The 228,213-nt window shown below is 70.3% G+C and carries 191 protein-coding genes, 1 tRNA gene and 4 pseudogenes (1 of these 196 only partly in view); 94 read left to right on the forward strand and 102 right to left on the reverse strand.

Translation table 11 applies throughout. The features are described from left to right. Positions 1 to 119, forward strand: a pseudogene (locus ACIPWY_RS20930) (electron transfer flavoprotein subunit alpha/FixB family protein); the annotation flags it as partial. 66 nt (positions 120 to 185) lie between these two features. Here the strand turns inward: ACIPWY_RS20930 and ACIPWY_RS20935 are convergent. The 6 genes from ACIPWY_RS20935 to ACIPWY_RS20960 form a co-directional block, all read right to left on the reverse strand. Then, positions 186 to 1,721, reverse strand: a complete 1,536-nt coding sequence (locus ACIPWY_RS20935; RefSeq protein WP_401534360.1) for a DEAD/DEAH box helicase — start codon at positions 1,719 to 1,721, stop codon at positions 186 to 188. Between the two features lie 330 nt (positions 1,722 to 2,051). Continuing rightward, on the reverse strand, positions 2,052 to 2,255 hold the full coding sequence (locus tag ACIPWY_RS20940) for a cold-shock protein (protein WP_100598391.1): 204 nt from the start codon (positions 2,253 to 2,255) through the stop codon (positions 2,052 to 2,054). Positions 2,256 to 2,611: 356 nt separating this feature from the next. Continuing rightward, complete coding sequence (locus ACIPWY_RS20945; RefSeq protein WP_362910833.1) at positions 2,612 to 3,766, reverse strand: XdhC family protein; 1,155 nt, start codon at positions 3,764 to 3,766, stop codon at positions 2,612 to 2,614. After that, entirely contained in the window at positions 3,759 to 5,900 is a 2,142-nt protein-coding gene (locus ACIPWY_RS20950) for a xanthine dehydrogenase family protein molybdopterin-binding subunit (RefSeq protein WP_393706135.1), read from the reverse strand. Before ACIPWY_RS20950 ends, ACIPWY_RS20945 begins: the two co-directional genes overlap by 8 nt. Beyond that, positions 5,897 to 6,889: a xanthine dehydrogenase family protein subunit M gene (locus ACIPWY_RS20955; protein WP_362910830.1), complete on the reverse strand. Its 993-nt coding sequence runs from the start codon at positions 6,887 to 6,889 to the stop codon at positions 5,897 to 5,899. Before ACIPWY_RS20955 ends, ACIPWY_RS20950 begins: the two co-directional genes overlap by 4 nt. Continuing rightward, entirely contained in the window at positions 6,886 to 7,425 is a 540-nt protein-coding gene (locus ACIPWY_RS20960; RefSeq protein WP_362910827.1) for a 2Fe-2S iron-sulfur cluster-binding protein, read from the reverse strand. Before ACIPWY_RS20960 ends, ACIPWY_RS20955 begins: the two co-directional genes overlap by 4 nt. A gap of 253 nt (positions 7,426 to 7,678) precedes the next feature. On the opposite strand from ACIPWY_RS20960, the gene ACIPWY_RS20965 reads away from it, so the two are divergent. Then, on the forward strand, positions 7,679 to 8,257 hold the full coding sequence (locus ACIPWY_RS20965) for a TetR/AcrR family transcriptional regulator (protein ID WP_362910825.1): 579 nt from the start codon (positions 7,679 to 7,681) through the stop codon (positions 8,255 to 8,257). Between the two features lie 65 nt (positions 8,258 to 8,322). Here the strand turns inward: ACIPWY_RS20965 and ACIPWY_RS20970 are convergent, their stop codons facing one another. From ACIPWY_RS20970 to ACIPWY_RS20985, 4 genes are all read right to left on the reverse strand, one after another. Then, complete coding sequence (locus tag ACIPWY_RS20970) at positions 8,323 to 8,775, reverse strand: STAS domain-containing protein (protein ID WP_362910823.1); 453 nt, start codon at positions 8,773 to 8,775, stop codon at positions 8,323 to 8,325. A 278-nt stretch (positions 8,776 to 9,053) separates the two neighbouring features. Next, positions 9,054 to 9,755: a DUF305 domain-containing protein gene (locus ACIPWY_RS20975; protein WP_362910837.1), complete on the reverse strand. Its 702-nt coding sequence runs from the start codon at positions 9,753 to 9,755 to the stop codon at positions 9,054 to 9,056. A 116-nt stretch (positions 9,756 to 9,871) separates the two neighbouring features. Then, on the reverse strand, positions 9,872 to 10,333 hold the full coding sequence (locus ACIPWY_RS20980) for a DUF6153 family protein (protein WP_401534365.1): 462 nt from the start codon (positions 10,331 to 10,333) through the stop codon (positions 9,872 to 9,874). A gap of 175 nt (positions 10,334 to 10,508) precedes the next feature. Then, the gene (locus ACIPWY_RS20985; RefSeq protein WP_362910819.1) at positions 10,509 to 11,069 is read right to left on the reverse strand and encodes an NAD(P)H-dependent oxidoreductase; all 561 of its coding nucleotides are present in this window, start codon (positions 11,067 to 11,069) and stop codon (positions 10,509 to 10,511) included. A 124-nt stretch (positions 11,070 to 11,193) separates the two neighbouring features. On the opposite strand from ACIPWY_RS20985, the gene ACIPWY_RS20990 reads away from it, so the two are divergent. Next, positions 11,194 to 11,847: a TetR/AcrR family transcriptional regulator gene (locus tag ACIPWY_RS20990; protein ID WP_362910816.1), complete on the forward strand. Its 654-nt coding sequence runs from the start codon at positions 11,194 to 11,196 to the stop codon at positions 11,845 to 11,847. 100 nt (positions 11,848 to 11,947) lie between these two features. Here ACIPWY_RS20990 and ACIPWY_RS20995 read toward each other — a convergent pair whose 3' ends face one another. After that, entirely contained in the window at positions 11,948 to 12,163 is a 216-nt protein-coding gene (locus tag ACIPWY_RS20995) for a hypothetical protein (protein ID WP_383891421.1), read from the reverse strand. A 220-nt stretch (positions 12,164 to 12,383) separates the two neighbouring features. On the opposite strand from ACIPWY_RS20995, the gene ACIPWY_RS21000 reads away from it, so the two are divergent. After that, a complete protein-coding gene (locus ACIPWY_RS21000; RefSeq protein WP_393706133.1) occupies positions 12,384 to 13,514 on the forward strand; it encodes an NADH:flavin oxidoreductase in 1,131 nt (376 codons plus the stop codon). A gap of 88 nt (positions 13,515 to 13,602) precedes the next feature. Continuing rightward, positions 13,603 to 13,781, forward strand: a pseudogene (locus ACIPWY_RS21005) (IS630 family transposase); the annotation flags it as partial. 124 nt (positions 13,782 to 13,905) lie between these two features. Here the strand turns inward: ACIPWY_RS21005 and ACIPWY_RS21010 are convergent. From ACIPWY_RS21010 to ACIPWY_RS21020, 3 genes are all read right to left on the reverse strand, one after another. Beyond that, on the reverse strand, positions 13,906 to 14,418 hold the full coding sequence (locus ACIPWY_RS21010) for a DinB family protein (protein WP_393706132.1): 513 nt from the start codon (positions 14,416 to 14,418) through the stop codon (positions 13,906 to 13,908). Between the two features lie 190 nt (positions 14,419 to 14,608). Beyond that, positions 14,609 to 15,601 carry a LacI family DNA-binding transcriptional regulator gene (locus ACIPWY_RS21015; RefSeq protein WP_393706131.1) on the reverse strand — a complete coding sequence of 331 codons (993 nt, stop codon included), beginning with the start codon at positions 15,599 to 15,601 and terminating at the stop codon, positions 14,609 to 14,611. Positions 15,602 to 15,783: 182 nt separating this feature from the next. Beyond that, positions 15,784 to 16,611 carry a sugar phosphate isomerase/epimerase family protein gene (locus ACIPWY_RS21020; RefSeq protein ID WP_393706130.1) on the reverse strand — a complete coding sequence of 276 codons (828 nt, stop codon included), beginning with the start codon at positions 16,609 to 16,611 and terminating at the stop codon, positions 15,784 to 15,786. A 336-nt stretch (positions 16,612 to 16,947) separates the two neighbouring features. On the opposite strand from ACIPWY_RS21020, the gene ACIPWY_RS21025 reads away from it, so the two are divergent. From ACIPWY_RS21025 to ACIPWY_RS21135, 23 genes are all read left to right on the forward strand, one after another. Then, entirely contained in the window at positions 16,948 to 18,420 is a 1,473-nt protein-coding gene (locus ACIPWY_RS21025; protein ID WP_393706129.1) for an ABC transporter substrate-binding protein, read from the forward strand. A 99-nt stretch (positions 18,421 to 18,519) separates the two neighbouring features. Then, positions 18,520 to 19,545, forward strand: a complete 1,026-nt coding sequence (locus tag ACIPWY_RS21030; RefSeq protein ID WP_393706128.1) for a carbohydrate ABC transporter permease — start codon at positions 18,520 to 18,522, stop codon at positions 19,543 to 19,545. Then, a complete protein-coding gene (locus tag ACIPWY_RS21035; protein WP_393706127.1) occupies positions 19,545 to 20,423 on the forward strand; it encodes a carbohydrate ABC transporter permease in 879 nt (292 codons plus the stop codon). The genes ACIPWY_RS21030 and ACIPWY_RS21035 overlap by 1 nt, the downstream gene beginning before the upstream one ends. 4 nt (positions 20,424 to 20,427) lie before the next feature. Then, a complete protein-coding gene (locus tag ACIPWY_RS21040) occupies positions 20,428 to 21,696 on the forward strand; it encodes a hypothetical protein (RefSeq protein WP_393706126.1) in 1,269 nt (422 codons plus the stop codon). Continuing rightward, positions 21,693 to 22,697: a hydroxyacid dehydrogenase gene (locus ACIPWY_RS21045; RefSeq protein ID WP_393706125.1), complete on the forward strand. Its 1,005-nt coding sequence runs from the start codon at positions 21,693 to 21,695 to the stop codon at positions 22,695 to 22,697. The genes ACIPWY_RS21040 and ACIPWY_RS21045 overlap by 4 nt, the downstream gene beginning before the upstream one ends. Further along, positions 22,694 to 23,662 (forward strand): D-2-hydroxyacid dehydrogenase, encoded by a 969-nt coding sequence (locus ACIPWY_RS21050; protein WP_393706124.1) that lies wholly within the window; start codon positions 22,694 to 22,696, stop codon positions 23,660 to 23,662. Before ACIPWY_RS21045 ends, ACIPWY_RS21050 begins: the two co-directional genes overlap by 4 nt. Next, the gene (locus ACIPWY_RS21055) at positions 23,653 to 24,849 is read left to right on the forward strand and encodes an enolase C-terminal domain-like protein (RefSeq protein ID WP_362910794.1); all 1,197 of its coding nucleotides are present in this window, start codon (positions 23,653 to 23,655) and stop codon (positions 24,847 to 24,849) included. The genes ACIPWY_RS21050 and ACIPWY_RS21055 overlap by 10 nt, the downstream gene beginning before the upstream one ends. Positions 24,850 to 24,971: 122 nt before the next feature. Then, positions 24,972 to 25,775, forward strand: a complete 804-nt coding sequence (locus tag ACIPWY_RS21060; RefSeq protein ID WP_393706123.1) for a polysaccharide lyase family 7 protein — start codon at positions 24,972 to 24,974, stop codon at positions 25,773 to 25,775. A gap of 297 nt (positions 25,776 to 26,072) precedes the next feature. Continuing rightward, a complete protein-coding gene (locus ACIPWY_RS21065; RefSeq protein ID WP_362910790.1) occupies positions 26,073 to 26,621 on the forward strand; it encodes a hypothetical protein in 549 nt (182 codons plus the stop codon). Continuing rightward, positions 26,618 to 27,319, forward strand: a complete 702-nt coding sequence (locus ACIPWY_RS21070) for a hypothetical protein (protein ID WP_393706122.1) — start codon at positions 26,618 to 26,620, stop codon at positions 27,317 to 27,319. Before ACIPWY_RS21065 ends, ACIPWY_RS21070 begins: the two co-directional genes overlap by 4 nt. Continuing rightward, positions 27,319 to 32,064 (forward strand): putative T7SS-secreted protein, encoded by a 4,746-nt coding sequence (locus ACIPWY_RS21075; protein WP_393706121.1) that lies wholly within the window; start codon positions 27,319 to 27,321, stop codon positions 32,062 to 32,064. Before ACIPWY_RS21070 ends, ACIPWY_RS21075 begins: the two co-directional genes overlap by 1 nt. Positions 32,065 to 32,091: 27 nt before the next feature. After that, positions 32,092 to 32,523, forward strand: coding sequence for an SMI1/KNR4 family protein (locus ACIPWY_RS21080; RefSeq protein WP_393706120.1), 432 nt, complete (start codon positions 32,092 to 32,094; stop codon positions 32,521 to 32,523). 191 nt (positions 32,524 to 32,714) lie between these two features. Continuing rightward, positions 32,715 to 33,110 carry a hypothetical protein gene (locus ACIPWY_RS21085; protein WP_389552686.1) on the forward strand — a complete coding sequence of 132 codons (396 nt, stop codon included), beginning with the start codon at positions 32,715 to 32,717 and terminating at the stop codon, positions 33,108 to 33,110. 133 nt (positions 33,111 to 33,243) lie between these two features. Beyond that, entirely contained in the window at positions 33,244 to 33,882 is a 639-nt protein-coding gene (locus ACIPWY_RS21090; protein ID WP_362910780.1) for a GntR family transcriptional regulator, read from the forward strand. Positions 33,883 to 34,184: 302 nt separating this feature from the next. After that, a complete protein-coding gene (locus ACIPWY_RS21095) occupies positions 34,185 to 35,411 on the forward strand; it encodes an amino acid ABC transporter substrate-binding protein (protein ID WP_393702537.1) in 1,227 nt (408 codons plus the stop codon). Then, entirely contained in the window at positions 35,411 to 36,295 is an 885-nt protein-coding gene (locus tag ACIPWY_RS21100; protein WP_393702539.1) for a branched-chain amino acid ABC transporter permease, read from the forward strand. Before ACIPWY_RS21095 ends, ACIPWY_RS21100 begins: the two co-directional genes overlap by 1 nt. Continuing rightward, a complete protein-coding gene (locus ACIPWY_RS21105; RefSeq protein ID WP_401534375.1) occupies positions 36,292 to 36,849 on the forward strand; it encodes a branched-chain amino acid ABC transporter permease in 558 nt (185 codons plus the stop codon). The genes ACIPWY_RS21100 and ACIPWY_RS21105 overlap by 4 nt, the downstream gene beginning before the upstream one ends. Further along, positions 36,849 to 38,135, forward strand: coding sequence for an ATP-binding cassette domain-containing protein (locus ACIPWY_RS21110; RefSeq protein WP_401534377.1), 1,287 nt, complete (start codon positions 36,849 to 36,851; stop codon positions 38,133 to 38,135). Before ACIPWY_RS21105 ends, ACIPWY_RS21110 begins: the two co-directional genes overlap by 1 nt. Next, positions 38,132 to 38,863: an ABC transporter ATP-binding protein gene (locus tag ACIPWY_RS21115; protein WP_362906452.1), complete on the forward strand. Its 732-nt coding sequence runs from the start codon at positions 38,132 to 38,134 to the stop codon at positions 38,861 to 38,863. Before ACIPWY_RS21110 ends, ACIPWY_RS21115 begins: the two co-directional genes overlap by 4 nt. Further along, positions 38,860 to 39,966: a hypothetical protein gene (locus tag ACIPWY_RS21120; RefSeq protein ID WP_393702543.1), complete on the forward strand. Its 1,107-nt coding sequence runs from the start codon at positions 38,860 to 38,862 to the stop codon at positions 39,964 to 39,966. The genes ACIPWY_RS21115 and ACIPWY_RS21120 overlap by 4 nt, the downstream gene beginning before the upstream one ends. A 67-nt stretch (positions 39,967 to 40,033) precedes the next feature. Beyond that, the gene (locus tag ACIPWY_RS21125; RefSeq protein WP_393702545.1) at positions 40,034 to 41,239 is read left to right on the forward strand and encodes a DUF5624 domain-containing protein; all 1,206 of its coding nucleotides are present in this window, start codon (positions 40,034 to 40,036) and stop codon (positions 41,237 to 41,239) included. 16 nt (positions 41,240 to 41,255) lie between these two features. Further along, positions 41,256 to 42,062, forward strand: coding sequence for an HpcH/HpaI aldolase/citrate lyase family protein (locus tag ACIPWY_RS21130; protein WP_393702548.1), 807 nt, complete (start codon positions 41,256 to 41,258; stop codon positions 42,060 to 42,062). A 41-nt stretch (positions 42,063 to 42,103) separates the two neighbouring features. Continuing rightward, positions 42,104 to 42,979 (forward strand): amidohydrolase family protein, encoded by an 876-nt coding sequence (locus ACIPWY_RS21135; RefSeq protein ID WP_393702550.1) that lies wholly within the window; start codon positions 42,104 to 42,106, stop codon positions 42,977 to 42,979. Between the two features lie 66 nt (positions 42,980 to 43,045). On the opposite strand, the gene ACIPWY_RS21140 is transcribed toward ACIPWY_RS21135, so the two are convergent. The 7 genes from ACIPWY_RS21140 to ACIPWY_RS21170 form a co-directional block, all read right to left on the reverse strand. Next, entirely contained in the window at positions 43,046 to 43,753 is a 708-nt protein-coding gene (locus tag ACIPWY_RS21140; protein WP_362906461.1) for a GntR family transcriptional regulator, read from the reverse strand. Positions 43,754 to 43,814: 61 nt separating this feature from the next. After that, positions 43,815 to 44,138 carry an L-rhamnose mutarotase gene (locus ACIPWY_RS21145; protein ID WP_362906463.1) on the reverse strand — a complete coding sequence of 108 codons (324 nt, stop codon included), beginning with the start codon at positions 44,136 to 44,138 and terminating at the stop codon, positions 43,815 to 43,817. Further along, a complete protein-coding gene (locus ACIPWY_RS21150) occupies positions 44,135 to 45,676 on the reverse strand; it encodes a sugar ABC transporter ATP-binding protein (RefSeq protein ID WP_401534381.1) in 1,542 nt (513 codons plus the stop codon). Before ACIPWY_RS21150 ends, ACIPWY_RS21145 begins: the two co-directional genes overlap by 4 nt. Further along, a complete protein-coding gene (locus tag ACIPWY_RS21155) occupies positions 45,673 to 46,686 on the reverse strand; it encodes an ABC transporter permease (protein ID WP_362906467.1) in 1,014 nt (337 codons plus the stop codon). The genes ACIPWY_RS21150 and ACIPWY_RS21155 overlap by 4 nt, the downstream gene beginning before the upstream one ends. After that, positions 46,683 to 47,759: an ABC transporter permease gene (locus tag ACIPWY_RS21160; RefSeq protein ID WP_393702555.1), complete on the reverse strand. Its 1,077-nt coding sequence runs from the start codon at positions 47,757 to 47,759 to the stop codon at positions 46,683 to 46,685. Before ACIPWY_RS21160 ends, ACIPWY_RS21155 begins: the two co-directional genes overlap by 4 nt. Beyond that, positions 47,756 to 48,847, reverse strand: a complete 1,092-nt coding sequence (locus tag ACIPWY_RS21165) for a mandelate racemase/muconate lactonizing enzyme family protein (protein ID WP_393702557.1) — start codon at positions 48,845 to 48,847, stop codon at positions 47,756 to 47,758. The genes ACIPWY_RS21160 and ACIPWY_RS21165 overlap by 4 nt, the downstream gene beginning before the upstream one ends. A 62-nt stretch (positions 48,848 to 48,909) precedes the next feature. After that, the gene (locus ACIPWY_RS21170) at positions 48,910 to 50,010 is read right to left on the reverse strand and encodes a sugar ABC transporter substrate-binding protein (protein WP_393702559.1); all 1,101 of its coding nucleotides are present in this window, start codon (positions 50,008 to 50,010) and stop codon (positions 48,910 to 48,912) included. A 228-nt stretch (positions 50,011 to 50,238) separates the two neighbouring features. Here ACIPWY_RS21170 and ACIPWY_RS21175 point away from each other — a divergent pair, with 228 nt between their 5' ends. Further along, positions 50,239 to 51,645 (forward strand): alpha-L-fucosidase, encoded by a 1,407-nt coding sequence (locus ACIPWY_RS21175; protein WP_362906475.1) that lies wholly within the window; start codon positions 50,239 to 50,241, stop codon positions 51,643 to 51,645. Between the two features lie 109 nt (positions 51,646 to 51,754). Beyond that, a complete protein-coding gene (locus ACIPWY_RS21180; RefSeq protein WP_393702561.1) occupies positions 51,755 to 52,798 on the forward strand; it encodes a substrate-binding domain-containing protein in 1,044 nt (347 codons plus the stop codon). A 65-nt stretch (positions 52,799 to 52,863) separates the two neighbouring features. Here the strand turns inward: ACIPWY_RS21180 and ACIPWY_RS21185 are convergent, their stop codons facing one another. The 5 genes from ACIPWY_RS21185 to ACIPWY_RS21205 all read right to left on the reverse strand — a co-directional run bounded on the left by ACIPWY_RS21185 (position 52,864) and on the right by ACIPWY_RS21205 (position 60,451). Continuing rightward, a complete protein-coding gene (locus ACIPWY_RS21185; RefSeq protein ID WP_362906479.1) occupies positions 52,864 to 53,574 on the reverse strand; it encodes a sulfite exporter TauE/SafE family protein in 711 nt (236 codons plus the stop codon). Next, positions 53,571 to 55,004 (reverse strand): amidohydrolase family protein, encoded by a 1,434-nt coding sequence (locus ACIPWY_RS21190; protein ID WP_362906481.1) that lies wholly within the window; start codon positions 55,002 to 55,004, stop codon positions 53,571 to 53,573. The genes ACIPWY_RS21185 and ACIPWY_RS21190 overlap by 4 nt, the downstream gene beginning before the upstream one ends. Next, positions 55,004 to 56,398: a uracil-xanthine permease family protein gene (locus tag ACIPWY_RS21195; protein WP_393702564.1), complete on the reverse strand. Its 1,395-nt coding sequence runs from the start codon at positions 56,396 to 56,398 to the stop codon at positions 55,004 to 55,006. The genes ACIPWY_RS21190 and ACIPWY_RS21195 overlap by 1 nt, the downstream gene beginning before the upstream one ends. A gap of 270 nt (positions 56,399 to 56,668) precedes the next feature. Then, positions 56,669 to 59,338 (reverse strand): SpoIIE family protein phosphatase, encoded by a 2,670-nt coding sequence (locus ACIPWY_RS21200; protein ID WP_362906485.1) that lies wholly within the window; start codon positions 59,336 to 59,338, stop codon positions 56,669 to 56,671. Positions 59,339 to 59,803: 465 nt separating this feature from the next. Then, positions 59,804 to 60,451, reverse strand: coding sequence for a hypothetical protein (locus ACIPWY_RS21205; RefSeq protein WP_393702566.1), 648 nt, complete (start codon positions 60,449 to 60,451; stop codon positions 59,804 to 59,806). Positions 60,452 to 61,189: 738 nt separating this feature from the next. Between ACIPWY_RS21205 and ACIPWY_RS21210 the strand changes: the two genes are divergently transcribed. Then, positions 61,190 to 61,963, forward strand: coding sequence for a polysaccharide deacetylase family protein (locus ACIPWY_RS21210; RefSeq protein WP_362906489.1), 774 nt, complete (start codon positions 61,190 to 61,192; stop codon positions 61,961 to 61,963). Between the two features lie 273 nt (positions 61,964 to 62,236). On the opposite strand, the gene ACIPWY_RS21215 is transcribed toward ACIPWY_RS21210, so the two are convergent. After that, complete coding sequence (locus ACIPWY_RS21215; protein ID WP_362906491.1) at positions 62,237 to 63,040, reverse strand: PepSY domain-containing protein; 804 nt, start codon at positions 63,038 to 63,040, stop codon at positions 62,237 to 62,239. 292 nt (positions 63,041 to 63,332) lie between these two features. Between ACIPWY_RS21215 and ACIPWY_RS21220 the strand changes: the two genes are divergently transcribed. Beyond that, positions 63,333 to 63,794 carry a pyridoxamine 5'-phosphate oxidase family protein gene (locus tag ACIPWY_RS21220; RefSeq protein WP_362906493.1) on the forward strand — a complete coding sequence of 154 codons (462 nt, stop codon included), beginning with the start codon at positions 63,333 to 63,335 and terminating at the stop codon, positions 63,792 to 63,794. Positions 63,795 to 63,969: 175 nt separating this feature from the next. Here the strand turns inward: ACIPWY_RS21220 and ACIPWY_RS21225 are convergent, their stop codons facing one another. From ACIPWY_RS21225 to ACIPWY_RS21245, 5 genes are all read right to left on the reverse strand, one after another. Further along, entirely contained in the window at positions 63,970 to 64,893 is a 924-nt protein-coding gene (locus tag ACIPWY_RS21225) for an endo-beta-N-acetylglucosaminidase H (protein WP_362906495.1), read from the reverse strand. 231 nt (positions 64,894 to 65,124) lie between these two features. Next, complete coding sequence (locus tag ACIPWY_RS21230) at positions 65,125 to 65,964, reverse strand: alpha/beta hydrolase (RefSeq protein ID WP_362906497.1); 840 nt, start codon at positions 65,962 to 65,964, stop codon at positions 65,125 to 65,127. Positions 65,965 to 66,059: 95 nt separating this feature from the next. Further along, positions 66,060 to 66,758 (reverse strand): alpha/beta hydrolase, encoded by a 699-nt coding sequence (locus tag ACIPWY_RS21235; RefSeq protein WP_362906499.1) that lies wholly within the window; start codon positions 66,756 to 66,758, stop codon positions 66,060 to 66,062. A gap of 124 nt (positions 66,759 to 66,882) precedes the next feature. After that, complete coding sequence (locus ACIPWY_RS21240) at positions 66,883 to 69,144, reverse strand: helix-turn-helix domain-containing protein (RefSeq protein ID WP_393702571.1); 2,262 nt, start codon at positions 69,142 to 69,144, stop codon at positions 66,883 to 66,885. 103 nt (positions 69,145 to 69,247) lie between these two features. Then, entirely contained in the window at positions 69,248 to 70,489 is a 1,242-nt protein-coding gene (locus ACIPWY_RS21245) for an MFS transporter (protein ID WP_393702944.1), read from the reverse strand. A gap of 359 nt (positions 70,490 to 70,848) precedes the next feature. Here ACIPWY_RS21245 and ACIPWY_RS21250 point away from each other — a divergent pair, with 359 nt between their 5' ends. Next, positions 70,849 to 71,433, forward strand: a complete 585-nt coding sequence (locus tag ACIPWY_RS21250) for a dihydrofolate reductase family protein (protein ID WP_362906503.1) — start codon at positions 70,849 to 70,851, stop codon at positions 71,431 to 71,433. Positions 71,434 to 71,560: 127 nt separating this feature from the next. Then, positions 71,561 to 73,009 carry an argininosuccinate synthase gene (gene argG, locus ACIPWY_RS21255; protein ID WP_362906505.1) on the forward strand — a complete coding sequence of 483 codons (1,449 nt, stop codon included), beginning with the start codon at positions 71,561 to 71,563 and terminating at the stop codon, positions 73,007 to 73,009. A 78-nt stretch (positions 73,010 to 73,087) separates the two neighbouring features. Here argG and ACIPWY_RS21260 read toward each other — a convergent pair whose 3' ends face one another. After that, the gene (locus tag ACIPWY_RS21260) at positions 73,088 to 74,971 is read right to left on the reverse strand and encodes an ABC transporter ATP-binding protein (RefSeq protein WP_393702574.1); all 1,884 of its coding nucleotides are present in this window, start codon (positions 74,969 to 74,971) and stop codon (positions 73,088 to 73,090) included. A 135-nt stretch (positions 74,972 to 75,106) separates the two neighbouring features. Here ACIPWY_RS21260 and ACIPWY_RS21265 point away from each other — a divergent pair, with 135 nt between their 5' ends. Next, positions 75,107 to 75,871, forward strand: a complete 765-nt coding sequence (locus ACIPWY_RS21265; RefSeq protein ID WP_393702576.1) for a crotonase/enoyl-CoA hydratase family protein — start codon at positions 75,107 to 75,109, stop codon at positions 75,869 to 75,871. 99 nt (positions 75,872 to 75,970) lie between these two features. Here ACIPWY_RS21265 and ACIPWY_RS21270 read toward each other — a convergent pair whose 3' ends face one another. Then, a complete protein-coding gene (locus ACIPWY_RS21270) occupies positions 75,971 to 77,017 on the reverse strand; it encodes a metallophosphoesterase family protein (protein WP_393702578.1) in 1,047 nt (348 codons plus the stop codon). A gap of 168 nt (positions 77,018 to 77,185) precedes the next feature. Beyond that, entirely contained in the window at positions 77,186 to 78,106 is a 921-nt protein-coding gene (locus ACIPWY_RS21275) for a GNAT family N-acetyltransferase (RefSeq protein ID WP_393702580.1), read from the reverse strand. A 155-nt stretch (positions 78,107 to 78,261) separates the two neighbouring features. Between ACIPWY_RS21275 and ACIPWY_RS21280 the strand changes: the two are divergent. The 3 genes and pseudogenes from ACIPWY_RS21280 to ACIPWY_RS21290 all read left to right on the forward strand — a co-directional run bounded on the left by ACIPWY_RS21280 (position 78,262) and on the right by ACIPWY_RS21290 (position 81,116). Continuing rightward, positions 78,262 to 79,068 (forward strand): annotated as a pseudogene (locus tag ACIPWY_RS21280) (SAM-dependent methyltransferase). A gap of 141 nt (positions 79,069 to 79,209) precedes the next feature. Further along, positions 79,210 to 80,220: an SPFH domain-containing protein gene (locus tag ACIPWY_RS21285; RefSeq protein ID WP_362906513.1), complete on the forward strand. Its 1,011-nt coding sequence runs from the start codon at positions 79,210 to 79,212 to the stop codon at positions 80,218 to 80,220. Then, on the forward strand, positions 80,217 to 81,116 hold the full coding sequence (locus ACIPWY_RS21290; RefSeq protein ID WP_393702583.1) for a hypothetical protein: 900 nt from the start codon (positions 80,217 to 80,219) through the stop codon (positions 81,114 to 81,116). Before ACIPWY_RS21285 ends, ACIPWY_RS21290 begins: the two co-directional genes overlap by 4 nt. Before the next feature lie 180 nt (positions 81,117 to 81,296). On the opposite strand, the gene ACIPWY_RS21295 is transcribed toward ACIPWY_RS21290, so the two are convergent. Beyond that, the gene (locus tag ACIPWY_RS21295; protein ID WP_362906516.1) at positions 81,297 to 82,268 is read right to left on the reverse strand and encodes a LysR family transcriptional regulator; all 972 of its coding nucleotides are present in this window, start codon (positions 82,266 to 82,268) and stop codon (positions 81,297 to 81,299) included. A gap of 238 nt (positions 82,269 to 82,506) precedes the next feature. Here ACIPWY_RS21295 and ACIPWY_RS21300 point away from each other — a divergent pair, with 238 nt between their 5' ends. The 3 genes from ACIPWY_RS21300 to ACIPWY_RS21310 all read left to right on the forward strand — a co-directional run bounded on the left by ACIPWY_RS21300 (position 82,507) and on the right by ACIPWY_RS21310 (position 84,497). After that, positions 82,507 to 83,163: a CatB-related O-acetyltransferase gene (locus ACIPWY_RS21300; protein ID WP_393702585.1), complete on the forward strand. Its 657-nt coding sequence runs from the start codon at positions 82,507 to 82,509 to the stop codon at positions 83,161 to 83,163. A gap of 5 nt (positions 83,164 to 83,168) precedes the next feature. After that, positions 83,169 to 84,059, forward strand: a complete 891-nt coding sequence (locus ACIPWY_RS21305) for a virginiamycin B lyase (RefSeq protein ID WP_401534646.1) — start codon at positions 83,169 to 83,171, stop codon at positions 84,057 to 84,059. 90 nt (positions 84,060 to 84,149) lie between these two features. Continuing rightward, a complete protein-coding gene (locus ACIPWY_RS21310; RefSeq protein WP_362906522.1) occupies positions 84,150 to 84,497 on the forward strand; it encodes a YciI family protein in 348 nt (115 codons plus the stop codon). 17 nt (positions 84,498 to 84,514) lie between these two features. On the opposite strand, the gene ACIPWY_RS21315 is transcribed toward ACIPWY_RS21310, so the two are convergent. Further along, positions 84,515 to 85,426, reverse strand: coding sequence for a YceI family protein (locus ACIPWY_RS21315; RefSeq protein ID WP_362906524.1), 912 nt, complete (start codon positions 85,424 to 85,426; stop codon positions 84,515 to 84,517). 358 nt (positions 85,427 to 85,784) lie between these two features. On the opposite strand from ACIPWY_RS21315, the gene ACIPWY_RS21320 reads away from it, so the two are divergent. Together ACIPWY_RS21320 and ACIPWY_RS21325 are read left to right on the forward strand one after the other, a co-directional pair. Then, complete coding sequence (locus ACIPWY_RS21320; protein ID WP_362906526.1) at positions 85,785 to 86,975, forward strand: hypothetical protein; 1,191 nt, start codon at positions 85,785 to 85,787, stop codon at positions 86,973 to 86,975. Continuing rightward, complete coding sequence (locus ACIPWY_RS21325; protein WP_393702588.1) at positions 86,972 to 88,243, forward strand: hypothetical protein; 1,272 nt, start codon at positions 86,972 to 86,974, stop codon at positions 88,241 to 88,243. Before ACIPWY_RS21320 ends, ACIPWY_RS21325 begins: the two co-directional genes overlap by 4 nt. A 15-nt stretch (positions 88,244 to 88,258) precedes the next feature. Here the strand turns inward: ACIPWY_RS21325 and ACIPWY_RS21330 are convergent, their stop codons facing one another. Next, a complete protein-coding gene (locus ACIPWY_RS21330) occupies positions 88,259 to 89,734 on the reverse strand; it encodes an NAD-dependent succinate-semialdehyde dehydrogenase (RefSeq protein WP_393702590.1) in 1,476 nt (491 codons plus the stop codon). A 20-nt stretch (positions 89,735 to 89,754) separates the two neighbouring features. Beyond that, a complete protein-coding gene (locus ACIPWY_RS21335; protein WP_362906532.1) occupies positions 89,755 to 91,014 on the reverse strand; it encodes an aminotransferase class III-fold pyridoxal phosphate-dependent enzyme in 1,260 nt (419 codons plus the stop codon). 236 nt (positions 91,015 to 91,250) lie between these two features. On the opposite strand from ACIPWY_RS21335, the gene ACIPWY_RS21340 reads away from it, so the two are divergent. From ACIPWY_RS21340 to ACIPWY_RS21375, 8 genes are all read left to right on the forward strand, one after another. Further along, positions 91,251 to 92,399, forward strand: a complete 1,149-nt coding sequence (locus tag ACIPWY_RS21340) for an ROK family transcriptional regulator (protein WP_362906535.1) — start codon at positions 91,251 to 91,253, stop codon at positions 92,397 to 92,399. A gap of 37 nt (positions 92,400 to 92,436) precedes the next feature. After that, a complete protein-coding gene (locus ACIPWY_RS21345; protein ID WP_393702593.1) occupies positions 92,437 to 93,708 on the forward strand; it encodes an ABC transporter substrate-binding protein in 1,272 nt (423 codons plus the stop codon). Continuing rightward, complete coding sequence (locus tag ACIPWY_RS21350; RefSeq protein ID WP_393702595.1) at positions 93,708 to 94,676, forward strand: carbohydrate ABC transporter permease; 969 nt, start codon at positions 93,708 to 93,710, stop codon at positions 94,674 to 94,676. Before ACIPWY_RS21345 ends, ACIPWY_RS21350 begins: the two co-directional genes overlap by 1 nt. After that, complete coding sequence (locus tag ACIPWY_RS21355; protein ID WP_362906539.1) at positions 94,669 to 95,502, forward strand: carbohydrate ABC transporter permease; 834 nt, start codon at positions 94,669 to 94,671, stop codon at positions 95,500 to 95,502. Before ACIPWY_RS21350 ends, ACIPWY_RS21355 begins: the two co-directional genes overlap by 8 nt. Positions 95,503 to 95,527: 25 nt before the next feature. Continuing rightward, positions 95,528 to 96,544 (forward strand): Gfo/Idh/MocA family protein, encoded by a 1,017-nt coding sequence (locus tag ACIPWY_RS21360; RefSeq protein WP_401534396.1) that lies wholly within the window; start codon positions 95,528 to 95,530, stop codon positions 96,542 to 96,544. Next, positions 96,541 to 97,551, forward strand: coding sequence for a Gfo/Idh/MocA family oxidoreductase (locus tag ACIPWY_RS21365; protein WP_362906543.1), 1,011 nt, complete (start codon positions 96,541 to 96,543; stop codon positions 97,549 to 97,551). Before ACIPWY_RS21360 ends, ACIPWY_RS21365 begins: the two co-directional genes overlap by 4 nt. 29 nt (positions 97,552 to 97,580) lie before the next feature. Further along, entirely contained in the window at positions 97,581 to 98,096 is a 516-nt protein-coding gene (locus tag ACIPWY_RS21370; protein ID WP_362906545.1) for an NUDIX domain-containing protein, read from the forward strand. 236 nt (positions 98,097 to 98,332) lie between these two features. After that, complete coding sequence (locus ACIPWY_RS21375; RefSeq protein ID WP_362906547.1) at positions 98,333 to 99,406, forward strand: mechanosensitive ion channel family protein; 1,074 nt, start codon at positions 98,333 to 98,335, stop codon at positions 99,404 to 99,406. Positions 99,407 to 99,485: 79 nt separating this feature from the next. Here the strand turns inward: ACIPWY_RS21375 and ACIPWY_RS21380 are convergent, their stop codons facing one another. Next, positions 99,486 to 101,609 carry a PQQ-dependent sugar dehydrogenase gene (locus tag ACIPWY_RS21380; RefSeq protein ID WP_401534399.1) on the reverse strand — a complete coding sequence of 708 codons (2,124 nt, stop codon included), beginning with the start codon at positions 101,607 to 101,609 and terminating at the stop codon, positions 99,486 to 99,488. Positions 101,610 to 101,669: 60 nt separating this feature from the next. Continuing rightward, complete coding sequence (locus ACIPWY_RS21385) at positions 101,670 to 102,662, reverse strand: LamG-like jellyroll fold domain-containing protein (RefSeq protein ID WP_401534401.1); 993 nt, start codon at positions 102,660 to 102,662, stop codon at positions 101,670 to 101,672. Positions 102,663 to 103,210: 548 nt separating this feature from the next. Between ACIPWY_RS21385 and ACIPWY_RS21390 the strand changes: the two genes are divergently transcribed. Continuing rightward, positions 103,211 to 103,948: a dienelactone hydrolase family protein gene (locus ACIPWY_RS21390; RefSeq protein WP_393702607.1), complete on the forward strand. Its 738-nt coding sequence runs from the start codon at positions 103,211 to 103,213 to the stop codon at positions 103,946 to 103,948. 219 nt (positions 103,949 to 104,167) lie between these two features. On the opposite strand, the gene ACIPWY_RS21395 is transcribed toward ACIPWY_RS21390, so the two are convergent. The 3 genes from ACIPWY_RS21395 to ACIPWY_RS21405 are packed head-to-tail and all read right to left on the reverse strand — an operon-like array spanning position 104,168 to position 108,335. Then, positions 104,168 to 105,427, reverse strand: coding sequence for an NAD(P)/FAD-dependent oxidoreductase (locus tag ACIPWY_RS21395; protein WP_393702609.1), 1,260 nt, complete (start codon positions 105,425 to 105,427; stop codon positions 104,168 to 104,170). Beyond that, positions 105,424 to 106,866: an FAD-dependent oxidoreductase gene (locus ACIPWY_RS21400; RefSeq protein WP_393702611.1), complete on the reverse strand. Its 1,443-nt coding sequence runs from the start codon at positions 106,864 to 106,866 to the stop codon at positions 105,424 to 105,426. Before ACIPWY_RS21400 ends, ACIPWY_RS21395 begins: the two co-directional genes overlap by 4 nt. Further along, positions 106,863 to 108,335, reverse strand: a complete 1,473-nt coding sequence (locus ACIPWY_RS21405) for an FGGY family carbohydrate kinase (RefSeq protein WP_393702613.1) — start codon at positions 108,333 to 108,335, stop codon at positions 106,863 to 106,865. The genes ACIPWY_RS21400 and ACIPWY_RS21405 overlap by 4 nt, the downstream gene beginning before the upstream one ends. A 134-nt stretch (positions 108,336 to 108,469) precedes the next feature. Here ACIPWY_RS21405 and ACIPWY_RS21410 point away from each other — a divergent pair, with 134 nt between their 5' ends. Then, on the forward strand, positions 108,470 to 110,017 hold the full coding sequence (locus tag ACIPWY_RS21410; RefSeq protein ID WP_393702615.1) for an amino acid permease: 1,548 nt from the start codon (positions 108,470 to 108,472) through the stop codon (positions 110,015 to 110,017). 62 nt (positions 110,018 to 110,079) lie between these two features. On the opposite strand, the gene ACIPWY_RS21415 is transcribed toward ACIPWY_RS21410, so the two are convergent. Continuing rightward, positions 110,080 to 110,153, reverse strand: a tRNA-Pro gene (locus tag ACIPWY_RS21415). 147 nt (positions 110,154 to 110,300) lie between these two features. On the opposite strand from ACIPWY_RS21415, the gene ACIPWY_RS21420 reads away from it, so the two are divergent. Beyond that, positions 110,301 to 110,810: a DUF309 domain-containing protein gene (locus tag ACIPWY_RS21420; protein WP_393702617.1), complete on the forward strand. Its 510-nt coding sequence runs from the start codon at positions 110,301 to 110,303 to the stop codon at positions 110,808 to 110,810. Between the two features lie 195 nt (positions 110,811 to 111,005). Next, positions 111,006 to 113,081 (forward strand): MDR family MFS transporter, encoded by a 2,076-nt coding sequence (locus tag ACIPWY_RS21425; protein WP_393702619.1) that lies wholly within the window; start codon positions 111,006 to 111,008, stop codon positions 113,079 to 113,081. A 7-nt stretch (positions 113,082 to 113,088) separates the two neighbouring features. Here ACIPWY_RS21425 and ACIPWY_RS21430 read toward each other — a convergent pair whose 3' ends face one another. The 4 genes from ACIPWY_RS21430 to ACIPWY_RS21445 all read right to left on the reverse strand — a co-directional run bounded on the left by ACIPWY_RS21430 (position 113,089) and on the right by ACIPWY_RS21445 (position 117,528). Beyond that, positions 113,089 to 113,844, reverse strand: a complete 756-nt coding sequence (locus ACIPWY_RS21430) for a sulfite exporter TauE/SafE family protein (RefSeq protein ID WP_362906563.1) — start codon at positions 113,842 to 113,844, stop codon at positions 113,089 to 113,091. Positions 113,845 to 113,956: 112 nt separating this feature from the next. Further along, a complete protein-coding gene (locus tag ACIPWY_RS21435) occupies positions 113,957 to 115,480 on the reverse strand; it encodes a long-chain fatty acid--CoA ligase (protein WP_393702621.1) in 1,524 nt (507 codons plus the stop codon). A gap of 67 nt (positions 115,481 to 115,547) precedes the next feature. Then, entirely contained in the window at positions 115,548 to 116,309 is a 762-nt protein-coding gene (gene fabG / locus ACIPWY_RS21440; RefSeq protein ID WP_393702623.1) for a 3-oxoacyl-ACP reductase FabG, read from the reverse strand. Positions 116,310 to 116,340: 31 nt separating this feature from the next. Next, entirely contained in the window at positions 116,341 to 117,528 is a 1,188-nt protein-coding gene (locus tag ACIPWY_RS21445; RefSeq protein WP_393702625.1) for a thiolase family protein, read from the reverse strand. Positions 117,529 to 117,628: 100 nt separating this feature from the next. Between ACIPWY_RS21445 and ACIPWY_RS21450 the strand changes: the two genes are divergently transcribed. After that, entirely contained in the window at positions 117,629 to 118,270 is a 642-nt protein-coding gene (locus tag ACIPWY_RS21450) for a precorrin-8X methylmutase (RefSeq protein ID WP_362906568.1), read from the forward strand. Positions 118,271 to 118,389: 119 nt separating this feature from the next. Here the strand turns inward: ACIPWY_RS21450 and ACIPWY_RS21455 are convergent, their stop codons facing one another. Further along, positions 118,390 to 119,133, reverse strand: a complete 744-nt coding sequence (locus ACIPWY_RS21455) for a cobalt-precorrin-6A reductase (protein WP_393702627.1) — start codon at positions 119,131 to 119,133, stop codon at positions 118,390 to 118,392. A 17-nt stretch (positions 119,134 to 119,150) separates the two neighbouring features. On the opposite strand from ACIPWY_RS21455, the gene ACIPWY_RS21460 reads away from it, so the two are divergent. Beyond that, the gene (locus ACIPWY_RS21460; RefSeq protein ID WP_389546286.1) at positions 119,151 to 120,263 is read left to right on the forward strand and encodes a cobalt-precorrin-5B (C(1))-methyltransferase; all 1,113 of its coding nucleotides are present in this window, start codon (positions 119,151 to 119,153) and stop codon (positions 120,261 to 120,263) included. Between the two features lie 215 nt (positions 120,264 to 120,478). Here ACIPWY_RS21460 and ACIPWY_RS21465 read toward each other — a convergent pair whose 3' ends face one another. Together ACIPWY_RS21465 and ACIPWY_RS21470 are read right to left on the reverse strand one after the other, a co-directional pair. Beyond that, complete coding sequence (locus ACIPWY_RS21465; RefSeq protein WP_362906574.1) at positions 120,479 to 121,123, reverse strand: response regulator transcription factor; 645 nt, start codon at positions 121,121 to 121,123, stop codon at positions 120,479 to 120,481. Beyond that, a complete protein-coding gene (locus ACIPWY_RS21470) occupies positions 121,114 to 122,868 on the reverse strand; it encodes a histidine kinase (protein WP_362906576.1) in 1,755 nt (584 codons plus the stop codon). The genes ACIPWY_RS21465 and ACIPWY_RS21470 overlap by 10 nt, the downstream gene beginning before the upstream one ends. Before the next feature lie 134 nt (positions 122,869 to 123,002). On the opposite strand from ACIPWY_RS21470, the gene ACIPWY_RS21475 reads away from it, so the two are divergent. Next, a complete protein-coding gene (locus ACIPWY_RS21475; protein WP_393702631.1) occupies positions 123,003 to 125,984 on the forward strand; it encodes a hypothetical protein in 2,982 nt (993 codons plus the stop codon). A 1-nt stretch (position 125,985) separates the two neighbouring features. Here the strand turns inward: ACIPWY_RS21475 and ACIPWY_RS21480 are convergent, their stop codons facing one another. Then, on the reverse strand, positions 125,986 to 128,370 hold the full coding sequence (locus ACIPWY_RS21480) for a beta-N-acetylglucosaminidase domain-containing protein (RefSeq protein WP_393702633.1): 2,385 nt from the start codon (positions 128,368 to 128,370) through the stop codon (positions 125,986 to 125,988). 70 nt (positions 128,371 to 128,440) lie between these two features. After that, a complete protein-coding gene (locus tag ACIPWY_RS21485) occupies positions 128,441 to 129,700 on the reverse strand; it encodes an alpha-L-fucosidase (protein ID WP_393702635.1) in 1,260 nt (419 codons plus the stop codon). Between the two features lie 253 nt (positions 129,701 to 129,953). On the opposite strand from ACIPWY_RS21485, the gene ACIPWY_RS21490 reads away from it, so the two are divergent. The 9 genes from ACIPWY_RS21490 (at position 129,954) to ACIPWY_RS21530 (ending at position 140,880) form a co-directional block, all read left to right on the forward strand. Next, positions 129,954 to 130,811 (forward strand): TetR family transcriptional regulator C-terminal domain-containing protein, encoded by an 858-nt coding sequence (locus ACIPWY_RS21490; RefSeq protein WP_393702637.1) that lies wholly within the window; start codon positions 129,954 to 129,956, stop codon positions 130,809 to 130,811. Between the two features lie 62 nt (positions 130,812 to 130,873). Next, on the forward strand, positions 130,874 to 131,824 hold the full coding sequence (locus ACIPWY_RS21495; protein ID WP_393702639.1) for a 3-keto-5-aminohexanoate cleavage protein: 951 nt from the start codon (positions 130,874 to 130,876) through the stop codon (positions 131,822 to 131,824). A gap of 2 nt (positions 131,825 to 131,826) precedes the next feature. Further along, on the forward strand, positions 131,827 to 132,795 hold the full coding sequence (locus ACIPWY_RS21500; RefSeq protein ID WP_393702641.1) for a 3-hydroxyacyl-CoA dehydrogenase NAD-binding domain-containing protein: 969 nt from the start codon (positions 131,827 to 131,829) through the stop codon (positions 132,793 to 132,795). Beyond that, positions 132,792 to 133,268 carry a thioesterase family protein gene (locus ACIPWY_RS21505; RefSeq protein ID WP_362906590.1) on the forward strand — a complete coding sequence of 159 codons (477 nt, stop codon included), beginning with the start codon at positions 132,792 to 132,794 and terminating at the stop codon, positions 133,266 to 133,268. Before ACIPWY_RS21500 ends, ACIPWY_RS21505 begins: the two co-directional genes overlap by 4 nt. A gap of 190 nt (positions 133,269 to 133,458) precedes the next feature. Next, entirely contained in the window at positions 133,459 to 135,444 is a 1,986-nt protein-coding gene (locus ACIPWY_RS21510) for a hypothetical protein (protein ID WP_393702644.1), read from the forward strand. Then, positions 135,441 to 136,940, forward strand: a complete 1,500-nt coding sequence (locus ACIPWY_RS21515; protein ID WP_393702646.1) for an ABC transporter substrate-binding protein — start codon at positions 135,441 to 135,443, stop codon at positions 136,938 to 136,940. Before ACIPWY_RS21510 ends, ACIPWY_RS21515 begins: the two co-directional genes overlap by 4 nt. A gap of 72 nt (positions 136,941 to 137,012) precedes the next feature. Then, positions 137,013 to 138,098, forward strand: coding sequence for a TIR domain-containing protein (locus ACIPWY_RS21520; RefSeq protein WP_401534411.1), 1,086 nt, complete (start codon positions 137,013 to 137,015; stop codon positions 138,096 to 138,098). Further along, complete coding sequence (locus ACIPWY_RS21525) at positions 138,095 to 140,368, forward strand: TIR domain-containing protein (RefSeq protein WP_401534413.1); 2,274 nt, start codon at positions 138,095 to 138,097, stop codon at positions 140,366 to 140,368. Before ACIPWY_RS21520 ends, ACIPWY_RS21525 begins: the two co-directional genes overlap by 4 nt. After that, positions 140,350 to 140,880 carry an HIT family protein gene (locus tag ACIPWY_RS21530; protein ID WP_362906599.1) on the forward strand — a complete coding sequence of 177 codons (531 nt, stop codon included), beginning with the start codon at positions 140,350 to 140,352 and terminating at the stop codon, positions 140,878 to 140,880. Before ACIPWY_RS21525 ends, ACIPWY_RS21530 begins: the two co-directional genes overlap by 19 nt. On the opposite strand, the gene ACIPWY_RS21535 is transcribed toward ACIPWY_RS21530, so the two are convergent. After that, positions 140,794 to 141,222: a hypothetical protein gene (locus tag ACIPWY_RS21535; protein WP_362906601.1), complete on the reverse strand. Its 429-nt coding sequence runs from the start codon at positions 141,220 to 141,222 to the stop codon at positions 140,794 to 140,796. The genes ACIPWY_RS21530 and ACIPWY_RS21535 overlap by 87 nt on opposite strands. 189 nt (positions 141,223 to 141,411) lie before the next feature. On the opposite strand from ACIPWY_RS21535, the gene ACIPWY_RS21540 reads away from it, so the two are divergent. Further along, complete coding sequence (locus tag ACIPWY_RS21540; protein WP_393702653.1) at positions 141,412 to 143,208, forward strand: acyl-CoA dehydrogenase; 1,797 nt, start codon at positions 141,412 to 141,414, stop codon at positions 143,206 to 143,208. Here ACIPWY_RS21540 and ACIPWY_RS21545 read toward each other — a convergent pair. After that, on the reverse strand, positions 143,150 to 143,833 hold the full coding sequence (locus tag ACIPWY_RS21545; RefSeq protein WP_393702655.1) for a DUF6629 family protein: 684 nt from the start codon (positions 143,831 to 143,833) through the stop codon (positions 143,150 to 143,152). The two genes, ACIPWY_RS21540 and ACIPWY_RS21545, sit on opposite strands and share 59 nt — an antisense overlap. A gap of 191 nt (positions 143,834 to 144,024) precedes the next feature. Here ACIPWY_RS21545 and ACIPWY_RS21550 point away from each other — a divergent pair, with 191 nt between their 5' ends. Then, positions 144,025 to 144,459 (forward strand): VOC family protein, encoded by a 435-nt coding sequence (locus ACIPWY_RS21550; protein ID WP_362906606.1) that lies wholly within the window; start codon positions 144,025 to 144,027, stop codon positions 144,457 to 144,459. Between the two features lie 27 nt (positions 144,460 to 144,486). Here the strand turns inward: ACIPWY_RS21550 and ACIPWY_RS21555 are convergent, their stop codons facing one another. From ACIPWY_RS21555 to ACIPWY_RS21580, 6 genes are all read right to left on the reverse strand, one after another. Beyond that, a complete protein-coding gene (locus ACIPWY_RS21555) occupies positions 144,487 to 145,170 on the reverse strand; it encodes a GntR family transcriptional regulator (protein WP_362906608.1) in 684 nt (227 codons plus the stop codon). A 73-nt stretch (positions 145,171 to 145,243) separates the two neighbouring features. After that, positions 145,244 to 146,245 (reverse strand): proline racemase family protein, encoded by a 1,002-nt coding sequence (locus ACIPWY_RS21560; protein ID WP_362906610.1) that lies wholly within the window; start codon positions 146,243 to 146,245, stop codon positions 145,244 to 145,246. Positions 146,246 to 146,296: 51 nt separating this feature from the next. Then, positions 146,297 to 147,193 carry a dihydrodipicolinate synthase family protein gene (locus ACIPWY_RS21565; protein ID WP_393702658.1) on the reverse strand — a complete coding sequence of 299 codons (897 nt, stop codon included), beginning with the start codon at positions 147,191 to 147,193 and terminating at the stop codon, positions 146,297 to 146,299. Between the two features lie 49 nt (positions 147,194 to 147,242). Beyond that, positions 147,243 to 148,679: an FAD-dependent oxidoreductase gene (locus tag ACIPWY_RS21570; protein WP_401534418.1), complete on the reverse strand. Its 1,437-nt coding sequence runs from the start codon at positions 148,677 to 148,679 to the stop codon at positions 147,243 to 147,245. Beyond that, the gene (locus ACIPWY_RS21575; protein ID WP_401534421.1) at positions 148,676 to 149,008 is read right to left on the reverse strand and encodes a (2Fe-2S)-binding protein; all 333 of its coding nucleotides are present in this window, start codon (positions 149,006 to 149,008) and stop codon (positions 148,676 to 148,678) included. The genes ACIPWY_RS21570 and ACIPWY_RS21575 overlap by 4 nt, the downstream gene beginning before the upstream one ends. Next, positions 149,005 to 150,171 (reverse strand): NAD(P)/FAD-dependent oxidoreductase, encoded by a 1,167-nt coding sequence (locus ACIPWY_RS21580; RefSeq protein WP_401534423.1) that lies wholly within the window; start codon positions 150,169 to 150,171, stop codon positions 149,005 to 149,007. The genes ACIPWY_RS21575 and ACIPWY_RS21580 overlap by 4 nt, the downstream gene beginning before the upstream one ends. 71 nt (positions 150,172 to 150,242) lie before the next feature. Between ACIPWY_RS21580 and ACIPWY_RS21585 the strand changes: the two genes are divergently transcribed. Continuing rightward, positions 150,243 to 151,742, forward strand: coding sequence for an aminopeptidase P family protein (locus ACIPWY_RS21585; protein ID WP_393702666.1), 1,500 nt, complete (start codon positions 150,243 to 150,245; stop codon positions 151,740 to 151,742). Positions 151,743 to 151,817: 75 nt separating this feature from the next. Here ACIPWY_RS21585 and ACIPWY_RS21590 read toward each other — a convergent pair whose 3' ends face one another. After that, complete coding sequence (locus ACIPWY_RS21590; protein ID WP_401534425.1) at positions 151,818 to 153,263, reverse strand: glyceraldehyde-3-phosphate dehydrogenase; 1,446 nt, start codon at positions 153,261 to 153,263, stop codon at positions 151,818 to 151,820. 256 nt (positions 153,264 to 153,519) lie between these two features. On the opposite strand from ACIPWY_RS21590, the gene ACIPWY_RS21595 reads away from it, so the two are divergent. Beyond that, positions 153,520 to 154,179: a YceI family protein gene (locus tag ACIPWY_RS21595; protein ID WP_362906621.1), complete on the forward strand. Its 660-nt coding sequence runs from the start codon at positions 153,520 to 153,522 to the stop codon at positions 154,177 to 154,179. A 225-nt stretch (positions 154,180 to 154,404) separates the two neighbouring features. On the opposite strand, the gene ACIPWY_RS21600 is transcribed toward ACIPWY_RS21595, so the two are convergent. Next, positions 154,405 to 156,561: an MMPL family transporter gene (locus tag ACIPWY_RS21600; RefSeq protein WP_401534428.1), complete on the reverse strand. Its 2,157-nt coding sequence runs from the start codon at positions 156,559 to 156,561 to the stop codon at positions 154,405 to 154,407. 244 nt (positions 156,562 to 156,805) lie between these two features. Here ACIPWY_RS21600 and ACIPWY_RS21605 point away from each other — a divergent pair, with 244 nt between their 5' ends. Beyond that, positions 156,806 to 157,576, forward strand: a complete 771-nt coding sequence (locus ACIPWY_RS21605) for a class I SAM-dependent methyltransferase (RefSeq protein WP_401534430.1) — start codon at positions 156,806 to 156,808, stop codon at positions 157,574 to 157,576. 72 nt (positions 157,577 to 157,648) lie between these two features. On the opposite strand, the gene ACIPWY_RS21610 is transcribed toward ACIPWY_RS21605, so the two are convergent. From ACIPWY_RS21610 to ACIPWY_RS21665, 12 genes and pseudogenes are all read right to left on the reverse strand, one after another. Continuing rightward, the gene (locus tag ACIPWY_RS21610) at positions 157,649 to 158,299 is read right to left on the reverse strand and encodes a DUF6226 family protein (RefSeq protein ID WP_401534432.1); all 651 of its coding nucleotides are present in this window, start codon (positions 158,297 to 158,299) and stop codon (positions 157,649 to 157,651) included. Between the two features lie 32 nt (positions 158,300 to 158,331). After that, positions 158,332 to 158,532 carry a hypothetical protein gene (locus ACIPWY_RS21615; protein ID WP_401534434.1) on the reverse strand — a complete coding sequence of 67 codons (201 nt, stop codon included), beginning with the start codon at positions 158,530 to 158,532 and terminating at the stop codon, positions 158,332 to 158,334. 103 nt (positions 158,533 to 158,635) lie between these two features. After that, positions 158,636 to 159,679 (reverse strand): LacI family DNA-binding transcriptional regulator, encoded by a 1,044-nt coding sequence (locus tag ACIPWY_RS21620; protein WP_401534436.1) that lies wholly within the window; start codon positions 159,677 to 159,679, stop codon positions 158,636 to 158,638. Positions 159,680 to 159,699: 20 nt separating this feature from the next. Next, the gene (locus tag ACIPWY_RS21625; protein WP_362906632.1) at positions 159,700 to 160,608 is read right to left on the reverse strand and encodes an ROK family protein; all 909 of its coding nucleotides are present in this window, start codon (positions 160,606 to 160,608) and stop codon (positions 159,700 to 159,702) included. Next, positions 160,605 to 162,293 (reverse strand): class I mannose-6-phosphate isomerase, encoded by a 1,689-nt coding sequence (locus ACIPWY_RS21630; protein ID WP_401534439.1) that lies wholly within the window; start codon positions 162,291 to 162,293, stop codon positions 160,605 to 160,607. Before ACIPWY_RS21630 ends, ACIPWY_RS21625 begins: the two co-directional genes overlap by 4 nt. 44 nt (positions 162,294 to 162,337) lie before the next feature. Further along, on the reverse strand, positions 162,338 to 165,517 hold the full coding sequence (locus tag ACIPWY_RS21635) for a glycoside hydrolase family 38 C-terminal domain-containing protein (protein ID WP_401534441.1): 3,180 nt from the start codon (positions 165,515 to 165,517) through the stop codon (positions 162,338 to 162,340). A 36-nt stretch (positions 165,518 to 165,553) separates the two neighbouring features. Then, positions 165,554 to 166,366, reverse strand: a complete 813-nt coding sequence (locus ACIPWY_RS21640) for a carbohydrate ABC transporter permease (RefSeq protein ID WP_362906637.1) — start codon at positions 166,364 to 166,366, stop codon at positions 165,554 to 165,556. A gap of 30 nt (positions 166,367 to 166,396) precedes the next feature. Beyond that, entirely contained in the window at positions 166,397 to 167,371 is a 975-nt protein-coding gene (locus ACIPWY_RS21645; protein WP_362906639.1) for a sugar ABC transporter permease, read from the reverse strand. Then, a complete protein-coding gene (locus tag ACIPWY_RS21650) occupies positions 167,368 to 168,708 on the reverse strand; it encodes an ABC transporter substrate-binding protein (RefSeq protein WP_401534443.1) in 1,341 nt (446 codons plus the stop codon). Before ACIPWY_RS21650 ends, ACIPWY_RS21645 begins: the two co-directional genes overlap by 4 nt. A gap of 220 nt (positions 168,709 to 168,928) precedes the next feature. Further along, positions 168,929 to 169,015: pseudogene (locus ACIPWY_RS21655) on the reverse strand (fasciclin domain-containing protein); the annotation flags it as partial. Between the two features lie 8 nt (positions 169,016 to 169,023). Then, entirely contained in the window at positions 169,024 to 169,425 is a 402-nt protein-coding gene (locus ACIPWY_RS21660; RefSeq protein ID WP_362906642.1) for a DUF3662 domain-containing protein, read from the reverse strand. A gap of 157 nt (positions 169,426 to 169,582) precedes the next feature. Then, on the reverse strand, positions 169,583 to 169,930 hold the full coding sequence (locus ACIPWY_RS21665; protein ID WP_362906644.1) for a helix-turn-helix domain-containing protein: 348 nt from the start codon (positions 169,928 to 169,930) through the stop codon (positions 169,583 to 169,585). Positions 169,931 to 170,006: 76 nt separating this feature from the next. Between ACIPWY_RS21665 and ACIPWY_RS21670 the strand changes: the two genes are divergently transcribed. The 4 genes from ACIPWY_RS21670 (at position 170,007) to ACIPWY_RS21685 (ending at position 173,085) form a co-directional block, all read left to right on the forward strand. Further along, positions 170,007 to 170,897, forward strand: coding sequence for an NAD(P)-dependent oxidoreductase (locus tag ACIPWY_RS21670; RefSeq protein ID WP_401534649.1), 891 nt, complete (start codon positions 170,007 to 170,009; stop codon positions 170,895 to 170,897). A gap of 174 nt (positions 170,898 to 171,071) precedes the next feature. After that, on the forward strand, positions 171,072 to 171,443 hold the full coding sequence (locus ACIPWY_RS21675) for a DUF4267 domain-containing protein (protein WP_401534446.1): 372 nt from the start codon (positions 171,072 to 171,074) through the stop codon (positions 171,441 to 171,443). A gap of 49 nt (positions 171,444 to 171,492) precedes the next feature. After that, entirely contained in the window at positions 171,493 to 171,987 is a 495-nt protein-coding gene (locus ACIPWY_RS21680) for a cupin domain-containing protein (protein ID WP_389544304.1), read from the forward strand. Positions 171,988 to 172,377: 390 nt separating this feature from the next. After that, on the forward strand, positions 172,378 to 173,085 hold the full coding sequence (locus ACIPWY_RS21685) for a ThuA domain-containing protein (RefSeq protein WP_401534448.1): 708 nt from the start codon (positions 172,378 to 172,380) through the stop codon (positions 173,083 to 173,085). A gap of 47 nt (positions 173,086 to 173,132) precedes the next feature. On the opposite strand, the gene ACIPWY_RS21690 is transcribed toward ACIPWY_RS21685, so the two are convergent. Next, positions 173,133 to 174,191: a VWA domain-containing protein gene (locus ACIPWY_RS21690; RefSeq protein WP_401534450.1), complete on the reverse strand. Its 1,059-nt coding sequence runs from the start codon at positions 174,189 to 174,191 to the stop codon at positions 173,133 to 173,135. Between the two features lie 74 nt (positions 174,192 to 174,265). After that, positions 174,266 to 175,561, reverse strand: coding sequence for a hypothetical protein (locus tag ACIPWY_RS21695; protein ID WP_401534452.1), 1,296 nt, complete (start codon positions 175,559 to 175,561; stop codon positions 174,266 to 174,268). Between the two features lie 960 nt (positions 175,562 to 176,521). Here ACIPWY_RS21695 and ACIPWY_RS21700 point away from each other — a divergent pair. From ACIPWY_RS21700 to ACIPWY_RS21715, 4 genes are all read left to right on the forward strand, one after another. After that, positions 176,522 to 177,829, forward strand: coding sequence for an MFS transporter (locus ACIPWY_RS21700; RefSeq protein ID WP_362906655.1), 1,308 nt, complete (start codon positions 176,522 to 176,524; stop codon positions 177,827 to 177,829). A gap of 105 nt (positions 177,830 to 177,934) precedes the next feature. Further along, complete coding sequence (gene otnI, locus ACIPWY_RS21705; RefSeq protein WP_401534454.1) at positions 177,935 to 178,738, forward strand: 2-oxo-tetronate isomerase; 804 nt, start codon at positions 177,935 to 177,937, stop codon at positions 178,736 to 178,738. Next, complete coding sequence (gene denD, locus ACIPWY_RS21710; RefSeq protein ID WP_393702689.1) at positions 178,735 to 179,781, forward strand: D-erythronate dehydrogenase; 1,047 nt, start codon at positions 178,735 to 178,737, stop codon at positions 179,779 to 179,781. Before otnI ends, denD begins: the two co-directional genes overlap by 4 nt. A 10-nt stretch (positions 179,782 to 179,791) precedes the next feature. Beyond that, positions 179,792 to 180,544 (forward strand): FadR/GntR family transcriptional regulator, encoded by a 753-nt coding sequence (locus tag ACIPWY_RS21715; RefSeq protein WP_362906661.1) that lies wholly within the window; start codon positions 179,792 to 179,794, stop codon positions 180,542 to 180,544. Between the two features lie 248 nt (positions 180,545 to 180,792). On the opposite strand, the gene rph is transcribed toward ACIPWY_RS21715, so the two are convergent. Then, positions 180,793 to 183,462 (reverse strand): rifamycin-inactivating phosphotransferase, encoded by a 2,670-nt coding sequence (rph, locus tag ACIPWY_RS21720; RefSeq protein WP_401534652.1) that lies wholly within the window; start codon positions 183,460 to 183,462, stop codon positions 180,793 to 180,795. 259 nt (positions 183,463 to 183,721) lie between these two features. Continuing rightward, positions 183,722 to 185,692 (reverse strand): hypothetical protein, encoded by a 1,971-nt coding sequence (locus tag ACIPWY_RS21725; protein ID WP_401534457.1) that lies wholly within the window; start codon positions 185,690 to 185,692, stop codon positions 183,722 to 183,724. A gap of 370 nt (positions 185,693 to 186,062) precedes the next feature. On the opposite strand from ACIPWY_RS21725, the gene ACIPWY_RS21730 reads away from it, so the two are divergent. Next, complete coding sequence (locus ACIPWY_RS21730; RefSeq protein WP_401534459.1) at positions 186,063 to 187,829, forward strand: right-handed parallel beta-helix repeat-containing protein; 1,767 nt, start codon at positions 186,063 to 186,065, stop codon at positions 187,827 to 187,829. A 92-nt stretch (positions 187,830 to 187,921) separates the two neighbouring features. Here the strand turns inward: ACIPWY_RS21730 and ACIPWY_RS21735 are convergent, their stop codons facing one another. Then, positions 187,922 to 189,985: an alpha-galactosidase gene (locus ACIPWY_RS21735; protein ID WP_401534461.1), complete on the reverse strand. Its 2,064-nt coding sequence runs from the start codon at positions 189,983 to 189,985 to the stop codon at positions 187,922 to 187,924. Positions 189,986 to 190,058: 73 nt separating this feature from the next. On the opposite strand from ACIPWY_RS21735, the gene ACIPWY_RS21740 reads away from it, so the two are divergent. The 7 genes from ACIPWY_RS21740 (at position 190,059) to ACIPWY_RS21770 (ending at position 199,583) form a co-directional block, all read left to right on the forward strand. Next, positions 190,059 to 191,213, forward strand: coding sequence for an ROK family protein (locus tag ACIPWY_RS21740; protein WP_362906669.1), 1,155 nt, complete (start codon positions 190,059 to 190,061; stop codon positions 191,211 to 191,213). Positions 191,214 to 191,268: 55 nt separating this feature from the next. After that, positions 191,269 to 192,537: an ABC transporter substrate-binding protein gene (locus ACIPWY_RS21745; protein ID WP_401534463.1), complete on the forward strand. Its 1,269-nt coding sequence runs from the start codon at positions 191,269 to 191,271 to the stop codon at positions 192,535 to 192,537. A 5-nt stretch (positions 192,538 to 192,542) separates the two neighbouring features. Beyond that, complete coding sequence (locus ACIPWY_RS21750; protein WP_401534465.1) at positions 192,543 to 193,520, forward strand: carbohydrate ABC transporter permease; 978 nt, start codon at positions 192,543 to 192,545, stop codon at positions 193,518 to 193,520. Between the two features lie 19 nt (positions 193,521 to 193,539). Continuing rightward, complete coding sequence (locus ACIPWY_RS21755) at positions 193,540 to 194,379, forward strand: carbohydrate ABC transporter permease (RefSeq protein WP_362906675.1); 840 nt, start codon at positions 193,540 to 193,542, stop codon at positions 194,377 to 194,379. 33 nt (positions 194,380 to 194,412) lie between these two features. Further along, positions 194,413 to 195,753: a glycoside hydrolase family 27 protein gene (locus ACIPWY_RS21760; protein ID WP_362906677.1), complete on the forward strand. Its 1,341-nt coding sequence runs from the start codon at positions 194,413 to 194,415 to the stop codon at positions 195,751 to 195,753. Positions 195,754 to 195,780: 27 nt separating this feature from the next. Further along, complete coding sequence (locus ACIPWY_RS21765; protein WP_401534468.1) at positions 195,781 to 198,141, forward strand: glycosyl hydrolase family 95 catalytic domain-containing protein; 2,361 nt, start codon at positions 195,781 to 195,783, stop codon at positions 198,139 to 198,141. A gap of 167 nt (positions 198,142 to 198,308) precedes the next feature. Beyond that, on the forward strand, positions 198,309 to 199,583 hold the full coding sequence (locus ACIPWY_RS21770) for an SGNH/GDSL hydrolase family protein (protein ID WP_393702702.1): 1,275 nt from the start codon (positions 198,309 to 198,311) through the stop codon (positions 199,581 to 199,583). A 286-nt stretch (positions 199,584 to 199,869) separates the two neighbouring features. On the opposite strand, the gene ACIPWY_RS21775 is transcribed toward ACIPWY_RS21770, so the two are convergent. The 5 genes from ACIPWY_RS21775 to ACIPWY_RS21795 form a co-directional block, all read right to left on the reverse strand. After that, complete coding sequence (locus ACIPWY_RS21775; RefSeq protein ID WP_393702704.1) at positions 199,870 to 200,310, reverse strand: hypothetical protein; 441 nt, start codon at positions 200,308 to 200,310, stop codon at positions 199,870 to 199,872. Between the two features lie 210 nt (positions 200,311 to 200,520). After that, on the reverse strand, positions 200,521 to 202,206 hold the full coding sequence (locus ACIPWY_RS21780; protein ID WP_401534471.1) for an allophanate hydrolase: 1,686 nt from the start codon (positions 202,204 to 202,206) through the stop codon (positions 200,521 to 200,523). A 7-nt stretch (positions 202,207 to 202,213) separates the two neighbouring features. Further along, entirely contained in the window at positions 202,214 to 205,744 is a 3,531-nt protein-coding gene (locus tag ACIPWY_RS21785) for a 5-oxoprolinase/urea amidolyase family protein (protein WP_401534473.1), read from the reverse strand. Next, complete coding sequence (locus ACIPWY_RS21790; RefSeq protein WP_401534475.1) at positions 205,741 to 206,511, reverse strand: urea amidolyase associated protein UAAP2; 771 nt, start codon at positions 206,509 to 206,511, stop codon at positions 205,741 to 205,743. Before ACIPWY_RS21790 ends, ACIPWY_RS21785 begins: the two co-directional genes overlap by 4 nt. Continuing rightward, a complete protein-coding gene (locus ACIPWY_RS21795; protein WP_393702712.1) occupies positions 206,508 to 207,326 on the reverse strand; it encodes an urea amidolyase associated protein UAAP1 in 819 nt (272 codons plus the stop codon). Before ACIPWY_RS21795 ends, ACIPWY_RS21790 begins: the two co-directional genes overlap by 4 nt. Positions 207,327 to 207,597: 271 nt before the next feature. Between ACIPWY_RS21795 and ACIPWY_RS21800 the strand changes: the two genes are divergently transcribed. After that, positions 207,598 to 208,230 carry a TetR/AcrR family transcriptional regulator gene (locus ACIPWY_RS21800; protein WP_362906691.1) on the forward strand — a complete coding sequence of 211 codons (633 nt, stop codon included), beginning with the start codon at positions 207,598 to 207,600 and terminating at the stop codon, positions 208,228 to 208,230. Between the two features lie 30 nt (positions 208,231 to 208,260). Here the strand turns inward: ACIPWY_RS21800 and ACIPWY_RS21805 are convergent, their stop codons facing one another. After that, complete coding sequence (locus tag ACIPWY_RS21805) at positions 208,261 to 209,799, reverse strand: amino acid permease (RefSeq protein WP_362906693.1); 1,539 nt, start codon at positions 209,797 to 209,799, stop codon at positions 208,261 to 208,263. 305 nt (positions 209,800 to 210,104) lie between these two features. Between ACIPWY_RS21805 and ACIPWY_RS21810 the strand changes: the two genes are divergently transcribed. Continuing rightward, positions 210,105 to 210,740: a TetR/AcrR family transcriptional regulator gene (locus tag ACIPWY_RS21810; RefSeq protein ID WP_393702716.1), complete on the forward strand. Its 636-nt coding sequence runs from the start codon at positions 210,105 to 210,107 to the stop codon at positions 210,738 to 210,740. 29 nt (positions 210,741 to 210,769) lie between these two features. On the opposite strand, the gene ACIPWY_RS21815 is transcribed toward ACIPWY_RS21810, so the two are convergent. The 8 genes from ACIPWY_RS21815 to ACIPWY_RS21850 form a co-directional block, all read right to left on the reverse strand. Further along, positions 210,770 to 211,684, reverse strand: a complete 915-nt coding sequence (locus tag ACIPWY_RS21815; RefSeq protein WP_401534478.1) for a zinc-binding dehydrogenase — start codon at positions 211,682 to 211,684, stop codon at positions 210,770 to 210,772. A 154-nt stretch (positions 211,685 to 211,838) separates the two neighbouring features. Further along, positions 211,839 to 212,456, reverse strand: a complete 618-nt coding sequence (locus ACIPWY_RS21820) for an NAD(P)-binding domain-containing protein (RefSeq protein WP_362906699.1) — start codon at positions 212,454 to 212,456, stop codon at positions 211,839 to 211,841. Between the two features lie 118 nt (positions 212,457 to 212,574). Continuing rightward, a complete protein-coding gene (locus ACIPWY_RS21825; RefSeq protein ID WP_401534480.1) occupies positions 212,575 to 213,549 on the reverse strand; it encodes a zinc-dependent alcohol dehydrogenase family protein in 975 nt (324 codons plus the stop codon). A gap of 395 nt (positions 213,550 to 213,944) precedes the next feature. Then, on the reverse strand, positions 213,945 to 214,952 hold the full coding sequence (locus ACIPWY_RS21830; protein ID WP_401534482.1) for a nucleoside hydrolase: 1,008 nt from the start codon (positions 214,950 to 214,952) through the stop codon (positions 213,945 to 213,947). Then, positions 214,949 to 215,995: an ABC transporter substrate-binding protein gene (locus tag ACIPWY_RS21835; RefSeq protein WP_362906705.1), complete on the reverse strand. Its 1,047-nt coding sequence runs from the start codon at positions 215,993 to 215,995 to the stop codon at positions 214,949 to 214,951. Before ACIPWY_RS21835 ends, ACIPWY_RS21830 begins: the two co-directional genes overlap by 4 nt. Beyond that, on the reverse strand, positions 215,992 to 217,011 hold the full coding sequence (locus ACIPWY_RS21840; protein ID WP_362906707.1) for an ABC transporter ATP-binding protein: 1,020 nt from the start codon (positions 217,009 to 217,011) through the stop codon (positions 215,992 to 215,994). The genes ACIPWY_RS21835 and ACIPWY_RS21840 overlap by 4 nt, the downstream gene beginning before the upstream one ends. Before the next feature lie 38 nt (positions 217,012 to 217,049). Continuing rightward, a complete protein-coding gene (locus ACIPWY_RS21845; RefSeq protein WP_362906710.1) occupies positions 217,050 to 217,838 on the reverse strand; it encodes an ABC transporter permease in 789 nt (262 codons plus the stop codon). Further along, entirely contained in the window at positions 217,835 to 218,659 is an 825-nt protein-coding gene (locus ACIPWY_RS21850; protein WP_393702730.1) for an ABC transporter permease, read from the reverse strand. The genes ACIPWY_RS21845 and ACIPWY_RS21850 overlap by 4 nt, the downstream gene beginning before the upstream one ends. A gap of 226 nt (positions 218,660 to 218,885) precedes the next feature. Between ACIPWY_RS21850 and ACIPWY_RS21855 the strand changes: the two genes are divergently transcribed. Further along, entirely contained in the window at positions 218,886 to 219,893 is a 1,008-nt protein-coding gene (locus tag ACIPWY_RS21855; RefSeq protein ID WP_362906714.1) for a LacI family DNA-binding transcriptional regulator, read from the forward strand. A 116-nt stretch (positions 219,894 to 220,009) separates the two neighbouring features. Here the strand turns inward: ACIPWY_RS21855 and ACIPWY_RS21860 are convergent, their stop codons facing one another. Beyond that, the gene (locus ACIPWY_RS21860) at positions 220,010 to 220,369 is read right to left on the reverse strand and encodes a nuclear transport factor 2 family protein (RefSeq protein WP_362906716.1); all 360 of its coding nucleotides are present in this window, start codon (positions 220,367 to 220,369) and stop codon (positions 220,010 to 220,012) included. 25 nt (positions 220,370 to 220,394) lie between these two features. Further along, positions 220,395 to 221,180: an SDR family oxidoreductase gene (locus tag ACIPWY_RS21865; RefSeq protein ID WP_401534487.1), complete on the reverse strand. Its 786-nt coding sequence runs from the start codon at positions 221,178 to 221,180 to the stop codon at positions 220,395 to 220,397. Between the two features lie 106 nt (positions 221,181 to 221,286). On the opposite strand from ACIPWY_RS21865, the gene ACIPWY_RS21870 reads away from it, so the two are divergent. Next, complete coding sequence (locus ACIPWY_RS21870; RefSeq protein ID WP_362906720.1) at positions 221,287 to 221,802, forward strand: helix-turn-helix domain-containing protein; 516 nt, start codon at positions 221,287 to 221,289, stop codon at positions 221,800 to 221,802. Here the strand turns inward: ACIPWY_RS21870 and ACIPWY_RS21875 are convergent. From ACIPWY_RS21875 to ACIPWY_RS21895, 5 genes are all read right to left on the reverse strand, one after another. Next, a complete protein-coding gene (locus ACIPWY_RS21875) occupies positions 221,766 to 222,233 on the reverse strand; it encodes an SDR family NAD(P)-dependent oxidoreductase (protein WP_401534489.1) in 468 nt (155 codons plus the stop codon). The genes ACIPWY_RS21870 and ACIPWY_RS21875 overlap by 37 nt on opposite strands. A gap of 54 nt (positions 222,234 to 222,287) precedes the next feature. Then, positions 222,288 to 224,546 (reverse strand): helix-turn-helix domain-containing protein, encoded by a 2,259-nt coding sequence (locus ACIPWY_RS21880; protein WP_401534491.1) that lies wholly within the window; start codon positions 224,544 to 224,546, stop codon positions 222,288 to 222,290. A 464-nt stretch (positions 224,547 to 225,010) separates the two neighbouring features. After that, positions 225,011 to 225,457: a hypothetical protein gene (locus tag ACIPWY_RS21885; protein ID WP_401534494.1), complete on the reverse strand. Its 447-nt coding sequence runs from the start codon at positions 225,455 to 225,457 to the stop codon at positions 225,011 to 225,013. 495 nt (positions 225,458 to 225,952) lie between these two features. Further along, positions 225,953 to 226,333, reverse strand: coding sequence for a hypothetical protein (locus ACIPWY_RS21890; RefSeq protein WP_383887213.1), 381 nt, complete (start codon positions 226,331 to 226,333; stop codon positions 225,953 to 225,955). A gap of 205 nt (positions 226,334 to 226,538) precedes the next feature. Beyond that, positions 226,539 to 226,997, reverse strand: coding sequence for an ATP-binding protein (locus tag ACIPWY_RS21895; RefSeq protein ID WP_362906727.1), 459 nt, complete (start codon positions 226,995 to 226,997; stop codon positions 226,539 to 226,541). 315 nt (positions 226,998 to 227,312) lie between these two features. Here ACIPWY_RS21895 and ACIPWY_RS21900 point away from each other — a divergent pair, with 315 nt between their 5' ends. Further along, positions 227,313 to 228,179 (forward strand): helix-turn-helix transcriptional regulator, encoded by an 867-nt coding sequence (locus tag ACIPWY_RS21900; RefSeq protein WP_362906729.1) that lies wholly within the window; start codon positions 227,313 to 227,315, stop codon positions 228,177 to 228,179. Further along, positions 228,176 to 228,213, forward strand: the 5' end (the start) of a protein-coding gene (locus tag ACIPWY_RS21905) for a DUF397 domain-containing protein (RefSeq protein ID WP_362906731.1). The gene runs 232 nt beyond the window's last position; the window shows 38 of its 270 coding nt (coding positions 1-38); its start codon is at positions 228,176 to 228,178; its stop codon lies off the right edge, out of view. The genes ACIPWY_RS21900 and ACIPWY_RS21905 overlap by 4 nt, the downstream gene beginning before the upstream one ends.

Below are 228,213 nucleotides of genomic sequence, written 5' to 3' on the forward strand. Positions count from 1 at the left end.
TCGCGGTCAACAAGGACGCCGAAGCCCCCATCTTCGACCTCGTCGACTACGGCGTCGTCGGCGACCTCTTCGACGTCGTCCCCCAGCTCACCGAGAACGTCACCACCCGCAAGGGCTGACAACAGCGAAAGCCGGGGGCCCGGGACCGATATCGGTCCCGGGCCCCCGGCTTTTGTACATATGGCTCAGCCGGCGCGGCGGACCCGCGCGGCCTTGCGGGCGTCGGCGAGCTGGCGGGCCTCGGACGTGCGGCGCGAGTCACCGCCGGCGCGGCCCGGGCGCGAGCCCATGCCGCGGAACGGGGCTCCGCCGCGCTTGGGCCGCTCGGCGGCCGGCGCGGGGCCGGCGATCGGGACGCCGGAGGGCGCCTGAGCGCCGGTGATACGGCTCAACTCGGCCTCGCCGGAACGGACTTGGGTGATCTGCGGCCGGATCCCGGCGTCGCGCATCAGCCGGCTCATGTCGCGGCGCTGGTTGGGCAGGACCAGGGTGACGACGCTGCCGGACTCACCGGCACGGGCCGTACGGCCGCCGCGGTGCAGGTAGTCCTTGTGGTCGCTCGGCGGGTCGACGTTGACCACGAGGTCGAGGTTGTCGACGTGGATGCCGCGCGCCGCGACGTTCGTGGCGACGAGCGCCGTGACCGTACCGGCCTTGAACTGGGCCAGGGTGCGGGTGCGCTGCGGCTGGGACTTCCCGCCGTGCAGGGCGGCGGCCCGCACGCCGCTGCCGAGCAGGTGCTTGGTGAACTGGTCGACGGCGTGCTTGGTGTCCAGGAACATGATGACCCGCCCGTCGCGGGCCGCGATCTCGGTCGCGGCGGCGAACTTGTCGGCACCGTGCACATGCAGCTCGTGGTGTTCCATCGTGGTGACGGCGCCCGCCGACGGGTCGACGGAGTGGACGACCGGGTCGTTCAGATAGCGGCGTACCAGCAGGTCGACGTTGCGGTCGAGGGTGGCCGAGAACAGCATCCGCTGGCCCTCGGGGTGCACCAGGTCGAGCAGCTCGGTGACCTGCGGCATGAAGCCCATGTCCGCCATCTGGTCGGCCTCGTCCAGGACGGTGATCTTCACCCGGTCCAGGCGGCAGTCCTTGCGCTCGATGAGGTCCTTGAGTCGTCCGGGCGTCGCCACGACGACCTCGGCACCACCGCGCAGGGCGCTGGCCTGACGGCCGATGGACATTCCGCCGACGACAGTGGCGATCCGCAGCCTCAGCGACCGCGCGTACGGGGTGAGCGCCTCGGTGACCTGCTGGGCGAGCTCTCGCGTGGGGACGAGGATCAGGCCGTAAGGCTGCTTGGCCTCGGCGCGCTGACCTGCGAGGCGCGCGAGGAGCGCGAGCCCGAAGGCGAGGGTCTTGCCGGAGCCGGTGCGGCCGCGGCCGAGGACGTCCCGGCCCGCGAGCGAGTTCGGCAGGGTCGCCGCCTGGATCGGGAACGGCACGGTCACACCGAGGCCGGTGAGCGTCTTGAGGAGCTCGGCCGGCAGGTCGAGTTCACCGAAGGTCTCGACGGCGGGGAGGGCGGGCGTGACGGTGACGGGCAGGGCGAACTCGCCCTGCGGCGCGGAGGGCCTGCGCCCGTAGCCGCCGGAGCTCTTGCCGCCGGTGCGTCCCTGGCCCTGGCCCTGGGGTCGAAAACGGGCGCCCCGGTCACCGCCGGCGGAGCCCCTGCGGGGGTTGGAGTAACGGTCGTTCGTGCGAGCTGAACGGTTCATGGAGAACCTTCCTCGATATGGCACGTATCGAGGAATTCCCGGCATACGAGTGCCGGACGAATTGCAAGAACGAGCCGAATAACAGACTGAAAATCAACCGGCGCGCCGGTGCGGAGAATCGCGGCGCCTGACTCGGAATACTGGGATTCCGCTGCGGCAGGCCGCTCTCGGACGGGCCGGATCAATGGAGGTGCGGGGGTCTACGCGCCCCGCCGGGGTGGTGTGCCACCCGGTGGACGTGCCTACCCGGGCTGGATACCCCGCAAACAGCAACAAGCTGGTGCCCGTACCACTGGGGTACGGGCACCAGCTGCGCTCAACGCTTCAGCGTCAGGCGGGAACGATGTTCTCCGCCTGCGGGCCCTTCTGGCCCTGCGTGACATCGAAGTTCACCTTCTGGCCTTCCTGAAGCTCACGGAAGCCCTGGGTGGCGATGTTCGAGTAGTGGGCGAAGACGTCGGGGCCGCCACCCTCCTGCTCGATGAAGCCGAAGCCCTTTTCCGAGTTGAACCACTTCACGGTGCCAGTAGCCATATGCAAATTCTCCTTCGGGGCAGTGCCCGAGGCCCACACTGTGCGGACCCCGGCGTCGCCGCAATGATCGCCCCGCCCGGAAAAATGCATCCGGAAATAGAAAAGCGCCCGGCAACGTGAAGTTACCTAAGGCACTTGAAGTATCTATGGGAACCACAACTGCAACTGAGATCAAGACTAGCACGAGACGGCCTTCGGAGCACGGGGAGCCAGAATATTTGGCGCGTCGCCGTGAACCTTCACCCCAGATTGCTCAAAACGCGGGGCCCCCGGCGCCCGGTATTCACTTCAGCGAAGACCGGTCGGGCCCGCAAAAGCGCCTGCCCTTGCCTCCCCCTGCCCCTGAGATCCGCCCCTCAGCTCCGCCCCGACATCGTCCGGCGCCGCTCCCCCGTGTCGCCGTTGTGGTGGATCGGTGCTCGCGAAGCCGTCAGGGGCGCGCCCGTGCCGCCCTGTCTCGACGCGATGATCTCCGCGGCGATGGACAGGGCCGTCTCCTCGGGGGTGCGGGCGCCCAGGTCCAGGCCGATCGGTGAGTGCAGGCGCGACAGCTCCTCGCCTGTCAGGCCGACTGCGCGCAGGCGGCGGTCGCGGTCCTCGTGGGTGCGGCGTGAGCCCATCGCCCCCACGAAGGCGACGGGCAGCCGCAGCGCGATCTCCAGGAGCGGGATGTCGAACTTCACGTCATGGGTGAGCACGCACAGGACCGTGCGTTCGTCGGTCGTGGTGCTCCGCAGGTAGCGGTCCGGCCAGTCGACCACGACGTCGTCCGCCTCGGGGAAGCGGGCCCGCGTGGCGAAGACGGGGCGGGCGTCGCACAGCGTCACGTGGTAGCCGAGGAACTTGCCCGCACGGACCAGCGCCGCCGCGAAGTCGACGGCGCCGAAGACGATCATCCGGGGCGGCGGCACGCTCGACTCGACAAAGAGGGTCAGGTCGGCGTCGCAGTGGGAGCCGTCGGCCGAGAGGTCGAACGTGCTGGTGCGGCCCGCCGCGAGCAGGGCCTGCGCCTCGGCCGCCACGGTCCGCTCAAGGCCGGAGCCTCCGTCGAGCCCTCCCTCGTACGAGCCGTCCGCCCTGACGAGCATCGCCCCACCCCGCAGTTCGGCCGGCCCCCGGGCCACCCGGGCGAGCGCGGCCGTCTCGCCCCGGGCGGCGGCCGCGAGCGCCGCCGCGAACACGGGCCTGTCCGGCGCGTCGGCGCGCACCGGCGTGACGAGGACGTCGATGACCCCGCCGCAGGTGAGACCGACGGCGAAGGCGTCCTCGTCGCTGTAGCCGAACCGCTCGATGACGGACCCGCCGTCCTGGAGCACCTGGACGCACAGTTCGTAGACCGCCGCCTCGACGCAGCCGCCGGAGACCGAGCCGATGACCGTGCCCTCGCTGTCGACGGCGAGGGCGGCGCCGGGCGGGCGGGGTGCGCTGCCGCCCACCGAGACGACGGTGGCGACGGCGAAGTCCCGGCCCTGCCCGGCCCACCGGTTCAGCTCGTCGGCGATGTCAAGCATCGCCGTCACCTTCGGCGGGGGCTCCGGCCGACAGGACGCGGTCGGGCCGGATCGGCAGGTGCCGGTGGCGGACGCCGGTCGCGTGCCAGACCGCGTTGGCCACGGCGGCCGCCGCGCCCACGATGCCGATCTCGCCGACGCCCTTGATCCCGACGGGGTCGTCCACGTCCGGGTCGTCGACCCAGTCCGCCTCGATCAGGGGTACGTCGGCGTTGGCGGCGAAGTGGTAGCCCGCGAGGTCGGCCCCGACATGGCCGCCCGTGGCCTGGTCCCTGACCGCCTCTTCGTGCAGTGCCATGGACAGTCCCCAGATCATCCCGCCGATGAACTGGCTGCGCGCGGTCAGCGGGTTGACGATCTTGCCGGCCGCGAAGACGCCCAGCATGCGCCGTACGCGCACCTCGCCGGTGCTGACGTCGACGGCGACCTCGGCGAACTGGGCGCCGAAGGAGTGCCGTTCCTTCTGTGTCAGCCGGGCGACGGCCTCCGTGGTGTCCGAGCGGGCCGTGATCCCTTCGGCCGGGATGTCGCCACCCAGGGCCAGTTGCTCGCGCAGGGCGCCCGCCGCCGTGGTGACGGCCCACGCCCAGGAGCGGGTGCCCATCGAGCCGCCGGCGACCCACGCTGGGCCGAAGTCGCTGTCCGCGATCCGCACCCGTACCCGCTCCGGGGGCACCTCCATGGCGTCCGCCGCGATCAGGGTGAGCGCGGTGCGGGCGCCGGTGCCGACGTCGGCAGCGGTGATCCGGACGGTGTAGGTGCCGTCGGCCTCGGCGGTCACGGCCGCCGTGGACGGGGCGACGCCCGAGGGGTACGTGGCGGCAGCAGTGCCCGTACCGAGCAGCCAGCGACCCTCGCGGCGCCGGCCGGGACGCGGGTCGCGCCCGGCCCAGCCGAACCTGCGGGCGCCCTCGTCGAAGCAGGCGATCACGTTGCGGCTGCTGAACGGGAGGCGGGACACGGGTCCCACAGCGGGTTCGTTGCGCACGCGCAGCGCGATCGGGTCGACGCCGCACTTCTCGGCGAGTTCGTCGAGCGCGGACTCCACGGCGAACGAGCCGGGAGCCTCGCCGGGCGCACGCATCCACGTCGGGGTCGGCACATCGAGCGGCACGACGCGGTGGACGGTGCGGTGCGCGTCGGCCTCGTACATGATGCGCCCGTACGCGGCGCTCAGCTCGACGAATTCCTTGACGGTCGACGTCAGGCAGTCCGCCTGGTGGTCGAAGGCGCGCAGCCTTCCGTCGGGGTCGGCGCCGAGCCGCACGCGCTGGGCGGTGGGGCTGCGGTAGCCGGTGACCGTGAACATTTGACGGCGCGTCAGTACGACACGCACCGGGCGGTCGAGAGTCGTGGCGGCCATCGCGGCGGCCACGTGGTGCGGGCGGACGCCCTTGGAGCCGAAGGCGCCGCCGACGTGCTCGGACCGCACCCGCACCGAGGCCGCGTCGAGCGAGAAGAGCTTGGCGAGCTCGTCGGCCACCCACATGCTTCCCTGGTTCGAGTCGACGACTTCGAGACGGCCGCCGTCCCAGCGCGCGGTCGCCGCGTGCGGCTCCATGGAGCTGTGGTGTTCCTCCGGGGTGGTGTACTCCTCGTCCACCACGAAGGCGGAGGCGGCGAGTCCGGCTTCGACGTCTCCCTTCTCCGCCACCATGTCGGGCGAGTTCTCAGGCGTGTACATACCGGGGCGGCCGGCCGAGAACGCGACGTCGTGCGGCTCCTCCTCGTACCGCACGACCAGCGCCTCCGCGGCCTCCCTGGCCTGTTCCGACGTCTCGGCGACGACGAGGGCCACGGGCCAGCCGACGTACGGCACACGGTCGTGCTGGAAGACCTGGAGGGCGGGATCGGGCGGGCCGAGCATGCTCATGTACTCGCCGTCGACGCGCGGGGCGTTCCCGTGGTGCAGCACGGCGAGTACGCCGGGCATGGCGAGGACGGCCTCGGACTCCACGGCGAGGACGCGCCCTCGGGCGACCGTCGACAACGCCAGCCATCCGTGGGCGAGATCGGCGAAGGGGATGTCTCCCGCGTAGCGCGCGGCTCCGGTGACCTTGTCGTACCCCTCCACGCGGACGTGGGCGGCGCCGACGGCGCCCGTCACCGCCGCGGTGCGGGTGGTCGTGGTCATCGCACGGCCTCCTCGGCGAGTTCGCTCAGCACGGCCACGACGAGATTGCGCATCAGCGTCACCTTGTATCCATTGTGGGGCAGCGTCTCGGCGGCCGCGAGCTCGGCGTCCGCGGCGGCGGCGAAGGCCTCGGCGGTCGCCGGGCCGCCGGTCAGGACGCGTTCGGCCTCGTGTGCGCGCCAGGGCCGGGACGCGACCGCCCCGAAGGCGAGGCGCACTTCCTGGACGGTTTCGTCCCTGACGTCGAGCGCGGCGGCGACGGATCCGATCGCGAACGCGTAGGACGCGCGCTCGCGGACCTTGCGGTAGCGGGAGCGGGCGGCGACCGGCGCCGGGGGCAGGGTGACGGCGGTGATCAGCGCGCCGGGCGGCAGCGCGGTCTCCAGGTGCGGGGTCTCGCCCACGGGCAGATAGAACTCCGCGAGCGGCAGCTCGCCCGGGCCGTCGACCGTTTCGTACGAGACGACGGCGTCGAGCGCGGCGAGCGCCACTGCCATGTCCGAGGGGTGGACGGCGACGCAGTGGGCGGAGGCGCCGAGGATCGCCGCGTTGTGGTGCTCCCCTTCGATCGCGGGGCAACCGCTGCCGGGGACACGCTTGTTGCAGGGTTTGGCCAGGTCGGTGAAGTAGCCGCAGCGGGTGCGCTGGAGCAGATTGCCGCCGACGGTGGCCATGTTGCGCAGCTGGCCCGAGGCGCCGGCGAGGACCGCCTGCGCCAGCATCGGGTAGCGGCGCCGCACTTCGGGATGGGCGGCGAGGTCGCTGTTGGTGGCCGTCGCTCCGATACGCAGGCCGCCGTCGGGCGTCAACTCGATGCCGTCGAGCGGCAGTTCCCGTACGTCGACGAGCCGGGCGGGCCTCTCCACGCCGGTCTTCATCAGGTCCACGAGGTTGGTGCCGCCGCCCAGATAGCGCGCGTCGGGGTCGGCGTCGAGCAGGCCGACCGCGGCGGGTACGTCGAAGACGCGCTCGTAACCGAATTCCCTCATGCGACTGCCTCCGTTCCGGCGGCGCGGGCGACGGCGTTGACGATCGACACATAGGCACCGCACCGGCACAGATTGCCGCTCATCCGCTCCCGGATCTCGTCGGCGCTCAGCGGTGGAACCCCCGCCTCCGGCCGTACGTCGGCGGTCACGGCGCTCGGCCAGCCCGCCGCGTGCTCCTCGATGACCGCGAGGGCCGAACAGATCTGGCCAGGGGTGCAGTATCCGCACTGGTACCCGTCGAGGTCGAGGAAGGCCTGCTGCACCGGATGCAGTCCGTCGGCGCCGGCCACGCCCTCGATGGTGGTGATCTCACGCCCCTCTGCGGCCACCGCGAGCTGCAGGCAGGAGACGGCGCGGCGGCCGTCGAGCAGCACCGTGCAGGCACCGCACTGGCCCTGGTCGCAGCCCTTCTTGGTGCCCGGCAGATCGAGCCGCTCGCGCAGGGCGTCGAGGAGGGTGGTGCGGTGATCGACGGGCAGCGTGTACTTCTCACCATTGATGTTCAGCGTGATGACGCTGGACGTCGATGGGGCCATGATCAGCCTTCTTTCGCTCATGGGGTGCGAGGGGCTGTACGTAGCGCAAGGTCTGTACGGAGAGGGAGGATTTTGGGCGTATCGCGCGCCCGTCGGCCGAAAAGCCACTTGCACCGGCCACCGGCCCTCCGCTCGAGCCGAGTCTGCCGCTATGGTGAACCTAAGCGGACAAGTGTCCACTACGTCCGAACCTAACGGACACCTGTCCGCTTAGCAAGGGTGGACCGGTTCGTGTTTCTCGGAAGGGGGACGGGTGCAGCCGAAGAAGGACGCACCGCTGCGCTCGGACGCGCAACGCAATCGCGACCGAATCCTGGAAGTGGCGCTGACCGAGCTGACGCGGTCGGCCGACGCGCCGCTGAGCGCGATCGCGAAGAAGGCGTGCGTCGGCCAGGGCACGTTCTACCGCAACTTCCCCAACCGTGAGTCCCTCGTGCTCGAGGTCTACCGCTACGAGATGCAGCAGGTCGCCGACACCGCGTCCCACCTGCTCACCACCCGCGCACCCGACGAGGCCCTGCGCGCGTGGATGGACCGCCTCGCCCAGTACGCCATGGCGAAGGCAGGGCTGGCCGACGCGCTGCGTCAGGCCACCACACGCGGCAGTCTGGCCGCCCTCGGCCACGGCCCGGTGACGTCGGCCATGTCGCTCCTGCTCAAGGCGAACGAGGAGGCGGGCATGATCCGCCCCGGGGTGACACCGGACGACTTCGCCCTCGCCATCGCCGGGCTCTGGCAGATAGACCCGCACGGCGACTGGCAGTCGCGCGCCGGCCGGCTGCTCGACCTCGTCATGGACGGCCTGCGCGCCGGAGCGCCGGGGACCGCGTGAGGCGGGCGAGTCACGCGCGCCCGCAGGCCCAGGCTGACCGGGACAGAACCGGGGATCGGGATCGGTCAGGGTGATGGAGGCCGTGGCCGTGGAGGTCTGGGCGGCCCGTCGTCCAGTGCGTCCGGCCTCGCTACGGGTGGCCAGACCGGCCGGTGCGAGGGAGGCAGCGACAACAGGGCCTGGCCGACGGACCGTTGGGCGGGGAGCAGATCGACGCTGCCCGTCTGGGTGAGCAGTTCGGTCAGCCGCCGCCCGGCCCCCGCCAGGAGGAGCCTGCCGCCTCGGCGGTCCAGCAGCCACCGCATGGCCAGCAGGCAGTAGAGACCGCGCGAGTCGCAGAAGGAGAGCGCGGTGACGTCGAGGACGAGGTACGGGTGGCCCGCGTCGACGCAGGCGCCGAGCGTGCTCAGGAACAGTTCCTCACCGCTCTGGTCGAGTTCGCCGCTGACCCGCAGCACCGCGCAGCCGTCGCAGCTCGCCAGCTCGGTGATCATCAAACGGTGGCTCTGCGTGGACATCGCACCTCCATCCGGCCGACGTACGAAGGCCCTTGGCGTCGAGCCTCGCACACACCGGCGCCGGTTCCCGAACCGGACGAGTGACCCGGGCCGGCAGGATCAGGCCGTAGCGGGCCCCGATTCACGGCCGGTGCGGACGCCGGGCGACCGTTGCGGTGCGGGTCTCCTACGATGCCCCCGATCGCGCGTGCCGTCACGGGTCCGGCAGGGAGCAGCGTGGGCGCGCACCCCGCCGGCGCCTGGCCGACGGGGTGCGCGACGCGCCGACGCGGGTTTCTTCAGCTCTTGCCGAGCATCTTGTTCATCTGCTCGATCTCGGCGGTCTGCGCGGTCACGACGTCGGCGGCGAGTTGCGTCGCGGGGCCGTACTTGCCGTCGGACTTCTCGGTCCTGCCCATCGTGACGGCGCCCTCGTGGTGCTTGACCATCATCGCGAGGAACTTCTTGTCGAAGTCGCCGCCGGACGCCTTCTTGAGCTCGTCCATGTCACCGGCGCTCATCATGCCGGGCATGGACGAGGACATGTCGTGGTCCATGTCGGGCATGGGCGAGGACATGTCGTGGTCCATGCCCGACGTGTCGGCGGGGACCTTCTCACCCCATGCGGTGAGCCAGCCTGACATCTTCTCGATCTCGGGGTCCTGGGCCCCCTTGATCTTGGCGGCGAGGCCCTTCACGTCCTTCGACGCGGCGCGACCCTCGGCCAGTTCGGCCATCTCCACGGCCTGCCGGTGGTGCTGGATCATCTCCTTGGCGAAGGAGATGTCGGCGCTGTTGTGAGCGTCTGTGGTGTCGTGTTCGTCTGCGCTGTTGTGGCCGTCGGCCTGGGTCGACGCGGCCGGACGTGAACCGGACTCCTTCGCACCCATGTCGTGCCCCCCGGCCGGCTTGTCGCTGCCGCATGCGGCGAGGGCCAGGGCAGCCGCCCCTGCGGTGGCGGCGACGGCGGTACGCCGGACGAACGTGCGGTATGCGGTCATTCCGTGTGTGGTCAGGCGGTGTGCGGTCATGCGGAACTCCTGGTGCTGATCTTCGGTGAAGGGCTCGCGCGAGCGCGGCGCCGCCCCTTGGGGCGTACGGCACCGCGCGGGCCGTTCTAGATCCGCAGGAGTTGGAGTTCGGAGAGTGACGGCGGGGCACGGCCGCCGTCGGGGCCGTTGCCGGCCGAGGAAGTGCGGGCCTCGGGGCCGGCGGGGCAGGCGATCACGTCGGGGAGCAGCGCGGGGTCGACTGCCGGGGGTCCGGCGACGGACGCGGAGGCGCACACCGCGTCGGCGTGTGCCATGTGCCCGCCGCAGCCATCCTCTCCGTGCTCGCACGCGTCGGCAGCGGAAGCCTTGACGCCTCGCTGTCCGGGCCCGGCATGGCTGTCCGAGTCGGCGGGGCCGGCGGCACCCATCGCGGACGCGGCGGTGGGATGCATCGCACCATGCCCGTCCGCCGGTACGGGTCCCAGGCCGTGCATGCCGACCAGGCCAAGGAGCACGGCGCCGACGAGCAGCCCGAGGAGCCGCAGCGTCAACTGCGGTCGCGCGGGCGGTCCGAGGCGGGTGGTCACCGCTGCATCGTAGACAGAGCGGATCGGCGTGCGCGCTCCAGGGCCGCTTCGGATCAGCCGTTCGTGGCCCGCCCCGGGTTCACCCGGAATCCGAAAGGGGTCACCCGGAACGGGAACGGCCGGAGGTCAGGGACAGCTTCGTCCCGGACCTCCGGCCGCATTCGCGCCGGGAGCGTCAGGCAGCGGCGGGGGTGGCCTGCTCGCTCAGGCGGCCCACGACCTCGGCAAGGGCGGTCGCGACCTCGGTGTCGTCGGCGGGGTGGGTCTCGGCGAAGCGCGTCAGGGAGCCGGGGATGGACAGCTTCACGTCGTCGAGCACCGCGGCACCGGCGATCCCCGCGGCCTTGCGCGCGTCGTCCTGCGCCCACACGCCGCCGTACTGGCCGAACGCGGTACCGACGACGGCGACCGGCTTGCCGGAGATGGCGCCGGCGCCGTACGGGCGGGACAGCCAGTCGATGGCGTTCTTCAGGACGGCCGGCATGGTGCCGTTGTACTCGGGCGAGAAGAGGAGGAAGGCGTCGGTCTGACCGGCGGCCTCACGCAGCCGCTGGGCCCCGGCGGGGACGCTTCCCTCGACGTCGATGTCCTCGTTGTAGAACGGCACGTCGGCGAGGCCGTCGAAGAGCTGGATGTCGACGCCGGCGGGCGCGTGCTTGGCCGCGGCCTCGGCGAGCTGACGGTTGTGGGAACCGGCGCGGAGGCTTCCGACGAGGGCGAGAACGCGAACAGACATGGCAGAACTCCAGATAAGTGAGTATGGATCTCGTGCGGGTCCAACCGGACCGAAGTCCGTTTAAATTTGTACCACCGATCCGGACCGCGGTCCACTTTCCTGTTCCCGGCGCTACTCTGAAGCCATGACCGGCCCGATCCCCCCTCCCGTAACGACGTCCAGCGCCTCATGCGGACCGACCGACCTCACCCTGACACCGGCGGACGACCGGCCCGCGCTGCGGGCGGACGCGGCCCGAAACCGCACGCGCCTGCTGGAAGCCGCATTGCAGCTGCTGACCGAGTGCGGGGCGGCGAACCTGACCATGGAGGCCGTGGCATCCGCGGCCGGAGTGGGCAAGGGCACGGTCTTCCGGCGGTTCGGCGACCGCACCGGGTTGCTCATCGCCCTTCTCGACCACCAGGAGCAGCAGCTTCAGGCGGCGTTCCTGTCGGGCCCGCCGCCCCTGGGCCCGGACGCGCCCGCCCTGGAGCGCCTGCACGCCTTCGGACCGGCCCTCATCCGCCACGAGCGGGACCATCACGGGCTGATCCTCGCCGCCCGCACGGACCCCGTGCGCAATTACGCGGTCCCGGCGAACCGCCTGCGCCACACGCACGTCATGCTGCTGCTGCGCCAGGCGGGCGTGCGGGGCGACACCGATCTGCTCGCGCACACGCTGCTGGCCGCCGCGGACACGGCACTCGTCCACCACCTGACCGGGGAGCGGGGCATGCCGCTCGACCGCGTGGAGGCGGGATGGCACGACCTGGTCGACCGACTCGCGCACACGCCCTGACCGGCTCGCGTAAATGGCCTGAACGGATTGCGCGCACACCCTGACCGGCTGACGCGAACGCCCTGCGGGTGACCGGCGCGAACGCCCTACGGGTGACCGGTCACTCGGCCGTCTCCGGCCCGTCCGGGCCCCAGTAGTCGGGCCCCGCGCCGTGCCAGTCGATCAGTTCCGGGTCGTCGACGGTCGTGTCCGCCTCGGGAAGGCCCGCGGCCCGCAGGAATTCCAGGACGTCGAGCAGGTTGTTGGCGGTCCCCACGTCCTTGCCGCGAATCGTCACCCGCCGGCCGCCGTCAGGCAGGGGCGGATGCACGGTCACGGGCGCACCTTCGGCCATACCTCCAGAATGGTCCAGTCACCCCGAAAACGCACCCCCACTCGCACTCACACTCGAACGCTCCGGCCCTCAGGCCCTTCAGTCGTGGCCGGGATCACAGGGGGCGCGGCTGACCTACGGAATGCCATGAGGTCCAGAACGGTTGGCACACGCGGATTCCATGCTTGTGCACATACCGACTGGTACTTAAGAGGAGCACTCCGTGACTGATGCCGCGTCGCCCGTTTCCCGCGCTGCCGAGATCCTGTCCCGCCCCGTCGCGCTGAACGGCCTGAAAGTCCCGAACCGCATCGCGATGGCGCCCATGACGCGCATGTTCTCGCCGAACGGCATCCCGGGCGAGGACGTCAGGTCGTACTACTCCCGCCGCGCCGCCGCGGGCGTAGGCCTGATCGTCACCGAGGGAACGTACGTCGGCCACGCGTCGGCCGGGGAGAGCGACCGGGTGCCGCGCTTCCACGGCGAGGAGCAGCTGGCCGGGTGGGCGAAGGTCGCCGAGGACGTGCACGCGGCGGGCGGCACGATCGTGCCGCAGCTGTGGCACATCGGCATGGTGCGCCAGCAGGGCAAGCCGCCCTTCGCCGAGGCTCCGGCCGTCGGCCCGTCCGGCCTCCGCATGGACGGCACCGAGGGCACGGGCAAGGCGATGACGCAGGCTGACCTGGACGATGTCATCGGCGCGTTCGCGCAGGCCGCCGAGGACGCCGAGCGCATCGGCTTCGACGGCGTCGAGGTGCACGGCGCCCACGGTTACCTGCTCGACCAGTTCCTCTGGGCGGGGACCAACCGCCGTACCGACGCCTACGGTGGCGACGCCGTGGCCCGTACGAAGTTCGCCGCCGAGATCGTCGCCGCGATCCGTGGATCCGTCTCCCCCGAGTTCCCGGTGATCTTCCGCTACTCGCAGTGGAAGCAGGAGGCCTACGACGCGCGGCTCGCCGAGACCCCGCAGGAGCTGGCGGCGATCCTCGCCCCGCTCGCCGAGGCCGGCGTCGACGCCTTCCACGCCTCCACCCGCCGCTACTGGAGCCCGGAGTTCGACGGCTCCGACCTGAACCTGGCGGGCTGGACCAAGAAGCTCACCGGCAAGCCCACCATCACGGTCGGCTCCGTGGGCCTCGACGGCGACTTCATCCGTGCCTTCGCGGGCGAGGGCTCCGCGGTCAAGGGAATCGACGACCTCCTCGACCGCCTGGAGCGCGACGAGTTCGACATGGTCGCCATCGGCCGGGCCCTGCTCCAGGACCCCGACTGGGCGGCGAAGGTCCTGGCGGGCCGCTTCGAGGACCTGAAGCCGTACGACGCGGCAGCGGCGCTCAAGACCCTGAGCTAGTGCCGCATCAGGCAACGTTCGCCCCGTTGTGAGGTGACGCGCCGTCCGGGTTCTGTCCTGGGCGGCGCGCGGTGTTCTGGCTGGGCGGATGGCAGAACGAGTACCCGTCCGTGAGATCGATGACGACGAAGGCCGGCGACTACCACGGATCATTCGTCGTGGCACGGGGTCGGTGGTGACCCGGTGGTGACCTGGCGGCGGGCCCCGATGGTGCTGCTGTCCGCACAGGACATGGCAGGGGCGAAGATCGCCGAGGTGTCGTTCACCAGGATCACGCCGACCACAAGGGGCAGGGCAGCATGATCCGCCGCTACCTCATCCGGCGAAACCGCCACGCCGACGACCGGCGCCTGCGCGCCGTCGTCGACAGGCCGACGCTGCCTGATCCGCGCTACACGCCAGTGGTGCCGTCGATGCGTTCCCGCACCAGATCGGCGTGGCCGTTGTGGCGGGCGTACTCCTCGATCATGTGGACGTAGATCCAGCGCAGGCTGACGTCCTGCTCCATGAAGCGACCGGTGTCGGCCAGCGCATGATCGACGCAGAGCTCGCGAGCGCGGGCGATCTCCGCGTGCCAGGTGGCGAGGGCGTCGCCCAAGGTGGTGCCCGAAGCCAGCTCGAAGCCGCCGTCCACACCGTCCGGGTCGGCCTGCGGGTCGAAGATGGGCGGAGCCTGTTCTCCGGCGAACACTCGGCGGAACCAGTTCCGCTCCACCTCCGCCATGTGCTGGACGAGGCCGGTCAACGTGAAGCGGGACGGCGGCACGGACGCGACGGCAGCCTGCTCATCGTCCAGACCCTCACACTTCATGGCCAGTGTGGTGCGGTGGAAGTCGAGCCAGCTTTCGAGCGTGGTGCGCTCGTCGGCGTTCAGGGGCGGCACAGGGCGTTCGACGGGGTTCATCGGTCGATTATCGCCAGCGGCGTGAGACGAGCCCTCTTCAGGCCCTTTCCCCCTTTGTGCTAGAAGCCGGGACCCGCGGTTCGCCGTGAATCCCGGGCTCTGGCTCCGGCTGTGGCGGGTGAGGCGACTGTGGCGGGTGGGGCCGCTCACCGGCATCGAGGGCCAGGACGCGAGGCTGCTCGAATCGGGCTCACCGGGACCGCGTCGACGGGGCCGCGCTCGTCTCGCGTACGCGTAGTTCCATCGGGATCAGGCGGGGTTCCGTGTCGCCGGAGGCCGTCATCAGGGCCTCCAGGGTCTCGGCGGCCTGGCGGCCCAGTTCGTCCCGGGCCATCGAGACCGTGGTGAGCCGGCGCGAGCCGGGCAGGTCGTCGAGGGGAGAGATGTCGTCGCAGCCGATGACCGCCATGTCGTCGGGCACGCGCACGCCCGACTCCTCCAGCGCGCTCGCCGCGCCTCGCGCCACGAGGTCGTTGTACGCGACGACCGCGGTGACGTCCAGGTCGCGGACGGCGGTCGCCGCGTCGTAGCCGTGCCGGGCCGTGTGGCCGCAGGGGATCACGGTGACCTCGACGCCGAACGCCGCGGCGGCGTCGAAGGCGCGGATGCGTTCCGCGTTCGCCCAGGATGCCTCGGGCCCGCTCAGATAGGCGACGCGGCGGTGTCCGAGCTGGCTGAGGTGTCCGCAGACCAGGGTCATTCCGCCGTAGAAGTCGGCGGAGACCGAAGGGATGTTCAGCCCGGGAACGATGCGGTTGACCAGGACGACGTGGTGGCCGCGCAAGGCCAGGTCGACCAGGGCGGTGCGCTCCATGCGCGGGGAGCACAGGAGCACTCCGTCGCAGCACCCCATGAGGTCCTCCGCGAGTTCGTGCTCGCTCGCCGCGTCCTCGTCCGACTCCATCACCATCACCCGCCGCCCGTGCGAACGGGCCACCGCGGAAACGGACTTGAGGACATCGGGGAAGTACGGGTTGGCCAGGTCGGGCACGAGGACGCCGATGGCACCGGCCTCGCCGCGGGCCAGGCCCTGCGCCGCGGCGTTGGGCCGGTAGCCGAGTTCGGCCACCGCGTCGTGCACTCGGCGGACGAGTTCGGGGTCGACGCGGGCCGTGCCGTTGAGCACCCGGGAGACGGTGGAGGTGGACACTCCGGCCGCCGTACCGACATCCGTGATCGTCACGCGCCGCGACCGGGCGCCCTTCCGCCCGGCGGCCGGGCCTGCCGAGCTCTGCGTTCCGGTTTTTTCGGACCGCTCCCGCGTCATGCGGCGCGCCCCCGCGGACGCGCCGGAGCCGTCCTTCGCGTCCGGAACCTGTGAAGTAACCAAAGCCAGCTCCCCGTTGCCCATCCTCTTTCGCCAGCCTAGTTCGTCGTGCCGTCGGCCGATGTGCCACTCCCCGCTTCGAGCAGGAGTCCTCGCAGGTGGGCGACGTCCCGGCGGACCGCGGCGAACGGATCGTCGGTCGCGTAGTGGACGTGCAGGGAGAGCGGCCCTGCGTAGCCGAGCGCCCCGAGCCCGGACAGGATCGTGCGCCAGGGCACGACGCCTCCGTCGGCGAGCGGCTGCCAGACGCAGGCCCAGTCGCCGGACCGCGCCTCCTGCTCCCACACCGCGTTCTTCACGCCCACGCAGCCGGCCCGGCCCGGACCGCCGATCACGTCCAAGGTGAGGCGCCAGTGCTCGCTGCCCTCCTTGGCCTGGTTGCCGGGGTCGGGGTGGACGTGGATGCCGTCGAGGCCTGCCAGGAGCCGTGCCGCGTGCGCCGCCGACGGGTGCAATGTCCCGTGGTGCAGGGCGAGTACGAGCCGGACGCCATGGCGTGCGGCGAGTTCGGCGAGGCCCGCGAGGCCCCGGCGGGCCCGGTCGACGGCCGCGGCGTGGTCGATCCGGGCGTCGTAGCGGTAGAAGCCGAGGCGCAGCAGGGTGGCCCCCGCCTCGGCGCAGTGCCCGATGACGCGCTCCGCCTCGCCGTCCGCCACGGTCAGGTCCGTGCTGACCATGCCGAGGTCGAGTCCGTTGCCCCGCAGGGCCCGAGCCGTCTCGGCGATGCGCTCCACCGTGCCCGGCGTGACGGTCTGCCCGTCCCTGATCAGCAGATCCGCGCCGTCGGCACCGGCCTGCGCCAGCCGGTCTGCCAGCCGGCGCGGCGGCAGATCCCCGAACGGCTTCGTGAGAACCAGAACCCTCACCACACACCCCTTCCTTCTCGTGAAAGCGTTCCCTGAACTTACCTCCTCTTCGACCTCCAGCTTCTTGATCCATGAAAAGTGCCAGGTCATTGGTCATGCACATCAACGGCTACACAGGATCGGCAATTTTGAATCTGTGAAAACGCTTGCTCACCTTGGTGATGCGCCCTAACGTCATCCGCGCTTCGGTCCCGAGGACCGTCAGGACCTCAGGACCTCAGGACCTCAGGACCTCAGGACCTCAGGACCTCAGGACCTCAGGACCTCAGGACCTCAAGGCCGTCAGGGCTGTCAGGGCCGCCAAGGCCGCCGTCTCGACAGAGCAGGAGCCGACCGATGGGCAAAGGGACAGGAATCAGAGCGCGGGTATCCAGGGCGGGCGGCAGGTCGGCCCTTGCCTGCGCGTTGGTGGTGCCGCTGCTCGCGGCGTGCGGCGGGGGCTCGGGAAGCTCGGGCACCACGCTGAAGATCTGGGACTACTCGGCGGAGCAGACGGACTTCCACAAGAAGGTCGCCGAGGAGTTCCACCGGCAGCACCCCGGCATCACCGTGCAGTGGCAGTCGATCGCGCAGGACGAGTACAAGCGGACGCTCCCCCTGGCTTTCCAGAGCCACCAGGGGCCGGACATCTTCTACTGGAGCGACAACGGCCCGCTGGCGATGTCCCAGCTGATGGGCCAGAAGTGGATCCAGCCGCTGAACGGCGGCGCCGCGCTGCCCGCCACCTTCACGAAGCGCTGGCCCAAGGGGTCGTTCACCGAGGGCGTCAACCAACTCGGCGGCAAGACCTACGGGTTCCCCTTGTCGGAGAGCACCTACTGGGGCCCCGGCTACATGTTCCTCAACAAGAAGGTCTTCAAGGACGCGGGCCTCGACACCACGAACCCGCCCAAGACCTGGTCCGACCTGAAGAGCGCCTGCGCCCGCATCAAGGAGAGGACGAAGGCGTACTGCATCGCGTCGCCCACCAAGGACGTCGACCTCCAGCGCGTCTTCTACGCCCTCGCCGCGGGTGAGTACACGACCAACGACCTGTTCTTCGACTACAGGAAGGGCACGTTCTCGCTGTCCGAACCGCAGGCGCAGAAGGTGTTCTCGTTCATCCAGGAGCTCAAGAAGGACGGCTATCTGGCTCCCGGCAACAACGACAAGAACTTCTCCCGGCAGCAGTTCGCCGCCGGCCAGGCCGGGATCATGATGGACGGCACCTGGCTGCCGTCCGTACTCAAGACCCTCGGCCTGGACTCCTCCGGATACACGGTGGCCGCGCATCCGGTCCCCGACTCGGGCAGCAAGGGTTCCCTGTGGAGCCAGCCCGACGGCAACAAATACTGGGTGAGCGCGGACAGCAAGCAGTCCAAGGCCGCCTGGACGTTCCTGAACTGGATGACGCAGCCGGACGGATACTTCGCCAGGCAGTACCTGGCGGGCGGCTTCGGAACGCTGGCGTTCGCGGACAACAAGCGCTACATCAAGGACCCGGCGATCCAGCAGATCATGCGCATCGCCGATGAGCCCGCCTTCCGCGTGAAGCTGCCGCTGCCCGTCGCCAAGTGCCCCGACCTGGTCAGGTCCACGGCGTATGTGAAGGCGATCGGCCAGCGGCCCACCTGGGAGTACGAGGCGATGTCCGGGGCGCTGAACTCCGGCAAGTCCCTGGGACCCGAGGCCGAACGGATCGTCGGCCAGCGGCAGAAGACCCTCACCTCCGAGCTGAAGAAGGAGGCGGCCAAGGGCCTGAAGGTCTCCATGGACTGCTTCACGTTCCCCGACTGGTCGTACACCTCCGACTACCGACCGGCCGAGTAGCAGCTCAGGCCCCGCTCCCGTCACACGGACTTCGTCAGACGAACTTCGTCAGACGGACTTCGGCAGACGACCTTCGGACAGGACCGCAAAGGACCTCACATGGCTCTCGCCCCCACCCCCACCAGTTCGCGTCCACCCGACACAGCCCCCACCGCCGTCCGCCTGCGCAGCCGGGCGGGCCGGCGCCGGCCCGCGCCGCCGCCGGACGGGAACCGTGAACGCGCCGAAGGACGCGACCGGCTGTGGGTGGCGGCCTTCCTCCTGCCGTTCCTCGTCCTGTATCTGGGGTTCACGCTGTGGCCGCTGATCGCGACGGTCTTCTACTCGTTCTTCGACTGGTCCGGCACCGGGCCGCTGAACAACTTCGTCGGCGGCGGCAACTACAGCCGCGTACTCGGCGACCCGCTGTTCTGGCAGGCCGTCGTCAACACCCTGCTGTTCGCCGTCGGCACGACATTGATCAAACTGCCGCTCTCGCTGTTCGCCGCCCTGGTGATGACGCGCAAGTGGCTACGGGCGAAGAAGGCGCTGCGGACCGTCTTCTTCGCGCCGCTGATCATCCCGGTGGCCATGGCGGGCCTCGTCTTCACCTATCTGCTCAACCCGTCCAACGGCGCACTCAACTCCGCGCTGCACGGCCTCGGTCTGACCGACGGTACGACCGATGTCTTCGCCAACCGCTGGACGGCGATGCTGGCGCTGATCCTCATCTCGGTCTGGCAGGTGTTCGGCCAGTACATGATCTATTGGATGGCCGCGCTGCAGAACGTGCCCGACGAGCTGTACGAGGCAGCGGCCCTCGACGGTGCCGGTGAGTGGCAGAAGCTGACCCGGATCACCCTGCCGCTGATCCGCCCGGTCGCCGTCGTCATCGTGATGCTCGCCCTGGTCAACGCGATGCACGTGTTCGGGCTCGTCGTCACGCTGACCGGCGGCGGCCCCGGCACGAGCACGTACGTCGTCTCGTACTTCATCTACAAGCAGGCGTTCGGCTCGATGCCCTTCGCCTACGGATACGCCTCGGCCGCGGCCCTGCTGTTCTCCGTCATGGCGTTCCTCCTCGTCACCGGTCAGGGCCTGTTCGTGCGGCGCGCGCAGAAGCTGCGGAAGGAGTACGGAGTCTGATGCCTCGTCCCGAACTCCGCATACCCAGAGCGGCGGCACGCGCAAAGAGGCTGTCGCGGCCCGCACGGGCCAACCTCGTCGCGCTGCCGCTGCTCATCGTGATCGGCCTCATCTGGGTCTATCCGTTCCTGTGGATCGTCACGGGTGCGTTCAAGACGCAGAACGGTCTGTTCACCGGCGGCGCCAGTCTGATGCCCGATCAGTGGAACTTCGACAACTTCCGGCGCGCGTGGGTGGACGCCGGATTCTCGAAGTTCTTCCTCAACACCGTCGTCTACGCGGTCGTGTCCACGCTCGTCGAACTCTTCAAGTCGGCGTTGTGCGGCTACATTCTGGCCCGCTACGAATTCCCCGGCCGGAAGGCCCTGCACCGGCTGATCGTCGCCACTCTTTTCGTGCCGGTGGCCTCCATCATCATTCCGCAGTTCGTCCTCGTGGACAGTCTCGGTCTGCTGAACACCCGGGCCGGCGTGATCCTGGCGATGTCCGGTGCGGCGGGCGCGCTGTACGTGCTGCTGTTCATCGGGTTCTTCGCGGGCGTGCCGAGCGATCTGTTCGACGCGGCGAAGCTGGACGGCGCCGGTTTCCTGCGCACGTTCCGGCTCGTCCTGCCGCTCGCGAAACCCGTCATCGCAGTGGTCGTCATCTTCCAGTTCATCAGCAACTGGAATGAATTCAACATCCCGTTGGTGTTCACCCTCGGCCAGCCGGATCTGCAGAATCTCGCGGTCGGCATGCTGTCTTTCAAGGGCGAGCATTCCGTGGACTGGACCGGATTCGCCGCCGGAATGACGCTGTCCGTCATTCCCATGCTCGTTGTCTTCATCTCCTTCCAGAGCTACTTCGTGCGCGGCCTGGCCGGCGCCACCAAGGAGTGACCCCGTGACCACCGAGCCGCCAGGCTCCACCCGAGCAGGCTCCACCCGACGAGACGGCGCGTTCGCCTACACCTGGGACCTGGTGGGCGACCCCGCGGCAGCCGAACGCATCGCCTCGCTCGGCGTGGGCGCCGTCGTCCTCCAGGCCGCGTACCACTCGGTGCGCGCCATGACGCCGCACCACCCCGCCCACCGCATCGTGCACGCCACGCACGCCGCCGCGTACTTCCCGCTCGATCCGCACGACTGGCGCGGCACCCGCCTGAGACCTGCCGCGCCGGGCTGGGGTGTCGACGTGCGCGACCGGTTCGGCACGGCGGCCTCGGCCCTGCGCGGGCATGGGCTGCGCGTCGAGGCGTGGCTGGTGCTCACGCACAACACGTCACTGGGCGACCGGGCCCCCGATCTGACGGTGCGCAACGCGTTCGACGAGCGGTACGGCTATGCGCTCTGTCCTGCACAGCCCGAAGTGACGGAGTACGCACGTCAGTTGGTGCGTTCCTTCTGTGCGCGCTACGACGCCGCGCAGGTTCCCGCGCTGATGCTCGAAGCGTGCGGCTGGCTCGGCTTCGAGCACGGCAGCCACCACGAGAAGACCGCGGGCGCCGACCTCAGCGCCGGCTGTCGGAACCTCCTCTCGATCTGCCTGTGCGGGAAGTGCCGCCGCGGCATCGAGGCCGCGGGCGCGGACCCGGCCGCCGTCGCCGCAGCCGTGCGCCGCACCGTGGACGCGGAGCTGCGGGACGGGCGGCGCGCGCCGGACAGCTTCGCCGAATCGCTCGGCGAGCAGTCGGCACAGGCCGTGCTGGGCCACCGGCGAGAAGTCATCGAGGACCTGACGCGCCGTATCGCGGCCGAGGCGCCGGACCGTGAACTGCTCCTGATGGCCGACGGCGACCCGCAGGCCACCGGCCCCGACAGCGGACTCGACCTGGGCCGCTACGACGGGCCCGCCTCCGCCATGGTCGTCAAGTGCTGGGACGACGAGGACCGTTCGGCGGCACGCGTCAAGGACGCCGTGGCAGCGAGCCCGCGCCCGGTCATCGCCAACGTATCCGTCCTGGACGAGCCTTCCGGGGCCCTCGCCCGCCGCGTGGCACGGCTGCGGGCCGCCGGAGCGCAGCGATTCCGCTACTACCACGCGGGCCTGGCCTCACCCGCCCGACTGCGCGCCCTGCGCGCGGCAGCGGCCACCACAGACACCTCAGACACCTCAGACACCTCAGACACAGACATCACCACACCGACACGGGAAGGAACAGGAACAGCGTGACGAACGAGCGACTCACCGGGATGTACGTGATGGACCCGGCACGCTTCGACGACGTCTACGGACCCGACGAACGCGCCCTCATAGAACGGCACTTGACCATCGAGCAGCCGCCGTGTTCCGCGGCGGACCTGTCCGGATCCGGAAACGCGCTGGCGGGCGTCGACGTCCTCGTCACCGGCTGGGGTGCTCCCCGCCTCTCCGCCGGCCTGCTCGCCCGCGCCCCGCGCCTGTCGCTCGTGCTGTACGCGGCCGGTTCCGTGCGGGCCGTCGTCACCGAGGAGTCGTGGGAAAGCGGCGTGCGCATCACGTCCGCCGGTGCCGTGATCGCCGACAAGGTCGCGGACTTCGCGCTGGCCCAGATCCTGTACGCACTCAAGCACGGCTGGCGCTACGCGCTGACCGCGCGCCGCACGCGGGCAGCCGCGGTCCGCCGCAGCGAACCCGGCACCGCGGGCGCCACCGTCGGACTCGTCTCCCTCGGCGCCACCGGTCGGGCCACCGCGAAGCTCCTCGTCCGGCACGGCGTGCGCGTCCTCGCCCACGACCCCTACGTGTCCGACGCTGCCGCGCGCACCCTCGGGGTCGAACCGGCCACTCTGGAAGGTGTGTTCGCCCACAGCGACGTCGTGAGCCTGCACGCCCCGCTGCTCGACGAGACCCACGCCATGGTCGACGCACCCCTGCTGCGCTCCATGCGTCCCGACGCCACCCTCGTCAACACCGCGCGCGGCGGACTGATCGACGAGCCCGCACTGCTGCGCGTACTCGAAGAGCGGCCGGACCTGTTCGCCGTACTCGACGTCACCGACCCGGAGCCGGCCGTCGCCGGTTCACCCCTGTTCACGCTCGACAACGTGGTGGTCACCCCGCACCTCGCCGGCAGTCTCGGCCCGGAGCGCCGTCTCCTCGGCCGGGCCATGGCCGAGGAACTGGACCGCTACGTCGCCGGGCAGCCGCTGCGCCACGAGGTGGCCGCCCAAGCGATGGAGCATGCCGCATGAGCTTCACCCTCGTACTGGTGCCGCCCGCATCGGAGGAGACGCGTGCCTGGCCCGAACGGCTCGTGCAGGCGGTCCCCGGAATCGACGTGCTCGTTCCCCAGGGCCTGGAGGACGTCGCCGCGGCGCTGGGCCGGGCTGATGCCGCGTACGGCGCGCTCACCCCCGAACTCCTCGCCGCCGCCGACCGGTTGCGCTGGTTGCAGGCTCCCCAGGCCGGACCGCCGCCCGGCTTCTACCATCCGTCACTGGTGCGCCACCCGGTCCAGGTGACCAACATGCGCGACACGTACACCGATCACGTCGCCGCCCATACGCTGGCCCTCGTCCTGGCCCTCGCCCGGCAGATCCCCCGCTACGTGCGCGACCAGTCCGCCGCCCACTGGGCACCGGACTGGTCCGACGGCGCGGTCGTCGCGCTCGGCGAGGCACGTGCCCTCGTCGTCGGGACGGGGGCGGTCGGCGCGGAGACCGGGCGGCTGCTCGCCGCGTTCGGCTCGCGGGTGGACGGGGTCGACGCCCGCGTCACGACGCCGCCGCCCGGCTTCGCCCGGATCGCCGCGCCGGACCGCCTCGACGAGGTGCTCGGCGAGGCGGACATCGTGATCGTGACCGTTCCGCACACCCCGCGGACGGAAGGGCTGTTCGACGCCGGCCGCTTTGCCGCGATGAAGCGCGGCGCCTGCCTGGTGAACGTGGGCCGCGGCCCGACCGTCCGCCTCGACGACCTGGTCGCCGCTCTGGACACGGGGCGGCTACGCGGCGCCGCCCTCGACGTCATGGAGCGCGAGCCGCTCCCTGCCGGTCATCCGCTGTGGCACCACCCGCGCGCGCTCATCACCCCGCACGTGGCGGGGGCGGGCCCGCACGCCGCGGAGCGCCGTTTCGAGGTGCTCGTGGAGAACGCGCAACGGTTCGCCGCCGGGCGCCCGTTGATCAACGTAGTGGACAAGGCGCAATGGTTCTGAACGCCGAGCAATCATCCGCCGACTCCGGTTCCGACTCCGAATCCGGTTCCGGGGTCACCGTCGAGCGCATCGAGACCTTTACGGTCGCCCTGCCCACCCTGCGAGACTTCGGGGTCGCGGGCGGCGGCGTGACCGTCAAGGGGCGGCCCGCCGTACGGGTCCTGGTCAAAGTCACCGCCTCGGACGGCAGCACCGGCTGGGGCGAGGCCACGCCGATCCCCTCATGGACGTACGAGACCACCGAGTCCATCGTGTCGACCCTCAGCCGCTACCTGGCGCCGGCCGCGACCGGGCTGCCGCTGTGGGATCTCGACGGCCTCGTGCGGGTGTGCGACCGCACCATCCGGCGCGGCTGGTCCACCGGGATGCCGCTGGCCCGCGCCGCCCTCGACGTCGCGTGGCACGACGCGCTGGCCCGGTCCCGTGACGTCGGCCTCGGCGAGCTGTGGGGCCGGCGCCGCCACGACACCGTCGACCTGTGCTGGATCGCCACCGGCTCCGATCCGGCGGCGCTCGCCGATTCGGTCGCCGAGGGACAGGCGCACGGATACCGGCACTTCAAGATCAAGACAGGGCTCACGCCGGGAGAGCCCGAGAGCCGGGAGTACGCCCGCGTCGCGGCCGTACGCGAGGCTGCTCCCGAAGCACGCCTCGTCGTCGACGCCAACCAGGCCGGCACACAGGACTCGGCCCTGCGCCTCGCCCGGCTGCTCGGCCCCCTGGACATCGCGGCGCTCGAACAGCCCCTGCCCGCCAACGACATCGAGGGCCTGCGCCGGCTGCGCGACCTGAGCCCGGTGCCGATCGCCGTGGACGAGAGCCTGCGCCACCCCACCGACCTGGCCACGTTCGTCCGGCGGAGCGCGATCGGTATCGCCGTCGCCAAGGTGCAGAGGTGCGCCGGGCTCACCCTGGCGCTGCGCCAGTGCCAGCTGGCCGAGGACTGCGGCGTGGCGCTGATGGGTTCGGGCCTGACCGAGTCCGACATCGGGCTCGCCGCGTCCCTGCACCTCTTCGCGGCCTACGACCTCGTCGCTCCGGCCGACCTCAACGGCCGGCAGTTCCTGACCAGCCCCTACGCCACTGGACCCACGATCCGGGTGCGCGGGGGAACGGCCGAGGTGCCCACGGGCCCCGGCCTCGGTATCGGCGTCGACGAAGGGACGGTACGAGAACTCGCCTGCTGAACGATCCCGGGCCGGGCCCGCCCCGGCAGCCGCATGGAAATTCCACCGAGGGCTTGAAGTCCGCAGAAGGATTCAAGACCGACGAAGGCTCGAAGACCACAGAAGGAATGAAGGAGCCGCTCATGAACAAGTTCGCCCGCTCGTCCATGACATCGCGCCGCAACCTTGCCGCCCTGCTGGGCTCACCGATACTCGCCGCCGCACTCCTCACGACCCTCCCCAGCGCTTCCGCCACCCCGGCAGGCGCCGCCGCCTGCCCCGCGCCGGCCAAGGCGATCGGCCTGAGCACGGGGTGGAAGCTCCAACTCCCCCTGCCCACCAGTTCCGGTTCCCCCCAGGAGGTCAAGCAGCCCGCCCTGGCGACCTACAGCACATCCCCGTGGTTCACCACCAAGTCGACCTGCGACGCGATTCTGCTGCGCGCCGCGGTCAACGGCGCGACCACCAGCAACACCGGCTACCCCCGGTCCGAGCTGCGCGAGATGACCGCGGACGGATCGTCGACGGCGAGCTGGTCGTCCACCTCCGGCACCCACACCATGGTCTTCGATGAGGCGATCACCCATCTCCCGCAAGACAAGCCACATGTGATGGCCGGTCAGATCCATGACGAGACGAGCGACGTCACGTCGTTCCGCCTCGAAGGCACCAGCCTGTACGTCACCTCGTACAACACCACCCACTACAAGCTCGTGACCTCCAACTACCAGTTGGGCACGCGCTTCGAGGGCAAGTTCGTCGTCCACGACGGGCAGGTCGACGTGTACTACAACGGCACGCTCCAGGCCACGGTCGACGCCGACTTCGGCAGCGGCTACTTCAAGGCGGGCGACTACACCCAGGCGAACTGCACCAACTCCTCACCGTGCGACAGCTCGAACTACGGCGAGGTCGCCCTGTACGGAGTCGATGTGACGCACAGCTGAGTCCGGGGTCCTCGCCGGTCACCGGCGGGGGAATCACGCGGCGGTGAGGACGTGGGCGGCGGACCGCGCTTGGCGGCGTCGCCCACGTACCGGGCGACCGCACGATCACCAAGGACTCCCCCCGAGGCGATTCGTTCGTGTCCTTGGGCCGATGCGGTGCTCTGTGTCAAGGGTGTGACGCAGAGACGTTGCAGCCGGCGATGTGGGGTGGTGATGATGGGCGGTATGCCTGAACACGCGGATGCGGCAGGTGAGCCGCAGCGAATTCCGAGGTCACGTCTCGCTGACTACGCGGAGATGAGCGGCCCGCCGGCCACCGAGGCAGCGGCGCCCGCGCACGAGCGGCCGGACTCCGACCAGGATCCTACGCCCCCCGCGCAGGAGACAGCCGGCCAGGACACCCGGTCGGCCGGCCTGGAGCCCCTGGCCGAGGATCATCCTGAAGTGCGCGCGCGTAGGCGGGAGTTCGCCCGGTTGCTGGGTGAGTTCCGGCGTACGGCGGTACTGGTGCCGCTCGGGGATGAGCCCGTCCCGGAGGAGGAGCGCGGGCTGCTGACCGCGGACCTCAACGGCATCCGGTTCATCCTGGCGTTCTCCGACGAGCAGGCGCTGGCCCGGTACGCGCAGGCGCGTGGCGGGTACGCCCAGGAGTGGACCTACCGCACGATTCTGGGTGCGCGGCTGCTCGATGTCGCCGTGCCGGCGGCCGGGGTGCCGTGCGGAGTGGCCCTGGACTGCGCGGACGGTGCGGACGGCATGGTGTTTCCGCCGGTGAAGGGCATTGTTCCGGACGACGCGGCGGTCGACCGCGACGAGGACGAACGCGATGAGGGGGACAGCGCATGACACTCGACGGGGGCGGCGGCGGTGGCGGTGGCGGTGGCGGTGGGGAGGATCTGAAGACCGGCGGTCTGGATCTGATCGCCAAAGGGCTGACCGAGGCCCTCGCCGAACTGAAGGAGCTCGGCATGGTCGGCGAGGCCGGGGCAGGGCGCGGTTTCAGTGACATCGCGCTGTCCGGCCTGGAACTCGGCCACGAGGGGCTGACCGGGGACTTCAAGTCGTTCTGTGAGCGCTGGGAGTGGGGGGTGCGCTCGCTGGTGAACGAGGGCAACGGGTTCGCGGTCAAGACCGGTCTGTCGGCGGGCACTTACTACGAGACCGAGCAGTACGTCGAGGGTTCGTTCAAGGTCGTCACGAATGCCGCGATCGGGAACCCGTACGCCTCCGAGGACGAGGTCACCCAGAAGGGCTGGGGCGACATCGCCACGTCGGGCGTGCTCTCGACCCCCGACTACAGCAAGGAGTCCTTCGACCAGGCGCTGGCCAACAGCGGCCAGGGCTGGAAGGACGCCGGCCGTGACGTCATGACGTCGCACACCATCGGCCCCGGGGGCCTCAACCCCGAGAACCTGCACGGCGCGGCCGGAGTGTCCGATGCCGAGTACGACAAGTGGCTGGACGACACCTTCGGCCCGTCCCCCGAGGAGCGGGCCAAGGCCGCCGAGCAGCAGCAGGGCGCTCAGGGCGGGGGTGAGGGCTGATGGGGCTCGGCGACCTCGTCGATGGCGTCAAGGGCGGTATCAACAAAGGGCTTTCGGCCGGTGAGCACCTCATCGACGAGGGCAAGAAGAAGGTCGGCGAGGGCGTCGACTACGCCACGAACAAGGTCGGTGACGGCCTCGACCACGTCGGCCTGCACAGTGCGGCCGACGCGGTCGAGGACTGGGGCGACGACGTCGCCTCCGACCTCGGCGCCACCCCCGGCGAGCAGCAGCTCGGCCAGACCGAGGAAGCCAACGAGCTCGTTCACGGCAATCCGGCCAAGATCCGTGAGTCCGCGAAGCATCTGAAGGACTTCCACACCGCGTTCGACCACGTCGGCCAGGGCATGAAGAAGGTCGACTCGTCCGGCTGGGCGGGCGAGGGCGGCGACGCGTTCCGCAAGAAGTTCGGCGTCCACCCCACCAAGTGGGCCCACGCCTCCGACGCCTGCGACAGGGCAGCCGAAGCACTCGAAACCTACGCCGACACCGTCAAGTGGGCACAGGACAAAGCCAAGGAGGCCGTCGAGCTCTACAAGAAAGGGCAGCAGGCGTCGAAGGACGCGGTCGACGCCTACAACAAGAAGGCCGACGCCTACAACGCCAAGATCAAAGCGAACGAGGACCCCGGGCCCAAGCCCGAACCCTTCCAGGACCCCGGCAAAGCCGACATCAAAAAAGCCCACGAAACCCTCACCGAGGCCCGCAAACAGCGCAACACCGCCGCGGGCGACGCCCAGGGCAAAGTGAAAGCCGCCCTCGCACACGCCCCCGCCGAACCCCCGCCCCTCGACCGCCTCGGCAACGACCTCGTCGACGGCTACCAGGCCTACAACACGGAACTCACCCACGTCGTCGGCGGCGCCCTCAAGGGCACCGCCGGACTGGTCAACTTCGCCCGCGGCCTCAACCCCACCGACCCCTACAACCTCACCCACCCCGCCGCATACATGCAGAACGTCTCCATGACGCTCTCCGGCCTCGTCTCCACCGCCGCCCACCCCGAACGCATCGTCACCACCGCCATCGACGGCTTCAAAAAAGACCCCTCCGAATTCGTCGGCCGCCTCATCCCCGAACTCATCGGCACCAAAGGCGCCGGACTCGCCCGCAGCGGCCTACGAATGGGACTCAAAACAGCAGTCAAGGACGGCGCCGAGAACGCCGTACGCCGCGAAGCACGCAACGCCCTCGAAAAAGAACCGCACGGCACATCGAGACATCCCGGCGAGCGGACCTGTGAGAAGGACCCCGTGGACGTGGCCACAGGCTGCGTGCTGCTGTCCCAGACCGATGTCAGCCTGCCCGCGGTTCTGCCGCTCGTCCTCAAGCGTGAGTTCTCCTCGGCCTACCGCTCCGGCCGGTGGTTCGGACCGTCCTGGTCCTCCACCATCGACCAGCGGCTGGAGATCGACGAGGAAGGGATCGTCTTCGTCGGTGAGGACGGCCTCCTCCTGAGCTACCCTCATCCCGCCCCCGGCGTACCGACATTGCCTCGCCACGGCAGCTCCCGCTGGCCTCTGGACCGCGAGGAAGCCGGCTACACCATCACCGACCCCGCCGGCGGGCGCACCTGGCACTTCGAGGACACCACGCACGGCACCGCGCCGCTCGAACAGGTCGACGACCGCAATGGGAACTGGATCCGCTTCGAGTACGACGAGGAGGGCAGCCCGCGCGCCCTGGAGCACAGCGCCGGCTATCGGCTCCTCGTCGCTTGCGCCGGCGGGCGCGTGACGGCGCTCTCCCTGGCCGGAGCCGGGCCCGAGGGAAGCGATCAAGAGCTCCTGAGCTACGGCTACTGCGCCGACGGGCATCTGGCCGAGATCGTGAACTCGTGTGGTCGTCCCACGCGGTTCGCCTACGACGAGCGCGGCAGGATCACCTCCTGGACCGATACCAACGGCCGTTCCTTCACCTATGCCTACGATGAACAGGATCGGTGCGGCTCTCAATCCGGGGAGGCCGGGCACCAGCAGTCGGTCTTCACCTACAGTCCCGTCGATACCGTGACGGGTCGGCGGACGACCACCATCACCGACTCGTTCGGCCACGACACACAGTTCGTGATCAATGAACGGTGCCAGGTGGTCGCGCGGATCGATCCTTCGGGCCACGCCACCCGCTTCACGCGTGATGACCGCAACCGGCTCCTCGAACATACCGATCCGCTCGGTCACACGATGAGACTCGAGTACGACGAGGCCGGCAACCTCGTCACTGTGACGCGCCCTGACGGACGTGCGGCCCGCGCCGAGTACAACGGCCTGGGGCTTCCGGTGAAGGTCACCAATCCGGACGGGACCGTCACCCGGCAGACCTATGACGACCGCGGCAACTGCACCTCCGTCGGCAGCGGGCCCGGGCAGGAGAAGCGTTACACCTACGACGAAGCCGGACGGCTCACCTCCGTCACGGACCCGATGGGGCACTCCACCACCATCATCTCCGACCGCGCCGGTCTGGCCGTAGAAGTGACCGACCCGCTGGGAGCGGTGACACGCTACGAGCGTGACGCCTTCGGCAGGCCCACCACGATCACCGACCCGGTCGGGGCCTCGGCACACCTGGCCTGGACACGCGAGGGCCACCTCGCTCGCTACACCGCACCCGACGGCGAAGTCGAATCCTGGACGTACGACGGGGAAGGGAACTGCACCAGCCACACCGACGCGCTGGGCGGCATTTCACGATCCGAGTACACCCACTTCGACTTGCTCGTCGCCCGGACGGGACCGGACGGCGCCCGCCACGAATTCCGTCACGACACGGAGCTGCGCCTCACCGCCGTCGTCAACCCACAGGGCCTGGAGTGGAGTTACTCCTACGACGCAGCGGGCAATCCGACATCCGAGACCGACTTCGACGGCCGTCGCCTCGACTACACCTACGACGCCGCAGGCCATCTGATATCCCGCACCGACGCATCCGGGCAGACCGTCCGCTACGAACGTGACTTCCTCGGACAGGTGACCCGCAAGGACGTTCAGGGGTACATCACAGAATTCGCCTATGACCTCACCGATCAGCTGGCCCGGGCCACCAGCCCGGACTGCACGCTGACACTGCTGCGTGACCGCTTCGGCCGGCTGCGCTCCGAAACCGTCAACGACCGCGTCCTTTCCTATACGTACGACGAGTGGGGCAGGCTGACCGGCCGGACGACTCCGACCGGCGCCGCCACGACCTGGGAGTACGACGCGGTGGGCCGTCCGACCCGGATGAGCGCGGCGGGCCGCACGGTCGACTTCGCCTACGATGCGGCGGGCCGCGAAGTCTCCCGCCACATCGGCGATTCCCTCTCCTGGACCAACCAGTTCGACGAGGTCGGACGGCTCACGGCCCGGACCGTCGCGGCGAGCGCGCGCCGCCGCGCGATCCAGCGGCGCTCGTACTCCTACCGGGCCGACGGCCACCTCACGGGCGTGGAGGACGACGCCACAGGACCACGCCGTATCAGCCTGGACCCGTCCGGCCGCGTCACCGCGATCCATTCCACCGACTGGAGCGAGACCTACGCCTACGACGAAGCGGGCAATCAGGTCTTCGCCTCGTGGCCGGCGAACCACCCCGGCCACGAGGCCACCGGCCGCCGCTCCTACAACGGGACCCAGCTCACCGGCGCCGGTGGCGTCCGCTACGAGCACGATGCCCAGGGGCGCGTCACTCTGCGCCAGAAGACCCGGCTGTCCCGCAAGCCCGACACCTGGCGCTACGAGTGGGATGCCGAGGACCGCCTGACCGGCGCTGTCACCCCGGACGGCACCCGCTGGCGCTACACCTACGATCCACTCGGGCGCCGCACCGGCAAGCTGCGTCTGGCCGACGACGGCGAAACCGTCATCGAACGCACCGATTTCACCTGGGACGGCACCACGCTGTGCGAACAGACCACCGTCTCCGCACAAGCCCCCCACCCCGTGACCCTCACCTGGGATCACCGCGGCCTGCACCCGATCACACAGACCGAGAGAGTCACCGACGCGGACGCCCCCCAGGCCGAGATCGACGCCCGGTTCTTCGCCGTCATCACCGACCTCGTCGGTACGCCCACCACGCTGGTGGACGAAGACGGCGACGTCGCCTGGCAGACCCGGCGCACCCTGTGGGGTACGACGGCATGGGCCGTCGGCAACTCGGCCTACACCCCGCTGCGTTTCCCGGGACAGTACTTCGATCCCGAAACAGGCCTGCACCACAATCAGTTCCGCCAGTACGACCCGGAGACCGCGCGCTATCTGACCTCCGACCCGCTCGGACTGGCGCCGGCCCCCAACCCGTCCACGTACGTCCACAACCCCCACCTGTGGGCCGACCCGCTCGGCCTGACGCCGTGTGAGGACGCGGCGAACAATGCCAAGGCCGACAAAACGACTCCGCTCGGCAAGGAGATACCGACCCGCGACGAGGCTTCCGTCGGCAGTACGACGAACCACAAGTACAAGCAGACGTTCTTCGACGAACACCCGGAACTCAAAGGCAAGGTGGTTGTCCATCACGCCATCGAGCAGCAGGTTCTGAAACGTTATCCGGGCCTGTTCTCCCCGGACGAAATACATTCACTCGAAAATCTGCGGGGAATCCCCAAAGGCGACATCAACAGCAGGATCCATCTCAGCGAGATCCGCGTTTCCTGGAACGAATTCTACAGAACCCACCCCAACCCCACGCGGCAAGAGGTCCTGGACCACGTCACGCACGTGGATGATAGCCTCGGGAACTGGTTCAACCCTCGCATCAGATGATCGACAGGAAATGGAGAACAGGCCGAGATGTGGCGTGAACTGGCCTCAGAATTCGCGGAAGTCGAGCTGCAGGATCCAGCCGCTCCCGACGCTCTGGCGGCTGTCGAGGAACAGCTCGGCCAGCCGCTGCCCGAAGCCCTGCGTCAATTGCTGCTGGAGACCGATGGGATCGAGGCGGACTACGGAACCGAGGTGGCCTGGACGGCCGAGAAGATCCTCGAAGAGAACCGCTCCTTTCGCAGCAATGAAGAATTTCGCGGCCTCTACATGCCGTTCGACGCTTTGATGTTCTTCGGGGACAACGGCGGCGGCGACCAGTTCGCGTTCGTGCGCACCCCCGACCGTGACGACGTCTTCGTCTGGGACCACGAAACCGACAGTCGCATCTGGGTCGCGCCGTCGTTGGAGCAGTACCTGCGCAGCGCACTCGGGAGCGACGGAGACGACTGGTACCGGTAGCTACGTCGCAGACGTAGGTATCGCGAAACAGACGTGAGTATCGCGAAAGCCGCGCGGTCCCCAACTCCCGGGAGTCTCGGGGTCCGTCGACGCGAACGCCTCGGCGGCATCGAGCACGAGTACAGGCAGTGGGCTAGATTCATGGTCGCCTCCGCGCATCCCCCACTGCCCAACTCCCTGAGGAACCCCCCGTGTCCAACCTTCCGCCCCTGGGCGGCCCGACCGCTTCGTACACCCCAGCGCAGATACGCCGCAACCGGCTGATCTTCCTCGGCCTGGTCCTCGCCCTCGCGGGCCTGGTGGCGCTCTGGGCCTTCGGCCCGTCCGACACCAAGGACCAGTCCTCTTCGCTCACGGCCGGCGACTGCTTCCAGAACATCGGGACGGACAAGGAAGCGAAGACGAAGAAGCTCGACTGCACCGATCCGCACGCCGACTACAAAGTCCTCAAGATGGACAAGGACAGCGTCGTCGACACCTTCTCGTGCTCCGACGTCCCGGGCACGACCGGCTCCCTCACCCAGTCAGGCGCGGGAGACTGGTTCGTCGTCTGCTTCAAGGAAAACGACGAGAAGGCCAAGAAGTAGCCGGGATGTCATCGCGGGCGAAGCGGCGAATGCCCTGCAGCAGGTGACCGCGCGCGCATTGCCGATCCGGATGAATGCAATGTATACATCAGGCATGATGTCGTTCCGCGACCGCGCTGCAGAGCGTCCAGGCATGCACAATCAGGCCGAACTCGCCTATCGGAGACTGCACGAACGGCTCCTGGACGGCCACCACTCCCCCGGTGACCGGCTCACCGAGCTCGGCCTCTGCGAAGAGCTCGGCATGAGCAGGACCCCGGTGCGTGAGGCGCTGCGGCGTCTGCAGAGCGACGGGCTCGTCACGTCGACCGGGCGCGGCGTCGTCGTCAGCTCGCTCACCGCGCAGGACATGCGGCACGCCGTCCAACTGCACGAGGCCCTGGACGCGTTGGCCGCCAAGCTGGCCGCCGTCGCCCAGCGCGAGGGAAGACTGTCACCCGTGCAGCTCTCGGCACTCAAAGAGGCCGCGGAGCGCGTGGAGGAGCAAGCCGCGACCGGCGACGCGTCCGGCGCGTGGCATGCCAACCTCGACTTCCACATGATGCTCGCGCGCCTGTCCGGCAATCCGATGCTGGAGGACGCACTCAGCCGTATCTGGACGATGTTCGCCATAGTCAGCCGCAGCAACATCAGCCGTCGCAGCGACCTGACGCCGCACGACCACCACGAGATCGTCAGCGCCATTGTCGACGGAGATCCCGTGCGGGCCGAGGCGGCGGCGTCACGGCACGTCCAGGAAGCCGCCGAGAAGTACCGGGAAGACCCTTCCTGACACACCCTGACCACCTCTGACGGGCTCGGTCGGCGTTCGTTCTGATCGCCGGTCCTCACTTGGGGCGTGTGGTCCCGGCGCGAAGACGCCGGGACCACACGCCCCTTCATGTTGCCCAGCAGGCCCGTGCGGCAGGCGAGTTGAAGATTTCCTGAGAGCGCTGTCCAACGCCTTGTCGACCCAAGGTACGCAATGTATACATTGCACATCAACGGCCGGGGTCTCGCGCCCCGGCCGGACGCCAGGTTGACGCACCGTCCGATGTGAACCACCACAGCGATCACCAACTCGAGGTGAAGGTCATGCCAGGACCCGGTCGATTCCCGCGGTGCGCTGCCGCACTCAGCGCCACGGCAGCCGTGCTGCTGCTCTCCGCCACCGCCTGCAGCACAGGGGCAGGGTCAAGCGACGGCCCCCTGAAGATCGGTGCCTCGCTGCCCTTGTCCGGCCCGGTCGCCGATGCCTCCAAGCCCGCGTACGAGGGCTACAAACTCTGGCTCGACCAGCTCAACGGCCACGGTGGACTACTGGGCCGCAAAGCCGAGTTGAAGGTTCTCGACGACGGATTCGACCAGAACACCGTCGTCACCAACTACAACCGCCTCATCAGCCAGGAGCGCGCCGATCTGCTCCTCGGCACCTTCTCCTCCAAGCTGAACCTGCCGGCGTCCGCCGTCGCCGAGCGCTCCAAGATGCTGTACGTCGAGCCCTCGGGCGGCGCCGAGGAGATCTTCGACCGGGGCTACGACTACTTGTTCTTCGCCCAGCCCAGCACCTCGCTCGACCTGCCGGACCAGTTCGTGTCGTACATCAAGTCGCTGCCGGCGGCGCAACGGCCCAAGACCGCCGCGTACCCGACGCAGGACGACCCCAACACCGACGTGACGATCGACGTGTTCCGCAAGGAGCTCACCGCGCTCGGCGTGAAGTCGGTGTACGCGCAGAAGTACGCGCCGGACACGGTCAACTTCGACTCCATAGCGAGTGCCGTGGCCCGGGCCGAGCCCGATCTGATCGTCCACGGCGCCGTCGCCGCCAATGACGGTGCGGGACTCGTCAAGGCGCTGCAGAAGCAGCAGTTCAGCCCCAAGATGATGTTCCAGACGAACGCGCCGAGCCTGACGCAGTCCTATCCCAAGGCGGTCGGCGCCAAGAACACCGAGGGCATCTTCACCTCGGCCGCGTGGAGCCCGAAGGCCGGCTATCCGGGCAACGCCGCCTTCGTGAAGGCGTACACGAAGGCGTACGGCTACGGCCCCGACGACGACGCGGCCAACGCCTATACAGCAGGCCAGGTGCTGGAGGCCGCGGTGAAGGCCGTCGGCAGCCTCGACCAGGCCAAGCTCGCCGCCTGGCTGCACTCGCACACCGTGCAGACCATTGTGGGCCCTCTCAAGTGGGACAAGCGCGGGGTCCCTGACGGCGCCATGCTGCTGGGCCAATGGCAGAACGGGAAGCTGCAGTTCGTCGCGCCGCGGACCCAGAAGACCACCGACAAGGTCGTGAATCCCATGCCGGGGTGGTCGTGATGGGAACGTTCCTCCAGGCGCTCGTCCTGGGCTCGCTGGTCGGCGGCGTCTACGCCCTGGTCGCGTCCGGCATGAACCTCATCTTCGGCGTGATGAAGGTGGTGAACCTCGCGCAGGGCGGCATGCTCATCCTCAGCGCCTACCTGACGTACACGCTCTGGGAGGCCACCGGCCTCGATCCGCTGCTCCTTGTGGTCATCACCACTCCGTGTCTGCTCGTGGTCGGCTGGGCCACCTACTACGTCTTCATCGAGCGTTCCCGTACCACGGACGCGTCGATGGCCCTGGTCACCACCTTCGGTCTGACCCTGGTCACCAAGGGAGTCATCGCCCTGGTCTGGGGCAATGAACCGCGGTCGGTGACGCCCGGCTACGCCAACCGCTCCTTCGCCGTCCTCGGCCTGAAGTTCCCGCAGGCGCAGGTGTACGCGTGTCTGGTGGCGGCCGTCGTACTGACCGGCCTGTACCTGCTGCTGCGCCGGACCTGGCTGGGCCGTTCCATCCAGGCCACCGCGGCGAGTTCGGAGGGTGCGCGGCTGGTCGGCATCGAGGTGCGTTCGGTCTGGGCCGCCGCCTACGCGATCGGGGTCGCGGCCGCGGGGGCGGGCGGGACGCTGCTGAGCATCCTGTATCCGTTCATGCCGAGTTCGGCCGACCACTGGATCGGGCTGGTGCTCTCCATCATCGTGCTCGGCGGCATGGGCAGCCTGGCCGGCAGCGTGCTCGGTGCGCTCCTCATCGCCGTCGCCGAGTCCCTCACCTCCACCTACGTGTCTCCCGACTGGGCGGCTGCGGTCCCCTACCTGGCCATCATCCTGGTGCTCGTCGCCCGCCCGCAGGGGCTGTTGGGCACCCGGCTCCGAGAGGACATGAGCCGCGCATGAACATCTCCGTGAAACAGCTGCGGGCGGCGGGAGTCGCCGTCGCCGCGGCCGTCCTGGTCGTACTGCCACTGGTCAACGACAACGCCTATCTGCAGAACATGGCCATCATGGGGTTTCTGCTGGCGGTCATGGCCTCGGGCTGGAACATCATCTCCGGGTACACCGGATACGTGTCCCTGGGGCAGAGCGCCTTCCTCGGTGTGGGCGCCTACACCACGGCCCTCGTCTCCCTGCACACCGGAATCTCGCCGCTGCTCGCCGCGCCGCTGGGCGGAGTGGTGGCCGCGGCTTCGGCGCTCGTGCTCGGCCTGGTCGGGCGGCGCACCCGGGGCATCGCTTTCGTCATCGTCAGCTTCGCCTTCCTGGAGTTCACGGCGCTCCTGGTGTCGAACTGGTCGTCGCTGACCAACGGCAACCACGGGCTTGCCCTGCCGTTGCCCACCTGGGACCGGACCTACCTCAACTGGCCTTTCTACTACTACCTGTTGGCGCTGCTCGCGCTGACCGTATGGGGTCGTGGGCGATCCGCCGTTCCCGGTTCGGGATCGGTCTGATGGCGATCCGCGACGACGAGTCGAAGGCCGACGGTGTCGGTCTGCGCACCGACCGGTACAAGATGTTCGCCTTCGCGGCGAGCGCCTTCCCCATCGGCGTGGCGGGCGGCGTCCATGCGTACTACATCGCCTTCCTCGAACCCTCCGCCATGTTCGACATCGTCATCGCGATGCAGATCGTGCTCGCCGCGCACCTCGGCGGTGTCGGCACCCTGTGGGGTCCGGTGCTCGGCGCGTTCCTGCTGGAACCCCTGAATCAGTTCACCAACCAGAGCCTCAGCGGTCCGGACGCCGGATCGTGGCGCCTGATCATCTACGGTGCCCTGCTCGCCGCGATCGTGCTGTTCTTCCCCAAGGGGCTGCTCACCGAAGGCGCGTCGTGGCTGGCACGGCGGCGCCGCTCCGCTCCCGAGGCGCTGGCCGGAGTGCGTCTCGGCCCGGTCGACGACGAGACGCCCGCACCGCTGCGGACTTCGGCCCGCCCCGCCGCCACGGGGTCGCCGGAGGAGCCTCTGTTGCGCGTTGAGGGGCTGAGCAAGGCGTTCGGTGCCGTGCGTGCCGTGGACGGCTGCTCGTTCACCGTCAGGCGCGGCTCGATCACGGGCCTGATCGGGCCCAACGGCAGTGGAAAGACCACGGTGTTCAACCTCCTCGACGGCTCACTCGCCGCCGACAGTGGCCAGGTGCATCTGGGGGCCACCGCGCTCGGGGGCATGCCGCGCTGGGGACGGGCGCACGCCGGACTCGCCCGCACCTTCCAAGCGACACGGGTCTTCCCTCAGTTGACCGTGCTGGAGAATCTGGCCGTTCCCAGCCGCACCTTCAGCGCCTCACAGTTGTCCGCCTCGGCCGTCAGCGGGGATACGGCGGCCCGGGCCCATGAGTGGCTCGCCTTCGTCGGCATGGACGCCTACGCCGGTCATCCGGCGGGCGGACTGTCGTACGGGCAGCAGAAGTTGGTGGAGCTGGCGCAGGCGCTGATGCTCGAGCCACAGCTGTTGCTGCTGGACGAGCCGGCGGCCGGTATCAACCCGGCCCTGGTGGACCGCCTGGCGGAGATCGTCCGCAAGCTCAACGCCGCCGGGACCACGGTCGTCATCGTGGAGCACAACATGCCGCTGGTGCTCTCCCTGTGCGACGACGTCCATGTCCTGGCTCAAGGACGTGTCATCGCTTCCGGCTCGCCCGGACAGATCGAACGGGAGCAGGCCGTGCTGGACGCCTATCTGGGCGATCACTCCGCGGGCTCCGGCCCCGGCCCCGCGACCTCGGGAGCCTCCGCATGATCACCTTCAAGGGTCTGGTGGCCGGCTACGGCCGGGCCGGGGACATTCTGCGTGGTGTCGACTTCGCCGCGGCGGAAGGCGCCATCACCTGCGTCGTCGGCCCCAACGGAGCGGGTAAGTCAACCGTGTTGAAAGCGTGCAGCGGGCTGCTGCGTCCCCGGGGCGGGCAGGTGATGCTCGCCGAGCGGGACATCAGCGGCTGCACACCGGCCCAGATCCTGCGGGCGGGAGTGGTCCAAGTCCCGCAGCATCACGGCCTTTTCCCCTCACTGACCGTGCGGGAGAACGTATTCCTGGGGGCCTACGTCAACCGCAGGGAGCGTGCGCAGAATCGCCGGCGTCACTCGGAGATCGCCTCGCTCTACCCGCTGATCGCCGAACGCGCCGACGACAAGGCTGCGTCCCTGTCCGGCGGCCAGCGCAGGACGGTCGAGTTCGCGCGCGCCCTGATGCTCAGTCCCCGGGTCGTTCTGCTGGACGAGCCGACGCTCGGTCTCGACCCGAAGGCCTGTGAACAACTGAGCGCTTCCATCGGCACGTTGAACGCAGCGGGCGTGACGGTCCTCATGGTCGAACAGAACGTCCGGTTCGGCCTCACCCTCGCCGACCACGCGGTCGTGATGGAAGGCGGCCGTGTGCTGCACACCGGGCCGGCCGACGCCCTGCTCGCCGACCCCGACATGGCCCAGGTGTTCTTCGGCGCCGCACCTCCGTCGGAGAAGCGATGAGTACGTCCTCGAAGTATCTGCGCCGCCTCCAGACTCTGAGCACGTCAGGAGCCCGAGCCGTGCAACCCGTCGAGGTCGACGGACTGCACCTGCTGGCCATCCCTCAGCTCGCCTACGACGTCCCCGGCACCCCGGCCCATATAAACGGCGGTGACAGCGAGACGGACGTTCTGCTCCTGCGTCGCGACGGCGACCGGTTCGAGCCGTGGGGCACGCTGCCCGCTCCCGGCGGCGAGGACGCCGAGTTCTTCACCATCGGGGAGCGCTCCTTCCTGGCGGTTGCCAGCATCCGCACCGGAGCCGGACCCTACGACTTCCACGTGCCGTCCACCCTGTTCGAATGGGACGGCGCACGCTTCGCGCCGTTCCAGCTCCTCGACACCTTCGCCGCGAAACAGTGCCGGCACTTCCGTATCGCGGACCGGCACTTCCTCGCGGTGGCGCAGGGCCTGCCGGTACCGGGTGAGGAGGCACACCACCGCCCCTCGGCGATCTACGCCTGGGACGGCCGAACGTTCGTCCGCTTCCAGGACGTCCCCTCCCGGGCGGGATACAACTGGCACGCGTTCACCGTCGGCGGCACGGCGATGCTCGCCCACGCGGACCACCTGGCACCCAGCGTCCTCTACCGGTGGGACGGACGGCAGTTCACCGCCCACCAGGAACTCGCCGAGGCGGCCGGCCGGGCCTTCACCACCTTCGAGGACCCGCTCGGCGCCGACACCTACCTCGTGGTGGCCTGCATCCAGCACGCATCGCGCGTACTGCGCTGGGATGAGACAAGCGGGTACTTCGTCGAGCACCAGCGGCTGGCGGGGGCCGGGGCCCGTGAGCTCACCGTCATCGGGACCCCGCGCGGCCTCTACATGGTGCGGGTCAACTTCATCCACGGCACCCCCGCCGACCCGACCGCGGCACTGATGTCGCAGATCTACCAGTGGCGCCGCGGCCGGCTGGAGGTCGTGGACGAGTTCCCCACCAGTGGCGGCACCGACCTCACCGTTCTGGACAGTCCTGACGGACCGCTGCTCGTGCAGAGCAACGCGTTGGCGCCCGATCTGCGCTTCGCCACCCACAGCCACGTCTACCGCTTCCTGGGCTGACCCTCCCGTCCTGCGCCGGAGACCGGCAGCGCTCCCGCATTCCGTTCCCCTGAAAGGTGAACCCCTGATGCCTGCGCACGAAAGCCCCGAACTGGTCGGCCTGTTCACCGCCTATACGGCGGGCCCCGCTTCCATCGGCGCGCACCTGCGGGAAGGCGCCGCGCGAGCCCGCGCGAGCGATCCGCTGCTCGTCGTGACGGGTGCGGACATGGCCCTGTACCCGGGTGACGGCCGGTCCCCGACCGTGCTCGGCTTCCGCCTGTCCACCCGCGGCTTCAAGGAACTCGCCGCGATCTCCCACCTGGGACCGGCGCTCGCGTCCCTGGCCGAACTGCGCCGACAGGAGCCCGACGGCATCTGGCGCGACGATGCCGAGCGTCTCCTTGAACACGTCCGCCGTTCCCGCGGCGCCAACAGCACCGCACTGTGGCGCGAGCAGATAGCCGCTCCCGCCTATCGCGGCCGCGAAGAGGCGATCGCCACGATGGTCGACTACGCCTGCGACCTCACGGCACGCTTCCTGCTGCGCGCACTCGCGGAACCGACCCACCTCACGCATCAGTCGCTGCGCGAGAACTACCTCGAGGACGGTGACAGCCCCGACCTGCCGGTGTCCTTCAACCGGATCATGGTCGCCACGTTCTTCCTCGTCGGGATGGACAACTCCCACCGCCTGATCGCCTGGTGCGACGGGCAGGGCATCGACTGGGCACGCGCCATGGTGATCATCGCCGGGCAGCAGGGACGGCCCACGGCAGGGGTGACCTGGCGTACGAGCAGTGTCGCGAGCGGTGTCCTCGCCGCCTCCCGCCACAAACTGCCGCTCAGCCGCCTCTACATGGCACCTCACGCTCCCGTCTTCGCCACCCCCGTCGACGGCGACCTCAGTGAAGTCGTCGCGCTGGAACCGGTCATGCGTCAGCTGTGGGCAGGCACCCGGGCAACCGTGGAGCTGGGCGCTTCCATGTTCGCCGGCTATCCGGCGTTCTCACCGGGCGACGAGCACCCCGACCAGCACGCCGAAGAGACCATCGACCCCACGAACGCATCCGACACCGTCATCACCGAACGGCCCTGGATCAGCTCCCCACAGGACTGGTTCGCACTGGTCACCCGGCTGCGTCTGGTCATGGAGGATCCCCGCCAGCTCCTCTCCGGGGCCGTGACCGACTACGCCGCCCAGCAACTCGTCGCCCACGACAACGACCCGCTGGCGATCACGGTGCCGGGTCTCGACGACGAGCCGTATCCCCCCTTGCCGACCCTGACGTGACCCGGAGGATTCGCGGATGAACCGCACGCCACCCAGCAGCGGATTCCTGCGCCGCCTGCATGCCGGCGAACCCACCCTGATGCTCTCCATCCGTGGCAGCCGCACCGTCGACATCATCCACATCGCCCGCTCGACCGGACATCACAGCGTCATGGTCGACCTGGAGCACTCCAGCATGTCGACCGATGTCGCAGCCGCCCTGTGCACCGCGGCCGACGCACTCGGTCTCACCGCTCTGGTACGGATTCCCGAGCGCGAGTACGGAATGATCGGGCGCCTTCTCGACAGCGGCGCACACGGCGTCATCGCGCCACGGGTCGAAACGGTCGATCAGGCGCAAGACGTCGCCCGAGCGTGCCGCTTCGCGCCACGAGGCCGACGCTCGCAGACCAATATGGTGCCCCAGCTGGGTCTACGGCCCACTCCCGCACGGGAGTTGAATCCGGTTCTTGACGACTCAGCCCTCGTACAGATCCTGCTGGAGACCCCCGCCGGTCTGGCCAACGCCGACGCCATCGCGCAGCTGGACGGAGTCGACATGCTCGCGCTGGGCACGAACGACTTCACCGCCGAGCTGGGCGTGCCCGGGCAGTACGGCGATCCCCGCGTGCGGGACGCCGTCGCCACCATCGCCGGTGCCTGCAAGCGCCACGGAAAGCTGATGGTGCTCGGCGGCGTCAACGACCCGTCACTGCTGGACACCCTCGTGCCGCTCGGCGTCAGTTCACTGCGCATCACGGGAACCGACACCGCTCTGCTCTACGAAGCAGCGTCCGCCCGCGCCCAGCAGTGCCTGGCTCAACTCCGGGGCGCCCAGGCCTGATTGGCCTCCGCCACCCTCCCCTCCGTCGAAGGACTGCCGCCATGCCCCCAGCCCTGCCCGCGCCGCTGCCCATGCGTCCCGCCGACAGCAACACCCGACCCACCTTCCGTGTCCCGCCGAACAGCTGCGACACCCACTTCCACGTGTTCGAACCCGGCTACGCACCCGTGGCCGACCCCTTGTACTCCTTCCCGGACGGGACCCTCGACCAGTACCTCCGCGTGACACGGCACCTCGGCATCGACCGCATCGTGCTGGTCCAGCCCACGTACTACGGCACGGACAACAGCCTGCTGGTCGACGTGCTGCGTAAGGCCGGTCCGCAGTGCCGCGGTGTGGTCCGCATCGAGGAGGACGCCAGCGACCAGGAGCTGGACCGCTTCGATGTCCTCGGAGTCCGCGCGATCCGCCTCGATCTCTTCGCCCGCGCCTCCTGGAGCACCCCGGACCTCATCGCGTACATCCGCAGGATGGCCGACCGCGCCCGGCCCCGAGGCTGGCATCTGCAGTTCTACACACCCGGCACGGTCGTGCGGGATCTGCTGCCGTTCTTCGCCGACCTCGAAGACACCTTCGTCATCGACCACATGGGATACATGAAGGAGTCGGACGGCCTGACCTCAACGGATTTCGAGCGCCTGGTGCGGATCCTGGGCCACGGCAGTTGCCACATCAAACTGTCGGGCCCCTACCGCATCGCGCAGGACAAGCCCCTGTCCTCCGTCAGCGCGCTCGGCCGCGCCCTGGTGTCGGCCCGGCCGGACCGCCTGGTGTGGGGCTCGGACTGGCCCCACCTCATCAACGGGCAACGCGACACCGGTGAACTCCTGAACCTCCTCGCCGACTGGGCTCCCACCGAGCGCGACCGGCAGCAGATCCTCGTCGACTCACCCCAGCGCCTCTTCTACGCACACTGACCGTTTCTACGCACACTGACCGTCCAGCAGCGGTCTTACGGAAGGGGCCCCGGTCGTGCGGCCGGCTCAGGGGGCGTCGCCGCGGTTGCGCTGCCGCTCCAGGCTGAGCCTTAGGTGCTCGGCCATCGCCTCCGCCGCACGCTCGGGACTGCGGCGCAGCACCGCACGGACGATGCGCTCGTGCTCGGCGAGGGTCGGCTCGCCCGCCCCGGGGATGGAGCGGAGCCGGAAGATGTGCAGATGGGAGTGGAGGCGCTCGATGGCGTCCGCGAGGAGCAGGCGCCCGGCGCCTGCCGCAACGGCGTCGTGGAAGCGCTGGTCCAGCGCCACGAAATCGCGATAGGCGGCGTACCGGCCGTCCACCGCGGGGCGGGTCTGCATGTCCTCCAGGAGCTGTTCGAGGGTGTCCAGCTGTGCCTCGTCGGCGTACGTCGCTGCGAGAGCCGCGGCCCGCGGTTCCAGGAGCAGACGCATCTCGAAGAGCTGCTCCAGGCCTTCCGGCGTGAGCAGTTCGGTCGCGCGGTATCCCGCCAGCGACCGTTTGACCAGAAGCCCGTCGGACTCCAGGCGGGCCAGTGCCTCGCGCACCGGGGTGGGCGAGACCTGGAGGGACCGTGAGAGGGACTCGATGCCGACGCGGGCGCCGGGGACGATCTCGTGGTCCATCACCATGGCCTTGATGGCCTCGTACACGGTGTCCGTCAGGACCTGGCGCTGCGGCTTCGCGGCCGGGTCGTCCAGGGGGTCGGAGGCAGGGGGGTCGTGGGACGGCATCCGGCCTCCAGGTGCGCAGTGAAGGATCGATCGGTGGGGACGAGTCTATCGAGGCCGCTCCCTACTCCATGAGGAACACCTGCTCAAGGCCGGTCCACCACTCCCCCGGTGCCGCCTCCTCGACCGGTTCCTGGCACGGGTCGGTGAGCGCCCACCACGTCTGCGTCGCCTCGTCGTCCGCGATGGCCCGCAGGTCCGCTTCCAGGTCGTCGCCGTGGTACTCGAAGTAGCTGAACAGCCGGTCGCCCAGCAGGTGGATCGAGTAGTTGGCGATGTGGGAGCTGCGCAGCCGTTCGAGGACCGGCTGCGGGACGTCGCGGTGCAGCTCCCGGTACACGGCGAGCTTCTCGGGCCGCACCTTGATGACCTGGGCGATGCGCTTCACGCCGTGTTCCTCTCCTGCACGGCCGCCTCGGGCCGGCCGTGGATGAGACGGATGATCCGGCCGCTCATCTCCTCGTAGTCGTGGTCGTTGTGCACTTCGCCGCGCGTGCGGTAGCCACCCACGACGACGATGCGGTCCGCCAGGGTCACCATCTCGCCGAGGTCGCTGCTGATCAGCAGGATCGCGAGGCCTTTGCCCGCGAGCTCCCAGAGCAGTTCGTGAAAGGCCCTCTTCGTGCGGATGTCGACGCCTACGGTGGGCTCGTCGACGACCAGCAGACGGGTGTCGGCGGCGAGCCACTTCGCGAGGCTCACCTTCTGCTGATTGCCCCCGGAGAGTTCCCCGGCGGGCTGGTCGAGTCCCGAGATACGGATGCCGAGTTGCTCGACCAGCTCCGCCGCCGTGGCGCGTTCGCGGTCGGCCGGTACGTGGCCGAGGGCGCGGGCCAGCTTCCGCCAGACGGTGACGGTGATGTTCCGTACGATCGGCTGTTCCAGGAAAACGCCCTCCTCCTTGCGGTTCTCCGTCACGTAGCCGATGCCGTGCTCGTGCAGCGCCTGCCGGGGCGAGTTGATGCGCACCGGGGCACCGTGCACCCGGATCTCGCCGGACTCGATGCGGTCAAGTCCCAGGATCGCCTTGGCCAGTTCACTGCGGCCCGCGCCGACGAGTCCGTACAGGCCCACGATCTCGCCCACCCGGACGTCGAGTGTGATGTCCCGGTGCCCGGCGCCGGTGGAGATCCCTGACAGGGAGAGGGCGGGTGGTGAGGTGGTGTCGACGGTCCGTGGTGTGAAGCCGGTCGTCGTGTGGGCGCGGCCCACCATCAGGTTCACCACGTCGTCGTGGGTGTGGTCGGCGAGGGGTGCGGAGTCCAGTACGGACTGCCCGTCGCGCAGCACCGTGACCGTGTCGCACACCGCGAACACCTCCTCCAGCTTGTGGCTGACGAAGACGACGCAGGTGCCCCGGTCCGCGAGCCTGCGGATCACCCCGAAGAGCCGCTCGGTCTCCTGGGGCGAGAGAGAGGCGGTCGACTCGTCGAGCAACAGGACCCGGCTCTCGGTGAACAGCGCCTTCGCGATCTCCACCAACTGCTTCTGTGCTACGGAGAGTTGGGAGACAGGTGTCTGCGGGTCCAGCTCCACGCCGATCTCGGCCAGGCACCTCAGGGCGGGGGCGGACATCGCCTCGCGGTCGATCATCCCGCGTCGGGACGGCGGGGCCTGGAGGCAGATGTTCTCCGCGACGGAGAAGGCGGGCACGAGGTTCCGCTCCTGGTGCACGACCCCGATCCCGGCGTGTGCGGCCTCCAGCGGCGACCGGAACCGTACGCCCTCGCCGTGCAGCAGCAGTTGTCCGCCGTCGGGCGGGTGGACGCCGGTGAGGACCTTGATCAGGGTGGATTTCCCCGCGCCGTTCTCGCCGAGCAGGGCGTGTACGGTGCCGGCCTCCAGGCGCAGCCCCACGCCGTCCAGTGCACGGACGCCGGGGAAGACCTTGACGATGCCGCGGGCTTCGAGAAGTAACTCGCTCATGACGCAACTCCGTTGACAGGGAGTGGAGTTGTGGCCTTCGACTGACGGATGCGGCCGCCTACCACGGTGCCCAGGACGACGATGCCGATGAGGAAGTTCACCCAGCTCGGGTCGAGCGAGAACTGCGCCCGCGCGGTGTCGATGAGCCGCATGAGGAAGGCGGCGAGGACGGTGCCGAGTACGGCCACCGAGCCGCCGGTGAGCGCCACTCCCCCGATGATGGGGGCCGCGAAGCTGGGCAGCAGCCAGTCGCCGCCGACGCTGGCGTTGACTCCGGGAAGGGATGCGGTGGCGGTGACGGCGGCGACGCCGATCAGGAGTCCGGACAGGGTGTGGGCGAGGACGATCTGCCGGTCCGTGGAGATGCCGGACAGGCGTGCGGCGAGGGGATTGCCGCCCGCCGCGAGCAGCCGGCGCCCGGCGATACCGCGGTGCATGAACAGCGCGAGCAGCGCGGCCGTGGCGACAGCCGTGAGGAATACCAGGGGGATGTTCAGCGGTGCGGCCGACCCCAGGTCCTTGAGCAAGGAGGAGTAGCCGTCCACGGTCCGGGTGCCCACCACGCGGTACTGGGCGCCGAGCAGCATGGTCATGGTGGCCAGCGTGACGATGAAGCCGTTGATCCGGGTGGCCACGATGAACACGCCGGTCAGCAGCCCGATCAGGGTGGCGATCAGTACGCCGGCCACCACCACGACCGCCATCGGCCAGTGTGCGTCGGCCATCAGGACGGCCATCACGGCGGCGGTGAAGCCGCCCAGGGCGCCGACGGCCAGATTGAGCTGGCCCACGCACAGGGCCACCATCTGGGCCAGGCCGATGAGCACCGGAGTGGCGAGGTACTGCAGAAAGGTCCGGACGGAGTTCCCGCCGAGGAAGTCGCCCGAGGAGGCGATCGCGAGGCCGGCGCAGCCCACGACGACGACGGCCAGCAGGGTCGTCTCGGTGGAGCGTGAGTGCCGCCGGATCGCGGGGGTGAGTGTGGTCAGGACGTCACGGGTCAGGCTCATGTGGACCGCACCACCTTGCGGTAGGAGACGACGTTGCGGATCCGGTCGGCCGAGAGGGCCAGCAGCAGGACGCCGCCCAGATAGATGTTCAGGCTTTCGAGACCGACCCCGAGCAGATCGAGTCCCTTTCGGATCACGTCCACCAGCGAGGTGCCGAGCAGCGCGCCGAGTACGGAGACGACTCCGCCGGTCAGCAGCGTGCCGCCGAGCACCGCCCCGAGGAACGAGGGAAGCATGAACTCCCCGCCGATGGAGGCCCGGAACGACCCGGTGCTGACGGCCGCCATGAATCCGGCGAGGGAGGCGAGCAGCCCGGACAGGGCGTGGGCCGTGACGATGCGCCGGCGGGTCGGAATGCCGGAGAGTTCCGCGGCGGCGGGGTTCGCCCCGGTGAGGAGCAGTTCGCGACCGGTGCGGGTGTAGCGGTAGAGGAAGCCGAGGCCGATCAGGGCCAGGACCGCGAACTGGGCGAGCTGCGGGACTGCGTCGGAGCCGCAGACGGGGCCCGCGCAGATGTCGGCGAGCGAGTAGCTGCGCAGCTCCGCCATGCCCGCCGGGGTCGAGGTGAAGGCCGCGTTGTCGGTCAGCGCCCCGTACAGCAGCGATACGAGTCCCAGGAGCGCGAAGTCCATGGCCAGCGTGACGACGAAGGAGCTCACTCCGGTACGGGCGATCACCCATCCGGCGAGTGCACCGATCGCGGTGCCGGCGATCAGACAGAGCAACAGGCCCAGGACGAGCGGGAGATGGAGCCGGTCGTAGCCGAGTCCGGCGAACATGGCGCCGAAGGAGGCCATGCGTCCGACGGCGAGGTTCATGTGCCCGACCGACAGGACGACCATCTGCGCCAGTGCCACCACGGTCAGTGTGGAGATGTCGCTGAGCAGGGGGAAGAGGGAGAACTGAGCGTTGAAGAACGCGGGACGCAGCGCCCCGAACAGTGCGGCCAGCGCGACGACCAGGACGAGGAGACCGAGTTGCTGGTTGACCCAGAACGGCAGCCGGCCGGCGGACCGGGGCTTGTCGGTGGCGGGTTCCGCCGCGGGCGCGGGTGGTGCGGTCGTGGTGTTCATGCCACCGTCCGGTCGTCCAGGGCGTCCCGGTCCCAGTCGATGCCGATGCCCGGCACGTCCGGAGCGAGAGCGCGTCCACCGTCCACGGCGAGCTCCGAGCGGGTGACGGCCCTCAACTGCGGTATGTACTCGACGAACCGGCCGTTGGGCACGGCGGCGACGAGGCTGATGTGCAGTTCCATCAGGAAGTGCGGGCAGACCATGACGTTGAAGGTCTCGGCGAGATGGGCGACCTTCAGCCAGGGCGTGATGCCGCCGACGCGGGCTACGTCGACCTGGACGACGGAGGCGGCACCTGACTCCAGGTACTGCCTGAACTGCAGGGGCGAGTACAGGGATTCACCCACGGCCACCGGGATCGAGGTGGCCCGCGCCAGCCGCGCGTGGCCGCTCACGTCGTCGGCCGGCAGGGGCTCCTCCAGCCAGAACGGAGCGTAGGGCTCCAGTGCCGCGGCGAGCCGCAGCGCGGAGGACGCGGTCTGGGACTGGTTGGCGTCCGTCATGATGTGCAGGGCGGGCCCGACGGCCTCCCGTACGGCGCGTAGCCGCTCGACGTCCTCGGAGACGTGCTCCTTGCCGACCTTGATCTTTACGCCGGACCACCCCTTGTCCCTGGCGTCCAGGGCGCCCTTGACGAGGTCCTCGGTGCTGAGGTGCAGCCAGCCGCCCTCGGTGTCGTACAGCGGGACGTCCTGGCGGAACCCGCCGGCCAGCCGCCACAGCGGTTCGCCGGCCCGCTTGCACCGCAGGTCCCACAGGGCGGTGTCGACCGCGGCGAGGGCGAGCGAGGTGATCGCCCCGACGGCGGTGGCGCGCGTCAGGGAGAACAGCTCCTGCCACAGTCCTTCGACGCGGCGGGCGTCCTGCCCGATCAGCCGGGGCAGCAGGTGGTCGCGCAGCATGGCGAGGACGGACGAGCCGCCGGTGCCGATGGTGTACGCGTATCCGGTGCCGGTGAGGCCTTCGGAGGTGGTGAGGTCGACGAAGATCGTCTCTTGCTTGACGAACGACTGGACGGCGTCGGTCCGTACCGTCTCGACCTCGATATCGGCGAGATGGGCCGTGGCGCCGGTGATGACGATGCTCATGGGACTCCGGTGTACGGGAGGTGCGGGGGTACGGGAGGTGGAGAGGGGTACGGGGCCGCCGGTCAGCGGCAGTTGAGCAGCTCGTCGGCGAACTTCTTCTTCAGCTCGGCGGTCTTGGCCTTGCGGGCGGTGTCGTAGTCGGCGACGTTCTTCCTGGTCACCACGAACGATCCCGAGTCGACCGTGACGCCGGGGGTCCGCATCGTGCACTGCTCGGTCTGCAGCAGGGCGAGCACCCAGGACCCGATGTCGGCCTGGCCGACCGGGTTCTGTACGACGGTCGCGCTCACGGAGCCGTTCCTGATCGAGCTGAGGATCTTGGCGTCGTCGTCGATCGCGATGACCTTGGCCTTCGACCCGGAACTGCGCACCGCGCCCGCGGCGGCGACCGCCGGGTTGTAGGCGGTGGCGACGATGCCCTGGATCGACTTGCCCTTGGCGGCCATCAGGTCGGAGACCGCCTTCTGCGCCGTCTGGAGGTCCTTGTCGATGTCGGTGACGGTCTGCAGCAGCTTCACCTTGCCGCCGCTCTCGCGGACTGCCTTCGCCACTCCCTTGATCCGCAACTGGGTGTTGGCGTCGACGTTGTTGCCCGTCAGATGGACCAGGGTGCCCTTGCCTCCCATCTGGTCGATGGCGGCCTCGGCGGCTTTGTACGCGGCGAGTTCGACGTCGGTCGACAGACAGAAGTCCGCCTTGTCGACGTTGCCCGCGGGACAGGAGCCGAGCGAGGCGACGGCGAGCCCCTGGGACTTGAGGCGGGCGAACGTGCTGTTGATGTCGGTCGGTGAGACACCGAAGACGCCGAAGGCGTTGTAGCCGCGGGCGGCGAGGGAGGACAGCAGGTCGTTCTGCTTCTGCTGGTCCCACTCGGCGGTCTCATCGAAGGTGACGCCTCCCAGCTTGTACGTGCTCCTGGCGGTCTGCCCGGCCTGCTTCCAGGGCTGGAAGTAGGGGTGCGCCCCGCCGGGGACCAGTGCGACCTTCACGCCCGAGCCGTTCGCCAGCTCGGCCGTTCCGTCACCCGTGCTCGCCGACGCTCCGGCGCCCGCGTTCACCGGATCCCCGGAGTTCTTGATGGTGCAGCCCACCGCACCGGCTGCCAGGAGCGTCCCGGCGACTGCGACCCGCGCCACGGTTCTCAGCAGGAGCTGGTTCTTCACGACCATCTACCCCAATCCAATAGGATCTTTGCAGGGTGATGGTGCGCCGACGATGCGGCCGCGTCAATACGTACGACGGGGCAGCGCGCGGAATTTACTGCCCAAACACGGTTCCAACAACGGCAATTGACCCGAAACCCGCAGGTGTCCGCGAGGGCTGCCACCCCTATTGACATCCCTCTTACGCGCCGAAATCGTATAGGAAAATTCTCCGACGAGGAGGTAGGCGTGAGACGCTCCGCGAGGACGTATCTCATCGGCGTACTGGCCGTACTGACCTTGCTGACAGCGGGAGTTCAGAGCGGTGCCGCCGCGACATCGAACGCGACGCCACCGGCCGGCAGCGAGCTGCGGGACCTGGCCATCGGCACCAGGGCGACACAGAGCAGCACCGCCTACGACGGCGCGGCAGCCCGCGCCGTCGACGGTGAGCACAACGGCAACTACTACGCCGATTCGGTCTCGCACACCGCGCTGGAGGCACAGCCGTGGTGGCAGACGGACCTCGGCCGCAGCCAGGACGTCACGAAGGTCGTCGTGTGGAACCGCACCGACTGCTGCACCGACCGGCTGTCGAACTTCTGGGTCCTGACCTCCGACAAGCCGTTCGGCTCGGCGAGCCTGGAAGAGGCGAAGGCGCAGAGCGGCGTGAGCGCCACCCGGTTCGGGACCCTCGACGGCGCTTCGGCCGAGGTCGCCCTGAAGCGCTCGGCCCGTTACGTACGCGTACAGCTCGAAGGGAGCGGCTACCTGGCCCTCGCGGAGGTCCAGATCTTCGGGACGTCCGTCCTCAAGCCCGGCCGGGACGCTCAGAAGTGGGTGGACAACAACCCGTTCGGCATGTTCATGCACTTCAACATGTCGACGTACCAGGACGAACAGTGGGCCGACCCCAACGGCAACCCCGCGGACTTCGATCCGACGAACCTCGACGCCGACCAGTGGGCGAAGTCCATGAAGGCGGCCGGGATGCAGTTCGGCGTGCTCACCGCCAAGCACCACGACGGCTTCGCCCTGTGGCCGACGAAGTACTCCGACTACTCCGTCGCCGCCAGCCCGTACAAGAACGGCAAGGGCGACATCGTCCGCGAGTACGTCGACGCCATGCACGCCAACGGCCTCAAGGTCGGTCTCTACTTCTCCATCTGGGACCGGCACAACGGCGACAGCACCGAACTCATCGAGAACCAGCTGCGTGAACTGCTCACCCAGTACGGGCAGATCGACTACCTCTGGTTCGACGGCTGGGGCTGGAACATCCCGTACTCCAAGATCCCCTACCAGCCGGTCCGCGACATGATCCGCAAGACCTCGCCGCACACGGTCGTCGCGAACAACGACCACGAAGGCTCGCTCCGCACCACCGACGTCATCGTGTACGAGGTCCCCGTCCAGGGCATGCCGCCGGCCTCCAACCCCCGCCCCACCGACGCCAGCGACACACTCGACACCAACCGCACCTGGTTCCACACCACCGGGACGGGCGCTCCACGACCGGCCGACGAGATCGTCACCAACCTCAAGAAGGCCAACGACGGCAACGCCCTGTTCCTGCTGAACGTCGCGCCTGACCTCAGCGGGCGCATCCCTGACGAGTACGTCGACCGCCTGAAGGAAATCGGCCGACTGCACTGACTCGCTGCGTAACGTGGTCATGGCCAGAACTGAGCCAGCGCGCACATGTTCAGTCGGCGAAGATAGTGGGGTTCCCACCCGTCCTCGCACGTGAGGAGCGTCCGCACGGATGCCCATGTCCGGATCCAGCTCAAGGCCACCGACGATCGCAGATGTCGCACGTGCCGCGGGGGTGTCGCGCACAACGGTCTCGCACGCTCTCAACGGGATCGGCAAGGTTGATCCTCGGACGCGCGAGCGCATCAAACGGACTGCCCTTGAGCTGGGTTACCGCCCCAATCTGCGGGCTCAACGGCTGAGGCGTGGGCAGGCCCGAGCCATCGCGCTGGCCTCTTCCATGCCGTTCGCAGTGGCTGGAGGGCCGTCGAGACTCGGTTTCTACATGGAAGTGGCCGCTGCCGCCGCCGAGAGTGCCCTTCTCCACGAGTACGCCCTCGTACTCGTTCCGCCCGTGCAGTCCGGTTCGGCGCTCTACTCCGTCGACATCGACGGGGCGATCGTCGTCGAGCCGGATGTGGACGACGCGGCGGTGGCTCAGCTGAAGGAACGCGGGTTGCCGTATGTGGCGCTCGGTCGCCCCATGCCGCCCGACGACAACGCGCCGTACGTGGACCTGCACGGCGGGCTCGTCGCCGACCTGCTGCTGGATCATCTTCACGAGCAGGGAGCCGAGCACCCGGCGTTGATCGTCGGCTCGGGCTCCCGTCACTCGTCGGTGGACGCGCTGTCGACGTACGAGCGCGTCGCCGCGTCACGCGGCTGGACCCCCATCGTGGCGACCGCGTCAGAGGCAGGAGGCGAACAAGCCGGCTACGAGTCCTGCGCCACCCTGCTCAGCGAGCACCCTGAGATCGACGCCGTGTGCGCATTGGTGGACGCGTTCGCGGTCGGCGCCGTCAAGGCGGTCGTCGACAGCGGACGCACCGTACCGGGCGACGTCATGGTCGTCACCCGGTACGACGGGCTGCGCGCCCGCACATGTGAACCACCGCTGACAGCCGTCGACCTGCATCTGGACCGTGCCGCATCCGACGCGGTGGAACTGCTGCTGGCACGGCTGCGCGGCGACGAGGCCGCCCCGGCGACGGCTTCGGCACCCGAGCCCGTCGTCATCGCACGTGCCTCGTCGCTGCGGCGCCCGGCGGGAGGCTGAGCCCTGCCCCACTCTGTGATCGGCCGGGGCTCAGCGGGCGGGGCAAGGTGGGGGCAGCCTGAGGGTCAGACCCCGAGCATGAGAACCAGCCCGGAGACCAGCGCGAAGACGAGCACGAACAACCGCATCCTGCGCGCGTCCAACCGGTGATGCACCAACCGGCTCAGCCACGCTCCGGCCGCTATCGCCGGCAGCAGCGCGGCTGCCCACTGGAGATCCTCCGGGTGCCCCTCACCCGTCGCGAACAGCAGGCCCAGCGAAGCTACTTCACCGATGAGGAAACAGGCGGCGACGGTGGAGCGCAACTCGGCCGGCGGCCGGTGCTGGTAGACCAGCGCGAGAGGCGGACCGCCGACGCCGGTGGCGGTCTCGGTCAGCCCTGTCACAGCCCCCGCGCCGACGTACGCGGCACGGCCGGGCGTGAAGGCGGGCGCGGCAAGGCTCACGACCGCCGCCAGGACGGTGGCGGCGCCGACGAACAGACCGAGACTGCGGTCCGGAATCAGCCAGAGCAGAGCCAGCCCGCCAGGGGTGGCCGCGAGCCGCGCGCCGGCGATCCAGCCCGCGCCGCGCAGATCGAGCGAGGCCCGTTCACGCCAGGCCACATACAGATTGAGTGGAATCATGGACGCGAGAACGAACACCGGGAGCAGGCGGGGATCGAGGATCCCGACCACGGGTGCGACGATCAGCGCGAAGCCGAGTCCGCTACTGCCTTGGACGAATGCGGCGACCGTCACCGCCACGGCGAGAAGCGCCAATGTCTCGATATTCACTGTCCGGTGCTCCGTTTCCGTGCCGCGACGGAGGTGGAGTGCACGCGGGTGATCGGAGCCGCGTCCACAGCCGCGCGAGCCAATTGCACCGCCTGTTCTACGAGCGCGGGACCGTCCCAGTCCGTGGGCCGGCCACGCCATAGGCGCATACGGCCCTCGACGAACACGGCGGTGATCTGATCGCGGTTGCCACGCCGTACCAGCTCCCAGGGCAGGTCCCAGGAGAGCGCGAGTTCGGGGTTGGTGACGTCGACGAGAAGGAAATCGGCTGCCATGCCCTCGGCCACGGTGCCGGTGCGGCCGCCGAGTCCGACCGCGTCGGCACCGCCGCCCGCGGCGTGCTCCAGCCAGGTCCAGCCGGCGCCGCAGGACGAGTCACCGGTCGCCAGCCCGTACACGAGCCGCTGCGCGGATTCGGCCGCATCCGCGAGCCGGAACCCGTCCCCGCGGGTGCCGTCGGTCCCGAGGCCGAAGCGTATGCCTCGCTCGGCCATGGCGGTGGCCGGGGCGACGGCGTTGCCTTTCCAGGCGCTGGCAACGGGGTTGTAGCTGACGGCGGTTCCGGTGTCGGCGAGCAGGGTCAGTTCGCGGGGGGTGAGCAACGTGGCGTGTGCGGCGAGCAGTTGAGGGCCGAGTGCTCCGACGCTGTTCAGGTACTCGAGCGGGCGCAGGCCGTGCCGGACCAGGGAGCGTTCGACGCTTGCCAGGTGCTCGTTGACATGGATCTGTACGACGGCCCTGGCCTCGGCTGCGAGCCCGGCGGTGCGTTCCAGGGTCGCGGCGGTAGCGGCCTCCGGGATGGAGATGGCGAGAGACGGATGGACAAGGTGGTCGCCTTCGTACCGGGCGAGGTGCTTCTCCGCGGTGTCGAGGACGGAAGCGCTCTTGTCGACGGCGTTGCTGCTGACGGCGTTGTAGGTGTCAGCACCGTAGGTGTCGGCGTCGTTGCAGACCAGCCCGAGCACACAGCGGATCCCGGCGTCACGGGTGGCACAGGCGACAACATCGACGTCCAGCTCGGCACGGGTGCCGGCGTCGGTGACCGTAGTGAAGCCGCCCCGCAAGGCTTCAAGTGCCGCCAACTTGGCTGCCACGTAAGCCGATTCCTCGTCGAGCGCCCTCTCCAGCGGCACCCAGACGCGTCGGAAGATCTCCGACGGTTCGCCGAACGCGAGCGCGGATCCGAAGCTCTGCGTGAGGTGGTGATGAGCGTCGACGAAGCCTGGCATCAGCAGACATCCGGGCAGAGGTACGGCGTCGAGGTGCGGGTGCGTGCGCTTGACCTCCTCCACCTGCCCCACGGCGCGGAAGCAGCCGTCGGCCACGACGACCGCGAAGCCGTGCATGGGCCCTTCGGGCAGCAGTACGACGTCCGGAACGAGTAGGAAAGGGCCCTGACCGTCGAGGAGTTCTGGGGTGAGCTGATTCATCAGTCGCTTTCCGTGCGGGAGGCGGTCAGACGTGTGGCAACGGCGGGCCTCACATGGTGGAAGAGGATGTTCAGAACTGCCGCGACGACAGCGCCGACGGCAACGCCGCTTTCGAGCAGGATGCGTATGTTCGGCGGGAAGCCCGCGTACACACCGGGTATGAGGATGGGCAGCAGACCGAGGGCGAGGGCCACCGCGCAGATGAACGTGCTGGTGTGCTTGTCGAGATCCGAGCGGCCGAGCATCTGCACCCCCAGCACCGTGATCACCGCGAAGACGACCATGGCGGTGCCTCCGACGACCGCCGACGGGACGACCGAGATGGCGCGAGTCACCGGTGCCAGGAATCCGATGACGATGAGGACGATTCCGGCCGCCGCGGTGACAAAGCGGCTGCGGACGCCGGTGACACGGACGATCCCGATGTTCTCGCCGCTCGTCACCATCAGCGGCAGGCCGAAGAACCCTCCGAAGAGGGAGGTGAGCGCGTCGCCGCGGATGGTCCTGGGGACAGCGGTGCGCGCGTCGATGTCCTTGCCGACCGCCTCGGCATTGATGACGGTCTGGCCGGTTGCCTCGGCCATGGAAGCGACGCTGTACAGCATCAAGGGCAGCGCGGCGAGGAGATTGAACTCGGGGGAACCCAGCGGCATCAGCTGCGGCACGTTGACCACGCTGTTTCCGGCGACATGGCCGAGGTCCATCGCGCCGACAGCCGCCGCGAGGACCGTACCCGCGAGCAGCCCGAGCATGACCGCGAGCTGTCTCAGGATGCCGCTGAAGAACAGATAGAAGACAACGGTGAACCCGATGGTCGCCATACCGAGTCCGAGGTTCGTGGTGTCGGCGAACCCCGGTTCGCCTGGCCGGCCGGTCACGAGTACGGCCCCGACCTTCACGAGATTGACGCCCACGATGACGATCATGGTGCCGATGACCAGGGGCGGGAAGAAGCGGAGGAGCCTGGAGAAGGCCGGCAGGACGACGAAGGTGAAGACCGCCGTCAGGATGACCGCCCCGCTGGCTGTCCGCAGGCCGTGCTGCTCGGCGATCGCGAGGAAGAGTACGAGCGGTGCGCCGCCCGGCAGCATCATGAACGGCAGCCGGGGACCGAACTTCCACGGTCCGAGCGACTGGATCAGGGACCCGACACCGGAGAGCACGAAGGCCGCGGAAAGCAGGTCGACGGTCAGCCGGTGATCGAGGCGGAGAGTGGCGCTCATCAGGAAGATCGCCGAGATCGGCGTGGCAGCCATGACGAGGACGTGCTGGATCCCGAAGAGGAATATGCGGCTCAGCGGCCGGCACTCGTCCACGGGGTGGGTGGCAGCTGGGCGCGTGGGCTCGCGCCCGGGGCGCTCCGTATCGGGAAGGGTACGGCGGGGACTGGACACGTTCGAGCTCCGTTCGACGTTCGGCATGCTCGGGGTTTCAGCCGTGATCGGGCCCTGGACGGAGAGCCAAATCGATTTGGCCAAATCGATTTGGCCGCCAGTATGTGGGGGCGTGGGACAAGCGTCAAGGCCCGCAACGGCAGGTCTGTTCATCCCTGCTGGTCGAGAGCCTCCCGCTCAGGACGGTCGCGGTGAGGCAGCCCAGGCGTGGCAGCACGACAGGTCATCCCGCCGTCCTGCCGCGTACGTCGGAGCTCTGGGGCGGAAGAGCTAGGGCAGAGCCTGTTCGGCCCAGATCACCTTGCCCTGAGGCGTGTACCGGGTGCCCCAGCGCTCGGCGACCTGCGACACCAGGAACAGACCGCGGCCGCCCTCGTCCATCGTCGCGGCGTACCGCAGGTGCGGGGAGGTGCTGCTGCCGTCGGCGACCTCGCAGATCAACGTACGGTCGTGGATCAGCCGTACATGGATCGGCTCGGAGCCGTAACGGATGGCGTTGGTGATCAGCTCGCTCAGGATCAGCTCCATGGTGAAGGCCAGCTCGGACAGGCCCCACTCGTCGAGCTTGAGGGCCACCGCGTCGCGCATCCCCGCGACGGCGGCCGGGTCGAGCGGCACGTCCCAGTCGGCGATCCTGTCGCGCGGCAGCCCCCGCGTACGGGCGATCAGCAGGGCGACGTCGTCCTTGGGACGCCCCGGCAGCAGCTCGTCGAGCACGGCCTGGCAGCTCTCCTCGGGCGACCTGCCGGGGTGGCCCGACAGCGCCTGGCGCAGCAGCTCCATGCCCACGTCCAGATCGCGTCTGCGGTCCTCGATGAGGCCATCGGTGTACAGGACGAGCTGGGCGCCGTCCGGAAGGTCCAGCTCGGCCGTCTGGAACGGCAGCCCGCCCAGACCGAGAGGCGGCCCGGTCGGCAGATCGAGGAAGGTGACGGTGCCGTCGGGGAGGACCAGCGCCGGCGCCAGGTGCCCGGCACGCGCCACGACACAGCGCCTCGTCACCGGATCGTAGATCGCATACAGGCAGGTGGCACCCACGATGTCCGTGGCGCTCACCGTGTCCGACTCGTCCTGGTCTATGCGGCCGACGAGGTCGTCCACGTGGCTGAGCAACTCGTCGGGCGGCAGATCGAGCGAGGAGAAGTTGTGCACCGCGGTCCGCAGCCGGCCCATGGTGGCGGCGGCGTGCAGCCCGTGGCCGACCACGTCGCCGACGGTCAGCGCGACCCGGCTGCCCGACAGTGGAATCACGTCGAACCAGTCGCCGCTCACGCCCGACTGGGCGGGGAGGTAGCGGAAACCGACCTCGAGGGCGCTCTGTTCGGGCAGGGCTCGCGGCAGCAGGCTGCGCTGGAGGGTCACCGCGAGGGCGTGCTCGCGGGTGTAGCGGCGGGCGTTGTCGATGCTGACCGCCGCTCGGGCCACCAGTTCCTCGGCGAGCGACAGATCCTCCTCGTCGAAGGGCCCGTGCTGCTGGGAGCGCCAGAAGTTGGCCATGCCCAGCACGACGCCGCGGGCCTTGATCGGGGCGGCGATGAGGGTGTGAATGCCGAATTCCATGATCCGCTTGGTGCGCTCCGGGTCCTGCGCGTGCCAGCCCGTGGCGGTCGACAGGTCGGGCACCAGCTCGGCGTGACCGCTCCCGTAGCCGCGGGCCTGGGGGGTGGACGGCAGGAAGTCGATCAGCCTGCCCGCCTCGTAGAGCGGGTGGTCGTCCCGGATGCCGTACACGGCCGTACGCCGCATGTCCGTCGCGGTGAGGGCCGGTTCCTCACCGTGCAGTACGGCGTCGGCCAGGTCCACGGTGACGAAGTCGGCGAAACGGGGGACGGCGACCTCCGCCAGCTCGTCGGCGGTGCGCAGGACGTCCAGGGTGGTGCCGATGCCCAGTCCGGCGTCGTACAGCAGCTTGAGCCGCTCCCTCGCGATCTCCGCCCTGCCGGTCACCGCCCGCAACTCGGTGGAGTCGCGCAGCGTCACCACCGTCCCCATGGGGCCGCCGTCGCTGTCCGTGTGCCGCTGGTTGACCGCCAGCAGCCGGTCTCCGGCGAAGTGCACCTCGTCGGTGACCTCGCGCCCTGAGGCGAGCAGCTCCGCCGTCTCGGGGTCGAGGCTCGACAGCTCCGACACGAGATGCCCCTCGACATCAGGGGGCAGCTCCAGCAGCCGTCTTGCCTCGTCGTTCGCCAGAACCAGCCGCCCGCCGCCATCGACTATCAGCACGCCTTCGCGCACGGAGTGCAGCACCGTGTCGTGGTGGTCGTACATGCGGGTCATCTCGTCCGGGGCCAGGCTGTGGGTCTGCCGTCGCAGCCGCCGGCCCACCAGTGCCGTGCCCGCGGTGGCCAGCACGAGCGCCCCGGCACCGGCGCCCAGGATGATCGGCAGTTGCCGGGCCACCTGACTGGCCACGTTCTTGACCTTCAGCCCTGCCGAGACGAGCCCCACGACCTTGCCGTCGGCGTTGTCGATGGGGACGGTGGCCTGGACCTCCCGGCCGAGTGGGCCCATCACACTCTCCGTGTACACCTTCCCCGCGAGCGACGGCTTGATGTTGCCCACGAACTGCTTTCCGATCAGGTTCGGCAGGGGGTGGGTGTAGCGGATGCCCTTGGTATCGAGGACCACGATGAAATCGACGCCCGCAGCCTTGCGCGCCGACTCCGTGAGCGGCTGGAGGATCTTGCTCGGGTCGGGGCTTTCCAGTGCGGCCACGACGCCGGGAGAGTGCGCGAACGTCTCCGCCACGGCGACGGAGCGGCGCTTGGCCTCGGCATTGGTGTCCCGGTCCGACTGGAGGACCAGGGCGAAGACGCCAGCGACCACGAGCAGCACGACCAGCGCCACCTGGAGTACGAACACCTGCCCGGCTACGCTTCGCGGGCTTCTGCTGACCAGGGACCTGAACAGGCTTCTCAAGTCGGCGAAACGATTCGCCATGTGACCTTTCTAGCACTGACGATCCGGAGCGGCCACAGGCCGCACCGCGCACCCCGTGTGGCACGAAAATACGATTCGGTGCTGTGAGCTGTGACGATGCCGTTCGGTCAGGCGGCGCGGTAATACCCGTTGCTCAATCCTCCGAAGGTGGATCGTCGTCGGATCCGGCGGACCTGCAGGCCGGCGACGGGGGCCGGGGCGCCCGGCTGCGTGGTGGTGGGCGCGCGAGACCGTGGAATCCACGCTCGACAACTACCAGGGCCAGGCCGATGGGAACGACGGGAATGACCTCCAAGCCGGCTCGATCGCCTCGGATCTGGCCTACCTGGTCTCGCGTCGCTCCTCCGGGGCCGGGACGCTCAGCCCCGTCCACGTCCGCAACGGCTACCGGTCGTGGGGGGGGCGACGCCCCCGCTCACGTCCGGAGCGCCGGGCGCTCACCACCGACCGCGCACCCGCCCCGCGTCAGCGGCACGACGCCTTGTGCCGGAGGTCTCCGCCCATCAGCTCTACGTGTTCCGTGGCTGTGGCACGACCGCGGACGACGGTGACGATGACCCGTCCGGCCGTCGGTTCCGAGAGGTCGAAGGCGTAGAGCGCACGCCGACCGTCCAGGACAGGTGGCAGTCGGCGGACCGCGAGAGGTCTGCCGTTGCACGTCACCGACCGGACGATCTCACGGTCCGCGCCGAACACATGGACCTCGGCGAACGTGTACGTACTGAGCAGGGGAACGAGCGCGGGACGGACGGAGAAGGGAATGTCGCCGCGGTCGGAGACGCACGACGTCGTGGTGAACCCGCCGGCCGAAGCGGCCGAACCCGAGCAGAAGCGCCCGTCGGCGGACTCCCAGACGAACGTGGCAGCGCTCCGGCCGACGGCGGCGGTGAACATCCCGTGCGGTCCTGGAAGGTCCTTGATGGGCAGTTGCGCCCTGAGGTTGGCTCTGGACGCGTCGACCACCTGGCCGGATGCGGCGGCCCGCGGCGACGCCGTACGCGTCGAGGAGGCCCCCGGTGACGGCTTCGCCCTGGACGGGCCACCCCCCGCGGTACAGGCCACCGCCGAGAGCAGCACCGCACCGGCCACAACACATGCGAGAAGCCTGTTCATGATTCCCCCGCCGGCCCATGTCAGTGCCGGGAGAGTAGCGCCCGGGGCCAGTGCCTGTCAGCGGTCCGCGGCCGCAAGGGCACGATGAGGCGGACGGAGGGGACTTCGGGGGGGGAGCCAGGACGGACGGGGCCATCCCCCACCAGCCACCTCACCGGACTCCACCTACGCGGCGCAGTGGTCTGGCTCCGCAGCCTCCGGCCCGTCAGATGATCCGAACCTGGAACAGCCCCCAGAGCGACGCGCCAGCCGGCTTCGGGAGCCGGTGGTGCGGTGACGCTCTCGGAGCGGGCGGGAGGCCAGTCCCGGTACTGCGCCTTCGGCGAAGACGCGGGCATCGTCGCGGCAGGCCGTGCCAGACGTAAGACACCGGGGCCCCGTCGCCGTCGTCGATCGACGTCCATGGACTTCAGGTTGCCGTCGAGCGAAGGCAGTGTGCTGCGGCATGACGGTGCCCTTCTACGCGCGGACGAGCGGGGCGCGCTCAACTGGTGCGACCTGACAGGCCTGTTGAGCCGGGCATCCCCCAAGAACACAACGCAACACAGCACAACCGCCACAACGGCGCCGCCGGTGTGTGGCTTCCTGTTTTGCTGCCGGGCCGCAGGGGTTGTCCGCGAACCTTCCCGGACTTGTCCGTGATCGGTAACGGACGCATCCGTGGGCCCGTGCCTCTCGTCCTGCCCAGTGATCGCAAGGCGATCGGGACCGGTGGGGCACTGCGTGAAGGGGACGGACATGGCGCGACGGGGCAACGGGCGAGGCTGGAACAGCAAAGTGGTGGGGGCCGCGCTCGGGGTGACGCTGCTCGCCACCAGTGCCTCGGTGTGGACCGCGCAGGCCGGTGCCGCGGACGGCTCGTCACCCGAGGCGGCAGCCCCGGCCAACCCGGGCAGTGACGTGAGACCGACCGCGGTGACCATCGCACACGCCTCGGACGCGGGGACCCGCGGCGTCAACATCACCATCGACGACGGTCCCGACCCCCGGTGGACCCCTCAAGTGCTCGACGTGCTGCGGGAGTACGAGGTGAAGGCCACGTTCTGCATGGTGGGCCCGCAGGCCCAGGCGCACCCGGACCTCGTGAAGAAGGTCGTCGCGGCCGGGCACCGGCTGTGCGACCACTCGATGTCGCACGACACCGCCATGGACAAGAAGTCCGAGGCCTACCAGGCGCAGCAGGTACTCGACACCGAACGCATGATCACCAAGGCGTCCGGGGGCGTACGGCCGATGTACTACCGGGCACCCGGTGGAGCCTTCACCCCCTACAGCCGCAAGCTCGCCGCTTCCCGGGGCATGCGCCCGCTGGGCTGGAACGTGGACAGCAAGGACTTCGAGCGCCCCGGTACGGACACCATCGTCGCCACCGTCGAGCGGGAGCTGCCCAACGGACCGACGATCCTCTTCCACGACGCGGGCGGCGACCGCGCCCAGACCGTCGAAGCCCTGCGCCGCATTCTCCCCCAACTCAAGGAACAGGGCTACTCCTTCGGCTTCCCGGTGCGCTGAGCCTCGCCCCTGGCTCGGCGCCTCGGGGCCGATACCTGTACGCGGCCGGCAGGGGCACCGTCCCCGCGGCCGGCGGATCGGCCCGCCGTGTTCCGGTGCGAGGAGGCGCGGCCGCGCCTCGCCGGAGCGATGGGCGCCGATCCGGGCCTGCGCTGCGCACCGTGCATCAGCAGGTGCCGCGTCAGAGCCCGGCGCGACTCCCTGAGGTGGCTCCGTCAGCAGGATCTGGCTCGTGGGAGGCCGGCTCGCCGGGCCTCCCACAGCGGCAGCGCGTCAGTCGCGGTCGACCTCCTCGTGGGTGATGGTGCCCTTCACCGCGTCGATCTCGAAGTCGGTCTTGTTCCAGTCCGCGGTGACGACGCCGACGGACCAGATGAGGGCGTTGTCGTCGTTGTCATCCAGGTTGACGGAGGTGACCGTGCCCTTCGTCTTGTCCGTGGCGACCTTGGCCGCCTGCTGCGGCGTCTGCGTGGCACGGGCGATCCGGTCGGCCATCTCACGCTTGTCGTCGGAGTCCTGGCCGCTCTGGGCGACCGACTGGATCACCTTGCCCGAGATGGCGTCGATGCGGACGGTGTGCGTGGTCCCGTCCTTCTCGACGACTTCAGCGACCCATTGCGGGGCGGCGGAGCTGCCGCTCGGGCTGGGGCTGAGGCTGGGGCTGGGGCTGGGGGTTCCGCTGGGACTGGGGCTTTCGCTCTCGTCGGAGTCGGTGTCGTGGTCTTCGTCGCCCGGGCTCTTCAGGTCGAGTTCGGCCAGCTTGCTGCCCGAGACCTCGCCCACTGCCGTGGCGGCCGCCTTGTCGAAGGTGACCTTGGTGACACCGAGCACGTTCTTGCGCGCTGTCTGGTCCTGAGTGAGCTGCGCGCTGCCGGAGGGGCTGTCCGACGGGGTGGCCGCCTGGCTCGGAATGACCTTCGCCGCTTCCGCCGTCGCTGCGTCTGTCGTCTTGCCACCGTTCGCTCCGCAGCCTGTCATCAGTGCCGCTGAGGCTACGGCGGCGCACACGGCGCCGACGACATGGAGGTGGCGGGCGCGCTGGATGCCGGTCTTCTTGCGTCGGGACTCAAATCTCATAACCCCATGCCTAGCCCTCACACCGATCGGCCATGTTGCCCGGCGGCCGGAGTCACCCGATCGACCATGCGGCGCCGCCGCCTCTTGGCCGTCGCCGGGATCAGCTCCGCCACGCTGAGCATCCGGGGCTCACGATCCGCCCGTGTTTTCGCGGGCGGATTTTCGCGGGCATAGGGACGATGCCTACCGAAGTTGGTCGCCCCGAGCCGAAAGCTGAGGGGTTCATCGGTCGCTGGGAGGAGGTCCTGCGCCTCAGGCGCGCTTCGCGCCCGCCTGGCTAGGGTCGGTCCTCATGGAGACCACAGGAATAGTTCGCCGCGAGACGGCGGAGCGTATGCGCGACACTCTGGAGCGGCTCGCTGCCGAGCGGGACATCTGGGTGTCGACGGCTCACCCTGATCACGGGCCGCACCAGGTGCCGCTGTGGTTCTCGTGGGATGGGCGAGCAGTGTGGATGTGCACCAGCGCCACTTCCGTGACTGCGCGCAACGTCCGCAAAGAGCCGCGCGTGCGCCTGGCACTGCCGAACACCTTCGACGTGGTGCTCCTCCAGGGTGAGGCGGAGTGTTTCCTGGACCAGGAGGTGCCCGGAGACGCAGCGGAGGCGTTCACCGACAAGTTCGGGTGGGATCCACGCGTGGAAGAGGGTTCCTTCCTGTATGTACGCGTAGTCCCGAGAACTGTGCGCGCTTGGCACGGCGAGCCGGAACTCCGCGGGAGAGTCATCATGCGCGACGGGATGTGGCTGGAATAGACGGGATGCGGCTGGGACAACGGCCGCCCCTCGCCGAGGCGCCTCTCTCGGATCACGATCTACAGCTCGGGTGACTGGCCGATCTCACGAGGAAGCCCCACCGGAGCTCACGCTCTCCGGTGGGGCTTCCTTGTCTCACCCGCGCTCCCAGCTCTCAGCTCTCAGCTCTCACGAATTACGGCGTGTAGACGGCGTCACTGCCGTACAGCTCCCTCGTGAACGCGGAGACATCGGCGCTGCGGTCGGCACCGTCGAGGTTGTACGTCAGATAGACGCCGTACCCCTCGCTGACGGTGCGGCGGGCGAGGTCGGCGGACGTGCTCTGCGAGGTCCCGCCGATCTCCACGGCCGCCGGCGACAGTTTCGACTTGGGCAGTGCGATGCCGGGGACCTGCCATGTGCCGTAGTACGGGTTCCAGGCGTAGTCGAACTTCGACGAGACGTCGACGCCGCCGTAGGAGAGGCGCGACGCGGCCGGGCCGATGTTGTAGAGACTGATGATCTTGTCCGGCATGTTCGTGCGCAGCGCCGTCACCAGGTGCACGAACGAGCTGTCGTTGGGCTGGCCGGTGCCGTTGTTGCCGTACTCGGCGTACTCGTCGTCGAAGTCGATCCCGTCCAGGCCGTACTTGGTCACGGTGTCCGACATCTGTTTCGCGAACGCCGAGGCCGCTTCCTGGGACGGGAAGTTCGCGAAGCCCGCGCCCTGGTGGTTGCCGAGCACCGAGAGGACGACCTTGATGCCCTTCTGCTGCAACGGCCTTATCTCCGTGGCGGCGTTGTCGAGGACTCGCTGCACGTTCTCGTTGAAGTGCAGATACGCCGACTTCGTACCCGTGTCGTAGTTGATGTTCGCCGCGAAGATCACGGCGACGTCGAAGACGTTGTCGCCACTGTTGGCGAGGGTGTACTTGCCGACGTTCAGCATGCTGTTGTTGTTCACCTCGACGTACGCCACCGAGGTCGGTCCCTGTTTCACGGGAGCCGGAGCGGGGGCCGCTGCCGCGCCGGTCGCAGCGGTCGTGCCGAAGGCGAGTGCCGCGACGGCCGACAGCGCGAGCGCGGCCGTCCGCACTCTGTTCCGCACCAGAGTGAACATCGTTGATCGGTCTCCCATCGCACGGTCGGCGCCCGACCTGTTCGGAAGCGCCGAGTGAGCGCTCCGAGTTTTCCGCTCCTGTGACCGAATCCCGGGAATCGTACGCGAACTCTTCACGACTCCCACGCACCTCGCGCCACAACTCGACGCCTGCGCAAGGGAGTTGGCTCCTCCCGCGGCCTTGACGTGAATGAGCCCCGGCCCGCGGGTGCGGGTGGGGCAGTTACCAGGTCACCTGGTGGCTCTGGCGGCCTCCTCGATCAGCCTTGCGGTGGTCTTCGGGTGACTGATCATCGCGACGTGGGACGAGGTCGGCACTTCGACGACCTTTCGGAATTTCGCACGGCTGTACATCCAGCGCTCGGCCGCGGGCGGGATCGCCTTGTCCCGGCCGGCGACCAGGCCCCACGACGGGATCGTCCGCCACGCGGCGGCCTTGGTCGGATAGGTGAAGGAGTCCGCGTCGAAGGGCCGCTGAGTGGCCTGCAGCAGCCGGAACGCAGCTGTGGACACGTCGGCGGCGAAGGCTGCCTGGCCGTCCTTGCTCAGGTACAGGTCGGTTCCCGTGGTGCCGTCGGGCTTCGTGTAAGGGACCGGCACGCTCACGGGCAGGACCTCGCTGCCCGGGAACTTGTCAATGAGCTCGCCCTGGGTCTCGCCCACATCGGGTGCGAACGCCGCGATGTAGACCAACGCCTTGACGTTGCTCTTCCCGGCAGCGGCATTCGTGATGACGGTTCCACCCATGGAATGTGCGACCAGGACGACCGGCCCGCTGATGGAGTCCAGCAGACTCCCGATGTACGGGGCATCGGTGGGAATGCCCCTCAGCGGGTTCGACCCTGCAATCGTGGTGTAACCCTTGCTCTGCAGCTCCGGGACGACTCCGTTCCAGCAAGACGAATCGGCGAAGCCGCCGTGGACCAGCACGATGGTCGGCTTGGCGCCCGGCGCGGGGCCGCTGCCGGTCGCGGCCGTGGCGCTGCTCGGGGTGAGGATCGCGGCCGATGCCGCGGCGGCTGCACCGGTGGCGATGACTCTGCGGCGGGTGAACGTGGGGCGGACGGTCATGCGGATACTCCAGGGGTGGTGGGTGGAGCGGGGCGGGCACGGGGCGTCTCGTCCGGGCCGAGGCGCCGCCCGGACGAGACGCGGGCGGGCGGCTGCTAGGAGCGGCTGCCCGGGCTTTCGGCGGCTTGCGCGATGACGGCGGCCACGACGGCCGGGCGGGAGACGTAGACGGCGTGGCTGCCGGGGGTCTCGCTCACGGTCGAACCGGCACGCTCGGACATGGCGCGCTGGGCCGCCGGAGGGATCATGCGGTCGTCGGTGGAGACCAGGTACCAGGACGGCTTCGTCTGCCAAGCCGGTTCGGACACGGCCCCTTCGAGGGCGTCGATGCCCCAGGGGACCTGGGAGTCGGCCATGAACGCGGCCTGCGCCTCGGGGACGTCGGCGGCGAAGGAGGCCGCGAACTTGTCCCGGTCCAGGAACAGGAACCCGTCCCTCGGCGGCAGGATCGGCGGGACCGGCGCGCCGGACGGCGGGTCGGCGATCAGGGAGCTGACCGACTCGCCTTTGTCCGGCGCGAACGCGGCGATGTAGGCGAGCGCGACGACGTTCGGGTGGTTTCCGGCTTCGGTGATGACGACGCCGCCGTAGGAGTGGCCGACGAGTACCGCCGGGCCGTCCAGGGTGTCGAGGATCTGGTGGGTGGCGGCGACGTCCCCGGCCAGTGACAGGGTCGGGTTCTGCACGACGGCCACGCGGTAACCGTCGGCGGTGAGGTGGTCGTAGACGCCCTGCCAGCCTGATCCGTCCACGAAGCCACCGTGGACGAGCACGATGTTCCTGATGGTTGCCATGGCCCATGTCCCCTCTGGACGGACAGGCCCGGTGCCTGTCCGAGGTACCCCATACAAGTCGCGCGCGGGAGGACTGAACACGCAGAGCAGCATGCAGAGTTACGGAACGCCTGCCTTCCGGGTGTCAGGCGCCGGCCGCGGCCAGGCTGCGGCAGCGGTCGTGGGCTTCGCCGTCGCCGGTCGACGCGTACACCTCGGCCGCCCGCGCGTAGGCGTGGCGGCTCTGGTCCGTGCGACCGTCCTGTGCGTGCAGGGCAGCCACCTCTTCCAGGGCCTGGGCCAGCCAGAAGTTCGAGATGCGGAGCCCGTCCAGGAGGCCGATCGCCTCGTTGAGGGCGGTGACGGCTTCGGTCCGGCGCCCGAGGACCGCCAGGCACTGGCCGATGCGGATACCCACCACCGGTCGGCTGAGGGCTGCGATGCGGGGTGTCATGCCGGACTTCTCGTCGTCTGCCAGGGCGCGGATCTCGAGGTACTGCCGCAGTGCTTCGGAGTGACGTCCTTGGTCGCGGAGGCAGTTGCCGACGCCGACGAGGCCCTGGGCGTGCGAGTCGATGTCGCCCAGCGCCTTGAATGTCTGTGCTGCCTGTGACGCTGCCGCGATGGCTTCGTCGTGCCGGCCGAGCTTGCTGAGTGCCGCGTTGCTGTACTGGTGTGACCAGGCGATCTGAGTCCTCGCACCGCCGCGTGTGGCCAGTTCCAGCGCCTGTGCCGTGTAGCTCAGGACCGTCTGCGGGTCGCTGGGCGGTACTGAGTGGACCCACGCCAGGTAGTTGAGCTGAGTCGCCTGCGCCGCGAGGTCGTCGAGAGCGGCGGCGGCTTGTGCTCCCAGGGTGAAGACCTCGCCCCAGTGCGGGCCGTGCAGCCAGCGGTCGGAGAACCAGTGCATCGACTCCGCGCAGTTCAGGACGAGTTCGTGCAGGCCTTGGCCGGCTGCGGCCCGCATCGCGGCCAGCCAGTTGTCCACATTGCCGCGCAGCCACTGTTCGGCCTCTTCTTCGGTGGCCAGGGAGGTGAGGTCGGGGTCGGGCCCGTCGGGACGGCCGTAGCCGGGTTCGAACCAGCGCCCTGCTGTTGTGGCCATCCGCAGCAGCCACGAGGTCACCGTGGCGGTGACGGCTTCCCGTCCGGGCGGGGCCTCTTCGTTCTGGAGGCGGTCGCGTGCGAACAGGCGGACCAGGTCGTGGAATCGATAACGGCCCGCGGTGCCGTCCTGCAGCAGGCCGAGGTCGACGAGGTCGTCCAGCCCCTGCCAGGCGTCCTCGATCGGCATCCCTCCGGCCACGGCCGCCAGAGCGGCGTCGAAGTCCCGGCCCGGCACCGCGGCGAGGCGCCGGAACAGCCGCTTGGCACGTTCGGCGAGCTGCTCGTACGACATGCCGAAGGCGTTGGCAATCTTGAGGTCGCCGGCCGTGAACTGATGGAGTCGGCTCTCTTCGTCGGCGAGCCGGCCGGCGAGTTCCGCGGCGTCCCATGCGGGCCGGCTGACCAGCCGGTTTCCGATGATCCGCAGGGCCAGCGGCAGTCCCCCGCACAGTTCGGCGATCCTCGTCAGCGCTGTCTCGTCGTCGGATGCGGCACGCTCCCCCAGGATCCCGGTCAGCAGTTGCGTGGACTGAGGCACGGGCAGGGGGCCGAGGACGAGTCTGCGCACCCCCTCCAGACCCGCCAGCAACCGCCGGGTGGTGATCACCACCCGGCCGGCACCTCCGCCGGGCAGGAGCGGGCGGACCTGCTCCTCCGATGCGGCGTTGTCGAGGACGACCAGGACCCGTTTGTCGCGCAGCAGCGACCGGTACAGGGCGGCCCGTTCCTGCGTGTCGCCAGGGATGTGCTGGTCCGCGACGCCGAACGCGCGCAGCAGCGTCCGCAAGGTGTCGCCCGCACCTGCCGGACGCTGGGACATGCCGAACAGGTCGATGAAGAACACCCCGCCGGGGAAACTCGGCCGCACGGAGTGCGCGGCACGCACGGCGAAGGACGTCTTGCCCAGGCCCGCCGATCCGGTGACGAGTCCCACCACGCCGACGCCCGGTGAGCTCTCGGCGTAGAGCAGTTCGCTCATCCAGATCAGTTCCGCACCGCGGCCGGTGAAGTCGTCGATCGTCCCGGGCAGTTCACACAGACCACTCGGGCGACTCCAGTGATCGCGCAGCCGCCCGGCGCGTGCCAGCTCGATCAGCCGTTGCCGTGCGCCCGCTTCGAGTCCCAGGGCGTCTGCCACCGCGGTGACGGTCCTGTGCTGCGGCCCTCTGCTGCGTCCGCGCTCCATGTCGGACAGCGTGCGGGCACTGACCGACGAAGCCTCCGCCAACTGCTCCAACGTCAGACGTGCTTTACGCCGGTGCGCGCGCAACACGTCGCCGAACCCGTGGTGTTCAGTCACGGGGGCCCACCCCCCTCCCACCCCTCCTGCGTCACATCAGGTCAAGGGCGGACTCCAGACATCCCGACGATCGTATGTCCGGGACGTACTTCCAGGTCGGTCATCAGTCCATGAGGACCCGGCGGGCCGGAAGCGTGCGTCCCAGGCGTGCCAGCGGGGACAGCGCCATCACCGACGGGGACAGCAGCATCCCTGCCGCCGTCGCCGCGAGGCTGACGCGCAGGCCCCACTGGTCCGCGAGGAAACCGCCGAGCAGCGAGCCGAGCGGGGTCAGCCCCATGCCGGCGAACGTGATCGTCGCGGCCACGCGGCCCTGCATCCCGTACGGGGTGAGGGCCTGCCGTACACCCATCACCGTGACGTTCACCAGCTGCCCGAAGGTACCGAACACGAGACTGACCGCGACGAGGGCGAGAACCGTCGCCGCGGTGGAGCCGTGCAGCGCGGGCACGACCAGGAACGCGCCGTCGCCGAGTGCGGCGGCGGCGACGAGCACCACGCCGTGACCGAAGCGGCTCGGCAGGCGGGCGGCCAGCAGCGAGCCCAGGAGTGCGCCCGGTCCTGTGGCCGCGAGCGCGAGGCCGACCTCGGGGCCGGACAGGTGCAGTTCCCGCGGCAGGAAGAGCAGATAGACGGTCATCATGGCCGCCAGCGAGAACTGGAAAGCGGCCGAGGCCAGGCACACGGTCCGCAGGGCGCGGTCGGCGGCGACGAAGCGGAGGCCCGCAAGGATCCGCCGCCGGACCCGCGGGGGACGTGGCGAGAGCTTCGGGACCGGCTCGCGGCGGCGCATCCGCCGTATCGACAGGAACGACAGCGCGAAGGGCAGCGCGCAGGACGCGGCGGCGATCGGCGCCGTCAGGAGGGAGACCAGCACCCCGCCGAGTGCGGGGCCCGCGATCTGGGCGGCGGAGCGGCTGCCCTCCAGGGCGCTGTTGCCCCGCACCAGCTGGTCGCGTTCGACCAGCCGGACTAGAGACGCCTGGTAGGCCACGTCGAAGAACACGGAGAGGGCGCCGACGGCGAAGGCGGTCACGAGCAGCGCGGGCAGGCCGAGCGCGCCGAGGAGCCCCGCCGCGGCCGCGGCGCCCAGGGCCAGCGCCCGGCCCGTGTCGGCCCACACCATCACCGTGCGGGTCCGCCACCTGTCCACCCAGGCGCCGGCGAGGAGCGAGAGCAACAGGATCGGCGCCTGCCCCACCGCGCGCAGGACACCCAGTTCACCGGCGTCGGCGTCGAGTGTCAGGACGGCGTAGAGCGGCAGCACCACCAGAGTTGTGTGTTCGCCGAGTTGGGAGACCGTCTGGCCCACCCAGAGTCGGCGGAAGTCGCGGTCGCGCCACAGGCTTGGGGAAGCGGGTCGGGCGGAAGCGGATCCGGCGGAGGACCCGGAGGACTCGGAGGACTCGGAGGACTCAGAGGACTCGGAGGACTCAGAGGACTCGGAGGACTCAGAAGAAGCGGACGAAGCGGAGGGCACAGGGATCCCTTGCGGTGCTGACGACGAGGCCCGCCACCGGTCGGGCAGAAGGCGCACCGGCGGTTCAGGCAGGAGAGGGCTCGCTGTGCCACGCGACAAGGGCAGCACGCGATGACGGGCCGGTCACGGCCTACACGTCACAGCGCGCTCGTACGACCGGGCATCTCTCACTCCTCGCAGGTCACTCGACGCCCCGACCCTAGCCCGTACCGAAGGAGACCGACATGGGAAAAATCGTCATCAGCGAGAACGTCTCGCTCGACGGCGTCGTCCAGGACCCGACCGGGGAGGAGGGGTTCTCGCACGGCGGCTGGTTCGACCGGATGGCGGACAGGGACCGGCTGGAGTGGACCAAGGTCGAGTTCGACGAGGCGCTCGGCACTCAGGCGCTGCTGCTCGGCCGGCGGAGCTACGAGTGGTTCGCCGCCCGGTGGCCGTCCCGGAGCGGCGCGTGGGCGGAGCGGCTGAACACCCTGCCCAAGTACGTCGTGTCCTCGACCCTCGTCGACCCCGAGTGGAACAACTCGACGGTCCTCGACGGCGAGGTGGTCGCCGCGGTCTCGAAGCTGAAGCAGGAGCTGACCGGGGACATCGTCGTCTACGCGAGCCGCCGGCTGGTGCGCACGCTGCTCGCGCACGGCCTGGCCGACGAGCTGCGGCTGATCGTCCACCCGGTCGTGCTCGGGGCCGGCGAGCGTCTCTTCGGTGAGAGCGGCGACGAGCTGTCCCTGAACCTCCTGGACACCCGTACCGTCGGCGACGGTCTCGCGGCGCTCACCTACGGGATCGTCCGGGACGCCCAGGGATAGGGAAGGCGGTTCGGTCCCGGGCCGCGCCGCGGTGCGGCACGCCTCCTCCGCGATCACGATGAGGGAGGCGACACAAAGGGACACCCACCCCTTTGCATAATCATTCTCTAGGATGCATACTCTTCCCATGTCTAAGGTTCTTACCTCCCTGCCCGCCGGCGAGCGCGTCGGCATCGCCTTCTCGGGCGGCCTCGACACCTCCGTCGCGGTCGCGTGGATGCGCGACAAGGGTGCCGTCCCGTGCACCTACACCGCCGACATCGGCCAGTACGACGAGCCCGACATCGCGTCGGTGCCCGGCCGCGCCAAGGCCTACGGTGCCGAGATCGCGCGCCTGGTCGACTGCCGTGCGGCGCTGGTGGAGGAGGGCCTGGCCGCGCTCGCGTGCGGCGCGTTCCACATCCGCTCGGGCGGCCGTGCCTACTTCAACACGACGCCGCTGGGCCGTGCCGTCACCGGCACGCTGCTGGTCCGGGCGATGCTCGAGGACAACGTCCAGATCTGGGGCGACGGCTCGACGTTCAAGGGCAACGACATCGAGCGGTTCTACCGCTACGGCCTGCTGGCCAACCCGCACCTGCGCATCTACAAGCCGTGGCTCGACGCCGACTTCGTGACCGAGCTGGGCGGCCGCAAGGAGATGTCGGAGTGGCTGGTCGCCCACGACCTGCCGTACCGCGACAGCACCGAGAAGGCTTACTCGACCGACGCCAACATCTGGGGCGCCACGCACGAGGCCAAGACGCTGGAGCACCTCGACACCGGCGTGGAGACCGTTCAGCCGATCATGGGCGTGCGGTTCTGGGACCCGTCGGTGGAGATCGCCGCGGAGGACGTGACGATCGGCTTCGAGCAGGGCCGCCCGGTCACGATCAACGGCAAGCCCTTCGCCTCCCCGGTCGACCTGGTCATGGAGGCGAACGCGATCGGCGGCCGCCACGGCATGGGCATGTCGGACCAGATCGAGAACCGGATCATCGAGGCGAAGAGCCGCGGCATCTACGAGGCCCCGGGCATGGCGCTGCTGCACGCCGCGTACGAGCGTCTCGTGAACGCGATCCACAACGAGGACACCCTCGCGCAGTACCACAACGAGGGCCGGCGCCTCGGGCGGCTCATGTACGAGGGCCGCTGGCTGGACCCGCAGGCGCTGATGGTCCGCGAGTCGCTGCAGCGCTGGGTCGGCTCGGCGGTCACCGGCGAGGTGACGCTGCGGCTGCGGCGCGGTGAGGACTACTCGCTGCTCAACACCACGGGCCCGGCGTTCAGTTACCACCCGGACAAGCTGTCGATGGAGCGGACCGAGGACTCGGCGTTCGGCCCGGTGGACCGGATCGGCCAGCTCACCATGCGCAACCTCGACATCGCCGACTCGCGCGCCCGCCTCGAGCAGTACGCGGGCCTCGGCATCGTCGGCACGACGCACCCCGAGCTGATCGGCGCCGCGCAGGCGGCGGCGACGGGCCTGATCGGCGCGATGCCGGAGGGCGGCGCCGAGGTCATCGCCTCCCGTGGCGAGGTCTCCGAGGACGACGAGCTCCTGGACCGCGCCGCGATGGAGTCCGGCACCGACTAGCCCCGACGGGCAGGACGACGAAGAGGAGGAGGGGGTGGCCGCAGTGGCCACCCCCTCCTCCTCGTTCTTCCCTCGCGGCTACGCGGCTTCCACCACGTCCGTCGGGTCCGCGAACTGCGTCCGGTACAGCTCCGCGTACCGGCCCTCCTCGGCGAGGAGCGTCTCGTGGGTGCCGCGTTCCACGATGTGGCCGTCCTCGACCACCAGGATCTGGTCGGCGGACCTGATCGTGGACAGGCGGTGGGCGATCACGACGGCGGTACGGCCTTCGAGTGCCTCCGCGAGCGCTTCCTGCACGGCCGCCTCGGACGTGTTGTCCAGGTGGGCGGTCGCCTCGTCGAGGATGACGACACGCTGGCGGGCGAGGAGGAGGCGGGCGATCGTCATGCGCTGGCGTTCGCCGCCGGAGAGGCGGTAGCCGCGCTCGCCGACGACGGTGTCGAGGCCGTCGGGCAGGGAGTGGACCAGGGCTTCCAGGCGGGAGCGGCGCAGCACGTCCCACAGGTCCTCCTCGCTCGCTCCGGGCCTGGCCAGGAGGAGGTTGGCGCGGACGGTGTCGTGGAAGAGGTGGCCGTCCTGAGTGACCATGCCGAGGGTCGCGCGCAGGGATACGGCGGTCAGGTCGCGGACGTCGACCCCGCCGATGCGTACGGCACCCTCGTCGACGTCGTAGAGACGCGGCATCAGCTGGGCGACGGTCGACTTGCCCGCGCCGGAGGTACCGACGAGGGCGACGGTCTGGCCGGGCTCGGCGCGGAACGAGATGCCGTGCAGGACCTCGGCGCCCCCGCGGGTGTCGAGCGAGGCGACCTCTTCGAGGGAGGCGAGGGAGACCTTGTCGGCGGACGGGTAGCCGAAGCGGACGTCGTCGAACTCAACGGCGACCGGGCCCTCGGGCACCGCACGGGCGTCCGGCTTCTCGTCGATCAGCGGCTTCAGGTCGAGGACCTCGAAGACGCGCTCGAAGCTGACCAGCGCGCTCATGACCTCGACCCGCGCCCCGGCCAGGGAGGTCAGCGGCGCGTAGAGGCGGGTGAGGAGCAGGGCGAGGGTGACGACGGTGCCCGCTTCGAGGGTGCCCTCGATGGCGAAGTAGCCGCCCAGACCGTAGACGAGCGCGAGGGCGAGGGCCGAGACGAGGGTGAGGGCGGTGATGAACGCGGACTGCGCCATGGCCGTCCGTACGCCGATGTCCCGTACGCGGCGTGCGCGGGCGGCGAACTCGGCGGACTCGTCGCCGGGCCGGCCGAACAGCTTGATCAGCGTGGCGCCGGGCGCCGAGAAACGCTCGGTCATCCGGGTTCCCATGGCCGCGTTGTGGGCGGCCGCCTCCCGCTGGAGCCGGGCCATCCGCGTACCCATACGCCGCGCGGGCACCACGAACACCGGCAGGAGGACCAGGGCGAGGAGCGTGATCTGCCAGGAGAGCGTGAGCATGACGGCGAGGGTGAGGAGCAGGGTCACGACGTTGCCGACCACGCCGGAGAGCGTGTTGCTGAACGCTCTCTGCGCGCCGATCACGTCGTTGTTGAGGCGGCTGACCAGGGCGCCGGTGCGCGTCCGGGTGAAGAAGGCGACGGGCATGCGCTGCACATGGTCGAAGACGGCCGTGCGCAGGTCGAGGATCAGGCCCTCGCCGAGATTGGCCGAGAGCCAGCGGGCGACGAGGCCGAGGCCCGCCTCCGCGAGGGCGATCACGGCGATGAGGAGGGCGAGGCGGATGACGGTGCCCTCGTGCTTGCCGGCGACGATGGCGTCGACGACGTGCCCCGCGAGCAAGGGGGTCGCCACGGCGGTCAGTGCGGTGACCACGCTCAGGACGACGAACTGGGTGATCCGGCGCCGGTGCGGACGCGCGAAGGCGGCGATGCGGCTGAGGGTGGCGCGGGCGAAGGGTCGGGTGTCCTGCTGGGCGTTCATGACGCTGTGCAGCTGCGTCCACGCCGTGGTCTCCATGCTCATGGAGTAGACGGTAAGACCTCAAGCAAGCTTGAGGTCAACCCGGATGCTTGATTCACGGTGGAGGACCCCTGGGAGGGGCGCGGTCGACGTGCCACGCTGAACATCACCCAGCGATGATCACTCAGGAGGGTCCGGATGCCGGTCCGCGTCGAACGCCGAGGTCACGTCACCACGGTCGCACTGTCCCGCCCCGAGGTCCGCAACGCGGTCGACGGGCCCACGGCCGCCGAACTGGCCACTGCCTTCAAGGAGTTCGACGCCGACGAATCCGCTCGCGTCGCCGTGCTCTGGGGCGAGGGAGGCACGTTCTGCGCGGGCGCCGACCTCAAGGCCATCGGCACGGAGCGCGGGAACCGGGTCGCCGAGGAGGGTGACGGCCCGATGGGCCCGACCCGACTGCGGCTGTCCAAGCCGGTGATCGCCGCGGTGAGCGGGCACGCGGTGGCCGGCGGCCTCGAGTTGGCGCTCTGGTGCGATCTGCGGGTGGCCGAGGAGGACGCCGTCTTCGGGGTGTTCTGCCGGCGCTGGGGCGTGCCCCTCATCGACGGCGGCACGGTGCGGCTGCCGCGGCTCATCGGCGAGAGCCGCGCCATGGACCTGATCCTGACGGGCCGCCCGGTGCCCGCCCCGGAGGCGTACGCGATGGGGCTCGCCAACCGGGTCGTGCCGCCGGGCCGGGCGCGTGCCGAGGCGGAGGAGCTCGCGGCGCGGCTCGCGGGCTTCCCGCAGGCCTGCATGCGCGGCGACCGGGCCTCCGTGCTCGACCAGGCGGGGCAGGGCGAGGAGGCGGCCATGGCGACCGAACTGCGGTACGGGACAGCCGTGCTGGAGGAGAGCCTGAAGGGGGCCGCGCGGTTCGCGTCAGGGGCGGGGCGGCACGGGTCGTTCACCGACATGTGACCCGGCGCCGCGCCCGCCCCCGCGCGAAGGGTCAGGCCTGGGGTCTTTCGTTTGGATCAGGCCGGATCAGGGAGCGGGGCATGATCCAAACGAGAGGCCCTAGGTGTGCAGCGGGACCGTCAGCTGCTTCAGCCAGGTGCCGGTCGTGAAGTCACGTGCCTTGATGACGACCGAGCGGGGCCCCACCTCGACCTGGAGGCCCTGGTTGAAGGCACCGCCGAGCGAGACCTCGCCGCCCTTGCCGTCGTCCATCCAACCGACCTGCACGGCGGCGGTGTTGACGACGGTGAACCCTTCGAGGTTGCCGGTGCCGGGCACGACACGGCGCACCACCCAGTCGGACAGGTTGAGGTCCCAGTGCGTGTGCCCGGAGAACAGGAACACGTCCCTGTAGCGGCCCAGGACCGACAGGAGCCGGTCGGGCTGGAGGTAGTCGCTCATGTACAGCTTGTTGTGCGTACCCGACACGGTGTTGGGCAGCGGGTGGTGGGTCAGGACCATGACGGGACGGCGGCGGCGCGCCCAGTACGCGAGCCGGTCCTCGAGCCAGGCGAACTGCTCGTCACTGATCCACACCTCGTCCCACAGCTTCGCGTCGTGGTAGTGGGAGTAGCGCTCGGTACCGAGGCTGAGGACGGGCACGCCGCCGAACGAGGTCTCCGAGTAGACCTTGCCCCGCTCCGCGAAGTTGTAGAAGCTGCGGAAGAGGGAGTCCTCGGTCGTGCCGTTGGGCCAGGTGGCCTGGGCGAGGGTGTTGGGGTCGCTGTACTTCGGCACGTAGAACTCGTGGTTGCCGATCGCCCACGCCACGTTCTTGGGGTGCGGGTGCTTGTCCAGGGTCTGACGGACGGCCGCGTACTCGAAGTCGTAGCCGCGCGGGGTGATGTCGCCGGCGATGCCGAGGCCCGCGCTGTGGGGATTGACCGAGTGCAGGTCGTCGAGCGCCTTGCCGAAGTCGGTCAGGTCGCCCTGGATGTCGCTGATGATGTTGAACCGCACGGTCCCGCCGCCGTGGCCCTGTGCGGCGGGAGCGGCGGCGGGCGTCTCGGCGGCCGCGGGGGCGGAGACCAGGGAGCCGGTCGCGGCGAGCGCGCCGGTCGCGAGCGTCGCGCGCCCGGTCGTGGCCATGAACGATCTGCGATCCATCGGTGTTTCCTCCAAAGCGACTGCCCCCGTGTGCGGGTGGTTGGTCGACTTCGAGCCTTACGGATCGTGATGGCGTGACGACATACCGGAGATGACCGAGGCCTTAAGTATGGTCTAGCCCAGTTACTCTTTCGTGATAATCCCGCGGCCCGGCGTGCGGGTCCCTGCTCAGCCCAGTTCGAGTGTGGTGATGCCGAAGATCCTTTCCTGGGCGAACCGCCGGACGGACCCGGTGTACATGCGGGCCGTGGCGAACCCGGGGGTCAGTCCGTACTCCTCGGCGAGTGCCACGGCGGCCGGGTTCGACTCGGGGACGTCCACCGCGACCGCCGCCCGGCCGACCGCGGCGAGCAGGGCATCGAACAGCGCGCGGGCATCCTGCGGGGTGTCCGCGAACAGCGGGCCGACGCGGAACGCGTCCCGGGCCGGGCGGATGACGCCGTAGCCGGTGACGCGGCCGTCGACGACGCGGGCGAGCGCGCGATGCCCGTCACCGGCGAGCCAGGAGGCGAGGAAACGGGGCCGTTCCGCGGGGTAGCAGGCGCTGTCGTACAAAGCGATGGCCTTCAGGCCGCCCGCCTCGGCGACGGGGATGACGGCGCCGGGTGCGGGTTCGCCGGCGGCCGGGCGCGGGGACCGCGGGACTCCCGCGTAGCGGACGGTCGCGTGCTCCAGACCGAAGCCGGACTTGCGGTAGTTGTCCTGCTGGTCGGGGACGCCGTCGAGGCCGACGGTCCTGCCGTCCGCGTGCGCGAGGCCCGCCTTCCAGGTGGCGATGCCGTAGCCGCGGCCGCGCAGGTCGGGGCGTACGAGGTAGAAGCCGAGGAAGGCGTAGTCGTCACCGTAGTTGACCACGGAGATCGCGGAGACGGGCTCGCCGTCGACCCGGCCGATGAAGAAGCCGTCGGGGTCCTGGGCGAAGAAGCTGCGGCTGTCGGCGAGGCCGGGGTTCCAGCCCTCGTCCGCCGCCCAGCCCGTGACGACGTGCCAGTCGTCGAGCGTGGCCCGGGTGATGTCGAGCCGCTCGGGCGCCTCGGGGGTGCCGGCCGTCGGGTGGTTGCCGGAGGTGTGGGGGTCCGGTCGCGTCATCGTCGCCTCTTCCGTTCCTGTGCGACGCGCCGCCGGCCGCCGCCCTTGATCTGTGCCGGACCCATCCTTCCCGATCACCTCCCTCCGCCGCGACCACTGAGGCACGATGATCGGGCAGCTGACCGAACTGCTCTTTTCCGCAAGGGAGTTGCGCCATGGGGGAGAACACGCCGCCCGTCGACCGGATCGACACCAGCACCCCACATCCCGCACGGGTCCACGACTGGCTCCTGGGCGGCAAGGACAACTACCCGGTCGACGAGGAGCTCGGCCGGCAGATCGTGGCGCTCGAACCTCAGCCCAAGTACGTGGCCCAGCACAATCGCTGGTTCATGCAGCGCGCCACACGGCATCTCGCCGGGTCGGCCGGGGCGCGCCAGTTCCTGGACTTCGGCAGCGGCATCCCCACGGAGCCCAACCTCCACCGCATCGCCCAGTCCGCCGCGCCGGACGCCCGTGTCGTGTACGTGGACAACGACCCCATCGTGCTCGCCCACGCGGGGGGGGCTCCTGCGCGGCACTCCGCAGGGCGCACCGAGTACCTGTCGGCGGACGCGCGGGAGCCGTAGAAGATCCTTGAACTCGCTGCGGACAGCCTGGAGTTACCGCCCGGTGACACTGTCGCTCGTCGGCTGCTCCATTTCATCCCGGACACGGACGGCGTCTACGACCTCGTACGCACCCTCGTGGACGCGCTGCCGTCGGGGAGCCATCCGGTCCTGTCGCAGCTCGCCGGCGACTTCGATCCGCAGCGGACCCGGGAGGCCGTGGCGATGTACGCGGCAGGCGGGGTGACGCTCGTACCGCGCTCACGCGAGGAGATGGGCCGCTTCTTCGAGGGGCTCGACCTGCTTGCCCCCGGGATCGTGTGGCTGCCGGACTGGCACCCGGAGCTCGCCGTCGACGAGGCCAGGAGCGAATCGCCGGTACCGCCGTACGCGGGGGTGGCGCGCAAGCCGTAACCCTCGGACCCACCCCCGAAACCCCTCACCCGGGCTCCCGGAAACCCTCAGGCGGACTACCTGAATCTTTATGGTCACCTTGACTATATTCAAGGTGCGCCATATCGTCGCCATGACGAAAACACCTAGGGGGTTCCTGTCATGGCCGACATCAAGCGACGCTTCGGACTGCACCACCTGCGCTCCGCGCCCACCGCCCACATCCGCCACCACAAGCGCGGCGCGCTCGCCCACGACGGGACGGGCCTGAGCTTCTGGTTCCGGGCGCTGAGCGCGGCGCTGTCCGAAGTACCCGTGGACGACCGGGAGTTGGCGGTCACGTTCCACGCGCGGACCGCCGACTTCCAGGACGTCGCCGTGCAGGCCTCGGTGACGTACCGGATCAGCGACCCCGCGCTCGCCGCCGCCCGGCTCGACTTCTCGCTCGACCCGGACACCGGCGCGTGGCGCGGCGCACCCCTGGAGCAGCTGTCCGCGCTCCTCACGGAGACGGCGCAGCAGCACGCGCTGGACGTCCTGGCGCGCACCCCGCTCGCGGTCGCCCTCGCCGACGGTGTGACGGCGGTGCGCGAACGGATGGCGGCGGGTCTAGCCGCCGAGCCCCGGCTGCCCGCGACCGGCGTGGAGGTCGTCACCGTGCGCGTCGTGGCGCTGCGCCCCGAACCCGAGGTGGAGCGGGCGCTGCGCACCCCGGCCAGGGAGCGGATCCAGCAGGAGGCCGACCGGGCGACGTACGAGCGGCGCGCGGTGGCCGTCGAGCGGGAGCGCGCCATCGCCGAGAACGAACTCGGCAGCCGCATCGAACTGGCCCGGCAGGAAGAGCAGTTGGTGGAGCAACGGGGCACGAACGCACGCCGCGAGGCCGAGGAGAACGCGGCGGCCGACGCGGTGCGCGCCGGGGCGGAGGCCGCGCGGGCGGTGCGCCTGGCCGGCGGTGAGGCCGAGGCGGCGCGCGCGGTCGGCGAGGCGCGGGCGCACGCGCAGGAGGCATGGCTGCGGGTCCACTCCGAAGTGGACGCCGCGACCCTGCACGCCCTCGCCGCCACTCAACTGGCACAGAACGTCCCGCGGATCGAGAACCTGACCCTCTCCCCCGACGTGCTCACGGGTCTGCTCGCCCGGCTCGGAAACGACCGGGGTGAACGGCCGTGACGCTCGCCCCCCGCGCCGTACTCGTCCACCGGACCACGGAGTACCAGGAGTTGCTGGCCCGGCACGGCACGCACGGCCAGGCCGCCTTCTTCCTCTCCTCGCGCGGCCGCTCCGTCGAGGAGGTCGCCGAGCGCCATCACCGTACGACGCGCGCGCTCGCGGACGTCGCGGCGGCCGTGCCGCTCACGTGGCGCAGGACCCGTCTGGAACGAGCGGACCTGGACCGGTTCCTGTTCGGCCCGGAGGACGTGGTGGTCGTCGTCGGGCAGGACGGCCTGGTCGCGAACGCCGCCAAGTACCTGTCGGGCCAGCCGGTCGTCGGCATCGACGCGGATCCGGGGCGCAACCCTGGGGTCCTGGTGCGGCACCGCGCGGCCGACGCGGCGAAACTGCTTCCCGCGGCCGTCTCGGACCGGGCGCCCGCCGACGAACTCACCATGGTGGAGGCCGTCGCCGACGACGCGCAGCGGCTGCTCGCGCTCAACGAGATCTACCTCGGCCCGCCATCGCACCAGACGGCGCGCTACCGGATCGGCCCCGACGACGACACGCTCGCACCCGAGGCCCAGGCCTCCTCGGGCGTCCTGGTCGGTACCGGGACCGGCGCCACCGGGTGGCTGCGCTCGCTCTGGCAGCAGCACGCGAGCACACTCCCGCTGCCGGGCCCGGCGGACCCCCGACTGCTCTGGTTCGTCCGCGAGGCCTGGCCCTCCCCCGCCACGGGAACGTCCCGCGTGGAGGGCTCACTCGGCCCCACCGACCGGCTGCGCGTCACGGTCGAGTCCGACCGCCTGGTCGCCTTCGGCGACGGCGTGGAGAGCGACGCGCTGCAACTGACCTGGGGTCAGACGGTACGGGTGGGCCGGGCCCGGGAACGGCTGCGCCTGGTGGCCTGACCGAACAAGAGGCCTGATGCACAAGGGGCCTTGTGCACAAGGGTGGACCTGGCCCGACCGGCCGAGGCGGCACTCGCCGCGATGCCGGACGACGCACACGAAGAGACCCTCGCAATCATCGGCGACGTTGCCGCGGCCCGGTGAGCAGGTCCAGGTCCCGCAGCCGCCATCGACGCTGTTCTACGCCGCCGCGCCTGGATCGCCCACGTGGTGCTCCTGTGCGCCCGACACGCCTGGCCGTCCTTCACCGGCTCCGCCCCTGCCGATCTCGCGCGCCCCCAGTTCGCGGGCGGTCTCCAGGAACGCCCGTACCTGCGGTGCGGGGGCGGACTCGGGCAGGACGAGCGCCCATTCGGTGAGTGGCGCATCGTCGATCGGGACCAGCACCACTCCGGGATAGGCGTAATAGCGGGAAACATGGGCGTTGAACGGGCAGACCGCGCGCCCGGCGGCGACCAGGGCCAGGACCTCGTGGAAGGTCCTCGCCTGCGGGCCGCGGTGAACCAGGCGCCCGCCAGGCGTCCGATCCGGGCACATCTCCCGGAACCACTCCTCGGGAGTACGCGGGCCGGGGTCCGGAACTGTCCGGCCGGCCAGGTCCTCGAGCGACACGCGAGCCCGTGACGCCAGATCGGAGCCCGCGGCCACAGCCAGGACCCGGCCCTCCGTCAGCACGACAGGCCCGAGCCGGAGTCCGGGTTCCGGCACCGGGAGCCACATCAGCTGCACTGCTGCCTCGCCGGCCCGTATCCGGGCGAGCGGATCACTGAAGTGGTACTCCACGAACTCCACGCCGCACTGAGGGTGGCGGGCGCGGAACTCCTCGACCAGCCAGGCCACTTCGGAGGGGAGCACGCCCATCGTCCCCAGCCGCACGGTCCCGGAGCAACCGCGGGCCGTATCCACCGCATGCGTCAGAGCCCGGCGGATCGACTCGTAACCGGGGTGGAGATCATCGCGCAGTTGTCGGCCCAGAGGTGTCAGGGTCACGGTGCGAGTGCTGCGATCGAACAAGGCCCCGCCCAGGCGGCGTTCCTGCCGGCTGACGGACTGGCTGACGCGTGCTTGGGAGAGATGCAGCCGCTCCGCGGTCCGGCCGAAGTGCAGTTCCTCGGCCAGCGTCAGGAAGATCTCGATGTCCCGCAGTTCCACGGCTCCCCCATTGATCACTCCCGCTTATGGCTGCAATGCGGAAATCGGCGTTGTCCCGGCCGAACAGCCTAAGCGAGACTCGGCCCCGGCCCACCGGCCCACCGGCGCCCGGCGGGCACCGTAGTCAGCCGTGCCCACCCATCCCTTCTCCTCTCCGTGCCGTCCGCCGCAGCCACAGCCACAGCCACAGCCGCAGCCGCAGCCGCAGCCGCGGAGCGCACCACAAAGGATCCTCACCTTGGCACCTGATCCGACCACCATTCACCCGCTCCCCGCACACGACAGGGTGGTGTTCCTCAAACCTCTGGTCACCTCACCGAAGATCGTCGTTGGCGAGTACACCTACTACGACGACCCCGACGGCGCGACGGAGTTCGAGCACCGTAACGTGCTCTACGCCTACGGGCCCGAGCGCCTGATCATCGGCAGGTACGGCGCGATCGCCGGCGGAACCCGCTTCCTGATGGCCGGCGCGGAGCATCCGACGGTGGGTGTGTCCACCTTCCCGTTCACCATGTTCGGTGGCCGCTGGGCCGAAGAGACCCTGGACATCGTCACGGCCATGCCCAGCCGCGGGGACACGGTCATCGGCAATGACGTCTGGTTCGGTCACCGGACGACGGTCATGCCGGGTGTGCACATCGGCGACGGCGCCATCATCGCGGCCGGCGCCTTGGTCACCTCGGACATCCCTCCGTACACCATCGTCGGTGGTAACCCGGCCAGGCCGATCCGGCAGCGGTTCACCGACGACGACGTGTCGCGGCTGCTCCGCGCAGCGTGGTGGGACTGGCCTGCCGAGCTGGTCACCGAACACGCCCGCGTCATCATGGCCGGAACTCCCGCGGACATCGCACGCATCGCCGCCGAGCACGATCTGGAGAAAACGCCGTGACCCAGGTGTCCATCGACGAGCACGCTGTGACGGACAGCGAAGCCGGACCGTACGCCATCACCACCGGGCCGGACGGCGCGCTGTGGTTCACCCTGGTCCACAGCGGCCGGATCGGCCGACTGGTCCCGGGCGAAGAGGCGACGAGCCACCAGCTCGACGCCGCGTGCGGGCCGACCGTCATCGTCCATGGCCCCGACGACGCCCTGTGGTTCACCCAGTACAAGGCCCACCGGATCGGGCGGATCACCACCGGCGGCTTCATTGAGAACTTCCCGCTGCCCACCCCCGACTGCGGGCCCTTCGGTATCGCAGCGGGGCCGGACGGCGCCCTGTGGTTCACCGAGACCGCCGCCGATCGCATCGGTCGCATCACCCCCGACGGCCTGGTCACCGAATTCCCGCTCCCCGTCACGGGCGCGTTCCCTTCCGCGATCACCGCCGGTGACGACGGCGCGATGTGGTTCACGCTCAACCAGGCGAACGCTGTCGGGCGGATCGACATGGACGGCGCAGTGACCCTCCACCCACTGCCGACCGAGAACGCCGCGCCGGTGGGCATCACCGCGGGGCGCGACGGCGCTCTGTGGTTCGTCGAAATCGCCGCCGGTCAGATCGGACGGATCACCCCCGACGGGAAGATCACCGAATTCCCGCTCCCCGACCGCGCAGCCCGGCCCCACGCCATCACCGTCGCCGACGACGGCACCGCGTGGTTCACCGAGTGGGGCGGCAACCGCGTCGGCTCGATCACTGCCGACGGCACCGTCACCGTGCACGACCTGCCCACCCCCGGCTCCGAGCCGCACGGCATCACCGTCGGTGCCGACGGCGCCTTGTGGGCGGCTCTGGAGATCGGTGCGCTGGCCCGCATCACCTCGGTGGACAGCGCCACCTGACCGACGACTCCTTCGCACCCGCCAGACGTCAAGCCTCAACCGTCAAGCATCAACAACGGCCGCCCGCACGGCGGTCGGAGAGGAGCACCCGTGAAATACGCACTCGTCATCTTTGAGACCGATGAGTCACGCCGCCGGATCCAGGCCGACCGGGACACCTACCGCGCGGATTACCAGAACTGGATCGGCAAGCTCGCGGCGGCCGGAAAGCTGGTGGGCGGCGACGCCCTGGAAACCGAGAACAACAGCCCGGCGACCGTGCGCAAGACGTCCGACGGGACATCATCAGTGACCGACGGGCCCGCGCACACCGGCGAGGAGACCCTCGGCGGCTGGTTCGTAGTTGAGGTGGCCGACCTTGCGGAGGCCGTGGAACTGGCCGAGGCCCTGCCCACTCCGGAGACGATCGAGATCCGCCCGCTCCTCGAATCCGCCTGAGCCCCCTCACCGTCGTACTACTCCGGCGGCGTGGGCGTGTCGTGGCTGTGGTACATCGCCTGGATGTCGAGCTCCAGCTTCACCGTGGGGCCGACCACGGCGATGCCTCGGGCCAGCATGCTCCGCCAGTCCAACGTGTAGTCCTCGCGGTGGAGTTCGGCCGTGGCGAGGGCCGCGCAGCGCAGTTCCTCCGCGTAACCGCCGTTGACCATGCCGAGATAGCCGGTGTCCAGCTCCACCGTGCGGCTGACGCCGTGCATGGTGAGGGCGCCCTGGATCGTCCACTTGGAGCCGCCCCGATACAGGAAGCGGTCGGAGGAGAAGTGGATGTACGGGTAACGCTCGACGTCCAGGAAGTCGGCCGAACGCAGGTGGTTGTCCCGGGTCTTGTTGCCGGTCGTGATGCTCGCCGCGTCGATCTGTACTTCGACGCGCGAGTCCGCCATGTCGTCCGCGACGTGGATGCCGCCGTCGAAGCGGGTGAACCGGCCATGGACGTGGGCCATGCCGACGTGCTTGGCGATGAACCGGATCGCGGTGTGCGGCGGGTCGAAGAGCCAGGTGCCGGGCTGCGGCAGCTCCGGCGGGCGCCCCATGTTCAGCTGCACCGAGGTCAGCGGGAGCGTCTCGCCGGCGACGACGTCGACGGTCTGCTGGTGAGGCTGGAGGCCGTCGGTCGTGATCATGATGCCGTACCGGCCGGGCGGCAGCGTGACGAAGACGAGGCCGTACGGGTCGCTGGTCACCTTCGCCGCGACGCGGCCGCTGCCGACCTGGGTCACGGTGACCTCCGCTCCCGCCATCGGCTGCCCCATGGGGTCGGCCACCTCACAGTGGAAGGCACCGGCGCCCTGCGGCACGGGGTGCACCAGCCCCGCCCCGCGCGAGTCGCGTCCGGCCCGGCTCCTCCTGAACAGCGCGAGGGGCATGCAGATCACCTTTCGGGTTCGGCCGCAGAACCTCCGCAGCGGGCTCGCACATACGATCCCATGTCTGCGATCTCCGCTGATCAAGGCCGCTAAGGGTTACCGGCGGCAACTGCGTGGTAATTACACGGGAATCAGACATACCGCCGCTGGAGCGCTCCAGATTCCACAGTTTCTTCACTTTTCAGCCGCCGCTCGACCAGACCCGCACCCTCCCGTTCCATGCCGGACGGGTCACGGCGGACCAGGGCAGGCCAGGGGGCGAACCACTGGGACGCGGCACCGCTTCCGCGCCATATGTCTGCCGATTACGGGTCAACCGTTGACTCGCTCGATCGCGCTCTGACAGATTCTCGACGCCATGAATGCGACAGAGCCCGACCTCTCCGCCAGGTGGAAACGGTTCGCCGAAGCACACTGGGGCAGGGAGCCTGCCGCGGTTCCGTTCCCCCCGGGCCTCGCGCCGGAGCAGGTGTACGGGGTCGTCGCCGCCTCCTGCGCACCGCCCGCCGAGGACGCGGCCGGTGTCCGCTTCGCCACCGCGACGCGGGGCCGATTACGCGCCCCGGGCGCACTGCTGCCCGGCCACCACGACCCGGGCCCGGACGCGTACCGGGACCGGCTGAACCGTCAACTCACCGACTCCGGATGGTTGTTGAGCGTGCGGCAGCCGCTGTGGCGGGACTTCGGGGTCTGGGCGCGTGTGCGCGAACTCGTCTGCGGGCTGTGGCGGGCGGTGGGCTGGCCCGCCCTGCCGGTGACGGCCGAACTCGCCCTCGGAGAGCACTGCACCGGCCCCGACGCGCCCGCCCCGCGCCCCGGCTCGGTCACGCTCACATGGGTACTCTCCGGCGCGATGACGGTCAGGCTCTGGCCCGAGCACACCGGCACCGAGTATCAACTCGCCGCCGGTACAGGGGACTTGTTGTACTGGCCGGCCGGCTGCCGCCACCTCGATCACTACCTCGACTGCTGCACCACGTTACGGATCGTCGTCCCGGCGCGTCGCGCCGCCGTCCTCACTCACGTACGGGGACTCCTCGCGGACCGGATGCAGGAAGACCCCGCATACGCGGGCGCCCCCGGCGTCCTGCCCTTCCCTCCTCCCGCCGGCCCGGACGGCGAGATCGGCGCCGCGGAGCCCGTCGCCGGCGCCGCGCGGCTGTTCGCCGGGCTCGCCGCGTGCCCGCAAACGGCAAGGGAATTGCGCGTGGCCTGGGCAGCCCGCAGGTCGGCGGCCGGTCTCGAACCGGCTCCCCCGCCACGACCGGCCGTACCCCTGGACCCCGGCCTGCGCATACGGGCCTCGGCCCAGCTCTTCCGCATACCGGACGGGCCCGGACGCGCCGTGTGGGCCGCCAACGGGCACACCCTGGCGGTCGAGGGGGCCGCACCCGACCGGGTCAGGGACCGGCTGCGGCCCGGAAGTGCGCTGGGGATAAAGGAGTTGGGCCACAGCTCGCGCATGCCCGTGAAAACTCTGATCCCGCTCCTGTCCGACCTGCATCGCATCCGCGCCATCGAACTGACGAACGGAGACGGGGCGCCATGAGGGAGGATCCCCGCTCCTCCGAGCCCGCACGCCGCGCTGCCGCTCCCGCCACCCCGGTCGGGCAAGCGGGGCCGGCCCGGCTTGACCGTCTCGACCGGCTCGACCGTCTCGACTGGCAGGTCTTCGGCGAGCGGTACTGGGACCGGCGGCCCGTGCTGTTCAAGTCGGTCACGCCCGCCCCCTTCGAGGCGCACGAGGCCTTCGAGACCGCCGTCGCCGCGGCCCATCGCGGCGGGCCGTTCGGCGTGCCGCCCTACGCGGGATTCGCGGTCGGCGGTGAGCCCCAGACCGACCCCGGCGACTTCCTGCCGCAGCCGAGGGACGGCTCGTTCGCGGGCTACCACCAGCGGCTCGTCCGGCAGCTCTCCGGCGAGCCGTACTCCCTCTCGCTTCAGGCGTTCCACGCGTTCCACCATCCGCTGTGGGCGCGCGAGCGCGACTTCTTCGCCGGTCTGTGGGCGCGCGAGGGGCAGCCCGTGCAGAGCGCGTTCACCACACTGGTGCACGGGACGTACGAGGAGCCGCTCGCCGAGGCGCGTCCCGGGCAGCGCGTCGCGACGTTCCTGTTCGTGCTGGGCGGTCGGCAGCGGATGCGGTTCGGGTCGGCGGACCGGGGCGACTCCTTCACCGTCGAGGCGGATCCGGGTGACCTGTTGTACTGGCCGTCGCATCTCTCGCCCGTCGCCGAGCCCTACGCCGGGTGGGCGTCGACGGGCATGCGCGTCAGCGTCGTACGGGAAGGGCGGCAGGCGGCGTCCGAGCTGTACGGCCTGCTGCACGACGTGACGCCCGAGACGCTCCTCACCCCGGACCCGGATCCCACGGGCGCCGGTCCGTCCGGCCAGGAGGTGCTGCTCGTGCCCGACGCGGAGGCGGGGGCGGAGCTGCCCGCGCCTCTGGAGCGCGCGCTCGCGCACTTCCGTGCGGTGGGCGCGCGCGGGCCGCTGGAGGAACGCGTCGCCCGGCAGTCCCTGCGGCACTGGACGGCCGGAGGCTTCTGGCCCGTGCCGCCGCCGGCACCGCGCGGCAGGTTCGGTGACGACGACGTCGTGCGCGCCACGGAGCGCGTGCTGTGGAGCGAGGCCGCCGGGCGGCGTCTGTTCTCCGCGTGCGGCCAGGTGGCGCCCACGGAGCTGCCGGCCGACGACCTGGCCGCCGTACTGCGGGTCCTCAACTCCGGACGGGAGCTGGCGATCCGTGAACTCGCGCCCATAGCACGGGAATTGATGGCGGATCTGACGGCGTTCCGCGCGCTGGAGCGCCTCTGAGGACCCGCCGGTCCGTCACTGCCCCGGCGCCGGGATCGCCAGGTACTTGTACTCCAGGAACTCGTCGATGCCGACCCGGCCTCCTTCCCGGCCGATGCCGGACTGCTTGACGCCGCCGAAGGGTGCGGCCGGGTTGGAGACGAGGCCGGTGTTGAGTCCGACCATGCCCGTCTCCAGGCGTTCCCCGACGCGCAGCGCCCGGTCGAGGTCGCGGGTGAAGAGGTAGCTGACGAGGCCCCATTCGGTGTCGTTGGCGGCGCGCACCACCTCGTCCTCGTCGTCGAACGTGAAGAGGGCCGCGACGGGGCCGAAGATCTCGGTCCCGGTGAGACCGGCGTCGCGCGGCACCCTCACGAGTACGGTCGGCGGGTAGAAGTAGCCTTCTCCGTCCGGGAGTTCACCCCCGGTGAGGACCTTCGCGCCGCGGTCCACCGCGTCCCGGACGAGCCGGTCGACCTTGTCACGGCCCGCGGCGTCGATGAGCGGCCCGACGTTCGTGCCCGGCTGCGTGCCGGGGCCGACGGTGAGGGCGCTCATACGCGCGGCGAGCCGGGAGGCGAACTCGTCGGCGACAGAGCTGTGCACGAAGATGCGGTTCGCGGCCGTGCACGCCTCCCCCATGTTGCGCATCTTCGCCACCATGGCGCCCTCGACGGCCGTGTCGAGGTCCGCGTCGTCGAAGACGATGAGCGGCGCGTTCCCGCCGAGCTCCATCGAGGTGCGCACGACGGTGTCGGCGCACTGGGCCAGGAGGATCCGGCCGACCTGGGTGGACCCGGTGAAGGACAGCTTGCGGATGAGTCCGCCGCGCAGCATGGGTTCGACGAGGGCGCCCGCGTCCGTGGTGGTGACGACGTTCAGGACGCCGTCGGGCAGGCCCGCCTCGGTGAGGATCCCGGCCAGGGCCAAGGTGCACAGAGGTGTCTGCGGTGCGGGTTTGAGGACCATGGTGCAGCCCGCGGCGACGGCCGGGCCGATCTTGCGGGTGCCCATGGCGAGCGGGAAGTTCCACGGGGTGACGAGCAGGCAGGGGCCGACGGGCCTGCGCATGATCAGGTGGCGGCTGCGGCCGTCGGGCGAGGGCGCGAACCCGCCCTCGATGCGTACGGCCTCCTCGGAGAACCAGCGGAAGAATTCGGCGGCGTACCCGACCTCGCCGCGTGCCTCGGCGAGGGGTTTGCCCATCTCCAGGGTCATGAGGAGGGCGAGTTCGTCGGTGCGGGCGATGATGATCTCGTAGGCGCGGCGCAGGATCTCGCTCCGCGCACGGGGCGCGGTGGCGGCCCATGACTCCTGTGCGGCCGCGGCGGCCTCGGCGGCGCGGCGGCCGTCTTCGGGACCCGCGTCGGCGACCTCGCAGAGGCTCTGCCCGGTGGCCGGGTTGTCGACGGAGAAGGTGCGGCCCCCGGCCGCGTCCTGAAGGCGGCCGCCGATGAGGAGCTGCTTGGAGACGTCCTCGACGACTTGGGGCGTGGGGTGGTTCGTGGTCATGCCTGTTCCTCCGTCGCTGGTCAGCGGGTCACCGTCGCGGTCTCCACGGCCGCGGCCCAGGCCCGCAGGCCGTCGTCGATCTGTCCCTCGTCGACGATGAGCGCGGGGATCATCCGCACCACGTTGCCCCAGGGGCCGCAGAGCAGGAGCAGCAGACCTTCGTCGGCTGCGGCCTGCTGGGCGCGTACGGCGGTGGCCGCGTCGGGTTCCCCGTCGGGGGAGGTGAACTCGCTGGCGAGCATCAGGCCGAGGCCCCGTACGTCGCCGATGGCCTCGGTCTTCGCTGCGATGTCCTCGAGGCCGGAGCGCAGGCGGGCGCCCATGGCGGCCGCGTTGGCGACGAGGCCTTCCTCCTCGACGACCTCGAGGGTGGCGACCGCGGCGGCGCAGGCGACGGCGTTGCCGCCGTAGGTGCCGCCCTGGGATCCGGGCCGTGCCTTGTGCATCAGCGCCTCGGGGGCGGCGATCCCGGAGAGTGGGAAGCCGCTGGCGAGGCCTTTGGCGGTGATGAGGATGTCGGGGCGTACGCCGAAGTGGTCGTGGCCCCAGAAGCGTCCGGTGCGGCCGACGCCGGTCTGCACCTCGTCGAGGATGAGCAGGATGCCGTGGCGGTCGGCGCGCTCCCTGAGTCCTTGCAGGAAGGCGGAGTTGGCGGGGACGTAGCCGCCTTCGCCGAGGACGGGTTCGACGAGGATCGCGGCGGTGTCGTCCGGGTCGGAGACGGTCTGGAGGAGGTGGTCGAACTCGCGCAGCGCGAACCGCGTCGCGGTGTCCTCGTCCCAGCCGTAGTGGTAGGCGTTCGGGAAGGGCGTGATGGCGACGCCCGCCATCAGCGGTCCGAAGCCGGTACGGATCTTCGTGCCGGACGTGGTGAGGGAGGCGGCGGCGACGGTGCGGCCGTGGAAGCCGCCGTGCGCGACGACGATGTTGGGGCGGCCGGTGGCCTGCCGCGCGAGCCGCATGGCCGCCTCGACGGCCTCGCTGCCGGAGTTGGCGAAGAAGAGGCTGTCGAGTCCTTCGGGCAGTACGGATCCCAGCTTCTCGACGAGGCGCTGAAGGGGCCGGTGCAGGACGGTCGTGTACTGGCCGTGGATGAGGGTGGCCACCTGATCCTGGGCAGCGGCGACCACGCGCGGATGGCAGTGGCCGGTGCTGGTGACGCCGATCCCGGCGGTGAAGTCCAGATATCGGCGGCCGTCGGTGCCGTAGAGATGGACGCCCTCCCCGCGTTCGGCGACGACGGGGGTGGCCTGGCGCAGATGCTCGGACAGTCGCGTCATGCCTCCACCCTCAATGCTGAGTCGAAAGCGCGTCAATGGGCCATCTGTGGCGATCCGCTCCCCGGGGACCACGGGTCACCCGGGTGGCCGCAACGACTCTCGGCTCCGTCACCGGCCGCGGGTCCGCGCGGACAATTCGCAGGAGTTCTTCGTAACCGGCTCAACCGGCGGGGTTCCCAAGGGAGTCGGGTTATGCAACAGTCCTGCGCAACCCGATGCGAGGGGAGCGAGTCGGCATGGCTGGGGCGCGTGGGCATGATCTCGCGGCGTTGCGCGGGCTCAATACGGGTGTGGTCCTGCGGGCGTTGCGCAGGGAGAGCCCGCAGACCGTCAGCCAGCTGGCGCGGGCGACCGGGCTGTCGCGGCCCACGGTCGAGGCGCTGGTCGACGAACTCGTCTCGCAGGGCTGGATCGCCGAGACCGGCGCTTCGCCCGCCGGCACCCCTGGGCGCCCGGCGCGTCGGCTGCGCTTCCGGGCCGAGGCCGGGCACGTCGTCGGTGTCGACATCGGACTGCGCAAGATCGTGCTGGTGCTCGCCCGGCTGGACGGCGAGGTCGTCGCGCGTGAACGGGAGGACATCGCCGAGGAGTTGAGCGGCGCGGAGCGTATCGAGCTGCTCCGCGGGCGGCTGCGGCGCTTCCTCGTCGAGCGGAATCTGCGGGCCGAGGCCGTCTGGGCCATCGGCATCGGCGTGCCGGGCATGGTCGACGACACGGGCCGGATCCGCTCGGTGATCGTCCCCGAGTGGACCGACCTGGATCTCGCGCGCCGGCTCGCCGACGAGTTCCCGTGCCCGGTCCTCGTGGAGAACGACGTGAACCTCGCGGTGCTCGCCGAGCACTGGCAGGGCGCGGCGACGCTCGCGGACGACGTGGCGTGCGTCCTGGTCGGGCGGCGCATCTCCTGCGGGCTGATGATCAACGGCAAGCTGCACCGGGGCCGCCGCGGCGGCGCGGGCGAGCTGGGCATCCTCCCTCAACTCGGCCTGGACGCCGCCCAGATGTGGCTGGCGTGGGACGGCGAGCGGATCGCGGGCGAGTCCGAGACGGACGCCCTCGCGCGGGCCGTGCGGGCCGGGGACGCCGGGGCGCGGGCCGTGCTCGACGGCTATCTCGCCGGGGTCGCCCCGGGCATCGCCGCGCTGGTTCTCGCCCTGGACCCCGAGCTGCTGGTCCTCTCGGGCGCGCTCGCCCCGGTCGGCGAGGCGCTCGGGCCCCTGCTCACGGAGCATCTGCGGCCGCTGACGCTGCACGTGCCGCGTATCGCGGTCAGCGCGCTCGGCCGCGAGGGCGTGGCCCTCGGCGCGGTACGCCGCGCGCTGGACGCTCTCGATGCCCATCTCCCTTATGGGACCGGCCCGTTGCGCCCGTCCCCCGCACTCTGACCTCACACCGTCCCCCCTCACCCCTCCGGAGGCGCGTATGCGCAGGAGAACGCTTCTCGCCGGTGCGCTCGCGGCAACGCCCCTCGTGGCCGCGTGCGACAGCGGCGGCGGGGCTTCCGGCTCCACCTCGTCGGGCGGCGGCGGCCGCACCACCATCTCGTACGGCATCTGGGACCAGGCCCAGCTCGCGGGGATGCAGCAGATCGTGAAGGCGTTCGAGGCCAAGAACCCCGACATCTCCGTGGACGTCCAGCTCACGCCCTGGTCCTCGTACTGGACGACGCTCAGGACCTCGATGCGCGGCGGGACCGCCCCCGACGTGTTCTGGATGAACGCCGTGAACATCCAGCTGTACGCGGCCAACGGCGTCCTGGAGCCGCTCGACCGGTACGCGGCCCGCGACCGTACCCCGCTCGGCCGGCACCCTGAGGCGCTGGTCAAGCTGTACGCGTACGACGGGAAGCAGTACGGGGTCCCGAAGGACTTCGACACGGTCGGGCTCTGGTACAACAGGGCGCTGTTCGACAAGGCCGGAGTCGGCTACCCGGACGCCTCCTGGACCTGGGACGACGTACGGGACGCCGCGCGGGAGCTGACGGACCCGCACTCGCGCGTGTACGGGATCGCCGCCGAGATGGACCGGCAGAAGAACTTCTACCCGTCGATCTTCGGTGCCGGCGGCTACGTCCTGCGCGACGGCCGCTCCGGATTCGGCGACGAGCGCTCCGTCGAAGGGCTGCGCCTGTGGACCGATCTCGTCGACCGCGGCTGGTCGCCGCCGCAGAGTGCGATGGCGGACGTGAAGGGCCGCAATCTGTTCCTGTCCGAGCAGGTGGCCATGAACTACGACCTGTCGGCGATGGCGTCCTTCATGCACGCGACGCCCGCGATCAAGGACCACGGCGGTGTCGCCGTGCTTCCCAAGGGCCGCGAGCGCGCCACCGTCATCCACGGTCTCGCGAACGTGGTGAGCGCCAAGTCCCGTAAGAAGCAGGCTGCTTGGAAGTTCGTGGACTTCCTGGCGCGGCGTGAGGCGGCCGAGATCCAGTCGAGGGGCGGCGTCACCATCTCCTCGTACACGGGGACGCAGGACGCCTGGCTCACGTCGATGCCCGAGTTCGACCTCAAGGTCTTCATCGACATGCTCGACTACGCGGTCCCGTACCCGAGTTCCAGGAACACGGCCGTGTGGGAGGACCTCGAATATCTGCTGCTCGGGGCACCGTTCAGCGGCAAGGGCGGGATCGAGTCGGCCGCGAGGACGCTCGGCCGGCAGATGGACCGGGCGCTCGACGAGGAGGGCAAGTGATGGCCGTTTTCCCGTCGACCGCCGCCGCCGAGGCGGAGGGCAGGACCAGGAAGCCGCACACGAAGGCGGGCCGCGACGGCACCGCGCGCGGCCCCAACTCCCGTACGCAGAAGGCCGCGTACGTGTTCATCGCGCCGATCGCCGCCGGGTTCCTCGTCTTCTACATCTGGCCGATGATCCAGACGTTCGGTTACAGCTTCACGTCCTTCGGGCCCTTCGGCGGCAACTCGTGGACGGGCGGCGACAATTACGCCCGGGTCGTCCGTGACGTCACGGTGTGGCGCGCGCTCGGCAACACGCTCCTGTACGGGGCGATCGGCCTCGTCACCCTGCCGATCTCGATCACGGTGGCGGCCCTGCTCAACCGGCGCGGACTGCGCGGCGTCGGCGTCTACCGCGCCCTGTACTTCATCCCGTTCGTCACCCTGCCCGTGGCCGTCGGCCTGGTCTGGAACTGGCTGTACAACGGCAACTTCGGCCTCCTGAACGAGGTGCTGTCGTGGTTCGGGGTCTCCCGGCACTTCTGGGCGTCCGACCCGTCGTCCGCGCTGTGGGCGATCGGGCTCGTCCTGGTGTGGCAGAGCATCGGCTACTACTTGATCATCTTCATCGCGGGGATCAAGGCCATCCCGCAGGACTACTACGAGGCCGCTGAGCTGGACGGGGCGGGCCCGGTGCGCCGCTTCTTCCGGATCACCCTGCCGCTGCTGAGTCCCAGCATCTTCTTCGCCGCGGTCATCTGCGTGATCAACTCACTGCAGCTCTTCGACCTCATCTACGTGATGATGAGCCCCACCAATCCGGCCCTCGGCTCCACGCAGTCCGTGGTGAGCCTCTTCTACCAGTGGGCGTTCCAGCAGAACAACCAGGGCGCCGCGGCGGCCCTCGCGTTCGTCCTGATGCTGCTCACGGCGGCGCTGACCTACGTCCAGTTCCGGCTCCAGAAGAAGTGGGTGCACTATGCCTGAGCGCTCCCGGGTCCGCCCCGGTTCCGTCGCCACGCACACACTGCTGTCGCTCGGCGCCCTGGTGATGGTCTTCCCGTTCCTGTGGCAGCTCCTGACGGCACTCAAGACCCTGCCGGAGGCGGTGCACGTCCCGACGACCTTCTTCCCCGAGCACCTCAACCGGGCCGCCTTCAAAGAGGTCTTCACCGCCATGCCGTACGGCGAGATGCTCGGCAACAGCGTCGTCAACACCGTGGCCCGTACGGCGGGGCAGCTCGTCTTCTGCTCGCTCGCCGCGTACGCCTTCGCCCGTATGCGGTTCCGCGGCAAGAACGTCCTGTTCGCCCTGTTCCTGTCGGTGCTGCTCGTACCGCCGTCGCTGCTGATCCTGCCGCAGTACGACGTCATCCAGCGGCTCGGCCTGCTCAACACGACGCCGGCGCTCTTCCTGCCCGGCATGTTCAGCGCCTTCGGGACCTTCCTCCTGCGGCAGTTCTTCATGGCGCTGCCCCGGGAGCTGGAGGAGGCGGCCCGCATCGACGGCGCCGGGCCCTTCCGGGTCTTCTGGTCGATCATGCTGCCGCTGATCCGCCCGGCGCTCGCCGCGCTCGCGGTCATCACGGCGATGTGGTCGTGGAACGACCTCCTGTGGCCGCTCGTGGTCAACACCGACCCCGCGAAGATGCCGATCAGCGCGGGCCTGACGTCCCTGGAGGGCCAGTTCGAGACCAACTACCCCGTGATGATGGCGGGTTCGCTCATCGCGAGCCTGCCCATGATCGTCCTCTACCTCTTCCTCCAGCGGCACTTCGTGCAGGGCATCGCCCAGAGCGGCACGAAGGGCTGAAACCCGTCCTGCGGAAAGGAACGACATGACACGCCTCGATGTGGGGCTGATCGGCGCGGGCGGCATCGCCCGCGCCCATCTGCCCGCGTGGATCGCGCTGGGCGCGCGCGTCACCATCCTGTCCACGGACGGGAACGCGGAGAAACTCGCCGCGAAACACGCCACGTCCGGAGTGACGGCCACACACAGCCTGGCCGGGCTCCTGGACCGCTCCACCGTCGTCGACATCTGCACACCCACGTTCACGCACCGGGAGCTCGCCCTCGACGCGATCGCCGCCGGCAAGCACGTCATCTGCGAGAAGCCCCTCGCGCTCACCGCGTCCGAGGCCACCGAGATGGCGGACGCGGCCGAGGCGGCGGGCGTCCTGCTGTTCCCCGCGCACGTGGTCCGCTACTTCCCCGCGTACGCGGCGATGGCGCGGTCAGTCGCCGACGGCGGCATCGGGACCCCTGCCGTACTGCGCTTCACCCGCTCCGGCGCCTATCCGGTGTGGGCGCCCTGGTTCTGCGACCCGGCGCTGTCCGGCGGCATCCTGATGGACCAGATGATCCACGACCTCGACTTCGCGCGCCTGCTCGCGGGCGACGTCGTACGCGTCCACGCCCGGCTGCGCGGGCGCCAGGAGCCGGGCGCGAAGGCCGGTGACGTCGCGGTCGGCACGGCGGTGCTGACCCACGCGTCGGGCGCGATCAGCCACGTCCTCGGCGTGTGGGGCCTGCCCGACCTCCAGTTCCGTACGACGTTCCGCGTCGCGGGACCGGACGGGATCCTGGAGCACGACTCGACGGCCCTGCCCGGGTTCCGCGTCCTCGCCCAGGGCGCGCGGCCGAACGGCGAGGGCATTCCCGGCAGCCCGATGACGGAGAGCCCGTACCTCACCGAGCTGCGCGAGTTCGCCGGGGCGGTGGAAGGCGGGCCCGCTCCCCGCGTGACGGCCCGCGACGGCGTCGAGGCGGTACGGATCGCGGCGGCGGCCGCCGCCTCGGCCCGCACCGGCGAACCCGTCGAACTCAAGATCTCCGAGGAGGCGGCCCGATGAAGGTCGGAGTGCTGTCGTTCGCGCACGTCCACGCGGGCGGGTTCGCCCGCCTGCTCGCGGAGATGGAAGGCGTCGAGGTCCTCGCGGCCGACCCGGACACGGATCTGGCGGCTCCGGGCGAGGTCCGCGGCCGGGAGTTCGCCGACCGGCTCGGGGTGTCCTACGTGAACTCGTACGAGGAGCTGTTCGCCTGGGGCCCCGACAAGGTCGTCGTCTGCTCGGAGAACGTCCGTCACCGGCCCCTCGTGGAACTGGCGGCAGCGCACGGCGTGGACGTGCTGTGCGAGAAGCCCCTCGCGACGACGGAGGAGGACGGCGCGGCGATGGTCGAGGCGTGCCGCGCCGCTGGTGTGCGGCTCGCGGTGGCGCACCCTGTGCGCTTCAGCCCGGCCTACACGGCGGTCCGCGACGCCGTGCGATCGGGCACGACGGGCGGCGTTCTCGCGGTGTCCGGCGCCAACAACGGCTACCTCCCGGCCGAGCGACGCCGCTGGTTCGCGGACCCCCGACTCGCAGGCGGCGGAGCCCTGATGGACCACACCGTGCACATCGCGGACCTCCTGGACGACCTCTTCGAGGAGTCCCCCGCGACCACGGTGTACGCACAGGTCAACAACGTGCTCCACGAGGGGCGGGTGGACGCGGACACCGCGGGGCTCGTCACGGTCGAGTACGCCAACGGGGCGGTCGCGACGATCGACTGCAGCTGGAGCCAGCCCCAACACCACCCCGCCTGGGGCGGGTTGCAGATGCAGGTGATCGGCGAGCGGGCGACCCTGGAGATGGACGCCTTCGGCCAGAAGGTCCACGGCTTCAGCGAAGCGTCCCGCGCGCCCGTCGAACTGCCCTACGGCGTCAACCTGGACGCCCTGATGCTCCACTCGTTCCTGTACGGGAGCGACGGCGGGACGAGCGTGACGGACGGCGAATCAGGGCTGCGCTCCCTGCGGATCGTCACCGCGGCGTACCGGTCTGCGCGCGAGGGGAGGGCAGTGCCGGTGCTGTGACGTCCGGCCCCGTCTGCCATCGTGGCCGTATGAGCGAACTGGTGGACCGCGTGGACGAACAGGACCGCGTACTGGGCACGGTGGACCGGAGGGCGGCCGTCCACGAGGGATGGCTGCACCGGGTGGCGACGGTCGTGTGCCGCGACCCGGCGGGGCGGATCCTCGTGCATCGTCGGGCGCCGCACGTGTCGCGGTTCCCCGGGCGGTACAACTGGCTGATCGGCGGGGGTGTCGACGCGGGCGAGTCGTACGAGGCCGCGGCGGCCCGCGAGCTCGCGGAGGAGCTCGGGGTCACCGCCCCGGTCCGCTTCGTCTTCAAGTACCTGTGCCGCGGGGAGATCGGGCCGTACTGGCTCGGGGTGCACGAGGTCACCGTCGACGGGCCGGTCGCGCCGCTCCCCTCCGAGATCGTCTGGCACGACTGGCTCACCGAGACCGGCCTGACGAACGCGATGCGCCAGTACCCGTTCGTGTCGGACTCCCTGGAGGCGCACGCACGGTACGTCGCGCTCGGCGGCGACGGCGGGGCGGGGACGACGCGCTGACGGCTGGCGGCGCGCGGCCAAGGAGTTGGCCTCGGACGTGCATGTGCCCCGTTGACGCAGGTGAGCGCCATCCCCCACGCACGTGCGCCTCGACGCGTGCGGCAGGATGTCCCGGCGCGTCGGTGCAGGCGCGGCAGCACCACTTACGGACAAGCAGGTAGCAAGGTGACGACACATCACATACGGCCGCTCCCGGTGGCGTACGACGACCTCGGTCACGGCGCGGGAGGCCACCGATGAACCGCGCGATGACGCCCCACGATCTGATCGTGGCAGGGATCGCGATCGCCGCGGGGCTCGCGGCGGGGCTGCTCCTGCGCATGATGCTGCGCTGGCTGGGCGTGCGGGCCGACCGCACGCGCTGGGGCGGCGACGACGTCATCGTGGACGCGCTCCGCTCCCTCGTGCCGTGGGCCGCGGTCGCCGCAGGCATGGCCGTGGCCGCCTCGGCGCTGCCGCTCACCAGCCGCACCCGGCACAACGTCACCGTGACGCTGACGGCGCTGCTGATCCTCGTCGCCACGTTCACCGCGGGCCGGGTGATCTCCGGGCTCGTCCGGTCGGTGGCGCAGTCACGGTCCGCGGTCGCCGGGTCGGCCACCATCTTCGTGAACATCACGCGGGTCGTCGTGCTCGCCGTGGGCTTCCTCGTGGTCCTGCAGACCCTGGGCATCTCCATCGCCCCGCTCCTGACCGCCCTCGGCGTCGGCGGTCTCGCGGTGGCGCTCGCGCTCCAGGACACGCTCGCGAACCTCTTCGCGGGCGTGCACATCCTGGCCTCCAAGACCGTGCAGCCGGGCGACTACATCCGGCTGAGCAGCGGCGAGGAGGGCTACGTCGTCGACATCAACTGGCGCAACACCGTGGTGCGTCAGCTCTCCAACAACCTGGTCATCATCCCGAACGCCAAGCTCGCCTCGACCAACATGACCAACTACAGCCGTCCGGAACAGCAGATGACGCTGCTCGTCCAGGTCGGCGTCGGCTACGACAGCGACCTGGAGCACGTCGAGCGGGTCACGGCCGAGGTCGTCGAGAGCGTCATGGTCGACATCACCGGCGCCGTCCCCGACCACGAACCGGCCATCCGCTTCCACACGTTCGGCGATTCCAGGATCAGTTTCACGGTCATCCTGGGCGTCGGCGAGTTCAGCGACCAGTACCGGATCAAGCACGAGTTCATCAAGCGCCTGCACGCCCGCTACCGGGCCGAGGGCATCCGGATACCGGCGCCCACGCGGACGGTGGCGCTCCAGCAGGGGGCGGTGGCCATCCCGCACCAGCGCGAGGCCGCACCGCCGATTCAGTAAGGACGGCGCACGGTCAGAGGGAGTCGGTCCGTCCGGACAGCGGACCGGCTCCCCCACGCGTGCTCCCGACCCCGAGAGGTCAGTCCCGCGCCGGCGTCCCCGTGACCTTCAGGTTCCGGATCCGGCCGTTGTTGTCGAACGAGCCGAATCCCACGCGGCCCGAGGAGAACACCGGGTCCGTGCCCGTGATCAGCGGAGTGCGGCTGCCGTCCATGTAGACGGCCGTCTCGCCGGTGTCCGCGCAGTGCGTGAGGCGGACCTTGTGCCAGGCGGCGTCCTTGATGGCCGGGGGCGCGCCGTAGGAGCCGTTCCACTGGTCGTCGATGCGCAGCCGGTCCGCGTTGTCGACCGTGAACAGGCCGTTGTGCGGGTAGATGCTGTTGTCGCTGGACAGGTGCGCGTACTGGAACTGGGTGTCGGAGTTGTAGTCCCAGACGACGATGACGTCCCGGTTCGTGATGTCGACCGGGGTGTCGATGCGTACCTCGGCCTCGACGGTGACGTTCGAGTAGCGGGGGCCCGCGGTGAGGACGGCGTACTCGAAGGGGCGGCGCGGGCCGGGACGGGAGACGCCCGGCTCGGTGAGGACCGTCTCGCGCCGGGTGAACTCCCATTTGGCGGGGGTGACCGGGGCCCAGTTGTCCGCGCCGGTGGTGTGCGTCGTGGGGGTGTGGCCCACCTTGCAGTCGGCGAAGGTGCGGGTGCCGGTGACCTTCCAGACCTTGCCGTTCGCCTTGGAGACGATGTACAGGTCACCGGCCAGGTCGGTACCGAAGCGCAGGTCGACGCGCTGGTCGCCGGCGAGGTCGCGCATGGTGACCTTCTTACCGGTGGCCTGGTCGAACAGCATCAGCGACTTGAGGGGCGCGAGACCGGCACCACGGCGCATGTCGTGGGTGTCGGCGGCCAGGATCCGCCCGTCGACGAGGTCCCCGAAGATGTACGTGCCGCGCAGCTCGGGCGCGTCCTTGCCGCGGTAGACGAAGCCTCCGGCGATCGCGCGGCCCACGTCCGAGCGGCAGTCCCAGTCCGCTCCGGGATCGTGGTCGTAGGCGGCGACGGGGTAGGTGTAGCCGTATTTGGCGTCGTCGGCGGGCAGGGGCGCGATGCGGGCGCACGGGTCGGTGGTCTTCTTGTCGAAGAGGAACGGGCCCTCGCGTTCGCTCCAGCCGAAGTTGTCTCCGGCCCTGACCTCGTAGACCGACTCGATGGCGTGCTCGCCGATGTGGCCGAGGTACATGCGGTGGCTGCCGCCGGTGTCCCAGCTGAAGCGGTGCGGGTCGCGCATGCCGACGGCGTAGATCTCGCCGAGGGCGCCCGGTGTGGACACGAACGGGTTGGCGGCCGGGATGCCGTACTTGCCGTTCGCGCTGTTGCGGCCCGCCGGGTCGATGCGCAGGAGCTTGCCGTGCGGGAGCGCCATGTTCTGCGGTTCGCTGTTGCCGACGCCCTGGCCGCCGTCGCCGACGGCGAGGTAGAGCAGCCCGTAGTCCTTGTCGTGGGGCTTCGCGGTCGGGTTGAAGTCGATCTGCTGGATGCCGTGCACCTGGCCGGTGAAGCCGATGCGCAGGACCTCGCGGTGGGTGCCGTGGAAGACGGCGGCCTTCGGGTCGTCGGCGGTCCACTCGGTGATGACGCCGTGATAGGTGGTGGTGCCTGCCTGCTTGAAGTCGGGGGCCTGGGTGACCTGCGAGGCGAGTTCGGTGTGGATGGTGTAGAAGCGGCCGTTCTTCGCGAACTGCGGGTGGAACGCGGCGTATCCGAAGCCCTGGCCGAGGCCGCGGCCCGAGAAGAAGTTCGGGAAGGTGCCCTTCACGTCGAGGTACGGGTGCGGGGTGCCGCCGGTGTCCGCGCCGGCGGTGCCCGGGTCGGTGAGATAGAGCGTCCCGTTGAGGTCCGGGGTCGCCATCCGGCCCGATCCGTCGGGGAGTTCGTTGATGGTGTTGATCCTGGCGTGGCGCACCAGGCGCGGGTCCGTGGGGGCCGGGACCGGCTCCGACTTGGGGAACTGGGCGTACTCCGTGAGGACCAGGCCCGTGCTCGACTGGGCGGGCTTCTCCGGGATCGGGTCGGTCAGACCCGCTGTCGCGGCGGCGGGAGCGGGCTCGTCGGCGTGCGAGGGCGCGGCGAGTCCGCCGAGGGCCAAGGTGGCGGTGACGGCGAAGGCCGCCCAGAGTCTTGGGTTCTTGCGTCGTGCTGCCATGCGGGTCCCTTCGGACGGCGGGTACGGCTGGGAAGAGGTCTGGCAGTGGGGTACGCGGTGTCAGTGGCCCCGCGTCATGCGCCGGTACTCGGCCCGCACCTGACCAGCCGTCACCTCGCGGTCCAGGAAGAGGAGATCGTCCATGCGGCAGTCGCAGGCGTTGTTCTCGCGTGTGTTCTGCGGGAAGCTGCCGCCGACCTTGATGCCGCGCGGGTCGGTCGGCGAGGCGCGGTGTGGCGCCGGCGTGGTGGTGAGCTCCCAGGGGTCGCCCGGCGTGACGTAGAAGCCGTCGAGGGGCTTGCCGTCGCGGTACAGGGCCATCGTGCCGTCGCGGAAGTCGAAGGTGGCGGCCAGATGGACCCACTCTCCGCGGGGCAGGACCTGCTGCCAGTCGGCGGAGGCGGCGAAGGTCTGGGAGGCGCCGCTGTCGAGGCGGCGGCCGAGCGCGACGAGCTTCAACTCGCCGTTGACCTGGATGAGTTCGAGCAGCGCGCGGACGGCGTGCCCGTCACTGGTGCCGGAGAGCACCCCGGCGAGCCCGATCGCTCCGTAGCGGTCGGTGGGATCGGCGGTGTTGGAGTTGAGGGTGGGGTTGTCACCCGTCATCTTGAACCAGCCCATGACGGTGGCGGACTTGGCGCTGTTGAACGCGCCGAGGGAACCGACCCCGCCCTCGTCCCAAGTACCGGCTTTCCAGTCGTCGTTGCCGGCCGTGGCCGGGTTCTGCTGGCGCACCTGGAGAGCGGGCGAGCTGCCCCGGTACGCCTCGTCATCGACGCGCATCGCGGAGCCGCCGTTGATGAGCGTGAGCGGGGTGCCTGAGCGTCCGATGTCCCGCTCCCTCGCGGGATCGGCGGGATCGGGGTGCCCGAAGTCGTAGGCGGCCACCGCGTGGAAGCGCAACGGGCCTTGTGGGCCCGGACTGTTGGCCTGCGCGGAGACCGCGGAGGCGGGGCCACTCGCCTGCGCGGGAAGCGCGGCGGCGGCGAGGGCGGCGGCCGAGGCGAGGGCCACGGCGGCGAGGGCGGTACGTCTGGTGCGGGGCGGTCTCATGCGGCCTCCGAGCGGCAACGAAGGGGCTGCCGACCAGGGGGCTCCCGGACCGGCAGAAAGCGCTTTCGTCACGTGCGGGGACCATGTAACTCCCTCGCCGCAACCCTGACAATGGGCGTGTCCGCGCCATTTTCCGTAGGCGCACCACCGGGCAGCCGAGGCGGGCCGCCCCTGGGGCCTCTCGTTTGGATCACGCCGGACGCGCATCTCAATCAGGGCGCGTAGTCGCAGTCCGGCTTCGTAGCTTTCCGGGGGCGTGTGCCTTCCATGGCCCTGCTCGCGGCAACAGGACGGGCCCCGTACGCCCCTGAGCGGCCGAGTGCTGAACCGGCTTGCGGGGTCGGCCTGTTGTCAGTGCCCCCTTTTATTCCTGTGCCTGCTGCTGGACGAGGACGGGGTGTGACCGAGGTACGCGCCAAAGGGGCAACGAGATGATCTCGAAGCCCTGAGCGCCGGCCCGTCCCGTATTTCAGAGGGACACCCGCGCTGTTCTGGCAGCGGCAGAAGAGTGGCCGGACCGGGCTCGACGATCACTACAGTCCAGTCTCATGACGAAGATTACGACGCGTACGGTCGAGTACCCGGCGGACGGTTTGACGATGATCGGGCACCTCGCGCTCCCGGCCGGTGTCGACCGCCGGCCCGCTGTGCTGCTCGGACCAGAGGGCATGGGGCTCAGCGACGTCGAGCGCCGCCGGGCCGATGCTCTCGCCGAGCTGGGATATGTAGCGCTGGCCTTCGACCTTCACGGCGGGCGCTATTTGGGTGACCCCGAGGAGATGCTGGCCCGTTGCATGCCGCTGCTCGCTGATCCCGACCGGATGCGGGGCATCGGTCACGCGGCGCTCGACGTGTTGCGCGCCGAACCGCGGACCGACCCCGACCGGATCGCCGCCGTCGGCTACGGCACCGGGGGCGCCGTCGGGCTGGAACTCGGGCGCGGCGGCGTCAACCTCCGCGCGATCGGGACAGTCAACGCAACTACCACGGGCCGTCCGGGCGAGGCGGCGCGCATTCGCTGCCCGGTGTGGGCCGGGGTCGGGTCGGAAGACCCGATCATGCCGCCCGCGCAACGGAACGCGTTCACCGCCGAGATGCAGGCCGCGGGCGTCGACTGGCGCCTCGTCATCTACGGGGGCGCCTTGCACGCCTTCCACCACCCGCCGGTCGACCACCCCGTGGTCCCCGGCGTCGGCTACCACCCACAGCACGCGCGGCGAGCCTGGCGCGACATCGTCGGCCTGCTCGCCGAGTGCCTGCCCGTGACGGAGGATCTGGAGGCATGACCCAGGCAAACAGCCTGGCGCCGGGCCTGGTCCGCGTCGTGCACTGAGAGTCCCCTCCCCTCAAGTCCACACAGCAGAACCACATTCGAGCGGATGCTCGATCACGGAGAAGCGTTCGCAACTGCCACAGTAAATACGTACTGGGCCGGGGAACGGAACGAAGGCGCATCCGCCGCCGGCACAGAGTCCGGCTGAAGGCCGCCGCCGCTCGGGCGCACATCACTCCATGGACGCTCCGACGACGCGGCCCCTGAGCCCGCCCAGCGTGATCCGGACCGGGCCGCCCGTGGGGTCGGTCCTCCCCGTCCAGTGGCCCGCCAAGTGCAGTGTCCGGTGGGGGAGAGCGCCGCGCGGTACGTACTGGCGGTGCAGGCGGCGGCCGTCCTGGGTGACGACGAGTACGGGCCGCACCAGCGCCTGCGACGTGCGCAGGACGAAGCGGTCGACCGGCACCTGCGGAGCCACCCGGTTCGGCGCCATCCAGCGCAGGGGCGCCGCGACCTCGATCGCGGGTCCGCCGGACGCCGGACCGGCGCCGTCGAGGAACTGGCCTACGGCGTCGGCCGCGAGAGCGCCCTCGCGGGCCGCCCACAGCGCCGGCTCCACCGCGTGCAGCACGTTCCCCACAGCGAAGACACCCGTGACGCCGGTGCGGAACGCGCCGTCGACGGCGGGTCCCCGCGTCCCGGGATCGAGTGCCACTCCCCCGCGCCGCGCCAGCTCGTGGTCCGGCACGAAGTCCCCGGTGAACACCACGGTGTCGCAGTCGACCGTCGTCAGCCGCCCGTCGAGATGCCGCAGCCGCACGCCTGAGAGCCGTCCACTGCCCAGGAGTTCGGCCACGGTCGCGCCGGTGAGCACGGGGACGCCGTGACCGATGCGGGCGGCCGCGGCCCGCGCCCGGCCCAGCTGGTGGCGCGGCTCCTCGGTGGTGAGCGCGGCGACGGTGACATCGGCGCGGCGCAGGGCGGACAGGGCCGCGTAAGCGACCGGTTCGGCGCCGACGACGACCGCGCGGGTGCCGACCGGCTGTCCATGGAGGTGGACGGCCTGCTGGAGCTCGCCGGTGGTGAGCACTCCCGCGGGGCGGGTGCCGGGGACGAGGCGTGCGCTGCGCGGACGTTCGCGGGCACCGGTGGCGAGGACGACGGCGCGTGCGGTGATGCGTTCGAGCCCGTGCGGGCCGGTGGTGTCCAGAGTGAGGGGGCCCGCCCATGCGGTGGCGGTGACCCCGGTCCGCACGCGTGCGCCGGAGCCGAGCGCGGCCTCGACGGTCCTGGCCGCGTACTGCGGCCCGGTCACGCCCCACCGCCCGAACCCGCGGTGGTGGCAGTGCCGCGGCACGCCGCCCGCCACCACCTCACGCTCCAGGACCTCCACGACGCCCGCGCCGCGCTCGGCGAGGCCGCGGGCGACGGCCAGCCCGGCGGGCCCCGCGCCGACGACGACCACGTCGACGCTCCGCCGCCGCCGTGTCATGCCTGCCCCCACTCGCCCCGCCCCTCATGGAGTTCACGCACCGCGGCCCCGCAGTAGAACCCCTGGCACCGGCCGCCCCGCGCCCGGGTCCTGCGGCGCAGTCCCTCCAGGGAAGCGGGCGGGACCGTGCTGATCAGTGCGTCCCTGATCTCGCCGCGGGTCACGCGCTCGCAGTGGCAGACGATGGTGCCGTACGCGGGGTCGGTCGCGATGAGGTCGGCGCGCTGGTAGGGGCGGGGGAAGGCCTCGCCGAGGTTGGGCATGTGGACGGGCGTCAGGTCGACCGGCTCCTTGAGGCCGAGGCCGGGGTCGGCATCGGCGATCAGGCCCGTGACATGCGCCGCGATCGCCATCGACGCGGTGAGCCCGGTCGAGCGGATGCCGCCCGCGGTGACATAGCGCCGGTCCTCGTGGCAGCGGATCCGGTAGTCGTCGTGTTCGGTGGCGGCCCGCAGGCCCGCGTAGACGGCGGTGACCTCCTCGTGGACCAGGGCCGGCAGGATGCGGCGCCCTTTCGCGAGCAGCCCGTCGAGTCCCTCCGCCGTCGTGCCGGTGGCCGCCTTGTCGTCGAGATCCTCGGCGGTCGGGCCGAGCAGTACGTTGCCGTAGACGGTCGGCGCCACGAGGACGCCCTTGCCGAGTGCGGTCGGCACCGGAAGGAGGATGTGCCTGACCAGGTCGCGGGCGAGTTCGTCGAAGACGATGAGCTGGCCGCGGCGCGGGGTGACGGTGAAGTCGCCGCGCCCGAGGACGAGCCGGTCGAGCACGTCGGCGTTCAGCCCCGCCGCGTTGACGAGGAACCGCGCCCGGAGGGCGCCGCGCGACGTGGACAGAACATGGCCGCCTTCGTCCGAACCGACCGAGAGCACCCGCGAGTCGAGGTGCAGGTCGACGCCGGAGCGCACCGCTTGGGTGGCGTACGCCAGTGTGGTCGTCCAGGGGCAGATGATGCTCTCGCCCGGCACGTCGAGGGCGCCGAGCGCTCCGGGGCCGAGGTGCGGTTCGCGGGCCCGGGTCTCGTCGGCGCCGATGATCCGCGCGGCGCCGCATCCGTTGCGCCTCGCCTTCTGCAACAAGCCGGACAACGCCGCGAGTTGAGTGTCGTTCCAGGCGATGAGCAGCGCGCCGACCGGCTCGACGGGGATTCCCGACTCGGCCGCGTAGACGGCGAGAAGCCGCTGCCCCTCCCTGACGAGACGGGACTCCAGCGAGCCGGGCACCGCGTCGAACCCGGTGTGCAGGATCGCCGTGTTGGCCTTGGACGTGCCGTCGCCGACGTCGCCCGACGCCTCCACGAGAGCGATCCGCAGACGTGGGTGGCGCGCCAGCTCGCGGGCAATGGCGGTACCGACGACACCGGCGCCGACGACCGCGACGTCATAGGGCCTGGACGGCAGCGGCCCTTTGGACGACACCGCCCCTTTGGTCATGACGGTCATGAGGACGCCGTCGGTGTGCGGTCGAGGAGCGTCGCCACCGCCGAGCGGAACCCGTCGAGGCGTTCGGCGGCCTGCGCGGCGTCGATGCGCGGCTCGTACACGGCGGCGGGCCGCCTTTGCGGGACCGCGTCCCGCACGGTGAGCGCGGGATCGAGCCCGAGCCGGGCGACGACACCCGCGCCGAGCGCGGTCGCGTCCGGCAACTCGGCGACCTCCACGGGTAGTTGGAGGAGGTCCGCCTGGGTCTGCATCAGCAGGGCAGACCGGGTCAGGCCGCCGTCGACGCGCAGGGTGCGCAGCGGTTCGCCCAGGTCGGCGGCGACGGCGTCCGCGAGCGAGACGACCTGCGCGGCGATCCCCTCGCACAGGGCGCGGACGACGTGACCCGAGGTCGTGTCCAGGCCGAGGCCCGTCAGGGAGCCGCGCAGGTCGCCGCGCCACCACGGGGCCGCGAGACCGGCGAGGGCGGGCACGAAGGTGACACCGCCCGTGTCGGGCACGGCCGATCCCACCGGATCGATGTCCTCGGCCCCCGCGATCACCCCGAGGTCGGTGAGCCAGCGGACGGCGGAGGCGGCGGTGTAGACCTGCCCGTCGAGGCAGTAGCTGCTCCGCCCGGCGAGGCGCCAGGCGACGCAGCCGGCGAGTCCCGAGTCGCTGCGGTGCGGGCGATCACCGGTCGGGGCGAGCAGGAACGCCCCTGTTCCATACGTGCACTTGGCGGTTCCGCGCTCGGTCACGTCCTGCGCGAGCAGGGCGGCCTGCTGGTCCACCAGGAGCCCGGTCAGGGGGAGTTCGGGGCCGAAAGCGTTCGTCGTACCGACGGGTCCCGCGGCGTCGACTATGTCCGGCAGCCGCTCGCCGGCGAGACCGAAGATGTCCAGGGCGCGGGGCGACCACGCGACGGTGTCCAGGTCGAGGAGCTGCGTGCGTCCCGCCGTGGCGGCATCGGTGACGAACGCGCCGGTCAGCTGGTGGACGAGCCAGACGTCGCTGGTGGTGACGACGCCGTCGCGGGTGAGGTGGCGGCGGACCCAGGCCATCTTGGGAGCGGCGAAGTAGGGGTCGAGCGGCAGCCCGGTCAGCTGCCTCAACTCATCGGCCTGCGGGGCGAGTTCCTCGCACAGCGTCTCGGCCCGCCGGTCCTGCCAGACGATCGCGTCCGTCAGCGGTCTGCCCGACGCGGGGTCCCAGGCGAGGACCGTCTCGCCCTGGTTGGCGAGTCCGACGGCGCAGACGGGCTCGCCCGCCGCGGTCAGCGCACGGCGCCCCGCGTCGAGCACCGAGCCCAGGAGCGCGCCCGGATCGACCTCGACGAGGCCGCCAGGGAGGTGGCGCGGACGTACGGCCGCGGTACCGGAACCGATCACGCCGCGGCGTGGGCAGACGACGAGGGCCTTCGTCCCCGAAGTGCCCTGATCGATGGCGAGGACGGTCCCTTCGCGCGGCCCGCTGTCATTCCTGATCACCGCGGGAAGCCTGCTACAGCCCCCGCGAGAGAGTCAAGGGCGCCCCTGCACCCCTTCCACCTAAACTGATTGTCCATCAATTTTCGTACACCATACGGGACTTCACGCCACCTCTCTCCCCACAAGAGGAGCTCATGTCCACACCGGAAATACGCACCACCTCGTCGACCCCCACCGCGTCCGGGCCGGCCGGGCAGCCGCCGGACGAGGAGGCCAGACTCAGGGAGCTGGGCTACCAGCCGGTCCTGGCCCGCCGCATGGGCGGCTTCGGCAACTTCGCCATCAGCTTCTCCGTGATCTCCATCCTGTCCGGCTGCATGACGCTCTACGGATTCGGCCTCGGCACCGGCGGTCCGGCCGTGATGATGTGGGGCTGGGCCGGCGTCGGCCTCTTCGTCCTCCTCGTCGCCCTGGCGCTCGCCGAGGTCACCAGCGCGTATCCGACGTCCGGCGCCCTCTACTACATGGCCGACCGGCTCGGCGGCCGCCGCTGGGGCTGGTACACGGGCTGGCTCAACCTCCTGGGCCTGCTCGGCGCGATCGCCGGAATCGACTACGGCGCGGCCCTGTTCACCGGCGCGCTCCTCAACCTCCGGTTCGGCTTCGACCCGACACCGGGATCGACCTTCCTGATCTTCCTCGCCATCCTCTTCGTGCACGCCGCCCTGAACCTCTTCGACGTCCGCCTGGTCAGCCTGCTCAACTCGATCAGCGTGTGGTGGCACCTGGCGGGCGTGGCCGTGATCGTCGGCGTCCTCGCGATCGTCCCCGACCACCACCGGTCACCGTCCTTCGTGTTCACCGAGTTCGTCAACGACACCGGCTGGCACAACCCGCTGTACGTCGCAGCGATCGGCCTGCTCCTCGCGCAGTACACGTTCTCCGGTTACGACGCGTCCGCGCATCTCTCGGAGGAGACGTCGAACGCCTCCGTCTCCGCGGCGCGCGGCATCGTACGGGCCGTGTGGGTCTCGTGGATCGCCGGGTTCGTGCTGCTCGCGGGACTGACGTTCGCGATCCAGGACTACGCGGGCGCACAGGACAGCACCACCGGGGTGCCGCCCGCGCAGATCATGATCGACGCAGTCGGCACGTCGGGGGCGACGGCGCTGCTCCTGATCGTGATCGTGGCCCAGCTGTTCTGCGGCAATGCCGAGGTGGCGGCGACCAGCCGCATGGTGTTCGCGTTCAGCCGCGACAACGCGCTGCCGGGCTCGGCCCTGTGGCGCAAGGTGAGCGCCCGCACCCGGACCCCCGTACCCGCCGTGTGGCTGTCCGTGGGCCTCGCCGCCGTGATCGCGCTGCCGTCCCTCTACTCCGCTACGGCGTACGGAGCGGTGACCGCCATCAACGTCATCGGCATCACGCCCGCGTACGCGATCCCGATCCTGCTGCGTCTGCGGGCGGGCGACCGCTTCGCCCCAGGACCCTGGAACCTGGGCCGCTGGAGCAGACCGGTCGGCTGGACCGCGGTGACATGGGTGGCGTTCGTGACGATCCTGTTCTGCCTGCCACAGGCGTCACCGGTGACGGTCGGCTCGATGAACTACGCGTCGGCGGCCCTGGCCGTTGTGCTGATCCTGGCGACGGTGTGGTGGTACGCGGCGCGCGACACGTACGGGACGCCTCCGGCGAAGCAGGAGAAGGAGACCGATCCGGGGGCTTCCGGCGCCCAGGGCTGACACACGATCAGGGGCCGTGTCAGATTGCTCTGACACGGCCCCTGATCTGCGACTTCGAAAAGTCGGGACGACAGGATTTGAACCTGCGACCCCTTGACCCCCAGTCAAGTGCGCTACCAAGCTGCGCCACGTCCCGGTCGCGCCGCCCGGCGGGTGTTCCGCTTGGCGGCGCAGAAAGAACAATACCCCAAGCTCAGGGGTGGTCCGTAGCCGGTGCGAGGGGCTTGGGGCAGCGGCTGGACCGTGCCCGGACGGCCGGCCGCAGACGCGGGACAATCGAGGCATGAGTGACATGAGCAGTGGCCTGGACCGCGACCGTGACGAGGAGGGGCGGGCTCGGAACGCGCGCCCCCGCGACGGCCTCGGCCGTCCGCTGCCGTACGGCGCGGAGGGGGTGGCGCGGCAGCCGGAGGGGGTGGTGCGGACTCCCGCGGAGACGGTCGCGCAGGCGCAGGCGCTGCTCGACGCGGGCAGGCCGTTCCACGCGCACGAGGTGTTCGAGGACGCGTGGAAGTCGGGGCCGGACGGGGAGCGGGGTCTGTGGCGGGCCCTGGCGCAGCTGGCGGTGGGCCTGACGCACGCGGCCCGCGGCAACACGTCGGGCGGCGCCCGCCTTCTGCGCCGGGGCGCGACGGGAGTCACGACATGGACCGAGACCACGGGCCGCCAGCGCCCCTACGGAATCGACGCGGTGAGGCTGACCACGTGGGCCACCGACCTGGCTGCCGAGGTGGAACAGGCGGACACTCCGGTCGACGCGGCAAGGCGTGCGCCGAGCCTGCACGGAGACTAGGGTGCGCGCCCGGTGAGGGGCGCGGGGAGCTGCGCGTGCGGCCCCCGCACAAGTCGCAGCGACCCACGAACCCCGCCCGCCCCCCGAACACCGGCCCAAGGCCCACCCATCCGTACCGGCCCACCACCCCTTCCGGCCCACCCATCCGTACCGGCCCGCCATGCGCACCCCGGTTCCCGATGTGAGGCTGGCCGGGTGACCACCACAACGGAGACCGTGCAGCCCCCGGCGACGCAGCCGCCCGTGCTGGACCGGCGGCGCCGCAACGTCGTCTTCGTGACGATCATGCTGGGCATGCTGCTGGCCGCGCTCGACCAGACGATCGTCGGCACGGCGCTCCCCACGATCGTGTCGGATCTGGGCGGCGCCGCGCACATGTCGTGGGTCGTGACGGCCTACCTCCTCGCGGAGACCGTCGCCACGGTGCTGGTCGGCAAGTTCGGTGACCTGTTCGGGCGCAAGGTGGTCTTCCAGGTCTCGGCGATCGTCTTCATCACCGGTTCGTTCCTGTGCGGACTCTCGACGAACATGACGCTGCTCATCGCGTGGCGCGCGGTGCAGGGCATCGGCGCGGGTGGCCTGATGGTGACGGCGATGGCGCTGATCGCCGATGTCATCCCGCTGCGGGAGCGGGGCAAGTACCAAGGGGCCATCGGCGCCGTCTTCGGGGTCGCGACCGTGATCGGTCCGCTGCTCGGCGGTCTGTTCACGGACCACCTGACCTGGCGCTGGGCGTTCTACGTGAACGTACCGATCGCGATCCTCGTGGTGATCGCCGCGGCTCGCACGATCCCCGTCGTGAAGTCGGCGCTCCGTCCGGTGATCGACTATCTCGGCATCGCGCTGGTCGCGGTCGGCGCGAGCGCGCTCATCCTGGCGACGAGCTGGGGCGGGAACGAGTACGCGTGGGGTTCGCCCACCATCATCGGCCTGTTCGCGCTCGGCCTCGTCGCGCTCGCCGGGTTCTGCTGGGTGGAGACCCGCGCCGCCGAACCCATGCTGCCGATGCGGCTGTTCGGCAATCCGGTGTTCACGGTGTGCTCCGTGCTGAGCTTCATCGTGGGTTTCGCGATGCTCGGCGCGCTGACGTTCCTGCCGACCTATCTCCAGTACGTGGACGGCGACTCGGCCACGGTCTCCGGCGTGCGCACCCTGCCGATGGTGATCGGTCTGCTGCTCGCGTCGGTGTTCAGCGGCAACGTCGTCAGCAAGACGGGCCAGTACCGGCTGTTCCCCATCGTGGGCTCGGTGATCATGGCGGTGGGGCTGTACCTGCTGTCCCGGATGGACAGTTCGACCAGCGCCTGGCTCGCGTCGCTGTACATGTTCGTGCTCGGCGCCGGCATCGGCCTGTGCATGCAGGTCCTGACGATCGCGGTGCAGAACACCGTCGAGTACACGGATCTGGGCACGGCCACGTCGGGCGTCACCTTCTTCCGTACGCTCGGCAGTTCCTTCGGTACGGCCGTGTTCGGCACCATCTACGCCAACACGCTCAAGACGAACCTCGCCGACGGGGTCGCCGCCGCGGCGCGGACCGGGGTCGCGCGGCCGGCCGTGATCGCCAGGGCGGCGCAGAGCCCGGACGGGCTGCACCGCCTGCCCGCCCCGGCGCGTCAGCCGATCGTGGAGGCGTACGCCGACACGCTGCACACCGTGTTCCTGTGGACGGTTCCGGTCGCGCTGCTCGGTTTCATCGTGGCGCTCTTCCTGAAGCAGGTTCAGCTGCGGGACAGCGCGCGGCTGGGGTCGTCCGACATGGGCGAGGGCTTCGCGTCGCCGCAGGGCGGGGACTCGGCGATCCTGCTCGAACGGGCCGTCGGCGACATCGTCAAGTCGACGGACCTGGACACCGCCCGGCGCATCCTGGCGGAGTCGGACACGCGGCTCGACATCGCGGGCGCGTGGGCCGTGATGCAGGTGGAGTTCTTCACGCGGATGGTGGGGCACGCGAGCCTCGGCATGATCGCGGCCCGTCGCCGCCTGCCGCCCGAGGTCCTGGTGCCGGTCTTCGACCGCATGGTCGAGGAGGGCTATCTGACGCGCGCCGGCCACTACTTCTCGACCACGGCGGCGGGGCAGCGCGAGGCGGACGAGATCAGTCACGCCTGGGGATCCTGGCTGAGCCGGCAGGTGGAGGCGGACCTCGGCAGGCCGCCGGGCAAGGACCTGCGGGCCGCCGTGGACACGATCGCGAAGCGGCTGCTGGCCGAGGACCTGGAGCACGGCCTGACGTCGCGGAGCCGGGACAAGGTCCTGTCCGCTTCGTGACGGTGGCTCAGCGCAGCAGGAGCTGCACCCCGCCGACGACGGTCGCCGCGATCACGAGGCGTTCGAACAGCCGCTGGTTGATGCGGTGCACGCAGGCCTTGCCGATGAACGCGCCGGGGACGACGAACAGGGCGAGCGCCGCGTCGAGGAGGAGCGAACGCCCGTTGATCAGGCCCAGGCCCACGCTGAACGGCACCTTGGCCGAGTTGACGATGAGGAAGAACCACGCGGAGGTGCCGAGGAAGCCGAGCTTGCGGAAGCCCGCCGAGAGCAGGTACATCGACATGACGGGCCCGCCGGCGTTGGCGACCATGGTGGTGAAGCCGCCGAGCACGCCGTAGGAGCGGGCCTTCGCGCGGCCGGCGCGGCTCGCGCTCTCCTCGACGTCCGGCGCGTCCGCCCGGCGTCTGCGCCACACCGTGACGGCGGCCATCAGGAGCAGGATCGCCCCGATCGACGTACGCACCATGGCGTCGTCGGCCCACACCATGAACAGCGTGCCGAGGACCACGCCGCCGGCCACGGCCGGGAAGAGGCGCCACAGGGTGGGCCAGTGGGCGTGTCTGCGGTAGGTCAGTACGGCGAGGATGTCGCCGGCGATGAGGACGGGCAGCAGGATGCCGGTGGACTCGCGGGCGGGCAGGACCGCCGCGAAGATGGCGAGGCTGACCGTGTTGGCGCCGCTGACGGCCGTTTTCGAGAAGCCGACGAGCACGGCCGCGGCGGCGAGCGCGGCAAATTCCCAGAGGGTTATGGAGTACATACCGGGGACAGATGCTAGACCCATCTATCGGCCCGGCGGCAGGGGGCGCCGCATGCTGGGACGGCGCCCCGTATGCGTGCTCCCGGGGTCTGTCGGTGAATCAGTCGGTGTATCAGGCGGCGTACCGGGCGCGCAGTTCCCGCTTGAGGATCTTCATGCTCGGGCCGAGCGGCAGCTCGTCGGCGAACTCGATGCGGCGGGGGTACTTGTGGCGGCCCAGGTGTTCCTTGGACCACTCGGTGATCTCGTCGGCGCCGGCGGCCGCGCTCCCCTCGTCCTGCTTGCGGATGATCACGGCGCAGACCTCCTCGCCGTGCACGGGGTCGGGCAGGCCGATGACGGCGACCTGGGCGACGCCGGGGTGGCGCATCAGGACCTCTTCGACCTCGCGCGGGTACACGTTGTAGCCGCCGCGGATGATGACGTCCTTCTTGCGGTCGACGATGCGCAGATAGCCGTCCTCGTCCTTGGTGCCGAGGTCGCCCGTGCGGAACCAGCCGTCGACGAGGGCTTCCGCGGTGGCCTCGGGGCGCCCCAGGTATCCGGTGAAGACACAGTGGCCGCGCACGACGACCTCGCCGAGTTCGCCCTCGGGGAGCAGCTCCACGCGGTCCTCGACCTCGGCGCGGGCGATCTCCACGTCGATGCCCCACATGGGGTGCCCGATCGTGCCCGGGCGCGCGCCGAAGATCGGCTGGTTGGTGGCGGCGGCCGGGGACGTCTCGGAGAGTCCGTAGCCCTCGTAGACGGTGGCGCCGAAGGCGTCCTGGAAGCGCTCCAGGACGGCCACGGGGAGCGAGGCGCCGCCCGAGACGCAGACCTTGAGGGTGGGCAGCTTCTCGGCCGCTGCCGCCGCGGCCACCAGGTTCACGTACATGGTGGGCACGCCGTGGAAGGTGTTGACGCCCTCGGCGACCATCAGGTCGATGGCCTTGGCCGCGTCGAAGCGCGGGAGCAGGACGAGGGTGGCGCCGGCGCGCCACGTCGCGTTCATGGAGACGGTCTGCCCGAAGGCGTGGAACAGCGGAAGGGCGCCGAGCGCGATGTCGTCGGAGCGCACGTCGTGGCCGTCGAAGGCGCTGACCGTCGCGTTCATCACCAGGTTGAAGTGGCTGAGGACGGCGCCCTTGGGGACGCCGGTGGTGCCGCTGGTGTAGAAGACGACGGCCGGGTCGTCCGCGTCGCGGGTGAGGTACGTGGGCAGTGGCTCGGCCTCGTGCGTGAGCCGCTCCAGGTCGCCGCCCTCGCCGAGGGTCAGCATGCGCACGCCGGTCGCCTCGGCCGCCGCCCCGCCCGTCTTCGCCTGACCCGGGTGGCACAGGAGCAGCGTGGCGCCGCTGTCGCGCAGGACGTGCTCGACCTCCCCGGCGGACAGGAGCAGGTGTACGGGGACGACGACGGCGCCCGCGGCGAGCGCGGCATAGTACGCGCGCGGGAACTCGGCCACGTTGGGCGCCATCAGCGCCACCTTGTCCCCCGGCCGCACCCCGAGTCCGACGAGCGCGGCGGCCTGCTTGCGGGCCTGGAGCCACAACTCCTTGAAGGTGATGCGCAGTTCACCTTCGACGAGCCCGGCCTTGTCCGGGTGACGGCGGGCGGACTCGGCGAGGATCGCGGCGAGGGACAGGGTTGCCATGAGGGTGGTGCTCCGTTCCGTACTGACTTCTGGTGCGGCTCTGAACCAGGTACAGCTCAGCGATGTGTCAGCGCGCGCCGCCGTTCACGTACAGCGTCTGACCGCTGACGTAGGAGGCGTCGTCGCTGGCGAGGAAGGCGACGACGGACGCGATGTCCTCGGGCTGTCCGACGCGGCCGAGCGGGGTGCGCTCGGCCGCGAGCTTCTGGTGGTCCTCGGCGGTGGTGCCGACGCGCTCGGCGGTCGCGGCGGTCATGGCGGTGGCGATGTAGCCGGGCGCCACGGCGTTCACGTTGATGTTGAAGCGGCCGAGTTCGATGGCGAGGGTGGCGGTGAAGCCCTGGATGCCGGCCTTGGCGGCGGCGTAGTTGGCCTGGCCGCGGTTGCCGAGGGCGGAGCGCGACGACAGGGAGACGATCTTCCCGTAGCCGGCCTGCGACATGTACTTCTGCGCGGCCTGCGAGCAGTTGTAGACGCTGCTGAGGTTCACGTTGATGACGGTGTCCCAGTCGGACTTCGGCATCTTGAAGAACATGCCGTCGCGGGTGACGCCCGCGTTGTTGACCAGGATGTGCAGTGCGCCGAGTTCGTCATCGATGCGCGCGAAGGTGGCCTCGACGGCGTCCTGGTCGGTGACGTCGCAGCCGTACGCGGACGCCTGACCGCCCTTGGCGCGGATCGCCTCGACGGTGGCCTCGGCGCGCTCGGCCGTGAGGTCGACGACGGCCACGGTCGCGCCCTCCTCGGCCAGCCGCAGGGCGGTGGCGGCGCCGATCCCCTGCGCGGCACCCGTGACGACGGCCACACGGCCGGTGAACCTGCTGCTCATCTTCTTCGCATTCCTTACGTTGTACGGGAGTTCAGGCGCGCTCGACGAGGACGGCGGACCCCTGGCCGACGCCGACGCACATGGTGGCGAGGCCGCGCGAGCCGCCGGTGCGGCGCATGCGGTGAAGCAGGGTGGTGAGGATGCGGGCGCCGGAGCAGCCGAGCGGGTGGCCGAGCGCGATGGCGCCGCCGGTCGGGTTGACCAGCTCGGGGTCGATGCCGAGAGCGTCGACGCAGGCGAGGGCCTGGGCGGCGAACGCCTCGTTGAACTCCGCCTCCTGGACGTCGCCGACGGACCAGCCGACGCGGGCGAGCGCCTTCTGCGTGGCGGGGACGGGGCCGATGCCCATGACGTCGGGGTGGACTCCGGCGGAGGCGCCGGCGACGTACCGGCCGAGGGATTCCAGGCCGAGGTCGTGCAGGGCGTCCTCACTGACCAGGAGGAGGCCCGCGGCGCCGTCGTTCATGGGTGAGGCGTTGCCCGCGGTGACGGTGCCGCCCTTGCGGAAGACTGGCTTGAGGCCACCCAGCTTCTCCAGGGACGTGTCGGGGCGGATGCACTCGTCCTGCTCGACGACGACGCCGTCCGGGCGCGTGACGGGGAGGATCTCGGCGTCGAAGAGGCCGTTCTTGCGGGCCTGGGCGGCGTTGTGGTGGCTGCGCAGCGCGAAGGCGTCCTGGCGCTCGCGCGAGACGTCGTAGCGGTCGGCGACCTCCTCCGCCGTCTCCCCCATGGCGAGGACGCCGTGCAGCTCCTTCATCTTCGGGTTGACCAGCCGCCAGCCCAGGCGCGTGTCGTACGTCTCCATCTTGTGCGGCAGTGCCTCGTCGGGGCGCTGGAGCACGAAGGGGGCGCGGCTCATGGACTCGGAGCCGCCGGCGAGGACGACGTCGGCCTCGCCGGAGGCGATGGTGCGGGCGGCGGTGGTGACGGCTTCGAGCCCGGAGGCGCACAGCCGGTTCACGGTCGCGCCGGGTACGGACTCGGGCAGGCCTGCGAGGAGGGCGGCCATGCGCGCGATGTTGCGGTTGTCCTCGCCGGCCTGGTTCGCGGCGCCCCAGTAGACGTCGTCGATCCGGGCCGGGTCGAGCTGCGGCACACCGGCGAGCAGGCCGCGGATGACACCGGCCGCGAGGTCGTCAGGGCGCACGGTGGACAGGGCCCCGCGCAGCTTTCCGATCGGGGTGCGGCGGGCGGCGGCGAAGTGGACGGGACGCACGTGCGGCTCCAGAGGGAAGTTAATTAGCACTGCTAGTTTTCGACTATAGACCCGGGCCCCGCACCCTGTGAAGTGGTGACCGCTGGATAGGCTCCCCGCCGTGAGCACTGCGTTCGAGTACGAGAAGTCCGGGGCGGAGATCTACCGCCGGTCCTTCGCCACGATCCGCGCCGAGGCCGATCTCGGCGGGATGCCCGCGGAGGTGGCCCAGGTCGCGGTCCGGATGATCCACGCGTGCGGGATGGTCGACCTGGCGGGCGACCTCGCGTACTCCCCGGACGTCGCGGTCCGCGCCCGCGAGGCGCTGCGCGGCGGCGCGCCCGTCCTGTGCGACGTGTCCATGGTCGCCAGCGGGATCACCCGGAAGCGGCTGCCCGCGGACAACGAGGTGGTGTGCACGCTGTCCGACCCGTCGGTTCCGGCGCTCGCCGAGCGCCTCGGCACGACGCGCTCCGCCGCGGCCCTGGAGCTGTGGCGGGAGCGGATGGGCGGGGCCGTTGTCGCTGTGGGCAATGCGCCCACCGCACTTTTCCGGCTCCTGGAACTGGTACGGGAGGGGGCGGAGCCGCCTGCCGCGGTGATCGGGGTTCCGGTCGGGTTCGTGGGGGCGGTGGAGTCGAAGGACGCGCTGGCCGAGCATGCGGGGGAATTGGGGCTGGAGTATTTGGTGGTGCGGGGGCGCAGGGGAGGCAGCGCGATGGCCGCGGCGGCCGTCAATGCCGTGGCTTGTGAGGTTGAGTAGTCCTCCCCCACCCCGCCCCTTCCCGAAGTCCTGGGGCTCCGCCCCAGACCCCGCTCCTCAAACGCCGGAGGGGCTGAACATTCAGGCGCGATCAACAAGAATCCAGCCCGAAATGGCGATCAGCGCCCGATCCCCCTCACCCACTCCACCGCCTCCCCCACCGATCCCAGCACCGTCACCCCCACCGGCGCCGTCGGCCGCTCCACCACGATCACCGGGATCCGCGCCTCCCGCGCGGCGACCAGCTTCGCCGCCGTCGCCTCTCCCCCGGCATCCTTCGTCACCAGCACGTCGATGCCGTACTCCCGCAGCACCGCCCGCTCGCCCTCCAGCGTGAACGGCCCACGGGCGAGCAGCACCTGCGACCGGGGCGGCAGAGGCGGCTCAGGGGCATCCACGGAGCGCACGACGCAGAGCACGTCACCGATGTCCGCGAAGGCCGAGAGGCCCAGGCGGCCGACCGTCAGGAACGCGCGTCGGCCCAGCGTCGGCAGACGCCTCGCCGCCTCCTCCAGCGAAGCGACGCCGTGCCAGTCGTCGCCCGGAGCGGGGACCCAGCCGGGGCGGCGCAGGGCCAGCAGGGGAACATGGGCCGTGGCGGCTGCCTGGGCCGCGTGGAAACTGATCGTCCCGGCGAAAGGATGGGTGGCGTCGATGAGCGCGTCCACCTGGAGCTCGCGCAGCGCGCGGGCCAGGCCATCGGCTCCCCCGAAACCGCCGGTCCGCACCTCGCCCGCGGGCAGCACGGGCTGCGCGACGCGGCCGGCCAGCGAGCTCGTCACGCGCCACCCGGGGTGGCGGGTGGTCAAGGCCTGCGCGAGGCGTCGGGCCTCGGTCGTGCCGCCGAGGATCAGTACGTGCACGGGTGTGGGGTCCCTTCATGAGTGAGGCGGGCGGGGCCAAGGGCGGACGCGGCGCCCAACTCAAGCACACCGGCCTGCGCCCCGGCTGGACGACCGGCGCCTGTGCGACGGGGGCGGCCACGGCCGCGTACACCGCGCTGCTGACCGGCGACTTCCCCGACCCGGTGGCGATCACGCTGCCGAAGGGGCAGACGCCCGCGTTCGCGCTGGCGGCCGAGGAGCTGACGGGCGAGCACGCGATGGCGGGCATAGTGAAGGACGCGGGCGACGACCCGGACGTCACGCACGGCGCGCTGGTGCGCGCATCGGTGCGGCTGCTGGCCGCCGGATCCGGCGTCGTGTTCCGGGCGGGCGCGGGCGTCGGCACCGTGACCCGTCCCGGGCTGCCTCTCGCCGTCGGGGAACCCGCCATCAACCCCGTGCCGCGGCAGATGATGCGGGACCACGTCGCGGCTGTGGCGCAGCGCCACGGCGGGAGCGGTGACGTCGAGATCACCGTGTCCGTCGACCACGGCGAGGAGATCGCCCGGTCGACCTGGAATCCGCGGCTCGGGATCCTCGGCGGGCTGTCCATTCTGGGGACGACGGGCATCGTGGTGCCGTACTCCTGCTCGGCGTGGATCGACTCGATCCGGCGGGGCGTGGACGTGGCGCGGGCCGCCGGGCGCACGCATGTGGCGGGCTGCACCGGGTCGACGTCCGAGAAGACCGTCGTCGCCGAGTACGGGCTGCCCGAGGACGCGCTTCTCGACATGGGTGACTTCGCGGGCGCCGTCCTCAAGTACGTGCGCCGGCACCCCGTCGACCGGCTCACGATCTGCGGCGGGTTCGCCAAGCTGTCGAAGCTCGCGGCCGGGCATCTGGATCTGCACTCGGCGCGCTCGCAGGTCGACAAGTCGTTCCTGGCCGGACTCGCTGCCGACGGCGGCGCGGGCGCGGAGGTCGCGGCGGCGGTGGCGGACGCCAACACGGGCCTCGCCGCACTCCAGTTGTGGCCGCCGCTCGGCGACCTGGTCGCCGCGACCGCCCGCGACGAGGCGTTGAGCGTGCTGCGGGGCGCGCCCGTTCAAGTCGATGTAGTCTGCATCGACCGCGCGGGTGCGGTGGTCGGTCGCTGCGCACCCCGCTGAACACCTGCTTCGGCCCCCACGGCCCGGTTCCGGTAGCAACTACTCCGGATCTCAGGGCTGGCCCTGATGTCCCCGGCGCGCGGGCTGCCTAGAGTTGAGTTCACCGGCACCGCTCCGCAGTCGACGTACGGGGGAGCCACGGGGGCAAATCGGGGGACGATGTCGCCTTCGGAGCGGTCAGCCGGGACCTCTTCACTTCGCCCGCGAGAGCGGGGTCAGCCGCGCAGGTAGGTCAACACGGCGCGCACGCGCCGGTGTTCGAGCAGATCCTGCTCCAGGCGCAGCTTGCCGAAGATGTTCCGTACGTGCGTCTCCACGGTCTTTCCGCCGATGACGAGACGCTGGGCTATCGCCTCGTTCGAGTGGCCCTCGGCCATCAGGGCCAGCACGTCCCGTTCTCTGCCGGTGAGTTCGTCGAGGGGGCTCGTGGGGCGCGGGGTGTTCATGAGCTTGGCCACCACGAGCGGGTCGAGGACCGTCTCGCCGGACGCCACGCGCTTGAGCGCTCCGCCGAGTTCGTCGATGTCGGCGACGCGCTCCTTGAGCAGATAGCCGAAACCCTCGGGCTGCTCCGCCAGGGCCCTGACGGTGTCGGTCGTCTCGACGTACTGGGACAGCAGCAGCACGCCCGTGCCCGGGTGGGCCGCGCGGATCGCCGCCGCCGCGACCAGACCCTCGTCGGTGTGCGTCGGCGGCATGCGGATGTCGAGGAGCACGGCGTCCGGACGGTGCTCGGCGACGAGCGCGAGGAGCGGCCCCGTGTCGCAACACTCCGCGGACACTTCGAAACCCTCGTCCGACAGCAGTCGTACGATCCCCTGCCGCAGCAGCGCCGAGTCCTCGGCAACGATCACCCGCACGGAAGCTCCGCCCTGATTCTGGTCCCGCCACCGGCGGGACTGTGTACATGCAACACTCCGTCGACGGCGGCGAGCCGGTCCGCGAGGCCGCGCAGGCCGCTGCCGCGCGCGCTGTCCGCTCCCCCGACTCCGTCGTCCACGGTCTCGATGACGAGCCGGCCGTCGTGGTGCGTCGCGGAGACGCTGACGGCGCGGGCACCGGCGTGCTTGGCCGCGTTCGACAGGGCCTCGCACACCGTGAAGTAGGCGGTCGACTCGACGACCGCGTCGTAGCGCCGGGGTTCGGCCGCGACGACGACCGGCAGGGTCGCCTCCCTGGCCAGCGCGGTCAGCGCGGGGCCGAGACCCTCGCGCGTGAGGACCGCCGGGTGCAGACCGTGGGCGAGGCCGCGCAGTTCCTCGATGGCGAGCCTGAGGCTGGACTCGGCCTCGGTCACGGAGGCGCGCAGGCCGGCGTCGGGGTGGTCGGCGAGGCCTCGTTCGACACGTCGCAGCGCCATCAGCGCGAAGACCAGCCTGGCCTGGGCCCCGTCGTGCAGATCCCGCTCCAGGCGCTTGCGTTCGGAGTCGGCCGCCTCCACGATCCGCGTGCTCACGTCCCTGGCGCGGGAGCGCAGCCACACGTTCTCCAGCGCGAGGCGCAGTGCGGCGGCGACGGACGCGAGGAGTTCCGGGTCGTCCATGAGGGCGGGGTCGTGGTGCAGGAGCGCGAGCGGCCGTCCGTCCGCCGCTCCGACGGGGGTGCGGCCGATGCCGTCCGACGTCACCTCGCGCCCGGAGCCGTCGACGTACGCGCCGCGCTCCTCGCGCCACAGGCCGAGACGTAGCGTCGGGTCGCCCAGGACGCGGGCCAGCGCCTCGCGCAGCCGGGCAGGGTCGGGATCGGTGCCGACCTCGATGACGAGGCCGCTGACCTCGGCGCGCTGGAGGTGCATGCGCAGCAGTCCGGCGAGGAACGCGAACGGCACGGCGACCTGTGCGAGATCGGACAGCAGATAGACGGCCTGCTCACCGGTGTCGCCGACGTCGCCGAACCACGGCACGACGTAGAAGAGCATGTCCCACATCAGGAACACGACGGCGACGCCGATACCGATCCAGGCCGGGAGCAGTGCCTGCCTGCGGGCGGCGGAGGCGTGCCGCCAGCGCTGGACCACGGCCACCGCGGCGCCGGCTGAGATGACCCAGCCGAGCGCGTGGTACACGGTGTCGACGGGGCCGAAGAGGTCGTGGGTGCCGGGAATGAACAGGGCGTTCGGACCGCAGCCCACGCAGTCGAGATACGTCGCGCCGGTGGCCTGCGCCGGGTCGAACAGGAGCGTGCGCAGCAGGCCGCCGACCGCGACCAGCCCGTACGCGAACTGGACCAGGCGCCGGGTCAGGACGGTCGTGAGGCGGCCCTCGGGGAAGCACAGGATGAGGTGCAGGAGGATCGCCATGTTCAGCGCCTCCCACCAGGCCCCGAACGCGAACAGGGCGGGTACGGAAGTGCCTTGGAGGTTCCCGAGGAACCAGGTGACGCCCTCGGCGATCATCAGGGGGCCGGTCCGGTTGGCGGGCCTGCGCCGCCAGGCCATGATCCCCGCGGCCGCGTACGCCCAGCCCACGGAGAGGTCCCGCACCACGTCGCCCGCGGAGCCACCGGCCCGCAGGTACGCCCACGAACCCGCCGCTCCCGATACGGCGGCGAGTGCCGCGGCCCCGGTCAGGCGCAGCCGAACCGCACGCTTCCCCTGACTGTCCACGGCCCACACGGTAAGCCATTCGGGGGAACGGCGCGCACTCGGTGTCGCACAGCTTACGCACCGTGCTCGATGGACCCCGACCTCGTGTCCTGGCAGAGTTGAGGCCGTCCACACATGATCCATGGGGGGTTCGGGTGGGTTCGCGCAGGCTGCTGTCGCTGTCGGACGCGTTGGTACTGCTCGGCGCTGATCCGCCGCGCCTCGCCGCGCTCGACCGGGCGCTCGGCGGGGTGCTGGCCGTGGCGACGGGCGGCGTGAGCGACGGAATCCTCCGTATCGCGGACGCGCGGGGCCGGATCCTGGGGCTCGGACGTGACGCGGTGCGCGGGGTCGGGGCGCGGCTCGGGGCGGCGGACGGGCGGGTCGAGCGGGGCGAGGTGCTGCGGGCCGCACACACGGTCGTCGTGGTCCTCGGCTGGTTCGAGGCGCTCGCGGAGCAGGACCTTCCGTTCTCCCTCGACGCGGTGCGCATGACCCGTGGCGAGCAACTGTCGCTGGTCGGGGCCGGGGAGGCGGACGCCGGTTTCGCGCGGGCCCTCGCCGCGGTGGACGCGCCGTTCCCTGCGCCGCACCTCGCGCCGGAGGACGTGGCGCGGGAGCTCCGCGACTGGTACATGGCCCTGTCCGGGCGCTTCGTGCGGTTCGTGGCGGGCCTCGCGGTGTGGGACACGCTCACACCGGCGGGGCGGGATGCGGCGGAGCGGGCCCTGACGGGTGCGCTGCCCGGTGCGGCATGCGTCCACTACGACAGCCTGTACGCCCAACTCGCCCAACAGGCACCCGAGTTCGGGTTCTGGGCGACGCAGACCGAACACCGGGCGACGCGGGCCGGTGTCCGGCGGGCCCTCGCGGGGATCGAGGCGCTGCTGGCCGGTACGGCGTCGCACGCGCGGCCGCCCGTGGATGTCGCGGCCGCCCTGGCCCGCTCCCACGAGGCAGCGCTCTCCCGTCCGGTCCTGGACGCGGCGTCGGCGCCCGACGGCATCCGCGTACCGGCCCTGGAGGAGATGTATCTGGACCCGGACTTCCGGGTGCGGCCGGTGGCCGGGCAGCACGGGCCGGCGGACGAGTCGTGGTGGGAGCGGGCCCCGGTGCGCGAGGACCTGACCCGGTATCTCGCCGGGGCGCTGACCTCGGCGGGGCAGGAGCGCACTCCCCTCCTGGTGCTCGGGCAGCCCGGCGCGGGCAAGTCCGTCCTGACGCGGGTGCTCGCGGCGCGGCTCCCCGCGGCCGGATTCCTGCCGGTGCGGGTGCCGCTGCGCGACGTACGCGCCGAGGACGATCTCCAGGAGCAGATCGAGCAGGCGGTGCGGGCCGCGACCGGCGAGCGCGTCACGTGGCCCGATCTGGTCCGCTCGGCCGGGGGCGCGGTCCCGGTGCTTCTGCTCGACGGGTTCGACGAGCTGCTGCAGACGACCGGGGTGCACCACAACGACTTCCTGGTCCGGGTGGCCCGCTTCCAGGAGCGCGAGTCGGAACAGGGCCGTCCCCTGCTGGCCCTGGTGACCAGCCGCACGTCCGTCGCCGACCGCGCGCGCTACCCGGACGGCATGGTGGCACTGCGCCTCGAGCCGTTCCGTGCCGCGCAGATCCAGCAGTGGCTCGCGGTGTGGAACGACGCCAACGCGGCCGGGTTCGCGGCGAGGGGCGTGCGTCCGCTGTCGTGGCAGGTGGTGTCGCGGCACGCGGCGCTCGCGGCGCAGCCGCTGCTCCTGACGATGCTGGCCCTGTACGACGTGGCGGGCAACGCCCTGCAGCGCGACGGCGGAGAACCGCTGGACGAGGCCGATCTGTACGAGGAGCTCCTGTTCTCCTTCGCGCGCCGTGAGGTCGGCAAGACGAGCGGGGACGCCGTGCCCGACGACCTCCTGCGGGAGCGCGCCGAGCTGGAGATGCAGCGCCTGTCCCTGGTCGCGTTCGCCCTGCTCAATCGGCGCCGTCAGTGGGTCTCGGCGGCCGAGCTCGAAGAGGATCTGGCCGCGCTCCTGGGCCGTTCGTCCCCCGGGGCCTCCGGGTTCCGCACGCCGCTCGGCGCGGCCGAGGTCGCGCTCGGCCGGTTCTACTTCGTGCAGCGCGCCCAGTCGGTGCGCGACGGCCGGGTCCTCGCGACGTACGAATTCCTGCATGCCACGTTCGGCGAGTATCTGGCGGTGCGGCTCGCGCTGCACGTACTGAGTGCGCTCGTGCAGAACCGGCCCGCCCTCGCCCTCGGCGACCAGCGCGTGGACGACGACCTGGCGTACGCCCTGCTCTCGTACGCGCCCCTGTCCGGGCGCCAGATGCTCCGGTTCGCCGGCGCGATGGCGGCACGAATGGATGCGGCCGAGCGGGACAGGCTCAGCCGTGTCCTGATCCGCGTACTCGACCAGCACGAGACCCGCACCGGTGACCAGCACCCCGCCTACCGGCCCGCGACGCTGAGGGTCGCTTCGCGGCACGGCATCTACGGCGCCAATCTCGTCCTGGTCATCCTGCTGCTGACGGGCGGCACCACCGCCGCCGAACTGTTCCCCGGCTCGGCGAACCCGGTCAGTGCCTGGCACCGGCACGCCCTGTTGTGGCGTTCGGCGTTCAACGAGGAGCAGTGGACGGACTTCGCCCTGTCGATGACCCTGCACCGGTCCTGGGACGGCGACGGCCGTCGCACGCTCGACGTCGCGCCGCGGTACGGCGCGCCCGCACCGCCGGACCCGGTCGACGCGAACTGGCTCTACCGCTACCCACGGGGTCACGGCGGGCCCGGCTGGTCCCGGCCCTACTGGGACGAGATCTGGCACAAGATGGAGGTGTCCGGCGGGACGAACGACTCTCTCGTGCGGCACGTCATGGACCCGGTGTTCGCGTGGCTGGGCCCTTCCGTGACCACGTTCGTGGCCACGGAAGGGGAGCCGGCCACCTCGCTCGCGCACGACCTGCTGCACCTCCTGCTCAGCGGCGGTGCGGAACTGACCGACGCCGAGCTGGAGTTGACGTACCGCCGGGTGCTGCGCGGCATGGGGGCCCTGCCGGGCAGCCACGTCCATCGCGTCACGGCGCTGCTCGTCACCGCCGCGGGGCGGGACGACGCGCGGCTGCCGGCGGACCTGCGGAGCGAGATCTACTCGTTCGCGCGGTAGATCAGCTCCGCGCCCTGCCGTACACCTCGACCTCCGCCATGTTCAGCTCGACGGGCTTCTCGCTCGCCAGCCACACCCGCACGTAGCGGCCGTGCGCCGCGACCGGGATCGCCGTCGGGCCGCCGGCCTGCGCGGTCTCGTGGTGGGACCACACGCCGGGCTTGGTCAGCTGCTCGGACAGGGAGCCGGTGAAGGGCTCGTCGGAGACCAGTACGTAGTAGTCCTTGGTGCGGTCGGCGCAGCAGTCGCTGCGGTTGTAGACGTCGACGCGCTCCAAGTCGGCGACGGAGCCGAGGTCGACCTGCCACCAGGGCTGCGCGTCCTTGCCGCTGGTCGTCGAGAAGTTGAAGCGGTCGCCGTCGGCCGCCTTGTCCGCGCCGTACGGGAATCCGCCGTCCGAAGCGTAGTCGGAGCTCTGCTTCACGTCCTTGTCCAGGGCGAGTTGCCGCAGCGGCTCGAGGCCCTTCGAGGCGTCGTGCAGGTCCTGGACCTGGCTGACGAAGTCGTCGAGGAACGGGTCGGCGATCTTCACGGGGCCGGGCTGGTGGTGCTCGGCCGGGTCGATGGTGATGTGTGTGGCGGCGTCGGCCGCCTTGTCCATCGCGGCGCGCTCACCGGCCGCCTTCTCCGCGTCATGGGCGTCGATCGCCTTCAGCGCGGCGAGACCGTGCCCGAGGGCCTTGCCCCACAGTGCGGTGGAGTCCAGCCAGGGCCCGGCGTCGTGCAGGAACTGCTGGTCGGGCACGCCGGCGCGGAGGGCGGCCGGAATGCGCCCGATGTTCGTCGCGGTCGGCGTGAAGGAACGGATCGCGGCCTTCGGGTCGTTCTTGTACGCCTTCCAGAACGTGTCGAGCTGTGCGCTGAGGATCGGCGACTGCGGCTGCCAGGGCTTGGCGCCGAACGTCGGGGCCATGTGGTTGAGGTCGACGAAGGTCTGTACGGCGTCGGCGACGCGCGGGTCCCCGCCGGCCAGGTGCAGCGCGGACCGGCGGGCGGAGCGCGTGCGGTCGTAGCCGCGGTCGTTCCAGGAGAAGTCGGACATGGTGAAGACGGCGAGCTTGCTGGCCGCCTCCTGGTTCATCGGGTTGGAGACCAAGCCGCTGAGGTGCTCGGACAGGCCGGGCTCGCGCTTGTCGTAGGGGGCGAGCAGGAGTCGTCCCGAGGTCCGGCCGAAGTCGTTGACCGGGTAGTTGTCCCAGACGAACACCTTGCGCCCGAACAGCTCGGACGCCTTCTGTGCCTGGTCGTTGGTGATCTCCGGCGGGACGACGTCCGTGCCGGTCCACATCACCTCGACGTTCTTGTCGAGGTTCCCGCGGATCTCCTGCTTGTACGCGGTGTCGGTGAGGTCGCCGTACTCGGTGGGCACCATCTGGAGCGGGTTGGCGCCGTCGTGGGTGGCGATGAAGTCCTGCTGGACGGTGTTGAGCAGACCGACCTGCGCCTTCGCGGCGGGGCCGCGCCCGGGGGCGCCGAACTTCTGCTGGTCGGCGTCGCAGTTCCACTTGGTGTAGCTGATGTCGTCGAGCGGCACGGAGAACGAGCGCACGCCCAGGTCGTAGAGCGCCTGGAGCTTCGCGGTGAGGGCCTTCACGTCGGCCGGGTCCGAGTAGCAGACCGAGCCGCCCGGCGAGACGGCGAAGGTGAAGCGGACGTGGTTGGCGCGGGCCCGGTCGACGAGCGTGCCGAGCTGGGCGAGCTTGTCCGCCGGGTACGGCTCGCGCCACTTGTCGCGGTGGTACGGGTCGTCCTTGGGAGCGTACACATAGGTGTTGGACTTGACCTCGCCGAGGAAGTCCATCTGGTCCAGGCGCTCCGCCTCGGTCCAGGGCGGTCCGTAGAAGCCCTCGATGGAGCCGCGCAGGCGCATGGACGGGAAGTCGGAGACGGACGCTCCGGCGATCTTTCCCTTGGTGACGAGCTGACTGAACGTCTGGGCCGCGTAGAACTGGCCGGTCGCGTCCGTGCCGCCGAGCGCCACGGTCCGTCCCGAGACGCGCACGGCGTAGCCCTCGTCCTGGGTGGGGACGTCGGTGCCGCGCAGGGCCTTGGCCACGTCGGGGCGGGTGGCCGGGCCGAGGAGCACGGTCAGGGGTGCGTGCCCTGACGCCTTGGTGCGGACGTCGAGGTGGCGGACTCCGTGGGCGCGCAGAGTGGCGGTGAGGAGGTCGCGGGCGGGCTTGTCGGTGGTGTCGCCGACGACGAGTTCGGCGCGCGACGGCAGGGCGACGTCGGCTCCGGCGCGGGTCATGTGCTGCGGGGTCGGCGAGACGACGGGCAGGGGGCGGTCCGTCGGGTGTGCCGAGACGGGCGGGACCGCCGCTGCGGAGGCGGCGACGAGCAGGGTGGCGACGGAACAGGCGTGCAGGGCTCTTCGGGCTGTCATGGGGCACTGCCTCCGAGATATCGGGTCAGGGGGTGTGTGGGGGGGTGTCAGGGGGGCGCGGGGGGTGGTGTCAGTCGCGGGTGTGTTCGCGGTACAGGTCGAGTTCGCCGTCGAGTTCGAGGACGATGACCGTGCACAGGGGGTCGAGCTGGTCGTCGGTGACGTACAGGTACTCCCAGCCGGGCACCTCGCCGAGGCCGCCGACGCGCTCGTGGCGGATGTCCGTGCCGGTCCCGAGGACCCGCGCCGAGCGGACCGCGTTGCGGACGCCGCGCAGCACGACGTACTCGTTGGGCCGGTCGAAGAGGAACAGGTACAGGGTGCGCCGGTCGGCGGAGAGGGTGGACGGGCCGTAGAAGTGGCCGTGGGGCAGGCCGCGTACGGTGTCGCGGACGGCGGTGCGGTGCCCGGCGATCCACCCGCCGAGCGCTTCGAGGCGTTCGGCCTGCTCGGGTGGGATCGTGCCGTCGGCCTTCGGGCCCACGGCGAGCAGGAGGTTGCCTCCGCCGCCGACGGTCTCGGCGAGGACGCGGACGAGCCGGCGGGGCGACTTGTGGCGGTCGTCCTGCGGCTGGTAGCCCCACGAGTCGTTGACGGTGAGGCACAGCTCCCAGGGGCCCTTCGGCGGTTCGACGGGCACGCCCTGTTCGGGTGTCGCGTAGTCGCCGTGTCCGGTGAGACGTCCGTTGACGACGGTGTGCGGGCTCAACTCCTTGATGAGCGCGGCGAGTTCGGCCATGCGCCACTGTTCAGGGCTGCGCTCCCACTCGCCGTCGAACCAGAGCAGGTCGGGCTGGAACAGCCCGAGGAGCTCGCGGATCTGGGCGCGGTGGAAGGCGAGGAAGGCGCCCCAGCGCTCGGGTGACTCGTCACCGACGGCGGGCATCGAGTACGGGTTGCCCCGGTCGTCGGGGTCCTGCCCGTCCGGCCGGATCGTGGCGTAGTCCGGGTGGGACCAGTCGAGGTGCGAGTAGTAGAGGCCGACCTTGAGACCGCGGCGGCGCAGCGCGTCCACGTAGGGGGTGACGAGGTCGCGGGCGGCCGGGGTGCGCTTGACGACGGACAGCTCGCCCGCCTGCGTGTCCCACAGGGCGACGCCGTCGTGGTGCTTGGCGGTGAGGACCGCGTACGCGGCGCCCGCCTCGACGAACAGGTCGGCCCAGGCGTCGGGGTCCCACTTCTGCGCTTCGAACCCGTCGAGCTGCGCCATGTACGTGTCGTACGGGACCTGCCCGTCGAAGAAGGACCAGGACTCGGCGACGCCGTCGACGCTGTAGATCCCCCAGTGCAGGAAGACGCCGAGCTTGCCGTCCGTGAACCAGGGCTGCATCACCGGTAGTTCTCCTCGTCATGGCTTCACTAAAGCGCTTGAGTGTGGTGGACACTAAAGCGCTAAAGCTGCCTCGGCAAGAGGGCCCGTAAAAGTCTCCTGGAACTGTGCAAGGGGAGCCCCGCCGACATCGCCGATCTCGCATCGACGTGCTGACTGATGCACCAGTCAGCATCTCAACACACCCGTTGATCTGTATCGATGCGCCCCCGAGTGTTGAGATCTGCTCAACACGTGGCTAGGGTCGTCGACCGTGGAGCACGGAGACGAGAACCGAGACGAGGTCGCCGCCCGGGTGCGGGAGGTGATCACCGCCGCCGGGGTGAGCCAGCGCGAGTTCGCCCGGCGGATCGTCATGGACCCCTCCAAGCTGTCCCGGTCCCTGAGCGGCACGCGCCGCTTCACGGCGGCGGAGCTGGCCCGGATCGCGGACGAGGGGCAGATGGACGCGGGCCGGCTGCTCGGTGCGCGGCACCGGCCCCCGGCCCGCCCGGCGGGTACCGCCGTCCCGGTCGAGGGCGGCCGCCCCTCGCAGATCGTGCGCGAGACGGTCCGCCTCATCGCCGAGCGCGGCTTCCATGCCGTACGGGTCTCCGACATCGCCGAGGCCTGCGCGACCAGCACGGCCGCCATCCACTACCACTTCCCCGGCCGCGCCGAACTCCTGGAGGCGGCCGTGCGGTGGTGCATGGACGAGGACACCGCCCACCGGGCGGCGCGCATTGCCGACGCGGCGGACCCGGCCGACGAGCTGCGCCAGCTCATCGCGCTCCAGACGCCTCGCACCGCGCAGCAGCGCAGGCAGTGGGCGGTGTGGCTGGACCTGTGGGCCGAGGCGGCCCGCTCCACGGCGGTCGGCGACCTGCACGCCGAGTATTACCGGCAGTGGCGCGAGACCGTCGCCGACGTGGTGCGGCGCGGTGTCGCGCAGGGTTCGTATCGATCCGTCGACCCTGCGGCGGCGGCGCTCGCGCTCACCGCCCTGATCGACGGTCTGGCCACCCAGGTGCTCGCGACGGCGCCCGGCGCCCCCGGCACGGACGCCGAAGCGATGCACACGGCTCTGCTGGCGTACGTCGACAGCACCCTGACCGCACCCGCCCCCCAATGAACTGACTCACCATCACATCCCCCTGCCCCCAACGGCCTTCGGGTCCAAGGAGCGATGTCCGCATGCCCATGAACCAGGATGTCATCATCACCTGCGCCCTCACCGGCGCCGGCGACACCGTCCGCAAGAGCCCCCACGTACCGGTCACCCCCGAGCAGATAGCCCGTTCCGCGGTGGAGGCGGCGGACGCGGGCGCCGCCGAGGTCCACATCCACGTACGCGACCCCGAGACCGGAGCGCCCTCGCGCGACCCGCGGCTGTACCGCGAGGTCGTCGAGCGGATCAGGGAGACCGGCACCGACGTCGTCATCAACCTCACCGCCGGGATGGGCGGTGACCTGGTCATCGACCCGGACGAGCCGCTCAAGCAGCTGCCGGGCACCGACCTCGTCGGCGGCCTCGAAAGGCTGCCGCACGTCGAGGACCTGCTCCCCGACATCTGCACCCTGGACTGCGGCTCCCTCAACTTCGGCGACGGCAGCAACCTCTACGTCTCCACCCCGGACATGCTGCGCGCGGGCGCCAGGCGCATCCAGGAGCTGGGCGTACGGCCCGAGTTGGAGATCTTCGACACGGGTCACCTGTGGTTCGCCAAGCAGCTGCTCGCCGAGGGCCTGCTCGACGACCCGACCGTCTTCCAGCTGTGCATGGGCATCCCGTGGGGCGCGCCCGCCGACCCGGGTGTACTCCAGTCGATGGTCAACATGCTGCCGGAAGGCGCGCAGTGGGCGAGCTTCGCGCTCGGCCGGATGCAGATGCCGTGGGTCGCGCAGTCCGTCGTGCTCGGCGGGCACGTCCGCGTCGGCCTGGAGGACAACCTCTATCTCGGCAAGGGTGTCAAGGCCACCAACGCGCAGCTCGTGGAACGCGCCGTGACGATCGTCGAGGCGATGGGCGCCCGCGTCGCCACCCCGGACGAGGCCCGGCACAAGCTCGGCCTCAAGCCCCGCGCCGAAGCCGCCGCCGAAGCCGCCGCCGTCCCGGTCGCGGCCGCCCAGGAAGGAACCGCCTGATCATGACGTCACCCGAACCCGAGAACGTGACCCGTGTCGCCTGTGTCGGCGCCGGGGTGATCGGCGGCGGCTGGGTCGCCCACTTCCTGGCGCGCGGCTACGACGTCACGGCCTGGGACCCGGCGCCCGACGCGGAACTGCGGCTGCGCCGCCTGGTCGACGCCGCGTGGCCCGCGCTCACGCAGCTGGGTCTCGCCGACGGGGCGTCCAGGGACCGTCTCACGGTGACCGCCACCCTCGAAGAGGCCGTGGCGGACGCCGAGTTCGTCCAGGAGAGCGCCCCGGAGAAGCTGGACCTCAAGCGCGATCTGCTGGCCCGCCTGGATGCCGCGACGCCGCCCGGAGTCGTCATCGCGTCGTCCACGTCCGGCTATCCGATGACGGACATGCAGACGGACGCCGAGGGCGCGGGCCGCCTCGTCGTGGGGCACCCGTTCAACCCGCCGTACCTCATCCCGCTGGTCGAGGTGGTCGGCGGCGAGCGGACCACGGCCCAGGCCGTGGCGTGGGCCTCCCGCTTCTACGAGGTGGCGGGCAAGTCCGTCATCACCATGGACCGCGAGGTGCCCGGCTTCATAGCCAACCGCCTTCAGGAAGCGCTGTGGCGCGAGGCCCTGCACATGGTCGCCAACGGCGAGGCCACCGTGAAGGAGATCGACGACTCCATCACCGAGGGTCCCGGCCTGCGCTGGGCGTTCATGGGCCCGATGCTGACGTTCGCGCTCGCGGGCGGCGAGGGCGGCATGGCACACATGCTGGACCACTTCGGCCCCTCGCTGAAGTCGCCCTGGACCCGCCTCGAAGCCCCCGAGCTCGACAAGGCGCTGTACGACTCCGTGGTGGCCGGCTGCGACGACGCGGCGGCCGGGCGGACCATCGCCGACCTCGTGGCCGAACGCGACCAGGGCGTCATCGACGTACTGCGGGCGACGGGCCGCCTGCCCGGCGCCCGGAAGGAGGCCGGCCAGTGACGCCGCTGCCGCTGCTGCACAGCACCGTGCGCGCCGAGTGGATCGACTACAACGGCCATATGAGCGAGGCGTTCTACGTCCTCGTCTTCGGGCACGCCACCGACGCGCTGATGATCGAGACGGGCCTGCACTCGGGGTACCGCGAGTCCACCGGCTGTTCCCTGTACACGGTCGAGTCGCACCTGCGCTATCTGCGCGACGTCCCGGAGGGGGCGGCGCTCGCCGTCCGCACCCGGGTCCTGGGCGCGGCGGCCAAGAAGGCCCGCTTCACCCACGAGTTGTACGTCGTCACGGCCCCGGGCGCGGAGCCGGCCGTGGACGCCCAGCCGGTCGCCACGACCGAGCTGCTCGCCGTGCACGTCGACCAGAAGGCGGGGCGCGCGGCGCCGTTCCCCGACGAGGTCCGCGAGCGCTTCACCGAGCTGACCGAACCCGCCCCGGAGTGGGCGGGACGGTCCATCGCGGAGGTGTAGACGCGCGCGGTGACGTGACCCGCGCCCGACCCGGGGCGCGGGTCGTCGCGGTGACGTCGGCGGCCTGTTACGTGTAAAGATCAGCCAACTCCGCGGGAAACCTGAATACTTGACGTCACGGAGTGCCTCCTGTGGCATTCTCGCTGCACTGATGCCCTGCAGATCACCGAGATACGAGGGAGCAGGGGCCGTGACGGAGCACTCGGCAGTCACCGGCGTGCGTGGGCGCGGAGGCATCGTCTCGCTCGTGGAGTCGACGCTCGCGCTCGACCGCGCCGCGGAGCGTCCGCTGACCATGCTGCTCGGGCCACGCGGCAGCGGCACCAGCGAGCTGCTGTGCGTCCTGATGGAGCAGTTCGGAACCCGATACCCCTTCGGATACGTCAAGTTCACGTCGGGCCAGGAGCTGCTGCCGCGCTACGCCCTGGGCCTGCTCGCCCGGCAGCTGGCGCGGAATCTGCCGAGCTACCGCCACACGGCGTTCCCGCGCCTCGCCCTCGGGCTGCTCGCCTCCGACCAGGACCTGCCGCACCACGCCCTCACCGGCGGGCAGCGCGGCATCAGGGGCGCCCTCACGGACCTCGAGAAGAAGGCCAAGCACCAGCACGGCGACTATCTGGGCGCCTATCTGACGGTTGCTCAGGCCTCGATCGACGCTCCTGACGGGGCGAGCCGCAGCGCCCGTGCGCTGCTCGCCGCGGCGACGGACACGTCCGCGCGGTCGTGGGCCGGGCGCTGGGACCACTCGGCTGCCGCCTGGTTCGGACAGCACCGCCTCACCCACAGCTCCGACCCGTGGGAGTCGCTGCTCGAACTCAACCGCTGGCGCCACCAGGGCGACGAGCGCGACAAGCTCCGGCTCGACCAACTCCTTTGCTCCGCCTTCCTGGAAGACCTGCGCACCAGCGTCAAGGGGGCCTTCCGGCCGCGCTCGTATCTGCTGCTGCTCGACGAGACGCACACCGACCACGGCCGCGAGTTCCTCGATCTGCTGCTCCAGGCGCGGCACGACGACACGGTGCTCGGGCGCCGCCCGTGCGACCCGCTGTCCGTCGTCGCGGGCTGCAACCGGTGGCTGCCCCGCTGGGGCCCTGCGACCGGCGAGGAGTGGCCCTGGCAGCCGCGCGAGCCCGACCGGGCCTCGCTCGCCGACTGGCACGAGCACCGTCCCTCCGGGGACGGCCAGGACACGTGGTGGTATCCGCTGCGCATGCGCGACCTGGACCGCGACGAGGTGCGCATCCATGTCGAGCAGCAGCTCAACACGCACCCCGAGCTGACGCCGTTCACCACGCTCGCGCCGTTCGTCCACCGGCTCACCGGCGGGCTGCCCAAGGCCGTCCAGCAGGTGTTCGAAGTGCTCGGCGGGCCGAACGTGCCCCAGGTGCCCGGACCGCAGCAGAACCTCTGGCTGCGCGATCTGCCGCACCGGACCGTGTCGGCCGGGGGACGCAAGCCGTTCCTCGTGGACGCCGCGCTCGACGACCTGCTCGCCGACTTCGACGCCGCGGACCGGGACCGCCTGGCCCAATGTGCCGCCGCCGACGACCTGTTCGTGGGGGCGCAGCTCCTCGGCCGCGGCGCGGAGCTGTTCACCGACATCCGCAGCCGCTGGCTGCTGAGCGCTCCGGGCACCCTGTCCCTCCATCCCTGGCTCCGGCGGATGCTGCTGTGGCACCTGGCCGGGCGGGCCGGCGCCTGGGACACCGCGCACGAGGTCCTCGCGGAGCATTACGCGAACGGGGAGCATCGCGTTCAGGAGCTCTACCACCTCCTCGCGCTGGAGAAGGTCGACGAGGTGGCCGACTACCTCGTCACCCTGCGCAACACGGCACAGACGGAGGAATGGCTCAGCGCCTTCCACACCATCACCTCGGCCCCCAACCGGCTCGTCCACCCCGGCGGCCCGCTGGAGCTGCGGGCCCGCCTCGCGCCGGCCGACCCGGGCGACCAGGTCACCGTCCCCGCCGTGATCCGTGACCTGGTGGTGGCGCGCTGGCTGTGGAGCGACCCGCTGACAGATCCCGGCAGGCAGCTCAGCCCGGTCCTCGCCGACGGCTTCGTGCACCTGTCCCGACTGTGGAGGAACTACAACGTGGCCCTGGTCAACGAGGCGGAGCGCTACCGGCTCACGACACCCACCCGTACGCCGCCGATACTCGGGAGCGGGACATGAGCCCGCTGACCCTGCCGCGGTGGCGCGAGTGGTCCTGGCGGACGGTGAAGCTGGTCGCGGCCGGTGTGGCGCTCGCCGTGGTGCTCTCCGTCGCCGGATTCGTGATCTCCGACAAGGTCTCGGACGCCCGCGCCCGCTGCGCCGACGGCGTGACGCATGTGGAGCCGGACCGGGAGTGCGTGGGTGTCACCGACGGGTCGTACACGTTCGCCGGACATCTCAAGCAGGTCGAGAAGAAGATCGAGGAGGAGAACGAGCGGGTCTACGACCACCGCGGCACGGACCCGTACGTCACCGTCGCCTATCTCACCTCCTTCACCGTCACCGACGACGACAGCAACTCCGAGGACTCCGTACGGCACGAGCTCGAAGGCGCCTATCTCGCGCAGATCCGGCACAACACGGGTGACCTCGCGGCGTCCCCGAAGATCCGGCTGCTCGTCGCGAACACCGGGAGCGGCGCGCGCCATTGGGAGCACACCGTGGACGAGCTGATCGCCCGCAGGAGCGCTCCCGACCGGCTTGTCGCCGTGGCGGGCCTCGGCCCGAGCACCGGTCCGAACGTCGCGGCGCTGCGCAAGCTGTCGAAGAGCGGCATCGCCACGGTCTCCAGCATCATGACGGCGACCGACATCAAGGGCATAGAGGGTTTCGTGCGGGTCGCTCCGACCAACGCGGACGAGGCGCGGGCGGGCGCCGCGTACCTCAAGCGGCAGAAGAACAAGTACCGCACCGCCGTCGTCATCCAGGACGCCGACAAGGACGACCTGTACGCGTCCACCCTCGGCGAGGCGTTCAGCGAGGAGTACCCGGACAAGGACCACCGTCTCGTCGCGGACCGCATCACGTACGACTCCTCGGTACCCTCCGCCTGGCCCAACGAACTCCATTACACCGCAGAGCAGTTGTGCGGCGAGCGGCCCGAAGTGGTCTATTTCGCGGGGCGCGGACGCCATCTGTCGCACTTCCTGAACGCGCTCGCCAACCGCACCTGCCAGTCGCGGAACTTCACCGTGCTCACCGGCGACGACACGACGAACCTGACGCCCAAGGAACTCGACGCCGCGGCGCGCACGGGCGTGACCATGCTCTACACGGGCCTCGCCCACGCGGACATGTGGCACAACGATCCGGGCGCGGTGTCGGGCCCGTCGGCCGGCAGCTTCCAGCCGGGCGGCACCCTCGACAAGTGGTTCCCCGGCGACGCCCGTTACGACGGCCAGGACATCATGGGCCACGACGCCGTGCTCACCGCGGCGCAGGCCATCCGGATGGCGTCCAACTGGCAGGGCGAGGTGACGGGACGCTCCGTCGGCCGGATGTTCCTCCAGCTCGACGGGGACCGCAAGGTGCCCGGTGCGAGCGGCTTCCTGTCGTTCAAGGACAACGGGGACCCGCGCGATAAGGCGGTCCCGGTCCTGCGGCTCACGCCGAAGGGCGAGTCGGAGCTGGTCGATGTGTCGGCGCCGGGCGGCAAACCGGCCACGCGCAGGTAGGCCGCCGTATCCATGGCCTTCAACCCGGCCTATTCTCAAGTGTGTTGAACGGGCCGACGTTTGCGAGGGCGTGTGGATCCATCCGCTTTCTTCTACACGAGCTGCACCCGCGGCGACGGCTGGCCGGCGCTCACCCGCTTCCACGCCGATCTGGAGTACCGGTTGCGGGCTCAGGAGGGTCACGGCATCAGCGGCGCCCTCGGCGCGGCGATGAACCCCGACACGGCGCCGAGCAGCGCCATCACCAAGGCCGGCGTGATGATCGCGCTCTACTCCCCGAGATACTTCCAGGACCGGGCCTGCGGCCTCGAATGGGCCGTCGTCCAGGCCCGGATGCGCCGTCGCGCGCACACCGCGGGCATCCAGGTCCCCGGCTGTCTCATCCCGGTCTGCTGGAAGCCCGTGGCCGACCGGCTGATCCCGCAGGCGGTGCGCCGCTCCGAGTCGTTCCCCGGCCCCGGCGCCTTCGACTGGCTCAGAGGACAGGGCCTTCACGCCCTGGTGTCGTCGTCCGAACCGGGAGCCGACGAGCGGTACTACGTGTTCGTCGAGCAGCTCGCCAAGAGCATCCTGGACGCCGGGCGTGCCGGGCTCGAACCCCTCGATCCCGACGAAGCCCGCGACACGCTCCCCGCGTTCGGCTCAACGTACGGAGCGGCCGGACCGGTCCGCCCCGGCCTCAGGGTGCCCGAGCAGCCGGATCCCCGGCACGAGAGCGCCGCCGGTGAGCCCCGCTCGGTCGCGATCAGCTACGTCGGCGCCGACCAGGCGTGGGCCGACTGGATGGACGACGTGCTCAGCGAGGAGGGCCACACCGTGCGCCAGCGCCGCTGGCGCGTCGGGCGCGAGACCCTGTCGCAGGCCGTGGAGCGCGCACGGGACGGCGCCGACCGGGTCGTGGTCGTCTTCTCCCGCAGCTACTTCGACGCCGGGAACACCGTCCCCACCGACTGGGAGAGCGCCTTCACCCCGCCCGCTTCCGACCCGTCCTGGCTCGTCGCCGTACAGATCGACGCGGCGCCACGGCCGGTTCTCGTACGCGGGGTCAAGGTCCTCGCGCTGGAGGGCTCCGGTCCCGACCAGGCCGAACGGCTCCGCGAAGGAGTCACGGACCCGGTGGGTGCGACACCCCGCGACCCCGCGGGGGGAGCGCGTTGACCGGGTCGAGACGTTCCGCGACCGATCCTCCGCCGATATCGAACCTGCCGGTCCAGGCGACCCCGTTCGTCGGCCGTGACGAAGAGATCGCCGCCATCCACGACCTGTTCGAGGACCACCGCGCGGTCCTCCTGCACGACCCGGCCGGCCGTCGGCACGGGTACGGCAAGTCGGAGGCGGCCATCACCTACTGCCACCGCTACCGCATGCGCTACCGCGTCGCCTGGTGGTTCAACTGCTCCCACGAGAGCGATCCCGACCGGCTGCGGCAGCTGATCGAGCGCGGGACGGACGAGCTGCACACCCGGTACCGCGAGGTCCTGCGCGTGGCGCAGATCCCCGAGCGCCCCGACGACAAGTGGCTGCTCCTGTACGACAACGTGGCCGATCCCGACCGTGTCCAGGACCTCCTCCCGGCCGGCGACGCCCGGATCCTGGTCACGTCCCGGCCGCGGGGCTCGGTGTGGGACGCGGACGCCCGGCTGCCCGTCGGCGATCTCGACCCGTCCGAAGTGGCCAGTCTCTTCCGTCAGTTGGCCGAGATCAGACAGCCCGTGGCCGAGGATCTCGCCCGGACGTTCGCGGGACATCCGCAGCAGATCATCGCCGTGGCCGAGCAGATCCGGCGGGGCACGCCGCCCGCAGCGTGTGTCGCGCTCGCCGACGCCGTACGGCTCGCGCCCCCGCCCGCGCGGCCCGCACCGCCGCAGCCGTCGGGCCATGTGCGGATGAGCGCCCAGGACCGGGAGACGCTCATCGACACCCTGCTGTCCTCACCGGTCTGCCGGGACCTGCCCAGCTACCGTGCCTGGATCAAGGCCATCGACCGGCGGGCGACGGTGTCGTCCAGCCTGCCGTCGGAGACGGAGACCATCCGCACGCGCGTCGTCGGCCTGGTGTCCATCGCCCTCAGCCGCGACGCGCCCGATGTCCTGCTGGCCCTCGCCAAAGCCTTCGAGGCCAGGGCCGGCCGGCACGAGGCGCAGCTCGTCCGGGCGCTGATCGGCCCGGCGGCGGCGAACTGGAACGAGAACAAGGAGCCGATACGCGCCGTGCTGCCCCCACGCCCCGCCGATGCCCCGTTCTTCTTCACCAGCTACGCGAACCGGGAGGACGACCAGGAGCACGTCGCCGAGTTCCACGAACGGCTCGAACAGGAGCTGCGCATCAAGCGCGGCCGCAACGTGACGAGCACGGGCTTCCTGGACCGCCGCAGTCTCCAACTCGGCCTGACCTGGCGGGAACCGATGGTCGAGGCGATCCGCTCGACACGACTGCTGGTCGCGCTGATCACCGCGGACTACTTCGAGAGCGAGTGGTGCCGGCGGGAGTGGGCCGTGATGATGGAGCGCGCCCGCCGTGCCGGGCGTTCGCCGGGCGACGAGCCGGTCGCCATCCTGCCGCTGTTCTGGGTCAAGCCCCGCGGCCCGCTCCCCAAGGATCTCGCGTCCATCCAGTACAGCTCGCCCGCGCTGTTCGGCGGGAGCAGAGCCCCGGACAACCTGATCGACCTGCTGCGCGAGGACAAGAAGAAGGCCGCGGCCTTCATCCGCAGGCTCGCCGACACCATGATCGAAGCGGCGGACCGCGACCTTCCGGCGCTCGAGGCGAACGCCGTACGGGACATTCCGCTCGCGTTCAGCGAGTGGGACACGGGGGACACGTCGCTGCCGGGCTCGAAAACGGGCTCGGGCCCAGGTCCGGGCGACGCCCAGCCGCATCCGGAACCCCATCCCGATCCCGAGCCACAGCCACAGCCACAGCCACAGCCACAACCACAGGCGAAGCCTGAGCCCGAACCGGCACCTGATCCGGCGCCTCGCGAACGGGCCGAGCAGCCCTCTGAGCCCTCCCGCGTGCCGGACCCTCGCGTCTCCCCCGAGCCCCAGCCTTCGGTACGTCCCACAGCACCCTCACCCACGACGGCGCCCACTCCTCCTGCGGGCTCCGACAAGACCCGGCTCATCGAGGCCCTCACGACCGGCCCGCTGCGCGAGCCCACGCGGTACACACCCTGGGTCGAGGCCGTGCTCCGGGACGTGGACGAGGTGCACCATCCGGCGGTCACGCAGTTCGTCGACCCGCTCAGGAGACGGGTGCACCTGCTGGTGAACTTCGCCTACGACCAGTCCACCCCTGACCTGTTCCGCGCCATGGCCCGCGCGCTCACGCTGGTCGACCCCGGCGGCGCGGACGCCCCCGACGAGACCGTGACCGCGGTGCACCACCTCGTGGACCGTATTGTCGCGGCATGGCCTCATCACTCGTGACCCCGGACCGAAGACCGGCGCGCGACTGCCCGTTCTGCCGGATCGCCGCGGGTACGGGACCCGCCCGCCTGGTCGGCGAAGGCCAGGAGGTCATCGCCTTCCTGCCGCTGCGCCCGGTCCATCCCGGTCACGTCCTCGTCGTGCCGCGGCGCCACCTGGAGGACATCTGGGACCTGGACGAGGCCACAGCAACAGCGGTGAGCAGTACGGTACTTCGGGTCGCGCACGCCGTACGCGCGGTGTTCCGGCCCGACGGGCTGAACGTCATCCAGTCCTCGGGGGCCGCCGCGACCCAGACGGTGCCGCACCTCCACGTCCACGTGGTCCCGCGATTCGCGAACGACCGGATGGGCGCCATCTGGCCCGCCCCCGCCGACGGGTCGCCCCTCGCGCTGGACGACGCGGCGAGCCGGTTGTCCAAGGCCCTAGAACAGGACGGCCAGGGCGATGAGCTGGGCCAGGGCGAGGCCGCCGTAGAAGAGCGCGACCGTCAGGGAACCCGCGGCCCGTAGCGCGCCGGCCCGCTCCGCACCGCCGCTCGCGTCGAGGCTGAACGGCTCTATGTCGCCGCCCGGCCGCCGCACCTTGTCGTAGAGCCGTCTGAACAGCCGCTCCTTGTACAGGAAGTACCCGTCGAGGAGCCAGAACGCCACGATGGGGACGAAGCCGGTGGCCGCCACCGTCCGGCTCTCGTTCCCGGCGGCGAAGGCGAGCAGCGCACCCATCAGGGTCAGCGCCCAGCCCTTGATCAGGAACGAGTTGTTGCCCATCCGCGCGACGACGGCCTGGATCAGTTCGAGGTGCCTGATCTGCCCGTCGTCCAGAACTGTCCGGCTCGCAGGTTCCGCTGTCACGGCATTCCCCCTTCGGGCGGAACCCTACCCAGCCACCGGGCGCGCGTGGCGCTGTCGTCCCCGTCACTTACTGGTATCCCGTCACGTACTGGCCGAAATAAGCAACTGCTTAGTACGCTGGCTGCGCGGGGCCCGTCGGCCCCCTGATTCGGTACCGCCCGTCACCACCAGTGCGCCTGGAGTAACCGCATGGCATCCCTGCTGCTGTCCCGCCGCGACCTCGAGTTCCTGCTGTACGAGTGGCTCGACGTCTGCGCGCTCACCTCACGGGAGCGGTACGCGGACCACTCCCGTGAGACCTTCGACGCGGCGCTCGGACTCAGCGAGCAGATCGCGACGCGGCACTTCGCCCCGCACAACAAGAAGAACGACGCGCAGGAGCCCACCTTCGACGGGGAGCGGGTGCACACCATCCCCGAGGTGAAGGAGGCGCTACGGGTCTTCGGCGAGTCAGGGCTCATCGCGAGCGCCATGGACTACGAGGTGGGCGGCGGGCAGCTGCCGTCGGTGGTCGCCGACGCGTGCTTCGCCTGGTTCCAGGCCGCGAACGTGGGTACGTCCGCGTACTCGTTCCTCACGATGGGCAACGCCAACCTCATCCTCGCGCACGGCTCGAAGGAGCAGATCGACACCTACGTGCGCCCCATGGTGGAGGGCCGCTTCCTGGGCACGATGTGCCTCTCGGAGCCGCAGGCGGGATCGTCGCTCGCCGATGTCCGTACGCGGGCCGAGCGGCAGGAGGACGGGACGTACCGCCTCTCCGGGAACAAGATGTGGATCTCCGGCGGCGAGCACGAGCTGTCGGAGAACATCGTGCACCTCGTACTCGCCAGGACCCCCGACGGCCCCGCAGGTGTGAAGGGCCTGTCGCTGTTCATCGTCCCCAAGGTCCTGGTCCGCGAGGACGGTTCGCCGGGCGAGCGCAACGACGTGGTCCTGGCGGGCCTCAACCACAAGATGGGCTATCGGGGCACGACGAACGCGCTCCTCAACTTCGGTGAGGGCGCCCACCGGCCGGGCGGAGCGCCGGGCGCCGTCGGGTACCTCGTCGGCGAGGAGAACCGCGGCCTCGCCTACATGTTCCACATGATGAACGAGGCCCGGATCGGCGTCGGCCTCGGCGCCACCGCCCTCGGCTACACCGGCTACCTGCACGCCCTCGACTACGCGCGCACGCGCCCGCAGGGCCGCCCCCTCGCGGGCAAGGACCCGGCCGCCCCGCAGGTCCCGATCCTCGCGCACGCCGATGTCCGCAGGATGCTGCTGGCCCAGAAGGCTTACGTGGAGGGCGCGTTGGCGCTCACCCTGTACTGCGGCCGGCTGCTCGACGAGCAGCACACCGGCGCCACGCCCGAGGCCCGCTCCGCCGCCAGGCTGCTCCTCGACGTGCTCACCCCGATCGCCAAGAGCTGGCCGTCGCAGTGGTGCCTGGAGGCCAACAGCCTGGCGATCCAGGTGCACGGGGGCTACGGCTACACCCGCGAGTACAACGTCGAGCAGTTCTACCGCGACAACCGGCTCAACCCCATCCACGAGGGCACGCACGGCATCCACGGTCTCGACCTGCTCGGACGCAAGGTCGTCATGGACGGCGGGGCCGGGCTCGGCCTGCTCGTGGAGCGGGTCACGGCGACGACCGCCCGCGCGGCCGAAGCCGGCGGAGAGGCCGCCGCGTACGGCGCCCTCCTCAACACCGCGGTACACCGAGCGGTCACCGTGACCCAGCGCCTGTGGTCGACCGGCGACCCGGAGACCGCCCTGGCCAACGCCAGCGTCTACCTCGAAGCCGTCGGGCACGTCGTCGTCGCCTGGATGTGGCTGGAGCAGCTGCTCGCGGCGGCGCCCGGTACGGAGGCCGTCCACGAGGGCAAGCGCGGCGCGTGCCGCTACTTCTTCCGATATGAACTGCCCAAGACCGAGGCGCAGTTCAGCCTTCTGGAGTCCCTGGACCGGACGGCTGTCGACCTCGCGGAGGACGCCTTCTGACCGGCTGATCGGCGCGGCGGCCCGTCCACCGCAGAAGGACGACGGAGCAGACGGCCGCGAACGCGCACCACGTCGAGACGAACTCCCACCGCCACAGCGCGACACAGACCGCCGCGCCGGCCGCGACCAGCACACCGAGCAGCACGAGGCCGCGGTCGGCGGACAGGAGCAGCGAGCCGACCGTGGCCAGGAGGTACCCGGCGACCAGGAACCCGGCGTGCGGCAGCCCGAGGGCGTACCCCACGGTGTGACCGCGGATCTCGGCCGTCACCGTGCGGGTCGCCAGCGCGTACGCGAGCCCCGCCGCCGTCACGGCTCCGGCCGCGAGCGGGATCAGCAGCAGCCCGCGGGCGCGGCGGGGCGCCGCGCAGATCACCCCGGCGGGCACCCACAGGGCCAGGACCGGTAGGGCGATCACGGCCCAGGCCAGGGTCGCGGGCCCCGACCCGCCCCCGGATCGCCACAGGACGGACTCGACGATCTGATGGGCGCCGAGGAGCAGCGGCAGTGCTGCGAGCGGCAGGTCGCGGGGCCGCCGGGCGCGGACCGCCCGTGCGACGCAGCCGACCCCCACGGCGGCGATCGCGGTGCCGGCCACGAGGTCGGCCGTCGCGCTCCAGCACATGCCACATCACCACGGTTCCGGGTCGCGCGCCGACGCCCGTCGCCGTCCGCGGTGCGGCCACGCTACGACGCCATGGGCCGCCACCGGCCGCGCCGACACGGAGTCCGGCGGGACAAGGCAGTTGAGGAACATCGGGACTTGGGGGACGGACCCACGGAGACGGCGAAAGACCCTGCCTCTACGATGGCCCGATGACGTCGATCAAGAAGTTCCAAGTCACCTTCGACTGCGCCGAACCTGAGCGCGTCGCTCGTTTCTGGTGCGAGGTCCTGGGGTACGTCGTACCGCCGCCCCCGGAGGGATTCGCCACTTGGGGCGACTTCGAACGCACGCAGCCGCCCGAGCGTCAGGGCGCGGGGTTCGTCTGCATGGATCCCACCGGTGTCGGCCCGCGTATGTACTTCCAGCGGGTTCCCGAGGGCAAGGTCGTCAAGAACCGGGTGCATCTCGACGTGCGGGTCGCCACCGGGCTCGAAGGCGAAGAGCGCCTGGCCGCGCTCGAGGCCGAATGCGCCCGGCTGGTCCCGCTCGGCGCGGTGCGCGGGCAGCTCCTGCTCGCCGATGAGTACAACGAGTCGTGCCTCGTGATGCAGGACATCGAGGGCAACGAGTTCTGTCTCGACTGAGGCCGCGAACGCCGCCCGCGGGGTGGCCTACCGGGCCCAGAGTCCGCGTACATGCCCGAGGTGGCGGGTCATGACCGCGCGCACCGCGTCCTCGTCACGGGCGACGAGGGCGTCGAGGATCTCGAGGTGCTCCTCGGCCGACGCCTCCAGGCGACCCGCCTCCACCAGCGCGTTCAGCCCGTAGAGCCGGGAGCGCTTGCGCAGGTCGCCGACCACCTCGACCAGGTGCTCGTTGCCGGAGAGGGCGAGCAGCCCCAGGTGGAACCGGATGTCGGCCTCGACGTACGCGATGAGATCGCCGGCCACCGCCGCGTCGACGATCTCCCGCGCGACGGGGCGCAGCGCCTCCAGGGCATCGAGGTCGGCGGTCGTGGCGAGTTCCGCCGTGGTCGGGATCTCGATCAGCGAGCGGATGTGCTTGTACTCGTCGAGCTGCTTGTCGGATACGGCCGTGACGCGGAAGCCCTTGTTCGGCACCGCGTCGACGAGGCCCTCCTTCGCGAGGTCGAGCATGGCCTCCCGTACCGGCGTCGCGGACACCCCGAAACGGACGGCGAGGGTGGGCGCCGAGTACACCTCACCGGCCCGCAGCTCACCCGCGATCAGTGCGGCGCGCAGCGCGTCGGCGACCCGCTCGCGGTAGCTGCTGCGCGTCCCGCCGAGGCTGGGCAGGGCGGGAGCGGCGGACGGGGCGCTGCGCCGGTCGGCCATGGGGTGGTCCTCCTAGGTGACATGTCACGTTCCACAAGTATCCCGTGGCAGGTGGAGTGCTGCGGGACAGGTGTTACAGGACGAATCCCGCCGGAAAGGGATCGTCCGGGTCGAGCAGGTACTGGGCGGTGCCGGTCACCCACGCGCGGCCGGTGAAGCTGGGCAGCACCGCCGGGGTGCCGGCCACGTCGGCGGTGCCGAGCAGCCGGCCGGTGAACTGGGTGCCGATGAACGACTCGTTCACGAACTCGGTGTGCAGCGGCAGTTCTCCGCGCGCGTGCAGCTGAGCCATGCGCGCGCTCGTTCCCGTACCGCAGGGCGAGCGGTCGAACCAGCCGGGGTGGATCGCCATCGCGTGCCGGGAGTACCGGGCGGTCGCCCCCGGCGCGTACAGATGGACGTGATGGCAGCCGCGGATGGACGGGTCCTCGGGGTGTACGGGCTCGTCCTTCGCGTTGATCGCGTCCATCAGCGCGAGGCCCGCCGCGAGGATGTCGTCCTTGCGGTCACGCTCGAAGGGCAGGCCGAACCGGTCGAGGGGCAGGATCGCGTAGAAGTTGCCGCCGTAGGCCAGGTCGTACGTGACCGTGCGTCCGTCGGCGAGCGTGATCTCACGGTCGAGGCCTACGGAGAAGGACGGCACGTTCTGCAGGGTGACGGACTTCGCCGCGCCGTTCTCCACGGCGACCTCGGCGACGACGAGCCCGGCGGGCGTGTCCAGACGGATGGTGGTGACCGGTTCGACGACCTCGACCATGCCGGTCTCCACGAGGACGGTGGCGACGCCGATCGTGCCGTGGCCGCACATCGGGAGATAGCCGGAGACCTCGATGTAGATGACGCCGTAGTCGCAGTCGGGCCTGGTCGGCGGCTGGAGGATCGCTCCGCTCATCGCGGCGTGTCCGCGCGGCTCGTTCATCAGGAGCTGTTTGATGTCGTCGCGGTGCTCACGGAAGTACAGGCGGCGCTCGTTCATCGTGGCGCCGGGTACGGTGCCGATGCCGCCGGTGATCACCCGTGTCGGCATGCCCTCGGTGTGCGAGTCGACCGCGTGCAGGACGAGTTTGCTGCGCATGTCGGAAGCTGCTCCCTGGGAGTGGACGGTGGGGTGAGTGCGGGCGGGTGGTCAGACGAGTCCGGCTGCGACCGCCTGTTCGGTGGCGGCGCGCACCGCCTTCTCCTGGTCCGGCGCGAGCGGCATGCGCGGCGGGCGGCAGGGGCCTCCGTGGCGGCCGACGATGTCCATGGACAGCTTGATGGCCTGGACGAACTCCGGCCGTGAGTCCCAGCGCAGGAGCGGGTGGAGTCGGCGGTAGAGGTCGGTCGCGGTGGCGAGGTCACCGGACACGGCGGCGCGGTACAGCTCGACGGACGTGGCGGGCAGCATGTTCGGGTAGCCGGCGATCCAGCCCTTGGCGCCGGCCAGGGCGAGTTCGAGCAGGACGTCGTCGGCGCCGATCAACAGGTCTAGTTCCGGGGCGAGTTCGGCGATGCGGTAGGCCCGCCGGACGTCTCCCGAGAACTCCTTGACCCCGCGGACGAACCCCTCGCGGTGCAGCTTGGCGAGGAGCTCGGGCACCAGGTCGACCTTGGTGTCGATGGGGTTGTTGTACGCGACGACGGGCAGGCCCACCGCGGCCACCGCCTCGTAGTGGGCGAGGACGGAACGCTCGTCGGCGCGGTAGGCGTTGGGCGGGAGCAGCATCACGGAGGCGCAGCCGGCGTCCTTGGCCTGCTCGGCCCAGCGGCAGGCCTCGCCTGATCCGTAGGCGGCCACGCCGGGCATCACGCGCTCCCCGCCGACGGCGGCGACGGCGGTCTCGACGACCTTCGCGCGCTCCTGCGGCGTGAGCACCTGGTACTCCCCGAGGGATCCGTTGGGCACGACGCCGTCGCAGCCGTTCTCGACGAGCCAGGCGCAATGCTCGGCGTATCGGGCGTAGTTGACGGTCAGGTCGTCGTTCAGCGGGAGCGGCGTGGCTACGAGAACACCGTGCCAGGGGCTGCGCTCGGACGTGGTCATGGGCTGTTTCTCCTTCGTGGCGTACGACGGTGCAGTGGGTGGGCGCGCGTCACTCGTCGGGCGGGTCCTCCCCCGCGCGGGCGAGTGCTCCGAGGGGTACTGGGCGGGCGAACGGCCTTTTGGACGGCAGCAGTTCGCATCCCGCGAGTCCGGCGACCGCCGGTCCGCACATGCGGCCCTGACACCAGCCCATTCCGGCTCGGGTCAGCAGTTTCACGGTGCGCACGTCCGTGGCCCCGAGTTCACCGACCGCCTCACGGACCGACGAGGCCGTCACTTCCTCGCAGCGGCACACGACGGTGTCGCCGGTGACCTGCTCGGCCCAGTGCGCACGCGGCACGAAGACGGCGTCGAGGCAGGCACTGAACTCCCGTTCCTGCGTACGGGACTTGGTGGCCGCCGCCCACGTACGCGGGTCGGGTTCGCGAGCCGCGAGGCGTGCCGCGGCGGAGCAGCCCGCGATGTGCCCCTCGGCGAGCGAGAGGGCGGCGCCGCCCACGCCGGTGGCCTCGCCCGCGGCCCATACCCCGTGGACGTCCGTGCGCTGCTCGTCGTCCACGGCCACGGCGGTCCCTTCGAGGCGGCAGCCGAGGGTCTCGGCGAGGTCGGTGTGCGGCAGGAGGCCGTGGCCGACGGCGAGTGTGTCGCAGGCGATGACCTGCTCGGAGCCCGGCGCGACTCGCCCGTCGCGGTCGAGCGCGGCGATGGTGACGGCTTCGAGCGCGCCGTCGCCGTGCGCTTCCACGACGGTGTGCCGGGGCTTCAACCGCACGCGGCGGCGCATCAGTTCGGCGGCGTACCCGGCACCTTCGGCGAGCTTGCCCGGGTGGGCGGAGAACGTACGGGCGCGCCGGGCGACGTCCTTCGGCCCGGCGGACTCGACCAGTGCGGCGACTTCCGCACCGGCCGCGGCCAGCCCGGCGGCGACGGGCAGCAGCAGCGGCCCCGTGCCCGCCACCACGGCCGTGCGCCCCTGGAGCACGAGCCCACCTTTGAGCATGGCCTGCGCGCCGCCCGCCGTGAGCACGCCCGGCAGGGTCCAGCCCGGGAAGGGCAGCACCTTCTCGTAGGCGCCGGTCGCCAGGATCACGGCGTCCGCGCGCACCGTGGACGACTCTTCCTGCGCGGGGCCGAGGAGGGCGTGCACGAGGAAGCCGGAGTCATCGTCGAGCCGTTCCACGCACCACACATGATGCTCCGTCAGATGAGTGATGCGGCTCGCCGTGACCTGCGCGGCCAGTCCGTCCCGCAGGCGCTCCCAGGTCCGCCACTGGTGGTGCAGCGCCTGCGGGTGTCGTGCGCCGAGTTCCTCGGCGGGCTGGCGGTAGAACTGGCCGCCCGCCCGCGCGCCCGCGTCGATCAGCGTCACACTGCTCCCGCGGACGGCCGCGGCGAGTGCGGCGGCGAGCCCGGCGGGTCCGGCCCCGATCACCGCGAGCGTGGGCGGCACTCCTTCATCGCTGCCTCTGCCGGGGCTACGACTCATCGCCCCTCCCCCTCCGACACCTTGTCGTGACCGGTCCCGTGCTGCGTGCGGATGTCGTCGCCCGCTTCCGCCGGTACGAGACAAGCCCGTTGGTTGGGACGGCCGTTGACGGTGACCAGGCAGTCGAAGCAGACGCCGATGCCGCAGAAGACCCCCCGCGCCTCGCCCGTGCCGCGTGTGGTGCGCCAGGCGGTGACGCCCGCCGACCACAGCGCCGCTGCGACGGTCTGCCCGGGCAGCACCGCGATCCGCGCGCCGTCGAAGGTGACGGTGTGCGCGGGACCCGGCTCGGCCCTGACGAGATCCAGTGGTGTGCGCTTGCTGTTCACGACGCCTCCTCGGGGAACCGGTCCGGGCGGAACGGCACGAGCGCGGGATCCGGCCCTGCGCCGCCCAGCGCCTGGGCGATCAAGTGCCCGGTCCCCGCGGCGAGTCCGATGCCGGCGCCCTCGTGCCCGCACGCGTGGAAGAGCCCGGGTACGCGCGCGTCCGGCCCGATCGCCGGCAGATGATCGGGCATGTAGGGACGGAAGCCCAGGTAGGACCGCATCACGCGGACGTTCTCCAGGAAGGGGAACAGCCGCGCCGCCCCCGCCGCGAGGGACCGCACGACGGGCAGCGAGAACGTGGCGTCGAAGCCGACGCGTTCGCGGCTCGCGCCGATCAGCACGGGGCCGGCCGCGGTGCCCTCGACGACCGGCGAGGTCTGCAGCGCCGCGGAGTCGCTCGCGACATCGGCCACGTAGTCGGCGGCGTACACCTTGTGCCGGACCAGGCGCGGCAGCGGCTCGGTGACGAGGACGAAGCCGCGCCGCGGCAGCACCGGCAGGTGGACGCCGGCGAGGGCGGCCAGCTCACCGCCCCAGGTGCCAGCCGCGTTCACGACGGCGGGGGCGTGGATCTCGCCCCGGCCGGTCCGGACACCTCGTACGGCTCCGTCCGCGCCCCGGAGCACCGCGGTGACGGGCGCACCGGTCAGCAGCCGGGCCCCCGCCGCGCGCGCAAGGCGTACGAGGTGGGCGGCGGCCAGTGTGGGCATCACCTGGGCGTCCTGCGGATAGTGGACGCCGCCCGGCATTCCGGGGGCGAGTTCCGGTTCGAGTGCGTACAGCTCGTCGGCTGTGACGGCGCGCGCGTCGACACCGGCGTCGCGCTGCCGCACGGCGAACCTCTCCAGTGCCGCCAGCCCTTCGGCGGACGACGCCACGACGACACCGCCCTTGGCCTCGAACTCGACGGCCTCGGCCACGCCGGGTTCGGCGGCGAGCTCGGACCACAGCCGGGCGGAGAGCAGGGCGAGGTCGAGCTCGGGGCCGGGTTCCTTGTCGGAGACGAGCAGGTTCCCCTCGCCCGAACCGGTGGTGCCGCCGGCCACGGGGCCGCGGTCCACCAGGACGACGGAATGCCCCGCCCGCGCCGCGTAGAGAGCGCAGGCCGCGCCCACCATTCCGGCGCCGACCACTACAACATCGCAGGTCAGCCGCGTAGTCACGGCTGTACTATGTCACATGTTCCCAGACTCGCCAAGGAGCACTAGGCTGACGGACAGGCCAGTCGAAACCAATGCAGAAAACACCAGAAGGGTGCACTTTGTCCTCCTCCGACGCCAGGTCACAGCCCACGTCTCAGCCCGAGGCCCACCCTCGGTCCGGGGGACGTAAGAACGGCCTCTACGAAGGCCTCTCGGACGAGCTCTCCGCCCTGATGCGGACGGGCTGGGCCGACACCGAGCAGCGCGACCTGTCGCAGGACGAGCAGGCACCGCACGCCGCACGCCGCCGCGCCGCCCTGTCCTCCCTGTTCCCGGGCGAGCGGCTGGTGATCCCGTCCGGCAACCTCAAGATCCGCTCGAACGACAGCTACTACCCCTTCCGCCCCTACTCGGCGTATGTGCACCTGACGGGCGATCAGGCGCGCGACAGTGCCATCGTGTTCGAGCCGCGCACCGGCGGCGGCCACGACGTCCACCTCTACCTGCTCCCCCGCGACAGCCGGGACACCGACGAGTTCTGGACCGGCATGACGTCCGAGCTGTGGATGGGCCGGCGCCGCAGCCTCGCCGAGTCGGAACTGGTCCTCGGCCTGCCCTGCCGTGACATCCGCGACGCCACCGCCGAGCTGTCGGCCGCGCCCGAGGTGCCGACCCGCGTCGTCCGCGGTCACGACCCGGCGCTGGAGGCCGCCGTGACGACGGAGGAGGAGCGCGACGCCGGTCTCGAGGAGGCGCTGTCCGACCTGCGCCTGGTCAAGGACGAGTGGGAGATCGGCGAGCTACGCAAGGCCGTCGACTCCACGGTGCGCGGATTCACCGATGTCGTACGGGAGTTGGCGACGGCGATCGCCACCTCGGAGCGCTGGATCGAGGGCACTTTCTTCCGCCGCGCCCGCCTGGAGGGCAACGCCCTCGGCTACGGCTCGATCTGCGCGGCCGGCGAGCACGCCACGATCATGCACTGGGAGCAGAACGACGGCCCCGTGCGCCCCGGCGAACTCCTGCTCCTCGACGCGGGCGTGGAGACGCACACCCTCTACACCGCGGACGTGACCCGCACACTCCCGATCAACGGCACGTTCACACCGCTCCAGCGCAAGATCTACGACGCGGTGTACGAGGCCCAGGAGGCGGGCATCGCCGCCGTGAAGCCGGGTGCGGCCTACCGCGACTTCCACGACGCGGCTCAGCGCTGCATGGCGGGCAAGCTCGTCGAGTGGGGCCTGCTGGAGGGCGACCCTGAGCGGGTCTTCCAGCTCGGTCTCCAGCGGCGCTTCACGATGGCGGGCACCGGCCACATGCTCGGCCTCGACGTCCACGACTGCGCGGCCGCGCGCACGGAGGCGTACGTGGGCGGACCGCTGGAGCCCGGCATGTGCCTGACGGTCGAGCCCGGCCTCTACTTCCAGCCGGACGACCTGTCGGTCCCGGAGGAGTACCGGGGCATCGGCGTGCGGATCGAGGACGACATCCTGGTCACGGCCGACGGCACGGAGAACCTGTCGGCGGGCCTGCCCCGGTCGGCGGACGAGGTCGAGGCGTGGATGCGCACGCTCGCGGGTGAGCGGTAGAGGCCACGACGCTGCGACAACAGCCCGAAGGGGCCCGGCCGTCGGAACGGCCGGGCCCCTTCGGGCTGTCGAGGCTTACGCCGTCGGAACCGGGTAGGTCGGGTACTCCACACCGGAGACGTGCTGGACGACGCGGATGACCTGGCACGAGTAGCCGAACTCGTTGTCGTACCACAGGTAGAGGATCGCGTTGTCGCCGTCGACCTTCGTGGCACCGGCGTCCACGATGGAGGAGTGGCGCGAGCCGACGAAGTCCATGGAGACGGCGTCGGGGGCGGTGGTGAAGTCGATCTGTCGCTTGAGCGGCGAGTTCAGCGAGACGTCGCGGAGGTAGTCGAGGACTTCCTCGCGGGTGGTCTCGCGGCCGAGGCGCAGGCTGAGGATCGCGATCGAGACGTCCGGGACGGGGACGCGGATCGAGCTGCCGGTGATCGGCGCCTTCAGATCGGGCAGCGCCTTGGCGACGGCGGAGGCGGCGCCGGTCTCGGTGATGACCATGTTGAGCGGCGCGGAGCGGCCACGGCGGTCGGCCTTGTGGTAATTGTCCAGCAGGTTCTGGTCGTTGGTGAACGAGTGGACGGTCTCCACGTGGCCGCGCAGCACGCCGTACTCGTCCTCCATCGCCTTCAGCGGCGGGACGATCGCGTTGGTGGTGCAGGACGCGCAGGACAGGATCTGCTCGTCCGGCTTGATCATGTCGTGGTTGACGCCGTGCACGATGTTCGGGACGTCGCCCTTGCCCGGAGCGGTCAGGACGACCTTCTCGATGCCGGGGCGGAGGTGCTTCGAAAGACCCTCGCGGTCGCGCCACTTGCCGGTGTTGTCGATCAGGATGGCGTCGTTGATGCCGTACGCCGTGTAGTCGACCTCGGACGGGTCGTTGGCGTAGATCACCTTGATCTCGTTGCCGTTGGCGACGATCGTGCTGTTCACCTCGTCGACCGTGATCGTGCCGTTGAACTGGCCGTGGATCGAGTCACGGCGCAGCAGCGAGGCCCGCTTGACGAGATCCTGGTCGCCGCCGCCGCGGACGACGACGGCGCGCAGGCGCAGACCGTTGCCGGAGCCGGCCTTCTCGATGAGCAGGCGGGCGACGAGGCGGCCGATGCGGCCGAAGCCGTAGAGGACGACGTCACGCGCCTGGCGGCGCTCGATCTTGTTCTCACCCGTGGCGCCGGAGACGGCCTCGGCGGTGAACTCCGCCACCGACAGACCGCGGTCGTCGGTCCGGTACGCCTCGGCGAGCAGGCCGATGTCGATCTGCGACGGGCCGAGGTCCAGCGCGGCGAGCGCCTCCAGGAACGGCATCGTCTCGGTGACCGACAGCTCCACACCGGCGATCTGGCGGGCGAACCGGTGGGTCTTGAGGATGCTCACCACCGACTTGTTCACCAAGGAGCGGCTGTGGAGCAGGACGGTGACGTCGCGCTCCCTGTGCATCTTCCCGATGACCGGGATCATCGACTCCGCGATCTCCTCGCGGTTCTTCCAGTTGGTGAACGAGTCGTCTTTGACAGTCACAGGTTTATCTTTCGAGCTAGGCGGCGCTCATATGCTAACCCGCCGCCATTTTGATCGTTCAAACGGTCCCCCCGAGCTTGATCCCCTGACTGTGGGTGACGCCGGGCCACCCGACCGTGCCTCCACATCCGTGCCGATGTTGTGCAACTTTGCAGGCAGCTGAGCAGAACCCGGACGAGCCCTCCCATCTCGCTCCGGAGCAACTACCGGCCCGTGATAACACGTAGTGATCAGATTCGAAGGAGAGGACGACATCGTGGGTATCTTCAGCCGTCGCCACACCGCGACCCTCGAGCCGACGCCGGCTGTCGGCCCCAGCACGCCCTTCCCGGGGACTCCGGCACCCAGGCCCACGCTCGACCCGGCGCTTCGCGCACTTACCGGAGAGTGGACGATCGACCGCCCGCACAGCCGCATCGGATTCTCCGTGCGGCACGCGATGGTCACGACGGTGCGCGGCGCGTTCGCCGAGTACGAGAGCAAGCTGCACTTCGACGGCGCCCGGCCCTCCGAGTCGCGGGCCGAACTCGTCATCCAGGTCGCCAGCGTCGACACGGGAGTGGAGCAGCGGGACGCGCACCTCATCGGCGCCGACTTCTTCGACGCGCGCCGCTTCCCGGAGATGGTGTTCCGCAGCACCTCCACGGTCCACGACGGCGGGGAGACCTTCCGCATGGCGGGCGACCTGACCATCCGAGGGGTCACCCGGCCCGTCGAGCTGCAACTCGACTACCTCGGTTCGGTCCTCGATCCCTTCGGCTTCGAACGGGCCGGCTTCGACGGCACCACCAGCATCGACCGCACGCAGTGGGGTCTGGTGTACAACCAGCGCCTGGAGGCGGGCGGCACCATGGTGAGCGAGAAGGTCCGGCTTCAGTTCGACATCTCCGCGATCCGGGCGACGCCTCTGGCGTAGCGCCCGGCGGGGCGACGGTGACGGGGGCGACGACCGGGTCGCCCCACGGCCCACCATGGGCAGCGGTCACTCCCGTCGAGCCCGATGAGGAGTCGTGCCCCGAATCGCCGAAGCCCGAGCCGCCGCCCAGCCCCAGTCCCCGTCAGAGCTGCACTCCTTGATTCCCGGCACACGCCGTGCCGTCGGCCGCAGCGGCGATCGCTGCGGCGGACGGCACGGAGTCGCTCAGTACGCCTCGCCCACGGCCGCCCTCGGCTCGGGCTCCTCCCGCTCCGGGTGCGGGTAGGACGGCGGGACACGGAGCGGGCGGGCCGCCCAGTTCGGCAGGTACCAGTTCCAGGGGCCGAACAGGGACACGAGGGAGGGAACGAGCAGCATCCGTACCACAGTTGCGTCCAGGAGGATGCCCAGTCCGAGGCCGGTGGCCAGGATCTTGAGGTCGGTGCCGGGGCCGGAGGCGAGCGCGGCGAAGGCGAGGAAGAGGATGAGGGCGGCGCTGGTGACGAGCCGGCCCGTGCGGCCGACGCCCTCGATCACGGCGGCATCGGTCGAGCGCCCGGCGTCGTACTCCTCGCGGATGCGGGACAGGATGAACACCTCGTAGTCCATCGACAGTCCGAACAGGAACGCGAAGATCATGATGGGGATCCAGAAGGTGATGGCCCCGGTGGCCGCGATACCGAAGACCGCGTCGGAGCCGCGACCGACCTGCCAGAAGAGCACCATCAGCCCGAGCGTCGCCGCGAGCGAGATCAGGTTGAGCAGCACCGCCTTGAGCGGCAGCAGCAGGGAGCGGAAGGCGCGGGCGAGCAGCACGTAGGTGAGCAGCGCGATGATCGTGAGCATCAGCGGGAAGCTGCCGTAGACGGCGTGCAGGAAGTCGATCTGCGCGGCACCGATGCCGGCGACACCGATGACCCCGGGAAGGTTCTCGCTGACGCTCTTGACCCGTTTGACCACGTCGACGCTCTTGGAGTTCACCGTCTCACCGTCCGGGACGACCACGACGATGCTCGTTCCGGCCCGGTTGCCGGCCGGCCCGGAGGGTACGAACGCCCCGCTCACACCGTCGACTTCGGCCAGCCGGTCGGCCACCGGTCGTGCCCGGCCGGCGCTGACCAGGACCTCCATCGGAGTCAGCGCGCCGGTCGGGACACCGCCGCGCTTCAGCGTGGTCAGCGTCGTGTACCCCGGCCCGCTCCTGGCCAGTGACGCGGAGGACGCGAGGCCGATCCTGATCCCGAGGAAGACACCGGCCAGCGCCGCAAGGGCGGCCAGCGCGGCGCCCGCCGCGATCCAGCGGCGCCGCACCACGGCGGCCGTCCACCGGCTCCAGGTGCGGCTCGCCCGGTTCTCGTGGCGGATCCTGGGCCGGTCGACCCGTGGCCCGACACTGCTCAGGATCGCCGGCGTCAGGGTGAGCGTCGTCATGACGCCGGCCAGCGGGATGAGCGCACCGCCGTACCCCATGCTGCGCATGAACGGGACCGGCAGGACGACCAGGGCGAGCAGGCCGATGGCCACCGTCACACCGCTGAACACCACCGCACGCCCGGCCCGTTGCATCGCGACCACGACCGCGTCGTGATTGTTCCGGCCGCGGTCGCGCTCCTCGCGCCAGCGGGTGACGAACAGCAGCGAGTAGTCGATCGCCACGCCGAGGCCGATGAGGGCGACCAGGAACTGCACGATGAACGACACGTGGGCCACGTACGTGAGCGGCAGCAGCATGACGAAGGTGGCGAGGATCGACACCGCGGCCACCACCAGCGGCAGCAGCGCGAGGAAGGAGGCGAACACGAAGGCGAGCACGGCGAGGGCGCCGACAGCGCCGAGGACCGTTTCCCCGAGCACCCCGGGACCACCGCCGTCATCGCCCCCCGAAGCCAGCACGTCCTGGCCCGTCACTCCGACCGACGCGCCGGCCGGCATGACCTTCTCCGCGGCCGAGTGGATCGGATCGGTCAGCATCTGCTGTCTCGATGACGGGTCGAACCGGTAGAAGACCAGCGCGTACGCGGTGCGGTCGTCCTTCGTCCGGAAGGCCTTGTCACCGGTGTTCGCCTCATCGATCACCCGCCCGCCGGGGACCGCATCCCCGACCGCCGTGAACACCCGGCCGACATCGGCCTCGCTGCCGGTGACCGTCCGTCCGGCCGGCAGCGTGACCGAGACCAGGTACGGACCGGTGTCGCCGCCGCTGCCGAAGGACTGCTCGATCCGCTGCGCCGTCACCGTGCCCGGCTGGCCCGGCAGTGAGAAGTCGGTCGTCAGCCGATGCGTGGTCCGGCCGACCAGCAGCACGCCCGTGATCAGTACCAGTCCCCAGAACGCCACGACCGCCCTGCGATGCCGCAGAACGAACTCGGCCCACCGTCGCATTCCGGCCTCCCACTAGCCATCGAGTGCGCGAGTCTAGGCCGGGCACAGCCCCGTCGAGCCTCGCCACACGCCAGCGCATCCTCCAAAACGAACAACGCACATGCCATGCCTATCGGCCAATCAGCCAAGCATCAACCAGCGGGTTATGAGATCTCCCCTGGCAGATGCAAGATATGAATTGTTGTTGTTCGGGAGGCGGACGTCACCGCCCCGGCCCAGGCCCACAAGGCGAGGTCCCATGGTCATGCGCACCCACGACGGCAGCGCCGGAGATGTCGACTACGGCACCGTCGGCACCGGATACGCCCACTACCGCCGCCCCGACGAACGCATCGCCCGCGTCATCGCCGAGGCCATCGGTGACGCGCGCACCGTCCTCAACGTCGGTGCGGGAACCGGCTCCTACGAGACCGCGGCGCGCACGATCACGGCGGTGGAGCCCTCCCTGGCCATGCGCGCCCAGCGCCCTGCCCAGCTCGCCACGGCCATCGACGCCGTCGCCGAAGACCTTCCGTTCGCCGATGAGCAGTTCGACGCGGCGATGAGTCTCTTCAGCGTCCACCAGTGGACCGACGTCGAGGCCGGGCTGCGCGAGCTTCGACGCGTCACCCGCGGCCCGGTCGCCGTACTGACCTGCGACCCGGCACGTGTACGCGACTTCTGGCTCTACGAGTACGCCCCCGACGTCCTCGACACCGAGGCCCGCCGCTACCCGCCCCTGCACCGGCTCACTGCCGCGCTCGGCGGCACCACCACGGTCCAGTACATTCCCATCCCGCTGGACTGCACCGACGGCTTCAACGAGGCGTACTACGGGCGCCCCGAACTCCTCCTGAACCCGGCCGCCCGACAAGCCTGTTCGGCCTGGAGCTTCATCGACGACCGCGCCCGCCAGGACTTCGACATCTCGCTGCGCCGCGCCCTGGGCTCGGGTGCCTGGGACGAAGCCTTCGGCCACCTCCGCAGCCGACCCACCTACGACGGATCGCTCGTCCTCCTGCGGAGCACCCCGTGACCGCAGCCATGGGGTGAGCACGAGATCCGGGCGCACCCGAGCATCACCCCGGAGCTCCCCGTGCGCCGCCCGTCACCCCCAGGCCGAACCGCGCACAACAGCATGCGGGGACCGCCCGGCCCGCGCCGCGGCGAGCGCCTCCTCGACGGACGGCCGGTCGGCATCCCAGTCCCTCGCCGACCAGCTGTCCCCCACACCTACGATCTCCCCGCCCCGCCCGGCGTCGACATGCACGAACGAGCCCGTGACCACGGCAAGCACCGTGTCGTCAACCATCTCGAGCAGGCTCGCGGAACCGTCGGCACAGGCATCGCACCCACAGTCCGGAGCCGTCTCCAGCGCCACCGCGGGATCGCCCGCGCCCAGCACGAGAACCGTCTTGGGGACCTGGTCGATGGCGGAGAACCCGAACACGAGAGGGACGGCACCGGCGCGCACCGGTCGCACGCGGACCGCGCCGCCGACGGTCACGCCGGGCTCCCGCCGCCAGATCGCCACCGGATCGGCGACCGGCTCCGCCCGGCCCAGTTCGAGCCGGGTGAGCGCCCGCATCCAGGCCTCGGCGCGGGCGGCGAGAATGCGGTACTTGCCCGGGTCCAGACACCGCGAGTATTCCGCGTCCCGCACCTCACCATCGGGATGCGGATCAGGCCAGGGCGGAGTGTCCGCCCCGGTGACGGCAAACTCCTCGTCGACCGCTCGACGGAGTATCAGCTGATCCATACCGGCACCCTACGGTGCCGCGATCATCACGATCACCCCGCGGGCGACTCCACGCGGCGCATCACGTCACGGCAGAAGGCCCCGACGCCCTTCGGGTCGTCGGTGAACTGCGAGGGCTTGATGCAGAAGGAGGTGAAGCCCGCGGCCAGCTGTTCGGGGATGCACTCCAGCGCCTGGTCCAGGTCGGCGCACGACCGGTCGTCGGGGAAGACGGCGCGGGTGCCGCCGATCATTTCCAGGTCGGCGACAGGTGGTCGACGACGCTGAAGATCGTCTGGCTTCCGATCTCGGTCGTTGCGCCAGGCGTTGCACGTCGCTCCGCCACGTCCGGCGCACTCATACCGGTCCCGGTGTGCCGTAGTGGACGAGTGACGTGGGGACGACGACGCGCCGGGCGGGCGGGCCGCTGGCGGAACCGCTGTCGGCCGGTCCCTCACCGAGCCGGCCGACGAGCAACCGGCCTGCCTCCCTGCCGAGTTCGTCGCTGTCGTACGCCGCGATGGTCAGCGGCAGCCCGAGCACGTCGGCGAGCTCGAAGTCGTCGAACCCGGCGAGTGCGGTGTCCGTGCCCGCGCCGCGGATCGCGCGGAAGGCACCGATGGTGTTGCGGTTGTTGGAGCAGAACAGCGCCGTCGGAGGCTGCCGCAGGTCCAGCAGCTCGGCGGCGGCCCGACCTGCCTCCTCTGTCTCCTGCGGGCCCAGCCGTACGTGGTCCGGTTCAGGCTTCAGGCCCGCGTCCGCGAGTGCGTCGGTGAAGCCGCGCAACCTCTCGGCGGCGGTGTAGACGGCCGGCGGGGAGCCGACGAAGCCGATCCGGCGATGCCCCGCGTCGAGCAGGTGCCGGGTCACCGTACGGGCACCGCCGTAGTCGTCCACCAGGACGCAGTCGGCGGCGAAGCCGTTCGGCGGCCGGCTGGCCACCACGACGGGCACGCCGCCCGCCGCGGCGGCTGCCAGGTGCCGCTGGTCGTCGGCGGCGGGGACGACGATGATGCCGTCGACGCGGCGGGCGACGAGGTCCGCCACGAGGCCGCGTTCGCTGTCCACGTCGTGGCCCGTGTTGCCGATGACGGTCTTCAGACCGTGCTGGGCCACGACCGCGTCGACGCCGAGGGCGAGCCGCGAGTAGAAGGGGTTGGCCAGGTTGGTGACGACGAGCCCGACGAGTCCGGTACCGCTGCCCAGGCGCAGACTGCGCGCCATCTCGTTGCGGCGGTAGCCGAGTTCGGCGGCGGCGGCGCGCACCCGCGCGGCGGTGGCGGGCAGCACTCTCGGGTCGTCGCGCAGCACGCGTGACACGGTCATGGCGCTCACCTGCGCCTGCTGCGCGACGTCGCGCAGCGTCGGATGCGGGTCCTTCGCCCCGCGGGTGTCGGACATGCTCGCCGTCTCCCCCATCGTCAGTCGCGGACGGCAACGGCGCGGGCCGCGCCGATCAGTGCGGCGTCCGAGGCGAGGCCCGCGGGTTGCACCGCACGAGTATGCCGCGCGAGACGTCGGGGGCTGTCATCCGAGGCGGCGTCCGGCGCCCAGCCGCCGTCCGTGAGTCCCGCCCGCAGCGCGGGGGCGACCAGGTCCCAGGAGCGGGCCATCGAGCCGCCGACGACCACGGTCGTCGCTCCGAAGGCGGTGAGCCGCGGTCCGAGGGCGGCGCCGAGGGTAACGAAGGCGTCGTCCAGGACGCGCCGGGCCCGCCGACCGCCCGCCCTGGCCAGCTCGGCGATGTCGCGGACGTCGGCGGACGGCTCACCGAACCGGGCGAGGATGGCCCGGCGGGACACGGACTCCTCCAAGGGTGCGCCGTCGGCCTCGGTCAGATCCATGCGCCCCTCGGGCGGCACACCCGGCCCCTTGTCGACGATCCTGCCGTCGGCGAGGAAGGCCGAGCCGACACCCGTGCCGAGGGTGATGCCGACGGCGCGGCCGTGGCCACGCGCGGCGCCCACGGACCACTCCCCCATCAAGAAGGCGTGGGCGTCGTTGAGGAAGACGACGTCATCCGGCCGCCGCCGCAGCTGTGCGAGCAGTACCGCGCGCACGTTCGTTCCGTACAGGGCCTCGAACTTGCCGACGCCCGCATAGAGCGCGATGCCCCGCGCGTAGTCGAAGGGACCCGGCACCGCCACACCCCACCGCGTGCCCTCCGCGGCGTCGAGGCGGTCGGCGCAGCGCCGGATGGCGCCGAGGATGTCCCCGGCGCCACCCTCCGGATCGAGCGGCCGGTGGATGCGGCCGGCCACGCGGCCGTCGGCCGGGTCGACGAGGGCCGCGGTGACATGCGTGCCTCCGACCTCGATGACCGGTATCACCGGACGAGGGCTTTCACGACCCGGACCGGTCCCCCGTCCGCCGCGCGCAGCCGGTAGCCGCCCACGGCGGCCGGTACGGTCAGCGTCTCCGCGTACGCCAGTTCGTGGCGGTCGCCCGCCGCGGTGTGCACGGTCACGCCGTCGCCCTCGACCACGTTCAGGATGTGGAACCGTCCCGCGGTGTCGTCGTCGGCCTCCGCCCCGGCGTCGAGGACGTACCTCCTCACCTCGTAGAACATCTCGTCGAGTGCGCCGATGACCTCTTCGCGCCAGCCCGTTCCCTCGCGCACGGTGCGCGGCTGCTGCACCAGGTCGCGGGCGACCGCGGCGCCGCGCCGCCCGGTCTCCAGGTTGGCGAAGCCGTGTTCGTAGGGCAGCGGGCGCGGGTTGCCGTCGGCGTCGGGCCGCAGCCAGTCGTAGAACCGCAGGCTGTACAGGTACGGCGTGGCACTGATCTCCAGGACGAGGTTGCCTGCCCCGCTGGCGTGCGGTGTGCCCGCGGGGATCATGAACAACTGGCCCTGCTCGGCGGGGAAGGCGCGGACGTGGTCCTCGGGATTCATGGGTGTGCCCTCGGTCGCGGCCTGCCGCACCCGCTCGCGGAAGACGTCGACGTCCGCGTCCTCGCGCAGTCCGAGGAACACCTTCGCGCCGGGGCCGCCGAGCGTCATGTAGTACGTCTCGTGCTGGGTGTACGGCCAGCCGAACCGCTCGCGCATGTACGGCTCCTTGGGGTGGCAGTGCACCGAGAGGTTGCCCCCGCCGACGGTGTCGAGGTAGTCGAAGCGCAGGGGGAACGACGTGCCGAAGCGCGCGTGCACCTCCGCACCGAGGACGCTCTGCGGCTCCAGGACGCACATGAGCTGGAACGGCACCTCGGCCTGCGCCCGGGGTCCGGTGCCGACCAGGATTCCGGCCTCGGGTGCGATCAGCTCGTAGCCGAGTGCGGTGTTGCGGGCATCGGGGCCGAAGCCGAGCGTGCGCTGGGCCCAATGCCCGCCCCAGGGAGTGGAGTTGAAGTACGGACGGGTGCGCACGGGCCGCCGGGCGAGGGCGGCGTACGTGGCCCGCAGGCCGGGGCCGTCGAGCCACACCGGGCGATCGGGGTCCTGGAGGTCGAGCCAGCCGTCGAGCCGCGGCGCGAGCGCGTCGCGGTGGCGGTCGAGCATCGGCCAGTCCGCGTAGAACAGCCGTCGCAGGTCGGGCTTCTCGCCCGGCAGGCCGAGGTTCGTCCCGGCCGTGCCCGCGACCGCGGCGGCCTCCGCATACCGCTTGGGCAGGTCGGCGTACCAGAGCAGGTCGTGGTCGACGAGCGCGGCGCCGGGGCCGTAGACGACGAGGAGCCCCTCGTCCGGTCGCGCCGCCGCGGGAAGCGTGTCGAAGAGGTCGCCGAGCGGGTTGTCGGCGAGTTTGCGGAAGTAGGGGTCCTCCTCGTCCTCGGGCCGCTCGGTCCGGGTGCGGATCTCGGCGGGCGGTGCGTAGTAGCCGCGTACGTCGAGCAGCGTCACCGGGGTGGCCGTGAGCGCGCGCCGAAGGTGCTCGGCGAGCGCGTCCCAGTCCACGGTCGGCGGGCCCTCAACTGCCAACACCGCTGGTTCCGAGGGGAGTTGAGCTGCCGCTGCCTGCCAGCCGACGGTCAGAACGGCCTGCGGGGCCGGGGCGTAACGCGGGTCGAGCCGGTACACGAAGTCTCCTTCACACATCGGGGTACGCGTGGGCGCGTACGGTCTCAGCGGCGGAAGAGCACCGCGGCGGTGCCGAGGGCGGGCAGGTCGACGGTGACCTCGCCGTCCTGGAGGGACAGTTCGTCCCCGGTGCGGCCGTGGTAGTCGGCGAGATGGGCCTCCGAGACGGGGAAGAGGGCGCGCACGGGGCAGGCGACACGCTCTTCGGCGAAGGACTGCAGGCGCAGCAGGACGGCTCCGTCCGCGTCGGGGGTGGTGGCGCCGACGAGCCGTACGCGCGGGTCGCCGACCGTCGCGAAGCCGAGCCGGTCCGGGGCCCCGGCGGACACCGGCCCGCGGGCGCGCACGGCGTGCAGGAGTCGTGAGGTGCCGGCCGCGGTGCGCGGGCCGAGGCCCGCGACGTCGGCGCCCGTGGCACAGGAGAGGGAGTACCGGAAGGTGAACTCGAAGGCCTGCTCGCTGGGGAAGTTGGTGTCCCAGAGGTTGTTGTGGATCCAGGAGTACACGGTGGCCGGTTCGTCGTGGCCCATGGACTTGGGGAACGGCGCGTACGGCAGCGCGATGTTGCCGAACTGGACCAGCGGCGCGTCCTGCGTGGCCCACGCGACGGCGAGGTCGCCCTCCTGCAGGGAGATCCAGCGGCGCACGGCGCGCATGTGCAGGGCCGAGCCGGGCACCACCGGCAGCCCGGTGCCGGTCACGCCGCCCGACGCCTCCATCCGTACGGTGGGCGTCTCGAAGGCGAAGGGGAAGGCGAAGTAGGCGCTCTCCTTGCCGAGCGTGGCGTCCTTGTCGACCTGGTTCTCGATGTCGAGTCGGCCGACGCCGTGCCGGAGCGTGAGGGTGGTGCGCACGCGGTTGGCGCCCGGCGGCCGGGTCTCGTACGTGAGTGTTTCGGCGGTGGCCGTGGAGTGGCGGGCGATGAGCGCGGCGGGCGGGGCGACAGAGCGCTTGCCGAGGTGTTCGAGCCGGTCGGACGCGGTGGTGCGGCTGGAGTTGTGGTTGAAGCCGCCCGCCGTCGTGTACTTGTCGTGGATGTAGCCGTTGAAGCCGGTGATGGCGTCGGCGCGGACCAGTTCGCGGCCGGTCGCCTTGTCGACGACAGAGGTGATGCAGGCGCGGGCGAGGTCGACGCGGACGGCGAGGTGCTCGTTCTCCAGGAGCAGCGGGTCGGACAGCGCGTGGGCTGCCGCGGCGCTGGTGGCCGGGTCCTCGCGCTCGGTGCCGCCGGTGGGGTTCCAGCCGGTGGCAGCCTTGACGGTGGCCGTCTCCTCGGAGGCGTCGCCCGCTGTGTCGATCGCGCGCACGTCGATCCGTACGGAGCCTGCGGGCGGTACGTCGTCGACGCGTACGAGCAGGAACCGGCCGGCGTCGCGGTGGTTCTCGTTGGTCTGCGGGCGCTCCTCGTGGGGCAGCCGTTCGCCGGTGCGGGCGTCGTGGACGGCCACGGCCTGCTCCAGCGGGGCGCTGGACTCCGGGAGGAAGACCTCGGTGACGTCGGTGCGCGGCCAGGAGCAGGTGTTGACCACGTGATAGGAGGCGGCGGTGCCGGCGGGGCGGGCCAGACGCTGGCCGAGGCGGGCGCTCGCCCGGTCGAGCAGCGACTGCCCGTCGTCGCGGGCGCGCAGGGCCTGCCCGTACTTCCAGTGCCACTGCTGCTCACCGGAGTGGCCGTGGTCGTGTCCGTGCGTCCACGGGTCGCCCGCGCCCCAAGTGTGTTCGTCGAAGAGCGACACAGCCTCGTAGACACCGGCCGCGTCACGTGTGTCGTCCGCCGCTCCGGTGGCGTCGAGGACGCCCGCGAAGGTGCCGAGCGTCTGCGCGTCGGCGACGACGGCCTGCGCGGTGCGGGCCATCGACAGCGGGTGGGCGCCGGAGCCGACGCCGTCGACCCACCAGTCGGTCCAGTCGCCGTCGAAGGTCTGGATCTGATCGCCGAGCCTGGCCTCGGCGTCGGTGAAGAAGTCCTCGTTGCGCGACAGGCGCAGCTGCGGGTAGGTCCAGGTCTCGTTCCAGCGGCGTACGGTCTCGGCGATGATCCGGCGCGGCGGCGCGTTGTCGCCGAACTTGCCCTGGACGCGCAGGTGCAGGACGTCCCACGGGTAGGGCTCGCGCTTGATCTCCTCCTGGTCCATCGCCCAGCCGAAGACGCCGCCCTCGTACGGGTACGGGTTGGTGGCCAGCGAGGTGAGGTAGGCGGGCAGCAGGTCGTCGACGGACGAGTAGTCGGTGTCGAAGCCGAGCAGCGGGCCCTCCATGTAGGCGAGGCCGTGCGGGGTGTCGGTGACCCAGACGAGCACGCTGTTGCCGCTGGGCGCCTGCCAGCGGAAGAGGCGGGGCAGCTTCTCGCCGCCGACCAGGTGCGGCACCGAACGTCCGGCCCAATTGTGTGCCACGGAAAGGTATTTGACGCCTGCCGCGCTGAGCGCGTCGACCAGTCCGACGACGGATCCGGGCACGTCTGTCTGCATGGCCGAGGTGATGTCGACCCCGTGCTGGTCCCTCACCTGGTGGGCCAGGCGCAGCAGTTCGTGCAGCTCGTCGGTGGAGCAGGTCTCGGTGTGCAGGTTGAACGGCATCGCGGTGAGCTCGATACGTCCCTCGCGCACCCGCCGTACGAACTCCGCCACCTGCTCCGCCGGGCGGGCGGCGGCCCACTGCTGGAACGACCACAACGACTCGACGCACCAACGGAATTGCGACTCGGGCGCCCAGTCATCGGTGGCCCGGGTCAGCTCCAGGCACGAGTCGAGGAAGGAGAGGTGTTCGGCGAGGACGCGGCCCTGCGGGTCGGTGTAGCCGATGTCGAGGTGCGAGTGGTGCACCAGGTGGATGGTCCACTGGCGTTGCGGAGTGAGCGTCACCTCGATGCCGCTGCCGCCGTCCCCTTCCGGCAGCGCGAGGGTGACCCGCTGCGCCGTGTCGACGACGGGCACCAGCAGGCGGACCGAGCCGTTCGGCCCGGCGACGCGCTCGGCTGTCAGCGGCGCACCCGACTCGGCGCGTACGGCGAGTTCGGCCGGTATCGGGGTGCCGTTCACCGCCTCCACCCGCAGCGACTGCAGCAGCCCGCCGCCTTCGGCCCGGCGCATCAGCGGCTCTGCGGTCAGGCGCAGGGCGCTGCCGCCCAGGGTGCCTTCCGCGCTGACGACGGAGCCGCGCAGACTCTCGCGGATACGGTCGTTGTCCCAGTCGGTGGTACGGACGAGGGCCCGTGTGGTCATGCGGAGATCTCCAAGTCGGGGTGAGGGTGGGGGACTTCAGCGGGTGCTGGCGGTGACGCCGCGCAGGAACAGGCCGCGGAACACGAGGAAGACGACGAGGGTGGGCAGGGAGACGATCAGCGCGCCGGCCAGGATGACGGGCGGGCCCGAGGAGGCGTACGCGTTGTTGAGCGTGGTGAGGGCGGCCATCACCGGCTGGATGTCGGGGCTGCGGCTGAGCGTGATGCCGAACAGCAGGTCGTTCCACACGGCGGTGAACTGGAAGATGAACGCGGCCGCCAGGCTGGAGCCCATCAGCGGCACGTGGATGCGCCAGAAGATCCGCCGGAACGAGGCACCGTCGATCATGGCCGCCTCGGTGACCTCCGGCGGCATCGTGGTCATCTGGTTGCGGACGAGGAAGAACGCGAACGGGACGGCCCACGCCACGTACACGAGCATCAGGCCGAGCCGGGTGTCGTAGAGGTTGCCGTCGGCGTACATGCCGAACAGCGGCGCGAGGAACATCTGCAGCGGGAAGAGGGTCCCCGAGTAGATGAGCCAGAACCAGAACGCGGGCTTCGGGACGGGCAGCACCACGACGGCGAAGGCGGCCATGGCGGCGACGAGCACGGCGACGGCGCCGCACACCACCGCGTACAGCAGCGAGTTGAGGAAGCTGTCGCCGATGCCCGCCTCGCTCCAGGCGGTGGCGAGGTTGTCCCAGAGCGCGAAGCCCTGCGGCGTCCAGTCCGGCTTGCCCGCATAGGAGGTGACCGGCGTCAGCGCGTTCACCACCAGCAGGTACACGGGGATCAGCCAGAGCACCACGGTGCCGGCGACGAAGATGTTGCGGAAGATCCTTCCCACGGGATGTCACTCCTTGTCGGGCGGCTCGGGTCAGCGCGGGGACGTCTCGGGCATCTGCCGGCGCAGGTACATCCAGGAGGAGGCGACGACGATGACGGACAGGACGAGGGCGATGGCGGAGCCGTAACCGACGTGGAAGAGGCGGAAGGCTTCGCGGTACATGGTCAGCGCCAGGGTCTCGGAGGAGCGGGCAGGTCCGCCCTGGGTGAGCACCCAGATCATGTCGAAGGCCTTGAGGCTGTTGACGATGGCCATGCCGATCACCACCACGCTCACGGACCGCAGTTGGGGCAGCGTGATGTGGCGGAACATCCGCCAGCCGGTCGCGCCGTCCAGCTCGGCAGCCTCGACGGTCTCGCGCGGGATGGCACGCAGGCCGATGGCGAACAGGACGACGTTCAGGCCGGTGGCCTGCCAGGTGCTGGCCACGATCATGGAGAGGGTGTTCTGCGGCCATTCGAGCAGCCAGGGGTGTGCGAGCGAGCCCAGACCGAGGGCGTTGAGCACCTGGTTGAGCGAGCCCTCCGAGGTGAGGATGAACTTCCACAGCACGGCGGTGGCGGCGCCCGAGATCGCGTACGGCAGCACGACGACCAGCTGCGCGACGCGCCCCAGACGCATCCGGTGCGTGGCCACGGCGATGGCGAGTCCGGCCAGGACGGGCAGCAGGAGCGTGCCCGCCACCCACATCACGGTGTTGAGCAGCGACCGGCCGAAGATCGGGTCGTCGGCAAGCCGGGTGTAGTTGTCGAGGCCCGTGTAGTGGCTGGTGAAGCCGTTGTCCTCGAAGAGGCTGCCGTAGATGCTGCGCAGGAACGGGTAGATGAGCAGCACCCCGACGAGCAGCAACGCGGGCAGCGCCCACGGGACGCCGGTCAGCGGGCCGCCCATCCGGCCACGCGCCGCGGTGGCCGCCTGGTGGGGCGTGCGGGTGGGGATGCGGCGACGTGGCCGCACCACCTCGGCCGACTCTGCTGCGGGTATCGCGCGCACGGCGTCCGTCATGAGCCTTCCGCCTCCTTCCATACCTGCCACGCCTCGTCGGCGCGGCCCTGCATGGTCCGCAGCACCTTGCGGTACGAGGACGGGTCGATCAGGAAGCCGGCCAGGTCGTCGACCGTGGACTCGACCAGTTCGGGCGGCCCCAGCTCCCAGAAGCGGTTGAGCTTGCGCGCCTTCGTCTCCCGCGCGGTCGTCGCCACGCCGTCGATGATCGCGTCGGCCGGTGGCACGGCCGGGTTGGGACAGCCGTCCTGCAGCGTGTGCGAGAACGCCTTCATCACCTTCGGATGCGTCCAGGCTCCGGCGGCGCGGTAGGCCTCCTCGCGGTCGGGTCCCTTGACCGTGCAGACGAGGGCGCTGGACTCGAAGATCACGGCGGGGCGTACGCGGGTGTTCTGCATGGGCAGCACGAATGCGTCGACGTTCTTGCCGGGCTTGCCCCCGGCGCCCGCCAGGACGGATCCGAGCCAGGTGCCGCAGGGCACCATCCCGACCTTGCCGTGGACGAGGCCCGCGGCGGCCATGGTGTGGTCCATGTCCATCGACGTGAACCAGTCCTTGTCGAAGAAGGACACGATGGTGCGCATCGCCCGCTGCGTCGGCGCGTCGGTGTACCGGGCCCGGCCGTTCATGAGGTCGTCGTAGAACTGGGGGTCCTGGCGGCTGAGGATCTCCTGGAACCAGATGAAGGCGGGCCACCGGCCGGCGGTGGTGCCGTGCAGTGGGGTGATGCCGGCGTGCTTGAGGCGGTCGGCGGCGTGCAGGAAGTCGTCCCATGTCCGCGGTTTTTTCAGGCCGTTGGACCGGAAGACCTCGGGGTTGTAGTAGAAGACCCAGTAGGCCAGGTTCATCGGGAGGCCGTAGACGCGCCCCTGGTAGGTGAACGCGGAGCGCAGCGAGGGGTCGGCCCACCCCTTGCGGACCGCGCTCGCCCAGTGGTCCGAGAGGTCGACGATGCCGCCGGTGCGGGCCAGGTCCTGGAGGCGGTAACCGGACCAGTATTTGAGCATGTCCGGCGTCTCACTGGTGCGCAGCGAGGACTTGACGACCTGTTCGAAGGATTCCAGGGACGGGATGACCTCGGGGACGAGTTCGAGTCCGGCGACCGAGCGCATCGCCGCGCCCGCCGCCTTCAGCGGGGCGGCCCAGGTCGGGTTGTCCCCGTGCACAGCCACCTTGCCGGGCGGCTGCCCGGCCGCGGTGCCGCACGCGGAGACGAGCGGCGCCGCGGCGGTGGCGAAGGTGCCGGCCGCCACCGTGCGCAGCACGGTGCGGCGGCTGGGGAGGGCGGAAAGGGCGGAGGTGCGTATGCGACCGAGCGGTGGGTGACGGCCTGTCATGGGGCGGCTCCCTCAGGCATGTTCAAGATCGTGTTATCGTTAACACTCACTGCGGGGAGCTTGGCCGCAGTGCCGGGTGGATGTCAATGGCCGCGACGCGGTGAATACGTGAAGCGTTCCAGCGGCCCAGCCTCCGTGAGCAGGGATCGGCCGGGGCACCGATGACGCGAGGGGCCGACCGCGTACGGCCGGCCCCTCGTCACCGCTGGGACTGCGGGTGTCACATCTTCGGCATGAGGACCGTGTCGATGATGTAGACGTTGGTGTTGGCCGTCCTGACGTCGCCGCAGACCACGTCCAAGGCGTCCAAGGCGATCACCCGGTACCGGACCTGGGCCGCCGTTCGACCGGCGCAATACGGCTGCTGACACGAAACCGCACCGTCGGCTCGTGCGGTGCAGGAATGAGTTCCACGCCCACCGGCCCGGCGAAGGTGTACCCCTTCTCGGCCGCGTGCCGGCGCACCTGATTCACCAGATCCGGCTCGACCGCCAGCGTGTGCGTCATCAACTTGTGGTGGATCTCCGGCGCCAGACCGATGACGAAGGCATTGGGCACCACCACCCTCTGACGACCCACGATCAGGGCGTTGTCGTCGCACTCGCGGCGGAGCAACTCGACGACCTCCCCGGGCCTCTCCTTCGGACGAAACAGCTTGCCCCACAAGGTGTTGGTCCATCGCTCCATGACAAGTTCGGCGGTTGTGAAGGGCTCCATGACGGTCGGCTGCCCGTCTGCTCGAGGCACACGCCCGCCCATCCGAGTGACAGTGCGGGTGCCTCGAGGCAACCTCCAGCCGGATCACACATGCCACAACGCCGCAGAACGCCGTCGCATGGCCCGGTGCCCCTTCTCGACCGGTCGACGCACGCGGTCAAAGCACTTCGTGGTGTGCGCTCCGCCCACCGAGAAGGTGCTCCCTGCCCCAGGCGCCCAGGGGGCCCAGAGCCTCATTCAGGGACGCACCAAGCGGGGTGAGGGAGTAGGTGACGCGGCGTACCGCCCCCTCCGATGCCTCCTCCCGGAAGACGATGCCATCGGCCTCCAACTCCCGCAGATGAGAGGCGAGGACCTTCTCGGTCACTCCGGGAATGCCACGCCTCAACTCACCGAACCGGCAAGGACATTCCCTCAGCGCCCACAGGATGAGCACCTTCCACTTACCGCCGACCACGTCGATCGCTGCGTCGATGCCGCACACGTACTCGTCCCGCCTGGTCATCCACTCACTTTAGGGTAACCACCCACTAAAGAGTGCGTACTTGATCACGGTCCGGGCGTACACGAGCCTGATCGGCATGGACACCCACAGCACTCCCAAGGCACCCGTCACGCTCCTTGGTCTCGGCGACATGGGCACCGCGCTCGCCCGCGCCTGGCTGGCCGCGGGACACCCCCTGACCATCTGGAACCGCACCCCGGAAAAGGCCGGACCACTGGCACGCGAGGGTGCCCGGACGGTGGCCACCGCGGCCGAGGCGGTAGCTTCGGCAACCGGTCCCGTCGTCCTTTGCCTGCTGGACGACGCCTCCGTGGACGAGGCTTTGGACGGCACCGACCTGAACGGCAAGGACGTGGTCAACCTGACCACGAACACCCCCGCCCATGCCCGGCAGCGCGCACACTGGGCCGAGGAGCGCGGGGCTCGTCTCCTCGACGGCGGGATCATGGCCGTCCCCCCGATGATCGGTCGGCCGGAGACGGGCGGCTACATCCTCTACAGCGGCGACCACGCTCTGTTCGCACGCCACCGCGCGGCACTGGAGGCGCCGGCCGGCGCGAAGTTCGTGGGCGAGGACCCCGGCCACGCGGCACTGCACGACATCGCCTTGCTCAGCGCGATGACCGGCATGTTCGCGGGTATCACCCACGCCTTCGCCTTGATGGGTCCCGAGAAGGACCTCGACCAGGCCCGATTCGCCACCCTGCTCGCGGAATGGCTCGGCGCGATGTCCGGAGCCGCGCACGGCATCGCCGCCCAACTGAGCAGCGACAACTTCACCGAGGGTGTCACCTCCAGCCTCGCCATGATGACGGCGGCCAACGACACGCTCCTGGCCACGGCGCAGGACCAGTCCGTCGACGCACGGCTTCTCACCCCCTATATGGAGCTGATGCACCAGAGGGTGGCCCAGGGCCACGGCGACGAGGGTCTGGCGGGCACAGTCGGCCTGCTCAGAAACGAGTGATGATTCGCACGGCGTTCGCACCGCGTTCGCAGCGGGCACGGCAGCGTCGCCCGATGACTGAGAGGTCATCAATTCCTTTTCAGTCAGGGGTTGTTCGCCCTGTGCCCGAGCTGCATCCTGAGGCAGCGTCCTCGTCCGAGGACACCATTCGGTGCAGGCCGCAGGGAGATGGACGTGCTCACACCGCTCGCGTACGGCTTGGCCGTGGTGCTCAACCTCTTCGTCGTCTTCATCGGCCTCCGGTTCCTCTTCCAGCCCCGGGCCGCCGCCGCCGGCTACGGCGTGCCGGCCAAGGAGAACGGCGACTCCGCGTATCTGAGCGTCAAAGGTCTGCGCGATCTCGTCTCGGGCCTTCTCGGGCTCGCGCTGCTGGCGTTCTCGAACGCCGACGCCGCGGCCTGGTTCATGTCGGTGATCGCGCTGACCCCGCTGGGAGACACGGTGATCGTCCTCCGTAACGGTGGCACGAAAGCCGTGGCCTTCGGCATCCACTTTGCCACGGCGGTCGTCGTCCTGGTCTCCGCCGCCCTTCTCTTCGCAGCCTGATCCTCGCCGCACAACCGCCGCCACTCCACAGCGCCCAGGAGGCGAGCACATGTCCCTCATCCACCCGGACTTCGATCGGTCCCATGTCGTGCGTGAGGCCGAAGCAGAGGTCATCGGGCGTGCGCCGACCACCATTCGCCTGCTGGCGGACAGCAGCGCCACCGGCGGCGCGCTGTCCACGCAGCGGGTCACCCTCGCCGAGGGCGCGAACGGCGCCAACCCTCACCGCCACGGCAACTCCGCCGAGCTCTTCTACCTGCTGGACGGCACGGCCCAGCTCCTCTCCGGTGACCAGATCGTCACGGCCGGCCGCGGTGACCTCGTCGTGGTCCCGCCGAACGTGCCGCATGCCTTCGCCGCCGCTCCCGGCGAGAGCGCGGACATCCTCATCGTGATCACTCCGGGGGTCGAGCGCTTCGGGTACTTCCGTCATCTCGAACAGATCGCCTACGGCAAGGTCCCGCCGGAGAGCCTGCTGGACGTTCAGGAGCTGTACGACACGTACTTCCTGCAGAGCGAGACCTGGACCGCCGCTCGCGCCTGAACCGCCAGGCACCGCCGCATCCTCGGCGGAGTCATCCGACGCCGTCGCCGCGCTTGCACGGGACTCGGCCACCTCGAGATCACATCAGCGCAGGCCACGTGGCTCCGCACTTCCTGCGTCGTTCAGGGCGAGCACTCGACCCGCGCGTACACCGACCACCAGCTCGCGCTGATCTCACCGGCCCGGAACCGGCCCGCGCCGGCTGCCGAACACGCGCGGGCGATGCTGGAGGGCAAGCGCCGACGGCGAGCTCGCGCGCATCACCCGGAGCGCGCTGGACGAGGTCGAACGCTACTGTGCCGGGCGAGAGTTCACCCCATCGCGTGACCCGCGCGGCCCTGACGACGTCCGCCTGATTTCATCCCTCCCTGTCACAACTCGGAGTGCCACATGCCAACCTCCGGCCACCTGTCGGACGTTCTCGTCTACACCCGCACCACGGGCTACCGCCACGACTCCATCCATGCCGGGAAGGCCGCTCTGCGCGAGCTCGGCGAGACGCACGGCTTCACGGTGGAGTCCTCCGAGGACCCCGCGGTCTTCACGGATGCCTCCCTCGCAGGGCGCAGTGCCGTGGTCTTCCTGTCCACCAGCGGCGAGGTGCTCACCCAGGACGGACAGGCCGCGCTGCGACGCTGGATCTCGGACGGCGGCGGCTTCATGGGCGTTCACTCCGCCGCGTGCACCGAGTACCAATGGCCGTACTACGGCGAGCTGCTCGGCGCGCGCTTCGCCGGCCACCCCGCCTTCCAGCCCGGCACCGTGCTGGTCGAGGACCCGAGCCATCCGGCGATGGCCCACCTGCCACCGCGGTGGGACTGGAACGACGAGTGGTACGACTTCCGCAGCACCCCGCGCCGGCCCGGCGTGCGCGTCCTTGCCACCGTCGACGAGTCCGGCTACGAGGGCGGCGGCATGGGCTCCGATCACCCCCTGATCTGGTGCAAGGAGTCCGGCGCCGGCCGCTCCTTCTATACCGCGCTGGGCCACGCGACCGACGCCTACACCGCCCCCGCCTTCCGCCGCCATCTCCTGGGCGGCCTGCGCTGGGCGGCGGGAGCGGAGAGCGCTGAGAGCACGGCGGGCGCAGCTGGCTGAATGGGAGCGGGCTGTTTCCGGACCAGCCAGCTATTCGCCCATTGGTGTCAGAGCATGATGAGCAGACGTGTCTTCGGCTTGAGCTTCCTGTTCACCGAACGGCTTTGCACGTACACCTCCAACTTGGGGTTGTTCCCCGCCTTCACGGAGACGGTCCCCTGAACATCCGTACCGAACAAAAGGCTGCGTGCCGCGTCGCCGGTGTAGGCGCGGTCGGTGTCCTTCTCGACCACGATGACTTCCTTGTTCTGCTGAACCTGGGCCCTTACACCCAACTGGTAGTAACAAGAGCCGCGTTCGTACTCCACGCCCGGATGCGAGTTCACGAAGGGGCGAATCTCGACTTCCTTGTCGACTTTCAGGAGGCGGTATTTGTCAGCCGCAATCGGTTCGAGGTTCGCCCGCACCTCGTCAACCGATATGTCCTGACCGACGGCGAACAGGTTCTTCGTGCCGCGCACCCCCTGCTCCCGCCCGCGGAGGAAGCTGGTCGCGGCAGCGCGCACGGTGCCGATCGCCTCTTCCACGCCCTTCTGGGAATCGGCATCCCAGATGGCGATGTTCCCGGCCGGGAAGCCGTAGTTCTGGGCGGTGCGCTTGGCCAGGGAGTTCGGGACGAGGATCGCGGAAGTCCAGTGTCCCGGAAGGCCGCCCATCTTCGCCGTGATCTTGTCGAGCCAGGGACCGAGGACGGCCATGTCACCGTCGTGCCGCCGGTCGCCGCCGGAGGCGTTCTCCTCGCCGTCCGTCACGACGATCTGGAGGAAGCTGTGCTCCCCGTATTCCTCCCAGATATGGCCGAGGTCGTCCAGGGACTTCAGAGAAGCCTCGATGAGGGCCGTAGCGCCACCGTTGACCTGGTACAGCCCCCGCATGGACGGCAAATGCTTCACGTCCATGTCCCAGACCAAATTCTCCACCCTGTGATCGAAGGAGTAGAGACTGATCCGTGTCTCATGGCCGAGGCTGTCCGACTCGGCCTTCAAACCCGCAACGAACTCGTCGACAACGCGGATGAGTTGACTCTGGTGCGGACGCATCGAACCCGAACAGTCCACTACCAGCGCGACGTGATTCACCTTGTGCTGGATCTTGTTTGCGGACACGTTTGTGCTCCCCTCCGAGGCTCCCCGAGTGATGACTTCACTCTATGAGGAGGCACTGACAACGGCCTTGACGCTCAATCACCTGCCTCGTCAGCCGGAACGCTCGATGCGTTCGAGATGTGACGCGACCCCGGGTCCGCCGACGGCTCCCTGCGCATCCGCCGCACGACCAGCACACCCCCCGCACCCAGCACAGCCGCCGCCCCGGCCGAGGCCGTCCACACCACCAACCCACCGCTGTCGGTGTCCGCCGCCGGGGCGGGGCCGGACGCCGTCAGCCGCACCGCGGCCTTGTCGTTGCCCGGCCGCTGATCCGGCAGCCTCGTGTTGCCCCTGTCTCGGACGACTTCGGCCGTGACGGCCACCGACCCCGGCCGGCTGTCCTTCTTGACGATCCGCAGCGTGAACTCGAAGAGGTTCTCCCGACCGACCTTCGTGTTCCCGTCACACACATAGGTACGGCCGCCATCGTCGGTCAGACAGTGCTGTTCCCACTCCTCCTCCTCGAGCTCAGGATCGTAAGGGGCGTGCACCACCTTCGCCCCGGGCGGCACCGTGAACACCGCCCGCACCTTGGCCACATTCGGATCGCCGGGGCCGTTGTTGACATAGCCGATGCTGACCTTGCGCTCAGCTCCGACCTTCCCGGTCAGCGAATCGCCGCGCGCCTCGAAGTCCGCGCTGTTGGTCACCGGGACATCAATGGTGGCCGGGCCGGAATCGGCGGTGAAGAGCCGACCGCCGTCGCCGGGCTCCCGTTCGAGGCGCAGCGCCGGACCGTCGCCGCGCTGCGGATCACGTCCGAGGTCGCCTGGTTTCAGGTCGGCGTCGTACGCCGATGCCGCATAGCTCAGGCGGGGGTCCACGGCATGCTCGCTCGCCTTGAACCTCGGAACAGGAGTCACACGCCACGTCTCGCCCGGCGCGATGACGGCGTCGGGGAACAGGCACCGGGTTACGCCGTCTTCGGTCAGCCGTGCACAGTTGCGGTGGCTCGTGGCCGGGTACAGGTCCCCGCCGCCATTGAGGCCCAACGCCAGGCCGCGCGCCGGGACATCACCGGTGTTGCGGATGAGGATCGGTACGTCGAACGAGTCCCGTGGGCCGAGCCCTGACACGTCCTCACCCTCGTTGACACGTAGTTCCGGCCGTCCGGCGATCACGACGATGCTGCCCCGGACGGGAGACACACCTTCAGCGGTCACGGTGTACCGCAGCACGCCGGAGTCCCCGGGCCTGGCTCCCGCGGCCGGACGCATGACCAGCTGCTTCTGCGACCAGCCCGCCTCTTTGGGAATCAGCGACATGTCGCAGCTGAAGACGCCCTTGCGCGGGCCGCAGCCGTCAGCCGCCTCGCTGAAATGCGCCACGCCCTCGATACCGCGGGCGTCGACGGTGATCCGGCCCGTGCGCCGGGGCCCGTCGTAATCGACCTCAAGGACCAGCTCATTGCTGCTGGGCGGGGCGGTATCGGGGTGCAGGCTCAGATAGAAGACCGGCCTGCTGATGTCACGTGGAGCCGTGGCGGCCGGGGCCCGCCAGGCTCCCGTCAGCGCGGTGACCGTGACCAGGACCGCGGCCAGTGCGTAGCTCCGCCAGGAAAACATCCCCGCAGTGTGCCCGACGTGCGCACGTCAGGACAGCCCTGTCCGGCAAGCTCGGACTCGTCCAGAATGAGGAGTTCGGGGCGCCGGTAGATCGCGCGGCCGGTAACAGTCAACCTGCATCCCTCCATCGGGTTGGTTCCGCACCTGGGTGGCTCTGCAGTGCACGGCATAGCGACGCGCCCCGAGAATCGAACGCCCTTGATTCCAGACGTCCGTCTGCCCAGGTTTCGCCGGGCACCGAACGCACGAGCGCAGCGGGTACGGGCCCGTGCGGCGATGCGAGTTGGCCGGAACGCTGGGCTTGATACGGGTGTGACGGGCGACAATTGGGACCCGTCCGCCGGACAACGGCACGGCGACGGCCCGGTGGATCAGGTGGCCGGTGGACCCAACACCGGTGGATCATTCGGCAGCTGGATCACGCGGCAGGTGGATAACAGCGCGATCATGTGACTGACATCACAGCGCGCCAACTCACGTCCGCAGGTCATCATATGACCCGATCACCGAAGGGGAGCGGGCGAGACCAGGAGCCGGGTCGCGCCCCGACAGCACTGCGAGACAAGGACGTTGCGCATGAATGGCCAGAACAGGTCTGCCCTTCGCGCGGGCTTCGGCATGCGCGCGGTCCAGCCCTCCCCCATCGTCGAACAGCCCTCACACGCGTAACAGAACCCGCGTCCCCGTCAGAGAATCCCCGCTGAGCCGCTCGAAGGATTCACCATGTCCCTGCCCAGAGTCACAACCGACGCCCCCGAACTCGCCCACGAGAACGCCGTGTTCCGCAAGGTCACCAAGCGCATCGTCCCCTTCCTCATCCTCTGCTACGTCGTCTCCTACCTGGACCGCGTCAACGTCGGCTTCGCGAAGCTGCAGATGTCCGACGACCTCGGCTTCAGCGAGGCGGCCTACGGTCTCGGTGCCGGCCTGTTCTTCATCGGCTACTTCCTCTTCGAGGTCCCCTCGAACCTGATGCTCCAGCGCGTCGGCGCCCGCACCTGGATCGCCCGCATCATGATCAGCTGGGGTGTGGTGTCGGCGGCGTTCGTGTTCGTCACGAACGAATCGACGTTCTATGTCCTGAGGTTCCTCCTGGGCGCCGCCGAGGCCGGGTTCTACCCCGGGGTGATCCTCTACTGCACCTACTGGTTCCCGTCACACCGCCGCGCCCGCGTCATCGCGATGTTCATGTCCGCCATCCCCGTGGCCGGCATCTTCGGCAACCCGCTCTCCGGCTGGATCCTGGACACCTTCCACGGCGTGAGCGGTTGGCAGGGCTGGCAGTGGATGTTCCTGCTGGAAGCCGTCCCCGCGCTCATGGTCGGCGTGGCCACGCTGTTCTACCTCGACAACGGTGTGCGGGACGCGAAGTGGCTCTCCGACGAGGAGAAGACCGTCATCGAGCGGGCGCTCGCCGAGGACACCAAGCACCAGACCGTGCACGGCAAGGTCTGGGACGCCTTCCGCGAGCCCAAGGTGTGGCTGATGAGCCTCATCTACTTCTGCTTCATCATGGGCCAGTACGCGCTGACGTTCTGGCTGCCCACGTTCGTCGAGTCCACCGGCATCAAGGGCAACCTCGCGATCGGCGTCCTCAGTGCCGTTCCGTTCCTCGCCGCGCTCGTCGCGATGAACCTGTTCGGCCGCTCGGCGGACAAGCGCCGCGAGCGCCGCTGGCACCTGGTCGTCCCGAGCCTCATGGGCGCCGTCGGGTTCTCGCTGGCCGCCTCCTGGTCCGGCTCGACCGTACTGTCCCTGATCGCGCTGTCGTTCGCCGCGGCCGGCGTGCTGACCTGCGCGCCGCTGTTCTGGTCGCTCCCGACCGCTTTCCTGGGCGGCGCCGCCGCCGCGGCCGGCCTCGCCGTGATCAACTCCGTGGGCAACCTCGCCGGCTTCGTCAGCCCGTACATGATCGGCGCGCTCAAGGACGCCACCGGCTCGACATCGATCCCGATGTACGTCCTGGCGCTCAGCCTCGTCGTCGGCGCGGCCGCGGTACTCGCCACCAAGAAGGACGTCGTCAACCGCTGACCGGATCAACCGAACCGGCCGGGCCGACCGCATCACCCAGATCAGCCGGATCGACCGGACAAGGTGGACACACCACCGGAAGACACCGGACACTCAGGAGTCACCATGCCGAGGTTCGCAGCGAACCTGTCCATGATGTACACGGAACACCCCTTCCTCGACCGCTTCGCCGCGGCCTCGGCGGACGGCTTCGAAGCCGTCGAATACCTCTTCCCCTACGCGTACGACGCCGCCGAGCTGCGCCGCCGGCTCGACGATCACGGTCTTCGGCAGGTGCTGTTCAACGCGCCTCCCGGCGACTGGGACTCCGGTGAGCGCGGGCTCGCCGCGCTGACCGGACGCGAGGCGGAGACGCGCTCCGGGATCGACCGGGCGCTGGAGTACGCGGCGGCCCTGGAGTGCGCGCAGGTGCACACGATGGCCGGGCTCGTGGGGCCGGACACTACGCCCGCGGAAGCGGACCGGCACCGCGACACCTACCTCGCCAACCTCACGTGGGCCGCAGGGCGGGCCGCCGCGGCGGGCGTCGACATCCTGGTCGAACCCATCAACCGCCGCGACATGCCCGGCTACTTCCTGACCCGCCAGGCCGAGGCCCACGCCGTGGTCCAGGAGGTGGGTGCCCCCAATCTCAAGGTCCAACTCGACCTCTACCACTGCCAGATCGTGGAGGGCGACCTCACCACCACCCTGCACCGCGACGTACCGACCGGCAGGGTCGGTCATCTGCAGATCGCGGGCGTACCGGACCGACACGAACCCGATGGGGGTGAGCTGAATATCCGTCATCTCTTCGATGTCATCGATGAGTTGAGCTTCGACGGGTGGATCGGCTGCGAATACCACCCCCGCGCCGGCACGAGCGAAGGTCTCGGCTGGCTGAACGACTACCGAGGAGTACAGGCATGAGGATCGTCATCACGGGTGGCTTCGGCTTCCTGGGACGGCAGGTCGCCGAAGGACTGCTGGAGACGCGGACGTTCCGTGGGGCACCGATCGACCGGCTGGTGCTCGCCGACCGGTTCGTGCCGGACGGTTCCGCGGTGGCGGACGACCCGCTCGTGGAGATCGTGCGGGGCGACCTGACGGAGCGTCTCGACGCCCTGTTCGCGGAGCCGGTGGACGTGGTGATCCACCTCGCCTCGGCCGTGTCGGCCGAGTGCGAGACCGACTTCGACCTCGGCATGAGCGCCAACCTGGACACGACCCGCGCGCTGCTCGAAGCCGCCCGCGCCCAGACGGCCGCCGGCGGCCCCCTACCGCGGGTGGTGTTCTCCAGCAGCGTCGCCGTCTACGGCTCCGACCCGGCGCTGCCGCTGCCCCCGGTGGTCAGCGAGGCGACCCTGCCCACCCCGAAGTCGAGTTACGGAACCCAGAAGTTCGTCTGCGAACAGCTGGTCGCCGACTACACGCGCCACGGGTTCCTCGACGGACGTGTGGCCCGTCTGATGACCGTGTCGGTCCGTCCGGGCAAGCCGAACGCTGCCGCGTCCGGATTCCTGTCCGGCATCATCCGCGAGCCCCTCGCGGGCCTGCCGGCCGTCTGCCCGGTCGATCCCGCCCTGCGGGTGGCCGTGGCCTCGCCGCGACGCACGGTCGAGGGGATCCTGCGTATCGCCGAGCTCGACCGCGGCGCGGGGCCGGGCATGCTCGACGGCGCGATCCCGGTCAACCTTCCCGCGCTCACGGTCTCGGTCGCCGACATGCTGGCGACCCTGCGACGGGTGGCCGGCGACACCGTCGCCGACCTGGTCACGATCGCCCCTGATCCCGGCATCGAGGCCATCGTCGGCTCCTGGCCCGCCGCCTTCGACAACACGCGCGCCACCGCACTCGGCCTCGGGCCCGACCCGAGCTTCGAGTCGGTCGTACGGGACTACGTCGCCGCCCACCCCGACGCGGTCGCGGCCGGGGTACCGGCCGCAGCCGGGCGCCCGGGCTCCGGCCAATAGACTGAGGAACATGTTCTCCAAGGTGAGCGGTCCCGTTCGGCTCACGGACCGGGTCGCCGCGATACTCGCGGCAGAGATCGAGTCCGGGCGCCTGGCCGAGGGCGACAAGCTCCCGACCGAGGTGGAGCTGGTCAAGCAGCTGGGTGTCAGCCGCACGGTCGTACGCGAGGCCGTCTCGCGGCTCCGCACCGCGGGCCTGGTCGAATCGCGCCAGGGAATCGGCGTGTTCGTCCTGCCCCGGCGCACCCGCCCCCTCGACCTCGAGGCCGAGTCGGCCGACACCAAGTCGAAGGTGCTGCAGATCGTGGAGGCCCGCTCCGCCCTCGAGGGCGAGGCGGCCTCCCTCGCGGCCGTCCGCGCCACACCCGCCGCCCTCGACCGGATGCGTCAGGCCCTGGACGCGATCGACGCGGCGGTCGCGTCCGGGGGCGACGGCGTGGACGAGGACCTCGCCTTCCACGGGTCGATCGCCGAGTCGACGGGGAACGCCGTGCTCGTATCGACGGTGCGGTACCTCGGCGAGGTGGCGCGCAGTGGCATCCGCGTCACCCGTGCCAACGAGGCACGCCGCGGCGACTTCATCGAAGCGGTCCGGCTGGAACACCACGCCATCCTGGCCGCTGTCGAGTCCGGCGACCCCGAAGCGGCCCACGCCGCGGCCCGCACCCATATGAAGCACGCCGCGGCGCGCCTCCAGGACGCGGACGACAGCTTCTGGACCGAGACGGAAGACCTGGCGGTCGAGCTCGGCACCACACCCTGACCGTCCTGACCTTGCTCGCCCAGGCGGAACGCCCGCCGCTGTTCCTCGATGCCGACGGGCCGCTTCTTCCGTTCGGCCAGGACTCGCAGCGCAAGCCGAAGTAGGTGAGATCACCATCGTCGGGGTGGCGCCCGCCATCGGCAACGCGGTGTTCAACGCGACGGGCAAACGCCTGACGGACCTGCCGACCCGTCCTGAGGCACTGCTTTGACCTCCCGCGGACCCGGGACTCCGCCGTATCCAGCATGTCAAGGCAGGATCTCGATGTACCCGTCCGTTCCGTGCACGCGGATCCGCTGTCCGTCCCGGATCAGCCGGGTCGCCTGCTCCACACCCACGACGGCCGGCAGACCGTACTCCCTGGCGATCACTGCGCCATGGGTCATCAGTCCGCCCACCTCCGTCACCAGGCCCGCGATTCCTACGAACAGCGGCGACCAGCTGGGGTCCGTGAAGGGCGTGACCAGGATGTCGCCCGCTTCGAGATCGGCATCCGCCATGTCCAGGACGACGCGGGCCCTTCCCTCGACAGTCCCGGCGGAGACCGGTACGCCGATCAGGGCGCCGGCCGGCACGTCGTCGCGCCGGTACGACCCGGTCACGGCCTCACCGTCCGATGTGAGCACCCGGGGCGGCGTGAGCGCTTGGTACGAGCGGAACGCGGCCTCGCGCTGCCGGATCAGCTCGTCATCCACCTGGTACGAGCGCACGGCATCGTGGAATTCCTGGAACGTGAGGAAGAAGATGTCCTCCTTCTCAGCGAGCACACCTGCCTGCACGAGGCGCTCCGCCTCCTCCAACAGGGCCTGCTTGTACAGGAAGTAGCGGCTGATGATGCCGTACTTCGGGTACTCCCGGTACCCGATGAAGGTTCTGACCCGGTCGATCATCCTCTTGGTCTCGTCGGCTTTCCGGTCCCCGTCCGGCAGGGCCCGCAGGCGTGACAGCACGTCCTGTTCCTTCTTCTGCGCCTTCTGCCGCCCTTGCTCGAAGCGCCGTCCGGCGGCGCCCGCCTCGAAGTTCCTGACGTTGTCGAGGATCACGGGCACCAGGGTGGTGGGGCGTTCGCTCCAACGCGGCCTCGTGATGTCGATCTCGCCGACGCAGCGCATGCCGTACCGCTCGAGGTAGGCGTCGATGGCGTCGCGCGCTTCGGTCCCGCCCGGAAGCTTCGCCAGCTCGTCCAGGAAGGCTGTGCCCTCGACGTTTCCGGTGTTCCCGGCGCTGACGGCGTTCTCGCCGGACGCGACGCCCTGCAGGTACGCCACCACCTCCGGCTGCGGGCGGATCACGTCCGCGACGTCGAGCAGCGCGAGGCCCATCTCCGACGTGATGTTGTCGGGGGCGGACAGCGTCAGCGTGTCAGCCGCGTTCTTCTCGCCCAGCCACTCCTGCAGTTTGTCGTTGAGCCACCACGTGGCCTCCATCCCCGCCATGATCGCCTGAAAGCTCAGCGGATTGCTGAGGACCCGCTTGTGCTCCTCGAAGGCCTCGATGAGGAAGTCGAACAGCGCCGGTCCGGTCTTCGTCCGGATATCGCGCTCCAGGGCGGCGATGGATGCCTCGCTGCGCTCGATCAGCTCGGTGACGATGGCCGGATCGCTCTCGATCGGGGCGGGCGCACTTCCGGCCGGAGCCGCTCCACCGGGACCCGCGTCCGGGAGCGACGGGACGAAGCCGTCGTGGGCGAGAACGGTCTCCATGGCATCCCTGACCAGCGGATCGCCCTTCCCGAAGACGTCCAGTAGGGCGGCGCGGCTCGCGGGTGAGGCCAAGCGCCGGGTGACGTCGACGAACAGCCTCCCGCCGGCCTCGTGCATCGCCACCATGGCCGTCAGCTGCCACATGGAGAATCCCAGGGGCTTCATGGGGTCGGTCATCATCTGCTGATGACCGACGGAGACGTAGACGTGATTCTCCTGGTCGTCGCTCTCTGGGATGGGGAACAGCGTCGTGATCGGCCGGCTCTGGACGATCTGGAAGCCGTCGTCGACGAGGCACCATTCGATGTCCTGCGGGCGGCCGAAGTGCGCTTCGATCCGCCGCCCGAGCTGTACGAGCCGTACGGCCTGCTCATCCGTCAGCGCCGGCTGTTCCTGCCGCTGCGAGTCGACCGCCACTTCCTGCGTACCGCCGTCCGGCAGCGCGTGAACGGCACGCTGTTTGGCGGCGATCGCCTTGTCGACGATTTCGCCGTCGCGCACCTTGAAGACGTCCGGGTTCACCAGACCGGAGACCAGGGCCTCGCCGAGGCCGAAGCCGGCGTCCACGGTGGCGACCTTCCGGTTGCCCGTGACGGGGTCGGCCGTGAACAGGATGCCGGACGCATGCGGAAAGACCATCTGCTGCACGACCACGGCCATGTGGACCGTGCGGTGGTCGATGCCGTTCCGCCGGCGGTAGGTCACGGCCCGCTCGGTGAACAGCGAGGCCCAGCACCGGCTGATGTGCTGGAGGACCGCCGCCGGCCCCACGACGTTCAGGTACGTGTCCTGCTGGCCGGCGAAGGAGGCCGTCGGCAGGTCCTCCGCCGTCGCGCTGGACCGGACGGCGTAGGCGGCCCGCTCGTCGGGCTCACCTCGCCGGCCGAGCGCGCCGGTGATCGCCGCCGCGAGATCGTCCGGGATGGCAATCTCTTCGATGGCCCGGCGAATCCTCGCGCTCAGCGTGCGGATCGCCTCCCGGTCGTCCCCCTCGCTGCCGGAGTGGTTCAGGCCCGACAGCTGATCCAGCAGATCGCCGATCGACGGCGCTTGCCCGATGACCTGCCGGAAGGCGTCCGTCGTCACGCAGAAGCCACCGGGTACGCGGATGCCTTCGATCCGCGAGAGCCCGCCCAGGTGCGCACCCTTCCCGCCGACGACCGCGACCTGCGTCTCGTCGACCTCTTGAAGATCCAACACGTACTGCTCACTCACTGCGATACCTCCGGGGCAGCCCACTGGTCCGACCTCACCACGTGCCCTGTACGTCGACGACACACGCCACGCCGTGTCCCTGTTTCCGCAGGTTGCGGCCTGGGCCGACGATTCTGCGCCACGACCCGGCCCTTGCGGCAAGCCCCCCGGTGGGCTATACGTTGAGAGTGGCAGGGAGAGGATTCTCCTTGCCTTTTGTCTTGGGCCGGTTTGTCTTGGGGCCGGTTTGTCCTGGGGTCCGAGCGCGCGGCGGTTCACCTCAGTCGGTCACCTGCACCACCGCCGTCGTGCCCGCCCGCACCGTCGGCGTCACGTACGTGTATGTCACGCCGTCGACGGACTTGCTGCGCACCCGCTGCGGGACGCCGTTGACCGTGATCCTCTTGTGGACTCCGGGGAAGCGGGCCTCCCAACGGTAGGCGCCCTTGCGGGAGTTGTTCGTCAGCGTGGTCTTCGTCGCACCGTCGTGCCGCACGGTGATCCTTCCCGTGCCGACGGGTACGTCCGCCGCCTGGAGCCACTTCATGCCGGACGGCAGCCGTGACTGGGTGGTCACCTTGTGGTTCGGGGCGTCAGGTGTGATGCCCATCAGGCCCTGAACGGTCTGGCTGACCAGGGTGAACGACACCTCGGGGTAGTCGCCGTTGGGCCCCTGGCTGGAGTTGACGTGCTGGAGCTCCCGCTCGCCGTAGATCTTCTTCATCCACGTCCACGCCGTGTCGTTGCGGTTGTTCCTGAAGAACATGTCGGGCAGGTACGTCGTCGACTCGATGTTGGGCGATCCGTCCGGGCCCAGCTCCTGCGCCTCGATGTAGTCGAGATAGGCGTCGTTGCGCGGGCCGGGATCGATGATCTGCTTCATCGGCATGAACACACTGTTCTCCTTGCCCCAGCCGGTGACCGGGGCGCCGGACAGGGTGTACGCGCGGACCATGCCGGCGCCGCTTCCACCACCGCTCCAGTCGTCGTTGAAGTACGTCTTCAGGTCGGCGGCACGCCGGTCGAAGGTCCTGGCAAGCGCGGTGTCGCCCTTGCCGCGGGCGAGCGTGGCCATCGCGAGATACGCCTGGTACTGCGAGGCGATGCCGTCCCCGGCCTCGGCGAGGCCGTCGCCGTCCTGCTCGTTGTAGCTGGCGGCGCCTTCGAAGATGCCGTTGCCCGTACCCTCGGCGACCTTGACCTTGCCGTTGGGCCTGGCGGAGTCGTGCAGGTCGATGAACTCCTCGGTGGCGTGCCGGTAGAAGTCCCACAGCGCCGGGTCGTCCACGTATCTCCGGTCGCCGGTCCAGAGGTAGGCCTGGGCCGCCTTCTCGACGAGTTCGAAGACGGCCGGTACCTCGCGCACGAAATTGTCCGGGCTCTTGTAGTCGATGCTCAGGTATGTCCTGGCGTCGAAGTTGAGGGACCACACCGGGAAGTACCTGTGCTCGGCGGTGGCCGACTGCGCGTACGAACGGAGCATCGTCTCGTTCTCGGCGTCGAGGCCGAGGATGTGGGCGCCGGCGAGCTGGTGGGTCATGTCGCGGGAGTAGTAGGCGCTGCGGTTGGCGTATCCGGCCCAGTAGGTGGGCGCGTACGACGCGGTGCCGGTGCCGCCGGTCTGGTTCTCGTCGACGTTGACCGGGCCCGTCGTGCCGGGCAGCTGCACCCAGCTGTTGGCCTTCCTCTTGGCCCAGTCGAACATCTCGGCGGCCTCGGGGTCGGACGAGGTGACTTCGGGGTCGGCGGGTGCTGCGGGCGAGATCATCAGGTCGTCGGCGTTGACCCAGGCGCTGCCGGAGCCGAAGGCGATCTGCAGCCGGTCGCCGGTTTTCAGCTCGACGCGGCTGATGGTGTACCGGGCGTACGCGCGGCGTTCGGGCAGGGTGATCGTCTGCACGGTCTCGCCGTTGCGCCGGACCGTGTACGTGCCGCCGGTGCCGGCGCTTCCGATCCACGCGGAGAAGTCGTAACTGCCGTCTCGGGGCGCGACGATGGTCTGCTCGGCGCTCTTGCCCGCTCCGGCGTCGAGGTAGAGGAAGCGGGCGCCGCCGTGGGAGTTGCCGGTGCCGGACCCGGTGCCCGGGCCGAACGTCCAGCCCGTGCCGCCGTTCTCGAACCCCGGGTCCTGGATGGCGAGTTGAGGACGGGCTGCGGCGGCAGTACCCGCGTCCGCCGCCGCCGACAGTGCGGGGGCCATCGGCGCGAGCAGAGCAACAGCGGTGAGCAGCATGAGCCTTGAGGGCTTCATCGGGTCTCCCGGGTCTTCGGTCGCGGCGAGTGGGCGGGCGGCCGAGTGGTGGCGGCAAGCTGACAGGGGCCGAAGGATCGGTTCAGTGGTCATGCGCGTGAGGCGAGGGCCTCGGCCGTCGGATGCCGACCGTCGGCCTGAGTTGCGGCCGCGCGTCCAGACCATTGACCTAGACATCGGTTCTATAGACACTCTGCTCGGAGATCCGACCGGGAAACCGGCGGCAACTCCCATAATTCATCGGGTGTTTCGAGCTCATGAATGATCCGGAGGGGCTATGCCAAAGTTTCGGTTCGTGTTTCTCGGCTTGGCGCTCGCGTTGCTCGGAGGTGCCGCCGGCCCTGTCGCCGCAGCGCCCGGAGCCAGACCCGTGGTGGTCGACGTGGACGACTACGGAGCCGACCCCACGGGACGGACGGACTCGACGCCCGCCGTCACGGCGGCGCTGCGGCACGCCAAGAGCATCGACGGTCCGGTCAGGATCGCTTTCTCGCGGGGCACCTACCAGCTGTACCCCGAGCGGGCCGAGAAGCGTGAGCTGTACGTGTCCAACACCGTCGGCGCCGACCAGCGTTACCGGGACAAGAAGATCGGGCTGCTCGTCGAGGACATGCACGACGTAACGGTCGACGGCGGTGGGGCCAAGCTCGTCTACCACGGCCTGCAGACGGCGTTCGCGTCGATCCGTTCGACCGACGTGACCTTCCAGAACTTCTCCTTCGACTACGCGGCCCCCGAGGTCATCGACGCGACCGTCACCGACACCGGTGTCACCGACGGACACGCCTACCGTGTCCTGTCGATCCCGGCCGGCAGTCCGTACCAGGTGAACGGCACGCACATCACCTGGCTCGGCGAGAAGAGTCCGGCCACCGGGCAGCCGTACTGGTCGGGCGTCGACGGACTCCAGTACACACAGATCCACGACCCCAAGGCCGAACGGACCTGGCGTGGGGACAACCCGCTGTTCAGCGACGTCTCCTCCGTCACCGACCTCGGCGGCCGCCGGATCCGGATCGACTACAGCACTTCGGCACGGCCGGTGGACTCCGGGCTCGTCTACCAGATGCGCCTCATCGAGCGGACGGAGCCGGGCGCCTTCATCTGGCAGTCGAAGAACGTCACGATGCGCTCGATGAACGCCTACTACCTCCAATCCTTCGGCGTGGTGGGGCAGTTCAGCGAGAACATCTCCATCGACAAGGTGAACTTCGCGCCCGATCCGAAGTCCGGCCGCTCGACGGCCTCCTTCGCGGACTTCGTGCAGATGTCCGGCGTCAAGGGGAAGGTCTCGATCACTCGGAGCCTCTTCGACGGCCCGCACGACGACCCGATCAACATCCACGGCACGTACCTCGAAGTCGTGGGGAAACCCGGGCCGAACACCCTCACCCTCGCCTACAAGCACCCGCAGACCGCCGGATTCCCTCAGTTCGCCCCGGGTGACGAGGTCGAGTTCGCCACCAAGCGCACGATGACGCCGCCGGCAGACCCGCACGCGAAGGTCACCGCGGTCGACGGGCCGAGCGGGATGGACCACGAGAAGCCGCTCACCACGATGACCGTCACCTTCGACCGGCCGGTTCCCGCCGGGGTCGAGGCCGGCGACACGGTCGTCGAGAACATCACCGCCACCCCGTCGGTCGTCATCTCCGGCAACGTGTTCCGCAACGTCCCGACCCGCGGCGTGCTGGTCACCACCCGCAAGCCCGTCCTGATCACCGGCAACCGCTTCGACGGGATGTCCATGGCCAGCATCTACGTCTCCGCCGACGCCTACCAGTGGTACGAGTCCGGGCCGGTCGCCGACCTCACGATCCGGGGGAACTCGTTCACGCGGCCCAGTGGTCCGGTCATCTTCGTGGAGCCGACCAACCAGGTCGTGGACCCCGCGAACCCGGTGCACCACAACATCTCGGTCGAGCACAACTCGTTCGACATCGGTGACGTCACCGTCGTCGACGCCAAGAGCGTCGGCGGCTTCTCCTTCACCGGAAACACCGTCCGGCGACTGGACGGAGCAGATCAACCGCCGTACACCACCCCGCTGTTCGTCTTCCACGGAAGTTCGGACATCCGGATCGCACACAACCGCTACGACGGGGGCCTCAACAGCCGGCCGCAGGTCGACGACTGATTCTGGTGTGTCGAGTTGGTCGACGGCCGGGAGTGGCCGCGTCGGGCCGGGCCGGGGCTGAAGGGCCGCTCCCGGCCCGGACCCGCTGCGGGTCATCGCCGGGTCAGCCGTATCAGCGTGCTCGGCCGGTCCGTCCGCGGCAACCGCAGAGGCAGGCCGTGCGAGAGCAGGGTCGCCGCGGCGTGCTCGGCGCCGGTGGACTCGTCCACGTAGACCGCGGCCGGGGACAGGCCGGTCAGCCGCAGATCGCGGTCCCGGCCCCAGGCGATGACCACGACCCGATCGCCGGCCCGGTACTGCACGGCGTCGTCGAGCCGGTACTGCTCGCCGAACTGCACCACCGGGCGGATCTCCTTGTACAGCGCCACCAGGGAGCGGGCCTCGGCGAGTTCGGCGCTGGTCCAGCGCGAGAGGTCGCCGCCGATGCCCAGGGCGCCCGCCATCGCCACGTGGAAGCGGTAGCGGAGCGGCGTGGTGCGGCCCGTGTGCGGGTTGGGGCTGTCGGTGACCCAGGCGGACATGGTGCGGGCCGGGTAGACCTGGCTGTAGCCGTGCTGGATGGCCAAGCGGTCGTCCGCGTCCGTGTTGTCGGAGATCCAGGTCTGGTCCGTGCGGGCCAGCATTCCGAGGTCCGCGCGGCCGCCGCCCCCCGCGCAGCCCTCGATCCGCAGGCCGGGATGGGCGCTGCGCAGCCGGTCGAGCACCGCGTAGACGCCCCGCGTGTGGTCGGTCCACAGCCGTTCGGCGTCGGGGTGCCCCGGCCAACCCGCCTCCGTGAGGGCCCGGTTCATGTCCCACTTCAGGAAGTCGATCGTGTACGTGGAGACCAGTCGGTCGAGCCATTTGAAGGCCCACTCGGTGACATCGGTGCGCGCGAAGTTGAGGACGAGCTGGTGGCGCAGTTCGGTGGGGCGGCGGTGCGGCATGTGCAGCACCCAGTCGGGGTGTTCGCGGTACAGATCGCTGTCCGGGTTGGTCATCTCCGGCTCCACCCACAGGCCGAAGCGCATGCCGAGCCCTCGGATCTCCTCGACCAGCGGGCCGAGCCCGTGCGGGAACCGCTCCGGATTCGGGTGCCAGTCGCCGAGCCCGGCCCGGTCGCTGGTGCGCTGCCCGAACCAGCCGTCGTCCACCACGAACAGCTCGACGCCCAGTTCGGCGGCGCGCGCCGCCAGGGCCCGCTGCCCCTCCAGGGTGACGTCCCAGCCGGTCGCCTCCCAGCTGTTGTAGACCACGGGCCGTGGCTCGTCGGGGAGCGGCAGGACGTGCGCGGTGGTGTACCGGTGCCAGCCGCGGCTCGTCGCACCGAAGCCGCCTTGGCTGAACTGCCCGGCGAACACGGGGGTCCGATGGGCCTCGCCGGACCTGAGCCGCCAGGTCAGACCGTCGTGCCCGGCGCCACCGGTCACCGTGAACGGGCCGCCCGAGTGATCGCGCTGAGCGGTGATCCGCCAGCTCCCCGACCAGGCGAGGACCATGCTCCACACCTCGCCCTGGCCCTCGTCCGCGTCACCCGCGTCGACCATCAGCCAGGGATTCCCGAAGTGCCCCGATACGCCCCGCCGGCTCGTGAACACGGTCTCGGCATACGGGGCTTCGGTGCGCCGCAGCTGTGTCTCGCCCGACCACTCGCCGACCGTGTGACTCAGCCGCACACCCGACGCCGCCGGCACGGACCAGCTCGCGGCGTCGCAGCGCAGGATCTCGACGGGTTCGTCGGTCGTCTCGTCCGTGCCCAAGTGCCGCAGCGTCAGGGAGCGTTCGACGATGTCGCTGTCGGGGTGCACCGCGTAGTGCAGTGTGCAGCCGAGTGGGTAGTGGCGGTCACGCAGCCGCACGTGGAGGTGGCCGCCGTCGATCTCGTGGGCCTCGTAGGACCACTCGATGCCGCGCGTCCCGTCCGCGTACCGCACCAGCAGTGACGGCACCCCGAACCGGGCGCCCCCCTCAACGCCCAGCTCCTCTCCGCCCGTTGAGGCGAAGCTGCTGGTCACTCCGTCGTACGTGGGCAGCGCGGCGACCTGGTCGAGCGTGAGGGGCGCTCCCCAGTGCACATGCCGTGGGCTGTCGTCCGCGGCGATGCGCAGTGCGTACGAGGAGGCGGGGGTCGTGAGCAGGAACGTGCGACTGGGCTCGTCGAAGTACACCTGAGACATGGGCTGGAGCCTAGATCCGAACTCCCTGAATTTAAATATTGACGAAGGAAATTATTGGCTCTACGTTTCCCCCATGTTGCTGAACCGAGCAAAGCTGCTCGCGTCTCCGGCGGCCAACACGGTGTTCACGACAGTGCTCACCCGTGGTCCGGTCGTCCGCCCCGAGATCGCCCGGATCGCCGGTCTCTCCTCCGCCGCCGTCACCAAGGCGGTCAAGCCGATGATCGAGGCCGGGTACCTGGAGGAGCTGCCGCAGGGACCGAGGACCGTCGAAGGTGCGGGTCGCCCCGCGCACCCCCTCGCCGTCCGCGCCGACCGGGAGTTCTTCGTGGGCGTCAAGGTCACGGCCGACGAACTCATCGGTGTGGTGACCGACCTGAGGGCGCAGGTGCGTGCCGCGCACCGGATCCCGGTGACGGACCGGTCGGTCGAGCAGGTCGTCCGTGGCATTGCAGCGCTCGTCGCGGAGCTGACTCCCGCGCACGCCGAGCGGACCCACCACATCGGGGTGTCCGTCTCGGGTGACGTGGACCGGACGGGTGGCGTCGTGCGCTACTCGCCGTTTCTCGGCTGGCACGACGTGCCGCTGGCCGAACTGGTCGATGCGGCAACGGGGTTGGCGGTCACCGTCGAGAACGACGTGAAGGCGCTCACCGTCGCGGAGCAGTGGTTCGGCGAGGGTGTGGGCGCGGACTCCTTCGCCCTCGCCACGGTCGGGGTCGGCATAGGCTGCGCGCTCGTGGTCAACGGCCGCCTGGTGGCGGGGGGTTATGGCGTGGCCGGCGAGATCGGTCACATCCCGGTGGCCGCCGGAGACGGACCCGACTGCCACTGCGGCGCCCGCGGCTGCGTCGAGGCCATCGCCTCCGAGGAGGCCATCGTCGACCGGGCACGTCGCGCGGCGGGCGAGCCGGACCTCGACATGGCCGGGGCCATCGACCGCGCCCATGGCGGGGACGCCGCCGTACGCGCCGTCTTCGACGAGGCGGGCAAGGCCATCGGCCTCGGCCTCGCCGCCATGGTCAACCTCGTCGGACCCGAGCGGGTCGTCGTCTCCGGTGAAGGGGTGGCTGCGTACGACCTCTTCGAGGAGCAGATCCGGGCCGCCTTCACCACCCAGGCCTTCGGGACCGCGGCCCGCTGCCCGCTCGTCGTACGCCCGCTGCCCTGGGAGGAATGGGCCCGCGGGGCCGCCGCCGTCAGCATCCAGTCACTGTTCGCCGCGTGAACCCACGCGAGCGCCCGCTCTCCCGCACGACTCCGTTCCCCGGAAGGACCCTGTCATGACTGCCAGTTCCGCCCTGTCCCGCCGGGGATTCCTCGGCACGTCCCTGCTGTTCGTCGCGGGTGCCGCCGTCGGCTGCTCCAGCAACCCGCAGGAGACCGCGTCCGCCAAGGGCGCCAAGGTCACCCTCACGCAGTGGTACCACCAGTACGGAGAGGAGGGCACCCAGGCCGCGGTGAAGCGGTACGCCGAGGAGTTCACCAAGGCCAACCCGGACATCGCGATCAACGTCGTATGGGGCGCCGACACCTCCCAGTACGAGACCAAGCTGAACGCCGCCCTGCTGGGTGCCGACGCTCCGGACGTCTTCGAACTCGGTGACTTCCGCGCCGAGATGGCCCGCAAGGGACAGCTCGAACCCCTCGACGACGTGTACGGCTCCGCCAAGGACGGCTTCAACAAGGCCGACCTCGACTACCTCACCGTCGACGGCAAGCTCTACGGCATGAAGACCATCGACGACATCATGATGCTCTTCTACCGCAAGTCGATGCTGAAGAAGGCCGGCGTCGCCGTGCCCACGACCTTCGCCGAACTCACCGACGCCGCGAAGAAGTTGACGTCAGGCAGCGTCAAGGGACTCTTCATAGGCAACGACGGCATCGGCGACAGCCCCTACCTCCTCGCCTGGTCCCAGGGCAAGGACCTCATCGACGGCGACAAGGTCGTATACGCCGACGCCGCCCAGTCCATCGGCGGCCTGCGCGATCTGCACTCCGACAAGTCGGTGCTGCTCGGCTTCACCACCGACTGGTACGACGCGGGGGCGTTCACCCAGGGCGCCGCCGCCATGCAGTGGTGCGGCCTGTGGGCGCTGCCCACCATCGAGAAGGCGCTCGGCGACGACTTCGGGGTCGCGCCCTGGCCCGCGTACGACTCCTCCGGGAAGCCCGTCGCCCGGCTCGGCGGCTGGACGCAGGCCGTCAACGCCAAGAGCAAGCACGTCGCGGAGGCCAAGAAGTACCTCCAGTGGCTGTGGATCAAGCAGTCCGACATCCAGATCGGCTGGGCCGTCAAGTACGGCTTCCATGTGCCGCCGCAGACCGAAGTGGCCGCCAAGACACCCGAGTTGAGCAAGGGCGCCGCGAAGGACACCGTCACCATCGGGACCAAGTACGGCATCTCCTTCCCGGCCGAGTGGACACAGGCGATGCAGGCCGAGTTCATCGCCGCGGCCGCCGACATCGCCCACGGCTCGGCGCCGGAGAAGACCCTGAAGAAGGCCCAGTCCAAGGCGCAGTCCGACCTCGACAAGCAGATGGGCTGAACGTCATGACCGCCACCGGCACCACGCCCTTGCAGGGGAGTGCCGCCCGCCCGGCGCCCGCCACGGCGCCGCGCCGCCGGCGGCTGACAGAGCGGCGCTCGAAGGCCCTTGCCTTCGTCGTCCTCACCGCCCCGATGCTGATCGGCCTCGGCGTCTTCCGCTACGTGGCCATCGGCTGGAGCTTCCTGCTCAGCTTCAGTGAGGCCCGCCGCACCATCTCGCTCGGCACCTGGGTCGGCCTCGACAACTACCAACAGCTGCTGAGCGACGAGCGGTTCCGTGACTCGCTCACGATGATCGTGCTGTTCACGGCGATGATCGTGCCGATCACGTTCGCCGCGTCCCTGGGCCTGGCCGTCCTCGTCAACCGGGTACGGCGCGGCCGGGCCTTCTTCCGTACGGCGTTCCTGCTGCCCGCGGCGGTCAGCTACGTGGCCGCCGCGATGATCTGGAAGATGGCCCTGTTCAGCGGAGTGCCGTCCGGCCTCGCGAACACGCTCGGCGCGCTGTTCGGCATCGACCCCACGCCCTGGATCCAGACGCAGAGCCCGCCCCTGTACTGGATCGTGCTCGTCACGCTGCGCCTGTGGCTCCAAGTGGGCCTCTACATGATCCTGTTCATCGCGGGGCTCCAGTCCATTCCGCAGCACCTGTACGAAGCCGCGGCCCTCGACGGCGCCGGTGCCTGGCGCACTTTCCGCAGCATCACCTTCCCCATGCTGCGCAACACGTCGGTCGCGATCCTGCTGCTGATGCTCATCGCCGCGCTCCAGGCCTTCGACGAGTTCTACGCGATCTTCTCCACCGGCGCCTCGCTCGGCAGCGAACCCGTGCGCACCCCCCTCATGCACCTGTACGGCGTCGCCCTCCAGGACCAGGACTACGGCGTCGGCTCCGCCGGGGCCTTCCTGCTCACCCTCCTGATCGTGCTGGTCACGCTCCTCCAGGGCCGGATCCTCGGGTTCTCCCGCGACAAGGACTGATCGGACAAGGACTGAACCCATGAACCGTTACCGAGGGAGCGTGCTCGGCTCCGCCGCCACGTACCTGGTGCTGTGCCTGCTGTCCGTGGTCTTCCTGATCCCGTTCTACGTGCTTGTGCGCAACGCCTTCATGACGACGCCGGAAGTCACCGCCACCGACTGGCACTGGCTGCCGTCCGCGCTGAGCTGGGACAACTTCAGCGCCCTGTTCGACAACCCGGAGCGGCCCTTCGGCCGGTCCCTGGCCAACTCGCTGCTGATCGCGGTGATCTCGGCCCCGGTGTCCACGCTGCTCGCCTCGATGGCCGGGTACGCCCTTGCCCGGATCAACGTGCCCGGTCGCGGGGTCGTCCTCTCGCTCATCGTCGGCACGCTGATGATCCCGCAGGCCGTGACCTTCCTGCCGACGTTCGTCGTGGTCGGTTCGATGGGCGGCGTGAACACGATGTGGGGCCTGATCGCCCCCGGCCTGTTCAACGCGTTCGCCGTCGTCCTCTTCCGCAGCTTCTACCTGTCGTTCCCTGCCGAGATCGAGGAGGCCGGCCGCCTCGACGGCCTCAGCTACCTCGGTGTCTACGGGCGCATCATCCTGCCCAACTCGGTCACGATGATCGCCTCCCTCGGCGCGCTGTCCTTCATCGAGGCGTGGAACTCCTTCCTGTGGCCGCTGATGATCGGCCAGGACCCCGACAGCTGGACCGTGCAGATCGCGCTCTCCAGCTTCCTCACCTCCCAGACCGTCAACCTGCCCGAGCTGTTCGCCGGGACGGCCGTGGCGATCCTCCCTCTCGTGATCATGTTCCTGGTCGCCCAGCGCCACATCGTCCAGGGCATCGCGATGTCCGGTCTCAAGTCCTGAAACTCCCTCTCCCTCATACCGGAGGTACTTCCAGTGACCCGTACGACCAGAACGACCCGGCGCGCGGCACTCACCGCCGCCTGCGCACTGCCCCTCACCCTCGCCCTGTCCGCCGGCACCGCCGAGGCCAAGACCCCGTACGTCAAGCCGTTCATGGGCTGGAGCAGCTGGAGCGTCGAGTCCTCCTCGCGTGCCGGCTACGGCACGCACTGGCTGAACGAGGGCAACATCAAGAACGCCGCCGACGCGCTCAGCAGCAAGCTGTCCTCGGCCGGATACAAGAACCTGAACATCGACGCCGGCTGGAACTTCGACTACGACTGGAACTTCCACACCGACGCCAACGGCATCCCGAACGCCGACAAGGACCGCTTCCCCAGCGGCATGCAGTCGCTCTCCGACTACGTCCACGGCAAGGACCTCAAGCTCGGTCTGTACGGCGCCGCCGGACTGGAGAAGGAGGTGTACGACAAGAACGCGCCGATCCTCGGTACTGACTGTCATGCGCAGGACATAGCCGTGAAGCCGCTGACCCCGACCAACAAGTGGGGCGGCAGCTGGAAGATCGACTACAGCAACCCCTGCGCCCAGGAGTACATCGACTCGATCGTCGCGCGGTACGCCTCCTGGGGTATCGACTTCATCAAGATCGACGGCGTGACGAAGGACAACGTCGCCGACATCAAGGCGTGGTCCACCGCCATCGACCACAGCGGTCGCAGCATGTGGCTGTCCGCCAGCGCCTGGCCCGTCGACCTGGAGGCCGGCGACGGCCTGCGGCCGTACGCCAACGGCGTCCGCGTCGACACCGACATCGAGTGCTACTGCGAGACCACCAGCACGTGGACCAGCTCCGTCGACGACCGCTTCGCCGACCTGCCCAATTGGCTGCCCAAGCTGTCCGCCCCCGGCTACCTCGGCGACCTCGACTCGATGCCCATCAACAACAACACCGGCAGCGGACTCCAGGACGGCATCAACGACACCGAGCGGCAGACCGTCATGACCTTCTGGTCGATGGCCTCGTCCCCGCTGTACGTCGGCGGCGACATCTACTTCCTCGACGACAAGGCCAAGGCCATCCTCACCAACCCCGAGGTCATCGCAGTCGACCAGGCCGCCGTCCTGCCGAAGCAGATCCGCTCCGGTGACACGCAGGTGTGGACGAAGAAGGTGGGCGGCGCCCGGTACCTCGCGGTGTACAACCTCGGCGCCGAGGCCACCGACATCACGGTCGACCTCAAGGACCTGGGCGTCAAGGGCACCCAGCACCTGCGCGACGTCGTCGCCCGCAAGGACCTCGGCACCGCCAAGGGCACCTGGACCGCCACCGCCGTCCCGGCCCACGGCTCCCGCCTGATCAAGCTCTCCTGACCGCCCGTCACGTCCAAGGAGCCGCACATGAGCAACGGACCTTCCAGACGCCTGGTCCTCGGCCTCGGCGGAGCCCTCGCGCTGAGCGCCCTGCCCGCCTTCACCGCGCACGCCGCGCCGTCCCGCCCCACCATGTCCCCGCTGGTACCGGCCGGTGAGGCGACGACCCTGTGGTACCCCGAGCCCGCCGACGAGGACCTCCTCATCGAGCAGGGCCTGCCGCTGGGCAACGGCCGCCTCGGTGCCCTCGTCGGCGCCGACCCGGCCCGGGAACTCCTGCACGTCACCGACGCCACCCTGTGGACCGGCGGCGCCAACACCACCCTCGACTCCGACGGCCAATTCCCGTACGGGCGCGACGACTTCGGCAGCTTCACCCTGCTGGCCCGCGTCATGCTGTACCTGCCGGGCCACGAGCGCTCCGCCGTCAGCGACTACCGCCGCACCCTCGACCTCAGCAACGGCCTCGTCACCACGACGTACACCAAGGACAGGGTCCGCTACGTCCGCGAGATGTTCGTCAGCGCGCCCGACGACACCATCGTCGTCCGGCTGAGCCAGAGCGGCGGCGGCTCCCTCACCGGCGCCGTCATCCTCTCCGGCACCCACGGCGAGACGACCGGCGTCGACAAGGACCGCAACCTCGCCTCCTTCTCCGCCGCCCTCGGCAACAAGCTGCACTACGCCGCCGCCGTCACCGCCGCCGGGGACGGGGCCATCGCCGCCACCGGAACCCGCGTCACGTTCACCGACTGCTCCGAGGTCACCCTCGTCATCAGCGGCGGCACGGACTACGCGCCGGACCACGCCACGGGCTACCGGAACCCGGACGCGGACCCGCTCGCCCTCGCGCAGGACAAGGCCCTCGCGGCGGCCCGGACTTCGGCCGTACGGCTGCGGGACACGCACGTCGCCGACTACCGCGCCCGCTACGACCGGCTCACGCTCGACCTCGGCCGCTCCAGTGGCGGTCAGCGCCGGATGGACACCTGGTCTCGCCTGAAGGCGCGCGCGGCCGACGGATCGGCGCCCGACCCGGAACTGGAGGCCAGCTACCTCCAGTTCGGCCGCTACCTCACCATCTGCGGCTCGCGCGACGGGCTGCCCATGGGACTCCAGGGGCTGTGGCTCGAGGGCAACACCCCGGACTGGATGGGCGATTACCACACCGACATCAACCTCCAGATGAACTACTGGCTGGCCGACCGGGCCGGCCTCGGTGACACCTTCCCCGCCTTCGCCGACTACTGCCTGGCCCAGCTCCCCGCGTGGAGCGAGGTGACACAGAAGCAGTTCAACGACTCCCGCAACCGCTACCGCAACACCTCCGGCAAGGTCGCGGGCTGGACCGTCGCCTTCTCCACGAACCCCTACGGCGGCCTGGGCTGGTGGTGGCACCCCGCGGGCAACGCCTGGCTGTGCGAGTCCCTCTACGAGCACTACGAGTACACGCAGGACGAGCACTACCTGGCGCGGATCATGCCGCTCCTCAAGGGCGCCTGCGAGTTCTGGGAAGCACGCCTGATCACCACGACCGTCGACGGCCGCGAGGTCCTCATCGACGACCACGACTGGTCACCCGAACAGGGCCCGCAGGACGCCCGCGGCATCACGTACACCCAGGAACTCCTGTGGTCCCTCTTCGGCCACTACGAGCACGCGTGCCGAACCCTCGGCCGCGACACCGAACACGGCGCCGCCGTACGGAAGTTGCGCGACCGTCTCTATCTCCCGAAGGTCAGCCCGAAGTCCGGCCGTCTTGAGGAGTGGATGAGCGAGGACGACCTCGGCGAGACCACCCATCGCCATCTGTCCCCGCTCATCAACCTGTTCCCCGGCGACCGCATCCGCCCGGACGCCGGTGACCCCGAACTCCTCAAGGGGGCAAGGGAGTTGCTGACCTCCCGAGGCATGGAGAGCTACGGGTGGGCCTGTGCGTGGCGGGCGGCGTGCTGGGCGCGGCTCAAGGACGCCGACAAGGCCTACCGGCTGCTGTTGACGAACCTGAAGCCCTGGGCGGGCGGTGACACCGGCACGGCCATGAACTTCTTCGACATGTACCGGGTCTCCGACACCCGGGCGATCTTCCAGATCGACGCCAACCTCGGCACTCCCACCGCGATGCTGGAAATGCTCGTCCACTCCCGCCCCGGCCACATCGAACTGCTGCCGGCGCTCCCCGACGCCTGGGCCGGCTCCGGCTCGGTCAAGGGGGTGGGGGCCCGCGGCGGCTTCACCGTGGACATGACGTGGGAGCGAGGCCGCGTACGCCGGGCCACGCTGCACAGCGTCGGGGGCCGCAGCACCACCGTCACCGCGGGCGGCCGCAGCACGACTGTCACCCTGCGGCCCGGCCAGTCGATGAGGCTCACGGACCTCCAGGGCTGAACCGGTCCGTTCGACCGGTGCACGCGGCAGGGCGCCCGGCCTCGCGGGCGCCCTGCCCTGCACCGCGCTTTCCCGAGGACGTCCGTACCCGAAGGACGACCTGAACGACGACTCGAACGACAGCCTGCACGTCGAGATGAACGTCCAGTCGAACGGAGAAAGTGCCGATGACCCTCGACCAGCCTTGCCGAGCGGCGCGCAGCCGCGCCGTCCGCAGACCGTCGCGGTCCCTGTTCGGAGCGCTGCTCGCGCTCGCCCTGGCAGCCGCGCCGGTGGGCACCGCGAGCGCGGCGACGCAGCCGGCGCACGGCCCGGGCACCCGGGTGAGCGCCTGGTCGCCGAGCATGACGACCGGCGGCCCGTCCTTCGAGAACCAGACCATTCGGATGGTGGTGCACAGCAGCGTCGCGGGTTCGCGCGCCCGCATCACGCTCTCGAACCGCTACAGCCCCGGGCCGCTCGACGTGGCGGCCGCGACCGTCGCCGTCCAGGCACACGGCGGCGAGGCAAAGCCGGGCACCGCCCGGCGCATCACCTTCGCGGGCTCGGACCGCGTCACGATCCCGGCCGGTGACGAGGCCGTCAGTGACACCGTCCCGATGTCGGTGGAGGCGGGGCAGAACCTGCTCGTCAGCCTCTACGTGCCCGGCGCGACCGGCATGTCGACCTGGCACTCGGACGCCTTCGACACGACCTACACGGCCCCGGGCGACCACACGGCGGACGACAGCGCGGCCGGGTTCGCCACCACCACGACCTCCTGGTACTACCTGGCGGGTCTCGACGTACTGTCTCCGACGGCCAAGGGCACGGTCGTCGCGTTCGGCGACTCGATCACCGACGGCTACCACTCCTCGACCGGTACCTACACCCGGTGGCCCGACGTGCTCGGCCGCCGGCTCGAGGCCGAGCCGGGCCCGCAGCGGCTGAGCGTCGTCGACGCCGGCATCGGCGGCAACCGCGTGCTCACCGATGTCCCCAACCTCTGGCAGGGCGTCAGCGCCCTGAAGCGGTTCCGCCACGACGCCCTCGGTCAGCCCGGCGTCAAAGACGTGATTCTCTTCGAGGGCATCAACGACATCGGCAACAACGCCGGTCCCGACGGCGGACCGCTGACCGCGCGGGACCTGATCGACGGCTGGCGCACCCTGATCGACGAGGCGCACGCCGCCGGTGTCCGTGTCGTCGGCGCGACGCTGATGCCGGTCAAGGGCAACGGCTACTACACGCCCGCCGCCGAGGCGATCCGCCTCAGCGTCAACGACTGGATCCGCACCGGCGGCGCCTTCGACGGTGTCATCGACTTCGACCGGGTCATGCGCGACCCCGCGGACCTCTCGGCCCTCAATCCCGCCTATGACTCGGGCGATCACATCCACCCGGACGACGAGGGCATGAAGGCCATGGCGGACGCGGTCGACCTACGCCTGCTGCGGCACTGACGCGGGACCGGCCGCCGGGCCACTGCAGGTGGTCGACAACGCTGTGCCGCCCGGACCGGGTCCAGGACGGCGCGCCCCTGGGCCTCCCGGTCCAGATGGGTGTGGATTCCGGGTGCGCCGTTCGTCAACTCGCTCCTGCCTGCAGGTGGTTGAGTACGAGGTCGTGGAGATCGCGGTTGCGCAGGACTCCCGCCCGTCGCCTCGGGCCGGGAGGTCGGGCCCGGAGGTCGGCCCCGGAGTTCGGGGTAGAGGCCGGGCCGCATCCGCGAGGACATCCCCCGCTTCCTCACTCCGGCGGGCTGGGTGCGGCGCACAGCGCCCAGATCACGAAGGCGTTGAGTGCGATCAGGATGATGGACCAGACCGGTGCGTAGGGGGCCCACAGGAAGTTCGCGAGCATCGCCAGGCCGGTCAGGGCGACGCCGACGACCCTGGCCCAGGTGGCGCCCGTGAACAGGGCGACTCCGACGAGGGTGACGATGATGCCCAGGATCAGATGGATCCAGCCCCATGCGGTCAGGTCGAACTCGTACACGTAGTGGCGAGTGGCGACGAACACGTCGTCCTTCGCGATGGCCGCGATGCCCTGGAAGAGCATCATCAGGCCGCCGAAGACCATGAGGACGGCGGCGAAGACCAGCCAGCCGCTTCCTAGGCCGGTGGTCGGCGAACCGCTCGGCGAGCTTCTCGCCGTGCCCGAGCCTGTTCCACTCACGTTGCTGGCCATCGCCGGCTCCTTCGTGTCGGACCGCCCCGCACAACCGCGCGCTCACGCTCGGCCGATCGGGCTACTTCCAATCTCAGCCCGCCGAGATCACTTCGCACCTCGGGATGCCTGACCGACAGCGCATCGAGAGCCGCTCGCGGACCATCTGCACAGGTCAGAGGCACGCACCGCGCTGCCGAGCAATCCTCGGCAGAGTCACCTGGCCCGGCATCATCGGCCTAGGTACGCGCGCCAGCCCCCGTGCGAGGTGATGTCGGCGGCGCCGTCGAGCGCGTACGGCTCGCAGAGGAAACCGGGGACGGCAGTTCCGTCGGTGAGTTCCACACGGCCGAGCGTCATGGGCGCCGGGAGGACGGCGATGAGCCGGCCGAGTCCCTCGGCAGGCAGCTCCCACAGCTCCGCCTCGATCGCGGACCCGCCCTCGCCGATCCGTTCCAGGCCCGGCTTGGGCGGGTCCGTGCGCAGGGCGTGCAGGCGGTAGACAGGGGCGGTGGTCGTGGTCCGGATCAGGCGGGCGCCCAGGGAGAGGAGCTGGGGGTTGAGGGGCTGGCCGGTCAGGTGGGCGCCCACCACCGCGATACGGGAGGGCGGAGTCAGCAGCGTGGCGATCCGGGCCAGGCGTTCATCGGTGTGCGCCGGGCCGATCAGCATCACCCCGAACGGCAGGCCGGCCACCTCGCCCGCGGGGGCCGCCACCGCGCACTGGTCGAACAGGTTGGTGGAGTTGGTGAACCGGCCGAGGCGGGCATTGGCGGCAATGGGGTCTCCCCTGTTCGAACGGAGTTGAGAACTTGGGGAACGGTGGGCATCGACCTCGGCGAGCGTGGGGTGGCCCGGTGCGGTGGGCAGCAGGAGCGCGTCCGCGTCGCCTAGCGCGTCCGTCGCGGCGGCGCGCAGGGCGGCCAGCTCTGCCTGGTCGGCGAAGAGGCGGTGCGCCGGGATGTCGCGGGCGGCGGTGATGATCCCCACGACCGTGGGGTCGAGGCCAGGTGCGTCGGGTGCGCCGTCGATGAAGGCTCCGACCGCGGTGTAGCGCTCGGCGACGAACGCACCCTCGTACAGCATCGCGGCGGCCTGGGTGAACGGGGTCAGGTCGATGGCCCGGAGCACCGCGCCCGCCGCCTGGAGACGGGCGGCCGCGGATTCGTACGCCTCCGCCCAGCCGGGGTCGAGCTCGCCGAGCTGTGCTGTGGACGGGACCGCGATCCGCCAGGGGCCGGGAACACGCGCGGGGACGGGCTGCGGAACGGGGTTGGCCATCAGGGCCAGCGCCTGTTCGGCCTCGGGGAGCGTCCGGGCGAAGACGGTGACGCAGTCCAGGCTCGCGCAGGCCGGGACCACACCTTGCGTCGGCACGAGGCCGCGGGTCGGTTTCAGTCCGACGATGCCGTTGAACGCGGCGGGGACCCGGCCGGAGCCCGCGGTGTCGGTGCCCAGCGCGAGGTCCGCGATGCCGAGGGCGACAGCGACCGCGGAACCCGAACTGGAGCCTCCGCTGATGCGGGACGGGTCATGGGCGCTGCGTACCGCGCCGTACGGGGAGCGGGTGCCGACCAGGCCCGTGGCGAACTGGTCCAGATTGGTCGTGCCGATCACCAGCGCTCCGGCGGCACGCAGGCGGGCCACGACCGGGGCGTCGGCGCTCGGCTCGTACGCGTACGAGGGGCAGCCCGCTGTGGTGGGGAGGCCGGCCACGTCGATGTTGCCCTTGACGGCCAGCAGGCGGCCCGCGAGAGGGAGTTGTTCGCCCGCGGCCAGACGCGCTTCGAGGCTTCGGGCCTCGGCCTCCAGGTCGGATTGCGGGCGCAGCCCGATCCAGACCTCGGGGCGGTCGACCGCTTCGATACGGGCGTACGCGGCGCGGACGCGGGTGACGAGGGGGGCAGGTACCGGCATGGGTTCCTCAGTTCTCGTGGAGCGGGGCCAGGATCAGCAGTGCCGTACCCGGTTCCACCTGGGCACCCGGCCGGGTGAGCACCTCCGTGACGATGCCGGCCGCGGGGGCGTGGACGCGGGACTCCATCTTCATCGCCTCCAGCGCCAGCAAGGGCTGACCTGTCGTCACCGTGTCGCCCGCGGCGACATTCAACTGCCAGACGGATGCCGCGAACTCCGCCTCCACCAGGTGGCCGCCCGGCGGCACCGTCACCTCGGCGGCCGGGGGCGCCGGTGCCGTCGCCGCGTCCGCGCGGGCGAACTCGCCCGCCGCTTCCCAGGCGTCCCGCTCGGCCGCGAAAGCGCTGCCCTGACGGGTGCGGAACTCCGCGATCGAATCGGCGTTCCGCGCGAGGAACTCCTCGTGGCGCGCCAGTGAGAACTCGCCCTCCTCGATACGTGGCACGAACCGGCCGGACTTGATGTCCGCACGCAGTGCGAGGAGTTCGTCCGCCTCCACCGGGTACCACTTGATGCGGTCGAAGAACCGCAGCAGCCACGGTGAGCCGGGCTCGAAGGCGCCTCGCTGCTGCCAGCCCGACCAGACCTGGGTGGTGCGGCCGACGAACTGGTAGCCGCCGGGCCCCTCCATCCCGTAGACGCACAGGTAGGCGCCGCCGATGCCGACCGAGTTCTCCGCGGTCCAGGTGCGGGCCGGGTTGTACTTGGTGGTGACCAGGCGGTGGCGCGGGTCCAGCGGTGTGGCGACCGGGGCGCCCAGATACACGTCGCCCAGGCCCATCACCAGGTACTCGGCGTCGAAGACGGTGCGGTACACGTCCTCGACCGAGTCCAGGCCGTTGACCCGGCGGATGAACTCGATGTTCCAGGGGCACCACGGGGCGTCGTCCCGTACCCCGGCCATGTAGCGGGCGATGGCCTCACGGGTCGCCGGATCGTCCCAGGACAGCGGGAGGTGCACGGTGCGGGAGGGGACGACCAGGGCATCCGTGGGCGGGAGCGCGGCCTCGGTCTCCTGGAGCAGTTCCACGATCCGGTGCTGGGGCAGGACGCTCGGGTTCAGCTGGATCTGGAGCGAGCGGATACCCGGTGTCAGACCGGTGATGCCTGGGACGGCCTGCGCCGTCAGCGCCTCCATCAGGGCGTGCACGCGCATCCGCAGGGCCAGGTCCAGCTGCATCGGCCCGTACTCGACCAGCACGTTGTCGTCGCCGCTGCGGCGGTAGGTCGTGTCGTCGCTCTGATACAGGATGCCGCCGTCGACGATGTCCGCGCGCCGTTCGCCGGTGATCGTGACGGGTGTGAAGCGGACCGTGTCGCCGGGGCGCAACTGCCCCAGCTTCCAGCGTTCGCCCGTCAGCACCGTCGCCGGGCAGACGAAGCCTCCCAGGGACGGGCCGTCGGGCCCCAGCAGGACGGGCATGTCGCCGGTGTAGTCGACCGCGCCCACGGAGTACGGCGTGTCATGGATGTTGGAGGGGTGCAGGCCGGCCTCGCCGCCGTCGGTGCGGGCCCAGCGCGGTGTGGGGCCGATCAGCCGGACGCCGGTGCGCGCCGAGTTGAAGTGGACCTTCCACTCGGCGGCGTAGAAGTCGTGGATGTCCTGCTCGGTGAAGAACTCCGGTGCGGCGTGCGGGCCTTCGGCCGCGCCGATGTGCCAGACGCCGCCGATGCGCGGACGGTCGGCGTCCGGTACGGGGGTGCCCGAAGCCTGCACTGTGCCGCCGTGCAGGACGTCGCCCGTGCGCAGGGCCCGGCCGCCGTGACCGCCGAAACCACCGAGGGTGAAGGTCGCCGTGCTGCCCAGGAAGCCGGGCACGTCCAGGCCGCCTCCGGCGAACAGGAGGTACGTACGCAGACCGTGGCCGTCCGGTGCGCCGACCGAGAGCTCGGAGCCTGCCGGGACGGTGAAGGGTTCCCACTGGGCGACCGGTTCGCCGTCGACCCTCACAGGGGCGGGTGCGCCCGTGACGCAGACCGTCGTCGGGTGCGAGAAACGCAGCGTCGGCCCCTGGAGCGTGCATTCGAGGCCGGGCGCGCCCGCGTCGTTGCCGAGGGCGGTGTTGCCGAGCCGGAACGACAGGTCGTCCATCGGGCCCGACGGCGGTACGCCGACCTGCCAGTAGCCCGTGCGGCCCGGCCAGTCCTGCACAGTGGTGAGGGTTCCGGCGGAGACCACCTCGATGCGCGGGGTCGGGTCGGGGATCGTGGCGAGGGTGGCCGTGGAGTGCGTGGCGCCGCGCACCCGGTCGTCGGCCAGGGCGGCCCGTACCAGGCCGAGGTTGGTCTCGATGCCGTCGATCCGGGTGGCGGCGAGCGCCGCGTCGAGTCGTGCGAGGGCCTCGGCGCGGTCGGTGCCGTACGCGATGACCTTGGCCAGCATCGGATCGTAGGCCGTCGTCACCTCCGTACCGGTCTCGACCCAGGTGTCCACGCGCAGGCCGTCCCCCTCGGGGAAGGCGACCCGGGTCAGCAGGCCCGCGCCTGGGCGGTGGTCCCGGGTCGGATCCTCCGCGTACACGCGCGCCTCGACGGCATGGCCGCGCGACGGGCCGGGTTCGCGTACGACATCGGTGTCGCCCTGCGCGAGCCGCAGCATCCACTCGACGAGGTCCACGCCGTGGATCTCCTCGGTGACCGGGTGCTCGACCTGGAGACGGGTGTTGACCTCCAGGAAGTACGCCTCGCAGCGCGCCGCGTCGTACACGAACTCCACGGTGCCCGCGGAGCGGTAGCCGACCGATGCGCACAACTCCCGCGCGGAGCAAGCAAGTTGTGCCCGGATGTCATCGGGGAGTGCAGGAGCGGGGGCCTCCTCCAGGACTTTCTGATTGCGGCGTTGGAGGGTGCAGTCGCGGTCGCCGAAGGTCACCACGTGGCCGTGTCCGTCGCCGAAGACCTGGACCTCGACATGGCGGGCGTTCTCGACGAGACGTTCCAGGAAGACACCGGCCGAGGAGAACGAGGCGGCGGCGACCCGCTGCACTCGTTCCCAGGCGTCGGTGAGTTCGTCGGTGGACCGGCATGCCGACATACCGATGCCGCCGCCCCCGCCGGTGGCCTTGAGCATCACGGGATAGCCGATGCGGTCGGCCGCCGCCAGCGCCGACGGCAGATCGGGCAGCAGACCGGTGCCGGGGGCGAGCGGCACGCCCGCCGCCTCGGCCGCCGCGCGAGCGGTGTGCTTGGCGCCGAACAGTTCCAGCTGATCGGCGGACGGGCCGACGAAGACGATCCCGGCGTCCTCGCAGCGCCGCGCGAACCCGGCGTCCTCGGAGAGGAATCCGTAGCCGGGGTGGATGGCGCCCGCCCCGGTGTCCTTGGCCGCCCGCAGGATCAGGTCGGCGTCGAGGTACGACTCCTTGGCGGGTGCGGGACCGAGCCGCACCGCTTCGTCGGCGAGGCGGACATGGGGTGCGGAACGGTCGGGGTCGGAGAACACCGCGACCGTACGGATACCGAGGCGGCGGGCGGTGCGGATGATGCGTACGGCTATCTCGCCCCGGTTGGCCACCAGCAGCGTGTCGAAGTCGCTCATGCGGTGGCCTCGCTGACGGCGGCCTCGGTGACGGCGCCGTCGGAGCCGGATGCCCCGATGAGGGTGGCCTGTGTGCCGGTTGCTTCTGCGGTCCTGGCCGCTGTGATCGTGGCTTCGACGGATGTCGGGTCGAAGCCGTTGCAGGGGTTGTTGATCTGGGGGCAGTTGGAGATCAGGACCAGCACGTCCGTCTCGGCCCGCAGCGTCACCCGCAGACCCGGGGCCGAGATGCCGTCGACGATGCCCAGCGTGCCGTCCTTCTCGACCGGGACGTTCATGTACCAGTTGATGTTGGAGACGAGATCCCGCTTGCCCAGCCCGTGCCGGGCGCCCTCGGCGAGGAAGTTGTCGACGCAGGCGTGCTGCGACCAGGTGTGGTGTCCGTAGCGAAGGGTGTTGGACTCCTTGGAGCAGGCGCCGCCGACCGTGTCGTGGCGGCCGCAGGTGTCCTCGGTGACCGTCATCAGCGGGGTGTGCTCGTTCGACATCAGCACACTGCCCGTGGTGAGGAAGATGCCGCCCTGTGCGTGGAGGGTGTCCGGGGCGCTGTAGCGGACAGTCGTGTCGTGGGCGTCGTACACCAGGAAGTCCACGGCCTGGTTGCCGTGCAGGTCGGTCAGTGTGAGCTGTTCGCCGGCGCGGACGACGGCGGACCAGGCGGCCCGCGCGGGGATCAGGTCGGAGCGGCGGACGGCACTCGCGTCGGCACCGGTGGCGGTGGCGGTGGCGGTGGCGGTGGCGGTGGCGGTGGCGGTGGCGACGGTCATGCGAGCCCCCTGGCGGTGAGGAAGTCGAGCGTGTTGAGGAAAGCCCGGTGGCCTTCCGGAGTGGCGTCCCAGAGCGGGTCCCCGGGCGCCGTCGCCCCGGCGCGCCAGGCCAGCACCTCGAGCGGGGTGCAGACGTACTCCGGGCGCGGGTCCAGCGGGTGCGGGACGTTCGCGATCAGTACGGTCAGGTCCTGCTCGGCGCGCAGCGTCACCGCGGCGCCCACTCCGGCCGAGCCGGCGAAGTCCAGGGCGCCGTCCTCCCGTACCTCCACTCCCTGGAAGAAGGAGACCGAGGGCGGCAGATCGCGCGGGCCGAGACCGTTCTTCGCCGCGGCCAGCTTCAGCAACTCCCGGCCGGCGGGGGACGCGGACTGCGGGGTGCCGTCCCCGTACCGCGCGGTGTTGCGCACGAGGGTCGAGGTGCCGCACAGCGCGTCGTGGCGGCCGGCGGAGTCGGCGATCACGGAGGCGAGTACCCGGCCCTGGTCGGAGAGGAGCAGCCGGCCGGCGCCGAGGTAGGCGTTCCACTGCACCTTCACCGTGTCGGCGGTGTTCAGCCGCTCCCACGGCCGCCCCTCGGCGTAGAGCAGCAGATGGGCGCAGGCGTCGCCCTCGAGGTCCGTGAGCCGCAGCTCGGTGCCGCGGGCCAGGACGCGGTGCGTGTAGGAGCCACCCGCGACGGTCTCGGCCCAGACCGGGGTGCCGGGAAGAGGCTCCGGCCAGTCCCCGGCCGGCACCACCGGCATGGATTCGGTACGGGTGCCGTGCTGGGCGCGGGCATGCGCCCGGGCTCCACGTGTCGTCGCTGTCGCCATGGCTGGACCTCCGGCTCGACGGGGGCTGACGTGCTGACTTGGGCCTGAACTTCCGCGCCCGACTTCGGCGCCTGGCTTCTGCCCGGCTGCGGCCTGCCGCGTCCCGACTGCGGCCTGAATGCGGCCTGGCTGCGGACTGGCTGCGGACTATTTCTGTCGCGCGACAGAAACTAGGAGTCCGGGAATTCGTGGTCATTGCCCGTCCGTTGCGCGGAAGTTACCGAGCGCTCACCGAGATCGCGGCCTTCGGCGGGTGTGCGACGATCGGCGCATGTCCAGCACCGGAAGAAGGGTCGGCCGCCCGCGGGCCCAGCAGCGGCCGGACAGCGGGCTGACCGCGCGCGACGAACTGCTCACCGCGGCCGCCGAGTTGTTCACCACGCTCGGATACGCCGCGACCACCACCCGGGCTGTCGCCGAGCGGGCGGGCATGCGCCAGGCGACGATGTACCACTACGTGGCCGGCAAGGAGGACCTGCTGGCCGAACTCCTGGAGTCCACGGTCACGCCGTCGCTGGAACTGGCGAGGCGACTGCTCGCGGACGAGGTGACGGCCGCGGAGGACCGGTTGTGGGAGCTGTGCCGCTCGGACGTGGCGCTGCTGTGCGGCGGTCCGTACAACCTCGGGGCGCTGTACGTACTGCCTGAGGTGCGGTCCGAGCGGTTCGCGGACTTCCGCCGCGTCCGGGCTGAACTGAAGCAGGCCTACGGGCAGTTGCTGGTGGCGACGGAGGCGGGGGCCGCCCTCGGCGAGGACGAGGCGGATCTCCGTACGGACCTGGTGTTCGGGCTGATCGAGGGCGTGATCCTGGTCCACCGGTCCGATCCGGAGCGCGCGGTCGGCGCGTTCGCGGCTGCCACGGCGGATGCGGCGCTGCGGATCGTGGGCGCGGAGAAGCGCTGAGGTGCGGCCTCGGACGATGCGTCCCGCCTGTCAGCGTACGGAGCGGGGCTTCCTCCCGTACACGCGATACACCGCACCGAGCAGCACAGCCACGCCCAGGAAGAGAACGGTGAACCACTGGAAGTACCAGTGGCCACCCGCCGGGTCGTACACCGCTGCCCGCGGCCAGGCCAGATTGACCGTCATGACTGCCCCGTACAGGAAGGCCAGGGCGTTGACGGGCAGTCCGAGCCGGCCCATCGAGAACAGGGGGCGGCCCGTCTCGTCGTGGGTGACGGCTCCGGTGTCCGGGGCGAGGGGGATGCCGCGCAGGCGGCGCAGCAGCATCGGGCCGGTGACCATCGCGTACGCAAGGTAGAGCAGGGCGATGCACGTGGTGCCGATCGCGAGGAACGCCTCCGGGGACGCCAGGTTGAGCAGTCCGAGCGCGGCGGCACCCGCGCCCACCAGCAGCGCGGGAGCGGCCGGCATTCCGGTGCGCGGGGAGACCTTTGCCAGCCGGGCGGAACAGGGCAGGACCCCGTCGCGGGCCATCGAGAACAGCATCCGGGAACCGGAGGTCTGGATGGCGAGCGTGGCCACAGCGACGGCGACCGCCACATCGGCCAGCAGCAGCCGCCCCACTCCGTCACCCAGGCTGCTGGTCAGGACGTACGAGAGGCCCTCCGTGGCCAGTCGCCCGTCGGTGAGACTCGGCGCGGCCAGCACGCCACCGAGCACCAGCAGGCCGCCGAGCGCCCCGGCCGAGGCGAGCGCCAGCAGGATCGTGCGGGGCGCGGTACGGCGCGGGCTGCGGGTCTCCTCGCTCATCTCCCCTGCGCTGTCGAACCCGATGAGGACGTACGCCGCCATGAACGAACCGACGAGGAGCGCTCCGACCGTGCCGCCCTGACCGCCGGTGTGCAGGGTGACACCTGCGCCGCGCTCGGCGTGCGTGAACAGGAGAACCACGATGAGTACGGCACCGATGATCTCCGCCGTGACACCGATCCGGTTCACGGCCGACATGACCCGGTTGTCGAGCAGATTCACCGTGGTGGTGAGCGCCAGCAGCACCACCGCGAGCAGCGCCGCGTTGCCCGCGCCCGTCGGCGTGGTCGGCGCCGGGTCGCCGCCCAGCAGCTGGAAGCCGGGCCAGACGGCGGGAAGCACCACCTGGAGAGCGAGCGCCGCCGCGGCGACCACCACGATCTGCCCGATCACCATGATCCAGCCCGCGAACCAGCCGAAGACGGGCGTGCTCAGCCGGGTCGACCATTGGTAGATCGCCCCCGACAGCGGGTAGCGGGCGGCAAGTTCGGCGAAGCACGCGGCCACCAGCAGCTGGCCGAGCAGCACCGCGGGCCAGGTCCAGAAGAAGGCGGCACCGCCGAACGAGAAGCCGAAGGCGAAGAACTGGAAGACGGTCGTGAGGACCGAGATGAAGGAGAACCCGGCCGCGAACGAGGCGAACCGCCCCATGGACCGGTGCAGTTCCTGCCGGTAGCCGAACCCGGCCAGGGCTTCCCGGTCGCCCTGACCGGTCTCGGGCGGTTCCGGCCGTACGTCGGTTGGTGCGCTGGCGGTCATGTCAGCCCCTGTCGCCGTTTCCTGTCGGGCGACAGAAATTAGGCAGGGGCTGTTTCAGCCGAATGACGCATCCGTGTCCGCGCGGGGCCGAAGTGCTCACGCGGGGGATGGACGCGCCAAGGGATTCGGAACGGGGTGCGGCGGCGTCCATGTGAATTCTTGATGCCGACGGTGTCCGGCGTGAGCCGTTCGCGTCGGTTTCCAAGGAAGGCGGCGAGTTCTTTTCGTTGCTGGTGGTGGTGACGAGTGGACCGTCGAGAGTGACAAACCCCCGCAATGCCCCACACGCGGCGTACTGTTTTCTCATGGCCCGACCTCGGCAGTTCGACGACGAGGAGGTTGTGCGGGCTGCTCGCGACCAGTTCTGGTCCCACGGTTACGACCGAACCTCCATCGACGATCTGAGCGACGTCACGGGCTTGGGACGCGGAAGCCTGTACGGGGCCTTCGGAGACAAACACGCCCTGTTTCTGCAGGCTCTGGACAGCTACAACAGTGACGCGATCGGCGCCTGGCGTTCGGCTCTGCGCGGCCCGGGACCGGCCCTCCCTCGGCTGGAACGCCTTGTGTGCGACATCTCCGAAGCGATCAGCAGGGACGTGGCGCGGCGCGGCTGCATGATGGCCAGGAGCGCCACGGAACTCGCCGCGGTCGACAAGAGCGTTGCCGACCGGACTGCCGCCACCGTCCGCGGGCTGCACGGCGAACTGTCGGACTGCGTCGCCCGGGCCCAGGAGGAGGGCTCACTGGACGCCGACGCGGACACGGACGGGCTCGCAAGCCTTCTCCTTGCTGTACTGCGAGGACTGGAGGCCCTGGGCAGGGCGGGGGCCACGGCGGAGGTTGTCATCGGGGCTGCCAAGCAGGCTCTGACCCTTCTGCCCCGCGCTTCGACGAACGGGCGGGCGCCGGATCGACAGGACAGCCGTTCAGCGCCGTGACCCGGTCCTTACCTGAACGGCCTTGGGTTTCAGTCCCAGGGGCGGATGAGGACGGTGCCGACCTTGCCGGGCCGTTGCGCGTGTTGCACGGCCTCTGCCAGGTCATCAAGACCATAGGCGCCGGCTACGTCGAACTGCTCCTTGGCCGCCATCGCGATCAGCTTCGCGGCGGCGACATCGGATGCCTGTCTGTCGAGAGAGGTGTCCGACATCCAGCGGCCGACGGTCATGCCGCGCAGCGTCAGCGATTTGTGCAGCAGAGTCGACGCCGGCAACGAGATCGGCTCTGGGGCCGTCTGCCCGTAGCAGATGAGCGTTCCGCCCGGCGTCAGCAGGTCCAGAAGGCTCTCGGCGAGTGTCCCACCGATCGGATCGAGTGCCACGCCCAGCGGGCGGCCGCCGACCACGCGGCGGACTTCATCGGACCAGCCTGCATCCTCCGTCGCCACCACCGGCACGTCAGGAAACCGATCACGCAGTTCCGCGGCACCACGTTCGCTGCGGACGACGTTGACGAGCGAGATGTCGTGGGCCAGGCTCACGGCAGTCAGCAGACGTCCGACCGACGAACCGGCGGCAGTCTGCAGCAGCACACCGTCGTACCCGATGGATGCGTGCGCCTCCGCCTCACGGCGCAGCATCACGGCGGTGATCGGGTTCACCAGCATCTGCGCGGCGACCTCGTCCGAAACCCCTGCCGGTACGGCGACCACCGCCCGGGCGGCCGCCATGATCCACTGGGACCAGGCGCCCGGATGCGGGAAGACCGTCACGCGCGCGCCGGGCTCGACCCCCGGCGCCACCGGGGTGCCCGGGCCGATGGCCTCCACCACGCCGGTCGCCTCGACACCGGCCGGGACCGATTCTTCACCGTTGCCCGGATACGCCTCGACAGCTTGGAGATCGCCGGGGTGAACGGGGAACGCAGTGGTCCGGACGAGCACTTGACCGGTCTGTGGCGCTGCCGGCTCGGGCTCCTCGATGACGGTCAGGACGTCGGCGGGCGACCCTCCGCGGGTGTAGACGACACGACGGCTCATGACGCTCCTCCTGTGTGTGCTCGGCGTACGCGGCCGGGGGTGAGCGAGGTCCGGGTCGTCAGCCGGCGTCCTGAAGCAGGAAGTGCCGTGCGCTGAGCGGGCCGTCGAGCTGCATGAGGCGCCCGCCCTCCCGCAGGCCACCAAGGTCCAGTGCGGCGAATCCGAACTGGTCCAGCAAAGCGGACACGGCCGCCTTCGCGTCGGCGTCGTCACCCGCGTAGAAGACCACCTGGCGGCCTTCCTCGTGCTGGGGGTCCGCGGCGATGAATGCGGCGAACAGGGTGTTGAACGCCTTCACGATCCGCGCTCCGGGGAGGCGGTGGGCGACCCATTCGCTGCCCGTGAGGTCCCCGACGTCGTACCTGCCTCGCCAGGGGTTGGCCTCGGCGAACTGATTCGTCGTGTCGACGACGATCTTGCCGGACCAGTCGGTGAGGCTGGTCAGGTCCGGCACGGCGAAGAACGGCACCGCGAGGAAGACGAGGTCCGGCTGCGCCGCCTCCTCGGCCGTCACGGCGCGGGCCTTCGGCCCCAGCCGCTCCGCGAGCGCCTTGAGTGTCTCCGGGCCCCGGCTGTTGCCGATGAGTACCTCATGTCCGTGACGGACGGCCTTGTCGGCGACGGCCCGGCCGATCTCTCCCGCGCCGAGAACGCCGATCGTGCTGTGTTCGGCCATGCTGACCATCCTTGATCGTGTGTCGGGGGTCGTCCCGGCACCCCGGCAGTGGTGTGTGATCGGCTCCGGCCGCCTCCTGTCGGGATGGTCCCGGCCTCGGTGGCAGGTGTGGCGGCGCCTACGCGCGATGCGGGTTGAAGTCCAGGAGGACCTTGCCCTTCTCCCGGAAGTAGGCGAGCGCCTCGGGGAAGTCCGCCGCCTTGTAGACGGGCGCGGAGGGCAGGACGAGTCTTCCCTCGGAGACCAGCCGCGCGGACTCCGCGTTGAGAGCCGGAAGCCGGGGAAGAAACTCGTCCTGGTACATCCAGAATTCCTTCGTGCTGATGTTCTTCGTCCTCAGCACGTCAGGATCGGGCGTGAACGGCCGGCCGCTCAAATACCCGTAGACCGCCAGCAGGGCTCCGTCGGTCAGTACGTCCAGCAACAGTGCGGTCGCCGCTCCGCTGACACCGTCAAGGCCGAGGAGCACCGGATCGGAGCCGATGGCTTCCCGCACGCGCGAGCCGGCGTCCGCCGAGTCGACAACCACGATGTCGGCGCCGAGATCACGGAGTTCGCTCACGAGTTCCGCGCGACGAACGATGTTGATCGTGCGCAGCCCTCGTTCCTTGGCGAACACGATGACAGACCGGCCCACCCCGCTGTTGGCCGCGTTCTGCACCACCCAGGAACCGGCCGGAAGGTCACGCAGGCCGACCAGGAGCCCCGCGCTGACGGGATTGATGGTGAGCATCGCCGCCTGTTCAAGGCTGATGGACCTGTCCACGACCGTCAGGTCTGCTGCCCTGGCCACGACCCGCTGGGACCAGGAAAAGACGCCGAAAGGAAGCAGGACCCTGTCGCCAGGGCTGACCTCCATGACGCCGGGCCCTACGGACAGGACCGTCCCGACACCCTCGTTTCCGATAGCCGCCGGCAGCTCAGGACGTACGGGGTAGACACCTTGCGCCAGGAGAAGGTCGTGGTGGTCGAGCGGGGCGTACTCGACCTGGACCAGCGCCTGTCCGGCGGCGGGAGCCGGGGGCTCGGGCACGTCCACCACCTTCAGGCTCTTCTCCGGCTCCCCGAACTGGGTGAGGAGAATGGCGAGCATGGGGAAGGCTCCTTGCTTGGTTCTGCTCGGCCCGTGAAGTGCGCGGTGGACCCCTGGGCGACGAACCGACGGGCTTCGGCCGGACCGTTCGGAGGCCTGCAGAGAGCACAGCCCACCGACACCATGCCACCTCGCGGTTTGGTCGGATTTGTACTTACTAGTAAAGAACCCGAACCGGGGCACTGCAACCGGAGAGGCACCCGCCCTGCCCGGCCCGGCCCGGCCGCCAGCTGCTGGTTGAACCCCCGCTGCTACCGCCCTGCTCACTCTCACCGTTCCGGCAACCACCGCCCACGCCGCCGAGCGCGGCGTCCGCTCCGACGGTCGGCTGTCGGGGGCGGGGCCCTGTCGGCCGGGGACGGCACTCAGGTCACCGAGTGATCAGTGATCGGTCGTCACTGATCGCTGGTCACTGATCGCTGGTCAGTAGCTGTAGCGGTCCGGGTGGCGCCTCCGTAGTGGCGCAGCAGGCGGGACGTCAGGAACGCGCGGAAGGCCGCGGTGTCGACGCCGGTCGCGATCTTCGCGTTGTGCGGCAGCCCCGTACGGCCGTGCACATCGGCGATGAGCTTGCCTCGGGAGAACTCGCCGCCGCACTCCACGGTCACCCAGGCATCCGTCCACTCGATCAGGCCGGGCCGCACGGCCGCCGCCACCGCGAGTGCGTCATGCACCGCGCAGGCTGCGACGCCGTGGCGCTGCTCGTAGCGGGTGGCGAGATGGGCGAGCATCCGGCCCGCCGCATCGGTGACGGGCGCGCCGCCGGCCAGCAGCTGGGCGATGTCGTCCCGGGTGGTCAGCGCCTTGCGGGTGACATCGAGACCCACGATCCGCAGCGGCACGCCGGCCTCGGTCACGAATCGGGCGGCCTCGGGGTCGGCGAAGAAGTTGAACTCGGCCGACGGCGTGACGTTGCCCGGTGCGAAGGCCGCCCCGCCCATCAGGACGATCTCCTTGATCGAGGCGGCGGCCTCCGGGTGGGCGTGAAGGAGGGACGCGATGTTGGTGAGCGGCGCGGTCGCGATGACCGTGGTGCCCGCGGGCCCCCGCTCACGCAGCTGTCCGGCCAGCCACTCGACGGCGTGGGTCGCGTGTGGCGTGCGCGCGGACTGCGCGAGTGCCACTCCCCCGAGCCCGCCCGCACCATGGACGGGCTCGTCCGGGACGCGCACGGCGCGGGCGAGCGGCCCGGCGTGTCCGCGCAGCACGGGTACCCGCGCGTCCACGCCGATCAGGTCGCACAGGGCCAGCGCGTTGGCGACGACCTGCCCGATCCCGACGTTACCGGCGACGGTGGTGATGCCGGTGACGTCGAGTTCGGGGGAGGCGAAGGCCAGCATCAGCGCGACGGCGTCATCGATGCCGGGGTCGCAGTCGATGACGACCGGTTCGGGGTGTGTCACCCGGAGACCTCGCGCTCGAAGCGGTCGACCCAGTCGTCGTTGTTCTTCGCGGCGAGCTTGAGGTCGGGGATGGTGAAGCCGTCCGCCGCGGGGTCGGTCGCCGCGTCACCCACGACCTTGGTGATGTCCGCGGGGATCCTGGCGTCCTTGTTGACCGGCTTGTCGTGGAAGGTGGCGGCGGCCTTCTCCTGAGCCTCCTTCGACAGCAGGTAGTTGATGAACTTCTCCGCGCCCGCTTTGTTGTGCGCGCCCTTCACCAACTGTGCGGTGTTGGAGACCACGTAGCGGCCCTTGTCGAGCGGTGCCCAGGCGATCGGCTTGCCGGCCTTGACCGGGTCGATGGCGAACAGGTCGAGTGCCGGGGCCATCTCCACCTCGCCGCGCTCGAGGAGGCTGACGACCTCGGTGCTGCGGCTGAAGTACTTCAGCACGTTGGTGGTGTTGCCGGACAGCTTCTTGAACGCGGTGTCGGTGTCCCGGGGGCCCGAGCCGAAGGTCGCCGCGGTGCTGTAGAGGAAGGGGACGCCGGCGCTGGTCGAGATGTCGGGGAGAGCGATCTTGCCCTTGTGCTCGGCCTTCCAGAGGTCCTTGATGCCCGGCGCCGATGAGACCTTGTCGCTGCGGTAGAGCATGCCGAGCAGCTGGTACGTGTACGCCGGGGCGTAGCCGTCCTTGTCCTTGGCGAAGGCGTGGATCTTCTTGAGGTTGGGGACCGCCGAAGGGTCGATCTTGTCGAACAGGCCCTGTTCCCGGCCCTGCCGCGCGAAGAGGTCGGAGATCATGACGACGTCCACGTCCGGGTCGGAGCGCTTCAGCCTGAGCTTGGTGAGCCGCTCGGCGTTGTCGCCGCTCTCGATCTGGACCTCGATGCCGGTCTCCTTCTCGAACGGCTCGACGATGTTGTTCTCGAACTGGTCGACGCCGAAGCCGAAGGTGGAGACGGTCAACCTCTTGGGGTCCTGCTGCCCGGAGGCCGACCCGGCGCAGCCGGCGAGCGGGAGGATCAGCACGGTCACGGCAGTGGTGGTGGTGAGTCGTCTCATGGGGCGGGGAGCTCCTGCTTCGTCCGGGGAAGATCGATCCGGGGAAGATCGATCGTGTGAGCGGCGGGGAGGTGGAGGCGGATCTGCTGGCCGGTGCGCAACTCGAAGTCGCTGGTGGTGGCCAGGACGGTGCGTCCCTGGGACGCGGCGGTGACGACGCAGTCGGTGCCGCGGAACCGGACGGCGGTGAGGTCGGCGTCGACCGTGGTGCCGCCGGCGGGCGCCGGGGATCCGGGGGTGAGAACGTCGACGTGTTCGGGCCGGATGGTGACGGTTCGGCCGTCCGGCAACTCGACGAAGTTCTCGTAGCCGAGGAATTCGGCGACGAAACGGTCGGCGGGGGCGCGGAACACCTCGCGCGGGGCGCCCTGTTGAGCGACAGTGCCCTGGTTGAGGATGACCATGTTGTCGGCGAGTTCCAGGGCCTCCTCCTGGTCGTGCGTGACGAGGATCGCGGTGAGCCCCGTCTCCTTCTGGATGCGGGCGAGTTCCTGGCGCATCTGGACGCGCAGGCGCGCGTCCAGGTTGGACAGGGGCTCGTCGAGGAGGAGCACCGAGGGGCGTACGGCGATGGCCCGGGCGAGCGCGATGCGCTGCTGCTGACCGCCGGACAGCTGCTTGGGCTTGCGGCCGGAGAGGTGGGAGAGACCGACGAGTTCCAGGGCCTCGCCGACGCGGGTGCGCAGCTCGCGGTCCGGAACACCCCGCATCTTCAGCCCGAAGCCGACGTTCTTCTCCACGCTCATGTGGGGGAAGAGCGCATAGGACTGGAAGACCATGCCGATGTTGCGGCGCTCCGCGGGAAGCCGGGTGGCGTCCTCACCCTCGAGCAGGATGCGGCCCGAGGTGGGTTCGAGGAACCCGGCGATCATGCGCAGGGTGGTGGTCTTGCCGCAGCCGCTGGGCCCGAGAAGCGCGGTGAACTCCCCACGGCGTACGGTCAGATCGAGGTCCCGTACGGCCGCCGTGCCCGCGAACTCCCTGGAAACGGCGACGAGTTGAACCACTGAAGTCATGGTCGGCTTCCTGTCCTTGCGTATGGCGCTCATGGTGCTCACCGGCTGAAGACCTTGTTGAACCCGACGAGGCGCTCCGTCAGCAGGGCCGCGCCGACCGTGGCGGCGAGCAGCAGTGTGCTCACCGCGGCCACCACGGGGTCGTAGGAGTACTGCACGTAATTGAGCATCTCGACGGGCAGCGTGGAGGTCCCTGGCCCCTTGAGAAGCAGGGACAGCGGGACGTTGTTGAACGAGGTCAGGAAGGACAGCACGGCCGCCGAGACGATGCCTGGCGTCATCACCGGCAGCGTGATCGCGAAGAACGTCCGGAACGGTCCGGCGCCCAGGCCCCGGCCGGCCTCTTCGAGGGCCGGGTCCGACAGGGCGAGCGAGGCGCCCGTGACGCGCACCGCGTAGGGCAGCAGCAGGACGGTGTGGCCGATCAGGAGCGCTCCGAGTGCCGTGATCCGCATGGTCACCATGAGCTGCTGGAAGAGCGCGAAGCCCAGAACCAGCTCGGGCACGATCGCGGGGGAAAGGAAGAGGGTCTCGACCGCCTTGCGCCCCCGGAACTTGTGGCGCTGCACGGCCAGGGCCACCGGAATGCCGAGCGCGAGCGCGAGCACTGTCGCGCCTGCGGCCACCATGGCGCTGGTCGCCAGGCCCTGCTGGAACGAGGTGTTGGAGAGAGCCTGGTCGAACCAGCGCAGCGAGAATCCGGGCGTGGGGAACTCGACGGTGTCGCCGGAGGAGAAGGCGATCGCGACGACGAGCAGAACGGGCCCGAGCAGAAACGCCATCGCAAGGGCGGACAGGAGAGAGAGAACGGGGCGTCGGCGTATCACGACGTGGCCACCTTCGCCGATATCTTGCCCGAGGCCCACCCGACGACGAGCACCAGTACGGTCATGATCAGTGCGACGGCGCCGGCCCCGCCCCAGTCCAGCTTCACGTTCGCGTAGTTGTAGAGAAGTGTCGCCAGGGTGCGGTTGCGGGTGCCGCCCAGCAGCATCGGCGTGGTGAAGGCGGTGACGGCTCCGGCGAACACCAGGGTCGCCCCCACCAGGACGCCGGGCAGCGCGAGCGGCAGCACGACCTGCCGGAAGGCCCGGCCCGCGCTCGCGCCCAGGCCGCGCGCGGCGTCCTCAAGTCCCTGGTCGATGTGCGAGAGCGAGCTGTACGAGGTGAGGATGACCAGCGGCATGAACAGTTGAGTGAGCCCGGCGACCAGGGCGAACTCCGTGTAGAGCAACTGCGGTGGACGGTCGGCGAGGCCGGTCGCCGTGGCGAAGTCGCTGATGAGGCCGTTGCGGCCGAGGATGACCAGCCAGGAGAACGTCCGCACCACCGTGCTGAGCAGCAGCGGAAAGACCGCGAGTGCGAGCAGCAGGCCCTGCCGGCTCTTGGGGGCCCGGGAGATGAGATAGGCCGTCGGAAAACCGAAGACCAGACAGACAACGGTGACGGTGACGGCCACGCGTACAGTGCGGGCAAGCACCTCCAGCACGTAGCCGTCGGTGAGCATGCCGCCCAAGTCGCCGAGTACGTCCGGGTTCTCGGCGGCGGGCGGTGCGAAGAGCGTCGTCACGAAGGGGAACACGAAGCCGAACGCCAGCAGGCCAAGGCCGGGCGTGAGCAGCAGCCCCAAAGTGGCCTTCCGGGACACGACCACGCCTCCTCTCTTCTACGATCTCTGTCGGATTTCTTTTCGGATCTTCTCGGGCCCGCTTCTCGGAGCCCGCTCCTCCGAATTCCTACAACCGGTTGCTGCAACCGGTTGCAACAACCGACCGAGAAGGACCATACTTTCGTACGAAGCGAGGCGTCAACGCGCTCGTATAAAGATCTGGTTACACACGCTGTAAAGGTCCGGTTACACGATGGGGGGCGAGATGGTGACGCTTGCAGACGTCGCACGGGCGGCGGGAGTGTCGAAGGCGACCGCGTCGCGGGCATTGAGCAGGCCCGACATGGTGGCCCCCGGCACGCGCGAACGGGTCACGGCAGCAGCCGTAGCCATGGGCTTCGAGTTCAACGCGAGCGCCCGGGCCCTGACAACCGGGCGCACCGGACTGATCGGCGTCCTCGTGCCCAGCCTCGCCAACCCCTACTTCGCCCCGATCGTCACGGGCGTGCAGCGCGCGCTCTCCGAGCAGGGCGACAACATCCTGCTCGCCGTGTCCGAGGGCTCCCAGAGCAGCGAGCACGAACTGGCGGGCAAACTGGCCTCCCGCGTCGACGGCCTCGTCTTCATCGCGCCGCTCAGTCCGGACGCGGCGATCCGCGCGTTCACTTCGAGGCTCCCGGTCGCCACCGTCGACCGGACCGTGCCTTCGGTGCCCGGCGTACTGGTCGACACCCCCGGCGGCGTCGCCGACATCGTGACGCACCTGGCCGGCCTCGGCCACCGGTCCGTCGCCTACGTGGGCGGGCCGGCCGGCTCATGGATGGCCGAACGCCGGTGCGCCGCCGTCGAGGAGGCCGCCCGTCGCACCGGAGTCGACATCAGGGTTCTGGGCCCCGTCCCACCCCGTATCGATGCGGGCCTGGCCGTCGCCGAGCGCATCGCCGCCGACCGCGACGTCACCGCCGTGGTGGCGTACAGCAGTTACCTGCTCCTGGGTCTCCATCTGGGCCTGCGCGACGCGGGCGTACGCGTCCCCGAGGACATCAGCCTGGCCGCTTCGGACGACCTGACCGCGATCAGCACGGACCGTCCCGACACCACGACGCTCAAGGTGCCCCTCGAAGAGGCCGGCATCGCGGCCGTCCGCCTCCTCCACGAGCCAGACCCTCCCAAGCGGGCCCGACGGGTGCGTATCGCAACGGAGTTGATGGTCGGCGGGTCGACGGCGCCCGCGGCCGATGTGCCGCCCGCCGTGGTGCGGGCGAGCGAGTGAATGGGTGAGTGAGTGAGGCGAGGCCCGCGTGTGTACGTTGCCGTCGCTGAACCGCAGCACGCCGAGTCCGGCGACGCGGCACGCGGGACGGCGGAGGCCACGGCGCGGGAGGGGACTCAGGGTTCGATGACGAGGCGTTCGATGAGGTCGTCTCGGAGCGTGAACCGGTAGCGCAGATCGACGGTGCCTCCGGGGAAGTTGCCTGCGAGATGGTGGGTGGCGATGTAGTGGGTCGCGTCGATCTGCTGCGCGTTGGTGAGGTGGCTGGTGTAGGTGAATTCGGTGGCGGACCGGTCGAGCCATCCCTCGATCGACTCGGCGCCCTCGTAGGCGTGGCCGTCGTCGATCACCGTGGCTTCACCGGTGAACGCCGTGATTGCGCCGGCCGTGTCGTGGGCGCGGTGCGCTTTCAGGTACCGGGTGATCACCTCGGGCAGGGCGTCCGGAGTGATGGTTCGGGGCTGGTTGTCGTGCATGACGCTCCTTGGGGTGGTGGCCGGTTCAGACGGTGGGGGTGGTGCCGCCGTCGATGACGTGTTCGGCGCCGACGATGGCCGAGGCGCGGTCGGAGACGAGGAAGGCTACGAGCTCGGCGACCTCCTCGGGCCGGTTGGGACGGCCCAGCGGGATGCCGCCCAAGGAGTCCATGAGCCGGCCCAGGGCCGCTTCCTGGGAGATGTCCGCCTCATGGGCGATCCGGGCAACGAGGTTGTCGGCGGCCGAGGTCTGCACGAAACCGGGCGAGACGGTGTTGACGCGGACGCCGTGCGGGGCGACCTCGTTGGCCAGGCCTTTGCTGTAGGTGGTCAGGGCGGCCTTGGCGGCGGCGTAGGCCAGGGTCCCGTTCCACAGCGGCATGCGGCGCTGGATCGAGGTGACGTGCACGAGCGCACCCTTGCCCGTGGTGATCATGTGCGGCAGGAGCGCCCGGTCCAGCCGGACGGCGGCCAGGAGGTTCGTGTTGAGTTCCCTGGCCCAGTCGTCCTCGCCGAGTGCCGCGAACCCTCCGGCCGGCGCTTCGGACCCGCCGAGGGTGTTGACCAGGATGTCGACGCCTCCCACGCGGGTCTCCACCTCGGCGACCACATGGGCTGCACCCTGGGCGGTGGACAGGTCGGCGGCGATGAACGCCTTCTCCTCGACGTCGTCGGGGCGGCTGCGGGCGGTGACCAGTACGGTCGCGCCGGCCTGGGTGAGCCGTCGGGCGATGGCGGCTCCGGTGCCCTTGGTGCCGCCGGTGACCAGAGCACGCCGGCCTTCGAGGGATTCACTGATGGATGCGCTCACGGTGTGCTCCGTTCCCGGGCGCGGGCGCAGAAGGCGCCGCTCCCGTCATTACCGATAACTGCTAAAATAGAAGCTACTAACTTCGACTTTAGCAGTAACTGAGGAGATGGTCGCCGTGGCAAGCCGGATCAGGCTGGAGGACCGGGAGTGCCCGCTGTCCACGACGGTGGAGCACGTCGGCGAGTGGTGGACGCTGCTGATCCTCCACGACGCCTTCGACGGCTACACACGCTTCGACCAGTTCCAGGAAAGCCTGGGCATCTCGTCCAGCATGCTCACCACCCGGCTGAAGTCCCTCGTCGCGGACGGGCTCCTGGAGCGCCGGCCCTACCAGACCAACCCCGTTCGCCACGAGTACGTCCTCACCGAACTCGGGCGCTCCCTGCGACCGGTGATCGTCGCCCTGGCCGCGTGGGGCAACTCCCGCCTCACGCCGGCCGAACGCAGCATGATCCTCATCGATGCCCACAACGGCGAGGAAGTCGAGCCCGTCGTCGTCGACGCCAAGACCGGCCGCCGACTCGACGACAGCGACGACTACGTCTTCACGGCTGGTCCCGCAGCCGGCGACGCCATGCGCAACCGCTACGCGACACGACCGGCCGCCCCGGCGAAGGCGTGAGCCGGCCGCCCCCACGGAGGCGTAGGACCTGGACCGGAAGAGCGCCGAACGACCTTGAACAGGGCCGGACGCCACGTCCGGACGCCCGTACAGGCTGCGCGCCCGCTGCAGCACGGCGGCGTCGATGGTGGCGCGATCGGTGACGTCGATGCGGATCGCGCCGACCTCGTGTCCTGCCCGCGCAGCTCGTCGCGCAGGGCTTCGAGCGCCCGCACGTTGCGTGCGCCGGTGACGAGCCGCGCACCTTGAGAGGCGAAGCGCCGGGCCACGGCGGCGCCGATGCCCTGGCTCGCGCCGACGATCCGGGATCGCAGCGCACACCCGGGTCCGGAATCCCCACCGGTCAAACACCAGAGTCCCCGCCGACCGAACACGCGGAGTCTCCACCGGCCAAGCCCCCAGAGTCCCCACCGAACACGCGGAGTCTCCACCGGCCGAACACGCCGAACAGCAGGCGGAGTTGCGGAATACCCGCCCTGCGCGGCTCAGGAGCCTTCCATGGACAGGGCGTGGAAGCGGTCGTGGGCTGCGGTGTCACCGATCTCCGCGTGCATCCGCGCCACCAACCCGTAGGTGTGGCGGCTCTCGTCCACCCGCCCGTCCTCGGCGAACAGGGCCGCCAGTGCCTCCAGGGCGCGGGCGTGGATGTAGTCGGCGTCGAACGACGCCATGAGACCGGCCGCCTCGGTGAGGGCGGTGATCGCTTCGACTCTGCGGCCGAGCAGCGCCAGACACTGGCCGATGAACGACAGCGTGTAGGGACGTAGATGTGCCGCGATGCTCGGTGTCATCCCGGATTCTTCGTCGCTCACCAGCACGAGAGCGTGTCGGTACTGCTCCAGCGCTTCAGCGTGGCGCCCGGTGTCGCGATAGCAGTGGCCGAGGCTGGTGGCACACGTGTAGGAGGCGTGCGCATCCTTGAGGGAAGGAGCCAACTCGGCTGCCCGGGCTGCGGACTCGGTGGCCTCGTCGAGCCGCCCGAGCTGGCGCAGCGCACTCGCGGAGTACACGTGCGACCACACGACCTGTTCCGTGGCGCCGCCACGAACAGCGAGGGCCCTCGCTTCCGCCGTGTACCGAAGAGTCGTTTCGTGGTGCGCTGGGGGCTGTCCGTGCACCCAGGCCAGGTAGTTCAACTGGGCGGCCTGCTGGGCCAGGTCACCCAGCGCGGCCGCGGCCTGCGCGCCCAGGGTGAACACCTCTTGCCAGTGCGGGCCGTGGACCCACCGGTCGGAGAACCAGTGCATCGACTCGGCACAGTCGAGGACGGCCGTGTGCTGCCCGCTGTTCGCCGCGGCTCGCAGCGTTCCCATCCAGTTGTCCACATTGTCCCGCAGCCACCGGTCGGCCTCCGGCTCGCGAGCGAGAACGGCGAGATCCGGATCGGGCCGCTCGGGCCTGCCGTAGCCGGGTTCGAACCAGCGTCCCGCCATCGTGGCCATGCGCAGCAGCCACGACGTCACCGTGTCCGCCACCGCCCGACGTTCGGCTGATGGCTCCTCTTCCTGGAGCCGGTCGCGGGCGAACAGGCGGACCAGGTCGTGGAAGCGGTAGCGGCCCGCGGAGCCGTCCTGCAGCAGGCCGAGGTCGACGAGGTCGTCCAGCGCGTCCCAGGCGCCCTCGATCGGCACCCCGCCGGCGACGGCCGCGAGGATCGCGTCGAAGTCCCGGCCGGGTATGACGGCAAGTCGCCGGAACAACCGCCTTGCGACGGGGGCGAGTTGCTCGTACGACATCCCGAAGGCATTGGCGATCTTCAGGTCACCGGCCTTGAACTGGTGCAGGCGGCTCTCCTCGTTCTCCAGCCGGCCCGCGAGTTCGGCGGGGTCCCAGTCGGGCCGGCTGGTCAGCCGGTTGCCGATGATCCGCAGCGCCAGGGGCAGCCCACCGCAGAGCTCGGCGAGCCGGATCATGGACGGCGCCTGGTCGGTTGCACGGCGCTCGCCCACGATCCCGGCCAGCAGCTTCGTGGAGTCCGGCAGGGACAGCGGACCGAGGACGAGCCTGCGAACTCCCTCAAGGCCGGCCAGTGATCGTCGCGTGGTGATCAGGACCCGGCCCGCACCGCCTCCCGGCAACAGGGGCCGTACCTGCGCTTCGGACGCGGCGTTGTCGAGGACTACCAGGGCCCGCTTGTCGCGCAACAGTGCCCGGTACAGCACGGCCCGCTCCTCGGTATCGCCGGGGATGTGCTGATCAGCGACGCCTAGCGCGTGCAGCAGCAACCGCAGCGCGTCATCGGCGGCCGGTGGCCGCTGGGACATGCCATACAGATCGACGAAGAACACCCCGCCGGGAAAGCTCGGGCGTACGGCCTGTGCGGCGCGCACGGCGAAGGAGGTCTTGCCCAGACCTGCCGACCCGGTGACGAGCCCCACCACTCCGACACCCGGTGCACTTTCGGCGTAGACCAGCTCGCTCATCCAGATCAGTTCCGCACCGCGGCCGGTGAAGTCCTCGACTGTGCGCGGCAGTTCGCCGAGACCTCCGGGGCGTGTCCAGTGATCCCGCAGCCGGCCGCTGCGGGCCAGATCGATCAGTTGTCGGCGAGCATCCTCGTCGAGCGCGAGCGCGCCCGCCAACGCCGCCACGGTGCGATGCTGTGGCCCCTTGCTGCGGCCGCGCTCCATGTCCGACAGTGTGCGGACACCGACCCCGGATGCCTCGGCCAACTGCTCCAACGTCAAGCGCGCCGCGCGCCGGTGAGCACGCAGCACCTCCCCGAAGCCCAACTCCTCGGTCACGGGTGGCCCCACCCCCCTCCCGGTTGCCAACGGACTCACCGCCCGCCAAGCCCCACGCACACGCGAACCGCCCCCGGTTGCGCACGTTTTATCACGTCTGCGCATCGGCAGAGAAGGGAGCATTGGCTCACCCAAAGCCACACCGCGCCCCCGGCCCCCTCCCCCTCAGACGGTCTCGCGAGCGATCAACTCCGCCTGGAGCAGCATGCGCAACTGGGCTCTTGTTGCCCTCCCGGACAAGGACCAGGCGAATAGGCAACCAGGCAACCAGGTCCAGGAAGGCCCGCTCGGTCTCGCCAGGGCCGACAGCGTGATGGCAGGTGCTGCACTGACCGGCTCACATGCTGGCGGCCGAGGCGACAAGTCGTCGGGCATCAACTGGCGGGTCCCGCAGGAGGAAGCGCAGGGGGTCCATGCAGTAGGCCAGTGCCCTGGCGAGGTTCGGGGATCGTCTGTTCAGCCGCTCAGGTCTGGCACTGCGCCGTGCCGGCGGTGGACCAGCCGCTCCAGGCGCCCCCGTCGGCACGGGCATGTACGCGAATCTCGACCTTCACGGGCCCACACGGCCGGGTCGAGCTTCCCACCTCTGTGGGCTCGACGGTTCCACCCGCCGGGACATAGGTGCGACCGCTGCCCAGCTTCACCCAGTAGCCACCGGAGACGACTCGGAAGTACGCCTCGTAGGAGACGTTCACCGCCCTCGACCCCGTGTTGCGCGCCTTGATGTACGCCGTGATCTCCCGGGTGTAGATCCTGCCTTCCTTTCCGCGTTGGGCGCTGATGCAGCCGTTGACGGCCACGCGGCCGGTCGACACACCACCGCCGCAGGCGACTGCTGCGGCGTGAGCGTCGGCCGGAATGGTCAGGATGGTGAGCGCGGCAGCGCTCAGGATTGTTCCGATACGCCTCATATGCACAACCCTGCTCCCTTCGATCATGATTGCCTCAAAGGAACCATTACGTATCGAGGAGTGGAGGGGCTGCGGCTCATCGAGTGCTTCACTCCAACGGAAGCGGACAGTGTCCCTGTACGCGAGGCAGAACTGCGGACGGCACGTTCTCCGCGACGAATCTCGACATCGGCGGAGTGCGACGCCCGCGCGGGCAAGGTGCACTCGACACCCTCGCCACGGCCCTACCAACTGGTCCACGTATCTGGAGCAGACCATCGTTGCGGCACAGCAGACGGAAGAGATCGCGGAGGAGTTCGCGGAGGACATCGATGTCCCCCAGCTCGCCTTTGAAGTGGTTACGCTCCTGGAGATGGCCAACGCCGAGTCCGTCCCGCACGACGAGTTCGCCGGCTACGACAAGGCAGCCACGGCCATCCTGGACCGGCTGCGCGGCGCCGGCGGCCGCCGTCACCGGCCGGGTGGATCAGAGATCTGGTACATCACCGAGAGGGATCACCGCACCTCGTCGCTCTTCGAAGACAAGGGCCCCCAGGTGTACCGGACGCGCACGCCGTGGTCGTGGAGCCAGACGGTCTCGCGGTTCCGCAGTTCGTGCGCGGACTCCGGGGCGATGGCGCTGGGCCAGCGGACGAGTACCGCGGTGACGTGGCCTGTCTGTACCAGCTGTCTCACACGCCGCCACCCTCTGCGCCGGGCCGGGTCGGGCTCACCGTACGTGTCGGTGACGACCTCGGCGATCGCCAGTCCGCGCTCCTGGGCGAACGCCTGGCCTTCGGTCTGCGCGCACTGCGTGGCTGCCCCGCGCGCGCCCTGGGCTCGGTCGGCGCATACGTACAGCACGACGGGAGGAGCGGTTTCGCTGTGGGGGGTCATGGGCGCCTTCTGTAGGGGGATCGAGGAGAAGGGGTTCCTCGCCGCGTGAAGGGGACGTAGCGGGGCCGTACGGTGCCGGCGGCGGTCTCTGCCGTCGGACGGAGGAGTTGGTCCGGTGCACAGCAGGCCGGGCCCGGCCACGCCGCATCCGGGCTGTCAGTGCCCGGGCGGGCGCCACATTCGGCGCCGGCCGGTGCCCACGGCGTCAGGGGTGAGCTGTCAACTCCGCCCAGACGACCTTGCCTTCGGCCCGCGTCGAGCGTGCGGAGCCCCAGCGGTCCGCGAGTTGCTGGACGAGGAGCAGGCCTCGTCCGCTCTCCTCGCCGGGTCCGGCGTGGTGCTCGGGCGGGCGGACCAGGGTGCCACTGTCGTCGTGGAGTTCGATGCGCAGGCGCCGCTCGTCGCCGGTCAGCGTGAGGCCGCACAGGACATGTCCGCTGGCAGTGTGGAGTACGGCGTTCGTGGTCAGCTCGGAGACCAGCAGCACCGCGTCGCAGCATGTGTCGCCGGGCACCTTCCAGGCACGGAGCCGGTCGCGCACGGTGTCGCGGGCGGATCTCGCGCTGGTGCGCAGGGCGGGCAGGCCGAACCAGAACTCCCGACGAGGCACGGTCGCGCCTAAGGCGGGGGTCAGGGCCGGGGCCGAGGGCGTGGGGAGAGTCACGGATGTCGCCTTCCAGCGCCTTCCGGGGGACGGGCGCGGTGCGGGGATGCGGGCTGCAGCTCGAGCGGTGAGAGGCGCGCGCCGAGGAGGGCGCCCCGCGGTGGGGTGCCGACGACGGCATCAGCATCACGCGTCCCGTCCGGGCCGGATGCTGCGTCAGAGCTGTGACTTGACCGCTCACGAGTCAACTATGCGCGTGATCACACTCAGGCTGCAACCGACTCCCTGATAATTTCAGCAGTTGGATATCACCCTGGCGTCGTCATCAAGTCACTGTCAGAATGGCGGTGTTGATGATCCCTCAGGAGGTTGGGCGTGAGCGAAGCCCGTTCCGGCACCAGCGCGCCGACAGTCCTGCGTATGATCCTCGGCCGCCGGCTGCAGGACATGCGGCTCGGCGCCGGCGCCTCGCTGGAGGACGCGGCAAAAGCCCTGCGCGTGAAGACCCTGACGATCCGTCGGCTGGAGAAGGCCGAGGTCGCGCTGAAGCCTCTCTATGTGGAGAAGCTCCTGGAGACCTACGGCGCGGACCGTCAGGAGATCGACGAGTTCGTCGACCTGGCCGAGCAGGCCAACGAGCCCGGCTGGTGGCACTCCTACCGCGATGTCGTCCCCAGCTGGTTCACCGCCTACGTCAGCCTGGAGACGGGCGCCAAGACCCTGCGCACCTATGAACCCCAGTACGTCACCGGCCTTCTGCAGACTCCCGACTACGCACACGCCGTGCTGCGCGGCGGGTTGCCGAACGGCAGCGAGGAGGAGATCGCGCGCCGCGTGGAGCTGCGGCTGCGCCGCCAGAGCCTGCTGGAGCGGGCTGACGCCCCCACGTTGTGGGTGGTCATGGAGGAAGCCGTCCTCCACCGGCCGGTGGGCGGCCCCGACGTGATGCGGGAGCAGATCGAGCGGCTCCTGGACATGTCCGAGCTCGCGCATGTCAGCGTCGACATCGTGCCCTTCGCCGCAGATGCGCACGTCGGAGCGTGCGCCCCGTTCACGTACTTCCGGTTCGAGGAACCCGAGCTGCCCGACATCGTCTACAGCGAACTCCTGTCCGCCTCCGTCTACTTGGACCAGCGCGAGGACGTGGTCGCCCACCTCGAGGCGCATTCCCGCCTATCGCTGCAGACGTCGTCCGAGGACAGCAGGGCGCTCTTGAACCACATGCGCAAGGAGTACTCATGACGATCACCGACGAGGGTGTCTACAACGGCATGCC

Source organism: Streptomyces sp. NPDC090032, from assembly GCF_044748025.1.
Classification (GTDB): Bacteria; Actinomycetota; Actinomycetes; order Streptomycetales; family Streptomycetaceae; genus Streptomyces.

What these genes read in the sequence shown, in the direction of transcription:
- ACIPWY_RS21700 (WP_362906655.1), top strand. Translation starts at nt 176,522, where the DNA reads ATGTCCCTGCCCAGAGTCACAACCGACGCCCCCGAACTCGCCCACGAG.
- otnI (WP_401534454.1), top strand. Translation starts at nt 177,935, where the DNA reads ATGCCGAGGTTCGCAGCGAACCTGTCCATGATGTACACGGAACACCCC.
- ACIPWY_RS21495 (WP_393702639.1), top strand. Translation starts at nt 130,874, where the DNA reads ATGCCCATGAACCAGGATGTCATCATCACCTGCGCCCTCACCGGCGCC.
- ACIPWY_RS21165 (WP_393702557.1), bottom strand. Translation starts at nt 48,847, where the DNA reads ATGAGCATCGTCATCACCGGCGCCACGGCCCATCTCGCCGATATCGAG.
- ACIPWY_RS21785 (WP_401534473.1), bottom strand. Translation starts at nt 205,744, where the DNA reads ATGAGCGACTTCGACACGCTGCTGGTGGCCAACCGGGGCGAGATAGCC.
- ACIPWY_RS21615 (WP_401534434.1), bottom strand. Translation starts at nt 158,532, where the DNA reads ATGATCGGCGGCACCCGCGCCGTCTTCCCCGACGACCGGTCGTGCGCC.
- ACIPWY_RS21665 (WP_362906644.1), bottom strand. Translation starts at nt 169,930, where the DNA reads ATGACCAGGCGGGACGAGTACGTGTGCGGCATCGACGCAGCGATCGAC.
- ACIPWY_RS21540 (WP_393702653.1), top strand. Translation starts at nt 141,412, where the DNA reads ATGGCATCCCTGCTGCTGTCCCGCCGCGACCTCGAGTTCCTGCTGTAC.
- ACIPWY_RS21805 (WP_362906693.1), bottom strand. Translation starts at nt 209,799, where the DNA reads ATGACCGCCAGCGCACCAACCGACGTACGGCCGGAACCGCCCGAGACC.
- ACIPWY_RS21210 (WP_362906489.1), top strand. Translation starts at nt 61,190, where the DNA reads ATGGCGCGACGGGGCAACGGGCGAGGCTGGAACAGCAAAGTGGTGGGG.
- ACIPWY_RS21500 (WP_393702641.1), top strand. Translation starts at nt 131,827, where the DNA reads ATGACGTCACCCGAACCCGAGAACGTGACCCGTGTCGCCTGTGTCGGC.
- ACIPWY_RS21645 (WP_362906639.1), bottom strand. Translation starts at nt 167,371, where the DNA reads ATGACGGACGCCGTGCGCGCGATACCCGCAGCAGAGTCGGCCGAGGTG.
- ACIPWY_RS21365 (WP_362906543.1), top strand. Translation starts at nt 96,541, where the DNA reads ATGAAGGTCGGAGTGCTGTCGTTCGCGCACGTCCACGCGGGCGGGTTC.
- ACIPWY_RS21620 (WP_401534436.1), bottom strand. Translation starts at nt 159,679, where the DNA reads ATGTCCGACACCCGCGGGGCGAAGGACCCGCATCCGACGCTGCGCGAC.
- ACIPWY_RS21090 (WP_362910780.1), top strand. Translation starts at nt 33,244, where the DNA reads ATGCACAATCAGGCCGAACTCGCCTATCGGAGACTGCACGAACGGCTC.
- ACIPWY_RS21125 (WP_393702545.1), top strand. Translation starts at nt 40,034, where the DNA reads ATGCCTGCGCACGAAAGCCCCGAACTGGTCGGCCTGTTCACCGCCTAT.
- ACIPWY_RS21130 (WP_393702548.1), top strand. Translation starts at nt 41,256, where the DNA reads ATGAACCGCACGCCACCCAGCAGCGGATTCCTGCGCCGCCTGCATGCC.
- ACIPWY_RS21515 (WP_393702646.1), top strand. Translation starts at nt 135,441, where the DNA reads ATGAGCCCGCTGACCCTGCCGCGGTGGCGCGAGTGGTCCTGGCGGACG.
- ACIPWY_RS20955 (WP_362910830.1), bottom strand. Translation starts at nt 6,889, where the DNA reads ATGAGGGAATTCGGTTACGAGCGCGTCTTCGACGTACCCGCCGCGGTC.
- ACIPWY_RS21070 (WP_393706122.1), top strand. Translation starts at nt 26,618, where the DNA reads ATGACACTCGACGGGGGCGGCGGCGGTGGCGGTGGCGGTGGCGGTGGG.
- ACIPWY_RS21395 (WP_393702609.1), bottom strand. Translation starts at nt 105,427, where the DNA reads ATGACACGGCGGCGGCGGAGCGTCGACGTGGTCGTCGTCGGCGCGGGG.
- ACIPWY_RS21355 (WP_362906539.1), top strand. Translation starts at nt 94,669, where the DNA reads ATGCCTGAGCGCTCCCGGGTCCGCCCCGGTTCCGTCGCCACGCACACA.
- ACIPWY_RS21790 (WP_401534475.1), bottom strand. Translation starts at nt 206,511, where the DNA reads ATGACCGTCGCCACCGCCACCGCCACCGCCACCGCCACCGCCACCGCC.
- ACIPWY_RS21855 (WP_362906714.1), top strand. Translation starts at nt 218,886, where the DNA reads ATGGTGACGCTTGCAGACGTCGCACGGGCGGCGGGAGTGTCGAAGGCG.
- ACIPWY_RS21605 (WP_401534430.1), top strand. Translation starts at nt 156,806, where the DNA reads ATGCGCACCCACGACGGCAGCGCCGGAGATGTCGACTACGGCACCGTC.
- ACIPWY_RS21340 (WP_362906535.1), top strand. Translation starts at nt 91,251, where the DNA reads ATGGCTGGGGCGCGTGGGCATGATCTCGCGGCGTTGCGCGGGCTCAAT.
- ACIPWY_RS21135 (WP_393702550.1), top strand. Translation starts at nt 42,104, where the DNA reads ATGCCCCCAGCCCTGCCCGCGCCGCTGCCCATGCGTCCCGCCGACAGC.
- ACIPWY_RS20975 (WP_362910837.1), bottom strand. Translation starts at nt 9,755, where the DNA reads ATGACCGCATACCGCACGTTCGTCCGGCGTACCGCCGTCGCCGCCACC.
- ACIPWY_RS21380 (WP_401534399.1), bottom strand. Translation starts at nt 101,609, where the DNA reads ATGGCAGCACGACGCAAGAACCCAAGACTCTGGGCGGCCTTCGCCGTC.
- ACIPWY_RS21220 (WP_362906493.1), top strand. Translation starts at nt 63,333, where the DNA reads ATGGAGACCACAGGAATAGTTCGCCGCGAGACGGCGGAGCGTATGCGC.
- ACIPWY_RS21035 (WP_393706127.1), top strand. Translation starts at nt 19,545, where the DNA reads ATGCCTCGTCCCGAACTCCGCATACCCAGAGCGGCGGCACGCGCAAAG.
- ACIPWY_RS21545 (WP_393702655.1), bottom strand. Translation starts at nt 143,833, where the DNA reads ATGTGCTGGAGCGCGACGGCCGACCTCGTGGCCGGCACCGCGATCGCC.
- ACIPWY_RS21275 (WP_393702580.1), bottom strand. Translation starts at nt 78,106, where the DNA reads ATGACGCGACCGGACCCCCACACCTCCGGCAACCACCCGACGGCCGGC.
- ACIPWY_RS21400 (WP_393702611.1), bottom strand. Translation starts at nt 106,866, where the DNA reads ATGACCGTCATGACCAAAGGGGCGGTGTCGTCCAAAGGGCCGCTGCCG.
- ACIPWY_RS21460 (WP_389546286.1), top strand. Translation starts at nt 119,151, where the DNA reads ATGAGTGAGGCGGGCGGGGCCAAGGGCGGACGCGGCGCCCAACTCAAG.
- ACIPWY_RS21055 (WP_362910794.1), top strand. Translation starts at nt 23,653, where the DNA reads ATGGTTCTGAACGCCGAGCAATCATCCGCCGACTCCGGTTCCGACTCC.
- ACIPWY_RS21570 (WP_401534418.1), bottom strand. Translation starts at nt 148,679, where the DNA reads ATGAGTCGTAGCCCCGGCAGAGGCAGCGATGAAGGAGTGCCGCCCACG.
- ACIPWY_RS21375 (WP_362906547.1), top strand. Translation starts at nt 98,333, where the DNA reads ATGAACCGCGCGATGACGCCCCACGATCTGATCGTGGCAGGGATCGCG.
- ACIPWY_RS21745 (WP_401534463.1), top strand. Translation starts at nt 191,269, where the DNA reads ATGACTGCCAGTTCCGCCCTGTCCCGCCGGGGATTCCTCGGCACGTCC.
- ACIPWY_RS21385 (WP_401534401.1), bottom strand. Translation starts at nt 102,662, where the DNA reads ATGAGACCGCCCCGCACCAGACGTACCGCCCTCGCCGCCGTGGCCCTC.
- ACIPWY_RS21410 (WP_393702615.1), top strand. Translation starts at nt 108,470, where the DNA reads ATGTCCACACCGGAAATACGCACCACCTCGTCGACCCCCACCGCGTCC.
- ACIPWY_RS21680 (WP_389544304.1), top strand. Translation starts at nt 171,493, where the DNA reads ATGTCCCTCATCCACCCGGACTTCGATCGGTCCCATGTCGTGCGTGAG.
- ACIPWY_RS21890 (WP_383887213.1), bottom strand. Translation starts at nt 226,333, where the DNA reads ATGACCCCCCACAGCGAAACCGCTCCTCCCGTCGTGCTGTACGTATGC.
- ACIPWY_RS21885 (WP_401534494.1), bottom strand. Translation starts at nt 225,457, where the DNA reads ATGAGGCGTATCGGAACAATCCTGAGCGCTGCCGCGCTCACCATCCTG.
- ACIPWY_RS20960 (WP_362910827.1), bottom strand. Translation starts at nt 7,425, where the DNA reads ATGGCCCCATCGACGTCCAGCGTCATCACGCTGAACATCAATGGTGAG.
- ACIPWY_RS21585 (WP_393702666.1), top strand. Translation starts at nt 150,243, where the DNA reads ATGCAGAAAACACCAGAAGGGTGCACTTTGTCCTCCTCCGACGCCAGG.
- ACIPWY_RS21555 (WP_362906608.1), bottom strand. Translation starts at nt 145,170, where the DNA reads ATGGCCGACCGGCGCAGCGCCCCGTCCGCCGCTCCCGCCCTGCCCAGC.
- ACIPWY_RS21060 (WP_393706123.1), top strand. Translation starts at nt 24,972, where the DNA reads ATGAACAAGTTCGCCCGCTCGTCCATGACATCGCGCCGCAACCTTGCC.
- ACIPWY_RS21180 (WP_393702561.1), top strand. Translation starts at nt 51,755, where the DNA reads ATGCCCATGTCCGGATCCAGCTCAAGGCCACCGACGATCGCAGATGTC.
- ACIPWY_RS21190 (WP_362906481.1), bottom strand. Translation starts at nt 55,004, where the DNA reads ATGAATCAGCTCACCCCAGAACTCCTCGACGGTCAGGGCCCTTTCCTA.
- ACIPWY_RS21155 (WP_362906467.1), bottom strand. Translation starts at nt 46,686, where the DNA reads ATGAGCCTGACCCGTGACGTCCTGACCACACTCACCCCCGCGATCCGG.
- ACIPWY_RS21810 (WP_393702716.1), top strand. Translation starts at nt 210,105, where the DNA reads ATGGCCCGACCTCGGCAGTTCGACGACGAGGAGGTTGTGCGGGCTGCT.
- ACIPWY_RS21105 (WP_401534375.1), top strand. Translation starts at nt 36,292, where the DNA reads ATGAACATCTCCGTGAAACAGCTGCGGGCGGCGGGAGTCGCCGTCGCC.
- ACIPWY_RS21765 (WP_401534468.1), top strand. Translation starts at nt 195,781, where the DNA reads ATGAGCAACGGACCTTCCAGACGCCTGGTCCTCGGCCTCGGCGGAGCC.
- ACIPWY_RS21335 (WP_362906532.1), bottom strand. Translation starts at nt 91,014, where the DNA reads ATGACGCGACTGTCCGAGCATCTGCGCCAGGCCACCCCCGTCGTCGCC.
- ACIPWY_RS21650 (WP_401534443.1), bottom strand. Translation starts at nt 168,708, where the DNA reads ATGACAGGCCGTCACCCACCGCTCGGTCGCATACGCACCTCCGCCCTT.
- ACIPWY_RS21430 (WP_362906563.1), bottom strand. Translation starts at nt 113,844, where the DNA reads ATGTACTCCATAACCCTCTGGGAATTTGCCGCGCTCGCCGCCGCGGCC.
- ACIPWY_RS21670 (WP_401534649.1), top strand. Translation starts at nt 170,007, where the DNA reads ATGGACACCCACAGCACTCCCAAGGCACCCGTCACGCTCCTTGGTCTC.
- fabG (WP_393702623.1), bottom strand. Translation starts at nt 116,309, where the DNA reads ATGAGCAGCAGGTTCACCGGCCGTGTGGCCGTCGTCACGGGTGCCGCG.
- ACIPWY_RS21110 (WP_401534377.1), top strand. Translation starts at nt 36,849, where the DNA reads ATGGCGATCCGCGACGACGAGTCGAAGGCCGACGGTGTCGGTCTGCGC.
- ACIPWY_RS21840 (WP_362906707.1), bottom strand. Translation starts at nt 217,011, where the DNA reads ATGACTTCAGTGGTTCAACTCGTCGCCGTTTCCAGGGAGTTCGCGGGC.
- ACIPWY_RS21825 (WP_401534480.1), bottom strand. Translation starts at nt 213,549, where the DNA reads ATGCTCGCCATTCTCCTCACCCAGTTCGGGGAGCCGGAGAAGAGCCTG.
- ACIPWY_RS21285 (WP_362906513.1), top strand. Translation starts at nt 79,210, where the DNA reads ATGGCCGACATCAAGCGACGCTTCGGACTGCACCACCTGCGCTCCGCG.
- ACIPWY_RS21860 (WP_362906716.1), bottom strand. Translation starts at nt 220,369, where the DNA reads ATGCACGACAACCAGCCCCGAACCATCACTCCGGACGCCCTGCCCGAG.
- ACIPWY_RS21715 (WP_362906661.1), top strand. Translation starts at nt 179,792, where the DNA reads ATGTTCTCCAAGGTGAGCGGTCCCGTTCGGCTCACGGACCGGGTCGCC.
- ACIPWY_RS21345 (WP_393702593.1), top strand. Translation starts at nt 92,437, where the DNA reads ATGCGCAGGAGAACGCTTCTCGCCGGTGCGCTCGCGGCAACGCCCCTC.
- ACIPWY_RS21200 (WP_362906485.1), bottom strand. Translation starts at nt 59,338, where the DNA reads ATGGCGAATCGTTTCGCCGACTTGAGAAGCCTGTTCAGGTCCCTGGTC.
- ACIPWY_RS21420 (WP_393702617.1), top strand. Translation starts at nt 110,301, where the DNA reads ATGAGTGACATGAGCAGTGGCCTGGACCGCGACCGTGACGAGGAGGGG.
- ACIPWY_RS21205 (WP_393702566.1), bottom strand. Translation starts at nt 60,451, where the DNA reads ATGAACAGGCTTCTCGCATGTGTTGTGGCCGGTGCGGTGCTGCTCTCG.
- ACIPWY_RS21660 (WP_362906642.1), bottom strand. Translation starts at nt 169,425, where the DNA reads ATGGAGCCCTTCACAACCGCCGAACTTGTCATGGAGCGATGGACCAAC.
- ACIPWY_RS21350 (WP_393702595.1), top strand. Translation starts at nt 93,708, where the DNA reads ATGGCCGTTTTCCCGTCGACCGCCGCCGCCGAGGCGGAGGGCAGGACC.
- ACIPWY_RS21870 (WP_362906720.1), top strand. Translation starts at nt 221,287, where the DNA reads ATGGTCGCCGTGGCAAGCCGGATCAGGCTGGAGGACCGGGAGTGCCCG.
- ACIPWY_RS21230 (WP_362906497.1), bottom strand. Translation starts at nt 65,964, where the DNA reads ATGACCGTCCGCCCCACGTTCACCCGCCGCAGAGTCATCGCCACCGGT.
- ACIPWY_RS21600 (WP_401534428.1), bottom strand. Translation starts at nt 156,561, where the DNA reads ATGCGACGGTGGGCCGAGTTCGTTCTGCGGCATCGCAGGGCGGTCGTG.
- ACIPWY_RS20970 (WP_362910823.1), bottom strand. Translation starts at nt 8,775, where the DNA reads ATGTCCACGCAGAGCCACCGTTTGATGATCACCGAGCTGGCGAGCTGC.
- ACIPWY_RS21370 (WP_362906545.1), top strand. Translation starts at nt 97,581, where the DNA reads ATGAGCGAACTGGTGGACCGCGTGGACGAACAGGACCGCGTACTGGGC.
- ACIPWY_RS21095 (WP_393702537.1), top strand. Translation starts at nt 34,185, where the DNA reads ATGCCAGGACCCGGTCGATTCCCGCGGTGCGCTGCCGCACTCAGCGCC.
- ACIPWY_RS21635 (WP_401534441.1), bottom strand. Translation starts at nt 165,517, where the DNA reads ATGACCACACGGGCCCTCGTCCGTACCACCGACTGGGACAACGACCGT.
- ACIPWY_RS20935 (WP_401534360.1), bottom strand. Translation starts at nt 1,721, where the DNA reads ATGAACCGTTCAGCTCGCACGAACGACCGTTACTCCAACCCCCGCAGG.
- ACIPWY_RS21065 (WP_362910790.1), top strand. Translation starts at nt 26,073, where the DNA reads ATGAGCGGCCCGCCGGCCACCGAGGCAGCGGCGCCCGCGCACGAGCGG.
- ACIPWY_RS21360 (WP_401534396.1), top strand. Translation starts at nt 95,528, where the DNA reads ATGACACGCCTCGATGTGGGGCTGATCGGCGCGGGCGGCATCGCCCGC.
- ACIPWY_RS21685 (WP_401534448.1), top strand. Translation starts at nt 172,378, where the DNA reads ATGCCAACCTCCGGCCACCTGTCGGACGTTCTCGTCTACACCCGCACC.
- ACIPWY_RS21610 (WP_401534432.1), bottom strand. Translation starts at nt 158,299, where the DNA reads ATGGATCAGCTGATACTCCGTCGAGCGGTCGACGAGGAGTTTGCCGTC.
- ACIPWY_RS21480 (WP_393702633.1), bottom strand. Translation starts at nt 128,370, where the DNA reads ATGACAGCCCGAAGAGCCCTGCACGCCTGTTCCGTCGCCACCCTGCTC.
- ACIPWY_RS21735 (WP_401534461.1), bottom strand. Translation starts at nt 189,985, where the DNA reads ATGTCTCAGGTGTACTTCGACGAGCCCAGTCGCACGTTCCTGCTCACG.
- ACIPWY_RS21560 (WP_362906610.1), bottom strand. Translation starts at nt 146,245, where the DNA reads ATGCGCAGCAAACTCGTCCTGCACGCGGTCGACTCGCACACCGAGGGC.
- ACIPWY_RS21795 (WP_393702712.1), bottom strand. Translation starts at nt 207,326, where the DNA reads ATGGCGACAGCGACGACACGTGGAGCCCGGGCGCATGCCCGCGCCCAG.
- ACIPWY_RS21215 (WP_362906491.1), bottom strand. Translation starts at nt 63,040, where the DNA reads ATGAGATTTGAGTCCCGACGCAAGAAGACCGGCATCCAGCGCGCCCGC.
- ACIPWY_RS21320 (WP_362906526.1), top strand. Translation starts at nt 85,785, where the DNA reads ATGAATGCGACAGAGCCCGACCTCTCCGCCAGGTGGAAACGGTTCGCC.
- ACIPWY_RS21315 (WP_362906524.1), bottom strand. Translation starts at nt 85,426, where the DNA reads ATGCCCCTCGCGCTGTTCAGGAGGAGCCGGGCCGGACGCGACTCGCGC.
- ACIPWY_RS21835 (WP_362906705.1), bottom strand. Translation starts at nt 215,995, where the DNA reads ATGAGACGACTCACCACCACCACTGCCGTGACCGTGCTGATCCTCCCG.
- ACIPWY_RS21260 (WP_393702574.1), bottom strand. Translation starts at nt 74,971, where the DNA reads ATGAGCATGGAGACCACGGCGTGGACGCAGCTGCACAGCGTCATGAAC.
- ACIPWY_RS21755 (WP_362906675.1), top strand. Translation starts at nt 193,540, where the DNA reads ATGAACCGTTACCGAGGGAGCGTGCTCGGCTCCGCCGCCACGTACCTG.
- ACIPWY_RS21100 (WP_393702539.1), top strand. Translation starts at nt 35,411, where the DNA reads ATGGGAACGTTCCTCCAGGCGCTCGTCCTGGGCTCGCTGGTCGGCGGC.
- ACIPWY_RS21550 (WP_362906606.1), top strand. Translation starts at nt 144,025, where the DNA reads ATGACGTCGATCAAGAAGTTCCAAGTCACCTTCGACTGCGCCGAACCT.
- ACIPWY_RS21800 (WP_362906691.1), top strand. Translation starts at nt 207,598, where the DNA reads ATGTCCAGCACCGGAAGAAGGGTCGGCCGCCCGCGGGCCCAGCAGCGG.
- ACIPWY_RS21780 (WP_401534471.1), bottom strand. Translation starts at nt 202,206, where the DNA reads ATGCCGGTACCTGCCCCCCTCGTCACCCGCGTCCGCGCCGCGTACGCC.
- ACIPWY_RS21750 (WP_401534465.1), top strand. Translation starts at nt 192,543, where the DNA reads ATGACCGCCACCGGCACCACGCCCTTGCAGGGGAGTGCCGCCCGCCCG.
- ACIPWY_RS21270 (WP_393702578.1), bottom strand. Translation starts at nt 77,017, where the DNA reads ATGGATCGCAGATCGTTCATGGCCACGACCGGGCGCGCGACGCTCGCG.
- argG (WP_362906505.1), top strand. Translation starts at nt 71,561, where the DNA reads ATGTCTAAGGTTCTTACCTCCCTGCCCGCCGGCGAGCGCGTCGGCATC.
- ACIPWY_RS21115 (WP_362906452.1), top strand. Translation starts at nt 38,132, where the DNA reads ATGATCACCTTCAAGGGTCTGGTGGCCGGCTACGGCCGGGCCGGGGAC.
- ACIPWY_RS21775 (WP_393702704.1), bottom strand. Translation starts at nt 200,310, where the DNA reads ATGGCCAGCAACGTGAGTGGAACAGGCTCGGGCACGGCGAGAAGCTCG.
- ACIPWY_RS21740 (WP_362906669.1), top strand. Translation starts at nt 190,059, where the DNA reads ATGTTGCTGAACCGAGCAAAGCTGCTCGCGTCTCCGGCGGCCAACACG.
- denD (WP_393702689.1), top strand. Translation starts at nt 178,735, where the DNA reads ATGAGGATCGTCATCACGGGTGGCTTCGGCTTCCTGGGACGGCAGGTC.
- ACIPWY_RS21030 (WP_393706128.1), top strand. Translation starts at nt 18,520, where the DNA reads ATGGCTCTCGCCCCCACCCCCACCAGTTCGCGTCCACCCGACACAGCC.
- ACIPWY_RS20940 (WP_100598391.1), bottom strand. Translation starts at nt 2,255, where the DNA reads ATGGCTACTGGCACCGTGAAGTGGTTCAACTCGGAAAAGGGCTTCGGC.
- ACIPWY_RS21485 (WP_393702635.1), bottom strand. Translation starts at nt 129,700, where the DNA reads ATGCAGCCCTGGTTCACGGACGGCAAGCTCGGCGTCTTCCTGCACTGG.
- ACIPWY_RS21050 (WP_393706124.1), top strand. Translation starts at nt 22,694, where the DNA reads ATGAGCTTCACCCTCGTACTGGTGCCGCCCGCATCGGAGGAGACGCGT.
- ACIPWY_RS21235 (WP_362906499.1), bottom strand. Translation starts at nt 66,758, where the DNA reads ATGGCAACCATCAGGAACATCGTGCTCGTCCACGGTGGCTTCGTGGAC.
- ACIPWY_RS20990 (WP_362910816.1), top strand. Translation starts at nt 11,194, where the DNA reads ATGACCGGCCCGATCCCCCCTCCCGTAACGACGTCCAGCGCCTCATGC.
- ACIPWY_RS21435 (WP_393702621.1), bottom strand. Translation starts at nt 115,480, where the DNA reads ATGGCAACCCTGTCCCTCGCCGCGATCCTCGCCGAGTCCGCCCGCCGT.
- ACIPWY_RS20945 (WP_362910833.1), bottom strand. Translation starts at nt 3,766, where the DNA reads ATGCTTGACATCGCCGACGAGCTGAACCGGTGGGCCGGGCAGGGCCGG.
- ACIPWY_RS21820 (WP_362906699.1), bottom strand. Translation starts at nt 212,456, where the DNA reads ATGGCCGAACACAGCACGATCGGCGTTCTCGGCGCGGGAGAGATCGGC.
- ACIPWY_RS21390 (WP_393702607.1), top strand. Translation starts at nt 103,211, where the DNA reads ATGACGAAGATTACGACGCGTACGGTCGAGTACCCGGCGGACGGTTTG.
- ACIPWY_RS21140 (WP_362906461.1), bottom strand. Translation starts at nt 43,753, where the DNA reads ATGCCGTCCCACGACCCCCCTGCCTCCGACCCCCTGGACGACCCGGCC.
- ACIPWY_RS21080 (WP_393706120.1), top strand. Translation starts at nt 32,092, where the DNA reads ATGTGGCGTGAACTGGCCTCAGAATTCGCGGAAGTCGAGCTGCAGGAT.
- ACIPWY_RS21330 (WP_393702590.1), bottom strand. Translation starts at nt 89,734, where the DNA reads ATGACCACGAACCACCCCACGCCCCAAGTCGTCGAGGACGTCTCCAAG.
- ACIPWY_RS21160 (WP_393702555.1), bottom strand. Translation starts at nt 47,759, where the DNA reads ATGAACACCACGACCGCACCACCCGCGCCCGCGGCGGAACCCGCCACC.
- ACIPWY_RS21025 (WP_393706129.1), top strand. Translation starts at nt 16,948, where the DNA reads ATGGGCAAAGGGACAGGAATCAGAGCGCGGGTATCCAGGGCGGGCGGC.
- ACIPWY_RS21250 (WP_362906503.1), top strand. Translation starts at nt 70,849, where the DNA reads ATGGGAAAAATCGTCATCAGCGAGAACGTCTCGCTCGACGGCGTCGTC.
- ACIPWY_RS20950 (WP_393706135.1), bottom strand. Translation starts at nt 5,900, where the DNA reads ATGACCACGACCACCCGCACCGCGGCGGTGACGGGCGCCGTCGGCGCC.
- ACIPWY_RS21010 (WP_393706132.1), bottom strand. Translation starts at nt 14,418, where the DNA reads ATGAACCCCGTCGAACGCCCTGTGCCGCCCCTGAACGCCGACGAGCGC.
- ACIPWY_RS21120 (WP_393702543.1), top strand. Translation starts at nt 38,860, where the DNA reads ATGAGTACGTCCTCGAAGTATCTGCGCCGCCTCCAGACTCTGAGCACG.
- ACIPWY_RS21530 (WP_362906599.1), top strand. Translation starts at nt 140,350, where the DNA reads ATGGCCTCATCACTCGTGACCCCGGACCGAAGACCGGCGCGCGACTGC.
- ACIPWY_RS21265 (WP_393702576.1), top strand. Translation starts at nt 75,107, where the DNA reads ATGCCGGTCCGCGTCGAACGCCGAGGTCACGTCACCACGGTCGCACTG.
- ACIPWY_RS20985 (WP_362910819.1), bottom strand. Translation starts at nt 11,069, where the DNA reads ATGTCTGTTCGCGTTCTCGCCCTCGTCGGAAGCCTCCGCGCCGGTTCC.
- ACIPWY_RS21565 (WP_393702658.1), bottom strand. Translation starts at nt 147,193, where the DNA reads ATGACCACGTCCGAGCGCAGCCCCTGGCACGGTGTTCTCGTAGCCACG.
- ACIPWY_RS21770 (WP_393702702.1), top strand. Translation starts at nt 198,309, where the DNA reads ATGACCCTCGACCAGCCTTGCCGAGCGGCGCGCAGCCGCGCCGTCCGC.
- ACIPWY_RS21225 (WP_362906495.1), bottom strand. Translation starts at nt 64,893, where the DNA reads ATGTTCACTCTGGTGCGGAACAGAGTGCGGACGGCCGCGCTCGCGCTG.
- ACIPWY_RS21325 (WP_393702588.1), top strand. Translation starts at nt 86,972, where the DNA reads ATGAGGGAGGATCCCCGCTCCTCCGAGCCCGCACGCCGCGCTGCCGCT.
- ACIPWY_RS21150 (WP_401534381.1), bottom strand. Translation starts at nt 45,676, where the DNA reads ATGAGCGAGTTACTTCTCGAAGCCCGCGGCATCGTCAAGGTCTTCCCC.
- ACIPWY_RS21725 (WP_401534457.1), bottom strand. Translation starts at nt 185,692, where the DNA reads ATGAAGCCCTCAAGGCTCATGCTGCTCACCGCTGTTGCTCTGCTCGCG.
- ACIPWY_RS21075 (WP_393706121.1), top strand. Translation starts at nt 27,319, where the DNA reads ATGGGGCTCGGCGACCTCGTCGATGGCGTCAAGGGCGGTATCAACAAA.